This window comes from Marixanthomonas ophiurae (assembly GCF_003413745.1).
Taxonomy (GTDB): domain Bacteria; phylum Bacteroidota; class Bacteroidia; order Flavobacteriales; family Flavobacteriaceae; genus Marixanthomonas; species Marixanthomonas ophiurae.
On the sequence record NZ_QVID01000001.1, the window covers coordinates 2076173 to 2255088 of the forward strand.

Annotated in this window: 143 protein-coding genes and 1 tRNA gene (1 of these 144 cut by a window edge); 71 read left to right on the plus strand and 73 right to left on the minus strand. The window is 36.7% G+C overall.

The window, feature by feature from the left end:
* The 3 genes in view from ccoG to DZ858_RS09600 are tightly spaced (at most 53 nt apart) and all read left to right on the plus strand, a layout consistent with a single transcriptional unit that may run on beyond the window.
* A protein-coding gene (ccoG, locus tag DZ858_RS09590) for a cytochrome c oxidase accessory protein CcoG (protein ID WP_117159330.1) crosses the window boundary here: on the plus strand, positions 1 to 225 show its 3' portion. 1197 nt of this gene lie to the left of the window's left edge; only the last 225 of its 1422 coding nucleotides appear in the window; its start codon lies off the left edge, out of view; its stop codon occupies positions 223 to 225.
* Between the two features lie 32 nt (positions 226 to 257).
* Complete coding sequence (locus tag DZ858_RS09595) at positions 258 to 704, plus strand: FixH family protein (protein ID WP_117159331.1); 447 nt, start codon at positions 258 to 260, stop codon at positions 702 to 704.
* A 53-nt stretch (positions 705 to 757) separates the two neighbouring features.
* Positions 758 to 1501: a sulfite exporter TauE/SafE family protein gene (locus DZ858_RS09600; RefSeq protein ID WP_117159332.1), complete on the plus strand. Its 744-nt coding sequence runs from the start codon at positions 758 to 760 to the stop codon at positions 1499 to 1501.
* Positions 1502 to 1757: 256 nt separating this feature from the next.
* Here DZ858_RS09600 and ric read toward each other — a convergent pair whose 3' ends face one another.
* Genes ric through DZ858_RS09615 form a run of 3 tightly spaced genes read right to left on the minus strand, consistent with a single transcriptional unit; the run spans position 1758 to position 4160 of the window.
* Complete coding sequence (ric, locus tag DZ858_RS09605; RefSeq protein ID WP_117159333.1) at positions 1758 to 2480, minus strand: iron-sulfur cluster repair di-iron protein; 723 nt, start codon at positions 2478 to 2480, stop codon at positions 1758 to 1760.
* A gap of 18 nt (positions 2481 to 2498) precedes the next feature.
* The gene (gene hemN, locus DZ858_RS09610) at positions 2499 to 3860 is read right to left on the minus strand and encodes an oxygen-independent coproporphyrinogen III oxidase (protein WP_117159334.1); all 1362 of its coding nucleotides are present in this window, start codon (positions 3858 to 3860) and stop codon (positions 2499 to 2501) included.
* A 15-nt stretch (positions 3861 to 3875) separates the two neighbouring features.
* A complete protein-coding gene (locus tag DZ858_RS09615) occupies positions 3876 to 4160 on the minus strand; it encodes a hypothetical protein (protein ID WP_117159335.1) in 285 nt (94 codons plus the stop codon).
* Between the two features lie 919 nt (positions 4161 to 5079).
* Between DZ858_RS09615 and DZ858_RS09625 the strand changes: the two genes are divergently transcribed.
* The 4 genes from DZ858_RS09625 (at position 5080) to DZ858_RS15180 (ending at position 7323) form a co-directional block, all read left to right on the plus strand.
* Positions 5080 to 5874 carry a type IV toxin-antitoxin system AbiEi family antitoxin gene (locus DZ858_RS09625; protein ID WP_117159336.1) on the plus strand — a complete coding sequence of 265 codons (795 nt, stop codon included), beginning with the start codon at positions 5080 to 5082 and terminating at the stop codon, positions 5872 to 5874.
* Positions 5871 to 6665, plus strand: coding sequence for a nucleotidyl transferase AbiEii/AbiGii toxin family protein (locus DZ858_RS09630; protein ID WP_117159337.1), 795 nt, complete (start codon positions 5871 to 5873; stop codon positions 6663 to 6665). Before DZ858_RS09625 ends, DZ858_RS09630 begins: the two co-directional genes overlap by 4 nt.
* 34 nt (positions 6666 to 6699) lie before the next feature.
* On the plus strand, positions 6700 to 6846 hold the full coding sequence (locus tag DZ858_RS15175; RefSeq protein ID WP_158548363.1) for a type I restriction-modification system subunit M N-terminal domain-containing protein: 147 nt from the start codon (positions 6700 to 6702) through the stop codon (positions 6844 to 6846).
* Between the two features lie 228 nt (positions 6847 to 7074).
* Positions 7075 to 7323 carry a hypothetical protein gene (locus DZ858_RS15180; RefSeq protein WP_158548364.1) on the plus strand — a complete coding sequence of 83 codons (249 nt, stop codon included), beginning with the start codon at positions 7075 to 7077 and terminating at the stop codon, positions 7321 to 7323.
* Positions 7324 to 7545: 222 nt separating this feature from the next.
* Here the strand turns inward: DZ858_RS15180 and DZ858_RS09640 are convergent, their stop codons facing one another.
* Together DZ858_RS09640 and DZ858_RS09645 are read right to left on the minus strand one after the other, a co-directional pair.
* A complete protein-coding gene (locus DZ858_RS09640; RefSeq protein WP_117159338.1) occupies positions 7546 to 8889 on the minus strand; it encodes a sensor histidine kinase in 1344 nt (447 codons plus the stop codon).
* On the minus strand, positions 8879 to 10222 hold the full coding sequence (locus tag DZ858_RS09645) for a sigma-54-dependent transcriptional regulator (protein ID WP_117159339.1): 1344 nt from the start codon (positions 10220 to 10222) through the stop codon (positions 8879 to 8881). The genes DZ858_RS09640 and DZ858_RS09645 overlap by 11 nt, the downstream gene beginning before the upstream one ends.
* Positions 10223 to 10428: 206 nt before the next feature.
* On the opposite strand from DZ858_RS09645, the gene DZ858_RS09650 reads away from it, so the two are divergent.
* The 12 genes from DZ858_RS09650 (at position 10429) to DZ858_RS09705 (ending at position 32909) form a co-directional block, all read left to right on the plus strand.
* A complete protein-coding gene (locus DZ858_RS09650) occupies positions 10429 to 11682 on the plus strand; it encodes an efflux RND transporter periplasmic adaptor subunit (protein WP_117159340.1) in 1254 nt (417 codons plus the stop codon).
* A gap of 89 nt (positions 11683 to 11771) precedes the next feature.
* A complete protein-coding gene (locus DZ858_RS09655) occupies positions 11772 to 12464 on the plus strand; it encodes an ABC transporter ATP-binding protein (protein WP_117159341.1) in 693 nt (230 codons plus the stop codon).
* Positions 12465 to 12579: 115 nt separating this feature from the next.
* Positions 12580 to 15012, plus strand: a complete 2433-nt coding sequence (locus tag DZ858_RS09660; RefSeq protein WP_117159342.1) for an ABC transporter permease — start codon at positions 12580 to 12582, stop codon at positions 15010 to 15012.
* A 97-nt stretch (positions 15013 to 15109) separates the two neighbouring features.
* Positions 15110 to 17470: an ABC transporter permease gene (locus DZ858_RS09665; RefSeq protein WP_117159343.1), complete on the plus strand. Its 2361-nt coding sequence runs from the start codon at positions 15110 to 15112 to the stop codon at positions 17468 to 17470.
* A 102-nt stretch (positions 17471 to 17572) separates the two neighbouring features.
* The gene (locus DZ858_RS09670; protein WP_117159344.1) at positions 17573 to 19993 is read left to right on the plus strand and encodes an FtsX-like permease family protein; all 2421 of its coding nucleotides are present in this window, start codon (positions 17573 to 17575) and stop codon (positions 19991 to 19993) included.
* A 111-nt stretch (positions 19994 to 20104) separates the two neighbouring features.
* Complete coding sequence (locus DZ858_RS09675; RefSeq protein WP_117159345.1) at positions 20105 to 22492, plus strand: FtsX-like permease family protein; 2388 nt, start codon at positions 20105 to 20107, stop codon at positions 22490 to 22492.
* Between the two features lie 113 nt (positions 22493 to 22605).
* Positions 22606 to 25005 carry an ABC transporter permease gene (locus DZ858_RS09680; protein ID WP_117159346.1) on the plus strand — a complete coding sequence of 800 codons (2400 nt, stop codon included), beginning with the start codon at positions 22606 to 22608 and terminating at the stop codon, positions 25003 to 25005.
* A 27-nt stretch (positions 25006 to 25032) separates the two neighbouring features.
* A complete protein-coding gene (locus DZ858_RS09685; RefSeq protein WP_117159347.1) occupies positions 25033 to 27450 on the plus strand; it encodes an ABC transporter permease in 2418 nt (805 codons plus the stop codon).
* Between the two features lie 88 nt (positions 27451 to 27538).
* Positions 27539 to 28279 (plus strand): head GIN domain-containing protein, encoded by a 741-nt coding sequence (locus DZ858_RS09690; protein ID WP_168926321.1) that lies wholly within the window; start codon positions 27539 to 27541, stop codon positions 28277 to 28279.
* Between the two features lie 47 nt (positions 28280 to 28326).
* Positions 28327 to 30738, plus strand: coding sequence for an ABC transporter permease (locus DZ858_RS09695; RefSeq protein WP_117159349.1), 2412 nt, complete (start codon positions 28327 to 28329; stop codon positions 30736 to 30738).
* A 60-nt stretch (positions 30739 to 30798) separates the two neighbouring features.
* Positions 30799 to 31467 carry an ABC transporter ATP-binding protein gene (locus tag DZ858_RS09700; RefSeq protein ID WP_117159350.1) on the plus strand — a complete coding sequence of 223 codons (669 nt, stop codon included), beginning with the start codon at positions 30799 to 30801 and terminating at the stop codon, positions 31465 to 31467.
* Between the two features lie 26 nt (positions 31468 to 31493).
* Positions 31494 to 32909: a TolC family protein gene (locus tag DZ858_RS09705; protein WP_117159351.1), complete on the plus strand. Its 1416-nt coding sequence runs from the start codon at positions 31494 to 31496 to the stop codon at positions 32907 to 32909.
* A 220-nt stretch (positions 32910 to 33129) separates the two neighbouring features.
* On the opposite strand, the gene DZ858_RS09710 is transcribed toward DZ858_RS09705, so the two are convergent.
* The 4 genes from DZ858_RS09710 to DZ858_RS09725 form a co-directional block, all read right to left on the minus strand.
* Complete coding sequence (locus DZ858_RS09710) at positions 33130 to 33582, minus strand: S41 family peptidase (protein ID WP_117159352.1); 453 nt, start codon at positions 33580 to 33582, stop codon at positions 33130 to 33132.
* Positions 33583 to 33653: 71 nt separating this feature from the next.
* Positions 33654 to 34973 carry a serine hydrolase domain-containing protein gene (locus tag DZ858_RS09715; RefSeq protein WP_117159353.1) on the minus strand — a complete coding sequence of 440 codons (1320 nt, stop codon included), beginning with the start codon at positions 34971 to 34973 and terminating at the stop codon, positions 33654 to 33656.
* Between the two features lie 4 nt (positions 34974 to 34977).
* Positions 34978 to 35580, minus strand: a complete 603-nt coding sequence (locus DZ858_RS09720) for an HAAS signaling domain-containing protein (protein WP_117159354.1) — start codon at positions 35578 to 35580, stop codon at positions 34978 to 34980.
* Positions 35577 to 35912 carry a PadR family transcriptional regulator gene (locus DZ858_RS09725; RefSeq protein WP_117159355.1) on the minus strand — a complete coding sequence of 112 codons (336 nt, stop codon included), beginning with the start codon at positions 35910 to 35912 and terminating at the stop codon, positions 35577 to 35579. Before DZ858_RS09725 ends, DZ858_RS09720 begins: the two co-directional genes overlap by 4 nt.
* A gap of 870 nt (positions 35913 to 36782) precedes the next feature.
* On the opposite strand from DZ858_RS09725, the gene DZ858_RS09730 reads away from it, so the two are divergent.
* From DZ858_RS09730 to DZ858_RS09790, 13 genes are all read left to right on the plus strand, one after another.
* Complete coding sequence (locus DZ858_RS09730) at positions 36783 to 37097, plus strand: single-stranded DNA-binding protein (protein ID WP_239990769.1); 315 nt, start codon at positions 36783 to 36785, stop codon at positions 37095 to 37097.
* Positions 37098 to 37181: 84 nt separating this feature from the next.
* On the plus strand, positions 37182 to 37562 hold the full coding sequence (locus tag DZ858_RS09735; RefSeq protein ID WP_117159356.1) for a DUF6876 family protein: 381 nt from the start codon (positions 37182 to 37184) through the stop codon (positions 37560 to 37562).
* Between the two features lie 12 nt (positions 37563 to 37574).
* Entirely contained in the window at positions 37575 to 37772 is a 198-nt protein-coding gene (locus DZ858_RS09740; protein WP_117159357.1) for a hypothetical protein, read from the plus strand.
* Between the two features lie 443 nt (positions 37773 to 38215).
* The gene (locus DZ858_RS09745) at positions 38216 to 38596 is read left to right on the plus strand and encodes a BfmA/BtgA family mobilization protein (protein ID WP_117159358.1); all 381 of its coding nucleotides are present in this window, start codon (positions 38216 to 38218) and stop codon (positions 38594 to 38596) included.
* A gap of 11 nt (positions 38597 to 38607) precedes the next feature.
* On the plus strand, positions 38608 to 39639 hold the full coding sequence (gene mobB, locus DZ858_RS09750) for a MobB family relaxase (protein ID WP_117159359.1): 1032 nt from the start codon (positions 38608 to 38610) through the stop codon (positions 39637 to 39639).
* 5 nt (positions 39640 to 39644) lie between these two features.
* Positions 39645 to 41237, plus strand: coding sequence for a type IV secretory system conjugative DNA transfer family protein (locus DZ858_RS09755; RefSeq protein ID WP_117159360.1), 1593 nt, complete (start codon positions 39645 to 39647; stop codon positions 41235 to 41237).
* A gap of 294 nt (positions 41238 to 41531) precedes the next feature.
* Entirely contained in the window at positions 41532 to 41849 is a 318-nt protein-coding gene (locus tag DZ858_RS09760; RefSeq protein WP_117159361.1) for a helix-turn-helix domain-containing protein, read from the plus strand.
* On the plus strand, positions 41849 to 44572 hold the full coding sequence (locus DZ858_RS09765) for a restriction endonuclease (protein WP_117159362.1): 2724 nt from the start codon (positions 41849 to 41851) through the stop codon (positions 44570 to 44572). Before DZ858_RS09760 ends, DZ858_RS09765 begins: the two co-directional genes overlap by 1 nt.
* A gap of 5 nt (positions 44573 to 44577) precedes the next feature.
* Entirely contained in the window at positions 44578 to 45561 is a 984-nt protein-coding gene (locus DZ858_RS09770) for a PDDEXK nuclease domain-containing protein (RefSeq protein ID WP_117159363.1), read from the plus strand.
* A gap of 6 nt (positions 45562 to 45567) precedes the next feature.
* Positions 45568 to 47628: a site-specific DNA-methyltransferase gene (locus tag DZ858_RS09775; protein WP_117159364.1), complete on the plus strand. Its 2061-nt coding sequence runs from the start codon at positions 45568 to 45570 to the stop codon at positions 47626 to 47628.
* Between the two features lie 5 nt (positions 47629 to 47633).
* Complete coding sequence (locus tag DZ858_RS09780) at positions 47634 to 48089, plus strand: hypothetical protein (RefSeq protein ID WP_117159365.1); 456 nt, start codon at positions 47634 to 47636, stop codon at positions 48087 to 48089.
* Between the two features lie 5 nt (positions 48090 to 48094).
* Positions 48095 to 48283, plus strand: coding sequence for a hypothetical protein (locus DZ858_RS09785; RefSeq protein ID WP_117159366.1), 189 nt, complete (start codon positions 48095 to 48097; stop codon positions 48281 to 48283).
* Positions 48267 to 50696 carry a coiled-coil domain-containing protein gene (locus tag DZ858_RS09790; RefSeq protein WP_117159367.1) on the plus strand — a complete coding sequence of 810 codons (2430 nt, stop codon included), beginning with the start codon at positions 48267 to 48269 and terminating at the stop codon, positions 50694 to 50696. The genes DZ858_RS09785 and DZ858_RS09790 overlap by 17 nt, the downstream gene beginning before the upstream one ends.
* Here DZ858_RS09790 and DZ858_RS09795 read toward each other — a convergent pair.
* From DZ858_RS09795 to DZ858_RS09835, 9 genes are read right to left on the minus strand one after another with little or no spacing between them, the layout of a single operon-like run.
* Positions 50681 to 51067, minus strand: a complete 387-nt coding sequence (locus tag DZ858_RS09795; protein ID WP_117159368.1) for a nuclear transport factor 2 family protein — start codon at positions 51065 to 51067, stop codon at positions 50681 to 50683. The two genes, DZ858_RS09790 and DZ858_RS09795, sit on opposite strands and share 16 nt — an antisense overlap.
* A 7-nt stretch (positions 51068 to 51074) precedes the next feature.
* Entirely contained in the window at positions 51075 to 51908 is an 834-nt protein-coding gene (locus tag DZ858_RS09800; protein WP_117159369.1) for a DUF4138 domain-containing protein, read from the minus strand.
* A gap of 31 nt (positions 51909 to 51939) precedes the next feature.
* The gene (gene traM, locus DZ858_RS09805; protein WP_117159370.1) at positions 51940 to 52869 is read right to left on the minus strand and encodes a conjugative transposon protein TraM; all 930 of its coding nucleotides are present in this window, start codon (positions 52867 to 52869) and stop codon (positions 51940 to 51942) included.
* Between the two features lie 54 nt (positions 52870 to 52923).
* Entirely contained in the window at positions 52924 to 53538 is a 615-nt protein-coding gene (locus DZ858_RS09810; RefSeq protein WP_117159371.1) for a conjugal transfer protein TraK, read from the minus strand.
* A gap of 11 nt (positions 53539 to 53549) precedes the next feature.
* Positions 53550 to 54392 (minus strand): hypothetical protein, encoded by an 843-nt coding sequence (locus tag DZ858_RS09815; RefSeq protein WP_117159372.1) that lies wholly within the window; start codon positions 54390 to 54392, stop codon positions 53550 to 53552.
* Between the two features lie 2 nt (positions 54393 to 54394).
* The gene (locus tag DZ858_RS09820; protein WP_117159373.1) at positions 54395 to 54982 is read right to left on the minus strand and encodes a conjugal transfer protein; all 588 of its coding nucleotides are present in this window, start codon (positions 54980 to 54982) and stop codon (positions 54395 to 54397) included.
* 4 nt (positions 54983 to 54986) lie between these two features.
* On the minus strand, positions 54987 to 57389 hold the full coding sequence (locus DZ858_RS09825) for a TraG family conjugative transposon ATPase (protein WP_117159374.1): 2403 nt from the start codon (positions 57387 to 57389) through the stop codon (positions 54987 to 54989).
* Positions 57376 to 57660, minus strand: coding sequence for a hypothetical protein (locus DZ858_RS09830; RefSeq protein WP_117159375.1), 285 nt, complete (start codon positions 57658 to 57660; stop codon positions 57376 to 57378). Before DZ858_RS09830 ends, DZ858_RS09825 begins: the two co-directional genes overlap by 14 nt.
* A 36-nt stretch (positions 57661 to 57696) precedes the next feature.
* Positions 57697 to 57984 (minus strand): hypothetical protein, encoded by a 288-nt coding sequence (locus tag DZ858_RS09835; RefSeq protein WP_117159376.1) that lies wholly within the window; start codon positions 57982 to 57984, stop codon positions 57697 to 57699.
* Positions 57985 to 58173: 189 nt separating this feature from the next.
* Between DZ858_RS09835 and DZ858_RS09840 the strand changes: the two genes are divergently transcribed.
* The 9 genes from DZ858_RS09840 to acpS all read left to right on the plus strand — a co-directional run bounded on the left by DZ858_RS09840 (position 58174) and on the right by acpS (position 64069).
* On the plus strand, positions 58174 to 58833 hold the full coding sequence (locus DZ858_RS09840; RefSeq protein ID WP_117159377.1) for an N-acetylmuramoyl-L-alanine amidase family protein: 660 nt from the start codon (positions 58174 to 58176) through the stop codon (positions 58831 to 58833).
* Between the two features lie 157 nt (positions 58834 to 58990).
* Entirely contained in the window at positions 58991 to 59278 is a 288-nt protein-coding gene (locus DZ858_RS09845; RefSeq protein ID WP_117159378.1) for a hypothetical protein, read from the plus strand.
* Positions 59268 to 59606, plus strand: coding sequence for a helix-turn-helix domain-containing protein (locus DZ858_RS09850; protein ID WP_117159379.1), 339 nt, complete (start codon positions 59268 to 59270; stop codon positions 59604 to 59606). The genes DZ858_RS09845 and DZ858_RS09850 overlap by 11 nt, the downstream gene beginning before the upstream one ends.
* A gap of 11 nt (positions 59607 to 59617) precedes the next feature.
* Complete coding sequence (locus DZ858_RS09855) at positions 59618 to 60466, plus strand: ImmA/IrrE family metallo-endopeptidase (RefSeq protein WP_117159380.1); 849 nt, start codon at positions 59618 to 59620, stop codon at positions 60464 to 60466.
* An 8-nt stretch (positions 60467 to 60474) separates the two neighbouring features.
* The gene (locus DZ858_RS09860; RefSeq protein WP_117159381.1) at positions 60475 to 61239 is read left to right on the plus strand and encodes a thymidylate synthase family protein; all 765 of its coding nucleotides are present in this window, start codon (positions 60475 to 60477) and stop codon (positions 61237 to 61239) included.
* Positions 61239 to 62282, plus strand: a complete 1044-nt coding sequence (locus DZ858_RS09865) for a nucleotide kinase domain-containing protein (protein WP_117159382.1) — start codon at positions 61239 to 61241, stop codon at positions 62280 to 62282. Before DZ858_RS09860 ends, DZ858_RS09865 begins: the two co-directional genes overlap by 1 nt.
* Positions 62282 to 63094 carry a dCTP deaminase domain-containing protein gene (locus tag DZ858_RS09870; RefSeq protein ID WP_117159383.1) on the plus strand — a complete coding sequence of 271 codons (813 nt, stop codon included), beginning with the start codon at positions 62282 to 62284 and terminating at the stop codon, positions 63092 to 63094. The genes DZ858_RS09865 and DZ858_RS09870 overlap by 1 nt, the downstream gene beginning before the upstream one ends.
* 1 nt (position 63095) lies before the next feature.
* Positions 63096 to 63668: a nucleotide pyrophosphohydrolase gene (locus DZ858_RS09875; protein ID WP_117159384.1), complete on the plus strand. Its 573-nt coding sequence runs from the start codon at positions 63096 to 63098 to the stop codon at positions 63666 to 63668.
* A gap of 11 nt (positions 63669 to 63679) precedes the next feature.
* Positions 63680 to 64069, plus strand: coding sequence for a holo-ACP synthase (gene acpS, locus DZ858_RS09880; RefSeq protein WP_117159385.1), 390 nt, complete (start codon positions 63680 to 63682; stop codon positions 64067 to 64069).
* A 39-nt stretch (positions 64070 to 64108) separates the two neighbouring features.
* On the opposite strand, the gene DZ858_RS09885 is transcribed toward acpS, so the two are convergent.
* The 5 genes from DZ858_RS09885 to DZ858_RS09905 all read right to left on the minus strand — a co-directional run bounded on the left by DZ858_RS09885 (position 64109) and on the right by DZ858_RS09905 (position 69336).
* On the minus strand, positions 64109 to 64771 hold the full coding sequence (locus DZ858_RS09885) for an ATPase (RefSeq protein ID WP_117159386.1): 663 nt from the start codon (positions 64769 to 64771) through the stop codon (positions 64109 to 64111).
* Positions 64755 to 65507, minus strand: coding sequence for a hypothetical protein (locus DZ858_RS09890; protein ID WP_117159387.1), 753 nt, complete (start codon positions 65505 to 65507; stop codon positions 64755 to 64757). Before DZ858_RS09890 ends, DZ858_RS09885 begins: the two co-directional genes overlap by 17 nt.
* Before the next feature lie 3 nt (positions 65508 to 65510).
* The gene (locus DZ858_RS09895) at positions 65511 to 65795 is read right to left on the minus strand and encodes a helix-turn-helix domain-containing protein (protein WP_117159388.1); all 285 of its coding nucleotides are present in this window, start codon (positions 65793 to 65795) and stop codon (positions 65511 to 65513) included.
* Positions 65796 to 66068: 273 nt separating this feature from the next.
* Positions 66069 to 66908: an RteC domain-containing protein gene (locus DZ858_RS09900; protein ID WP_117159389.1), complete on the minus strand. Its 840-nt coding sequence runs from the start codon at positions 66906 to 66908 to the stop codon at positions 66069 to 66071.
* A 25-nt stretch (positions 66909 to 66933) separates the two neighbouring features.
* A complete protein-coding gene (locus DZ858_RS09905; protein ID WP_117159581.1) occupies positions 66934 to 69336 on the minus strand; it encodes an aminotransferase class I/II-fold pyridoxal phosphate-dependent enzyme in 2403 nt (800 codons plus the stop codon).
* Positions 69337 to 69536: 200 nt separating this feature from the next.
* On the opposite strand from DZ858_RS09905, the gene DZ858_RS09910 reads away from it, so the two are divergent.
* The 4 genes from DZ858_RS09910 to DZ858_RS09925 all read left to right on the plus strand — a co-directional run bounded on the left by DZ858_RS09910 (position 69537) and on the right by DZ858_RS09925 (position 72858).
* Positions 69537 to 69908 carry a DUF7793 family protein gene (locus DZ858_RS09910; protein WP_117159390.1) on the plus strand — a complete coding sequence of 124 codons (372 nt, stop codon included), beginning with the start codon at positions 69537 to 69539 and terminating at the stop codon, positions 69906 to 69908.
* Positions 69909 to 70009: 101 nt separating this feature from the next.
* A complete protein-coding gene (locus tag DZ858_RS09915) occupies positions 70010 to 70957 on the plus strand; it encodes a helix-turn-helix domain-containing protein (RefSeq protein ID WP_117159391.1) in 948 nt (315 codons plus the stop codon).
* 109 nt (positions 70958 to 71066) lie between these two features.
* Positions 71067 to 72524, plus strand: a complete 1458-nt coding sequence (locus tag DZ858_RS09920) for a MauE/DoxX family redox-associated membrane protein (RefSeq protein ID WP_147309586.1) — start codon at positions 71067 to 71069, stop codon at positions 72522 to 72524.
* A 76-nt stretch (positions 72525 to 72600) separates the two neighbouring features.
* Entirely contained in the window at positions 72601 to 72858 is a 258-nt protein-coding gene (locus tag DZ858_RS09925) for a DUF6520 family protein (RefSeq protein ID WP_117159393.1), read from the plus strand.
* A gap of 56 nt (positions 72859 to 72914) precedes the next feature.
* Here the strand turns inward: DZ858_RS09925 and DZ858_RS09930 are convergent, their stop codons facing one another.
* Genes DZ858_RS09930 through DZ858_RS09940 form a run of 3 tightly spaced genes read right to left on the minus strand, consistent with a single transcriptional unit; the run spans position 72915 to position 79936 of the window.
* Positions 72915 to 75533, minus strand: a complete 2619-nt coding sequence (locus DZ858_RS09930) for a S9 family peptidase (RefSeq protein WP_117159394.1) — start codon at positions 75531 to 75533, stop codon at positions 72915 to 72917.
* The gene (locus DZ858_RS09935; protein ID WP_117159395.1) at positions 75533 to 76918 is read right to left on the minus strand and encodes a RagB/SusD family nutrient uptake outer membrane protein; all 1386 of its coding nucleotides are present in this window, start codon (positions 76916 to 76918) and stop codon (positions 75533 to 75535) included. The genes DZ858_RS09930 and DZ858_RS09935 overlap by 1 nt, the downstream gene beginning before the upstream one ends.
* A gap of 15 nt (positions 76919 to 76933) precedes the next feature.
* A complete protein-coding gene (locus tag DZ858_RS09940; protein ID WP_117159396.1) occupies positions 76934 to 79936 on the minus strand; it encodes a SusC/RagA family TonB-linked outer membrane protein in 3003 nt (1000 codons plus the stop codon).
* A 471-nt stretch (positions 79937 to 80407) separates the two neighbouring features.
* Between DZ858_RS09940 and DZ858_RS09945 the strand changes: the two genes are divergently transcribed.
* The 4 genes from DZ858_RS09945 (at position 80408) to DZ858_RS09960 (ending at position 82584) form a co-directional block, all read left to right on the plus strand.
* Positions 80408 to 80725 (plus strand): hypothetical protein, encoded by a 318-nt coding sequence (locus tag DZ858_RS09945; RefSeq protein WP_117159397.1) that lies wholly within the window; start codon positions 80408 to 80410, stop codon positions 80723 to 80725.
* A 338-nt stretch (positions 80726 to 81063) separates the two neighbouring features.
* A complete protein-coding gene (locus DZ858_RS09950) occupies positions 81064 to 81342 on the plus strand; it encodes a helix-turn-helix domain-containing protein (protein WP_317124718.1) in 279 nt (92 codons plus the stop codon).
* On the plus strand, positions 81314 to 81628 hold the full coding sequence (locus tag DZ858_RS09955) for a HipA N-terminal domain-containing protein (protein ID WP_117159398.1): 315 nt from the start codon (positions 81314 to 81316) through the stop codon (positions 81626 to 81628). Before DZ858_RS09950 ends, DZ858_RS09955 begins: the two co-directional genes overlap by 29 nt.
* Positions 81625 to 82584 (plus strand): HipA domain-containing protein, encoded by a 960-nt coding sequence (locus DZ858_RS09960; protein ID WP_117159399.1) that lies wholly within the window; start codon positions 81625 to 81627, stop codon positions 82582 to 82584. Before DZ858_RS09955 ends, DZ858_RS09960 begins: the two co-directional genes overlap by 4 nt.
* Positions 82585 to 82857: 273 nt before the next feature.
* Here the strand turns inward: DZ858_RS09960 and DZ858_RS09965 are convergent, their stop codons facing one another.
* The 3 genes from DZ858_RS09965 to DZ858_RS09975 all read right to left on the minus strand — a co-directional run bounded on the left by DZ858_RS09965 (position 82858) and on the right by DZ858_RS09975 (position 84901).
* Complete coding sequence (locus DZ858_RS09965; protein WP_117159400.1) at positions 82858 to 84105, minus strand: site-specific integrase; 1248 nt, start codon at positions 84103 to 84105, stop codon at positions 82858 to 82860.
* 239 nt (positions 84106 to 84344) lie between these two features.
* Positions 84345 to 84429 (minus strand) — tRNA-Ser (locus DZ858_RS09970).
* Between the two features lie 79 nt (positions 84430 to 84508).
* Positions 84509 to 84901, minus strand: a complete 393-nt coding sequence (locus DZ858_RS09975; RefSeq protein WP_117159401.1) for an acyl-CoA thioesterase — start codon at positions 84899 to 84901, stop codon at positions 84509 to 84511.
* Positions 84902 to 84998: 97 nt separating this feature from the next.
* Between DZ858_RS09975 and DZ858_RS09980 the strand changes: the two genes are divergently transcribed.
* Entirely contained in the window at positions 84999 to 85634 is a 636-nt protein-coding gene (locus tag DZ858_RS09980; RefSeq protein ID WP_117159402.1) for an NAD(P)H-dependent oxidoreductase, read from the plus strand.
* Positions 85635 to 85710: 76 nt separating this feature from the next.
* Here DZ858_RS09980 and DZ858_RS09985 read toward each other — a convergent pair whose 3' ends face one another.
* From DZ858_RS09985 to DZ858_RS10025, 9 genes are all read right to left on the minus strand, one after another.
* A complete protein-coding gene (locus DZ858_RS09985) occupies positions 85711 to 86139 on the minus strand; it encodes an FKBP-type peptidyl-prolyl cis-trans isomerase (RefSeq protein ID WP_117159403.1) in 429 nt (142 codons plus the stop codon).
* A 129-nt stretch (positions 86140 to 86268) separates the two neighbouring features.
* Positions 86269 to 88230: a heavy metal translocating P-type ATPase gene (locus tag DZ858_RS09990; protein ID WP_117159404.1), complete on the minus strand. Its 1962-nt coding sequence runs from the start codon at positions 88228 to 88230 to the stop codon at positions 86269 to 86271.
* Between the two features lie 68 nt (positions 88231 to 88298).
* On the minus strand, positions 88299 to 88715 hold the full coding sequence (locus tag DZ858_RS09995) for a Fur family transcriptional regulator (protein ID WP_117159405.1): 417 nt from the start codon (positions 88713 to 88715) through the stop codon (positions 88299 to 88301).
* A gap of 186 nt (positions 88716 to 88901) precedes the next feature.
* Positions 88902 to 90092 carry an efflux RND transporter periplasmic adaptor subunit gene (locus DZ858_RS10000; protein WP_117159583.1) on the minus strand — a complete coding sequence of 397 codons (1191 nt, stop codon included), beginning with the start codon at positions 90090 to 90092 and terminating at the stop codon, positions 88902 to 88904.
* A gap of 4 nt (positions 90093 to 90096) precedes the next feature.
* A complete protein-coding gene (locus DZ858_RS10005; protein ID WP_117159406.1) occupies positions 90097 to 94494 on the minus strand; it encodes a CusA/CzcA family heavy metal efflux RND transporter in 4398 nt (1465 codons plus the stop codon).
* A 169-nt stretch (positions 94495 to 94663) separates the two neighbouring features.
* Positions 94664 to 94981 (minus strand): DUF6660 family protein, encoded by a 318-nt coding sequence (locus tag DZ858_RS10010; RefSeq protein WP_117159407.1) that lies wholly within the window; start codon positions 94979 to 94981, stop codon positions 94664 to 94666.
* A gap of 105 nt (positions 94982 to 95086) precedes the next feature.
* A complete protein-coding gene (locus DZ858_RS10015; protein WP_117159408.1) occupies positions 95087 to 95926 on the minus strand; it encodes a TIR domain-containing protein in 840 nt (279 codons plus the stop codon).
* A gap of 132 nt (positions 95927 to 96058) precedes the next feature.
* On the minus strand, positions 96059 to 98293 hold the full coding sequence (locus tag DZ858_RS10020; RefSeq protein ID WP_117159409.1) for a sigma-70 family RNA polymerase sigma factor: 2235 nt from the start codon (positions 98291 to 98293) through the stop codon (positions 96059 to 96061).
* Positions 98294 to 98402: 109 nt separating this feature from the next.
* Positions 98403 to 99044 carry a DUF6266 family protein gene (locus DZ858_RS10025; protein WP_117159410.1) on the minus strand — a complete coding sequence of 214 codons (642 nt, stop codon included), beginning with the start codon at positions 99042 to 99044 and terminating at the stop codon, positions 98403 to 98405.
* Positions 99045 to 99739: 695 nt separating this feature from the next.
* Between DZ858_RS10025 and DZ858_RS10030 the strand changes: the two genes are divergently transcribed.
* The 12 genes from DZ858_RS10030 (at position 99740) to DZ858_RS10085 (ending at position 119225) form a co-directional block, all read left to right on the plus strand.
* Positions 99740 to 101620 (plus strand): tail fiber domain-containing protein, encoded by a 1881-nt coding sequence (locus DZ858_RS10030; RefSeq protein WP_117159411.1) that lies wholly within the window; start codon positions 99740 to 99742, stop codon positions 101618 to 101620.
* A gap of 461 nt (positions 101621 to 102081) precedes the next feature.
* Positions 102082 to 104214 (plus strand): TonB-dependent receptor plug domain-containing protein, encoded by a 2133-nt coding sequence (locus tag DZ858_RS10035; RefSeq protein WP_117159412.1) that lies wholly within the window; start codon positions 102082 to 102084, stop codon positions 104212 to 104214.
* Between the two features lie 2 nt (positions 104215 to 104216).
* Positions 104217 to 105638 (plus strand): HmuY family protein, encoded by a 1422-nt coding sequence (locus DZ858_RS10040; protein ID WP_117159413.1) that lies wholly within the window; start codon positions 104217 to 104219, stop codon positions 105636 to 105638.
* A gap of 38 nt (positions 105639 to 105676) precedes the next feature.
* Entirely contained in the window at positions 105677 to 106912 is a 1236-nt protein-coding gene (locus DZ858_RS10045) for a T9SS type A sorting domain-containing protein (protein WP_117159414.1), read from the plus strand.
* A gap of 7 nt (positions 106913 to 106919) precedes the next feature.
* The gene (locus DZ858_RS10050) at positions 106920 to 107828 is read left to right on the plus strand and encodes a DUF6607 family protein (protein WP_117159415.1); all 909 of its coding nucleotides are present in this window, start codon (positions 106920 to 106922) and stop codon (positions 107826 to 107828) included.
* A 7-nt stretch (positions 107829 to 107835) separates the two neighbouring features.
* Positions 107836 to 109341: an ankyrin repeat domain-containing protein gene (locus DZ858_RS10055; RefSeq protein ID WP_117159416.1), complete on the plus strand. Its 1506-nt coding sequence runs from the start codon at positions 107836 to 107838 to the stop codon at positions 109339 to 109341.
* 1 nt (position 109342) lies between these two features.
* Positions 109343 to 109837, plus strand: coding sequence for a DUF2271 domain-containing protein (locus DZ858_RS10060; RefSeq protein ID WP_117159417.1), 495 nt, complete (start codon positions 109343 to 109345; stop codon positions 109835 to 109837).
* Positions 109838 to 109847: 10 nt separating this feature from the next.
* On the plus strand, positions 109848 to 112037 hold the full coding sequence (locus DZ858_RS10065) for a PepSY domain-containing protein (RefSeq protein WP_117159418.1): 2190 nt from the start codon (positions 109848 to 109850) through the stop codon (positions 112035 to 112037).
* Between the two features lie 15 nt (positions 112038 to 112052).
* A complete protein-coding gene (locus tag DZ858_RS10070) occupies positions 112053 to 112415 on the plus strand; it encodes a hypothetical protein (protein WP_117159419.1) in 363 nt (120 codons plus the stop codon).
* Positions 112416 to 112685: 270 nt separating this feature from the next.
* Complete coding sequence (locus tag DZ858_RS10075) at positions 112686 to 113183, plus strand: DUF4494 domain-containing protein (RefSeq protein ID WP_117159420.1); 498 nt, start codon at positions 112686 to 112688, stop codon at positions 113181 to 113183.
* Positions 113184 to 113462: 279 nt separating this feature from the next.
* The gene (locus DZ858_RS10080; protein ID WP_117159421.1) at positions 113463 to 114671 is read left to right on the plus strand and encodes a M24 family metallopeptidase; all 1209 of its coding nucleotides are present in this window, start codon (positions 113463 to 113465) and stop codon (positions 114669 to 114671) included.
* Between the two features lie 57 nt (positions 114672 to 114728).
* The gene (locus DZ858_RS10085) at positions 114729 to 119225 is read left to right on the plus strand and encodes an excinuclease ABC subunit UvrA (RefSeq protein WP_117159422.1); all 4497 of its coding nucleotides are present in this window, start codon (positions 114729 to 114731) and stop codon (positions 119223 to 119225) included.
* Here the strand turns inward: DZ858_RS10085 and DZ858_RS10090 are convergent.
* Positions 119217 to 120368, minus strand: coding sequence for a porin (locus tag DZ858_RS10090; protein WP_117159423.1), 1152 nt, complete (start codon positions 120366 to 120368; stop codon positions 119217 to 119219). The two genes, DZ858_RS10085 and DZ858_RS10090, sit on opposite strands and share 9 nt — an antisense overlap.
* 432 nt (positions 120369 to 120800) lie before the next feature.
* Positions 120801 to 121442: a DUF6266 family protein gene (locus DZ858_RS10095; protein WP_117159424.1), complete on the minus strand. Its 642-nt coding sequence runs from the start codon at positions 121440 to 121442 to the stop codon at positions 120801 to 120803.
* 84 nt (positions 121443 to 121526) lie between these two features.
* Here DZ858_RS10095 and DZ858_RS10100 point away from each other — a divergent pair, with 84 nt between their 5' ends.
* Together DZ858_RS10100 and DZ858_RS10105 are read left to right on the plus strand one after the other, a co-directional pair.
* Positions 121527 to 121862, plus strand: coding sequence for a hypothetical protein (locus tag DZ858_RS10100; RefSeq protein WP_117159425.1), 336 nt, complete (start codon positions 121527 to 121529; stop codon positions 121860 to 121862).
* Positions 121863 to 121865: 3 nt separating this feature from the next.
* On the plus strand, positions 121866 to 122192 hold the full coding sequence (locus DZ858_RS10105; RefSeq protein WP_117159426.1) for a YegP family protein: 327 nt from the start codon (positions 121866 to 121868) through the stop codon (positions 122190 to 122192).
* Between the two features lie 1160 nt (positions 122193 to 123352).
* Here DZ858_RS10105 and DZ858_RS10110 read toward each other — a convergent pair.
* The 22 genes from DZ858_RS10110 to mnmE all read right to left on the minus strand — a co-directional run bounded on the left by DZ858_RS10110 (position 123353) and on the right by mnmE (position 151747).
* The gene (locus tag DZ858_RS10110) at positions 123353 to 124480 is read right to left on the minus strand and encodes a hypothetical protein (RefSeq protein WP_117159427.1); all 1128 of its coding nucleotides are present in this window, start codon (positions 124478 to 124480) and stop codon (positions 123353 to 123355) included.
* Positions 124481 to 124488: 8 nt separating this feature from the next.
* Positions 124489 to 125064, minus strand: a complete 576-nt coding sequence (locus DZ858_RS10115; RefSeq protein WP_117159428.1) for a hypothetical protein — start codon at positions 125062 to 125064, stop codon at positions 124489 to 124491.
* A gap of 10 nt (positions 125065 to 125074) precedes the next feature.
* The gene (locus tag DZ858_RS10120; RefSeq protein WP_117159429.1) at positions 125075 to 125416 is read right to left on the minus strand and encodes a hypothetical protein; all 342 of its coding nucleotides are present in this window, start codon (positions 125414 to 125416) and stop codon (positions 125075 to 125077) included.
* Positions 125406 to 126023 carry an XAC2610-related protein gene (locus tag DZ858_RS10125; protein WP_117159430.1) on the minus strand — a complete coding sequence of 206 codons (618 nt, stop codon included), beginning with the start codon at positions 126021 to 126023 and terminating at the stop codon, positions 125406 to 125408. Before DZ858_RS10125 ends, DZ858_RS10120 begins: the two co-directional genes overlap by 11 nt.
* Positions 126020 to 128125 carry a 3'-5' exonuclease gene (locus DZ858_RS10130; RefSeq protein ID WP_117159431.1) on the minus strand — a complete coding sequence of 702 codons (2106 nt, stop codon included), beginning with the start codon at positions 128123 to 128125 and terminating at the stop codon, positions 126020 to 126022. Before DZ858_RS10130 ends, DZ858_RS10125 begins: the two co-directional genes overlap by 4 nt.
* Complete coding sequence (gene drmB / locus DZ858_RS10135) at positions 128122 to 130119, minus strand: DUF1998 domain-containing protein (protein WP_117159432.1); 1998 nt, start codon at positions 130117 to 130119, stop codon at positions 128122 to 128124. Before drmB ends, DZ858_RS10130 begins: the two co-directional genes overlap by 4 nt.
* Positions 130110 to 133835, minus strand: coding sequence for a helicase-related protein (locus tag DZ858_RS10140; protein WP_205120352.1), 3726 nt, complete (start codon positions 133833 to 133835; stop codon positions 130110 to 130112). The genes drmB and DZ858_RS10140 overlap by 10 nt, the downstream gene beginning before the upstream one ends.
* Entirely contained in the window at positions 133819 to 136212 is a 2394-nt protein-coding gene (locus tag DZ858_RS10145) for a DISARM anti-phage system protein DrmE domain-containing protein (protein ID WP_117159433.1), read from the minus strand. The genes DZ858_RS10140 and DZ858_RS10145 overlap by 17 nt, the downstream gene beginning before the upstream one ends.
* A gap of 6 nt (positions 136213 to 136218) precedes the next feature.
* Complete coding sequence (locus tag DZ858_RS10150; RefSeq protein WP_117159434.1) at positions 136219 to 138330, minus strand: Piwi domain-containing protein; 2112 nt, start codon at positions 138328 to 138330, stop codon at positions 136219 to 136221.
* 12 nt (positions 138331 to 138342) lie between these two features.
* On the minus strand, positions 138343 to 140019 hold the full coding sequence (locus DZ858_RS10155) for a hypothetical protein (protein ID WP_117159435.1): 1677 nt from the start codon (positions 140017 to 140019) through the stop codon (positions 138343 to 138345).
* A complete protein-coding gene (locus DZ858_RS10160) occupies positions 140003 to 141895 on the minus strand; it encodes an McrB family protein (protein ID WP_117159436.1) in 1893 nt (630 codons plus the stop codon). The genes DZ858_RS10155 and DZ858_RS10160 overlap by 17 nt, the downstream gene beginning before the upstream one ends.
* Positions 141879 to 142955 carry a DNA cytosine methyltransferase gene (locus tag DZ858_RS10165; protein ID WP_117159437.1) on the minus strand — a complete coding sequence of 359 codons (1077 nt, stop codon included), beginning with the start codon at positions 142953 to 142955 and terminating at the stop codon, positions 141879 to 141881. The genes DZ858_RS10160 and DZ858_RS10165 overlap by 17 nt, the downstream gene beginning before the upstream one ends.
* Positions 142948 to 143808, minus strand: coding sequence for a DNA-methyltransferase (locus DZ858_RS10170; RefSeq protein ID WP_117159438.1), 861 nt, complete (start codon positions 143806 to 143808; stop codon positions 142948 to 142950). Before DZ858_RS10170 ends, DZ858_RS10165 begins: the two co-directional genes overlap by 8 nt.
* 1 nt (position 143809) lies before the next feature.
* Positions 143810 to 144136, minus strand: coding sequence for a helix-turn-helix domain-containing protein (locus tag DZ858_RS10175; protein ID WP_117159439.1), 327 nt, complete (start codon positions 144134 to 144136; stop codon positions 143810 to 143812).
* A 95-nt stretch (positions 144137 to 144231) separates the two neighbouring features.
* Positions 144232 to 145965, minus strand: coding sequence for a DUF3987 domain-containing protein (locus DZ858_RS10180; protein ID WP_117159440.1), 1734 nt, complete (start codon positions 145963 to 145965; stop codon positions 144232 to 144234).
* A complete protein-coding gene (locus DZ858_RS10185) occupies positions 145962 to 146846 on the minus strand; it encodes a BT4734/BF3469 family protein (protein ID WP_239990754.1) in 885 nt (294 codons plus the stop codon). The genes DZ858_RS10180 and DZ858_RS10185 overlap by 4 nt, the downstream gene beginning before the upstream one ends.
* Before the next feature lie 10 nt (positions 146847 to 146856).
* Positions 146857 to 147153 (minus strand): helix-turn-helix domain-containing protein, encoded by a 297-nt coding sequence (locus DZ858_RS10190; protein WP_117159442.1) that lies wholly within the window; start codon positions 147151 to 147153, stop codon positions 146857 to 146859.
* Complete coding sequence (locus tag DZ858_RS10195) at positions 147150 to 147452, minus strand: helix-turn-helix domain-containing protein (protein ID WP_117159443.1); 303 nt, start codon at positions 147450 to 147452, stop codon at positions 147150 to 147152. The genes DZ858_RS10190 and DZ858_RS10195 overlap by 4 nt, the downstream gene beginning before the upstream one ends.
* 185 nt (positions 147453 to 147637) lie before the next feature.
* Entirely contained in the window at positions 147638 to 148621 is a 984-nt protein-coding gene (locus DZ858_RS10200) for a DUF6617 family protein (RefSeq protein WP_117159444.1), read from the minus strand.
* Positions 148621 to 149715, minus strand: a complete 1095-nt coding sequence (locus DZ858_RS10205) for a site-specific integrase (protein ID WP_117159445.1) — start codon at positions 149713 to 149715, stop codon at positions 148621 to 148623. The genes DZ858_RS10200 and DZ858_RS10205 overlap by 1 nt, the downstream gene beginning before the upstream one ends.
* Before the next feature lie 7 nt (positions 149716 to 149722).
* The gene (locus DZ858_RS10210; RefSeq protein WP_239990755.1) at positions 149723 to 150145 is read right to left on the minus strand and encodes a helix-turn-helix domain-containing protein; all 423 of its coding nucleotides are present in this window, start codon (positions 150143 to 150145) and stop codon (positions 149723 to 149725) included.
* Between the two features lie 165 nt (positions 150146 to 150310).
* Positions 150311 to 151747, minus strand: coding sequence for a tRNA uridine-5-carboxymethylaminomethyl(34) synthesis GTPase MnmE (gene mnmE, locus DZ858_RS10215; RefSeq protein ID WP_117159446.1), 1437 nt, complete (start codon positions 151745 to 151747; stop codon positions 150311 to 150313).
* Positions 151748 to 151848: 101 nt separating this feature from the next.
* Between mnmE and DZ858_RS10220 the strand changes: the two genes are divergently transcribed.
* Together DZ858_RS10220 and DZ858_RS10225 are read left to right on the plus strand one after the other, a co-directional pair.
* Entirely contained in the window at positions 151849 to 152235 is a 387-nt protein-coding gene (locus DZ858_RS10220; protein ID WP_117159447.1) for a DUF4870 domain-containing protein, read from the plus strand.
* Positions 152236 to 152263: 28 nt separating this feature from the next.
* Positions 152264 to 152752, plus strand: coding sequence for a hypothetical protein (locus DZ858_RS10225; protein WP_117159448.1), 489 nt, complete (start codon positions 152264 to 152266; stop codon positions 152750 to 152752).
* A gap of 4 nt (positions 152753 to 152756) precedes the next feature.
* Here the strand turns inward: DZ858_RS10225 and DZ858_RS10230 are convergent, their stop codons facing one another.
* The 7 genes from DZ858_RS10230 to DZ858_RS10260 all read right to left on the minus strand — a co-directional run bounded on the left by DZ858_RS10230 (position 152757) and on the right by DZ858_RS10260 (position 161536).
* A complete protein-coding gene (locus DZ858_RS10230; protein WP_117159449.1) occupies positions 152757 to 155039 on the minus strand; it encodes a TonB-dependent receptor family protein in 2283 nt (760 codons plus the stop codon).
* A gap of 12 nt (positions 155040 to 155051) precedes the next feature.
* Positions 155052 to 156341: a PQQ-dependent sugar dehydrogenase gene (locus tag DZ858_RS10235; protein WP_117159450.1), complete on the minus strand. Its 1290-nt coding sequence runs from the start codon at positions 156339 to 156341 to the stop codon at positions 155052 to 155054.
* A gap of 189 nt (positions 156342 to 156530) precedes the next feature.
* Positions 156531 to 157649 carry a DNA polymerase III subunit beta gene (gene dnaN, locus DZ858_RS10240; protein WP_117159451.1) on the minus strand — a complete coding sequence of 373 codons (1119 nt, stop codon included), beginning with the start codon at positions 157647 to 157649 and terminating at the stop codon, positions 156531 to 156533.
* A 109-nt stretch (positions 157650 to 157758) separates the two neighbouring features.
* Entirely contained in the window at positions 157759 to 159438 is a 1680-nt protein-coding gene (gene gldG / locus DZ858_RS10245; RefSeq protein ID WP_117159452.1) for a gliding motility-associated ABC transporter substrate-binding protein GldG, read from the minus strand.
* A 1-nt stretch (position 159439) separates the two neighbouring features.
* Positions 159440 to 160156 (minus strand): gliding motility-associated ABC transporter permease subunit GldF, encoded by a 717-nt coding sequence (gene gldF, locus DZ858_RS10250; protein ID WP_117159453.1) that lies wholly within the window; start codon positions 160154 to 160156, stop codon positions 159440 to 159442.
* Positions 160157 to 160301: 145 nt separating this feature from the next.
* Positions 160302 to 160598 carry a putative quinol monooxygenase gene (locus DZ858_RS10255; protein ID WP_117159454.1) on the minus strand — a complete coding sequence of 99 codons (297 nt, stop codon included), beginning with the start codon at positions 160596 to 160598 and terminating at the stop codon, positions 160302 to 160304.
* A 107-nt stretch (positions 160599 to 160705) separates the two neighbouring features.
* The gene (locus DZ858_RS10260; RefSeq protein ID WP_117159455.1) at positions 160706 to 161536 is read right to left on the minus strand and encodes an SAM hydrolase/SAM-dependent halogenase family protein; all 831 of its coding nucleotides are present in this window, start codon (positions 161534 to 161536) and stop codon (positions 160706 to 160708) included.
* 108 nt (positions 161537 to 161644) lie between these two features.
* On the opposite strand from DZ858_RS10260, the gene DZ858_RS10265 reads away from it, so the two are divergent.
* The 3 genes from DZ858_RS10265 (at position 161645) to DZ858_RS10275 (ending at position 171333) form a co-directional block, all read left to right on the plus strand.
* Positions 161645 to 162598: a PhoH family protein gene (locus DZ858_RS10265; protein ID WP_117159456.1), complete on the plus strand. Its 954-nt coding sequence runs from the start codon at positions 161645 to 161647 to the stop codon at positions 162596 to 162598.
* Positions 162599 to 162630: 32 nt separating this feature from the next.
* Positions 162631 to 163584, plus strand: coding sequence for a phosphoribosylaminoimidazolesuccinocarboxamide synthase (locus DZ858_RS10270; RefSeq protein ID WP_117159457.1), 954 nt, complete (start codon positions 162631 to 162633; stop codon positions 163582 to 163584).
* 192 nt (positions 163585 to 163776) lie between these two features.
* Positions 163777 to 171333, plus strand: a complete 7557-nt coding sequence (locus DZ858_RS10275) for a T9SS type A sorting domain-containing protein (protein WP_117159458.1) — start codon at positions 163777 to 163779, stop codon at positions 171331 to 171333.
* Between the two features lie 32 nt (positions 171334 to 171365).
* On the opposite strand, the gene DZ858_RS10280 is transcribed toward DZ858_RS10275, so the two are convergent.
* Positions 171366 to 172652: an acyloxyacyl hydrolase gene (locus tag DZ858_RS10280; protein ID WP_117159459.1), complete on the minus strand. Its 1287-nt coding sequence runs from the start codon at positions 172650 to 172652 to the stop codon at positions 171366 to 171368.
* 83 nt (positions 172653 to 172735) lie between these two features.
* On the opposite strand from DZ858_RS10280, the gene DZ858_RS10285 reads away from it, so the two are divergent.
* Positions 172736 to 174109 carry an alanine/glycine:cation symporter family protein gene (locus DZ858_RS10285; RefSeq protein WP_117159460.1) on the plus strand — a complete coding sequence of 458 codons (1374 nt, stop codon included), beginning with the start codon at positions 172736 to 172738 and terminating at the stop codon, positions 174107 to 174109.
* 14 nt (positions 174110 to 174123) lie between these two features.
* On the opposite strand, the gene DZ858_RS10290 is transcribed toward DZ858_RS10285, so the two are convergent.
* From DZ858_RS10290 to DZ858_RS10300, 3 genes are all read right to left on the minus strand, one after another.
* The gene (locus DZ858_RS10290) at positions 174124 to 174939 is read right to left on the minus strand and encodes a hypothetical protein (RefSeq protein ID WP_147309588.1); all 816 of its coding nucleotides are present in this window, start codon (positions 174937 to 174939) and stop codon (positions 174124 to 174126) included.
* 124 nt (positions 174940 to 175063) lie between these two features.
* Positions 175064 to 176497, minus strand: coding sequence for an MBOAT family O-acyltransferase (locus DZ858_RS10295; RefSeq protein WP_117159462.1), 1434 nt, complete (start codon positions 176495 to 176497; stop codon positions 175064 to 175066).
* A 107-nt stretch (positions 176498 to 176604) separates the two neighbouring features.
* Positions 176605 to 177690 (minus strand): M42 family metallopeptidase, encoded by a 1086-nt coding sequence (locus DZ858_RS10300; RefSeq protein WP_117159463.1) that lies wholly within the window; start codon positions 177688 to 177690, stop codon positions 176605 to 176607.
* A gap of 124 nt (positions 177691 to 177814) precedes the next feature.
* On the opposite strand from DZ858_RS10300, the gene DZ858_RS10305 reads away from it, so the two are divergent.
* Positions 177815 to 178519, plus strand: coding sequence for a DUF4294 domain-containing protein (locus DZ858_RS10305; RefSeq protein ID WP_117159464.1), 705 nt, complete (start codon positions 177815 to 177817; stop codon positions 178517 to 178519).
* Positions 178520 to 178916: the final 397 nt, after the last annotated feature.

Below are 178916 nucleotides of genomic sequence, written 5' to 3' on the forward strand. Positions count from 1 at the left end.
AGTGTCCATTTTAAACTACTTTCCCATAAAGGAACTATTAAGTTGGTTACACACGACGATTTCCAAGTACCCAAACAAGGTTTGGCAGAGGGTACATTGTTTATTGAAATCAATGGTAGTGCTTTAACCGGTGATAAAGACAAGGTTAAAATTGGGGTTTATAGTGGAGATAAATTGATAGAAACAACCACAGCTACCTTTTTGGGGCCGAGAAGTTATAAATAGAGATTGAAAACTCACTTTAAGAAACAAATGTTATGAAAATAAATTGGGGAACAGGGATTGTAATTGGCATTGCAGCTTTTATTTGCTTTATCATGTTTTTTGTGATAAAAATGAGTACCAACGATAAATACAGCTACGATTTGGTAGTAGAAGAGTATTACAAAAAGGAACTCGCATTTCAGCAAGAAATCGATGCCGAGGAAAACTTAAAATTGTTAACCGAAAAAATAAAAGAGGAAAGAACAAACGAAGGTTGGTTGTTTTCCTTTCCAAAAGAAATAAACCTTGATAAAGTTTCGGGTACAGTGTTCCTATACAGACCGTCCAACAAGCAACTGGATTTTCAATTTCCATTGAAATTTTCCGGTTCAAATTTGCTCATACCTAACAAGCGATTGGTGGACGGTCGTTGGAACATAAACATCACTTGGGACTACGAAGGAAAAAAGTATTTATTTAAAAAGGAAATATTGCATTAAATCACTCTTTGTTTTTCCATTGCTATGGAAGTAGAGAGGTTAATCAAATAAAAATGCTACTATCAGCTCTTATATTCGGTTTATTAGGAAGCTTCCACTGTGTAGGTATGTGCGGTCCTATAGCATTTTTACTACCGGTGGATCACAAAAAACCAGTAAAAAAAGTAGGGCAGATATTTTTATATCACTTCGGAAGAATTTTTACCTATTCAATAATTGGACTTTTGTTTGGTTTGTTAGGAAAAAGCTTTTACCTGTTCGGGATGCAACAGCAATTAAGCATTGCGATTGGAGTATTGATGATCATTGTGGTTTTGCTTCCATATAAAACGTTTCAGAAATATAACTTTTCAAAACCGTTGTTTAAGATTATTTCAAAAGTAAAAAGTGAATTAGGGGTTGCGTTGAAAAGGAAATCACCTGATACGTTTTTAACCATCGGGTTCTTGAATGGCTTTTTACCCTGTGGGCTGGTATATATGGCTGTTTTTGGAGCCATTGCTTCTGGGAATGCCTTACAAGGCAGTTTGTATATGGTTTTGTTTGGAATAGGAACCATGCCGTTGATGACCACAGCAATCTATTTAGGTAATTTCTTGAATGTACAAGTTAGACAGCGCATTCGGAAGGCTATTCCTGTTTTTGTGGTGCTTATTGGCTGTTTGTTTATTGTACGGGGAATGGGGCTAGGAATCCCATATGTTTCACCCAAACCCACTGTAGAAATGATAAACGCCAATTATAATTGTCATGCTGTTTCAGAAAACATGAATACTGAGTTAATTACTAATCAATAAAATAGATCAATTATGTTTAATACAATCATACCATTAGTGGACTGGGGGATGGGAACCATAATCATAGGGGTTTTTGCAGTCGTCTGTATAGTTCTTGTTCTACTTGTTTTCAATATGGTAAACAGCGGAAAAAAGAAAAAATAATCGACAGTCATTATTCTACTAACTATCTAAATTAAAAAGGGAAGTCGAATTAATTTTCAACTTCCCTTTTCTACTAAACCAAACTTTAAGTGTAAGCTAGTCAGGCTTCTACTTAATTCCTTAATTCTTTTTCTAACTTTAATGCTTTAGGGTGCAAAATGTTATTCTCCAAATGAATATGCGTATGTAGGTCTTGTTCAAACTCTTTCAACTTATCATATAAGGCCCTAAATGTATTACAAGCACTTTCTGGCGGCGTATAATTATTAGTTAGTCGGGCAATTTCCTTACAAATATCGCCTGCACTTTCGTGCTCGTCTTCCATCATGGCAATAGGGTTTTCTACAGTTCTAAAATGAGGGACATCCAATGTGAATCCTTCTTTTTCGGCAAGTGTCATCTTTTTAATGAACGGGAAAAGAATCAATTCTTCCTTTTTCATATGTGCAGAAAGTTCTTTGGATAACTCCAAGAAAAGGTCACGAACTTGTATCAATTCTGAATAGTGGTGACCGTGTACTTTTGCCACTTTTTCAGCGTACTGAAGTAACAGAGGGATGTTTTCTTCAACATACAAATGATGTACGGAAACAATATGGTCTATCAATACATCCAGCGGCCAATTGATATAATCATAATTATCCTCAACTTCCATATCAAAATGGCGAAGTTCTTCAGCTATACTAGTATAGTCTAAGCCTTTTTTTTCACAAGCTTTTTGAACCGTTATCCCACCACCACAGCAAAAATCGATTCCGTATTTTTTGAATATGTGAGAGGTTTTAATGTTTTCGGCAACAATATCGGCTATTGTTTTTTCTTCGGTTATACTCATAATTATTAGTTTTTAATGTTATACAGTCATTGAAAATAATTGTGTTTCAGGTTGTATTCGTTGTAATAATAGATCGAAAGCCATACATACATTTCGAACAAACGGTCGTCCTTTTTCTGTAATATAAAGCGCATTGCTTTCAATTTTAATTAGGCCATCCGTTTCCATTTCTTTTAGGTTTATTAAAATATCCGGAAGATCTGTAAACCAACCCTCTGTAGTGTTCCAAGAGGTTTTTAATTTGCACATTAGGTTTAGAATATGCTTTCTTATGGTTAAATCTTCTTCAGTAAGAATATGACCACGATACACAGGTATTTTTCCTTCATCTACAATTTGTTGGTATTCTTCTACGGTTTTTACATTTTGAGCAAAACTATACCAACTATCACTAATGGATGAAACGCCCAGACCAATCATAGCCTTTGTTTTTGATGATGTATAGCCCATAAAATTACGGTGTATGGTTTTGGTTTCAATAGCCTTATAAAGACTATCAGTTTTTAAAGCGAAATGATCCATTCCTATTTCAACATAACCAGCTTCAAGCAACATTTTTTTGCCAATTTCGTATTGCTCTCTTTTCTCTGAAGCAGAAGGAAGGTCTTCGTCCTTAAAGCCACGTTGTCCGTTACCTTTTATCCATGGTACATGTGCATAGCTGTAAAAGGCAATGCGATCTGGCATAAGTTCTTTTGTACGTTCAACGGTGTGTATAATGTGTTCTTTTTTCTGAAATGGAAGTCCAAAAATAATATCGTGCCCCACAGAAGTGTATCCAGCTTTTCTTGAATTTTCTGTCACTTTTTTCACGTTCTCGAAGGGCTGGATACGGTGAATGGCTTTTTGCACTGTTTCATTATAATCCTGAACACCAAAACTTACTCGGTTAAAACCCAATGAGGCGAGCATATGTAAATGCGTTTCGGTTGTGTTATTTGGGTGTCCTTCAAAACTTAGTTCAGCCTTTTCAGCTTTTATAGAATGTTCAAAAATTCCATCTAGTAACGTCTTTAAATTTTCAGCAGAAAAAAAAGTAGGTGTACCGCCTCCTAAATGCAATTCTTTTATAATAGGTTTTTCATCAAAAAGTTTAATATATAATTGCCATTCTTTCAATACCGATTGTAAATAAGGGACTTCAACACCGTGATTTTTTGTAATACGTTTGTTGCAGCCACAAAAGGTACATAGACTTTCACAAAAGGGAAGATGAATGTAAAGGCTTATCCCTTCGATAGTATTACTTTCTGCAAAGCTTTTTTGCAAAGTCCTTTTCCATTCTTCAAGGTAAAACGACTCACCTTTCCAGTAGGGAACGGTAGGATAGCTTGTGTATCGTGGACCAGCAACGTTGTATTTTGAAACTAAGGAGGTCATTTTAATTGATAGTATTTAAAATAACCCGTTGCCCAGAATTATCAGCGTATTGATGATGACACTTATCATCAATAATTTGAAAACCAATTCTGCCTTTTGCAATGTGAGTATTGAAGCATTATGAATACTACAAATACTTACACTTAAAAGTACAAGAAACATTTGAAAAATTCCATTTCCGTGCATTAAGGAAGTCATCACGGCAATTGAACCAATACAAGTGGAAAGAATAATCCCTAGTACGGAGTTTGCCATATAATTTTTTGAAAAGTCCTGATTTAATTTTGCGTATAGAGTCATAACTGTATGTTTTAATTTCGATTCAAAATTACGATATACAGTTGGGTAAGAATATGATTTAAATCAGGTTGCAATTTTTTATAATATAATAGGTCTAATAAGAAGATAAACTACATAGAGTTATTATATAATATAGTTTCTGTCTTGCTAAAAATCTTTAAACACTACCAAAAAGTAAAGCCCCGTCATCATTACGATAACGGAGCTTTTTGCGGAGAAAGAGGAACTATCCAAATTCTCATTTTTTGAGCATTTTCAAGGCTTAAAAACGGTCTCTAATTTTACTGACACCGAATTAGCCCCTTTTTAACAAAAGTTTGGGAGTTTTGGAATGTTTATGTGAACTGAGTGTCAAATTCATATAAATGAGTTCAAATAAAATTTTACTAAAGTTGAGCCATTCAACTATTTCAAATCGAGAGGAAGTAAAAGACCATCATAATGGTAGATTTGATGTTTTTTAGGGCGTTTTACCTCTATAACGGTAATTTTAGAAAGATACCTTCTCTTCTAAAATCGTGATCAAATCAGCATCATAGTATTTGTAGATATCAGGGATGTCCAACACGTTGATTTTTGAGTAATACTTAGAGCCTGTATGCTTTTTAATTTGGTCTAAATGTTTCTTTTCCATAACATAGACCTTGTCTGCCCATTCTAATAAATCTTCAGTTAGCTCAGTCGTTCCTTCTTTTCTACAAATTTTGACATTAGTGCCTGCACTTTTAAAGTTTATTCAGGATGCTTTTCGGCAAAATAGTCTTCAGCCGTTTTCGAGCGTTGCTTATTTGCTGAGCAGATGAGGAGATATTCATAATGAATTTTTAAAAGTATAAAATACGATTTAAATATAAAATATTTTAGTAAAGTTTCGAGAAATAGATTGATTTTTACTACTTTTCTCGAAAATTTACTACGATTGAACCTGTCAGACTTCATCACCAACCAGTTATCCTTTGAAAATTATGCATTTACATATGCCCAAATTGTTCAAGCATATGCGGATAAGTCTGAAACGTCGGTACAAAGTGATTTAAAATATGCCACCCAAAAAGGAGATATCATTCCTTTAAGGCATCACTTTTATTTAATTATCCCACCACGATATTCAAGATTCGGAAAGTTGCCCATCGAGCTTTACGTGAATGGTTTATTTGAATATTTAGATCGTAAATATTACGTGGGTCTATATTCCGCAGCAAAGTTTTATGGTGCTGGACATCAGCAAATTCAAAAGGAGTATGTTTTACACAATAAAGCACCTTTACTATCCATCACTAAAAGTACTATCCATATTGATTTTATTACAGTTTCTAATTGGCCACAAAAAAATGTGGCGTCAAGAAAAGGGGATGCTGGAATGTTCAACATATCCAGTCCTTGCTTAACCGCCGTTGATTTAATTTATCATCAAACTAAGGTAGGCGGATTAAATAGAATGCTTTCTGTTTTGGAAGAGCTAACAGAAGAAATGAGATGGGAAGATGCAAAAGATTTACTGTCTTGGTACCCTCATAAAAGTGTGTTACAACGTTTAGGATTTTTATTAAACGAAATCAATCCCGAATCCGACATAGCTAATCTTATATATGAACATTTAAAAACTAAAAAATTCTATCCCGTTTTATTGAGTCCGAGATCAAGTGAAAAGGCAGGTGCGGTTGAGAATAGATGGAAAGTAGCTGTGAATATAAAAATGGAAAGTGATTTATGATACCGAGACCTGATATAGCTAAATGGCAAATGCACGCACCTTGGAAGGAATTTTCACAGATAGAACAAGACCTTGTAATCAGTCGTACCCTTATAGACATATTTTCAGATGATTTTTTAAATGAAAATCTGGCATTTAGAGGTGGTACAGCACTTCATAAACTGTATTTAAATCCTGCACCTCGTTATTCGGAAGATATAGATTTGGTTCAAGTTAAACCAGGCCCTATTAAACCGATAATGCAACGGATAGGTGAAGTCGTTACTTTTTTTGAAGAAAAGAGAAGTACTAAAATTGGGGGCCACGGAGCAAAAGCGATGTATAGGTTTAACTCGGAATATGAGAATATTCGACTACGCTTAAAATTGGAAATTAACTGTAAAGAACATTTTAAGGTGTTGCCTTGGATTGAATTTCCTTTTGAAGTTAAAAACAACTGGTTTGAAGGGAAGGCCAATATCCGAACCTATAATATCAATGAACTATTGGGTACAAAATTAAGAGCCTTATACCAAAGAAGTAAAGGACGAGATTTATTCGACTTAGATTACTCTAGATTAAATATGGAATTGGATATAGACCAGATAGTTAAATGCTTTAAAGAATACACGACATTTTCAACAGGAAATAGACCGCCTAGTCAAAAAGAGTTTCTAATGAATATTGAAATAAAAGAACATGACCCAAATTTCACGGGAGATATGGAAGCCTTATTACGACCGGAAATTAAATATGACCAAGAAGCAGCTTTTCAATGGTTAAGAAATGAAGTGATTGAGAAGCTTAGATGAAAAATATAATTAACAATCAAGTTACCTACATAAATTGATTACAAAACAAGCATTAGGAAATACACTTGTTGGAATGGTAGATATTCTAAGGGGAAAAGTAGAAGATTACAAAGCGTATTTACTTACGCTATCCTTTTTTAAACGATTATCAGACGACTATAAGTGGGAGTCGAATAAATAAAGTAGCAGAAGCTGAAGAACAATACGGAACGCTCAACGCTAAGTAGATTCAAAAAATATTAGATAAAGCCCACGATTTTATTATTCCTGAAGGCCACTTTTGGAGCGACGTGAGAAATGCACCATTAGATAAGAAAAATAACAAACTTAATAGAGTTGTAAATGAGATTGCAAACGCAAATCCAGTTTTAAAAGGTGTTATTAATACTGTGTGCTGGAATGAACCTAGATGGTTCTGGAGGAAAAATACAATTTAGGCGGATTTTGCGGTGGACGCTTAATTCAAACCGCCGGCCGTCATACTAGAGAATGGCTAGAAAGTGGTTTGTATCAATTAATCGATCCAGATATTGGCTTTTATTCAGGGCCGCAATATCCCACCGATAAAGAAAATTTCGGGATATTTCTTGACAGCATACCTGATACTTGGGGTAAAACGCTAATGAAACGTCGAGAAGCTCAAAACGAGAGAGAGTAGAACGAAAAGCTAAAATTTTGTATGAAATAGATTTTCTATTAGGTGTTTATGATGAGAGTCGTATGAGAGCACTTCGTTTTAAGACCGATCCCGATGGCTCTTTTTACGATCAAAACCCTACACTGCCGTGGTCATCACTAGGCGGTTTACATGAAGCTGTAAGACATCTCGAAAATGATTTAGAAAGCTACACCAGTAAGTTCTTTTTAAAACTGATAAATTTTAAAAAACCAAACTCACTTCTGTCCCCTCTTTTTCAGAACTACGCAGTTGTATTTTACCCCCGTGTAATAGCATAATCTGTTTACAAAGACTCAGACCAATACCGCTTCCAGTTTTTTTGGTACTGAAAAAGGGCACAAAGATACTATCCATAATTTCTGATGGAATGCCGCTTCCGTTATCGGCAACCTTTATCTGAGCCGTTCCTTTATGACTTAAAGTTGCCGAAACAACAATCTGTGGCGCGGAAACCGTTTCGGTTGCATCGATAGCATTTAAGATAAGGTTGATAAGTACTTGTTCTATCAGGTAGGAGTCGATTTCAAATAATAGATTGGGATCTTTCAATTTAAAACCAAGGTCAACTTCTTTTTCTTCCAAAGAAGGTTTCATCAATTCGCTAATATTGCTGAATAAATCGGATGCTTTTATTTTGGTCTTGTTTACGTGGGTAACTTTATTTAAGCTTCTATAAGTTTTGGCAAACTTCATCAAGCCTTCACTTCGTTTTTTTATGCTGTTGAGACCAGCATTAACATCTTCCAACTCCAATTTCCTGGTTTCAGGATGTTCCATGGAGTCTTGAATACTTTTCTGAAGAGTTTCAGCTAAAGAAGTGATGGGCGCAATGCTGTTCATGATTTCGTGTGTCATTACGCTTAGGAGTTTTTTCCAGGCTTCACTTTCGTTCCGGTTAAGGGTTTCTTCTATATTCTGAAGCACAATAAGCTTAAAAGAATGTTCTTCCATTTCAAAAACCGTATCTGAAATCAAGACTTTTAGCGTTTCCTGTCTCATTTCTAAAGTAACCGAAGCGGTATTGGAATGGTATGTTTCAAACAGCTCATCATAGATATTTGGCCTCCTTTTTTCAACAAAGCTTATGTTTTTGAACGAAGGAAAATCCAATGTCTTTAAAAAGGAATCGTTTACCCAAAGTACGTCGCCACTTTCTACATTATAGGCGATGATACCAATGTTTACCATCTCCAATATTTTTTGAAGATAGACAAACTGTGCCTGCCGTTCACTATCGATCGCTTTGATGGTTTTGTTCACAAGGTTAAAGCCTTTGTGCAGTTCACGGATATCTTGAGGGCCTTTTGTATCGACAAACCATCGTGAGAAGTCGCGGTATTTTACCGATTCAAAAAAATCATCCATTTCAACGAACCGTTTTATCACAAACCGGTAGAGGTTATATACTGTAATTAGCGAAAGGATGGAACCTCCTATAATTGCATACGTGTTTAGCCAGGCAATCCCAAAGGCTAGCAAAGTCAAGGAAATGAGCAACCCCACAACCCGAAGCGTAATTGAGAATACGTAGCTTTTATAGGTCATATTTATGGAGTCTGCGGTAGAGTGCGGCACGGGTAATCCCTAGTTCCTTGGCAGATTTTGAGATGTTTCCGTTATTTTTTTCAATCACGGTAAGGATGGTGTTCTTTTCAATGGCATCCAGATTTGTTTCGTTTTGCGCAACTTGTATTTGCGGTTGTTCGATGGCCGAAAAGGTTAAATCTTCAGCTTCCAGCGTATGCTGTTCTGCCATAATGATGGCGCGTTCCAAGGCATATTGCAACTCACGTACGTTTCCGCTAAAGTGATGTTTTTTCAGTTTTTGAATAAAGCTCGAAGACAAACTAAAACTCCCCTTACCATATTTTTCAGCATAAAAATCGACAAAATAGTGCGCAAGCAGTGTTATATCGGTGCCGCGGTCCCGTAATGGCGGAATCGTGACATCAACAGTATTAATACGATAAATTAAATCTTTTCTGAAACGTTCTTCATCGGCCAAATCGCTTATCGACACATTGGTAGCACAGATTAGCCGAATATCAATAGGGATTGGCTGGTTGGCGCCCAACGGCGTTACCTGCCTGTTTTGCAAAACGGTCAATAAACGTGCTTGTTGTCTAAGTGTTATGTTCCCTATTTCATCTAGAAAAAGGGTACCGCCATGGGCAGTTTCAAAACGGCCTTTGCGGTCTTCCCGGGCATCGGTAAAAGCGCCTTTTTTGTAACCGAATAGTTCACTTTCAAAAAGTGTGTTGGTTAAAGAGCCCACATCCACTTTTACAAAAGGGTTATTTTTCCGAAGGGAGTTATCGTGAATAGCTCTTGCAATAAGGTCTTTTCCCGTTCCGTTTTCGCCCAAAATAAGGACATTGGCATCGGTTGGTGCTACTTTTTTAAGTTTTACGAACACATCCTGCATGGGTTCACTTTCGCCTATGATCTTGGTTTCAGCATCTAACTGAAGTTTTTTTGATTGCTTTTTTTGCTGTTTTTCAACCCGTTCCCGAATCGCTTCCAATATTTTTTCGTTCTGCCAGGGCTTAACAAGAAAATCGGAAGCCCCTTCTTTTAGAGAGCGTATGGCCAAATCGATATCGCCGTAAGCTGTGATAAGAATGACATCAGTTTCCGGCTTTTGCTTTTTAATTTTGTTCAGCCAGAAGATCCCTTCGTTGCCTGTGTTTACCAAGCCATTAAAATTCATATCCAAAATCACCACATCAAATTGATATTCTTGCATCAGGCTTTGAATCGTATTGGGATTTTTATTAGTAACCACCTCCTTCACCTTCGGTTTCAGTAAAAGCCGAAGCGCAATGAGCACGTCCTCATCGTCGTCGATAACCAATATTCTTGCATTTTGAAGAAGCATAGATACAATATTAATAAATTACATTGGGATTATTCATAATTCTGAATCCTGAATTCTGAATTGATAAAAGTGTGCCGGTAGCGAACAGGAAGTGTATCAAAACCGAACACTTTAAATATTTCAAAGATATTTAAATACCTGTTTTTAAGCCTATTGTATTTATGGCATTATATTCACAATATAAATATTGAAAAACAAGATATTATATGGACATCCAATTGGAAAAGAAACGATTCACTACTAAAAAACTACTACTTATAGGAGGTACAGTCTTATTGTTGGCTTTGATCGTTTTTGTAATTATTTCTTCGTTTGGCGGCTCAAAATTGAACGTCGAAAAAGAGCGCATCAGTATAAATACAGTTGAAAAAGGAGTTTTTCAAGAAAATATCCCTGTAAATGGAATAGTACTCCCCATTACCACTATCTATCTAGACGCATTGGAAGGCGGTCGCGTAGAAGAAAAATTTGTTGAAGACGGTTCCATCCTTAAAAAAGGCGACCCTATTTTAAGACTTTCCAATACCGATTTGGAGCTGAGCCTTGTAAACCAAGAAACACAAGTTTATAACCTATTGACGCAAATGCAGATTTCGCAAAATGCAGCCCGGCAAAATACCATTAACAAACTAAACCAATATACCGATGTGGAGAGTGGCTTAATAGAGGCCAAAAGAGTGTATGACCTCAACAGCAAACTATACGAAAAAGATGCCATTGGCAGACAGGATTTAATCAAAGCAAAAAACGAATACGACTACCAAAAAGAACGGATGCAACTTTCTGAACAAATTCTAAAGCAAGATTCCATCGCTGTAAAACAAGAAAAAAGCCAAGTTCAAAGCAGTTATGCTCGAACCCAGAATGCACTTGAATTGATGCGTAGAAAAGTAGCAGACCTGGTTGTAAAAGCTCCTGTTGATGGGCAGCTTACTTCGCTGGATGCCGAAATTGGTCAGTCTAAAAACAAGGGTGAGCGATTAGGGCAAATAGATGTATTGAGCGGCTTTAAAGTACGTGCTGATATTGACGAGCATTATATTTCACGAATTTATACGGGACAAACAGGAAGTTTCAGTTTTAATGGGAAAAGTTACACTCTAACTATCAAAAAGGTATATACACAAGTGAACAATGGTCGTTTTCAAGTCGATATGGAGTTTGGGGAAGAAGTAGCAGAAGGAATTCGTCGTGGACAGACCTTACAAATTCGACTGGCTTTGAGCGATGAAAAACAAGCATTACTAATCCCAAAAGGAGGCTTTTTTCAGCAAACAGGAGGCAATTGGATATTTAAAGTGAGTGAAGACGGCGATACGGCCTATAAAACTGATATAAGCTTAGGAAGCCAAAACACTGAATATTATGAAGTACTAAACGGTCTAGAACCTGGAGACAAAGTAATTACTAGTAGTTACGATAACTATGGTGACGTACAAGAATTGGTTTTAAAAGAATAAAAAACCACCCCGGATATGCCAGGGCAAATCCTGTCCCTCTCTAAAAGGAAGGAAGCATAAATAGATAAAGTTAACAATAAACGATACAAATGATAACAATTACAGATTTAGAAAAGTACTACGCTACCGAGGAGGTACGCACTATAGCCTTAAATAAACTATCCTTTACAGTAAACGAAGGAGAATTTGTAGCAGTGATGGGACCTTCGGGTTGCGGAAAATCGACACTGCTTAATATTTTGGGTTTACTGGACGATCCCGATGGAGGCAGTTTTATATTTAATGGCATTGAAGTAGCTGGCTTTAACGAACGCAAACGGGCTAATTTACGCAAGCACAACATCGGTTTTGTGTTTCAAAGCTTTAACCTCATTGATGAATTGACGGTTTTTGAAAACGTTGAACTTCCTTTAATCTATACTGGCGTTAAACCTGCTGAACGCAAAGTACGGGTAGATGCCGTGTTGGAGAAAATGCAGATCATGCACCGTCGCAAACACTTTCCGCAACAGCTCTCAGGAGGACAACAACAGCGTGTGGCGGTTGCCCGTGCCGTAGTAAACAACCCGAAACTAATTTTGGCTGATGAGCCTACAGGTAATCTGGACAGCAGCAACGGTAACGAAGTGATGGATCTTTTAACCGAATTAAACGAAGCAGGCACAACCATAATTATGGTAACACACAGTGAGCACGACGCCAAATACAGTCACAGAATTATCAGAATGTTGGATGGACAGAAAGTAACGGAGAATATATTGGCGGAGTATAAGAAGGTATAACGTATAAGAAGGTATAACTTCAGTACTAAGTATTTAGTATGCAGTAGAGAGTTTTTAGTACACAGTAAGACAGTCACAATAAAACAGTAAACAGATAATCTTTAACCTAATAAAAATGATCAAGAATTATTTTAAAATAGCATTTAGAAGTCTAAAAAAACAACCTTTTTTTACCTTGATCAATACACTAGGGCTTGCCATAGGAATGGCTGGTAGTTTATTGATTGCACTCTACATCTATGAGGAGTTAAACTATGACAACATGTTTGTGGACGCCGACCGTCTCTATCGAATCGATATGGACATCAAATTTGGTGGTGCAGAAATTAAAAGTGGCGAAACGGCACCACCAATGGCTGCAACCTTAGAAAAAGATTTTGCGGAGATTGAAAACACCGTTCGATTTAGAACTTTAGGCAGTAACCTATTTAGGAGCAGTGATAAAACCGATAATATCAAAGAGCTTTCTACTACGTATGTAGATTCTACCTTTTTTAACATGTTCGGGCTTGAACTCATTAACGGTAACAAAGAATCCGCATTGAAAGAACCCAACACGCTCGTTATGACCAGAACGGCTGCAGAAAATCATTTTGGTAGTGTCGATGTGGTAGGAAAGAGCCTTTTATTAAATAATGAAGACACATATATAGTAACTGGTGTAATGGAGGATCTTCCCAAAAACTCCTTCTTAAAGAATTACAGCATATTTATGGCAATGGCTGGAAATGTTGCCTCTCGAGAAGATATATGGGGTAACAACAACTACTACACGTTTGTCAAACTAGCACCAGAAACCCGTCTTGATAATTTTAAGTTACAATTAGAAGGCGTGGTTGAAAAATATGTACTGCCTTGGGCTAAAAAGACGTTCCCAGGTATGACCAAGGAATCTTTTGCAGCATCTGGAAATTATATAAGATACCACACTATTCCGTTGACCGATATTCATTTGTATTCTGAAAATCAAAATGAAATGGGCGAGAAAGGAACCATTCAAAACGTTTACATTCTATCATTCATAGGCTTCTTTCTCATTCTTCTAGCGTGCGTAAACTTTATGAATCTATCTACTGCGCATTCCCTAAAAAGAGCCAAGGAAGTAGGGATACGTAAGACACTGGGATCCAATAGATTTCAATTAATAGTGCAATTCCTAACAGAATCTGGATTTGTCGTCTTTGCTTCCATGATTCTAGCAATTATAATAGCTTTAATTGCATTGCCGTATTTCAATGATTTAGCTGGCAGGGATATTAGTATACCATTTACAGAGCCTTTGTTTTATGTTGCCATTTTACTCATCACTATATTGTTAGGACTCTTTTCTGGTAGTTATCCAGCCTTCGTTATATCCCGATTTATTCCAGTAGATACACTCAAGGGAAACGGAATGAAGAATAGTAGCAAGTGGAATATTAGAAGCATGCTCGTTGTATTTCAGTTTGGAGTCGCTGTTTTTTTAATTGTTGGAACCTTGGTGGTTTTTCAGCAATTGAAGTTTATACAAAACAAAGACCTGGGCTTTGACAAGGAGCAAGTTCTAGTAATAAATGACACGTATGCCGCTGGACAACATATTAATGCTTTTAAACAGGATGTTCTCAATTTGAGCGCCGTCAAAGACGCTACAGTGAGCAGCTTCATGCCTACTCCATCATCACGATCTAACAGTTCTTTTTTTAAGGAAGGTGCCATGGATCAGCAATATGCCATTCAAATGCAAACCTGGGAGGTGGATAACGATTATTTAAATACGTTAAATCTGGAATTGGTCGCCGGTCGCGATTTCAATAGTCAATCTGCCGCAGATTCTACTGCCGTTATTATTAATGAATCCACACTAGCAACGCTAGGTATAAGTTCAGAGGAAGCTCTTGGAATAAGAATTACCGAAGAAATTGGACTTGAAAATCCTGAATTTTATCATGTTATAGGTGTCATTAAAGATTTTCATTATGAATCCTTGCGAGAGAATATAGGTGCATTAGGGCTATTTATGAGCAGAACTACAGGGTCCATGGCCATCAAGTTGAAAACAGATGATTTTGCCAGTGTCATTGCAAACATTGAAAGTATTTGGATAAAAAGAGCCCCTGGCCAGCCTTTCAATTACCGCTTTATGGATGATGCATTTGAGGCTTCCTACAAAGAGGAGCGTCGTCTGGGCAGTATCTTTATTGTATTTACATGCTTATCAATTTTTATCGCCTGCTTAGGACTATTTGGTCTGGCAGCATTTAATGCCCAAAATAGAACAAAAGAAATAGGAGTCCGCAAGGTTTTGGGAGCTAGCGTGAGCCAGATTACTATTGGCTTGACGACGGACTTTCTAAAACTTGTAGGCATCTCTACTTTAATTGCGTTGCCGATTGGCTGGTATTGTATGAATATCTGGTTGGAGGATTTTTCATATCGCATACAGATAGGTTGGGGAATAATGGGGCTTTCAGCACTCTTAGTTACAACCATTGCTATAATTACAGTAAGCTACCAAAGTATTAAAGCCGCGATTGCCAACCCGGTAAAAAGTTTACGAACCGAATAAAAAAGTAGGCAGGAAAAAATTAAAGGTGGCAGAGTGATTCCGAAAACGAAGCATTTCGAAATTGTATTGAAGCCCATCAATCAAAAAACGAACAATCATGTTTAAAAATTATTTCAAAATAGCATTCAGAAACCTTTGGAAAAACAAAGGTTACAGCTTTCTTAACATCTTCGGTTTGGCCATTGGGATTACGTGTGCAAGTCTTATTCTTCTTTGGGTTGAGGATGAGGTGAATTTTGACCAATCTATTGCAGATAAAGAACTGGTCTATGCCGTACCGACCAATCAAAAGTACGAGGGAGAATGGAGAACGTTTTTTCAAGCTACGCCAGGACCTTTGGCCGAGGTTTTAAAAACAGAAATACCTGAAGTTACAAAGGCTGCGCGTAAGCGTGATAAAAGCTTTCTTCTCAGTGTTGGCGAGAAATCGATTAACAGCGAAGGAAGTTATGCAGATAAAGACATCTTTGCCATTTTCGGTCTTAAATTTATTTATGGAAACTCTAAAGATGCCTTTAAAAACAAAAAATCAATTGTTATAACACAAAAGACAGCTTCCATACTTTTTGGAAATAGCCAAGAAGCAATGGGAAAGAATATTCAATTTGATCAAAAAACAAATTATATTGTTACTGGAATTATAGAAAATTTCCCTAAGAATACTACCTATCCGTTTACATGGCTTATTCCATTCCAAAATTTTACCGATGGCAAAGAATGGACTAAAGGCTACGGTGCTAATTTTACGGACACTTTTGTAAAATTAGCACCAGGAGTCGCGGTTGAAAAAGTAAATAAAAAAGTAAAAGCAATACTTCCTGCCAAAACCGGTGATAAAGAAACGGAAGCAATCTTATTCTCGGCGAATGACTGGCATTTACGATCCAATTTTAAAAATGGTGAAATCAGTGGTGGCCGTATTGAATATGTACGTTTGTTCAGCTTTATCGCACTGATTATTTTAATCATCGCTTGCATTAACTTTATGAATCTTGCTACAGCCCGAAGTGAAAAACGCGCTAACGAAGTAGGAATGCGAAAAGCCTTAGGCTCAGGGAAAAAGCAGTTGATCTTTCAATTTATCACCGAGGCCGTTTTCACAGCTTTTCTTAGTGGTGTTGTAAGCATTTTTCTATTAATTATATTAATTCCACATTTTAATGAATTGATTGATAAAGATTTAAGCTTAGCACTTTCCAAACCTTCTCATTTTATCCCAATACTGCTTATAACTCTGGTCTGCGGATTTCTGTCCGGTTTGTATCCTGCGTTTTACCTTTCTTCATTTAAACCTATTGAAGTGCTCAAAGGGTCTATAAGACAAACAGGAGCTGCATCTATTACAAGGAAAAGTTTGGTGGTCATTCAATTTTCAGCTTCTATCATTTTTATCATAAGTACCATTATAGTGTATCAACAAGTGCAACACGTAAAAAATAGGGATTTAGGAATGACTAAAGAAAACCTTATTGAAGTACCTGCAGCAAATGGAAATATTATTGAAAATTTCAATTCTATTGAACAAGAGCTTAAATCTTCTGGACTGGTTGAAAGTGCTGGCCTAATGAATTCGCAAATTTTATCTGGAGGAAATAACACCTCAGGTGTACAATGGCAAGGCAAGCCTGATAATGAAGATGTCTTGATTTCTATTAGAACGGTAACCCACAATTTTTTCAAGACCACCGGAATGGAAATCAAAGAAGGAAAGGGTTTTGGCACTTCGCAAGCTGCAGATAGCAGTAATGTATTAATTTCTGAATCTTTTGCAAAACTATTAAATACGGATAATGTAGTGGGTAAAACGGTTAATTGGCAAGGACAGATGTTCACCATCAAGGGGATTGTCAAGGATTTTTTATACGGCGATATGTATGGAACGAGTGATCCTGTCATATTTTATAATCAAGCTGAAGGAGCAGATTACCTATATATAAAACCAACAACTGGAGCTAACATGAGTAATACACTCCAAGAAATAGAACAAGTACTAAAATCACAAAATCCAGGGTTTCCTTTTGAATACAGATTTGTAGATGAAGCTTTTAATGAACGTTTTAAAAGTGAACAATTGGTAGAAAACCTATCTCAAATTTTTGCACTTTTAGCCATAATCATTTCCTGCTTAGGCCTTTTCGGATTATCTGCATATACGGCAGAGCAAAGGAAAAAAGAAATAGGAGTCCGCAAAGTTTTAGGTTCTAGTGTTTCTGGAGTTGTAAAACTCTTGTCCAAAGACTTTTTAAAGTTGGTGCTTCTTGCCATTTTGGTCTCCGTTCCTATCGCTTGGTACGGCATGCACAAGTGGTTACAGGATTTTGCATATCGCATCGATATAGAGTGGTGGATATTTGCGATAGCAGGAATTATAGCAATGGGGATTGCATTGCTAACGGTAAGCTTTCAAGCGATTAAAGCCGCGATAGCAAATCCAGTGAAAAGCCTACGAACAGAGTAAAGAAAGTAGGCAGTTCGCAGTAAATAGTAAAAAACGTGTGGCTGATCATTGGTCACTGATCGAAGTCGAAGTGTATCGAAGTCAATCAAAAAACAAAGAATTATGTTTAAGAATTATTTTAAAATCGCGTGGCGGAATCTCCAAAAGAACAAACTACAGTCTAGTATTAACCTGTTGGGTTTAACCGTTGGAACGGTCTGCTGTTTGAGTATTCTTACCTATGTAATCGCACAATTTGGATATGACAAGCAGTTTGAGGATGCATCGTCGATTTATAGATTGAAAACCGTCATTGATGAAAATGACAATGGAAACCCTTCGGCCGGCACTTCCCCACCCATTGCTTTTGCAATGAAAGAAGACTTTCCTGAAGTGGCTGAAGTATGTCGATTGGTTTATTTTGGCGAAGGAAATGAAGGCCTTTTAAGAGTTACAAATAGCGACGAAGCATATTATGAACCTCGGGGTTATTTAGCAGATTCCACATTCTTTAAATTATTTGACTACCCTTTTATTGAAGGGAAAGCTGAAGGAGCTTTAAACAGACCAAACTCCATTGTTCTGTCAGAAACATTGTCAAAAAAACTATTCGGCAATAAAAAAGCACTAAACAAAACATTAACCCTTGGGAGCGGTGAAGAACAACAAACACTCACTATAAAAGGAGTATTTAAAGATGATTTTGGCAAAACACATTTAAACCCCAATTATATTTTGACCATGAACTCTGGCGGAACCGGAGAACGTGTGATGGAAATCGAAAACTTTGCCACACAAAATTTCGTATTAAGTTACATAAAATTGAAATCAGGCGCTAACCCAAGACACTTGGAGTCTAAACTTTCCGGGTTTTTACAGAAGCATGGCGCAAAGGATTTGGCCGCAGTAGGCTTCAGTAAATCGTTATATCTACAAAAGATTTCGGACATTCATTTATATTCAAAAGGAATTCGAAACCAAATCGGTACCATTTCAGATATCAACTACATCTATACGCTCCTTATTTTGGCATTGTTCATTCAACTGGTGGCGTGCATTAATTTCATAAACCTTAGTACGGCAAGGGCCAACAAACGGGCCAAGGAAATTGGGGTGCGAAAAGCAATTGGTGCCGATAAAGGAACTCTCGTCCGTCAATTTTTGGGAGAATCTGTACTGCTTTCCCTTTTTTCTTCGGTAATAAGCTTGCCTTTGACAGCGTTGGCATTACCGTTTGTAAATACATTAACCGAAGGCGGTATCAGTTATTCGGCTTTATTTGATTGGAAAATTTTAGCTGCACTTTTAACATTGGGAACCCTTACAGGAATTATTGCAGGTCTGTATCCGGCAATTATTCTTTCAGGGATTAAACCAGTTAAGGTTTTAAAAGGATCGATAAACTTGAATTTGGGTAGTGGAAATTTACGTAAAACATTGGTCGTATTTCAATTTGTGGTTTCCATTGGGTTGATTTCTTCCGTTATCATCATTACCCAACAGGTAAAGCATTCCCAAAAAATGGATATGGGGTATAATCAAGACAACCTCATTGCTGTACGATTAGGGACGCAACAAGCCTCAGAAAGTTTCCAAGCTATTCAATCAAAGTTCAAAACAGTTAATGGCGTGTCTGAAGTGTCAGGAAGCAATCACTATCCTTCAGAGTTTATTTTAGGCGACTTAGGGTTAACACTTCCAGGTGGAAATCCGGCCGATCAAACTTTAGTGCATTACGATGGGGTTAGCCCCAACTACCTTAAAACCGTTGGGACTTCTTTACTTACAGGACGTACGCTCCGTACTAATGATAGCATTCAGGTTCTGGTAAATAAAGCCACTATTGATGCCTTTAATATTCCGCTGGATAAAGCGGTTGGATCCAAACTGATACAAACCTACGAAGGGGAGGTTGATGAGTTTGAAATTGTAGGGGTTACCGATAATTATCATTTTGCTTCCCTAAAGGAAGAAGTAGCTCCCATGTTACTTTTTAATGAAATATGGCCAGGCTGGATTATTTTAAAAGCTGAAACACAAGAATACGAAGCTCTTTTAAGTAATCTTGAAGGGTCTTGGAAAACCATGAACCCTAATACCCCATTTGTTTACACATTCGTAGACAAGGAAGTCGAAAAATTATATGCTGAAGAAAAGCGTCTAGGTAAAATTTCGGTTGTCTTTACATCTTTGGCAATCTTGATAAGTTGTTTGGGGTTATTTGGCCTTATCTCGTTTGTAGCTGAACAAAAGAAAAAAGAAATAGGCATACGAAAAGTGCTTGGAGCTAGCGTACAAAATGTTGTCCGTCTGTTGACCAAAGATTTTTTAAAACTGGTAGGTATCGCTTTTGTAATAGCATCGCCCCTTGCTTATTACGTTATGCAAAAATGGTTGCAAGATTTCCCATACCGAATAACAATTGAATGGTGGGTTTTTATAATCGCAGGTGGTTTTGCAGTAACGCTAACACTTTTAACAGTAGGCTTCCAAGCTATTAAAGCAGCAATAGCGAACCCAGTAAAAAGTTTGAGAACAGAATGAAAAAAAGTATGCAGTGGGCAGTATTCAGTAAAAAAATAAGGTGACTGAGTGATTTCGAAAGAGAAGCATTTGGAAATTGTATCGAAGCCCCCGATTTAAAAACATAAAACAATGATCAGGAATTATTTTAAAATAGCGTGGAGAAGTTTACTAAGAAACAAACTTACAACCGGCCTCAGCCTATTTGGGCTCGTTTTAGGCGTGGCTTGCTTTCTTCTATTGGCCACCTACATTTTGAATGAACTACGCTACGACCATTTCCACGAAAAAGCAGACCGTATAGTTTTTGCAAACTTCAACTACCAATCCCCGTCTGACGTTACTGCGGAACACACTCAATTAACCCCTACCGCTTTGGTGCCTGTTGCCCAACGTGAATTTTCTGAGGTGGAAGAGGCCGTCAGGGTTTATAAATACAATAACCGAAAAGTAGTTGTTGAAAATCAAAAATTCGATGAGAAAAAGATGGCCATCGCAGATGCATCCCTCTTTAATATTTTCAGTTTTACATTTATCGAAGGTAATCCCGCGAATGCTTTAGAAGAGCCTGATAATTTGGTTCTTACAAGATCTACGGCAAAAAAATACTTTGGTGATGAAAAAGCGTTGGGACGGATTGTAACCATTAATGATAAAAGCAAGAAGGTAAGCGGTGTTATTGAGGATATTCCTTCTTACTCTACCCTTAAATTTGATTTAGTAGGATCTTACAATTCCAGTGAAAAGTCTAAAACCGAATCTTGGAGCTCTGCCAATGATTGGTCTTTTTTATTGCTCAAAGATGCTGAACAAACTGCTGGCGTACAGAAAAAACTGAACCAATATATAGAAACCCTTTTTCATGATGATTTTCCATCCGGTTACAAAATCTGGGTGGGGCTTGACCCGCTTAAACGTGTTCACTTACATTCGCAGGTTAGTTCAGGCAACGCTTTGACCTATCTCTATATCTTTAGCGGAATAGCAATATTGTTGCTACTTATTGCGTGTATTAATTTTGCTAACCTCATGACTGCCAGATCTTCGGAACGTATGAAGGAAATTGGCATACGCAAAACACTTGGTGCCGGTCGTTCTAACCTAATGGTTCAATTTTTAGCAGAGTCTGCAATTGTAACAGGTATTTCGCTTTCAATAGGTATTGTGTTTGCCTACTTGCTTTTACCAGCATTTAGCCAGTTTGTTGCGGCCGAGATTGATATCAACACTTGGAATTTAACTTATTTTATCAGTGCAATAAGCCTACTCTTTTTTGTTATTACAGTTATCGCCGGTGCTTGGCCTGCATTTGTCCTCTCTAAGTTCAGGCCCGTATCTGCACTTAAAGGCAACAAAATGCCTCTGGGAAGCACTAAGACAATGCGGAAGTCTCTGGTCGTGTTTCAATTTGCCGTATCTATTGCTTTTATTATGACAACTTTAGTAGCCAAAAAACAACTTTATTTTATTCAGCATACAGATACTGGTTTAGACCGATCTAGCATTGTAATGCTCGATGCCTCAACCATAAAACCAGATCAACTGGCTTCCTTTAAAACAGAGTTGCTACAAAATAGTGCAATAAGTGCAGTGACCGCTTCTTACGGTTCCCCCGTAGATATAAGGGGTGGATATTCTATAAACGTGGCAGGAGAAACGAGCGTACAAGATATGTCTATCACCGCCATTCCTGTTGAAAAGGACTTTATATCCGCCTTGGGAATCAAAATTTTAAGTGGCACCGATTTTACGGCTGCAGATGAGAAACAGGTTAAATTAGAGCCAGAAGAAGAGCGTCAGTATGCTTTTATGCTGAATGAAAAAGCAATAAAAAATATAGGACTTACAAATGAAACAGCCATAGGTAAAGCTGCAAATATCAATGGAAGACAAGGGGTGATAAAAGCGGTATTGGAGGATTTTAATTTCACCTCTCTGCACAAAGACATTGGTCCTGTAGCTGTTTTTACAGAATACGATTGGTTTGGGAATATCCTGATTAAAACTTCAGGTAAAAACACGGCTGTAGCCATCTCGCAGATTGAAAATACTTGGAAATCTATGTTTCCAGATAAAACCGTTGAACCTGAGTTTTTAGACGATGCCTATGCTGCTCTGTACAAATCTGAACAACGTACGACCACAATTTTGAATATTTTTTCGGCTATTACAATACTTGTATCGTGTTTAGGCCTTTTTGGGCTTGCGCTTTTTACCGCGACACAACGAAAAAAGGAAATCGGCATTCGTAAAGTTCTTGGTGCTTCAGTGATGCAGGTAATCACAATACTTTCACTCGATTTTTTAAAACTGGTGATAATAGCGGTATTCATTGCAGCTCCAGTTGCCTGGTATGCTATGAACATTTGGTTACAGGACTTTGCTTTTAAAATTAATATGCCCTACGGCTTATTCTTGCTTGCTGGAACAATAGGATTATTTATTGCTTTGATTACAGTCAGTTTCCAAGCCATTAAAGCCGCAATCGCAAACCCAGTAAAAAGTTTACACACGGAATGATTCAGTATGCAGTGGACAGTTTTCAGTACGCAGTAAAAAAAAATTAGTGGCTGAATGATTCTGAAAAGCGAAGCATTTCAGAATTGTATCGAAGCATAATAAAAATATAAAAAATGATTAGAAACTATTTTAAAATAGCATGGCGCAACATACGCGCCAATAAACTTTTCACAGCGCTTAACATAGCCGGCTTAGCTATTGGTTTATGTGTTTGTATTCTCCTATTCGCCTTTGTGAATACAGAACTTAATTTTGATAGGATGTATTCAAATTCAGAAGATATTTATAGAGTGAATATGGAAACCTCTGAAGAATACGATTTTGAAACTTGGGCTACTATGCCCAATGCAGTAGGGCCAGCTATTGCACAAGATATTCCACAAGTAAATAAAATGACGCGGCTTATTAAAGATGATTTTGGCGCAACCGCTTCTTTAAAAATAGACGAAAAGAATTTTAATGAGAATGGTTTATATTTAGCAGATTCTACGCTTTTTAAAATGTTTGATTTCCATTTTATTAAAGGTAATAGGCAACAGGCTTTTTCACAACCAAAATCTATCGTGCTTTCACAATCCACAAAAGAACGTTTGTTTGGTAACAAGGACGCTATGGGTAAAATTATTTCAGTAAATAACAGGGACAGCCTTCAGGTTTCAGGTATTTATAAGGATCTACCCAAAAACAGTGTGATAGACTGTAATTTAGTCTATAATATTATGGATTCGTGGATGGGCACTAATGTGTATTGGAGCAATGCCAGTTATGAAACCTACGTTCAGCTTAGACCAAATGCAGATGTTGCCGAAGTTCAAAACCAAGCCAGCAAATTAATCGATAAATATGTTGATAAAGAAGGGCAGTATTTTACCAAATTTCTTTTTCAGCCCTTAACAAAAATACACCTGTATTCTTCAGATATAAGAGAAGGATATTCGTCTCGCCTGGGAAGTATCAGCACTATAAAAAGCTTGTTGTTCCTTTCGATTTTGGTGTTATTGATTGCCTGTATCAACTACATGAACCTTTCGACTGCCAATTCTCAAAAACGATCCAAAGGAATTGAAATGAATAAAATCCTGGGGGCAAACCGAAGGCAAATGTTTTCCCTTTTTTATATGGAAACTGGTATTCTGGTTTTCATTTCCATACTTGTTGGGTACGGAATTTCTTTTTCGGCGCTTCCCTTATTTCGAAATATCACTGGAAATGAACTCACTTATACCGAATTACTATCTCCTGAAATCCTACTGAGTCTTCTTGTAATTTGGTCTTTAGTCACACTAATAGCAGGAAGCTATCCGGCGCTTTCCATGTCAAGTATTTCTCCTTTGTCTTTGGTAAACACATCAAAGAAAAAACAGTCTGTAACCGATTTTGTACGGAAGGGGCTTGTAGTATTTCAATTCGCTGCTTCCATTATTTTAATTATTGCCGTTACCATCATATTTCAGCAAATGGATTTTATTAAAAACAAAAAGCTAGGCTATAACCCCAATGGTGTTGTTGCTCTTTCTGTAAAATCTGCTGAAAGCTATCAACAAGTTCAGCAAGCTATCAACGATCTAAAACGACAAACGAATGTTGAAAGTGTTTCCGCGGTACAATCCATACCAGGTGACAATGAAAGTGGTCGATCTGTTCGAAAATTGAGTACCGATGCAACCGGAATGCCAATAAGCAGTTGCCGTACGGATGGCTCTGTTGTAGAAACTATGCAGCTTAACTTATTGGCAGGTAATTCGCTGCCTGAAAGCATTGTCAAGGGCGACTCTATCGTGTATACATTGATAAATGAAAAAATTTCTCAATATCTAGGCTTTAAAACACCCGAAGAAGCTATCGGAAAATATATTAATACCGAGTTAGGTGATAAATCTATTGTTACTGGGGTAGTGGAAAATTTCAATTATAATTCTTTGAAAGAAGATGTTGGCGGATATATGTATTACAAATCCAATAATGCTCCAGAATCTATACGCACGCTATTAGTTAGATATAAAACATCGAACCTTTCAGAGTTTATGGGACAACTACAAAAAAACTTTACCAATAATTTACCAAATACCGCTTTTGACTATCAATTTTTAGACACTCACGTTGCAAGTTTATATACTTCGGAAGAAAAAACAGCAGAAACAGCAACCGCTTTTTCTCTATTAGCCATTTTTATTGCTTGCCTAGGTTTATTCGGTTTAGCCGCATTTACAGCTGAAGCGCGCACTAAAGAAATTGGTATTCGTAAGGTTTTAGGAGCCAGTATTTCTGGGGTAACTGGCTTATTGACGAAGGATTTCTTAAAGTTGGTGTTAATTGCCTTTGTAATTGCAGCTCCAGTTGCCTATTGGTTAATGAACAAATGGTTACTTGATTTCGCCTATCGTACAGAAATTAATTGGTGGGTATTTGCGGTTGCAGGGATCCTTGCAGTTTGCATTGCTCTAATAACCGTAAGTTTCCAAGCCATAAAAGCAGCCATTGCAAACCCGGTAAAAAGTTTACGAACGGAATAATTTTCATCAATCAAAAAGTGAATAGTTATGTTTAGGAATTATTTTAAAATCGCCTTACGGAACCTTTGGAAAGATAGAACTTTCACGGTTCTAAATATTATTGGCTTAACAACAGCCTTTGGAATTGCTTTTTTATTAAGCACATATGCTTTATTTGAATTATCATACGATAAATTCCACGAAAATAAAGGCTCCATTTATCAAATATATACTACCTCTCAGACCCCAAAAGGGCCAGAATCTAGTGACGCTAATCCTATTCCTTTTGCAGCTGCCTTAAAAAGTGAAGTTCCCGGTGTAAAAAAAATAACGCGTTATGCAACTGGTGGACCACTTCTTACCTATAAAAATAAAACCCTAAGCATAGGTTCTTCTTGGGCAGATCCAGAATTTTTTGAAATTTTTTCCTTTCCTATTTTAGAGGGTAATAAAAAGAATCCAATAGAAAGATCAACAGTTGCTCTAACAGAAGAATCAGCAAAGAAAATATTTGGTAGCGAAAAGGCCATCGGCAAAACCATTAGTATAAAACGTGATGGTAAAGAAACGCCTGTAACGGTATCAGCAATTTTAAAAGACTTTCCTGAAGCAAGTTCTTTACGTTTTGGAGCGATTTTTAATTTTATGGATTTACCTGATTCATTCTACAAAAGCAAAAAGGATCGTTGGGACGCACATAATCATCCTGTTTATTTACAATTAGCAGAGGGTATTTCTCCCAAAAAATTTGAAAAATCTACGCAAGAATTTTCAACGCTTCATTTTACAGATGATATAACAAATGCTAAACGAGATGGTGCGAAACCAAATACTGAAGGCCAATACAGACAGATACACCTTTTGCCATTTGAGGATGTTAGTTTTGCAGATTTAAACGCCGCTGAGGTAAAAGTTAGTAAAACGCTACAATATGTGATATTGGGTATAGCGCTTCTCATCTTATTTATTGCAAGCATCAATTTTATAAATATGAGCATTGCTAAAGGCTCACAAAGACTTCGTGAAATCGGGATGCGCAAAACTTTAGGAGCCGGAAAAACGCAACTGTTCTTCCAATTTTGGGGAGAAAGCATCTTAATTTTTAGTATCGCGGTAATTTTGGGAGCATTATTGGCTTTTTCATTACAAAATACTTTTCAAACTTTATTTCGCACTAGTGCATCATTTGAGTTAGTAGCAACACCAACAATTATAATTGGTCTAATTATATCCTTATTACTTATAACACTTATTGCTGGTGGATATCCTGCTTTTTTAATGAGTAAACTAGGCACTCTCCATGCACTGAAAGGAAAACTGGAGACTTCGGGCAGAAACCGAGTGCGCAATGCACTTATTGTAGTGCAGTTTGGTATTGCCATTTTACTTATAAGTAGCACGTTAGTATTGCGAGAACAATTGAATTACATGAGAAATAAAGATCTCGGGTTTAATAAAGAACAAGTAATCGCATTTCCATTAAAAACTAAAAAGAACCGTAAGCAGTTGTTGCAATTGATGCGAGATGAACTTTCAAGGAAACCTAATATTTTGAGTGTTACAGCTTCAAACAATATTTTAGGTCTTGGAAAAGACGGTAGTACTTCTACAAGTGTTATGGGTTTTGAATATAAAGGCCGTGAAGTAAAAACAAACCTGCTTTTTGTGGATTATGATTATCCACAAACATTAGATATGTCACTGTTGCAGGGAAGATCCTTTAAAAGAGAATATGCAGCAGACAGTCTTTCGGTAGTCATAAATGAGGCGATGGTAAAAGAATTTGGAGAAAAGGACCCCTTAAACATTCGGTTTGTTATAAATGATTCTCTTCAGTTTTCTGTGATAGGGGTGGTCAAAGATTATAATTTTCAAAGTATGAATAAGTCTATTGAGCCAATGAGCTTTTTTATGAATTCAAAAAAACCAATGTATCACGCTTATGTTAAGGTTGCGCCAGATAATTTATCCCAATCGTTTAATACTGTAAAAGCAGCTTGGGATAAGGTTGAGCCAGATACAGAGTTTTTAGGCTCCTTTTTAGATGAAAATATAGAAAGGACCTTAGCAAAGGAGCGGACCATGACAACGATGATTTCTAGTGGTTCTATCTTGGCAATAATTTTAAGTTGCATAGGTCTCTTTGCTATTTCATTACTGGTTGTTTCGCAAAGGCAAAAAGAAATTGGCATACGGAAGGTAGTTGGTGCCAATGTATCGACCATTGCCCTTTTACTGACCAAAGATTTCTTAAAACTCGTAGGCATTGCTTTTATCATTGCCACACCAATTGCTTGGTACGCTACGTCACAATGGCTTCAAGATTATGTGTACCGCATTAACTTGACTATTTGGATTTTCTTAGCAGCAGGTGCCATAGCCTTGATAATTGCTATGTTGACCATAAGTTTCCGAACGATACAGGCTGCTTTAAAAAACCCGGTTGAGAGTTTGAAAACAGAGTAATTCCTCATCTGCCCTCGCCGGCATCTCATCCAAAGTGGAAAAAACTGTTGAAAATTGAATAAAAATACTAAAACCAAAAACAAAAATTATGACACGATTAATTCTATATGTAACAACGCTCACCTTATTATTTATTGAAACCGTTTTTGCTCAAGATGTAAAAACGGTGACTCATTTTCATAAAGTGATTATAAGCCCTCACATACAAGTTACCTTGGTTGAAGGGATCGAAGAAACTGTAAACATTGAAAGCAATAAGGTAAACGATGATAAACTCAATATTGAAGTGAATGGCAATACCCTTCGTATCTATCTGGAAGATGCTAAAGAGGTTACCAAGAGCGAAACCGTTTACGAGAATGGAGTAAAAATGAAGCGTCCCATATACAAGGGAACCATCGTAACCGCTATTATTACCTATAAAATGTTGAACGATATTTCAGTTCGGGGAGAAGAAACCCTTGTTTGCAAAAGTATTTTAAAAGGAGATGATTTTGATTTAAAAATTTATGGGGAATCCCAAGTATATCTAAACGATGTGAATCTAAAACAACTGCACACAACTATTTATGGAGAAAGTATACTAGAGATTAAATCCGGAACCATTCAAAGTCAAAAATATACCGCTTACGGTGAAAGTAAAGTAAATGCCATGGCTATAGCAAACGAAGAAACCAAAATCACAGCATACGGCGAAGCGGAATTTAAAATTAATGCTTCGGAAAAAATTAAGATCACATCCTATGGCGAAGCCTCCCTTGAATATAAGGGAGATGCCAAAATAAATAAGGGCTTGAATATAGGTGGTGTAAAAATTAGTAAAATGTAATAATCTTAGGTTTTGTAAGAAATGGACTTTTTCTTAAAGTAAAAATCATGTTTAAAAATTATTTTAAAATCGCGTGGCGGAATAGTATAAAAAGCAAGAGCACTTTCTTGATCAATGTGTTTGGACTGGCCATAGGTATTACTACTTGCCTACTGATAGCCTTGTTCGTATTTCACGAATTGAGTTATGATACATTCAACAAAAAAGCAGACCGCATTGTTCGTGTGGTGTTAAATGCTAAAGTGAACGGAGAACAAATAAAAGAAGCACTAGTGATGGCGCCGGTAGCCAAGGCATTAAAAAACGAACTGCCCGAGGTGAATGACGCTACGCGACTTTCAACGTTATTAAACCCCCATATAATCTATAAAAATACTGCGTATCGGGACAGTAAAATTGCCTATGTAGATCCTAATTTCTTTGATGTTTTTACGCTTTCCATTGTTGAAGGAAATGCTAAAACACCTTTAGATCAACCCAATAGTGTAATACTAACTACTAAAGAAGTAAAAAAGTACTTCGGAAATGAAAACGCAATAGGAAAGGTTCTGCGAGTGGAAAATTACGACCGCGAATTTACAGTCACAGCGATTATGGAAGGAGTACCAAAAAACTCACATTTTCATTTTGATATGTTTGTCTCTACAGTGGGTTATGCACCTGCTGAAAACACATCTTGGATGGAATCTGAATTCTTTACCTATTTGTTATTACAAAAGGGAACGAACATCGAGGCTTTGGAAGCTAAAACTCCACCTATGGTTGAAAAATATATGGGGCCACAAATGCAAGAACGTATGGGAATGACATTCTCAGAATTTTCAAAAAACAATACAATAGGGCTGTTACTTCAACCTTTGACTGACATTCATTTAAAATCTGATTTTTCAGGAGCATCGCAATTGGAACAAGGTGGAGATATTACATACATCTATATTTTTAGTGCCATCGCGCTATTTATGTTATTGATTGCTTGTATAAACTTCATGAACCTCTCCACAGCCTCCGCTTCAAAAAGAGCCAAAGAAATTGGCATCCGAAAAGTATTGGGATCCAACAAGAAACAACTGCGACACCAGTTTTTAATGGAGTCTTTTATAACGACCCTATTGGCAACCATTTTGGCAATTGCAACTTTTGTCCTCGTTTTGCCTTCGTTTAATACGCTTTCTGGCATCGAACTAGACATAAACCACCTGTTTACGCCTGCTGTTGGTATATCTCTTTTTGCAACCGTTATTGTTATCAGCTTTTTAGCAGGTGGATATCCGGCATTTTTTCTTTCATCTTTTAAACCCATTGCCGCGCTTAAAAGTAAATTTTCAGGCGCAGGGAATAGCAAAGGGGTTAGAAGCGGATTGGTCGTTTTTCAGTTTGTTATTTCGGCGGGGCTTATTTTGGCAACTTTGGTGGTATATCAACAGATGGAGTTTATTCAGAATAAAAAGCTCGGTTACGATAAGGATCAATTACTCGTTTTAAGGGAGTCTTATTTATTAGGTCAAAACGAAGCAGCATTTAAAAACGAGTTATTGAACGATCCACGAGTAGCACAAGTTTCACAATCTGCTTTCGTTCCTGCAGGAGATACAGATACTAATATGTCGCCAATATTTGTGAAAGATAAATTGATAAGAAGAATGTCTGTCTATAATGTGGACGACCAATATATTCCTACCATGAAAATGGAATTAGTCTCGGGGCGTAACTTTTCAAGAGAGTTTGGAGTAGATTCAACCAAAGTTATTATTAATCAACAAGCGGCCAAAATACTCGGTTTTGGAGATGAAGTTCTGGGAAAAGAAATAAGAAAAGGAAGTGATAACGGCGGTGAAATTCTAACAATTGTAGGAGTGGTTAAAGATTTTAACTTTAGATCCCTTCATCAAAAGATTGAACCTTTAATCATGTTGAACAAACCATACGGAGGTCTTATTGTTCGCACTAAAACAGGAGATATGTCCGCTTTAATTGAAAAAGCAAATTCGCTTTGGTTAGGGTTTAATTCCACAGAAACATTTAACTACACTATACTGGACGATTCGTATAATCAAACTTATTTAAAGGAGCACAAAATGGGAACCATCCTGATGCTTTTTGCAATCCTCACCATTTTTGTTGCTTGCCTTGGGCTATTTGGACTAGTAACTTACACAGCAGAACAGCGATTTAAAGAAATTGGAATACGGAAGGTTTTGGGTTCGAGTGTCGTTCAAATAGTAGGCTTGTTGACAAAAGACTTTCTAAAACTCATTATGATTTCATTTTTAATTGCATTTCCATTAGGGATTTACCTTATGAATAAATGGCTTCAAGATTTTGCCTATCGCATTGAAATTAAATGGTGGATAGTTGGCTTGGCTGCACTAATTACTACTGCTGTTGCTTTTATCACTATTGGTATTAAAAGTGTAAAAGCCGCCAGTGCAAACCCAGTAAAAAGCCTTAGAACGGAATAACAAAATTAAACCTCAAAGCTATATTCTTCGGAATAAAAATTATAAAAAAAATAAAACAATATGTTACTACAACTTAATCACATTTACAAATGGGTCAACCAAGGCGGAAGACGCGTTTTTTTACTTAATGACATCAGCCTAAGCGTTGAAGAAGGTGACTTTATCACCATTATGGGGCCTTCCGGTTCCGGTAAATCAACCTTGCTCAATGTTATCGGGATGCTCGATGGCTTTCAGGAAGGGGAATATGCTTTTCTGGATGAACCGGTGCACAGCTTGAAAGAAAAACACCGCTCTAAACTGTATAAAGAATACATTGGCTTTGTGTTTCAGGCCTATCACTTGATCGAGGAGCTTACGGTTTATGAAAACATAGAAACGCCGTTATTGTACAAAAACGTAAAATCGGCAGAACGGAAAGCCTTGGTGGCCGATATGCTGGACCGGTTTAATATGGTGGGCAAAAAAGATTTGTTTCCTAGTCAATTAAGTGGCGGGCAACAGCAATTGGTCGGTGTCGCCCGTGCCTTGATCGCCAAACCAAAGCTCATCTTAGCCGACGAGCCAACGGGAAACCTTAACTCTAAACAGAGCGAAGAGATTATGCAACTGTTTAAAGAGCTCAACGAGGAAGGGGTGACCATAATCCAAGCAACCCATTCTGAAACTAATGCAGCGTACGGTTCGCGCATTGTGCATCTTTTAGATGGAAGACGAGACCGCAAGTAGAAAACCATTCATCAATCACCTATATTATGATTTTTAAATTTTCCATAGCACTATATTTTGCAACCACCTTATTTCTTTTTGCACAAACGGAAGAAAGAACGCCACACACGCTGAAGGAATGCATCAATTTGGCGATAGAAAACAACCTTGACCTTAAAACGACCCGGCTGTCTAAAGAGACCCGGGATGTGAATTTTAAACAAAGTAAAAATGCGTTACTGCCCAACATTAACGGGTCCTATAATTTGGGGATTACAAATGGGCGGAGTATCGATCCCTTTACCAATGGTATTGTAAACCAAGAACTCACTTTTTCAAACGCTGGTCTGGGGCTGGATGCAGTGGTTTTTAATGGTTTTCGGCTTTTAAACAGTTGGAAACAGGCAAAATTGAACCTCGAATCTGCCGAAATGGAAGTAGAAGCTGCCAAACAATCGGTGATCCTAAATGTAACGTTGACGTATTTACAAGTGTTAAACGCACAAGATTTGGTTAAGCTTGCTGAATCCCGTTTAAAAACGACCCAAGGGCAATTGGACAGGTTAAAAAGCCTATATGAAGAAGAAACAGGAAACCCAGCAGAATATCGTGATCTCCAAGGCCAATTGGCGGAAGATGCTTCCAACATTGCCGAAAGTAAAAACACACTTGAAACCGAACTAATCAACCTGAATACACTTGTTAATACAGAGGAGGCTATTACAGTCGCCCCCTTAAATGTACAATTGAATTTTGAAGGATATAATTATACGGCACAAGAGATTTACGAAAAAGCACTGCAGGTATTTCCCACGGTTAAAGCGAGCGATTTAAGCTTGGAAGCTGCCAAAAAAGGGATAGCCGTAGCACGGTCCCAATACATACCAGAAGTAAGCCTGTTTGCCAACTTGAACACGAATTACTCCAGTGCTGCACGGCTTTTTAACGAAACGGGAAGGAGTATTGTGGAAACTGGTGACTTTGTAACCATAAACAATCAAGATTATTCGGTCTTTACGGAGGAGTCTAATTTTACTAGCGATAAAATCCCGTATCGCGATCAGTTTGACAATAATTTGAATTCTTCAATAGGAATTTCAGTAAACGTTCCCATTTTTAATGGGTTTAGGGCTAAAAACAATATGGCCCTCGAAAAAATTAAAAAAGAAGAAGCCCAAACAGCTTTGACCCAGACCAAACTGGATCTTCAGCAGTCCATAAAACAGTCGTATAGTGCGATGCAGACAGCTTTTCAACGATACAATTTGTTACAGGATCAAGTAAAAGCATACAAAGAGTCTTTCCGAATTAATGAAATTCGGTTTAACAATGGCGTTTCAAATAGCGTGGACTATATAATCAGTAAAAATAACTTGGACAACGCTCAAACCAATCTGGCAAATGTAAAATATGAATATGCGCTTCGTGTAAAAGTTTTAGAGTATTATCGAGGAAATATTTAAAAATTTATGCGCTTTATTATAAAATTTTTGGACATAGTTACAAAGCTTCCGATTTTTAAAAGGCTTGGCCCGTTTATTTCCTGGAAAAGTCAGAAACCGGGCGAACTTAGTATAGACATCTCAATTTACACCTATAAAGATCAGCGTCTATTGATTATATTAATTAATTCACTCAACTGATTGTCAATATCTTTTAAAACTTGTGTTTCATCTGCTGAAATTACAATTTCTGAATCGTTCCATTTCCATCCAAGGTTTTTCCATTTCTTTGAAATGACAACATTGTGGATACTTTATCCCTAATATTTGAATTTTTCAAATGGAATTTTCTTGAATTACCACTTGAACCATCCGTTGTTTTTCCCACTATTTTTACATTTGGCAACCCTTTAAATGCGCTCGTAAAGACAGTTGCTGCGCTAAAGCTATTTTCATTAACCAAAATATAAATTGGTTGCGTATATAAATTCTTTCCATTATGTAAAACCATATAAAGCGGGGCACTAAATTTTGAAGTATCAAATCTTTTTTGAAGCTCGAAATTGCTATTGAACTGATTTATTGCGTTTTTGTCGTTGTCTGTCAATTTCTCAGAATTATAGCTATATAGATCACCGTCCCTGGTTTTTGCTTTCCATTTTGTTTGTCCTTCCCAGAGAGGTGGGAAGGACACTCCATTTTAATAAGAAATCGTGAACTGAGCTTTGCTACATCTATCTTTATGTACTTACTTATTGTACACTTTTAATTATTTTTTGTAAATAAAAATTCGCTTCCGTTTTGCTTTATAAGCATTGTTTTGTTTTCGGGTTCAAATTCTAATCTCACCCCAGCTTGCGTAAACGTAAAAACATTCTCATCAATTACCTCTAGCGGAAATTTCGGTTGACCCGTTACTTGTGCTATTAAAGTATTGCCCTCTTTTGTAATTGTAAATTTTGGTGGTATTTCTTTACTTGAATACGTTCCTAAATATTTGTCCAAATCTTCGGAGGTGATTTTTATTTTATGAAATTCTGGCAATTCATATGACTTGTTATGAAAGGTATTTGAAATAGAAAGTAATATTTTTTTTTGGGAATAATTTAAACCATTGGAGGTCATAGAGATGGCTAGCTTATCTTTGGGGAAGTATATTGTGAAAGAACGAAATCCATCAATACCACCAGTGTGCCCGAAATTTAGTTCGTCCAAATATGAAAATTTGAACATACCAAAGCCATAGTCATTCTCTATAGTTTTCATTGTCTCAAGGCTCTTTTCAGAAACAATGTTACCTAAAAAAAGTTCTTCGATAAAGAGATTCAAATCAGTTGGATTGGAAACTATTGCACCAGCACCTTGAGGGATAGATAAATTTGTTTCAGGTTCTAACTTCCATGTACCCAAGTAAGAATAAGAATTACTTTCACCATTCTCTACATTGATTTTATCCCCATAGTAAGTATTTTTTAATCCTAAAGGTGCACTAATTTTTTTGTTCAGTAACTCACTAAATTGGATCCCATAAATATCTTCTAGGATGAATGTCAATAATACATAATTCGAGTTACTGTAATTACTTTTTTCGTTGGGCTCAAATACACTCTTACCATTAGAAATTTTTGAAAGCATGTCTTCTCTGGATTGATTTTGTGTGTTCCATTCCAAATAATCTTTTTCACTGGTAAAATCATGTACACCGCTACTATGATTCAATAGGTTTTTGATAGTAATTTTACCTGAATTTTTAATGTTTGGAAAATAGGTTTCAATAGTTTGATTTAATTTCAGTTTTTGTTCTTCAACTGCTTTTAAAACTAGTGTGGCAGTAAACATTTTTGAAATTGATCCTATTCTATATTTAGTGAATTTATCAGCCTTGATATTTTGATCAATACTTGCAGAACCTATCGATTTTTGATAAATAGATTTTTGATCTTTGGAGACTGCTACACTCCCCATAAACTTATCGTTTTGCCCCAATAGTGATAGTAGGCTGTCTAATTTTTGGGTGTTGAAAGATTGTGAGAAACCAATGGTTGTCCAAAGGATTAAGATTATACTTATTATTGTATTTTTCATAGTATTATTTATTATTGATTTTACGTTTTAATCTTACTAATAGAGTTATAAGTAGGTAAAAGACAATTATGGATAAAAGCATGACAGGAATAAACCAATGACCCAATACTTCATGGGTTTGTGTGCCTTCAATATAGCCTGGGTTAATTCTTCCCAAGGCTTGAAAATGGTTTCCATCAAAGAACAATCCTGTTTCTACCGGATTCGTGAGTTTAGAATAAATAAGGAAGACAAATCCAAAAAGCATCAAATACAGCACGAAAAAGATAATATAGGACATACCGTTAGTGATATTTAGTGCCAAGGCTTTAACCATATGCAACGGGTTAAAGGTACGGATGGCTTGTTCCATTTTTTTATCCGCAACCAGTGGTTTTAACACCTCTTCGGGACTACCGAGCTTCTCTAGTACATCCAATAAGCGATCTATTTCGTTTGTATTAACATTTTGCTGAAGACCTTCATAAATATGGCTGTTGAATTCCATCAACACTTCTTTCTGGTCCTCTTTTGGCAGCCCTTTTGTAACGCGATTGATGCGTTTTAGGTAATCTTGGTAGATTCTTTGGGACGGCTTTTCATTAAATCTTATTTTCTCTATGTTCATTTTGTGATTTTTTTTATGGAAGAAGTAAGGGTATCCCAATAGGTTTGCATTTCAGAAAGAGTTTGTTTTCCTGTTTTGGTAAGACTATAATATTTTCTTGGAATGCCACTTTCTTGCTCTACCCATTTTGATATGACAAGTCCCTCTTTTGCCAAACGGTTAATTAGTGGATAAAAAGTTCCTTCAGCGATTTCGATAGTGGTTTTTTCCTTTATCTCTTCGATAAATTCATAACCATAGAGCTCTTTATTTTTTAGGACATTCAAGGCAATAAAAGTTAAGGTTCCTTTTTTTACCTGCGATTCCCATTTTTTTATAAATGATTTATTCATAAAACAAATGTATAACAAAATACATAGTAATACATAGTACATAGCTATATTTTTTAAAACTTAGTAATTTTTTTTAATTAGTTCATTGTAAGTCAATGAATTAATTTTAATAACTAAAAAGCTTGGGTACCACTTTAAAAGCTTTCGGTTTTCATTCTCATAAATATTTTCAAATTAAATCATTATTACATCTTGCCTTAAGAGGATGATTCGTTTTCATAAACCGATCAGCACATTACCACTCCTTTTCGCTAAAAAGCTACATGTCGGGTAAAGAGCTTCCCTACAAAAGTCTTGGACATCATCCCCAATTTCTACTTTCCATTCCGCTAACCCGATCCGCTATGCTGGAAAGCCTGTCCTGAGCGCAGTCGAAGGACTTCATTTCCAATCCGAAATCGTGAACGGAGTCCACTAAATCGGAATTCCATTTAATCATTTGGTGCCACTTCCAATTTTATTGTACTTCACAAAAGTCTTTAGAAATCCTTCCGCACCCTCGCTTCCCTAACCTTTTTTTGCCAGCAAAACATCAACATTTTGAACTTGAACAGACTGCATAAACCGTTGCGCTGCGCTTCACTTTTTATAAGTCCTTATCAATTCAAAATCTTGAAACTGTATCAGCAACAAAAAAAGGTAACAGCGAGAGCGCTATGGGAAGTAAATCTAAAATGAAACTTATGAAATCTTATAAAAACATACAAAAGGAAGCGGCACCAAAAAAAACAAAAAAGGAAAACGCTCAAGATATAATAAGTAAATCACTTCAAAAAAATATAACAATAAACTGTCTGAATGGTTCGGATAGCATTTTAATTAATATTTAAATCTTTTATTATGAGTACTTTAAAAAATCACGTATAGTTAATCGGAAACGTTGGACAAGAACCAACCATTACAAACCTTGAAAACGGTAAGAAGGTAGCCCATTTTTCACTCGCAACTAATGAGTATTACAAGGATGCCAAAGGCCAAAAGCAAACAGAAACCAATTGGCATACGATTGTAGCTTGGGGCAAGACTGCCGAAATCATTGAAAAATATGTAGGCAAAGGAAAGGAAGTAGGCGTTACAGGGAAATTAAAATCCCGAAGCTACGAGGACAAAGACGGTATCAAGCGATATGTTACCGAAATTGAAGCAAATGAAATCCTTTTACTGGGAAGTAAAAACGACAAGTAGGATTTTAAAAAGTAAAGAGGGCGTAACCGTCAAAAGATGCGCCCCCTTTTTTCATTATTAACATAACAATAAACAATAGAAACAATGAAAGTACAAGTTAACGAAATCAAAGAGGGATTGCAACACTTTCACGGTTCTGAAATGTTCTACCAAATCCCATTACTGAAAACCCGTTTTACCAACGGACTTAAATATTTGGCAGAAGCTGCGGAATGTTTTTGGCTCATTACAGACGTTTCCGTTTTTGCAAAGAGCCTAATGGATAAAAGTTATTTTATAACTATCGACTTTAAAAGGTTACCCAAGCAAAAACAGAATTATACTGGGTATGAAGCAGAAATAACATACAGCGATGGCAACGGGAAAATTTTTGCAAAACACGGTTATCGTGCAACCGATTTTCCATTGGACGAATTACGGTTATTTTTTATCGATAATACGTTGATGTTACCAAGCGAGTATTAAAAATACAAAGCTATGGTATATCTAAATTTTACAGACTTGAGCGAAGAAGCTCAAAATCGACTTTTAGAAAATTCTAAAAAAGATGTGGAACGAAAATTTGGCGATAGTATTCATAAATACGTAAAAGAAAATTATACCTGTTTTGAAACGATGATTGAGGAAGTAGCACTTCGGAATCTATATTCCTATAAATACGTATTCAATATATAATTTTAAATATTAAATACCCAAACACCTCTGAATTTTTAGGGGTGTTTTTGTGTGTGATTAATGTTAAGTCAAGAAAAAATTGTATCTTTAATTTGCTAAAATACAACATACATAATTTTATATAGCTATCCATTTTTGACTTTCGCTGATAGCTGTATCCATCTATTTTTTACATATCGGAATTTGAATAATTCCGAAACAGGCAATCGGCTTTTTTGGCCGGGTTGTATGAAATTTTTGTCCCGCTCGCGGGACGAAAATGGAATAGCAAGAGGGTAACACGCGATGCGGTGTTACGTGTTCCATTTTCGGTTTAATTCATTGATTTTTAAGTAATTAAAAATAAATTAAATTTTTTAATTTCTACAATTTGCGTCAAATGGCTTGAAAACGCCAGTAAACAGGGATGGATTTACGTCAAATCTTCAAAAAAGCGAAAGAAAATGGATTCATTCATCACTATTAGGTTCAAACGAAAAACTGCCAAACGTTTTCAGAAATTTTCAAAAACACACTTTAAGACCCATTCCGAGGCAATGGAAGCCATGCTTGATTTTTTCTTCTACAATGAGATTTCCCCAAAAGAAAAGCTTGGACCCACCGGACGTACCATGGAAGCCAAACTCTTAAAAAGAATTAACGCCGTCATTGCCATAATCAGAGATATAGAAAAGACGCAGACCAAACCCACAGTGGCGATGCTTCAGTCTCTTTTTAAAATCGATGAACCTAAAAAGAAGCCCCTGATGCTGGAAAAGAAATTTACTGAAGAAAAGAAGCAAGTCCGTTTTCGGGAAAAACATAATTCAAATAACCAATTATAAATAGTTGTGCCATGTACATCACAATCACCCCTCAAAAACTAGGTAGCAAGTACGCACAAAGTTCAGCGGATTTTGTGGGGTACTTGGAAAAGGAAAACCAAGGCTTGAAGCAACAGGAAATGGAACACTTTTTTAATCAATACAGCGATGAGATACCTGCTGAGGAAGTGGTAAAAGAAATTGATGGTAATACCGCTAAGCTGAAAAAGAAGGAACCCAAATTTTATTCGATTACCGTTAGTCCCTCTAAGTATGAATTGAACCGATTGCAGAACAATAGCCAAGATTTAAAAACCTACACCCGTGAGCTGATGAAGGACTATGTCGCCAGTTTCAATCGGGAAATCAATGGACGAGCCATAACCATCGATGAAATAAAATACTATGCAAAAATTGAATACCAACGTACCTTTAAAGGAACGGATAAAGAGATACGGGAAAACCAACCCTATGCTACCAAAATAGTACAACTAAAAAATAAGATAAGAACGATAGAACAGGGAAGGAGAGAAGGAGATATTAAATGGATGGAAAAACAAATTGCCAAATTGGAACGGCAAGCACCACACCAGCAAAATGGGAAACGTATTGTCCAAGGAATGCCAAAGTCAGGAAACCAAAGTCACATCCATATTATTGTGAGCCGGAAGGATGCATCCAATACGTTCAGTCTTTCTCCAGGAAGTAAACACAAAGCTTCGGAAGTTAAAATGCACGGAAAGAAAGTAAAGCGGGGTTTTGATAGAGATACCTTTTTCGCAAAGGCGGAAAAAACTTTTGACAAGACTTTTGGCTATAAACGCAATTTTGCTGAAACCTATAAGGCGAGAAAAACCTTTGTAAAAAATACCAATGCCTATTTCAATGCTCTGATGAAACTGCCAGCAAATGAAAAAGCGTTAGCATTCAAAATCATAGGTAAAACAGGAATGCCGATTCTCCCAAATATCCCAGTTAGTCAAACACAATTAGCACTTCGGGTTTTTAAAAGACTAAGACGAGGCGCAGAAGTGGCCATAAAATCAAGTTCCATCGGAATCTAATTGATATGCAAATAGACAATCTTATAGCAATACTTTCAATTATTGGTTTGACCAGTACCGTTTTCTATGCGCTATTTCGAATAAGTAGATATGCTTTTCTTTTGAATATCATGTTACTTTCAACTTTGGTATTCTATATGTCAGATGAAAACGAATTGGTGTCGCTGATGCTTTACTTGGTTTGTCCACTTTTGCTAATTAATGCAGGGTTATACGTTTTTCTGTATAAACCTGAAAACCTACAAAATAGCGATAGAAAATATCAAGTCAGTTTTACCACGACCAAAGGGAATTTCAAACTGGATAATATCAAACGTGGTGCATCCATCATCGGGTCTGCTGGAAGTGGCAAGACCGAAAGTGTGGTTTATGGATTTTTGAAACATTTCCGAAAAGAAGGTTTTTTTGGGATTATTCACGATTATAAGGACTTTGAATTGACGGAAATGGCATACCCCCTTTTTAAAGATGGCGAGGTCCCTTTTAAGGTCATTTCCTTCGATAAAATCATCCACAGGGTAAATCCAATCGCTCCACGCTATTTAGAGGACGAGGAAAGCGTAAACGAGGTGTCAAGGGTATTAATCGAAAACCTTTTAGAGCAAAGAGAAAGCGGAACAACCGGAACTACAAAATTTTTCAATGATGCTGCCGAAGGGTTGATAGGTGGATTGATTTGGAAGCTAAGAACTACCTACCCGCAGTTTTGCACATTACCACATCTAATTGCCGTTTATCAATATCTAGATACGGACACTCTAATCCAGTTTTTAGAAACCAACACCATATCACGGGCAATGGCTGATGCTTTTATCAGCGGCAAAGATTCCGAAAGACAGACCGCTGGAGTAAAAAGCACCTTGGCCAATGCCCTTAAGCGAATTAGCACTCAACGGATCTTTATGACATTGTCCGCAGACGAAGTACCACTCAATATAAATAGTCCAGAAAATCCTTGTGTGATTTCGATTGTTAACAATCCAAAATTTGAAACTTCGTATTCGCCAGTCATCGCAACGATTATTCACACCATCACAAAGCAAATGAGCGTGCGGAACTCCAAACCTTCTTTCTTATTAATGGAAGAAGCACCGACTTTACGGTTATTAAATATGCATCGTATCCCAGCCACCTTGCGTAGTTACGATATCGCCACCATATATGTAATGCAAGACAAGATTCAGAACGATATGATGTATGGAGATAAAGCAAGTAAGGCAATTTTAAGCAACCTTTCTTATCAGTTTTTTGGAAAGGTAAACGATCCAGACACCGCCAAATATTACGAACGCTTTTTTGAAATCGTAAAAAATCCGACCAAAAGCGTAAGCCGAGGCCATAATCTGGATTTTGACACACGAATCACAACAGGGGAGAAGGAGATTCCAAAGATTAGGGCTGATGTTTTCTTTCGGTTAAAACAAGGTGAGTTTATTACTTATGCCGATGGGAAGGATAAAAAAGTACAGTTTAAATTACAGAAGATTCAGCGAGAACTTCCCGAAAAATCAAAACAATTTACGCAAGCTGATCTAGAGGCTAATTTTGAACGGGTTTATGAGGAGGCGAGGTCGATTTTTGATTCGTCGAAAGAATAATAAGGCTTTTACAACTGAATCATGGTTTTTTACAATTCGGGACTCACTGTGTCCCGAATTGAATTCACCATCAGAAATAATATGCATCCACCACTGTTCTCGCCCTAATAAAACGTGGTGGTGCAATAGGTGGTGTAAATGGTGGTGAAATCATCAGCCGATCAACACTATTAAAACAAAAGGTAATTTCACCCTTGTTAATAACTCATTAACACAATCTTCATCTCTTTCTTGGAGTTTTCATTATAATTGACAAGTTTTGTCAAATCAAATTCATCAACTCATAGTTGTCAAATGAAAAAGAATAATTCCGTTGGGGAAATATTGAGAAAGCATCGAGAAGAGAAAGGCTTATTGCTTAGACAAGTGGCAGCGCTTTTGGATATCGATACGGCTATCCTAAGTAAAATTGAGCGTGGGGAACGTAAAGCAAAGAAGGAACAGATTGTTCAATTGGCAAAAATTCTCGACTTAAATCAGGAAGATCTTATCGTTCAATACTTGAGTGAAAAGATACTCTATGAAATTCAAGATGAAGAATTAGGAGAAAAAGCTTTGAAAGTGGCTGAGCAGAAAATTAAATATAACAACACTAAGAACAAGGAAGTTTAATGGGAATCAAGTTAGAAGAATTAGCATACCAGCAAACAGCCATTAAATCGGTCGTTGATGTTTTTGATGGCACGGTCAAAAATACCTTTGACAATTCGAGTAATGAGGGTATTCGTTCCAATAGAATTTCACTTTCTGCGGAAGAAATACAGGAGAATATTAAATCGGTCATTCAGGAAAATGGAATTATCGAAGAAACTGCCAAACTTACACCCGAACGGGAATTGACCATCGAAATGGAAACCGGGACTGGAAAAACCTTGGTCTATCTAAAAACCATTTATGAGCTTTATAAACAATACGGTTTTACCAAGTTTATCATCCTGGTCCCTTCAGTAGCGATCCGTCAAGGGGTGCTCAATACGTTGGAAACTTTTGATACCCAATTAGAAGAAATATACGGGTTCACCCCTAAAGCCTTTGAGTATGATAGCAAGCGTCTGAATAAGGTGACGAATTTTATTGAGGAACAACATCCGCAAATAATGATTATGACCTTGGCTTCTTTCAATTCAGAAGACAAGATATTGAACCAAGCCCAACGTGAAGATTTGTTTGCCAATATTCCTTTTATTGAAGCAATTGGACGCACCAATCCTTTTATTATAATGGATGAGCCACAGGAAGGGATGGACACTCCCAATTCCATCAAGCAGATTAAAAAACTCAATCCACTATTTAAATTACGGTATTCTGCTACACACAAGGTTTCTAAAAACAAACTGTATCGTCTAACTCCTTACGATAGTTACAAAGATGGTTTGGTTAAAAAAATAGAGGTGCTTACCGTTACCGAAAAAAATGATGAAGCCACGCTAAAGCTTGAGTTTTCAGATGTTCAAAACAAGAACGGAAATATAAAAGTAAAAATAAAAGCTTGGCACCAGATGGCCAGCGGAAAAATTCAGTTCAAGAATACAGCTTGGTTAAAAAATGGCGACAATCTTGGAGAGAAAACTAATAATCCAAGTTACCTAAATTATAAAATAGAACGTGTTCAAAAGAGTCTCCGAACCCAAAAATGGTCAGTAACTTTTTCAAATGGTGTAGAAATCTTAGAAAAACAGGCTTCTGGAAACGTGCAAAGTATTTGGGAACTACAATTGGAATGGCTCATTATTAGACACTTTACTAAAAAGCAAAAACTACGGGAACAAGGAATAAAATGTTTATCCCTGATTTTTATCGATAAGGTGGCCAACTATGTGAGCGATGACCCCATCATCAAAAAAATATTTATAGAAAAATACAAAGCACTATATCCAGAATTCCACGACAACCAAGTGCCAACCGCCGAGCATATAGAGTTAATTCAGGGTTCATATTTTGCCAAGACGGGTAAAGGCGAATTTACGGATAGCGAAAATTCAATGCGGAAAAACAGCGATGTATTTGATGCTATATTGAAAGATAAAGAAGGTTTGCTCAATTATGGTGACAGCGTGGCCAATAAAATCGAGTTTATCTTTTCACATTCCGCTTTGGGAGTAGGTTGGGACAATCCCAATATTTTCAACATTGCTACCTTGAGTAATTCCTATTCAGAAATCAAAAAACGACAGGAGATTGGTCGAGGCTTACGAATATGTGTTAATGATAAGGGAAACCGCGTTTATGACAAACCCGATGTTTCCGATGCTGAACGTATCAATCAGCTTACGGTAATCCCAAATGAAACCTATGAAACTTTTGTAACTCAATATCAGGAGGAAATCAAAGAGGTTTACGGTAGTTCAACTGCTGGAGCAGGAATGACCCATACCCATAAGGGAAAGCCACAAAATGAGGTTCGATTCAAGCGGAATGATAACGAAAATATTAATAAAGCCTTTAAGCGGTTCTGGACTGCACTCGCTAAAAAAACCAATTATACCGTGGCCTTTAATGAAGAAGCTCTTATTGAAAGAAACCGGGAAGCGCTTAACCAAATCGATATAGCCGATTATGTGGCCGAGGTAAGCAGCCGATCTATTAGTTCTATTACTGAAGAAGAATTGAAAGATGAATTTGGTGGGAGTGAAAGCTATAAACTGAAAGCCAGTTATACAGCGCTGGATTTGGTGGAAGAACTCAGTGAAAATACAGGATTGAGCTATACAACTACCTTTGCTATCATTCGGGATATTGACCACGCCCATTTTGCCAAAAATCCACCACAGTTTATCCACCGTGCTTCGGCACTCATTAAAAATATCGAATTGGAAGAAATGTTACGTGGTCTGGATTATCAGGTAACCAACGAAACCTTTCCTTTCGATTTTGAAGATTTTGTAAAACAATTGGATGATAAACGCTATACGTTAACCCCAAAACGCGGGGTTTTTGATAAAACCTTGGTGGATAGCGAAGTAGAACATAAGTTTGCTTTGACTGCCGATAATGATGATGAAGTGGTCTGTTTTCTTAAACTGCCTTCCTATTATAAAATCAAAACACCCATTGGCGAATACGAACCTGATTTTGGCATCGTGATGAAACGCAAAAGTTTAAAAGATGGTGCGGTAAATGAATTCTATTTTGTTATTGAAACAAAGGGAACAAACGATATTAACGATAAAAAATCTTTGAAGGAAAGTGAAGTGTATAAAATAAAATGTGCACTCAAACATTTTGAGGCATTAGGTGTGGATGTAAAATACAAAGCCCCGGTCAAAGAATATGACTATTTTAAAACCGAAGCCCAAAAGGATGTTGAAAAAGGACAAGAAATAAAAGTAAATTAAAATTGATGAAACCCAGTAAATCACATAACGCCCTTCTTCAAGAAATAAGAGGTATTTTAAATCAAGCCCGCCAACAGGCTGCTACGGCAGTTAATTCGGCGATGGTATTTGCTTATTGGGAAATAGGCAAACGTATTGTGGAAGAAGAACAGAACGGTAGCCAAAGAGCAGAATACGGCACCTATTTATTAAAAGAACTTGCAGAAAATTTGAGTAATGATTTTGGTAAAAGCTTCGATGCCCGTGAACTGCGTAGGATTCGGCAGTTTTACCTAAGTTTTCCAATTCGGGACACAGTGTGCCCCGAATTGAGTTGGTCACATTATCGCTTGTTAATACGAATAGAAGATAAAGCCGTAAGGCAATTTTATTTAGAGGAATCGATTAGCCAACATTGGAGTGTCCGAAAGCTGGATCGTAATATCAGCAGTCAATATTATCAACGCATTTTATCCAGTCAATCCAACAAGGAAATTACTTCGGAAAGTAGCGAATTATCTCAATTGGACTTTATTAAAAACCCTTACGTGCTCGAATTTCTTGACCTTCCAGCCAATTTAACGCATAAAGAAAAGGATATCGAGAAGGGAATCATTGCCCACCTACAAACTTTTCTATTGGAATTGGGTAAAGGTTTTGCCTTTGTTGCACAACAAAAATTGGTACGTACCGAAACCTCCGATTTCTTTATCGACCTGGTGTTTTACAATTACCATCTTAAATGTTTTGTAGTCATTGATATTAAAAGTGGAAAATTGAGCCATCAGGATATCGGGCAGTTGGATATGTATGTACGGATGTTTGATGAACGCGAAAAATCTAAAAACGATAATCCCACGATTGGGATTTTGCTATGTGCTGACACCGATAATGTGGTAGCAAAATATTCGGTGCTCAATGATAAGAAAAACCTTTTTGCCTCCAAATACCAAATGTACCTACCCAGTGAGAAGGAACTGCAAAAATTTATTGAAAAAGACCTTGAATAATAGATTATGAGCGATACCAAAGAAACCATAGAAAACCCCTTGGAGAAAGTACAGTCACACGACTGGAACAAAGAACGGCTGGAACAATTAAAACAATTGATGCCGGATCTTTTTACCAATGAAGGAAAGTTGAATAGTAACGAACTCCTAAAAGTGGTTGATCCCAAAAGCGTAAGTGAAACTGAACGCTATGAATTTCGTTGGTTTGGAAAAAGCAAGGCCAAAAGGGAAGCTTTTACACCCACTAACGCTACATTGGTTTATGACGAAGAACGAAGCGTGAACCCCGACAATAGCGAAAATCTCATTATTGAAGGCGAAAACCTGCAAGTGCTCAAGTTGTTGAGCAATAGTTACCGGGAACAGGTCAAGTGCATCTATATCGATCCGCCATATAATAAAGACAAAGATTTTGTATATCAAGATACGTGGAAACAAGACGTAAAATCCTATTGGGAGGATGCTGAAATGATGGAGAATGGCGTAAAGGTCGATACCAATTCGGAGTCAGATGGGCGTTTTCACAGTAATTGGCTGAATATGATGTATAGCAGATTACTCATTGCAAGACAACTGTTAAAGGAAGATGGGGTTCTGTTTATTTCGTTAGATGACAGTGAAATCCATCATTTAAGAAAGCTGTGTGATGACGTTTTTGGGGAAGAAAACTTTATTGAATGTATAACTTGGAACAAAAGAGTACCTAAAAATGACAAAGGTATTGGGAATATTCACGAATATATTTTGCTCTATGTAAAGAATTCTTCTTTTAAACACGAGTTTACGATGAAGAAGGGTGGTATTGAGGAGATTAATAAACTATTATCAAAGTTAAAAAGACAGAAAAAAACAATTGCTCAAGCAGAAAAGGAAATAAAAAGACTGTATAAAAAAAGGGATTTTGATAGAGGAATTACTCTATATAATTCTTTAAGTGAAGATTATAGGTTATGGGGTAAAATAAATATGAGTTGGCCTAATGCTGATACTTTTGGGCCAACCTACACAGTCAAACATCCCAAAACAGGCAAGCCGGTCAAAATTCCTGATAGAGGTTGGCGGTGGAAAGAAGATACCTTTAACGATGCCGCAAATCTTGAAGACGGTAAATATAAAAATGTTATTGAATTACACGATGGAAGTTTTCTCTGTGGTAAAATATGGTTTAGTAATGATGAAAATACCCAACCAAGTTCTATAACGTATTTTGATGAAGTCCAGCGATTTTTATTAAGGTCCATTCTTTCAACTAAAAGTGACGGAGGAATTGAGATTGAAAAGCTTTTCGAAGGAAAAAGTTTCTTTTCATATCCTAAACCCAGCAGATTGATCAAATTATTATTTGATTCAATTCCTGCTAGAAATAATGATATTTTTCTTGACTTTTTTGCTGGGTCTGGAACAACTGGACAAGCCGTACAAGAGCTGAACGAAGAAGATGGCTTAAGGAGAAACTATATTTTAGTTCAATTTCCAGAGGCTGCTGAAGAAAAAAGCGAAGCCTTTAAAGCAGGTTATAAAAAATTAAGCGACATTACCATTGAGCGAAACAAACGCGTGATTGATAACATCATTGCTGAAAAGAAGAAAGAAACACCCGATTTATTTACTAAAGATGAAACTAAAAAAGAACAATTGAAAGGCTTGGGCTTTAAAGTGTTTAAATTGGTCAAATCCAATTTTCCAAGGGTAGAATACGCTCCCGATCCCGAGAAGTCTGATGAAGAAAATGTCACGCTGCTCAAAAAATATATTACCGAAAAAGAAGCCCAGCTCGTTTCTGCCTTTAACCGCGAAGAACTTATAACCGAAATATTAATCAAAAATGGTTTTCAACTCAACTATACCTTAGAAAAACAAGAACAGTTCAACCAGAATGACATCTTTTTGGCCTCAGACGGCGAAAAAGAAACCTTGATTTGTCTGGATGTAAGCCTAGCAGACGAAACCGTTGCTTATTTTAAAAGCCATACTGACCAGAAGTTAATTGTTTTGGAACGAGCCTTGGACACCACCAAAAAGTGGAATTTGAAGCATTATATGGGAGATAAGTTTAATGCATTTTAATTGGTATGACAAATGAAGTAACTATATATTTTGACAGCCCTAAGCCATTTATACCGTCTAATATTAGACCTTTAAATGGTATTGCAGGACTCTACTTTATTTTTAGTCAATCAATCGATATTCGATATCCATTCGAGACTTCGAAATTGTTGTACATCGGTATGAGCGAAAAAAGAACTAACAGTATAGGAAGTAGATTAATTGGACATTTCGATGGAAAGTCTAAGAATGTTGGATTATCGAGTTATAGACAAGTTGAACCACTTTTGTTTACTTATATTAATTTCGAAATGCTGCGAAATATATGGCAATTTAGAATTGAAGATTTAGAGAGTTATTTTATTTTGAATTTTGTTGAGCATTATGGGGTTTATCCCATTTGTAATAATAAAACAGGATTTGAAATTTTGAACAATACGCTTACCACAAGTTTTAAAATTGATTGGAAATATTTTAAGTAAAAGCTATGGAAGAAAAAGTAAAATCAGGAAAAGAAATATTAGACGATTTTTTCGAAAATATTGGTACAATCAAAAACGTTGATCCTGAAATCGCAAAGATGTTGAACAAGTTATATAATGATGACAAGTTAACAGATACCAATGTCAAAAATGAATTACAAACTTTAAGAGAAACGGATGTCAGTAAAGATTAAAAATATAAGCATTAAAGGAATTAGGGGAGCAAAAGAAAGCTTAGAACTACCTTTAAACGGAAGATCTATTTTGCTTTATGGAGACAATGGAACTGGGAAGAGTAGTATTTCTGATGCGCTGGAATGGTTTTACACAAACAGGGTTTCCCATCTTTCAAGTGGTGAGATTGATTTAAAGGATGCTTTAAGAAACGCCACACTCACTGACGAAGATGTATCTGAAGTAAGTGTTTCTTATATTAAAGGAGAAGCTTTTAACGCTACCAAATCCTTATTTGTTAAGCGTGGTAAACTTGGTTCCGAGTTTACCAATACAACCGAAGAGTTCGGAAAATACCTTGATAATTCCACGAAGGAAAACTTGCTTCTACGGTATCAATATCTCAGGGATTTTATTGATAATACCAAAGGTGACAAGCTCAAATATTTATCTGATATCATTGGCTTTTCTGAGGTTACCAAAAAAAAGGATGTATTAAGGAAAAGTTACAACTCACTAAAAACTGAAATAAAAAATCAAAATTTTGAAGCGCAAATAAACACTCAAAAAGAGGTTCTTATTAAAAAAATTGGAGCCGCAATTAGCCGGAAAGAAGATTTGATTGAAGTTATAAATAAAAAAACAGCTCCTTTGAAAACTGGTATTGAGGTGAAAGAAATTGAGGATATCGATTCTCTTCTTGAGCATCTTAAGAAAGGGACTAATAATAAGCTTAATGAAGAACTGACTTTTTTGGAAAAGGTCAAAGCTACTACAGATACTCTGAAGTCAGAAATTGAATTCATAAATAAAGAGTATGACAAATATTATGAAGAATTTGAAAAAATAGCGGAAGATGTTGAAAGTATAATGCAAACTTTTCTCGCAGAACTACTGAAAACTGGTGATACTGTTTTAGCGAAAAAATACCATAAGGATGAAAGTTGTCCGCTTTGTCTTCAACCCAAAAATATTGAAGACTTACGCAATGAAATCGCTGCGAGGCTTAAGGAAATTGAAGAGTCTTCAAAGAAAAAAGCACTTTTTGATAAAGCAAAACAATCTATAGGGGCCATAACGGTAGAACGCATAAAAAGACTGGATAATTTACTATTGGAAAAGTTGATTAAGCAGGAAGAACACAAGGCAATTGAAGCGGGAACAACTGCTTTAAAAGAAAAAATCGAAAAATTCCAAAGAGCCAGTGTTGAAAAGGTAACTTCAGGAAATAAAATTCCTAATAAAGATACGGTCGGATTTCAAGCATCGGACTTCGATTTTCAATCTGTGATTATAAATAGAATAAAAGAAATTAAAAAAATTCAGGAAAAAGATAATTCAGCGGTGGTTTATTCTAATGTTTCCTCCTCAAAGGATGCTTTTGTAAAAATAAAATACTTTGAAAAACAACGTATAAAATTAGAGAAGCAAAGAAAAACCTTAGAGATTATTTACAACGAATTCATTAAAAAACAAAAGGAGGGTCTGGAAAACTTCATTAGTACTTTTTCCGAAAAAATCAATGGGTTTTATCAATATATGAACCCTGACGAACCATTTCAGGAAATAAAAATTGTTACTATTGGAGAAGATGATGAACTGAATGGTATCACAATAGAATATGAATACAATGGAGAATGGGTTTCACCACCTCAAAAATATTTTAGTGAATCACATTTGAACTGTTTTGGACTTTCATTCTTTTTAGCATCTGTAGAAGCTTTTAATGACAATAATGACTTTGTGCTTCTTGACGACGTGATTTCCAGTTTCGATACTAATCATAGAAAAAGATTTGCTGAGTTGATTTTTGAAAAGTTTTCAAAATATCAGATTATTCTACTTACTCACGAATATGATTGGTTCAAAAATTTCGTTAGTCCTTTGGCCAAGAAGAAAAATTGGATTATAAACGAAATTAAGTGGACTGAGGATAAAGGTACATTTTTGGATGAAAAACCTAACGAATTGAAAGAGCGTATAGAAAAGTCCATCGCCGAAAGTGAAATTGAAGGTTTGGGTAACCCAATAAGGATTTATTTAGAACATTCACTTAAGGAAATATGCATAAACTTAGACGTAAAAGTAAGTTTTAGGTATAATGACTTTAATGAAAAGCGAATGCCTGATGAACTAATAAACGCATTAAAATCCCGAATAAAGGATAAAAGTAAGGAACTTAAGAAAGAGCTTCCTACAATTGAGCGTGTAGCTAATTCAGCATTATTTGGAAATCTACTTTCCCACGATAACCCTTTCAATCCGAAAATTGGGGATTTGAAAGCATTTTGGTCCGATATCTTAGCGTTGGAAAATATATTCGTTTGCGATAAAGAAGATTGTCGAAGACCGAGAGTCTCATTGAAAAATTACGATAATGTAGCAAAGAATGTTAGATGTGGCTGTGGGCAGACTACTTATGAATGGAAATAAGAGGTTTTAAAAAGGCCTTTCTCCCTAGGTCCTTGCTGTGTGACCTTCCAGTGACCATCAACTTTCAACAGCATGAATAATTCAGGATTTTCTTCATAGGACGTCGTAAACCTGACCCAAGCTGTCTTATCATCGGCAGTTTCTTCCAGGACTTTAAAATTGGAATCCCCGGATTTGCCTGCTGCCATTAAATCCTGTATCGATTTTAGACCTTCATAGCCTTCGGGGGTGGTATATTTTTTCAAGGCCGTATTATCTTTATTGTAGAAACTTTCCACTACGATTTTTGAAGTTTCGCTCGGCGAAAGATCTTGTTTTCCGGCACAGGCAAGGAATAAACATAAGACTGAGCAAATAACGATATTTTTCATAACGAAGTTAATTTGGGTTGTTGATAAATCTATGCGAAATTTTTAATTTCAAGTTCTTTTCCCCGTTCTTTTCGTTAAGCTCTAAAACCGCCCTGCGGTCATTGCTTATCGAGAATTTTGGCAGCACGTAAACCAATCTTTCGGTTTGATTTTCGGCTACTTTGGAGGGCAAATTATATTTAAAAATAGGCTTCTGATAAAGACGTTGCAATGATTTCTTTTTACCTTTTTGTCTCGTCTCAACCGAGAGTTTTAAGAAATTCAGATAGTAATCCAAGGTCGATCTATTTTCAATTTGGATCACGAAATACAGTTCTTCTTTGTCGAAAACAATGTTTTCAACACTTAAAACGATGCCCTCGTTCCGTTTTTTTATCCGGCCAATCCGTTGCTTTCGATCAAGTAGATAGGAACAGAATTTTTGGTAATAATAGATATTGTTTTCTAACGCTGTCTTGGACTCATCAACTTTAGCCGAATCAGCAAAAATGGGCTTTTCATTGCCGATGCTACCGGATTTCGATACAAAATAGTTCAGCTTAGTAAGCTGCTTTTTATACCTTACAATATACGAAAAAACCGAACCATTTCTGTTGACCACCAGAAGATTGCTTTCCTTTCCCGGCTTTGCCTGAAGCAATCCAAAATACTGTTCTTTCTCGCGGTTATAGGTAAACACAAAATTGTCCGATCCCGTAATCCCTTGGCGGATGGGTTCTGGGAAGAACAGGGCGACGTTCTTTTGATCATTGGCATAAATTGTATCGAGTGCAATAGGCGTCTGCGCTTTAGTGAGTGTGCTAATACTTAGAAATATGGAAGTGAGAAGAAGATTTTTCATAAGATTGAGTTTTTAAATGCCCATTATGGGCTCATAATTTGGGTTTTAGGATCAGTTTGTAGTTGTTGAGCACGGTAACCTTAACATTCCGGTTGTTGCGCTGGAATATCTTTTTGAACCCACTTATCTGTGGCACTCCGGCGATATTGATATCGTCCACCATATCGCCAATGACCTCGGTGGAAACCTGTGCACGAAAGTTGTTTTCCACATAAACCCCTTCACTACCGTCCTGTAGGTCGAAGGCTTTCAGTTTTGTGGGCTTATGTTTGATATTCTCGATCTCGATCAAAACCCGATTGGGCCCAAAACTGATAAAACCGTAAATTGGTGTGTTTTTCGGAATTTGTTTACTATTAATGCTAGCCGCTTTGGTCAGGCGCATCCGCAACCGCGAATTGGCCTTGACGACTTGATCGCCATCCACTACGGCATAAATAGCGGCATCGGTTGTACCGGAAACGGAAACAGCACTTTCTTTTGGGTCAGAGGCAAAGAACAACTGGTGTTCCAGCCCCATTTCCTTGGCATCAATTTTTTGTTCGGCCTTAATTGCTGCGGAATCCACTACTTTTGCGACCTTGGTAACCGTTTTCTTATCGCCATTATTCCGATAACTTTTTTCGGAATACCTGATTTTCCCTGCGGAGTAAATACTGTCCACAATGCGCTCCTTTTCCCGTTCAGGTAAATCAGCATCATAAAAGCCTAGGGAATCGATCAATTTTTCATCGTAGATGCTCGGGGCATTAGTTTCACGCACTTCCTTTAAATCATTGATGGCATCCAGTTTGGAATCATATTCCTTTTGATCCTCTTCCAGTTTTGGGACCGCTGTTTCTTTAAGGTTCTCGTTCCCGCTATCCTCATCGCCCATCACCATCACGGAATAGGAAATCAGGAATAGGAATATCACGGCCAAGACGGCCGCAAATACTATTTTGTTTTTTTCGATTTTCATAATCATTGGTTTTTAAATGCCCACCCGCCTAACTGTCGGGCAGGTTATGGGCTTTCAATTTTCATCGTTCAGTTTTTTAAGGGATTTTTCAAAATAGTTGGTAATCAACAGCCCGTGTGGATTGTTGGGGAAGTTCCGATCAACGGCAATGAGGTTTCCGGTGGAAACCAGTTCATAGGTATCGGTTATTGATCCCCGGTTAATCTCAAAAACGGTAACCGTCCTGAACGTGTAAACCCCGTTCTTTTCTTCGATCTGCGAACCGATGCTCAGTACCTTTTGGACAAGGGAATACTGCAAAAGACGGTTGTAGACTCCGTCTGCCTTTTTTTGCCGATAGAGATTGTCCACGGAACTGTTGCCCAGCCAAAGTGCCTTTTCCAAATTCCGTTCATAATTGCTCGCATCGATGTTATAGAAGTAGTTGTTAAACAATTCCAGATGCGCCAAAGCTTCCACCCTAAAATTCTCTTTTTGTGTAACGAGCTTCAGCGGTATTATACTGCCATCAGTATTAATCGCAAAAGCACTATTGAGTGCCTTTTGATTGGTGTTGAATACCATCCAAATTGAAAAGGTGCTGGACAATAAGGCACAAACAACGACTGCCAAAACGATAAACCGATTTAATTTTAGGACGTTATAGATGTTCTTGTAAGGTGTTTTCATTTTGAATTGAATTAGTTGGTAAAGAGTCTGAGCGTAAAGGATGTGGCACGTCTGTACAATTTGAATTTCAGGAAGACGATAAAGCCAACAGAGCCCAATTGAACGACAGGTGCAAAAAAGCCCTGACCTGTATCGGTTCCGAAGAGATTGACCCAGAAATTGGTGTTGATTTCAGTATAAATGGCATTGATAAACACATTGACCAGAAAGAAGGCTGGTACGAGCATATAGACCGCAGCGTACAACTTAAAGAAGGTATAGGCGAGCGAACGGAACTTTTCAAAAACCGCAAGGCTAATGACCAATGGGAAGAATGCTTGCATTATTCCCAAGAGGAAAAAGCGTTCTGCCAAGAATAGCGGATAGATAAACAAATCCAATATCCAGAGGATGGTACTCAGAATAAAGGCCAATATCTTGAAACCGTAAAGTGGCGTTACCAAAGCCTCGTATAAAAGTGTCATTGCCGAACTTGCAGCATCAAAAAGGCTGACATCTTCCTCTAATGGAATATCCTGCATTTGCAATGGAAGTAACGCAGGTGCCATGCCCCTATATTGTCCCTCTATGGCTACCAATATCCCATCAAAGAATCCTAACACCTGCGTTGAAAATATGACCAATAGGACAATGGCAAAATTCTTGGCCAGTTCCCCCGGACTCAATCCCCAAGTGTAACCATCTTTGTCCGCAATGCCTTCATTGTATTTTTTAAGGATATTGACCAAGAAAAACAGGACAGCGAGCGTTTTCATTCCGGCAATGGTGTATTGCGAAAAGTCGCTGGCTTGTATGGTCTGGAACACCGTATCGATATATTCTAACCCTATCCCTAAAATGATGGTCGCGGTCATCCTTAATATTCTGTTTCGCGGTTATTGACTTTATCCTGCATCTTTCTGAAAGAAATAATATCACGATAGCGTTTTGTTTTTGTAGTGATATTGGCAACCATTTGTTTGGATTCCAGTTCTTTTGCTTTCAGGATTTCAGCACGTTCCGCATCGCTCATTTTGAGATAGTCACTTGATAGGACTTCGTCTATAAAATCCACCGTGTCCAATGAATTTTGGACAATGGTTTCGAACGAGGCTACCACCCTGTCAATTTCCTCGGGTTTGATGTAGGGCGAATTCAGAATATCCTGGAGGTCATTCTGCATTACATTGATAAGGCGCTGATTGTTCTGTGCGATTTCCTCAACCGCTCTAAGCTGTTGGACAACGCTCGATACTTTCTCAATGGCTTCTTTGGCATCCTTCAGGAATTTTACGGACTTGATCATTTCTGCCGTCTGTTTGCCAGATTCCAAAAGTTGCTTTACCAAGCTGATAAAGTTGGTGTTGTCATAAACCGGCATTCCTTGAGCGGAAGCATCTTTCGGCATTAAAAGGGCAACCGCTAAGATTAGCCCGAATAACATTGTTTTAATTTTTGTCTTCATAATATTATGTTTTAGATGTGAATTGAATGATTGCTTTTTGCATATCCCGATGCTCGTTGTAGAGCTTCATTATTTCCTCATTTTCCTTACCGTCTGTTAGGTAAGCGGCATATACTTCCTTCGGAACTTCGAGACGGAAAATGTTGCTTTCCCTACCTATTTTGATGAACATTTCGGTGTATTTCCGTGGTCCGGTAAGATTATTCTTGATGGATTTTAATTGGTTCAGGTCGTGGCTGGACAGATTGAGCCTTTTGATCAATTCATCATAACCCTTCTCATTGTTTAGGCTATAAATGACCTGTGTGTTTTCAAGAATACTTGCCGAGGTGGAATTATTTGGAAGCTGATTGATGGACTGAAGAATAATACCGATTGCACCGTTCTGTTTTCGGATAGCTTGATAGTAGAACTCGACACTTTCCAGTACGTTATCAAACTTCAATTGCTTGGCAAACTCGTCAAATAGGATGATACCCTTTTCAGCCCTGTTTTTCCAAATGGTTCTCTGAATGGCCGACTTGATAAGCTTGAGCATTACCGATAGGATTTCCTTATTGTCCTTGACTTCATCCAGCTCAAAGACAATCAATCGTTTGTCCTCAATTTTATAGGTCTGGTCTTCGCTGACCTCAAATAGAAAACTATATAGACCATCGCCGACGTATTCAGACATTACGTGCAAAAAGCTCGTAAGATTGAAGTAGTCGGGATGGATTTTAAGGGTGCTCAGAAGGTCTTTCTGATTCCTTTCTATAAAGCTGTAGAAACCATCTAATGAATAATTTTCTGAAGCGCTATCGTAGTAATGACGCAGTATCTTTTTGACCGAAACTGATTGTGCCTTGGTCACTTTCAAATCTGAAGCGAACAACTCAAACAGAAAAACGGATAAGTCTTCCAAACGTTCAGGTGTTAGGTCTTTAGTATCACTAATGTAAAATGGATTGATACCGAGATTCTTTCCGCTCTCATATCTGAGTACGGTATATTTTTCAGGATAGAGCTTTGCGAATTTGGTGTACGAGCCACCCAAATCGATGATGACCAGACGAATGCCACTTTCAAAATATTGACGTAAGATGTTATTAGCCAAAAAGGATTTGCCTTCGCCTGTTGGTGCGAAAATGGCAAAGTTTCTGGCCTTGATGCGCTTTTTACGTTCGTCCCAAACATCTTTCAGAACTGGAATGTTATGTTCGCGGTCATTAAAGATGATTCCGGTAGTGTCCGATTTGTAATTGGTGTTGTTAATGAACAGACAAAGTGCGTGTTTTAAATCCGTAACGTATAAATCATTATTTGAGAAGTTGGATGAAAAGCAACAGTAACTGTTCAAGATATAATTCTTCCGTTCTTCGCCTCTTGGATAGTATGGGATGATATCCAGTTCCTTAAATTCAGTCTTTATTTTTGAGGTAATCTTATCGAGTTCATTGGCATCTTTAGACCAATACACAATATTGAGATGTCCACGAATTATTCTGGCATTATCATCGGCATTGATTTGGTCAAGGATATGCTGAATTTTACCAAGTACCACTTTATTTTGCGAGCCAAAATTTGAACTTTTGTTCAGTTCCTCAACTTTCTTATCCAGCAGCTTACGCCACTTCTGTTTGTCATCCAAATAAATGATTTGGTTGACGATATGATTTTCGTTAAGCGTAAGCCCTAAACCATCAACAAACCCTTGATGAAACACAAAATCGTCAGAAGTAAATTTCTCATTGGTTTTGCTACTTTGAACACTTTCGCCAAAGCACAGTTCGCTGTTGATGGCAAGGGCATCAAAATGGTTTTCGCCAATATTGACGCTTTTTTTATCTAAGATGATGTCGGTATCAAAGCCTTCGTTGAAACCATTGAAATAGCCATTTGTAAGCTTTTGAATCTCTTCCGCTTTAAGCGAAATAAATTCCATCTTTCGGCTATTGTTGATGAAGGAAACAGAATCGCTTACCGAGTTGATGAAGCTTTTAACGTTGTCATCCAGTTCTTGCACAATTCCTTTAGAAACCTTTTGGAACGGGTTGACATATTTTGAATTATTAAGTGCCTTGTTCTTGGTCAAAATGAAGAACAGATAGCATTTATGTTCTATGTGTCCACGACCTTTAAAATGCTCGTGTGTTGCTTTCTCTAAAAAAGTTTTGTTCGAAAGTTGTTCTGAGGTATAGGATTTCTTGAGATAGATATCCTGTTTATGGACCACAGTACCAACTGGCAATGACTTCAATGCCTGAAACCAAGCACCGTGTATATCCTCAAAATCTTTTTCGGAAAGCGAATAGATTTCTGGCAGATTGCCTTTATAGCATAGGACAACGTTGCCATTGTTGGCAAATACGATATTGTCCTGAATATCTACGATGGGTTGATATGCCGAAAGGTTAATCTTGTTCATAATCGAAGCCAGAATTTCTTTTGTTGCTGATAATTTTTGGAAAAGCCTTAGCCATTTGGAATAGTTGCGGATTGTGGGTTATTCTTGCCAAAGCCACATATAGGGAAGCATTGAATACCAACACACCTATTATTATCTCAAAGCTGAAAGAGAAGATGATGATGAGCAACGAAGCCAAAATGGAAACCATCATCAAGGCAAACAGGGAAATGGGTAGCCCAAAAATGACCGCCCGTTTCCTGATGTTTTTATAGACCTCGAATTTCTTCATATAGCTTCTCTAGTAAAGTCCTCGTTGAGGGTTCATTTATACTACTATCCCAATTAGGTACGTGAAGATTCCCACAACGGCACCAGCAATCAACACAAAGACAAGTACTCTGGTTATACCCTTTTTGAGGTCGGCATTTTCGCCGAAGAAATGTCCTGCATTAAATAAGAAGCCTACCAAGAAGATGACACCCAATAAGATTGGAAAAATAGTTCTGATGGTATCGCCTACATCGTTAACTGAATCTTCAATGCCACCAATTTGAGCAAAAAGCGAAGTGGATAAGAGCGAAAGAATGGGTACTAAATAGGGTGATTTTTTCATAACGGAACAGTTTAAATTTTTGGTTCATTTTTGTTATTGGAAATTTACATATATTTGAACACAAATAACTGTAAATCAAATATTTGTGAATAAAATATTATTTGATATTGTTTGAATTCCGTTGCTATTATTTGACATCAAATTTTATGAATTTTTGAAGTGAAGTTGTTGATAATCCGAAAATTGAAAATGAAAAAAGTGTTCAAAAACGTCAGTTTTGTGATTTTGATTCTAAAAATGTGCTTCATTTTTGGACAGGAATCGACTGCTCAAAAACGAATAATAATTGACGTTGGACACGGTGGAAAAGATTCTGGTGCAATAGGTATAAATGACATCCAAGAAAAGGATGTGGTTTTGTCCATTGCAAATGAGATTTTAAGGTTAAATAACGACTTAGAAAAACCACTCGATATTTATTTGACCAGGTACAAAGACACTTTAATATCATTACCGGACAGGACTAAACTGGCCAAAGCCTTAAATGCTGATTTGTTTATGTCGTTGCATTGCAACCACTCTGATAATCCGGATGCGAGAGGGATTGAAGTTTATGTGGCTAACGCTATATCTAAATACTCGGATGATGCTACTTGGCTTGCTTTTCAACTGCAAGATGACCTAAGTAAGAGTTTAAGTTTTGAGAGTAGAGGTGTGAAGTTTGCAAATTTTCAGGTTTTGCGTGAAACAATGGGCTATTGCACTTCTGTTTTATTGGAATTGGGATTTTTGAGTAATGTAGATGAGAGTAAGTATTATCAAAAGCCAGAATCTTATAAAATTTTGGCTTTCGCGGTAATTAGAAGTTTAATTAAAAATATTGATAGTTATGAAAGAGTTGGGGATTGAGGTCATAAAATGTCTAAAAGCTCTATTTGCAGCTTTTATTAATGAGATAGTGCGCAGTCATAAGTTTTATAAATAAGAGGCCTATGAGTAAATTAAAAATATAAATAATTTGCGTATGTAAGATATTCTTACCATATTTGTACCAAATCCACACATTATGATTGATATAAGTCAGGAACTGGTTGAAGAAAAAATAGCCGAGGTCATTAAGGAGATAGCAGACACATTAGAGATTGAAGTCTCTATAGATTCTGCATCTTGTCCTGGATTATTACCAGGGATAACTAGTCAAGTTCTGGTTACCGTTCTGGGACGATTAGAAAAGAAATTGGATGTAATCATTCCAGACGATTGCTATGTATTTTACGATAAAAAAGAACAAAAACAATTAGATATAAAGATGTCAGCAGAAAAACTTATAAAACACGCTAAATATGAAAAGTGATAATTCAAATTTGAAAAGATTGGAAATAGCTGAAAGATTAAAAAAAGCGAGAGAACTTTCAGGTTTGTCTCAGGCACAAGTGGCGTTGAAACTAAATGTACAACGACCTGCAATTTCCGAGATTGAAGCAGGTAGGCGAAAAGTAAGCGCAGAAGAGTTAATTGAGTTTTCAAAACTATATAAGGTAGATTCATCTTGGTTGCTTAACGAAGGTGATAACTCAGAAATTACTCAAGGAAAACTGAAGTTCGCTGCAAGAGAATTAAGCAAAATGAGTGAGGAGGATAAAAACAAACTCTTTGAACTCTTGAATATACTACCAAAATAATATAACAGTTTATGGATTCAATCGCCGCTAGCGGAATTAAAAAAGCTGACTCAGTTAGAGCAGATTTAGGCTTGAATATGTTTCAACCAATTAACGTATATGATACCTGTCTAAAATTTGAAATAGATGTTAGGTTCAGACGCATTAATATGGAAGGAATGTATATCTCAAGTGATAACCCTGAAAACTCGTATATTATTCTGTCCTCATTACGTCCATTTTCAAGAAGAGTCTTTACCTGTGCCCACGAATTGGGTCACCATTTATATGGCCACGGCTCACAAATCGATTTGATTTATCAAGACAATAATGAATCAGATGTGTATAATCAAGAGGAAAGATTAGTTGATACTTTTGCCTCAGCTCTTTTAATGCCAATTGCTGGCGTCCAGCTTGAATTTCAAAAGAGAAAATGGAATTTAAAAACCGCAACACCAATTCAGTTTTTTACCATATCATCTGTTTTTGGTGTTGGTTATCAAACCTTAATTTCTAACTGCTGTTTGAACAAACTAATTAGTTATCAGAAATCAAAAGAGCTATTAAAATACTCACCTTCTGATTTTCTCAGAAAGATTACAGCAAACCAAGGTAAAGGGCATTTAAAAATAATTGATTCTAAATACAAGGAAAGTATTGTTGATACAGAAGTTTCCGGTTTTCTGTGTTTACCAAAAGATATAGAATTGGAAGGAAATCATTTGAACGTTGTTTCTGAAACTAAAAATGGTTTATGTTACGAGGCTATTAAACCAGGAATACTGAGAGCCAGTAATTCAAACAATGGACAAACCTATTTTATTAGAATTCAAAATTTTGAGTATGAAGGACTCTCAGAGTACAGACACTTAGAAAATTAAAAACAAATATGAAAACACCCACATTAATAGAAAACCATAATATTTCACAATCTTGGATAGAGGTACTCAAAAGGTATGGAGATATATCTGGAAAGGAATTATCCCCTTTGGTACTTACCATAACAGATTTCGAAGAAGATATATCTTTACGAGAGCTATTAGACAATCACTTGTCGATTCACCAGAAACAATCAATTCAAACTGTTTCAGAAACTATTTTTCCTCTTTCACTTTCTAGATTATTCAAGAATAATCGACACGAACTCTACGAAGAATACAAGTCTAATTTTAAGCGGATAAAAAAATTAGATTTGAATGGTAGAAACCCTCGTAATAGGAGAGGAACATATTTTCAGAGGTTAATTGATTTCCCTGGGACAAATGGAGGAATTAACCAACTGGAAAATATTATAGAATCAATACAAGATAACAAAAACAATAGGAGGTCAAGATATCAAGCTTCTACCTTTGACCCCAATTCTGATAAACTAGATGGTCCATATTTAGGTTTTCCTTGCCTTCAGCACATAACATTTTATGTAACTGAAGAAAACGGTTTGGTTCTCAATAGCTTTTATGCTGTGCAACATTTATATGAGAAGGCTTATGGTAACTGGTTGGGTCTTGTAAATCTAGGAAAATTCGTTGCTGAAGAATTGGGGATTTCATTTGAAAGATTTAATTGTTTCATTAGTATTGAAAAGCTTGATAGTTTGTCAAAAACTGAGGCTAAAAAATTATATAATCAAGCTATAAAAATCACTAAGCCTTAATGAGTGTTTCAAAAAAAAATATAAATTCTGGAGTAACAATTATTTCACCATTGTCGCCAATTAAAACTACTGAAGTTTACGATACATATTGGAAATTTGCAGCTTTACGTCAAGAGGCTTTTTTCAACAAGATTGAAAACAAAGGTTGTCCTTGGTCTAATGATTCAATAATTAATACTTACCGATTTACTAATGCTTATAGAGCAGCAGATAGAGTAAGCCAGTATCTTATACGTGATGTTATTTATCGCGAGGAATATTCCGATTCACCAAAAGAGATTCTTTTTAGAATCCTCTTGTTCAAACTCTTCAATAAGATAGATACTTGGGAATTAATCCTTGCTCATATACCCAACCCGACCTTTGAGTATTACGATTTTAACGTTTATAATGATATTTTAAATGCTGCTTTTAATGCTGGAGAAACAATTTATTCTGCCGCTTATATTATGCCTTCTGTAAAATCATCCTTTGGTTATACAAGAAAGCACAGTAATCATTTAAAGTTAATTGAACTAATGCTAAATGATAAGGCAGAGGAACAATTATCTAATGCCAATAATATGCAAAAGGCATTTGAGATTATTAAATCCTTCCCAGGGTTAGGAAATTTTTTGGCTTATCAATTATTAATTGACATAAATTATTCTAGGATAATAAATTTCTCAGAATCAGAATTTGTTATGCCAGGACCAGGTGCATTAGGCGGCATTAGCAAATGCTTTACGGATACGGCTGGTTTAAATGAGAAAGAAATTATCAAGTTGGTAACTGATAGGCAGGAAATTGAATTTGAACGTTTGGGTCTAAATTTTAAATCATTATGGGGAAGAGATTTACAACTTATTGATTGTCAAAATTTATTTTGTGAGGTAGATAAATATAGTAGAGTAAGGCATCCAGAGATTACAGGTAATAGCAAAAGAACACGAATTAAACAGAAGTATAAACGAAACCATCAACCAATAGAATATTGGTTTCCCCCAAAATGGAATATAAATAGTCGTATAGCAGAGGATTTAACATATCAAAATCAAATATAATGTCGTTTTTAGGAAACAAAGCAATACTAGACTGCCTAAAAAAAGGTAAGGTCATCGAGGCTTTTGAAGAGCAAAGAATTAAAAATGGGGCTTATGAACTTTCATTGGGCGAACAAGTATTTCTTACAAATTCAGGGTCAAAAGAAATAAAAAATGTAGAACCTCAGGGAGTTATTCACATAGAACCTGGACAGTTTGCTCTGCTATTAACCGAGGAAACTGTTAAAATACCTAAAGATAAAATTGCTTTTATTTCTATTAAGGCAAAAATAAAGTTCAAAGGTTTGGTTAATGTTTCCGGTTTTCACGTAGACCCAGATTTTAAGGGAAAATTATTATTCAGTGTATATAATGCTGGGCCAGCCACAATCGTTTTAAAAAGGGGTGATAATTATTTCCCAATGTGGTTGGCTGAACTATCAGAAAAGCAAAATTATAAAGGAACACATATTAATCAAAACTCAATTCCTTCTAGCCCTATTGAAGCTTTGAGCCAAGGCGAATTTAATTCACCACAAGCTTTGATGAAAGAAATAGGTCAATCAAATTCAAGGATTACCAGTTTAGAGAAGGATAACAAAGCCAACAACTATATTGCTATAACCGCTCTTGGTTTTGTATTTGCACTTTTACTAAAACTTGCCTTTGATTTTTATGCACTAGACAAGGGGTGGGATAAGGCAATAGAGTATAATAAAAAGCAGGTTAATATAGATTCTATAATAAATCAAAGGCTCTTGGACAAGAAACAGTTATTACAGGAGATAGAACTTTTAACTGTGAAAAAAGACAATCTAATAAAAACTAAATGAGATGAAAGAAGAATTATTTTTCGATTCAGATTTTCCTGAATATGAGCAGTTGCCACGAAGTTTTACAATTGATTTTGAAACAATTGAGAATAACGATAATACTTTGACCAAAATCACATATGAGAACCAACAAGTAGGAGACTTTATCGATAATAATTCAAGAGAGAATGATAATTATCGTTTCCACGATGTGTTTCATTACACTTTCGCAACGGTCTTAGGTTGGTCACCGTGTTCTAGGTCTATGATGAAGCGGAAGAGAAAAAGTAAATCTGATATTGACCAGTTTGAGGATGGTGCACGTGCAGCAATTACAGAAGAGGCAATTTCATTGATGGTATTTAACTATGCTAAAAAGAGAAATCTACTGACTAAAGACAATAGTGTTGATTCTGAATTGTTAGGATTTATAAAAGATTTTACTTCACCTTTTGAAGTGTGCAAACGCACAAAAGAAAATTGGGAAGAAGCTATATTGTTAGGATATTCATTATTTAGAAATCTTGTAAAATATAATGGCGGTAGTGTTCATTTTGATATGCTAAACAAAACTGGAACTTTTCGTCCCAATTAAAAGAGAATAAAATGATTATTAGTATTGGCTGTGATATAGTAGAACATTCAAATTTTGAAAAATTAGGATGGGCTAATGACGAAAATACTTTGAGAAGAATCTTCTCAAAAAATGAAATTGCTATATCACCGAAAGTAGATATTGAAAAGTATTATTCTAGTCGATTCGCTGTAAAAGAGGCTGTCTTAAAATGTCTAGGAACTGGTATGGAAGACGGAATATCACTAAAAAATATTGAAATTAGTAAAAGTCAAATAGATTTACCACGGGTATCATTATCTGGAAAGGTTAAAAAGATATCAAATTCAAAGAGGATTACAAATTGGCACATTTCAATAACTCATACGGCAAATTCATCTGCGGTATTTGTTATTGCAGAAAGTGTAGAGTTAAAAAAATAATTAAGAGTTGATTTCAGCCTTCGACCACTGAGTTTACATTCATTTCCTCTTATCCCCAGCCCCTTTATCAAAAGCAATCAAATTAAATAGTTCTCGCATTCGACTACGCACACGGTTACCGTAATGTTCTTCCAATTCTTCAGCGTTGAGATTAGTGGTGGCGTGGGTCTTGATTTTGTGTTTAGTTTGTAAGTACAGCTCGTATCGAGATAAAAGTACTTCGCCCATTACGTTCAAATCCTTTCCGTAGAATCTGCCAGACGGTTCCACGCCCAAATCATCAAAACAATAAAATTTAGTGTTGCCATATTCTTCAACTGTTTTAAAACCTAAATGGTTAAAACTGAAGGTTACATTCCGGCAGGGAATCATTTTATAGGGACGTTGCAACGGAACCAAATGGCGCAGCAATTTCATTAAACTTGTTTTTCCACATCCAACGGGTCCAGAAAGTAGAATGCCTTTGTCGATGTCAATACCGTAGGTTTCACAGTTATCTTTATCCTTGATGAAATAGGAACAGAGCTTCAGCAGAATGTCCTTATCCTCATCATAAATCCTGAATTTTTTCCCGAATAACAGTTTGCCCTTGGCATTCAAGTAAATCAATATTTTTGGAAAATCATAGAGTACACTTTTGCCATCAAATTTTCCGAGCGAATATTCCACGCCACCTTCGATAATTTTAGAGGGGTTGTCCATAGTCTTTGTTTTTAGTGGTTCGCAAGTTGTCCTTGATTTGGGACGGTGGTTTTTTGTTTGGTGTGTTTTCTGTCTCAAATAATTCGGTTCTGTCCATCCAATTCGTGGCCAATGAGCGCCAATTCCGTATTGGCTTTCCATCGCTTGTTTTCCATTCTCGGTCTTCATAATGCTCATAGAATTTTTTTGCTTCCTCAGCATCAAAACCTTTTTCTTCAAAAAATAAAATAACGGCCTGCCTGCCCTTTGGCTGTTTTATATTGTTTTCTTGTTTGGTATTGTTTATATTAGATACCAATGCTTGTCCAACTATGGGACGGTGTTGGTACACAGCTTGTCCGTTATTGGGATGGTGGTGTCCCTCAAGCGGTACACCTCTGGGATGGTACTGTTCGGCAAGCTGTTCTAATATGGGATTGTACTGTCCCACAACTGGTTCATCACTTGTCCCGATTATGACCATCTTAATTTTGCTGCCTTTGTACGGATTGTTGGAAGGGAAGTAGGATAGATACAGCCAAGCATCCAAATCAACAATACATCTATGGTATGTTGATTTTGAACCAATCTTGGCAACACGCATCAGTTCCCGTCGGTTCACATAGAATTCGTCCATAAACCGAGAGCTGTTCCATTCTTGGAACAGCGCCATATACAAACTAATATGGGTAGGGTTTAGGCGGTCATCAAAATAAAACTTTTCAAAAGCCGCATTAAGTAGCTTTATATAGTTCATCGCTTAAGAATTTAGACCGTGGTGCACACGGTTGGCATCCATCACTTTTTGAATTTCCGCGGTATCATAATAAATGATTCCGCCCACTTTTGTATAAGGTAATGTGCCATTGATGCGAAGATTTTGTAAGGTGCCTGGACTTACTTGAAGCAAGTCCATAACCTCGGAAGATTTGAGGTACTTTTTGAGTTTCCCGCTGGATTGTCTGGTCAATAATTTTTTGATGTCATCGAGCAATTCCATTTTGAATTCCCGAAGGTCGTCTGTGGTAATAATACTTGTCGGCATAATAGAACGGTTTTAATGGAAAGGGACTATCTGGGTTTGTGATTTTAATTGATAGTCCCTGACCTGATTTGACTTTCGTTCTACAAATTTGGATATGATTATTGACGTTTCGTCAATAGTTGACCCAGAGGTGGGGTGCTTTTTCTGAAAATAAAGTTTGATGGATTTTGTTGTTAATTTATTGTATCTCGAATGTTTTCGGATATCAAAAGAATATAAATTTCACGAATTATTCCTTTGTAGATAAAACCCCAAGTTGGGGTGAACTTGGGATTATTCATCTGACTCTTCAAGCCGTTTTCTCAATACCTCGATCAATGCGTCCAAAAATTTTGTCTTGCTGCATTTCCTGGCCCGTATTTCAATAAAAGTATGATAGTAATTCCCAAGGTCTATATTAAAAACTTGTTCGAACAGGGAGGCCAGCTCCTTGATATCAGCGGTACCGCTATTGATTGCACCACTGCTCTGCAGGGCGTATATCAACTCGATCAGTTCTGTTTTGCTTCCTGTCCAAAAAAGGTTTGATGGTTTTTTCATTGAATATAGTTTAGGTTCGTGGGTATTTGTATCCAGCTTTTCTATTTCCTGTTGCAGGTAAACGATCAGCATGTCATATGCAATAATGGTTGCTACGGTGCCGTCCTGACATGTAGAAAATTGTTCGTCGATAAAAAAGTGAAAAGATTCAGTTGATGAGCGCAGGTCGGATTTCCCCCTGACAAAATATTGTTCGTCCAAGGTAGAAGCACCCCTACGGTAATAATGGTAGAATTCCAGATTGTCATTGAAATACACCTGTAATTTGTTTATTTGGTTGTTCAAGTATTTTTTTTGGAATTTGGAACTGCTCCTCGGCCGCTTGCTTTCAATGTTGAAAAGCTTGGCGTAATAAATCAATTTGCTCAATATTTGCGGTTTGATGTGCTTAAAGAACTGTATCTCTTCCTTAGTTGAGTGAAAGCCTTTTTGAACAACCTGTTTTCGAAGGGTCTTGATGCACTTCTCTGTATGGGTGATGCCTGTTTCCGCTTTGTACAAAATATCATCGGCACGAGATTCCAAAGTCTCCAACTTGGTTTCAAATTCGGATATTAGGTTTTGGTATTTCATACATATGCCTCTCCATTTATTGGTTTTAACTTGTTTCCAATATTCCCATAAGCTCTAGGGTATAATTATCTGAAGTTTGTATATACGCATACTTTTCTTCCACAGAGGCACCCAATTTTCTTTTCTCGAAAGAGGCCGTCATGCCCAGGGCAATCTTTTTCATATTTAGGTCAAACGCTCTTTTAATAGTCTGATATAAAAGCTGTCTATAGGTATAAAACTCTTCTAAATATTCATAATCCATCCCTATAAAAGCTGGTACATACGTATGGTCGTTATTGTTGTAACAGAGCATCACCCCTATGATTTTTTCAGGGTGTGCCCTTTCACTTACGGTAATGAACTCCCAATTTGGATGTGCAGACATATTATCAAATAGTTTTTTTGGGAAAGCAAACATGTTCAGACCCAAATTATTCTGATGGACGTTATGATACAGTTCTTGGACCTGTTCCAATTGATCTGGGTTACAGGTTTTGAGTGTTTCAATATGCAGCAACGGTTCAATGGCCAGTATTTCTCTCCGTACATGCCGCCTGTTCCTAGAGGAAAGATTGGCTATAAACCCTTCAATATCTTTAAATCCATCCAAATCGATATCACAGGAATCTGGCATTTTGACCCGCACAAACCCCTGTCCTTGAAAATAAGTATGAAAATAGGTGTCAGCTTTAAAATCCCGGAGCACGGTCATTTTGGATTTATGATGTTGTTCCAATTGCTCCAAAGTTTGTATGAGTGCATTGAGTGCATCCTGTTTCAAGGGGTGCTTTTTGTCAATGAACAGGTGGTCCCCTTCGGTAAAAAGCGACCCCATACTCAGTACCTTGGATGTTAAATAGTATGGATCGGTCTTTCTTTCACCCTCTATTGTTTTGGATAGACCGGCGCTGGCCAGCATATCATCCTTCCAATATGCCAAGGTCAAGAACGTAGCCAAAATGGGTCGTTGCTCTTGGTCATTGATAATTATATACCGGAAATCCCAATTATGTTCTTTTTTGCTATTGTGGCAAAAGGTCTGCTCTAAAAATTTTAGCCCTTCCCAATCAAAGACCCCATCTTTTCCCATAAGCTTGTCCCAAACAGCTTTATCGACCTTTGAGATGGTATCTTCCATGCGAAGGGTCAGTTTTGGGTTCCGTTTATCTTTGCCCGTTGCTTTGGTCTTTAAATTAAAAGCTTGGTAGACCCGGCGCGTATCCGTATGGGTATCTTCCAAGGCTTTCGGGAAATGATACTCCATGGCCTCCGCCAACCCCTTGATCTCCGCTTTTTGGTTGTGCCGGGAGATGGTTATCCTCACGCCCGTATTTTTCACCGGTACGGCAGGAAATATCCCCAAGTTCACATAAAAACCCTCTTTCATTAAACGGTTTACGAAATTATACCCTGTTTTTGGCATTCCGGTCCCTATATAGAATACCGGCGAGGTATTTTTATCCACCAGTGGCAGGTCGGTCTGTTCCAACAGGTCGTTAAAGTATCCAATGCGTTCCCTCAGCTCTTTTTGCAGTTCACAGATTTCATCGGTAAGGTGGATTTCTGCAGAAGCGGTCGCTGCCGCAACTGAGGCTGGTTCCAATTGTGCAGAGAAGGTCAAAGGGCCACCAAAGGTCTTGATCTCCTTGTACATTTTTTTGTTGGAACAGACTAACACCGCCCCGCTTGCTCCAAAGGTTTTGCTTAGTGTCCCAAAAAGCAATATGTTTTCCGAAAGTTCTTTAAGTTCACTCAGTACGTACCCCGTTCCGTTTTTTCCCACCCAGCTCATTCCGTGGACATCATCATAGTATAGGTGTAGTTGCGGGTATTTTAAACTTAAAGACTTTAGGTCTTGGATGGGTGCAAAATCCCCATACATGGAATAGATCCCATCAGCCATATACCAAATCCTTTTTCTCGTATTGGAAAGTGACTTGATCTTATCCTCCAACATGTTTATGTTGTTGTGCCGGATCATATCGATGGGGACACTCCTGTTTTTCAAGACCTTGGCTGCACTCTGTACGCTCCAGTGTACTTGGTGGTCCAATATAATGGCATCCTGGTCTTTTACGGCACTGGGGATGACCCCTAAATGCCCCAACGTACTGTTTTTGGTTATAATTACCGGACAGTTGTACATTTCGGTCACCCTCTCTTCCAGTTGTCGGTAGAGCGGATTGGAGATGTAAGATTTAGAAAGCGGGAACTGGGTGCCGAATTTTTTAATTGCACTTATTGCTGCGTCTTTCAATCGGGGGTCCTGTTCCAGGCCTAAATAGCCCGTTGTCCCAAAATGAAATAACTTTTTATTTTTAACCTCAATGGTCCTACCTGAAAACTCTGTCCCTTCTGCATACAGGTGCAGCACACCTTCCTGCATGGCATCGGTAAACACCTCATTTACTGTGTCCAAAAAATTGTTGTGCTTGATTTTTGCCATCGCTTTTCTTTTTGATGACATAAAATTTAGGGGCATTTGTTGTAATATAAAAAACGATCTTCCACATAATCCCTAACAGGTAACCTTTAATCCTTTATGGATAACCATAACCTAATATTTGATAGGGATTGTGTATAAACTTCTATATCATAAGTTGATAATTTCGTAAATTTATATAGAATACCAGTTTTCTAGTTATCATGTTGGATTTTTTTGAAAATGATTATGCTACCTACAAGCTAAGCGATGGTATCTTAAGTATAAGATATCACAGTGATGTAAGTATAGATTTTGATGCGGCAGTACAAATAGTCAAAGACCGACTTTTGTTACAGCAAGGGGAACATTTACCGGTTTTGTGCGATATCCGTGGGGTAAAGGAAATCAACAAATCAGCACGTGGCTATTTGGCAGTGGAGGGTTCTGTTTTAATAAAAGCAGCGGCGTTTATTGTTGAATCCCCAGTTTCAGAGGTTTTGTCCAGTTTTTACTTGCGCACCAGTAAACCTCCTATACCAAACCGTTCCTTTCAATCAATTGAGGAGGCTAAAAGATTTTTAAATAGCTTTTAAAGCTATTTTCTAACGTAACTGATTTTAATTTTGAAAAGTTCGCTTCCTTTTAGTCAACAGGATTTAGGTATTTGATAATTAAGACCACTAATTGATGGAGTATGCCCGAAAGGTTAAAACATATCGAAAAAATGCTGATGGAAATGAGTACCGGTAATTTTTTCTACCGGGTGGAACGGTCTGTCAAAAATGACAATGTAGAGGCATTGGTGGTCGTTTTGAATATGATGGCCGAAGAGATACAGGAAGCCATGGTACACCAAGGATATGTACAAGCCCACGGAACCATCAAACATATTGTACAGATGAGTTTTATACTTGATGATAAAGGACATATCCAAGCCACTAACCAAAGAACCTGTAGTATTTTATCCACTTTGTATTCAGAGATCATTGAAAAACCATTTGCTGTTTTTTTAGATGAAAGCTCCAAAGTGAAATGGCAAAATACCTGGAAAACCCTTAAACAAAAAGGCATCTATGAAAATTCGGTGGAACTGGCGTTTAAGACCAAAAGCAACCTTGTGGTCCCAAGCGTTTGTTATATTACCACTTTCAAAGTTGAACATTCTGAACCGAAGAAAACACTGATAACAGTAGTCCATCACTCTAACGATCGGGACAGACTTGAAAAAGAGTTAAAGCGAAGTGTGACAAAATCAAAAAAGAAAAAAGGGAGCAAAAACTCCCTTCCTAAAAAACCAAAAATCCGTTTGAGCTTTGAGGATATTAAAAAATTAAGAAAAGGGCGTGATATCATCATAAACAACCTTGAGAAGGACTTTCCTTCTTTAAAAGATTTTGCGCTTCAAATAGGAACCAATGAGTTCAAACTTAAATACGGATTTAAAGAACTGTATGGGACAAGTGTGTACCGTTTCTTGAAAAATGAAAGGTTGAGAAAATCAAAAATGTTGGTACAATACAGTGATCTGCATATAAAGACAATTGCACATATGATTGGGTTTAAAAGTGTTCCACATTTTTCAAGGTCATTTAAGAAACGATACGGGTTTACCCCGAGTGCTCTTCGTAAAAAATCCATTTAATGTCAAGAGGTCAATTGTTCTTGGCCCTGAGCAAATCCCTATACCGACAAAAAGAAATCCCTTATGCATAAATTTTAATGTGGAACTTTATCATATCCAATTAAAAGATATGATTCGCATTAAAGTAAGATACCATTTAGCTGTAAAACTTATCAGCTTTCTTTTTGTCATATTGTTCGTATATGCCGCAACTAGTAAACTTCTGGATTATAAAACTTTTACCCTTCAACTGGCACAATCACCACTGCTAAGTGCATATGCTGGTATTATTACTTGGTCGGTGCCAGGACTGGAAATACTCATTGCTATATTTTTAATACTGCCCCGTTATAGAAAAATAGGCCTGTACGCTTCCTTCTTTCTGATGGTACTCTTTACAACCTATATCTATATTATTCTTAACTATGCTGACTTTGTACCTTGTTCATGCGGAGGGGTATTGGAAAATTTGAATTGGACGCAACACTTTACATTAAATATTATTTTTATATGTCTTGCCATTGCTGCTATTCTAATGGGTGTAAAAACAAGGTGTATAAAAAAAATAATTTTAATCGGTGTATTTGCTATCACTGGGGTGGGAGCGGTAGTCCTACTTTTTAATTTATCGGAAGAGAAAATGCAACGCAATAATGCTTTTCTTAGAAGATACATTCCACATTATATTGAAAAGATTCATTCTTGGGATTTAAAATTCAATTCATATTATTTGGCTGGTTTAGAAAATGGCCAAATTTATCTTGGAAATTCAACGGCACCTTTAAAAATTGTAACTCTGGATACCTCTTTGTCAAAGGCTGAAAATCGTAGGATAACTTTGGATAACATGGAATTGCCTTACAGAGCAGTAAGGTTTAAAGTTTTTGGGACTAATATCTGGGTTTATGATGGAACAGTGCCAATAATTCTAAAAGGAAATACATCAAATTTAAATGCTAAAACAATATTCAGAGATCCTTATTATATATCTGAATTAATTCCCATTGATTCCTCGAAAACTATAATCCGAGTGCTCGTTGATAAAAATATAATAGGAGTTTTTTCTGAAAATACGCCTCGGATAAAATTCAACTCATCCATTTTGAATGATCAAGGTAATGGGGTGTTTGACACCGACGGTCAGTTGATTTATAATAGACTATTGAAAAAATTAATATTCACTTATTATTATCGAAATGAATTTATTGTGTTTGATCCAGACTTAGATATTGATTACCGGGGCAAAACAATTGACACAGTAAGTCGAGCTGTTTTAAATATTGTCAATTTAAATTCTAGTAACAAAACAAAATTGGGGGCTCAATCATTATTAATAAATGCAAAAACAGCTACAGACTCTCATTTTCTTTACATAGCGTCGCCACGTCTAGGCAAATCAGAACCTGAAGAATTATTAGATGTAGCAACTGTAATTGATGTCTACGATCTTATCGATAAAAGCTATCAATTTAGTTTTTATTTATACCATCAAGAAGGTAAGAAGATGAGTGAATTTATGATAAGAGATTATAAATTATACGCATTGATGGGGGATGAAATTATCATTTTTAAAATGAAAGAAAACTAAAGCATTGCGCAGTGATAGGGGTAAGACCGAAAACCTATAAAAAAGAGTAGGTCATAATTAATTAAAATTAAATATTATGAAAACTAAAAAAAGAAAATTAGTATTACCGTTAATGGCTTTTTTGTTTGCAATTGCAGCTGCATTTGCAACACAGGAAAATCATGAGGAAGATACAGCATTAGTGCCAGGTTATATTCGTGTAAACAACGTTTGCCAACCTGCCCAAGAATGTAGTACAGTATTTGGGGAGATCTGTACCTATCAAGGAAAACCTGTTTTTGGAATGACAGGTTCATCCGACTGTAATTTACCCTTATATTTCCCTAAAAAATAAAAGGTAAATTAATTTATGGGTTATTCATAGGGCTATAATTTCTATGGATAACCCATTTATTTTAAATAAGTATCAAACCAATTTTTAACTTGAACTTCATTATTAATTTGATTCTCAAAATTTAACAACGTATGCCCTTCATCTTCATATAGTAACATTTTAACTTCTTTTTTTAGCCTACGCAAAGCAAGAAACATTTCTAGAGATTGTGAGTAATCGACTAATAAATCTTTTTTGCCAGCCCACAACAACAAAGGTGTTTTGATTTTGTTTGCATGTTGGATAGGGGAGTTATTCAAGTAATTTTTTTGAATCTCAAAATAAGGCTTTTCAAATCTCATTTGATCATCTTCGAAACGCCACATAGTCGATTTTTTAGTATAGTATTCATCAATTGAAAAATAAAGACTTGTTAAGTCCATAATACCACTGCTTGCAACAGCTGCTGCAAACATATCAGTTTGTGATATGATAAAGGCAGTTTCATACCCCCCAAATGAATGACCTGCCAATCCTATTTTGGTTTTATTTATAAAGTTATATTTAAGTGCTTCATTTACTGCGGATTTTACACAGTGGACTGCAGAAAAACCAGGGTTCCCTGTTGTGTAAGAGATGTCTGGAAGCAGTATAAAGTATCCGTTCTGAGAAAATGTTCGCTTACTTATCCCATTATCTTTTAGCTTATCGGGCAATTTAAATTTGTAAAACGTTTCTGAAACCTTTTCATATATCTGTACAATCATCGGGTATTTTTTTGATGGATCAAAATGAACAGGGTACATTAGAATGCCTTTGAGAAGTTCTCCATTTTGGTCTGGATATTCTATAATTTCCCTTTTACTTTTAAATAGCTTTGCCGCTGTTTCGTTAGATTGATAGAGTTTTTTTTCTTCGGATCCTTTCCTTTTATAGATAATTTGCGGAGGGGTGTTTTGTGTTTCCCTAATATATAAATACCCCGTTTTATTTAATTTTTTCATCGCGGAGATATATGATGCTCCAAACACTATTTTTTGCAGAGGTTTGTTTTTTTTCCACTTCAAGTAACCAGTTCTTCCTAGTGTCCCAGTAGCCTTCAAGATTAATCCTTTCTTTAAATTATACTCAGGCTTACTGTATTTAATTAGATTGCTTTTTCTATTTATTAATCCTACATTACTTAAGCGATACTGTATTTTGTTTTGATTCCCTGATGTTAATTTTACTTTTCTTGATCCATCCAATTCAATCAACCATATATCGTACTCATCATATAGTAGTATAGCATTATTTTCTGTCAACCAACCGCCGAAACCGTAGGCTACACGGGATGACTTATAATAAGTTGAATCTCTTATAAAAGTTGTGTTTAGTTCAGCTGTCAAGTTTTTGTGTGAACTTTCTGCAATATTATATACCCACCAATCCTTATTTTTAAAATAAACTATAAAATCGCTATTGTTAGAAATAATTAAATGACCATTTTTATTCTTAAAATTAGTGACCAGGGGGGTAACGCTCTTTTTTTTCAGGGAATAAATCTGAAGGTCAATATCGGCAGCGGCTTTTTCCTGTGGCTCATGTTCCCAATTATTATAAAGCACTGCATTTTCTTCGTTCCCGGTCAAAACAGCCTCTGGATACTGTGGATTTCCAATGGGGGTTATACTGTTCGCTTTAAGGTCCCAAGTGGCCAACCAAGGGCCATTGGATCTATTTTTATGTTTTTTTGTAACTGGGATGAGCGCATCACTACCTTTCCATATTTCAACCTTACTAGGGTTTGAGTTATTATTTTTTTTCTGTATTTTTTCTAAATAAAAAAAAACATTATTGCCATTTTCTGATAAAAAGGGTTTCCTATTTGATATGGTATGACCAACTGGGAAACTTGAATTTTTATATGCATCCAAATACATTAACTTGGGAGTTGTGTGCATTGAAAATTTATAAAGACGATTAGTATAATACTCCTTCTGGCTATAACTAACCTTTTCCATAAAAAGTAAAGACTTTCCATCATCACTCCAACTTAGGTTGAAGTAATCTGAATTCTTACTTTCTATTAATTTTAAAGATTCAAACTTTTTAAGGTCTAATAGTTTTATACTTTTTTTGTTGTTAACTTCAGTAGTATAAACCAACCATGGTTTTTTTGGGTTGAATGCATTTGCATATTGCATTATACCAGATAGTCTCAAATTTCTATTTTGCTCTAAGTCTTTAATTAATAGACTATATCCTTTATCTGATTTTATTTTAAGGGCTAGATATCGGCCGGATTTACTTAATTGAAATTTATAGGCTTCTGGGATTATTTCATTGTGTCCATTATTTAAATTCAACATTTTCACCTGATTATCATTAGTGGTATAAATGAAGAGTTTATTGCTATTCGCAAACTTACCATTCGTACCCTTTGGTAGATTATATTTAATTCCATTTTCTGTGTTTTTTACCATCAGCGTATCTGCATCACTTTCGTAGTGTAAATTCCACGTAGCCCAATTTCCATTGGTTGAAAGGTTTAGCCAATAAATATGAGCACTATTGTAACCTTGTATTTTTACTGGGCTTTCTGGACTTAAAGCCTGCCCAAAAATTGGACAGGCATTTACAGTGAACAAGAAAATGATTATAAAGTGGCTAATTTCTAATCTTCTTGTACCGATTAAAATATTATAGTCTAACATTAATATCCTGGGTTTTGTGGTTGGAGGTTTTGATTTATCAGCAATTCATTTTCGGGGAGAGGAAACAGTACGTCCGTTACCTTCCAACCTGGTTTTATGGGGCTGAGAATATTGTTTGCGGTACCTGTCCTTTTTAAATCAAACCATCGCATACCATGTTCTGTGAAAAGTTCAAACTTTCTCTCCTTTTGAATTGCATTTAGTATATCGGTCTTTGTGGATGCATCTGTGTCAGAAAGACCGGCACGGTTCCTTATAATGTTCAGATCTCGTTTTGCACCTACAAGATTATTTTCAAATGCCCTGGCTTCAGCCCTTATTAAATATTGTTCTGCCAACCGGAAAACTATTGAATATTCCAAGCTACTTCCTGTTTCATCCCGTTGTTTGTATTTAAATGGAAAATAATAAGTGCCTGTTCCATCTGCGACTTCTCCAACCCAATTTGATCTCCTGTTATCTCCTATCTCAAAACTATCAACAAAAGCTGGCCTCAATGCCACATCGACGGGAGGAGCAGTTGGTATTATAAAAGTGAACCCTTCTTTTGTAGTACTACCATTTTGTGGTTTTAACTGCCAAATTGTAGAAGCGCTATTTTTTAAAAAGACATCGTCTAGATTAGACACGAGAGAATACTTATTGTTTTCCAATATAAGGGAGCTTTCCATTGTTGCCTTAGAGTACTGACCATTATATAAATATACCCGTGCCAATAAAGCAGAAGCTGACCCTTTGTTAGGTCTAATACGTTCACCTGTTAAATATTCTTGTGAGAGTAAATCACGTGCATGAACCAAATCTTCAATAATATTTTGATAGACCTTATCTGCGGTCATCCTTTTTACCTGATTATTGATTTCGTAATCAGTAGTTTTTATATAGGGTATATCACCAAAAAGCTGGAGCAGATAGTAATGGACAAAGCCTCGAATGAAATAACCCTCTCCAAGCAAATTTTGTTTTTCATCCTCTGTAAGGGAAGTTGAATTTGAAACCCCTTCAATTAGTGAATTAGAGCTATAAATTAAATTATAACTTCTGTTCCAAATTGATCCAATCGAATTGTTAGTGGGAAGGATGGTATGGTTGTAAAAATTAAAGGCATCGTTTCCAACAGAGCCGTAATAATCAAGTTCATCTGCGTAAAGGCCCATATAGTAACTTAACCCTTGAGTACCTGTTAGCAAGGTGTTATCTCTTAGTTTTGCATACATATCTGTAAGCACTGCGGTGGCCGTAGCTTCATTGTTGAACACTTCGTTACCGGTCAATTGATCTTGTGGAAAATCGACTTCAAGATAATCCTCACAGGAAATAAAAAGTATAATTAAGGTGAACGAAAGGAGAATTTTTAAACCTTCTGCTTTTTCTAATGATTTCATAATGTTGTGTTTTAATTAAAGTGTTAAGTCAAATCCAAAAGAAAGTTGACGTAGGGGAGGCAGAAACCCTTTTAACTGTTCTGGATCCCCTGCATTGTATTTTGTAATGGTCAATACATTCTGAGCTTGCAAGTATATCCGGCATCTAGCGTCCAGTATGTTTTCGGGTAATAGGTATGAGAGTGAAATATTTTTTAAACGAACATAGGACCCATCGGATATGGATGCATCACTTCGACCATAATTTGAAAATGCCTCTGTAGCTTCAGCATTTGAACCTGTAGTATATAATTGCATAAAACCACTATCTCCGGGTTGTTGCCAACGGTCTAAAACCGATACAGGCTGATTTACCATAATACCCGGTGCCGTTCCATTCCGAAAATTATTGAACGCTTTTTGTTTTTTGAATTGAAAAAAGAAGCTAAGGTCCCAATTTTTATAGGTTAACTGATTGCTAAGCCCACCATAATAGTCTGGTGCCAAGTCTACGACTTGTTGCTGGTCGTCGGGTGCACTGATGTTTCCGTCATTATTATAATCTTCAAACTGAAAAACCCCTGTTTCAGCATCAATACCTGTGAAATGATATAGCTTTCTAATTGTGATTGGCTCTCCAACCACATATTGATTACTAAAGCTAGACTCCTTAAGTCCTGGAAATGAAATAAGTTCATTTTTTGCAACTGTCAGATTAAAAGAGGTGTTCCAATTAAAATCCTTTGTTTTAAAATTCTCGCTTGTTAAGCTGAACTCCCAACCCCTGTTTTCTACTGTGGCTGCCAAATTAGCCTGTAATGATTGAAAACCAGTAGTTGCAGCCAAAGGAATGCCTGTCAATTGATTTGAAGAGCGGTTACGGTAATGATCAACAGATAGATTGATCCTGTTTTGTACAAAACCAAGTTCTAGGCCAAAATTAAGTTTTTTGTTGGTTTCCCAACTGTAATTAGGATTGAACAGTCGGGTAGGGCCAATACCAATTGTACCATTATAAGGAACTCCCGTGGTGCTATAGGTATCAAGATAGCCATAGTCCCCAATTTGATCGTTACCTGTGGTGCCATAACTACTTCGCAGCTTTCCGTAGGAAAGAAAATTAAAGGTATCCTTTGTAATAGGCTCTTTGCTGAAAATATAGGCAGCTCCAATGGCTCCAAAATTCTCAAAACGTTTACCAGGCCCAAAACGGCTTGAACCATCCCGTCTACCGGTAAGGTTTATGATGTATTTATTGTCAAGCACGTAATTAATACGTCCAAAAACCGCTTGATATTTATAATCTATATTCTGGTCTTTAAAAATTAATACTGTTGAGGCGGCGCTAAGGGAGTTAATAAGATCATTGCTTGCAAACCCAGAACCATACTGGTTCAATAGTGATGCCGAGCGTTTTTGAAAGGTACTACCAAGCAAAATATCCAGTTCTCCAAAACCAAGTGTGGGGGTCCAACGCAATTGTGGTTCTATGATGAAAGAGTTTCTACTTGATTGGTTTTTAAATATTGAGGATATTTCACTAGTAAGGCCAAAATCAGGGTTGAAAACTGTATTGGGATACGTTCTGCTCTCGTCCAAACGGGTGTCGGTGTAACCCAAGTTAACTTTACCTTCCAAATGGCGCGAAAACTTATAGGTCAATACGCTGTTAGCAATTAGGTTGTTCCGTTTGCTTAGATATTTACTTTCCAATTGTGCAAGAGGATTGTCAAAAGTTCCATCTTCAAAATTGAGATCACCATTTTCATCGAACAATGCGGGTGCATTCGGAGGGAGAAGACGGGTGTAAAAAGTAAGGTCGGCACCTGGCAGATCATTGTCTTCAATACTATAATTAGTGGTTAAATTAATGGTGAATTTTCGGTTTTCAGAAGTATGGTTAAGCTGGCTGTGTATGGTGGCCCTGTAATAATTATAATCGCCTGGGAATACAGTAGTTTCATTGCGATAGTTTCCATTGAGTAAAAATGTGGTCTGCTCATTACCTCCCGAAACTCCAGCCGAAACCGAAGTCGTATAGGCTGTGCCGCCAATCAATTCGTCTTGCCAATCAGTATCACGGTTACGGTCCCAAGTACCATTTACATCGTAAGCAAAAGTGGGAATTTCCGTAACTCCATCATTGCCAAATGCTTCTCGACGCATCTCTAGGTATTGCTGAGTATTGAGCAAATCAATTTTCTTGGTTATACTCGCAACTCCTGTAGAGGTACCTATTTTATATTGTGTTTTACTTGCTTTGCCCTTTTTAGTGCTGATGATTATAACACCATTGGCACCACGTGAACCATAAATTGCCGTGGCATCTGCATCCTTTAAAATCTCAATGCTTTTAATGTCAGTTGGATTAATAGCACTTAACGGGCTTATATTAGCATTGGCAATAATGGGCCCCGATGCATTACCAAAACCCAAAGAGCCAGATTCAAATGGAACACCATCAATTACATATAGAGGACGGTTACCTGCGGCAATACTATTTTGGCCACGGATAAGGATTTCAAAGCCACTGCCGGGAACACCAGTTGTTTGCTGGATATCCAAACCTGGACTGCGACCTTGTAATGAGCCAAGAAAATTGGCAACCGGCTGTTTTTCTATTTCTTTTGCGGTCACCTTTGAAATGCTTCCCGTTTTTTCAATGTCGCTGACTTTATAATAGCCGGCGTTAAGTACCACTTGTTCCAGAGCCGTGGCATCTTCCAATAATTTTACATTGATAATTGTTTTATTACCTACTGGTTCATGGATAGACTTAAAACCCAAGAAGGAAAACACTAAGGTGTCTTGCGGTGTTGCCAATAATTCCCAGCTTCCATCTAGCTGTGTGGTGGTGCCCCTGTTTTTATTTTTTATCAGGACATTAACGCCTGGTAGCGGTTTGTTCTCTATGTTTGTTACCGTTCCTGAGACAAGTTTAATATTTACTTGAGCGATAGGGTAGATGGTAACTGTAAAAAAAACGATTATGAACAAAGAGACCTTTACCACAAGGGTTGGTTTGTAGTTATTTTTCATACTTTTGTATTGATTAGATTAGACAATAATTTAATTAAGGCCTTTTACACTATGCGCAACAGGGTGTGGAGGCCTTTTTTATGCTTTTAATCATAGGCTTTTATTCATAGGCAGGTTTAATTAGTTATTTGTACGACCAATAGCAGAGAGAAACAGGATGCTTTGAAGAAAAGTTGGAGGGAAAAATTTTACCGAACCAAATACAAAAAGGCGTGGAACTCAACTTATTGTATCAGAGGTACTGGTATACCTTGCACACAAATAAGAGAGCCCACGCCCGGGACGTGAGCACCTTGCTTATCCTCTCGTGTGCTTAAAAATTACCAGTTTTCTGATACGAGACTCAAAGCGATGCTTCTAATTAATTAGAAATGCTATCGCAAATTTATTTAAAATCAATCAAATATATAAATATTTATCGGTACGGCAAAGCGTACCGATAAATTATTTAAGAAATAGTTAATTGTATGTATGCAAAATGAGTTTAGAGAAAAATCAAGTATTAAAATTGCCGTTGCTTTAAATTTGCTTTTAATTGAGAGAAAAACTAAGCTTAGCAACAAACTCAAATTAGAAGAAATAGCTAATAGTTACAATGAAATTGCACTAAATGCAGATATAAGAAAGGCAACAGTTTCTGATACTTTTAATGCAAAAACAATCCCTAGTTCATTAACATTACTACAAATAATCGAAGGTATGGGGAGTAATTTAAGTGATTTTGCTAAAATATATGACTCAATTACTGATAAGGAAATAAAAGCATTTGAAAAGGATTTAAATAGCTGATTATAAATCTTTCTTTTTTAAATCAGTTACTATATAATATCTGTCTAATAGTTTACCTTCTTGAAAAGCCACAAGGATGACATTTTATTTTTATTTATGTTACATTCTACCTCTACAAAAAAATTAAATAGTGAATACAAGGAATAGCGCTTTTTTCTTTTAGATAATAATTAATAAAATTTTCTTTTGTAAAATATTAAGTTGCTTTATTCAAAAAGTTATTTACATAAAACTAGAATAACACATTTTTATTATAACTAATTACTTATATTTATACCCATAAAGGTATAAAAATAACATTTTCATATAAATTATACCCATAAAGGTATAATTACTCTATGCGGTTAGTATATTACACCCGAAAAGGTATAACTATGAAAGACTGGGACAGACATAATAGAATTGCAGAATTCGTGCGGAACAGGCGTAAAAAGTCAGACCTCACCCAAATAGCATTAGCTGATATGACTGGGGTAGGAATTCGTTTTGTACGCGACTTAGAACAGGGAAAGCCAAATTTAATGACAGATAAAATTAATCAAATCCTGTTATTCTTTGGCCATACACTAACACCAACCCCCATAAGCAATGAGACAAGGAGAAATTTGGGTAAATAAAAAACTAGCAGGACTATTAACCGAAGATGATGATGGATATAGTTTTAGTTATCAAAAAGAATATTTAAAAAATAAAGAGTCCTTGCCCGTTAGTTTAACCCTGCCACTGAAAGAAAAGGTTTTTTATTCAGAAACACTTTTTCCTTTTTTTGACGGCTTAATTCCAGAAGGTTGGTTATTGAACATCGCACAAAAAAACTGGAAGATAAATCCTCGTGATCGAATGGGGCTGTTATTAACTACTTGCAGAGACTGTATTGGTAATATAAGCGTTGTCGAAGTATGAAATACTGTTTAGCCTGTCATAAAAAACTAGGGGGAAATGCGAACTATCACAAAAGTTGCCTTAAAGCATTTTGGCAGCAAGACAAGCCTATTTTACAGCTAAAATATAAATCAACTCAAATAGAGGAGTTAGCAAAAGAAAATGTAGCCCAACGTTTAATAGTAACAGGAGTGCAGCCTAAACTATCTTTAGGTTTTACAAAAGAAGATGGTAACGACCGGTTAACCATTGTAGGTGCATTAAATGGTAGGTACATTCTTAAACCTCCTTTTTCTCAATACCCAAAAATGCCTGAAATTGAAGCTTTATCAATGCTCCTGACAAAATCTTGTGGAATTGATACAGTTCCATTTTTATTGATTCCATTAGAAGATGGAGAATTGGCATACCTGACCAGACGTATTGATAGAACAGCTGACGATAAAAAATTACCAATGGAAGATGCATGTCAATTTACTGAAAGACTAACAGAGCATAAATACCGAGGTTCACACGAGCAAATAGCAAAAGGAATTATTGCGTATACAGAAAATCCATTATTGGAAGTAGTAAAATTTTACCAGCAAGTTATAGTTTCCTTCTTATTAGGTAATAGTGATATGCATCTAAAGAACTTTTCCTTATTAGCATTAAAAGATAGTAATTACCAGTTAGCCCCCGCCTATGATATGGTGGCAGTAAATTTATTAATACCGGAAGACAAGGAAGAATTGGCATTGAATCTTAACGGAAAAAAAAGTAAACTAAATCGAAACGATTTTAATGAAGCGATGCATAAAGCCCACTTACCTAAAAAGGCGATAGAAAACCTTTGGGACAGGATAGAAAACGGGATGCAAAATTGGCAAGAATTAATTAAGAATAGCTTTTTGGATAAAGAGCAAAAAGACAAATTTTTAGAACTTGTGACTGTAAGAGCTAAACAAATAAATTTACGCTTCATTGAATCTAAATAAGTTATAAATCGGGGATGAGGCAAGTATTATCAGTATTCTCAAATCATTAGTATTCAGTGTATAACATTATTTTATTCTGCTCTTTTGTTCTTTCTGATTGTATTTTAAAGTGATTAACTTTCATAAAAAGCTAACTTAAACTATATAAATACGTTGCAGTAACTTTTCCCTGTCCTGAATAAAAGCTATTTAATAATAAAATCTTATAAGATTAAATCTTAACGGAGTTCCAAATGGGATAGGTTTCAGATAGATATTAATTTTATGTGCTATTTATGATTTACTTTGTTTTGTTTTCACTTCAATTGAATTTTTCATTCTAGCCCGAAGTACTTTCATATCTTCACTCACTTTCATATCTAAAATCTTAGCGTAGTGTTGCGTTGTTTTCAGGTTGGTATGACCAAGCATTTTACTGACTGATTCTATCGGAACACCATTCGTTAGGGTTACCGTTGTTGCGAACGTATGTCGCGCTAAATGAAATGTGAGATTCTTAGTAATACCCGCCAAGCTTGCAATCTCTTTAATATAAGCATTCATTTTTTGATTGCTAAGTACAGGCAGCACCAAATCTTTTTCTTTCAGCAGCTCATTATCTTTATATTTATTAATGATGACTTGGGCAATGGGTAAAATTGGGATGTTACTTCTGGTATCGGTTTTAGAGCGTTTTGTTTTAACCCATTCTTCACCATCGGCGCCTAGAACGATATCACCTCTATTCAGTTTTTTGACATCGGCATAGGCTAGACCCGTGAAACAACAAAAGATAAAAATATCGCGCACTTGATCCAGTCTTTCTATTTTTAATTCGAGTGATATAATTTTTTGGATTTCTTCTTCAGTCAGAAACTCGCGCTCAACGATTTTCAATTTTCCTTTCCAATGTAAGAATGGGTCTTTGTCAATCCAGTCATTGGCGTGAGCAATACGGATAATCTTTTTAAAGTTTGTGATATACTTAATGGCTGAGTTGTGCGCACACTTTCGGGTCGTTTTAAGGTAGTATTCCAGTCCTGTGATGAACTTATGGTCTACATCCTGTACAGGAATGTCATTTTTCTTGTATTTCTTCTTAATAAAGCCTGCTACGTGTTTTTTACAAGTACGATATCGCTCAGCAGTTCCGGCAGCAAAATCTTTACCAATAAGACTATCAACTTCATTATTATGCTCTTGAAAGATTTCTAAAACCATCTTTTTTGTTTTGTCTTTACCTAAATAAACATCGCGAAGTTGAGTAGCAGAGTAGGCTATTCCATCTCGTTGAAGCTTTTGCTCTGTGGTGTATATTTTATTTTTAATAAAGTCAATTTCCCTATTTATTTCATGATTCTCTGGTGAGTTGCCTAATGCTTTCTGTGATCTAGTATTCCATAAATCAATATGCACTTTTCGATTAATACTGCACTCAGCCCGCTTACCGTCTAAGGTTATACGAAGATAAATATTGCTATATCCTTGAAGATTAGCCTTACTTTTTTTGATATAGAATAATATTGAGAGTTGAACTGACACCGAATGATTTTAAAATTTACTTCAATGTAGTAAAAATTTATTAAATCATCATCATTTTAAATAACTGAATATCAAATATTTAACATTCATTCGGTGTCAGTTGTAGATCGTTTCTAAGTGACACCGAATTAGCCCCTTTTAGCTTGCTATTATTTGATATTAAATGAAATCATATAAAATAAAAAACCCTCTAAATCAATTGTTTAGAGGGTTTTTATGGCCTTTTGTAGGACTTTTCGCGGAGAAAGAGGGATTCGAACCCCCGGAGGTGTGACCCTCAACAGTTTTCAAGACTGCCGCATTCGACCACTCTGCCATTTCTCCAAGTGTCTCATTGGGTATTCCCCAAATGCGAGTGCAAATATAACATCCTTTTTTTATTCTCAAAAGGCTTTTTTAATTTTTAATTGTCAATTATCGAAATTGGTTTTTTATCAAACCCAACTGCTACAAATGTAAAAAATCCTGTTACGGCTTTATCACGCTGATAGCTATACATATCCTCCATAAAAATATCAACTTTTACCACACAACTTGATTTTCCTACTGAATCTACTCGGGCGATCAATTCTACAATGGTACCCTGCGGAATGGGAGTCGTAAAGTCTATTTTATCGGTAGAAACAGTTACTACACGCTTACGGGAAAAGCGGGTAGCACAAATAAAAGAAGCCTCGTCCATAAGCTGTAAGGCGGTTCCGCCAAACAAGGTATCGTAATGGTTGGTGGTGTTGGGAAATACAGCTTTACAAATTCGGGTTTCACTTTTTTCAATTAGGGCTTGTAAATCAGGCATAGAAAAGGTTTTTAAAGGTATTGTGTTTAGTTATCAGTTCGTTTGGTAGATTTTAGCTAGCTATTGTTACTTTTGTACTACAAAGGTAACTTCATTTATGGCAACAGATATCATTGATCGATTAAAATGGCGGTATGCGACTAAAAAGTTTGATTCAGAAAAAATACTTCCGAAGAAAACTGTAGAGCAACTAAAAGAAGCGTTCAATTTAACGGCAACATCGTATGGGTTGCAACCGGTTACACTTGTTATTGTTAAGGATAAAAAGTTAAGAGAACAGTTGCTATCACCTAGTTGGAACCAGTCGCAAGTGGTAGACGCTTCGCATTTGTTTATTTTTTGTGTGGAAGAAAAGTTAAGCCCTGAATACATTCAGAAATATTTTGAACGGGTGAAAACGATACGTAACACGCCAGATGAAATTTTAAAACCATTTGAAGAGTTTTTATTAGATTCATTTGAAGAGCAATCTTCCGATGAAATACGAACCTGGGCTACCAATCAAGCCTATTTAGCTTTAGGTAATTTACTTACCGTATGTGCCGCTACCAATATTGATGCCTGCCCCATGGAAGGCTTTAATCCAACAGAATTTGACCGTATTTTAGGCCTAAAAGAAAAAGGACTAACTTCCGTTTTATTACTTCCAGTAGGATATAGGGATGAAACTGACTTTATGGCCAAAGAAAAGAAAGTGCGGAAAGATATGGACGATGTGATAATTGAGTTATAAACTCAACTTCATTTTAAAACATAAAAAACCCGGATAGTACATCCGGGTTTTTCAATATATATAGTATTCTTATAAGTTATTTTATCTCAACAACTTCAAGATCGAATGTCAAATCTTTACCTGCAAGTGGGTGATTGGCATCTACTACAATGCTATCATCTTTCACTTCAGCTACACGTAACTGACGCTCAGAACCATCAGGATTTTTAGCCATAAGACCCATCCCAACTTCTGGTTTTATTTCCTCAGGAAGGTTTTCCTTAGAAACTTCTTGGAAAAGCTCTTTTTGAACATCACCGTAGGCTTCTTCTTTAGGAACATTCACTGTTTTTTTCTCGTTCACTTTCATATCAACAAGCCCTTTTTCGAAACCTGGAATAAGCATACCTTGTCCCAAAGTAATCTCTAAAGGTTCTCTTTCCAACGAACTGTCAAAAACTTGACCGTCTTCCAGCTTACCTGTGTAATGTACTCTTACTGTGTCTTTTTCCTTAACTGTACTCATAAATTTGATTTATCTAATTATCAATTGTTTATCGAAGTGCAAAACTAAGGGATAAATGCCTAAATGAAGAAGAATCCCCAATAAATCCGCCCATTTGGGATAAGCTTAACAGTATTTGTTGTTGAAATGTTATTTCCAAGACATTTTCTGAAGCCTAATAGCGTTTAAAATAGCTAACAAGGCTACCCCAACGTCGGCAAAAACCGCTTCCCACATGGTAGCAAGACCTCCAGCACCCATAGCCATAACAATTGCTTTTACTATAAATGCCAAGGCAATATTTTGCCAAACAATATGTCTAGTCGAACGACCAATTTTTATTGCAGTTGCAATTTTTGAAGGCTGGTCGGTCTGTATAATTACATCGGCAGTTTCTATGGCTACATCACTACCTAAACCACCCATCGCAACACCAATATCACTCGTTGCTAATACTGGGGCGTCGTTTATACCATCGCCTATAAAAGCAACTTTAGTGCCTGGTTTTTGCTTTAACTGCTCTACCTCATTCAGCTTATCTTCCGGCAATAGACCGCCTTTTGCCCAATCAATTCCTAATTCGGTTGCTACTTGTTGGGTGATGGAATCTTTATCCCCCGAAAGCATGATTATTTTTGAAATACCTGCTTTTCTAATTTTCTGAATAGCTTCAAACGCATCATCTTTCAGCTCATCTGCTATAACAACATAACCTGCAAAGATATTTTCAATAGCAATCATCACGACAGATTCTACAATGGTTTCCGTTTTCGAAGGCACTTCAATATTATGTGACTGAAGCAACGAAGCATTCCCTACCAACACCTCTTTGCCATTTACCATTCCTTTTAATCCTTTTCCGGCCACTTCAGAGACATTAGTTGCCTGTAGTTTAGTTGTATTATCGTTGTATGCTAAAATAGCTTTGGCAATGGGGTGGGTAGATTGTTCTTCTATAGCCATGAGGTACGGCATCATTTCTTCTTCGGAAATAGTAGAAGTTTGAATTTCTTTTATTTTAAAAACCCCTTTGGTAACGGTTCCGGTTTTGTCCATCACCACGGTATTCACTTTTGTTACGGCATCTAAAAAGGAAGCGCCTTTAAATAGAATACCGTGTCTTGAAGCAGCACCTAATCCCCCAAAATACCCTAACGGAATAGAAATAACCAACGCACACGGACACGAAATAACCAAAAAGATCAACGCACGGTATAACCAAACCTCAAATATATATTCTGAAACAAAAAAGTAGGGCAGTAGGGTCAGCCCAATCGCTAAGAATACAACGATGGGTGTGTATACCCGTGCAAACTTGCGGATAAATAACTCGGTCTTCGATTTTCGAGCCGTGGCATTTTGTACGAGATCTAAAATACGGGCAATGGAACTATCTTTAAATTCCTTCGTAGTTTCAATTTCAATAACACCTTCCAAATTGATACTTCCTGCATAGACTTCTTCCCCTTTTTTAATGGAACTTGGTTTGCTTTCCCCGGTGAGCGCTGCGGTATTGACCGATGCTTTTTCAGATAGCAATACCCCATCCAACGGAATTTTCTCTCCCACCCGAACTTGTACCGTTTTGCCAACTTGTACGGTATCGGGTGGTACCGAAACAAAATCGTTATTACGTTGTACTAAGGCCTCATTGGGCCGAACATCTAATAAGGCTTTAATGTTTCCTTTAGCTTTCTTAACAGCAGCTCCCTGAAATAATTCTCCTACTGCATAAAACACCATCACGGCAACCCCTTCGGGATATTCACCAATCGCAAAGGCTCCCATAGTGGCAATGGACATCAATAAAAACTCTGTAAAAAAGTCACCGTGTTGAATACTGATCCATCCTTGTTTTAAAACAGGTAGGCCTACCGGTAAATAGGCGATGAAATACCAAACAATACGAATCCAGCCAGTAAAGAATGAAGCCTCGAAATAATCTAAAAGAATCCCTATTACCAATAATATAAAACTGAAAATAGCTGGAACGTAGGTTTTAAAGTCTAGTGCGCTTGTTTGTTGATTCTGACCGTCATCTTGATTGTGATCGTGTTCATCAGTTGCGCAACAAGCAGCTTGGGATTTGCAGGTTTTTGGGGTTGATTTCATAGCGTTAAAAGAATTCTCTATTTAATTTTTGTGCAATATCCCCATAATAGTAGTGCAATGGAAGTGCATTAACTTCCGCTGCAATTGGAACAGATACCTTTTACCACCAAATTAACATCTTCGGCTACATAGCCTTCGGGTAAACTGATCTGCGGAATCTTATGTTCGGTCAAGCAAACGGTTTTATCGCAATTACTACAATGAAAGTGTAAATGCAGATCATTTTCAATCTCACAATTACATCCCGGTTCGCATAAAGCGTACTTAGAAATACCCGTACCATCATCTATTTGGTGAACAATACCCTTTTCTTCAAAGGTTTTTATTGTTCTATATAAAGTAGTTCGGTCTGCTTTGGTGAAGGCCAATTCAATATCGGTTAAAGCTACCGCAGTATTTTGTTTCGCCAATTGCTGATACACCAGTGTCCGCATCGCCGTTGGGCGAACTTCCTTTTCAGTTAATTTTTTATCTATTTCGTTCATTTCTGTAAAAGATTTTAGACCTCAGAGACGTTAATAGCCTTAAAGGTCTATTATTCTATTCAAACTTTCAACTTCTAGCGTTGGTATTTTTGTTACAAATTCGTGATCCCTACCCGTCTCTCGAATTCACTCAACCACCTATCACTTTTTTATCTAGCATCTAACATCTAACTACTCATATCTTTTTTAATGACTATGCCCCGCTTCACCTTTTTTCCATTCAGCTAATAGATAATAGGCATTATTAAATGCCAATTGAGTATCAGATTCCAAAGGTTGTAGGAAATTAACCGCTACCCATTCACCATCTTTAGCACCGGTGGTGATTTCTACGGGTTTTAAACTCCAAGCATCTCCTTCTTTTTCTACTGTAAAAGCATATTTTTTATCTCCATCGGTACCAATGGCGCTTTCGGGTAAGGCTTTAGTTTGTGCGTTATCGGTTTGTATACGTCCTTGAATATACATCCCCGGAATTAAATGCCCTTCCTTATTTTCTATTTCGGCATGTACATGCAACGCTTTGGGGTTATCTTCAAACGTTTGCCCTACGGAATAGATTATCGCCGACAATTCTTTCCCTGGGATAGACTGCACACTAAAGGTAACGGTCTGTCCCTTTTTTACTTTATACACATCTTTTTCAAACACCATAAGGTCAGCGTGCACGTGATGGGTGTTGACAATCTCAAACAGGTTCGTTTGTGGGTCGACATATTGTCCTGTTTTCACCTGTACTTTTTGTACGGATCCTTCTATGGGGCTGCGTAATGCTACCCGTTGGTAGATGGTGCCTTTTTCTACTCCGGCGGCACTAATATTCAACTGTTGTAATTGCGCTTTTAAACCTTGCGCCAAGCTTTTTGCAGCTTGGTATTGGGCTTCCGTTTTTTGGAAGTTCATTCCTGAGCCTACACCTGCTTCATACAGTTTTTGCTGACGCGCATATTCTTTTTCTAAAAACTGACGATTGCTATACGCATCTAAATACTGGGTTTGCTTATCAATGATATTGGGGTGCGATAAATAGGCGAGTATCTGCCCTTTGTTTACTTCATCGCCTTCAATCACTTCTATGGAAACGACATTGGCACCCACTACCGATGTCACCATCGCTTCATTTTGTGGCGGTACTTCCAGTTGTCCGTTGGCTTCTACAAAGCCGCTCATTTTACGATCTTGTAGGGTGTTGGTTTCCATTTGTAAGGCTTCAAACTGTTGTGCCGAAAGTATCACTTCTTCTACGTGCGGTTTCTTGCTTGCTGTCTCTGCAGAAGCAGGTGTACTTTCAGACTTGGTATTCGAATCCCCGCAAGAAACGAGTACGATACTAGCGAGTACGAATAGGCTGTATATAGGGTTTATTGTTTGTTTCATCATATTAATTATTAAAATAGTGTAGTTGAAATACGGATTGTAAATAGTTATGTAACGCATCGAGTGCGTCCATTTCAGTTTGTATGGCATCGCGCATCAATTGCGTAAATGCGGCATAGTCCACTGCACCTTCTTTATAGGCCAATAACGCGCCTTTTCGTTGTTCTTTGGCGAGTGGTAGGGCCTCTTCTTTATAAAAACGCCACGATTTTTCCCATTTTTGAAAGGTCTGCACCGCTTGTTGATAGGTGGCTTCTATTTGTTGTTTGTTAAAAGCAGCTTGGTTCTTAGCAATTTCCGTCTCTATTTTGGCGGCTTTTGCTTTGCTGCGTTCGGAGCCTGCAAAGAGCGGAACAGATATTCCAGCCTGATAGCGGTAAAAGCCCGTCGATCCATTTACCTTTTGTAAACCGCCTTGTAGGTTCAACGTCGGTAATAAATTAGCACGGGCAGCTTTATAGTCAGCTTCGGCGGTTTTTATTTGTTGTTCAGATAATTGTAGCTCGGGATGTTGCATTAGTGTTGCTGAAAGCTGCTGCATCCCCAGTTCGCCTGCTTCAAAAGTATCAGGGACGGTGTAAAAGGTATCGGATACCAACCAAAGGTTCAGCTGTTGTAAGGCGATCTGGTAATCACTTAACGCCTGTTGCTTTTTGTTGGTGATTTGCAACGCCTGATTTTTTGCCGAAGCATATTCCAGTTTCGAAATCGCTTCTACTTCATAGTTAAGCGATACGGCTTCTGTAAAACGCCTGTAAATGGAATCCAATTCTTTATACAAGTGATACTTCCGCTTTTCCTGAAAGGCTTTCGACCATGCTTCTTTTACGGCTTGGGCAACTTGTAATTCCGATAGTTCCAAAGCGGTTTCGGCTAAGGCGATATGTTGCTTCCGCTGTTTGTTCTTAGCGCCAATGCCCAGCAAGTCGATGCCTTGTTGCCCGATGCCTACTGTGGTATAAACCCCTCGCTCGTCATTGATCTCTTCGCCACTGGTGAATACCGATGTTTTTCCGAAGTCATAGGCTGCGCCTTTCATAGCCGATTCCCGTTCGACCTCCAGTTGTTTCTGTTTTAGTAACGGATAGTTCTGCTGAGCAGTTTCTACGGCTTTTTTTAATGTAATCGGTAACAGGTCGGTGGTTGGATTTGTTACAGTTTCTGAAACCTCTTGCCCGTAAGTAGGAACAAACGCCGAACTTCCTAACAAACCAACGATTAGTAATGTGGTTGCTAATACGGGTTTTCTCATCATTTTTCGTTCTTTTCGTCTTTCTATCCATTGGTAGCAGATAGGCAGAATAAACAAGGTTAGTAGGGTGGAGGTGACCAAGCCACCAATCACTACCGTAGCCAAAGGCCGTTGTACTTCCGCTCCGGCAGATGCTGAGATAGCCATGGGTAAGAACCCTAAGATATCGGTAAAGGCGGTCAACATAATCGGACGGATACGCCGTTTGGTTCCTTGTATAATGCGGTCTTTTAAATTGGTGACCCCTTCTTCTTTTAGTTCATTTAATCCACTGACCATCACCAGACCGTTTAAGACGGCCACCCCAAAAAGGACGATAAATCCTACTCCTGCCGAAATACTAAACGGCATATCCCGTAACCATAAGGCAAAGATTCCACCAATGGTTGCCATGGGGATGGCGAGGTAAATCATTACGGTTTGTGGGAACGACTGCAAGGCAAAGTAGATCAAAATAAAGATTAAGACCAAGGCAATGGGTACCACCGTTTGCAGTTTGCTACTGGCTCGCTCTAGATTTTCAAACGCGCCGCCATAGCGTATAAAGTATCCGGGTGGTAATTCAAACTCGGCATCTAACTTCGCTTGAATGTCTTTTACAACCGATTTCACATCGCGATCCCGAATGTTGATCCCTACATAGGTACGTCTATTGGTGTTGTCCCTACTAATCTGCATTGGGCCGGGTTCGTAGCTTATCTTCGCTAGTTCGCGTAAGGGTATCTGTGAACCGTTGGGCAGATTGATATAAAGATTTTCAATATCCGAGATATTGGTTCGGTTTTGAGCTTTTAAACGCACTACCAGATCGAAGCGTTTTTCTCCTTCAAAAATCACACCTGCTGTACCTCCTGCAAACGCGGCTTGTACCGTATTATTCAAGGTATGGATATCCAACCCGTATTGCGCCAGTTTATTGCGGTTGTAATCAATGGTTATTTGTGGCAGGCCATCGGTGGCTTCCACTTTCATATCGGCTACTCCAGGAATATCGCCAATGAGGGTTCCTATTTCTTCGGCTTTACTAGCGAGGATATCCAGGTCTTCCCCAAACAACTTAATCGCGACATCTTCCCGAACCCCGGTCAATAACTCGTTAAAGCGCATTTCGATGGGTTGGGTAAACTCAAAGTTGACGCCGGGCACTACGCTAACGGCTTCCTTTATTTTATTGACCAGCTCTTCTTTTGAGTCCGCTGAGGTCCATTCATCCGTAGGTTTTAGAATGACAAAGACATCAGCAATATCCATCGGCATGGGGTCGGTTGGGACGTCGGCTACCCCAATTCGGCTTATGACGTCTGTAGCCTCGGGAAACTGCGCTTTGACAATTCGTTCTACCTTGGTGGTAGTTTCAATACTTTCTGAAAGCGAACTTCCGGGTTTTAAGATAGCGTGAAAAGCAATATCGCCTTCATCCAACTGTGGTATAAACTCGCCCCCCATTTGGGTAAACGTAAAAATTGCTAGGGCGAAGAAGCCTATCGCAATTCCAATAATCAGTTTTCCTTTCTTAAGGGAGGTGTTTAGTAACGGCTGGTATTTGCGTTCTACCCAGTGTACAAAACGGTCTCCGTATGATCTTTTCACTTCGGTTTTGTTCCCTGAGCGGAGTCGAAGGGATTTTTTGGGTATTTTCAGAAATAAGGCTGAAATCATCGGTACATAGGTTAAACAAAGGATCATCGCACCGATCATCGCGAAGATAAAGGTTAATGCCATCGGTTTAAACATCTTGCCTTCCACACCTTCCAACGCTAAAATGGGTAGGAATACAATTAAAATGATAAGTTGTCCAAAGAATGCCGCATTCATCATCTTTTTAGAAGCCTTTGCCGTTACTTCATCTTTAGTTTCCTTGGTAATACCTTTGTTTTTCCGAAGGTAGGAGTAGAGCATAAAGACCGTTCCTTCTACAATAATCACGGCGCCATCTACAATAATTCCGAAGTCAATAGCCCCCAAACTCATTAGGTTGGCCCAAACGTCAAATACGTTCATTAAGATAAAGGCGAACAATAACGATAACGGGATGGTGGAAGCTACAATCAAGCCGCCTCGCCAGTTTCCTAATAGCAATACCAAGACGAAAATAACGATCAAGCCCCCTTCCAACAGATTGCCAGTCACTGTTCCAGTCGTTTCAGAAATCAATTCACTACGGTCTAAAAAAGGAACAATGGTCACGCCTTCGGGCAACGACTTTTGTATTTGTGCTACGCGTTCTTTTACGTTTTCAATTACTTCGTTGGAGTTGGCACCTTTCAGCATTAATATCATGCCGCCTACTGCTTCACCTTTACCGTTTTTGGTCAGTGCCCCATAGCGCACGGCACTACCAATGGTGACCGTCCCCACATCTTTAATCTTTATGGGGATACCCTTTTGGTTTTTTACGACCATATTTTCAATGTCGCTCACCGTACGCGCCAACCCTTCCCCACGGATAAAGTTCGCCTGGTGGTTTTTTTCGATATAGGCGCCTCCGGTGTTTTGGTTGTTGTTCTCCAAAGCGGTGTACACATCCGAAATGGTGATCCCGATAGCCCGTAGCTCGTCTGGGTCTACCGCTACTTCGTATTGCTTTTTGTTTCCGCCTACCGCATTTACTTCAATTACGCCGGGAACCATCGCCATCTGTCGGCGTACGATCCAGTCTTGCATAGTACGCAAATCGGTGGCGCTGTATTCATCTTTATAGGCTTCGTCCACATCGAGGGTGTATTGGTATATTTCGCCCAGCCCTGTGGAAATAGGCCCCATAGACGGTTCGCCAAACTCATTGGGGATCTGCTCTTGTACTTCGGTTAGCTTTTCGGCAACCAATTGCCGGGGCAGATAAATGCCCATATCGTCGTCAAACACAATGGTGACGACCGATAACCCAAAGCGTGAAACCGAGCGTATCTCGGTAACATTGGGTAGGTTGCTCATCGCCACTTCTACGGGATAGGTAACAAACTGTTCAATATCTTCCGTGCCTAAGTTGGGCGATTGGGTGATTACTTGTACCTGATTGTTGGTGATGTCTGGTACCGCATCAATGGGGACTTGCGTCATACTCCAAATACCCGCACCGATGAGCGCGAGGGTCATGAGTCCCACTATAAATTTATTATTGATCGAGAAATCAATGATTTTATTGATCATAGGTATGAAATTAATACAACTACGGCTGTTGAAGGCGTTACTAAACGGTCAACAAAGCGTGGTTATGAATAGATATATAGGTTGATAGCCCGTACGGGTGTACGTGCATTATCGAGGAAAGCAATATCTGTTTATGCTACAACACGGAGTCGTAGGCTGAGATACCTGCTTATGCAGGTATTCTTGGAGGTTGGAGTAGGGTGTGTGGAATGTCTTCTCCTAAACTGTCAAAGTGTAGAAATATATGGTTTGAGATATCCATCGCAATAGGCTCAAAAGCCGCGGTACCGATATCCAGTGTATGAACATGGCAACAATGGCATTGGCAAAAAGGGGTACAATCGTCACTATCTTGGTGATCGTGGTCGATGTCTTGGGTACTGACCACCTCGGTCTGGGTGTCGTCTTGGGTAGGTGCCGTATCACTACAAGGCACTACATTGAGCCCCAAAAAGTAGATAGATAATATGACTGCCAAAACTTTCACGTTACAAATATAGGGAAAATGGAGGTGCAATTGGGTTGCAAAATATATTATCAATAAAAAGAGAGTGTTATTTTTTTACCTCAGTTCTTTGTTAGTTGTAGTAGATTAAAAGACTTTATTTCCATCAAATTCAATACCTACATTTTTTAATTCTCTTGAAAGTAATAATTTCCATCCATCACTTGGATCGATTGCTATATAAATCACACCATCGTAATCAGAAGGTTTTTCAATATCTCCTTTCATTAATGCACAAACTTTATTTCTTCCTAATTTTCCTAAAAAGTAACCTAATTCCAATATAACATTTTGTCGAGCTCTATAGTTTAATGAATCTTTATTTTTAAGAGAATTACCAAGGTCATCTGGGGTCATCAATATTATTGCAAATTGAACTGATGAGTGCTTTTCAAATTTTTCGATAATTGTTAACCCCTCATTAACCTGTTCGTGAAGAATAATAGGTTTTAAATTTAGTTTTTCTAAAAACCGAGCAACTTTTTCCTTTAACTCGTTATCATGGCCATGTACAATAAAAATTTCCTTTTTATTTTTAGAAATATTCTTTTCTTCAACATTTTCTTCTATATCATCTTCAAATTCTCTTTCATCAGTAGAGAGAAGTACACCGATTGCTTCATCAATAGAATCAATTATTATTGATTTTACATCTACTCCATATGGAGGGTCAAAAAAAACATCAAAGGGGTTTACATTCTGCATTCCAAACCCGCCAACCAATTTTGGTGGTTCCCAGTCAAAGCGCTTGGCACACCCTGTTTTTATTAAAATATTTTGTACAAATGATTTTTTCCTGTTGATATCAGCTCGCAATTTTTTTGATTTCTCTGAATCTAAATCAATAAAAAACCATTGTGATATCAGAGTTTGAAAATCCTCTAATTTCTCAATAATTCTTTGCTTTTTCTTTTCAAATTTAGTCATCTATTACAGTTAACGGTCTCGGTTATGAGTAGTTGCGTGGTTTAGCACATAACTTTGCAAGTACACACCTAGCTGAAAATCCTCGAGTATTTACAGAAGTAGGCGAGAACAAGCAATTACTTATAGTCATTATTATGTTGTGTTTATTTCGTTTTTAATTTCATTATAGTATTCTGAACAAGCGAATATGTAAACTATAAAACAACTAGTGATTATTTTGACAATTTCTAATTCAGTCCAATCATTTGCTGAATGTGTATCATTATTTCTATAGTAGTAAGAAGTTTGTATGTGTTTACCGAATCTATATTTTCTCGCGTTTCTAAAATCCTTATATCTTTCTTCTGTTGGGTCAATTCTATCGAGTTTATCAATTACAGCTCCTAATCCCTTTTTTTTTGAGGTAATATAATTATAATCAGGATTATTTACTAAAAAAAGAATTTTCTTTAATAGAGGGTCTAGACAAGTTAGAAACTGTTTTAAATAGTTTAGCTTATCGACTCTATCAGATGCAGAAAGGTAAAATTTGTTTAAGTTACCTAATAACCTTTGGTCAAGTCCATCGAATTCGCTAACACCTGTATTGTATGCAATTAACTCATTAAACAATTCTATACCTTGCTTCAAATCAAATGGATAACTTGGCGAAGTTTGGTCAGCAAAAGAATCTTTTAAATCACGATAAAACTTTTCTTTAATTGACTGCCAGTTAAATTCATCTATTGCTAAATTTTCTGCGTCTTGTTGTTTTAACGAGATTACAATTCTATTTTTATTTTTGGATTTTATAAAATATTCAGTTTGGTCAAATAATTTATAAAAAGAAACTCTTGTAAAATTCTTATCTAAAGGTCGCAAGGTTTTGATGATTTCAGATGCTAATGCTTGTTTGGACTGTTTTTGATTTAAATACTCAATAACCTTTAATCTTTGCTCAATTCTATATTCTGGCTCGTGGGCAACCTCACGTTTTTTTCTTTTTGCAAATGCTAGACTAGAATATTTTTGTTTCCACTCTGGGAGTATCCATTTTTCAGATTCAACTTTTAGGCAATCTCTTCCTATAATAGAGCGTACTGAACTTTCCTTTAAATTGGGTCTCTCTTTGATTACCTCTTGATAAATTTCATCGTAACTACTTGGTTTGTCTAATTTGTATAGTGCCTTTTTTATGAGTAGCTCAATTTTGACAGAATTTTTTCCCCAAATTTTCAGCCCCCAATATCCAGTTTTACCTAGAGCAATAAATCTATTGTCTGAGGCAATTGCCAAACTATGCCTATCATATATTTTCGAAGTATTAGAATGAACTAATCTGCGATTTATTTCTGATACAATATTGTCAATATACATAGTATCTCCATTTTCAATTAATATACGGTAAGCTCTATCACTTGCACTCGATAAAAACTCAAATTTCACTTGATATAAATTTATATCCCCATTTTGTATCATTTCAATTTCTGGCAGAATCTCGATAGCTTTGACAATATCTTTATTGGTAATAATTTTAGCTTTTCTTTTGCAGTTAATAATTACTTGCATCTCATTCAGTGGTGAAATTGATTTTTTTAGTGTTCTTAGAACTAAATCAGCTGTTTTAAGAAATTTTTTCTTTTCTGATTTATCTATAATCAGGATATCTGCAGTTGTAAAATAAGTTTCCACTTTACCACATATGTGTAATGAAAACAAGTCTATAATTAAATTAACTACTTCACCATTTTTATTATTGTAAGAATAATTTTCTATTAAAAATTCAATTAAGGTCTCTCTACTAAGTATTTTTTCTTCAAAAACCTCGTTCTTTAATTTTACATAGTTAGAGCATAGTTCATTAATACAATTACATCTTAATTCTTCATCTATTCCTTTTGAGAGAAAAGAGTCAATTTTTTCTAAGGTTCTTACCTTGAGCTGTCTAATTCGCTCACTCGTTTTTTGATAATAATCAGAAAGTTCCTCTAGAGTATATTTATCAGAACTATTGAGACCATAATAATGATTAATAATACCTTTTAGTAAATCATTATTGCCTAAATTTAAGTAGTCACTAACAGTTTCCTTAATTAAATCAATAAATGAGTCTGGATTTAAATTCGGGTAATCTAAAGGGATAAAATATTGTTTGGTCTTTGATTCTTGTAATTCAATCAAGTCAATTAAATTGTGCTCAATATAATCTTGATAATTTTTAAGTTTGGAAACCACTGAGGCACCAATTCCTCTTATTTCAGAAAATTCCAGAATATCGATATTTGAAACTTCTTGTAAGTTAGTAATGCCAAGCAGATCAAATTTTTTCAATAGGATTGATGGAATTGTTTCAAAAACATATTGAATCTTTATATTTGATTTATTCATTTTGTTTGTTTATCCAAATGCAACATAACTTGCGTATAAACGCAATTGTGTTTATATTTTTATAACAGGGGAGGTAACTTCCCCAAATATACCCAACTTTTTCAATTCCCTATCCATTCACTTCCCCAACATAGCAACTCGTCGCTGCTGTAGGGTGCTTGGCTTGGTCGGTAAAGGTCGCCCACAACTGTAACGGTTGCTCTGTAAATCCGGCGGGTATCGTAAGGTTTACTGTGGTGTCTTGGCGTTCGGCACAGGCTTCAAAAAAATAAAAGGTATGTAACGCTGGGGCGTATGCGGCAACGGTCAATAGATCGTTCGGGGCGGCGAGGGCTTGCTCGCTGTTATCGGTCCACGTAAGCTGGATGCTGTTGTTTACTCCTAGCGTGAGGGTGACTCCCAAGACACCAGGTATCGCGCCTTTGCTGATGAGTACTTTAGGGTAGTTCATATAGAACAGTCCGTTTTCTTGGCGGGTAGCGTGTAGTTTGTGGTACGACATCGCATCGTAAAACCGTTGGCTGGGTGCTGTGCTTTCGCCAAAATACTGTTTTAGAAAAAAGCGGTACTTCGCTAAAAACGAGCTGACCAGTCCAAAATCACTTTGGTTGCTCAATTGTGCTTGGCTACGCGGTATGCTAGAAGGTTGCGGTGCCGAGCGTATAATGTTTTTGTTTCGCCAGGTGGCTCCTACCACCGGGCCTACTTTTCCAGAGAAGCCTCCGAGGAGGCCATTTTGTATGGTTCCCATAAGGTTACGTTAGTTAGATTATAAAAAGGGGAGACAGCAATATAATGTGTAATTATCTAATTTGCAAATTGGTACTGTATTTTTTGCTATTTGATAAATGTATTTTATATGTTACTTTTTTCCAGCTAATTATTACACAAAGAGGAAGTATTTTAAAAAATTCTGACTTTGGCCTATCGGAAAGGTATCGTAAAATTTGAAATAAAAGTGCCGTTAAGAATTTTAGGCTGTTCGAGCTAGACGACTAGTTCACGCTTGCAAGTGTAGTAAAGCGAGTTCCTAAAATTTAGGCACGGAATGATAAATTTAGATACCGTTTCGTAAGCCTAGATTTTTTTGGTTCGTTTTTTCATCAATGGAAAAAATGAACAGGTATATTATTTAGACTAAGACCGTAATTTTTCCAATTTTTACACAAAACACAACCACCCTTCCGTTGGGTTTTGTCCCAGTTTTCTTCGAGTGTTCTTCGACTTTTGTTCGACATGACCCCCCATTTTACGTATAAAACTCGAAGGAAACTAGGGGAAAAGTCGAAGAAAACTACTTGATGATCCTATTTTTAGTATCGTTTTGTGTGGGGGGATTAATTTTTTTTATGGGGCGGTTTTTAGAGAAAGCTTACTTATAAAAATGTGATTTTGTGGTTGTGAGATTATTCTTATATTTGACAACCTAACCAAATCTTAATTTTAATGCTCCGAATTTTACCCCCGCTATTTGTAGGTATATTTCTATGTCTATTTTATACTACAAATGCTCAAGTAGGAATCAACACGACAAGTCCCAATGCTCAATTAGAAGTTCAATCCAGTAATCAGGCAACCCCTGCTAATACAGATGGGATATTGATACCCAAGATAGATGTCTTTCCGGCTACTGATCCCACTGCTGCTCAAGATGGGATGATGGTATATCTTACAACGGCAACAGCGACTCAAGCCGCTGGATTTTATTATTGGGATCAAGTTGCAGGAGCATGGTCGGCTTTAGGTGGCGGCGGAGACGGCTGGAACCTTACCGGAAATGCAGGTACCGATGCTTCGGTTAACTTTTTAGGAACCACCGACAATACTGACCTTATCTTTAAACGTAATAATACTTATAGCGGAAAGTTACATAGCACTGAAACTGCTTTTGGAGTTAATGCATTGAACACAACTAGTACCGGAGATAACAATACGGCTGTGGGTGTTAGTTCATTAACTGCAAATACGGATGGCAATAATAATACTGCCATCGGGTATACAGCACTTTATAATAGTGAGACCAGTAGTAATACCGCAATAGGAAGTAAAAGTATGTACCATACGGTTAGTGGCTATGAAAATGTAGCAATGGGCTATTATGCATTGTATGAAAATATTAATGGGAGCTTTAATACGGCCATAGGAACGGCAGCCCTTAGAAAAAATACAAGCGGTCAATACAATACAGGCGTAGGGTATATGGCTTTACAGGAAAACACAACTGGGAAAGACAATATTGCCATAGGGCAACGGGCGTTACATTCAAGCACAACCGTATCGAATACTATCGCTATAGGTACATACGCTTTAAATAATAATTCATCAGGTTCTAGCAATATAGGGGTAGGGTATTATGCCTTGAGAAATAATACCACCGGAAGTTTTAATTCAGCATTCGGCTTTGAAGCCTTACTTACAAATGTTACAGGTGGATATAACACATCTTTGGGGTATAAAGCACTGACTAATAATTATGGAGGAGGAAATAATACAGCTATTGGGGTAAATGCGTTAGGAAGTAACAAGCACGGAAATTCTAATACGGGCATAGGAAGAAGAGCTTTATCTTCTAATGCTAATGGAGATCACAATGTAGCGATAGGCTACCAAACACTTGAAAAAAATGGTAATAGCTTTAACACGGCGGTAGGAAATTATGCAGCGGCTGCCAACACGAGTGGTACCAATAATACTGCAGTAGGCTATAAATCCCTTGAGAAAAACAAAGAAGGTGCCAATAATACAGCACTAGGATATACTGCACTTCAAAATAATAAAGGACATAACAATACTGCGATAGGATATAGTGCATTTAATCCATACACTGCAACAGCTTTTGATAATTCAACAGCTATAGGAAACGGAGCTACTATTTCAGCATCCAATCAAGTAAAGTTAGGTAATAGTGCTGTTACTGAAATTGGTGGGTATGCAGACTGGACTAACTATACGCCACCCCCTTTAACATTAAAAAATATTCAAAAAAATGTACCGGGGATAGCCTTCATAGAAAAGTTAGAACCTATTATATACCAAGTAAAAAGTACAGATGCTTCCCAAACGAAAACAACCAGTGGCTTTATAGCTCAAGAAGTAGAAAAAGCCGCAAATGAGCTAGGATATAATTTTGGTGGAATTGTAGTTCCTACCAATGATTCTGATGTGTATGGGATTCAATATGCACAGTTTGTGATGCCCTTAGTGCAAGCTGTAAAAGACCAACAAGAGATCATTGAAAAACAAGAAGAAAAAACAACTGCTCTACAAGAAAAAGTAGCAAAATTGACGCAGCGATTAGAAGCCGTGGAAGCGATGATCACCAAATAAAATTGATAAAAAAGAAAAGTGACTTACGGTCTAAATTCGAACAAAACCACACTATGTTGTGGTTTTATTTTTTTTAGATAGTTAATCATTTTTGTACTATAACAGCACCTATATAAAAGACTACAAATATAGGATGCAGAAATGAGGAGCATTAAGAATTACAATAGATGCAATAAAGTAATAATTTAGAGTTTATAGCACCTACCTTTTTGCTGTATGGAATCCTTTTATTTGCTAAACCACAAATAACTTACCTATTGTTTTTAATATTTATTTTCCTCTATTTTTTGTTTTAAAATGCTTTCTTGTCTCTTTTATAACAGCGTGTTACAAGCTACTCAGTTGTTCTTTAATTTACTCTAAAATAGGTTTCATGTTAATTTTTTTATAGATAATATTATTTTTATTTGTTCTAAATAAGAATAATTATATAGCTTTGCGGCAGCTAACAAATCGACCTAATGAAGTTTACATTTCTATCTATTTCCTTCCTTTTTTGTAGTGTAGTTTCCTTCGCTCAAAACTCAACCGTAACCGATTCCACTGATGTTGAAAAACTGGAAGAAGTAGTGGTAACCGGGCAGATTAATCCGCAGTCGGTTAACAAATCGGTGGTAGAAGTAAAGGTGATTAGCAGAAAAGACATAGAGCGGCAAGCTGGAAACACCTTAGCTGATGTATTAAATAACACTTTAAACTTGAACATTACGCCCAATACATCCACTGGGAAAAGTGGAGTAAGCTTGTTTGGGTTGGACAGTCAGTATTTTAAAGTGTTGCTTGATAATATCCCGATGATTAATGAAGAGGGCGTAGGCAACAATATGGACTTAACCTTAATAAACTTAGACGATGTTGAACGTATAGAATATGTAGAGGGTGCCATGGGGGTTCAATACGGATCGAATGCTATTTCAGGAATCATCAACATCATTACCAAGAAATCATCTAAAAACAAACTCGATATTACCGCCTACGTGCAAGAAGAAACCATAGGCGATGAGTATGAGTGGTTTGATAAGGGCCGCCATATTCAATCGATTAAAGTGGGTGGGAATATTTCAGAAAAACTATATGCCAATGCCACCTATACCCGGAATGACTTTGGAGGTTTCTGGAACGATAAAAAGGGCGAGAACTACGAATTAAACGACGGCCTTCGCGGACACGAATGGTTACCGAAACTACAACAAAACAGCAAGGCGTTACTATCCTACGAAGCAGAAGGGTTTAACATCTTCTATCGTTTTGAGTACTTGCACGAAGACATTTATAAATACAACGAAACGGTAGATCCCAACGAAAACGCATCGACGGGAACCACCAATCCTTCAGCGTTGGATGAACAATACACCAACAACCGATTGTACCATCACTTAAATAGTAGCGGGAAACTATTTAAAAAAGTGAACTACAATGTATCCCTTTCCTACCAAGAACAGACCAAAGATCTGGAGCGCTATACCTACCGCATTCGGTCGGGAGCTAAAGAAAATGTAGAAGAAGGCGAATACCAAAGTAGGAGTGCAATCTTTTCCAGAGGTACGTTTAGCAATTTATTAAACAGTGAGTGGCTATCGGTACAAGCGGGATATGAATTAACCTTGGAAGAAGGTTCCGGCTCATCGGTAGCAATCGTGATTGATCCTGAAGAAGGTGCGGTATCACAAAGCTTAAATAATTATGACGTGTTCGCCGCTTCCGAAATGCAACTAACAGAGCGGTTTTCATTACGGCCAGGTGTTCGGGTTTCTTTTAGTAACCTGTTCGATACCCAGTACATTGGGTCGTTAAGTGCCAAGCAAACCTTGGGTGACGATTGGGAGTTGCGCGCTATCGTAGGTTCGGCAAACCGAACCCCCAACTACAATGAGTTATACACTTATTTTGTAGATGTAAATCACAACGTACAAGGAAACGGCGCCTTAACCCCAGAAAACGGCGTTTCTACTTTTCTTCATATTAAAAAGCGCAGCAGTCTGGCCGATGGAGCACTTCGGTTAAAAAATAAAATCAGTTTTAATTACCTAAACGTAGACGATAGAATTGAATTAATTGTGGTGAATCAGAGTCCGTTGGCGTATCAATACAACAATATTGACAGCTACAAGGCAATGGGCGTATTTTCAGAAAACGAATTGTACTATCAAAATATAAAAGCACAATTGGGCGCTTCGGTACAGGGGATTTCAAAAGTATTGGACAGCCGTACCAATAGCAATGACGACTTTCTGTATAATTTTCAGTTGAATGCGAATGTCGCTTATACCGTACCTAAATGGGACACTACCTTCTCGTTGTTCTATAAACACATAGGCGAGCAGCAACAGTTTGTAGAGAAAACCAATGCCGAAGGCAATCAAGAGTTTTTTACTGGGAAGACCGAAGCCTATAGTTGGCTAGATACAACCATCAACAAATCATTTTTCGATGGCGCGTTTATCACCACATTAGGTGCGCGAAATATATTTGATGTCACTGCAGTAAACACCACCGCGTTTGAAGGCGGAACCCATAACGGTCCGCCCACACAAATACCCTTGGGCTATGGACGCTCTTACTTTTTAAAACTAACCTATCATTTAACCCTATAACCATGTCAATATTTAAATCATTTAAAATACTACTTGTCGCATGTATTGCTACTGCTACCTTAGTTTCGTGTAGCGATGACGATACTACGACGGTACAAGGCGAGCCTTTTGTGGCAGCGTTTGAGAACCTTTCGGCTAACTTAGGAGAAATAGAAGGCAATGAGGATATCAAACTAGTGTATTCAGAAACTGCTTCAGAAAACGGAGCGATCACACTTTCGTTAGAAGCTACGAATGCGGTATACGGAGAGGACTTTACAACGGAACCTGCTGCGGAAGGAAACACGATTACCTTGCCTATTACTGAGGGAACAAGAGAAAATACAATAGCTTTCAATAAACTGAATGCTAATTTAGATGAAACAGTAGTTATTACTTTTACTATTACCGACATTTCATATCCTAATGCTCAGATACAAGGTAATACTGCTTTTGCTTTAAATAGTTCCGCTTCTTTAGGGCGTTCATTAGCCCCAGAAGTAGGTGGTCCCAATGAGCAAAACCAAGTGTATATTGATTTAAGTTCCGAAAAAACAACTGTTGTACAACGTGATTCTTGGGATCTAGGGTTTTATGCTGGAAATGAATTTCGAGTAGCAATAAACGGTTCCATTTATATGGCTACGGCACAATTGGATGCTACCAATATTGATGCGGTAACCGAAGCCGATGTTACGGGTATACAAGACCAAGTAGCGGTGGGAACCTTCGATCCCGCTAATGTTGCATATATAGATCATCCTGACGGAAACATTACCAAAAATGCAATTGGTGCTATAAGTGACACCGATGCTGATAACAAGGTGTATTTAGTGAATTTAGGATATGAAGTAGGAAACACTACAGCAGAACAAGGAAGTGTAACTGTAGCTGGAGATGCTAGAGGTTGGAAAAAGATTCGCGTATTAAAACGAGGGGACGATTACCTACTACAATATGCCGATCTAAATGCTACCACACACCAAGAAGTGACCATTTCGAAAAACAGTGGATATAATTTTACCTTCTTCAGTTTCAACACCAATAATGTTGTTTCTGTAGAACCGGAAGCAGACCAATGGGATATCAACTTTACAGTTTTTACCAATATAATAGAAGAGGCTGGTTCCTATGGTTATTCAGATGGGGTTTTGCACAACCGTAAAGGAGGCGTGGTGGCCTATGCCATCAATACAGATGAAGTGAGCACCACCTATGATGACTTTTCATTGAGTAACCTAAACACAGCCAACTTTCAAGAAGACCAACGTACTATAGGCAGTAGCTGGAGAGAGGTGATTAATGAAGATAAGGTATTGTTTGATAATATGTTTTACATCATTCAAGATCTAAACGGAAACACCTATAAACTAAAATTCACAGCTCTATTGAGCGACCAGGGAGAACGTGGATACCCTGAATTCAAATATCAATTATTACAATAACAAGTAAACCTATTACAAACATTACAACAGATAAAAGAATGAAAAAAATACTACATATTGCAGCCTTTATAGCAACGGGATTCGTTGCCACTGCACAAGAAACCATCAACCTTTCTATGGGTGCTAATTATGAAAATGAGGTCTACGTAAAATTAGCAGACGAAACACAGAACACCTATGCCGCTGCTAGTTGGGATGTAGCCTTTTTACGTAACAGTGCACAGAATATTGGCATTCGTGTAAACGATGGCGCCGGAATACAGGTGTTTGAAGCAGCGAACGACCCAGCAGAATGGAACAATATCGATGTAACTAATGAAGCATCTTGGACACCATTATATAACGATGATACCAATTGGGACAACGGAGCCTTTATGCAGGGATCAGCTACGTATGGTTGGGGAGAGTATAACCCAGCAACCCACCACGTAGAAGGAACCATCATCTTTGTATTGAAATATGCCGATGGTACCTATCGTAAGTTTATAAACGAAGACTTTTTTGGCGGGTACACATTTAAGTTCGCTACTTGGGATGGTAGCGCTTGGGTAAATGAAACGACTACAACAGTTGATAATGATGATAACCCTAATAACCGTTACAACTACTATTCATTACAAAACAACGAAGCCGTTGTAGCTGAGCCAGCTGTAACAGAATGGGATATGGTGTTTAGAAAATATGTTACAGAATTACAGGCAAATACAATGTATAATGTAACTGGCGTGTTACATAATCCAAATATCACCGTAGCGCAAAACGAAGAACCAACGGGAGAAGCAGATCCTGCTAATGTAACCTACTCTGAAGAAATTAATACTATAGGGTACGATTGGAAAAGCTTTGACGGTTCAGGATATTTAGTAAACAGTAATATGGCGTATTATGTTAAATATGATGAAGATACCGTATACCGATTGGTATTTACTTCATTTGAAGGGTCTTCAACTGGAAACATCGAGTTGGAATATCAAGATGTATCTAGTTTATTAGGATTTGAAGATGTAACAGAAGATGTTTCCTTCGGAATGTTTCCAAACCCTACTACCAATGGTCAAGTATCAATTGTGTATGATGTAGCTAATACTGTTTCAGTAAAAAATACGATTGAAGTATATGCAATCAACGGAGTGAAAGTATATTCAGAAACGATGTCTACTGCATCTGGTTTTTATAACAAGACATTAGACCTTTCAGGCCTACAAAGTGGTATGTATATGGTTACCTTTACCGCCGGAAAAAACAGTGTAACGAAGAAACTAATTTTGAACTAGTATAATTATGAAAAAGACAATTTTTGCGTTAATAGGATTAATAGCTATCAGTGCTAGCAGTAATGCACAAAGCAAACAAGAAAAGGATAGAGAGGCTATAAAGAATATGTGTGGGTGTTACGAAGTAACCTTCAACTTCACTGAAACATTTGAATATGTAGAAGATTCTACTTACATACCGTCAAAAACTAAAATAGCTGGTGGTTTAGAGTGGGCAGAACTTATTGAAGATAAAGATGATAAGGTGTCTATTCAGCATCTATTAATTGTAGGGCCACCCAACCAGCCACATATAGTAAAACACTGGCGTCAGGATTGGGAATATGAAAATACCGATCTATATCTATTCAACGGTGATAACCAATGGACCTATACTAAAAAGCCAAAAAGCGACGTAAAAGGACAGTGGACGCAGAAAGTATTTCAGGTAGATGATAGTCCGAGATACGAAGGCTCTGCTACTTGGGTACACGTAGATGGTAAAAGCTATTGGGAAAATACTACAACAGCACCTTTGCCACGAAGAGAGTACACCCAACGTAGTGATTATAATGTAACAATGCGCGGAAACCGTCACGAGATAACCGATTTTGGTTGGATACACGATCAAGACAATGAAAAAATTGTACGAAAAGAAGGCGCAGAAGATGTAGTAATCGCCAAAGAAAAAGGGTACAACGTGTACAAAAAAGTAGATGACAGCAAGTGTAAAGCAGCCCAAGACTGGTGGAAAGAACACCAAGACAAATGGGCTACGGTTCGCGCGAAGTGGGACAACGTATTTGGAAAAGACGAAGACTTAGCCTTAAAAGAAAAAGTAGATAACAAAGTATTGTTTAAATACTTGTTTGATGAAAATATGACCGATAAGAAAGAAATAAACGGAGTGATCGACTCTTTTGTAATCGAAAAATAAATAAAATATGAGCTGCCTAAAAAAAATAAACTTGTGTTTGGTATTGTTAGTAAGCACGTTTGCTAGTGCACAGACCAATAATTCATTCTTAGAAAGAAGCTTTTGGAAAACCAATCCGACTATACCAGCCGTCGAACAAAAAATAAAAGAAGGCAACGATGTCACACAGTTAAATTCCTATGGATTTGACGGTGTTACCTATGCTATCTTGGAAGACGCCCCATTAGCTACCCTTAAGCATATGCTAACAAAAGAAGGGAATGGTGTGAATAAATTAACCCACGACGGACGAACCTATATTTTTTGGGCAGCTTATAAAAACAATATTGACTTAGTAAAGCACCTATTACAAGCACGTGCCCGAACCGATATTCGGGATGACCATAGTAATACCATTGCGTTGTTTGCTGCTGGAGCCGGAAATACCAATGCAGAACTATACGATATATTAGCGCAACACGGCGCCGATCTATCGAACGAAACCACTAAAAACGGTGCAAACATTCTATTATTAGCAGCGCCGCATGTAAAAGACTTGAGTGAGTTGGATTATTTTGTTTCTAAAGGGATGTCCTTACAAAGCACCGATACAGCTGGGAATGGCATCTTTAATTATGTAGCCAAAACAGGAAATGCCAACCTATTGGATGCCCTCATCGAAAAAGGAGTTGCATATAAAGAGCTAAACAAAGAAAAAGGCAATGCAATGCTTTTCGCGAGTCAGGGTACACGAGGCACCACCAACGGACTGGAAGTGTATCAATATTTAGAGTCAAAAGGCATTAACCCAAACGTGACCACTACTGAAGGCGTAACCCCATTGCATACATTAGCATATAGAAGTGATGATAAAGCAGTACTAAACTACTTTATTAAAAAAGGAGTGGATGTAAACCAAGCCAATGAAGAAGGCAACACAGCTTTTATGAATGCAGCCTCGGCAAATAATATGGAGATTGTAACACTATTGGCAGAGAAGGTTACAGATATAAACCATACCAACAAAAAAGGACAATCAGCATTAAGCTTGGCAGTAGCCAATAATACTGCTGAAGTAGTAGCGTATCTGTTAAAAAATGGAGCAGATGCTTCCGTAACCGATACAAACGGAAATACATTGGCATACTACGTGATGGATGGGTATAGTTCAAAAGAAGCAACTGATTTCAATAAAAAACTGACGCTTCTAAAACAAAACAATGTGTCGTTAACCACGCTTCAGGAAAAGGATAATAGCTTATATCACTTGGCAGTAGCTAAAAACAACGTAGACTTGTTGAAGTTGGTCGTGAAAATGGCAGATAAGAAACAACTGCAACAAAAAAATGCAGATGGCTTAACACCGTTACATTTGGCAGCGATGAAAGCAAAAAACGATACCATATTAAAATATTTGTTGTCGTTAGGCGCTGATAAAAATGTGGTTACCGATTTTGAAGAAACAGCGTACGATCTAGCAAGTGAAAACGAACAATTAGAAGCAAATAACATTGATCTAAACTTTCTGAAATAATATGAATATGAAAAAGTTGATAAAAATACTACCCGTTTTAGTAGTAGTCTTAGTGTTGGCGGCAAGTTTTACGCCTACCACTGCCAAAAGTAAATACAAATGCCTGATACAGATGACTAATTATACGGGCGAATCTGCTTATGTGGTCGTTTCTTTATTGGATGCCGAAGGCGAATATGTAGAAACACTGTATGTTCAAGGCGATGACGATGAGTGGTATTTTGATATTTCAGAATGGTGGGATTTCTACGGAAAAAAACGGCATAACATCGATGCCATTACCGGAGCTACTATTGCTGGTGGACAACGAGCATTAAGCGTAATCGAGATTGAAGATGATAAAATAGATGCAGGCTACAAAATACGCTTTGAAACAGCAGTAGAAGACCAAGAATATTACGCCGACGATGTGGAGTTTGAGTTGACATCAGAATCGGTGAAAGGAAAAGTAGAAGGACAAGGATTTATACGCTACGTGCGTATGATGCCACAGTAAACGCAACCGTATGACCTTATCAATATGGAGATACAGTCACCTTGCGTTGGCTGTATCTTCTTTTGTTTTTATAGTAATTGCTTCCGTTACGGGTATTATTCTTGCAGTAGAACCTGTTTCGGAACAACTAAAACCCTTTGCCATACCCGAAGCACAAGAGATTTCGGTAGGGGAGACGGTAGCGGTGCTTCAAAATAAATATGATGAGGTCTTATGGGTAGAGGTAGACCATAACGACTTTGTATCGGCCTCTGTCATTACCGAAGAAGGAACTAGCGAAACCTTTTACATCAACCCCATAACCGGCGAAAAAGTGGGGGAATTGATCGAGCAGCATCCTATTTTCAGCTTTGCCACCAACGTACATAGATCGTTGTTTTTAAAATCCACCGGTCGCTTTATAGTCGGCTTGGTATCTTTTTTACTCTTCTTAATTGCGGTTACTGGAGTCATATTGATTATAAAACGACAAGGAAGTGTAAAACGCTTCTTTTCAAAAATATCAAAAGAATCGTTCAACCAACACTATCACGTATACTTTGGTAGGTTGTTCTTAATCCCAATCATCATTTTAACGGTAACAGGGGTATATCTTTCCTTAGAGAAATTTTCGCTTTTACCTGAATATAAAATAACCCACGACGTAGATTACGATACCATTGCCGAAACACCGGTGCGAGAAGTCATTGTTTTTCCTGCGTTTCAAAATAGTCCGCTCACTGATTTAAAAAGATTAGAGTTCCCGTTTTCCCCAGATCCAGAAGATTACTACATCGCAAAATTCTCGAATAAAGAAGTACTAGTCAATCAATTTACGGGGGAAGTACTAAGTGAGTATGAATATCCCGTTGTGGCTTGGGCTTCTAGTTGGAGTATGGCACTTCACACGGGTAGAGGAAGCATTCTATGGTCTGTTATTTTATTGATAGCCTGTTTTTCTATTCTGTTTTTTATCTATTCAGGCTTTGCGATGACCTTGCGCCGCCGAAAGAAAACAGGAGCCTTTAAAAATAAATATACCAAAGATAAAAGCGAGTATATTATTTTAGTGGGTTCGGAAACTGGGAATACCTTTGATTTTGCGCGGCAATTTCAACAAGCATTGCTGCAAACCGGGAAAAAAGTATATGTTTCAGAATTAAACACCTACACTACCTACAAAAAGGCGAGACAATTATTTGTATTCACGGCCACCTACGGACAAGGAGAAGCCCCTGCTAATGCGACTAATTTTTTAAAATTACTAGAAAAGAAAAAACAAGATCATCCTGTTCATTTTTCAGTAGTAGGTTTTGGGTCATTAGCTTATGAGGATTATTGTCAGTTTGCAATTGACGTTGATAAAACGTTGCAGCAACACCCCAACTTTCACCAAGAATTACCCATTTACAAGATCAACAATCAAGATGCCACCGATTTTGAGCACTGGGCCATCCGTTGGGCTACACAGCATAATTTACACCTACAGTTAGAGCCTTTAGATACGGATAAGAAAATTGCAACACAGCATAATTTCACCGTCATAAACCGCACCGAATTAAACAAGGACGATACATTTATACTTCAACTTCGTCCTTCTAAAAAACAAGTGTTTGAGTCGGGTGATTTGTTGGAGGTTATTCCTCCAAACGAACGGATTGCTCGATTGTATAGTATTGCTGAGGTAGCAGGAGATATTGTGTTAAGTATAAAAAGACACGAGTATGGCGCCTGTTCTTCCTATTTTAGTAGCTGTAAAGTAGGGGATAATGTAAAAGGAATTATAAGTAAGAATGAGTCATTTCATTTACCCGAACAAGCCCAACACGTACTTTTAATTGCCAACGGTACCGGAATTGCCCCTTTTTTAGGAATGATAGCTACACACGCAGCTACAAAAGAGATCAATCTTTTTTGGGGTGGAAAAACACAGGAGTCATTTGATTTATATGCTTCCTATTTAGAAGAAACAAATTTAAAGACTAAGCAGCTAGCCTATTCGCAAGAAGGAAATAAACAGTATGTTCAAGACCGCTTGGCAGAACAAAAAGAAATGGTGGCTAAGTTGCTTCAGCAAAAAGCCATGATTATGATCTGCGGAAGCATTGCTATGCAAAAAGAGGTATTATCCGTTTTAGAAAAAATTCTCATAGAATATAAGATGGAGGTTACTATAAACGATCTGGAACAACAAGGACTTTTAGCAATGGATTGTTATTAATTTAAAAAGAAAGATATGCAAGGGGATTTAGACGACATAAACACCATATATTATAATGACTTCGGAATAGCTTTTCAATGGAAACAGGGAAGAGCTAAGTATACCAATAAAGTTCAGTTGGTGTTTAGGCATACGGGTCTTTTTTTAACATCAAGCGAACTCCATGCTTTCTCTAAGACCGTGAGTAAAACCTTTGAAAATCCACCTTTGTGTAATGATTGTAAAGATAATAAAGAATGTAAGTCGCTATTGATTAACACCCCAGCGCATCAAGTAAGCTTTGCCATGAGTTATGATGAAGTGGAACAATTAAACGATTTAATTGAAGGCACACTTTTTCAATTAAATCTAGATGATATGTTAGGTAAAATTATATAATGTGTGTAGTTAAATATGACATCCAAGATGGAATAGTCACTCCTGATTTAATATACTGAATAAAAATCTATTATTTCTTTCTATTCTATTTCTTCAGAAAATAATATAAATAGTTGCTACATGTTTCATTTCTAATGACTCCGAAAATCTATCGAAGGGCATTTGTAACAGTAGAGAAACGTAGCAATAAAAATTGTGAATATCTATTCTTGATTTTGAAAAGGAGGCTTAGTATAAATCCTATTTTTGACATCCTAAAAAAATATAGATATGAGCGTAACTTGGTACGAATGTAAGGTGAAATACAGAAAAACACACGAGACAGGAGAACAGAAAATAACGACAGATACGTATTTATTAGATGCGGTATCGTATACGGAAGCAGAAGCTAGAATTACTGAAGAGATGAAGGCTTATACAAGTGAGGATTTCAGAATAATGAACATAAAAGTGGCAAACTTCTCAGAGGTGCATCCGTTTGAGAATTCCGATCGTTGGTTCAAGTCGAAGGTTTCCTTGGTAGCTATGGATGAAGAGAGCGGAAAAGAGAAAAAGACAAATATGTATTTATTGGTGCAGGCCAATAATGTAAAAGAAGCATTTGAGAACAGTACGCTGGCAATGGCAGATACTATGGGAGATTATTCGATTCCTGCTATTACAGAATCTCCAATTCTGGACGTATTTCCATATTTCACAGGAGAAGAAGAGCAATTGGAGAAGTTTAATGTTCTAGAAACAGCTGAACCTGCGGAACAAGAAAATTAAATTATAAGTAATTAAATTTTTACTTCAAGAAACTCCGACGGCTATGCTTCGGGGTTTCTTATTTATTTTTTTCTACACCTTACATTTAGACAGAACTTAGAGCCATCAGAATCATTTTTTAGTAGTTTCGAATGGTTTTTAGATTATCTAGATTTATATAAATTTTAAGAGCTTATTATCATTATTTAATTATGTTTAAGCGCATTGAATTAGACGTAGTTATTGTTGACAATTAGGCGTCAAAAAATCATTGCATTAACCCTTAAAGTAACATCTAGCATGAATAGCAACAGAGCATACGGTATCGGTGGTAGTACGCCAGAAGAAGAACTTTCTAAGTTAAGCGCCCCAACCGATAAGCCGACTCCCATTACTGATACAGAATATCAACACAGACTTGACAAAGCCTGTTCAGCCTTAAAAGCCAAAGGATTGGATGCGCTATATATCAATGCCGGGACTAATTTATACTACTTTACCAACACACAATGGAATGAGTCAGAGCGATTAGTGGGTGCACTTTTATTTGCCGATGGAAGTCTTCATTATGTGGTTCCTGAGTTTGAAATAGGCACGTTTAATGACTTCATCGGAATTGAGGGCAAAATCATTCCGTGGTTGGAACACGAATCGCCTGTACAGAAAATATCTGAAGTTGTGGCGGAAGGTACACGTTTGGCGATTGATGATTCTACTCCGTTTAATCTGGTTTCTCGTTTTCAGGAACACAAAAAATTTGAAATCAGCAGTGCTGAAGAACTGATTAGAGATATCAGAATGCTTAAAAGTGATGCTGAAATTGCACACATTCAATACCCGATGGACTTAACAATGCAAGTACATCAGGCGGTAGCAAAAATTTTAAAACCAGGAATTACAACCGCCGAAGTGGAAAACTTTATCCATAAGGCACATCAAAAATTAGGAATTGCAAGTGGTTCTTATTTTTGCATTGTTCTATTTGGTCAAGACTCTAGCTTTCCGCACGGGGTAAAATCGCCCAAACCATTGGAAGAAAATGATATTGTTTTGGTGGATACCGGTACACAGTATAACGGCTATATTTCAGATATCACCAGAACCTATAGTTATGGAGACGCTTCGGAGAAGGAAAAAGAAATTTGGGCAAACGAAAAGGCCGCTCAATTAGCTGCTTTTGATGCCGCGCAGCTTGGCAAGCCTTGTGGATATATTGACGATCAAGTTCGGGTACAGTTAGAGAGAGATGGCCTCGGTCCTGATTATAAGTTGCCTGGACTACCGCACCGAACCGGTCACGGAATTGGTCTTGAAATTCATGAGCATCCATTTATTTTGAGGGGAAATGATATTAAAATACAAGTAGGAATGGCTTTTAGTATTGAACCTATGATTGTGGTGCCGGAAGAATTCGGTATTCGTTTGGAAGATCATATCTATATGACAAAAGAAGGACCAAAGTGGTTTACAGAACCAGCTTATAGCATCGAGAATCCTTTTGGGGTTTAACATTCACTTGTTATAGAGCTTTTACTTTCTTTGTTTTTTAAAAAATAATACCCATTTATGTACATCCGTAATGCCCGTCAAAATAACCTCAAAAACATTGATTTAAATATTCCTGAAAATCAATTGATCGTGGTAACGGGGTTATCAGGCTCAGGGAAATCCTCTCTTGCTATGGATGTTATTGCCAATGAAGGGTATCGTTATTTCTTAGAGAGCCTTCCAGCGTATAATCAACAAAACGGTCAAGTAATACCTACTGCTGAAGTTGATGATATACAAAATCTTCCGCCTGTAATTAAAGTGGAGCAGTCAAAGCGTTTCCAATCTATTAATACTACTTTTGGTACGCTTTCTGAACTGACGGCTGTCTTCAGAATTTTATTTGCCCGTTATTCGGCTGCCGAAACAATGAGTAAGTCACTCTTTTCTTTCAATCACCCAAGGGGAGCTTGTGAGGTCTGTCGTGGCATTGGAGAAGCGGAATATATCGACCTTGATAAATTAGTCGGCGATGAAAATAAGACCCTTAGGGAAGGGGCAATTACAACTACATTGCCTAACGGCTACATCGTCTATTCTCAAATAACGGTAGAAGAATTGGATAAGGTATGTAATGCACACGGTTTTAGTGTGGACATCCCTTGGAAAGAACTCACGGCTGAACAAGAGGAGGTAGTTTTAAACGGAAGTGATCGCCTCAAAGTATTTTATGGCAAACATGGCTTGGAGTCCCGACTTAGATGGAAAGGAATTAAAGCAAAGCCACGTGAGGAAGGATTCTATAAAGGAATGCTTCCGATTATGCAGGATATTTTAAGACGCGATCGAAACCCCAATATCCTAAAGTTTGCTAGCTCAAAAATTTGTCCGAGTTGTAAAGGCGGTCGCATTAAAGCCGAACATCTAAAATATAAATGGAAAGGTTTTAATTTTCAAGCTTGGATGGAGCTTTCTTTATCCGAATTATATGATCAGTTAAAATCTTTAGAGTTAATAGCTGGTGAAAAAGTATTGGTAAATAAAATCTGCACCAAATTGTTCGATCTAATCCGATTGGGCATGGAAGAGTACCGACTAAGTACACCAAGTATGGATATTTCATCGGGAGATGGACAGCGCATCAAACTTATTAACCAAGTAAATAGTAAACTACAAGGTATTTTATATGTATTTGATGAACCTTCCATCGGTTTATCTGCAGCTTATCAACAATATTTACTTCATATTCTAAACCGACTCATTCGCAGCGGCAATACAGTCATGGTGGTGGAGCATGACTTAGATTTTATCCAGGCTGCAGATTGGATAGTAGAATTAGGCCCAGAAGCTGGATTGCATGGCGGCGAAGTGGTTTTTAACGGTTCCATTAATGACTTTTTAAAGGCTAGTAATCTAAACAGCCCAACACGAGCTGCACTAAAAGAGGCTAAGCTTGAAAAAGCGATAAAAAAACAGCCTAAAAAAGTATCGGCAGAAGCTTTTCAGCCTAATATAAGGAAGCTGACGGTCGCGAGTAGAAAAACCCCTCAATTGCTCGAAAGCATTAACCACTTCTGTAAAATAGAAGATTTGAAGCTTCTCACTGTAAACGATCAACCGATAGGGAAAACACCTCGAAGTAACCCTGCTACCTACACAGGATTAGCAAATAAAATACGTGACCTACTCGCAAATACACCTGAGGCGAAGGCTTCAAAATTAGCTAAGGGAGCTTTTTCATTTAATAATAAAACCGGTAGATGTAATGCTTGCGAAGGGGCTGGCGTTATCACTTTATCCATGAGTGCACTAGGTAATATCAATCAGGTTTGTCCTACTTGTAATGGCAAGCGTTTTAAATCAGAAGTACTCCGTGTGCATTGGAGGAATAAAAACATAGCCGACATCTACAGCTTAAGCATAGAAGAAGCTTACGATTTTTTTTCCGAAGAAAAGAAAATTAAAGAAATATTATCCTTAATGTTGCAGTTGGGATTAGGGTATGTCAAATTAGGACAGCCCTCTAACACCTTATCTGGTGGAGAAGCACAGCGTATTAAACTGACCAAACATTTCGCGAAGAAATCAAAAAAGACACTCTTATTATTGGAGGAACCTAGTATAGGATTACATCAACAGAATGTGCGTCAGCTATTAGAAGCCTTGCACCAACTCAAGAAACAAACGGCTGGTATTATCTGCTTTGAAAATCATTTCCTTTTTCAATCCACTTGTGATACGTTAGTAGATAATGCCCTGAAGGTTCAACCTATTGATGTTAAAGAAGAAGCCCCGCAGCAGCGAGATAGGATTTCCATTCAGGGGGCGAGGACACATGCTCTTAAAGACCTCAATTTAGATCTACCCAAGCATCAGTTAACTGTGGTTACTGGTATTTCAGGCTCTGGTAAATCTTCTTTGGTGATTGAAACCTTGCATAGCTTCGGTTTACAAGAAATGACCAAGCAGTTCTCGAGTTATCAACAATCTAGAGTGGGCGTTAATTTTCAGTTTGAGGTCGATCATATTGAAGGGCTTACACCTACAATTTGCGTTACCCGTAAGCAAAAGAATTACTCGCAGCGCACGGATATTGCAAAGCAAACCGGCATCGATAAGATTTTGCGATTTGCCTTCTCAAGAAAGGCGCAATATGAAGGAGAAGAACTATCGGCTAGTCATTTTTCTAATAATCACGAATTGGGAAAATGTGTGGTCTGCGAAGGTATGGGAGAAGAACTATTACCCGATCTCAACAAGCTTGTATTAGATGCGAATAAAACCATTGCTAATGGACTCTTTGCACACAACAAAGCAGTGGCATATTATGGAGATCCATCGGGTAAGCATATGGCGGTCTTAAAAAAGGTTGGAGAAGAATATGGGTTTACATTGGAGACTCCTTTTAAGGCACTAAGCGATTCACAAAAAGAAATATTACTGCACGGAGCGGGTGAAAAAATATGGAAAGTGAACTGGCTGTACAAAACAAAGACAAGGGAAGGTACACAAGCCCTGAGTATGAAATGGGAAGGCCTCTTTCCTTACTTACAAGACGAGTATTTTAAAACTCGGAAAAATAAAAACATCAAGCAGCTCACTGCGCTCTTTTCGCATAGGGAGTGTAGCCATTGTTATGGCAGCGGCTTAAAACCAGAACGATTAGCTTTTAAAATAGCAGGCAAATCCATTCATGAAATAAAATCAATGGATTTTAAAGGGTTGGAATATTGGCTTTCCACTACTGATAATCAAGAAGTGGTTGATCAAAAGCTCATATCCAAAATTCAGCCTCACCTTATCAATACCATCAAAAGAGCGAAGCAATTACACATCGATCACCTGCAACTCACCCGAAAATCGCCTACACTTTCTGGTGGAGAAAATCAACGTGTGGAGCTGATCAAACAGTTGAATAGTCCGCTTAAAGGCATTACCTATTTGTTAGACGAACCTTCTGCTGGCTTATCGAATGATAATATTTCAGACCTGATTCAAATTCTCAAAGAACTTATAGAAAAAGGAAATACCGTAGTGGTAATCGAGCATAATAAAGAGATTATGCTGGCTGCTGACCAGCTTATTCAGCTTGGGCCTCAAGCAGGTAAACAGGGAGGTACTATTTCGTATCAAGGAAGTCCTCAGGATTTTTTAAAACAAGCCGATTGTCATCATTATTTAAAAGCACCCTCTAGAGCTATTGAGTTAAAAGATGGAAAGGAATCTATTACCATAAAGAAACTTTCCAAACATACATTAATCAAAGAAGCGTTAGAAGTTTCTGTTGGGGGAATCACAGCTATTAGCGGTAAATCAGGCATTGGAAAAACCACCTTGGTAAAAGACATCTTGATTCCAAGTATTGAAACAGGCCAGCCTGTGAATTGTGCTAGCATAGTCTTTCCAAAAAAATACACAGGCGCGCATTATTTTGAGCCTAAAAAACTACGATCACATTCGAATACTTTATTAGTTTCTTATTTGAACCTGTTAAAAGACATTAGTAAAATTTTTACAGTTGAAACCGGTTTAAAGACTAAAGACTTTTCCTATAAAACCAAGAGTAGTCAGTGTCCAAATTGCAAAGGAAAAGGTTTTATTGAAACTAGCTTGGATGTAGCTGCCAATGTGATTGAAACCTGTGAACTATGTAAAGGGCAACGGTATCAGTCGCACATTTTAATGCATACCGTTCGTTCAAAAAATATTGCGGAGGTACTTTCCTTAAATATCATGGAGTTAAGTGCTTGGTTAGGAAAGAATAATTCATCTGCTAAAACGCTTCAGCTTTTAGATCAGTTAGAAGAAATAGGGTTGGCACACCTTAGTTTAGAGCAACCAGTACAATCTCTTTCTTCTGGTGAGAAGCAACGATTATTATTGTTGAACTGGCTGCAAGATCAAACTACCGATTCGCTTTATATTTTAGATGAACCCAGCACCGGATTGCATTATGCTGATATAGATCTGTTGTATGCAATCCTCAAAAAACTTAGTAAAGCTAATGATATTCTTATTATTGATCATAATCCATATTTATTAGGAAAAATAGGAGTTGGAGTAATATTACAATAGCAGTAGGGGAGCGATAATCCCAATTCTTACTTCATTTCTATTATAATCAGCAGCATTAAATTGCTCAACAGCATAATTTGAATAATTATAAAACCTACCAATATAAGCTAAGAAAAATCGTATATCAAAGTTTTTAATTGGACTATAATATAAAGTAGGAACCATTCCGTAGCTAGTTCTCAAACGGTTGCGGTCGTTTGCAACTTTACCATAGGCATTACTTGTCATAAGACTTAATAATCCTTTAAATTTTGAATTGAAACGGTATTCTGCTCTTAACCAATTTTCAATATACAGTGCATTTTGGGCCACCGAATCGTTATCGAAAATACTGGTCACAATACCTTTGGTATCCACCTCTTCATAGCTGTAATTAAAATCATACATTAGGGTGAGGTTTTTATTTTGATACTTATTCCCTAAAGTGAAAAAATAGGTTCCTCTATTTTTTACCTGATTAGAATAACTCAGGCTATAAATGGTTTGAAATTTTCCATCAAAAAAGTTTCCACGCCAATTTCCAACAACAGCGACTGGCCAGATTGGTTCTTCGATGTTTTCAGCAGCTTCTTCACCGTAAATATCGTCATAAAGCATGGTACGCGAATTTAATATTTGAAACCCAAATTTGTGATCTGGCATAGATTGATGCGTAATCCCAGCTCCAGTAACATATGCCAGTGCATTACTTTGAATATCATTGTATTCCAAGACCTCTAGTGCGCTGAATTCGTATTCATAACCGCCGTAAAATGCATATGTTTTTCCTATTAAAATATTGAGCTTAGGAGTAGCTTTAACGTCTACATATGCCAATTCTATATTGCTGCCTAATTGATCAAGGCTTTGAATATCGCTGCCTCTATTAAAACGGTTTCTAAAACGAAAGCTTACCTGTTCATGTAGTTTTGCAGCAAACCCAAGTGCTGTAAAACCATTTTCAAACTGCACCCCATTGTAATAGCGATCCCCACCCCTAAAAGTATATGCCTGTAGTTCTGTACGCATATCAAAGGTGATATCTATATTATTTAAGAGCTTACTATTTTTTATTGAAATTATGGGATCAACCAAGCTGTCGTTTACCTGAGATAATCCTAATAGAGGAGACATTAAAAGCACACTTATTAAAAATGACTTCATAAAACAATTAAGGTTGTAAAATTAAATTATAATGAAATTGTGAGCAGAAGTGTCAACAATTATAGGTTTGTTTTTCTAGGAAGACTTATTTCTGCTAGTATCACTTTAAAATTACTAAAATTTAATTGAAATGAAGTTTAAGATCTAAATTCTGTGATATAGAAACTCTACTGCTAATGACTATCTTTCCAATTTTCAATATAGATTGGAGCTTTACTTACCGATGCAAAATGTAATTATTGTTGATATTCTTGGGATACGATAGTTTAGGCAACAAATAGGACACAAAGTAATTCAGAAAAGGGATAATTCACGGCAAATAATCACAAACTGTAAACTATCATTATCAGGTAACTAAGATAAAAAATTTAATGAATTGAGCATAAAAAAACCGCTCTTTGTGAGCGGTTTTTCTAACTTCAATCTTAAGACTTATTGAGCGGTTCCAGAGCCTAAATAAGTACTGTTAGATACTTGACTGCCATCTGCGTTAATGAAAGCTGCAAACAGTTCTACAGTATCGCCAGCGTAGGTAGTCGGAATGACTACGGTTTGACTTCCTGAAGTTCTGAGGTTACCATCAATTACAGAAATAGATTCTTTCTTTGCAGGATTGTAAACCAATAGCATTGCTTTATCGGTCGTATTGGCATTTCCTTCTGCTGAGTTATCATCCCAGTCGAAAGTTACTTCGCCAGGGTTGGTTAAATCAGTAGTTCCATTTAGAACGCCTGAAAGTCCTCCACGGCTAACTAAAGCATCATTGTAATCGACGTTAAAGTTAGGTGCAGTGCCAGTTACCGCATTGTTCAAGATGTAAGACATAGCTGCGTTAAACTCGGTTTTCTTAATCGCGAGCGATTTGTAACCTTGCTTGATAAACGGCTTAATTGCCTGTAAAAATTCTAAAGTCACAGTAAACCTGTTTCGTTGGTTTACCTGCCCTTCAGTTCGTGGATTGGCTACGCTTGAAGGTTTAATTCTAATGTAGTCAATTCCTTTCCAGCTTCCACCGATAACGTTTCCAACTTTACCTGAAAGCCCACCTAAGATTCCTTGTGCTATTTTACCCATTGTTCTGATTTTTTGGGGTTAAACAAAATTTGATTCGGACTTGGTACGGCTTTGGCCTGAAGCAATACCAGTTCTGCGTAATATATGGCAACTCCTGTGCAAATAGATGCTATCAGTTTCGGTTGCAGACTTTTGCTGTGTTTTGCATTCAACAAAGAAAATGAACACATTTTTTTAAAAGAAAAAGAGAAAAAAGAAAGCCGTTTTGCTGATGGCGTGGCATTTCTGTCAAGCTTTTTGGAAAAAATCGTGCGCTTGGATAGGGTTTTAAAAAAAGTACGCCATTTTGTAGCGTACTATTTTTTTCAAAACCCTTGTGGCTTGAGCTTTACTGGAATATTGCGGTGGGCGTTGGAAGCCATCTATATTTGCCTTCTTTTTACTCTTTCAGTATCTTTAGTTTCTAAATTAAATTTATAGACAATGGCAAAATTTGAAATTTACAAGGATGCAAAAAGTGAACACCGCTTTAGATTGAAGGCAGGAAATGGTCAAAATATTTTAGCAAGTGAAGGTTATTCTTCAAAAGCTGGATGTGAAAATGGTATCGAGTCTGTTCGAAAAAACTCGCAAGATGATAGCCGCTACGATAGAAAAAAGTCGAGTAATGGCAAGCATTACTTTAATTTAAAAGCTTCGAATGGTCAAGTTATCGGTACAAGTGAAATGTACGAGAGTTCATCTGGAATGGAAAATGGTATTGATTCCGTAAAGACTAATGCTCCTGATGCAGAAGTAGTAGAAGTATAAATACTAACTTCATAAACTTATATCAATCTAATATGAAATCAGATTGTATATCGGTTTTACTCAGTTTGTTGAGCAGGTAATCCAAAAGGCGCGAGCCGACTGCGAGATGAGCGAGGGTGCTGTGAGTGATAGCCTGTAGCGAGTTTGTTCAATTGGGTTTCTACTGTTTGAGAATATTACGGCTGTTTAATAGATTTGAGCGGAAGGCTCTCACGGCTATGTTTTTACACAAGGCTGGCGCAGTTTTTTGATGCGATGGGAAAGGCAAGGGCAGCGATTGTAGGAAGCAATTTATTTCGGTGGCGGTAGGTTATCATCTTTCTTAAAAATAGTGGTTTAAGGAATTGCGGATTTTGAGGAAATAGATGATTTACGAAAGACATTCCAATGTGAGATGTATAATCTGCCGTGGTGCGTTGGCTTAAATTGCTGACGTAATGAGCTGCTCTTGCGAGCGGTTGCAATATGTAATCATCCGCTGTTTAATTGTAGTTTAAATGTCGTTTAAAAGTGGTTCATTAATGCTTGCAATTCAGCTTTTTAAAATGGTTGTGGTGATTTCATGTTGTGACTTGGGTGCACTCAAAAACTGTGACAGCCTGATTAGCCCGAAGCGACCCGCAGGCTCGCAAAACATTAAGTAGCGGTAGCACCCCAAAAAAAACACTTGTGCGATAGCGCAAATCCTAATTGGGGTTTGGGGTGATAGAGTAGCTGCGGGTGAGGAAGGCGTGAAATGTGTGAAATAAAACAAATAAATAGTGCCAGCGAGGACGTGTCGCCGCAGTGGTGCTATTTGTGGTATATGCAAGGGATGAATAGCACTAAACTTTAATTGTCAACCAATGTTTGTTGGCATATCTGTTTATTGATATTAGCAGAATACCCTTGCAGATATGTTTTATGGAACTAAATGGAACAACTGACGAACACCTTATTACCTGCCTTCCCGAATGTTTAATGCTTGTACTGCTGTTTAATCGAAAGACGAAACTCGAGGGCAAAGGCAAAAAGTACAGGCTGTAATTGTATAAACTATTTGTTTAAACTCTATAAACATTTTAAATTATAGCTTGTGCTGTGGGGAACGGAAAGCTCTTGCAATTGAGCGTGTGAAGTACAACGGAACAAGCGAATGCGTAAGTGCTTGAAGTGTGGCGTTACCAATACTTATTCTTTTTAACTTCAAGTGTATCTCTATCTACATCTTCTAATAATTTCACTTCCTTTTCTATCAATGGATCATACCAATCTGCTTTTTCCTTTGCCCATTGTATTGTATCTTCTATAACTTCATTTTGAAACTGAAGTTTCAAATCATTATTATCTAATTCCTTTATGAAATTTCTTAAATATTCTGCTTTATGCCAACGGGTTGCCATTGAAAGTAGCTCTTTAAATTTTGAAAGCTCATTATCCTTTTTCTCTTGGAAAGCTTTTTTTATTTCTTCTTGCTTTTGCCAATTTCTTTGCCATGCTTCTTGCTCTAAACGTCTTTCCTTGCTCTGTTTAGCTTTTAGTTCTAATGTTGCGAGAATTGAAGTCAATTTTTCTTCTATATGTGATTTTTTTCCATCTCTCCATATTTTTTCCGGATAGGATTCAATTCTAAAAGATAATTCTCCAGTTGGCTTATACCTTGAACGTTTCCAACCATTATCGTTGATTTCTTCTCTTTTCACAAATTCTCGTAACCTAATTTTTAAGTTTTCTCCATTGATAACTACAATTGTTTCATCAGTTACTTTAATACTGTGGCCTCTTTTTTTGACCAACTTAATAAAGGTATCCATAAATCGTAAGGCTCTAGACCTATTAGATTTTGAAACTTGTAGATTAATGGTTCCTGATGAAGTAGATAATAGACCTTCTGAAGTACCCCAAGTTGATGGTACTTTTTCTTTCAAATCTTCTTTAGCCTCTACAACGAGTTTATCAGGATTTGACAATCTATCTGGAACTACTATAGGCAATTCACTATTTTCAATTTCTTGTTTGATTTTTGCTCTTTCAGAATTTGGATGATTAATGGATTCTTGTCCTTCTTTACGAATGTATAATTCAATTTTTATGGATTCATCCTCTTTAGGTAGTTTCTCCTTTTTAACTTTTTTATTGAACTTTATTTTTGACCAATATCCAGATTTGGGTAATGGAATATTATGCTTAATACAGATTTTACGCAAGCCATTATCTGAATAGGCATATTCTTTGGCTAAAGTTGTTAAGGGTTTAGACCAAACTAAATCATATAATTCATTTCGTGTCAGTTCTTTTTTATCAATCATGAATATTATTAAAAAGGTAAATCATCTGGTTCTTCTGGTAGTGTAAAAATGCCTTTAGGTTCAAATTGGACATCTTTAACATTTATAATCTCCTTATTAAAGAATTCGTAAAACTTATCCTGAATATCATGAACTGATTTAATTTCAGACTTTTCTTCATTGTAAATAATAAAAAACTCATCTACTATACTATAAGAGCTGGGGTAGTTATCTTTCCCTAAATAAGCTTTTTCATATTTTTCTTTAATTACTGTCAATCCTGACTTATGCCTATATTCTGACACTAATTTATAACCTTCATCTTCTAAATCTCTTATTGTGTCAAATTCTAATTTCTCTAACCAAATTTCGTCAATTGGAATTGCCTGATATTCTCGGTAAGCATCATTCCATAATTTCTTTGAAACATTATATAATTTTTCCGAATCTAATGTTAAATTTAGATCTTCATAAGATTTAATCTCTTTCAATTCTTTCTTTTCTATTTCATCGCAAATCCTTTCATATTGATATAACTCAACATACCTTAAACTTTCTCCGTGATGCAAATAAAAATTGCCTACTCTAAAATTTAGTTCTTCCATAAATTAGTTTTTAAAAGGGTAACATATCAAAATAAAGTTTACCGTTTAATTCCTTTATTTTTACATCAATTCGGCTATATTTATGGTAATTATCGTAGAAACAGTAATGCTTATAACCCTCATCTTCCCATGCTGGATTTTCAATTCTTAAATGCAACTTCCCTTTAGATGTTTTATAAGCACATTTAAGCATACTCGTAAAGAACCTATAAAAATTTAATTTATTAGGAAAGGTTGTTTCTATGTTATTGGCTAATAAATGATATAGGAAGATTTTTGGTTTGTTTTGTAATACTGATACTATTAAACTCTTTTTAACAACATCGAAAGATGATATTCTCTTAATTGCCATAAGGTATTAATTTAATCAATTTTATGTTATTGTCTACAACCCGAAGCCATTCATAATCCCCTTTTAATGCTGTACCATCGGGCTCTGTTAGTATCTGTTTTTTTATCTTATTTAATTTAAAAATATTAACATAATCCCATTCTTTTTTGTAGATAAAGGTCGATGAAGTTTCGTCAAAAAAATAATAATTTAAATGACATACTTTTCCACAATCTATACGAATATAAAAATCTAAAAAGCCATCCATATTAAAATCGTAAAACGTAATTGGAATTTCTCCTAATGCTATTCCGTCTTCAATATTTTTAATTGTTTGTATGTACTTTCCCTTAAAACTTAATTTTAACTCTGAAACCCCTCCATAATACCCTATATTATTAGAATAACTCAATGAATCGTTCCATTTAGCTTCAAATAATAAATTATTGATTTTAATGGTTTCTGATTTTGTGATTTTAAATGTGGTAATATCTTCATTTTCAAATAATACCCAATTGTTGATATTATTGAAATTTTGTGCATATGAAAAATTTAAAAAGAGTAATAATAGATAAAGGATGTTTTTATTAATTACTATTACTAAGCAATCGAGTTTTGTTATTTTCATCTTATCGAATTAAAAATTTTTATAATCAAATCATCATTCAAATCTTTGTTGACAGCCTGCCAAATTTTATCATAGGAATAACATTTAACTATTTTATTGCTTGTTAGAAAAGCAATAACGAATTTTATATCAGAACACTTTTCGAGCAAATATGGAATGGCATAAGTATAATGATCGTTATCATAAATACGATGTACATAGTCCTTGATTAAATTGTCATTCCATTTTATTGAATTATTTGTAGATAACCTTCCCCAGTCCCAATTATTATCATATTTTCGTATTAAATCTTCCGACCAACATAAATTTTCATTTTGGCTTAACCCCCTCCAATCCCATTCATAATAATACTTATCTAATATATTATCAGACCATTTCATATTTAAATTACCCCAACTTAACTTATCCCAGAAGTCTTGATCATCTTTTAATTTATCATAAAATTTATCAAGTAATTCTACATTCCAAATAATACCCTTATTTTCCTTAAGATGGTGCCAATCTATTTTATAAGGATCATTTTTATCCTTATTAAATTCAATTCTATGCTCAAATTCATTAAAAAAATCTATTGAAAAATCAACATTTTCGTTATACCAAAAGAGATGCCATATTAGTGTATGTTCAAATTCCTTCAATAAGTCTAATGACCAATAAAAATTATTATTAACCTCAAAGCTCCATTTCCCATCAAACTTATGTCTATACTTCTTAACTACTTCTGATGACCAAGGTAGAATACCAAAACTTCTAAAATTATGCCAGTCAAATTCCCAACTATCAATAGCCAAATCAACAAATTTCTCATTTAATGGCAGGTAAACAACATTTTTAATAGAAATTCTATCTTCGAAATATGCCTTAATTACTTCTTTGGCTGTTATATTGATTTTACTTTTTAAAATCATTTCATTAATATGCTCAAACTTCCAAGAATCTTGAAATTCACAAATTAAATTAATAGACCATGGTAAAGATTCATTTACACTTAATGAATGCCAATCCCATCTATCTTTATATTGTTTTATAAAGCGGTTTGACCAGGGTAAAAAAGAAGATTTACTCAAAGTAATCCAATCCCAATCATCAATAAAGCAATCAATTAAATTACAGAGCCAAGGTAAGCCTGGATTTGTTGATAATTCACCGAGGCTGTATTCTGCAGGATATGAAAAAGCAAATTTGTCCTTATATTTTTTTATTAAATCAATACTCCAAGGTAAATTAGGATTTGAGCTTAACCCATACCATTTTATTTTACCTAAAGGATACCCGCCGCTCTCTGCATCAATATCCCATTTATCACTAAATTTTTCAATAATAGTTTCATCCCATTTTATTTCAATGTTTTGGGAAACCGCATACCAATCAAGTTTGTCTTCAAACAAATAAAGTAATTCTTCATCTAATGGGTAATGCCTTGAAATTAAACCATAAAAAATGTCTTCTCTTTCAATAAAAAATGAACGTAAGAACTCTTTATTAATAACTGTTTTTTCTTTATCAGGTTTTAAATCAAAATGTATCACTTCTAAATCAACCAAACGCCAGAAACAATCAAAAGTAGCCTTTACATCATATTTTGCATTATGAGCTTCTTCAAAGTGGGTGTTAAATAATTTAGTGTGTAGTTCTTGTAAAGATGGCCATTTGTAATCACCGTATCCTGAAGGAATTTTACAATAATTTGTGGTCTTTTTCATTGTACAAATAATATCAAAATCCTGACTTTTGAATGGATCTTCAATATTATTCCTTAAAAATTCACAACGTAAAACATTTACATCAAAATCTGAATTATGAGCAATAATATAATCAGCCTCTCTTAATAGTGAAGCGAAGTTCTGTAATACTTGTTTTCTATCATATCCTTGATTTATGGCTTGATTGTTTGTAATACCATGTACAGCTGTAGAATCAGATGGAATTTCAAAATTTTCTGGTTTTAGTATAATATCCTGTTCAACAGAAATCTCATTTTCATGATAAGATATTATATAGGCCAACTGAACTATGTAAGGCCAATTAAATGTATTCACATAGCTTTCTTTCCAAGAAATTGGAAGACCCGTTGTTTCTAAATCGAAGAATAAAATTCTCATGATTTGTTATTTATTAAATTTTTAAAAAACCCATATTCTTCATCAATTAGCAATGAACGGTCCAAGAATGAATTAAACTCTTCGCAGGCGTTTTCAGGTATCAATGTGCAACTATAGCAAGCAGCCATATTTAAACCACCTATTCCTTGACCATCTTCGGTATTATAGCATATTGGGTCTGAAGCACAATCGGTAGCTCTATGGATTGCAGATTTTAATAACCTCAATGTTCTTTCTTCTGTCGCTTGAGAGACCAAGCCACCATAACTACCTTCTGCACCAGCAATAGTGTATAATAACACACCTTGCATTTGGTTTTTATCTACAAATAATCTTTCATTTAATGAGGTTGAGGGATAACCACAAAGAAATTCTAATTCCTTAATTAGTAAATGTGAAAGTGTGTGTACCAATAGAAAACGTATCAAATGTTCTCTATTTACCGTCATACCAAACTTTTCTTTTACGGAACGGTATGCGTGACTTTCAATATTAGTGTATAGCTTGTTTATCTTCTTTTTGAAAACATCATTCTTTTCAGCTTGTGTTATCCAAGTCTCAATTTTATCGTTTGACAAGGCTATAAAAACACCTTCTCCAAAACTTTCAATTGCAGGTAAATATTTGGTTTTATGTTCCCATTTAGATGTAAACTTCTTTTCAATAAGCACCTGCGTTTCGTCCATTTCTGAGAAGAAATCATCATTTGTTAATGGTTCTTGTCTTGTATAACCTACTTGTACCGTTGTCATCTTAATACGCCTTAAACCTATTAATTGTTCAAAACCGTAATTTGTTAAGTTTTCTAATTTTTCTTTCCTAAAGATTAAGTTATCATCTTCATCCGTAAAGTCGATGTTAGGGTTTTTTACTAAGAAATTATATTCATAAAGGCGATACTCTAACTCAGGTATATATGAGTTGTTATTATCATTTTCTAATATTTTTTTGATTTGTTCTAAAGCATATTCTTCTTCTAATGCTTCATATATAAATTGTGCATCTTTACCTTTTTCTTTAAACCGTTGAATTTTTTCAATATGCTTATTTCGTACTCCTTTATCTATAGGTAAAAATATACTGGAAACGAGAATAGGATAGTAAACACTATTACTACTACGAATGACAGGTTTAAAAAATACCTTTGATTCTTTCCCTTCTTCGTGACGTTCTAAAAGTTCTGCTTCAGAAAAGTATTTTCTTTCACGTAAACCAAACAAACCCGAAAGATTCATCATACGACCTTTATGACTGCAACCATCATTCATACACTTAACGCTTATACCTGCTAAATCTGAAAACTTCGTCGACTTTGTATATCTAAGGTCTGGATTTTCACAGCATAAAGTATCATAGTCTAATAATACAGAACCACTTTCTGAATCTTCATCTTTTACAGCTTTTTGTGCTTTGTTCCATCTTTCCCAAGGTATTTCTTTTATATCTCCTGTTGGTGCAGACATAATAAAACGTACTTGTTCTAATTCTGGCGCAAATTTACTTCCTCGCTTTGCATAACAGACACCGCATTTAGGTGGTGCAAATTCTTTTTTAGTAGCATTAGGTTTCGCTAACTCCCATTCACGCCACCAATCTTTTATATGTTTAAATCTTTTACACGAGTTGCAGTAAAACCACTTAGGAAAGAATGATGCACTTATTGTATCATTTATATGTTCAGGAATATCAGCTCTACTTGAAGAAGATACATTATCAGGTACATATACAAATGCTTCTAATTTTTCGAAGCCATCTTTATGAGATAAACGCTGCAATAGACGTTCATCGTTGATATGATATGAATTATCAATAAATGTTTTACCATCTTGTTTATTAAAATGGAAAAATGGCCACTCATCAAATCTATCAATCATTAAGGCCCCAAATGGTGTTTCTATAATAGAACCTGAACCACCGTAAGAACTAATGGCTTTGCGTGTTTGTATTTTTACAAACTTATTATCGGCTGCTTTCTTGTTTCTTCTTATTGCCATTCAAAATTTGATTTAATTCTTATAAACGTGTCGGTATCTATTTCTCTCATTGATTGCATTACCGTCCAATCTATTGCACTTTCGTTTTTGTCAGATGGTCTTTTAAGTAATCTTTTATATTTTAAGTCGTTAGAGGCTCTTGCTTTGCTTTCCCAATCTTCAACAACATTTTGAAACCTCCGCTCAAAATATGCCATCATTTCTTTATTATTTGCACCAAAACGTTGTTCAATAAAGTCTCTATACGCTTTCGCGAAAGCGGATTTAAAATTAGCTGCATCATTATCCTTGTTGAGATTAGGATATGTATTGCGTACAAATGCTACCAATGAAGTTGTAAGCATTTTATCAATAGTACTTTCGGTAAATGGTGTTATGCTTAAAGGTTCTACACATTTGTAAAAGGCTTGATGAAAGTTTATAAAATGTTCAAAATATGACTTTTCTCTTGCTCTGTTTGGGTCTAATAAGGACACTACTAAACCATTTGTCTTACGTCCTACACGACTGGATGCTTGTATATATTCTGCAATATTCTTAGGCATACCATTGATTAGCATCAGATTTAATCTGCTGATGTCAATACCTACAGAAATCATATTCGTAGCCAAAACAAAATCAACTACGTCATTTAAGTATCTATAACCTTTGTCTGTTGTGACAATATTTTTTTCGTCAAAAGGAAGTTCTAATTCTTTGAGAATCGATTTTATACGTGAACTTTCTACACGACTTGTTAGTTCTTCTGTACGAGATGATATACCTGCAAAATTGAATCTATAATCATCAATAGGATTGAATAAATCTTCTAAACGGTATTGTAATGTTGATGTAAAGTTTGATACTTCATCGCCTACTTTATTAAAAATTTTACCTACATCTTTTAAGCTGTTATAGTAAGATACTATTGTCCAGTAATTATTAGCAAAGTCTTTTGTTTCCTTATTTCTATAGACTTCAAGCCGCGATACAAAAAGATGCGCCAGCAGTTGTAATTGCGTGTCAATAGATGTTTTCCCTGTTGGCATAAAACCTATATATCGCCTTTTACTTTCCGTGCTTTCTCTTGAAAAGAAACTATCGTTATGATTTATACCTGAAGGTGGAAATATATTAACCTTACGATTACCATATAGTTTTTCTATTTGATACTGTGTGTTTCTTGTGGTTGCGGTAGATGATATAATCTTAGGTGCAATACCGTTTTTAGTACATAATAATTCAATGGTAGATTCATATAATGCTGTAATTGAACCTAAAGGACCATTTAGTAAGTGAAGTTCATCTTGAATGATTAAGTCTGGCGGTAATCCGTTATCTGTATTTGCTTTAAAGAAATTATGGGCTTCTTCTTGCCAAGCTAACATTGCAAATTTATCTACTGTACCAAATAATAATGTTGGTGGGTTTTTATATAGGTTTTCATCAACTACTTGAATAGGTAGTTTTTCGTGAAAATGACATTGTTTATTTATACAAGAAACTTTCAACTCGCCTTTATTTACTTTAAAGCCATATCGCCAGATTGTTATGCCTTTAGAGTTTTTTTCTTTAGACACTGATTTAGTACCACACCAAGGACAACTACTAATTTGAAATACATTTTTGCGTTCAGGATTTCCTTTGTCTCCTTTTAATGCTTCTTCGTCCATTTGAGAAACCAAAATACCTGCACCATTATCTCCAGCAACCTTGTTAGGTGTTGATGCTTGTCCAACCCATAAACCAATACTTATAGGTTCTTCTTTTAAGGTGTCTTTAAATTCTGATTGAGAACGCATAAATTCCAATGTGGCAATTAAGCGAGATGCACGTTCAAATTGTTGTGCTGTTAATAAGCGTAATGTGTAACGCATAATAACACTTGTACCACCATAATCACTTTCATTACTAATTCTTCTAAAAGCTATTGTAAATGCCGCTACCGCTAAATATGCTTCTGTTTTACCACCACCTGTAGGAAACCAAATAAGGTCAACAGTATTGTTTGCTTTACGCTTTTCAGGTTGCGCTATTTCATCTAAACTAAGTAATAAAAAAGCTAACTGGAACGGTCTATATTTAGGAACAAATCCTAAATTTTCAAGTGTGTCATACTGTTCAAAGTAAATAAGCCTATTAGCATTGATTGATTTATCAATCTCAAATAAGTCTTTTTCAGTCTTTCCTAATCTTTTGTCATTAGATACAATTAACTGTATGAGCATTGCTGTATTCGCTAATTGGAAGGCTTCAAACACCTTTTCATTGTCTAATAAACTGATGTTATCTTTTAGTCGCTTATAATTTTGCTCCTGTCTTTGTATTACTCTTTCTGCAACTACTTTCTCATTAGGGTTGAGCTTGTTCTTTTCTTGAATTTGTTTATTTATCCATTGCTGATAACTGGCTACAAAATCTACTAAGTTTGCTTTAATTTCATCTTTGGATAAACCCCAAATAGAGAGATTCCGCATATCTAATGCCTTGTCTAAACTACTGTCCTCAAATTCGTTGATTACGTCATTAATATTCTGTTCTGGTAAGAATGTAGATTGTACCGTTTTTGTATTCTCATTCCATACTACTGAGCAATTGTGGCCTATACCATAACTTTTGATATTCCGATAAATTAACTCTATTTCTTCCGCTTCTTCATCTCTAATTTCATCATCGGATGCATAGGTGTTAAGGCTATTATCCTTGTATTCAATCAATCCATCTGATTGAACTTTTATACTTCCTTGAAATAGGGATTTAAAATTTAGATTTTCTGACCTATTGGAAAAGCGGTTTGCCGGATGGTCTTCAGAGCAATTTACTAATTGAATTTTTACAAATCTTGCTCTATTATCCTCGTATACCTTAATGTTGTAGCCTGCATCTGTTAGTTTGTATATCTCAGTAGGGAAATTAAAGGAAATAGGGGATTTAAAGGATTTTTCTATACTGATAGTTTCTTTAAAGGTAAAAGGCGTTCTTTTCCACGCTCTACCTAATAATTTTTCTAATTTACCTATGTGATAGTATGCTGAAAAAGGACCGCCTTCTTCCGATTGTCGTATTAAGTTCTTTCTGTTTTTAAATTCATCAAACTGCCCATATTCTCCATTTGCCCTTTCAGGATTTTTTTGCTCTCCTTTTAGCTCTCTATTCAGAAACATATAACCATCTTGGTACTTGAGCGCATCACGGAAAGTTAGCGGATATGGAATACCTTGTTCAAAGAATGAATCGTAACCAGCCTTAGAAATCTTAATTTTTCTTTCTTCGGCTTTTGCTTGAGTATATAAGCCAAACGAAAATTCCACATCTATTTCTTTTATTGATTTATCTAATGCGACTGTAATACCTATGTTAGTGGGAAAGAAACTGTTTGTATCTAAGTTAAAATCTTGACGCTTAACTTTTACTTCTTCTTGCTTTTCTCCAATATCCTTAGTTTCCTCAATATCTGTTTCTTCATTTTCTAAGGTGTTTTCTTCTTCATTTTCATCAGTCAGTAATGATTCACTTTGTAGTGCTGCATCATCCTCATCTGCCTGCGTTTCTGGTGTTACAGATTTGTTGGGAAACAGTACACCACTGAAATATCTTGGTAAAGGGTAATCGGAAATAATTTCTTCTTCATCAGGAAGTCCCCACATATCAGAGCCTGGACCTATCATTCCTCTTTGAATGCGGTCTTGAAATATTTGCCTTGCTTTTTTATCTATGTCATCAGTTTGATTCTTCATCTTCAGTGATTGCTTTACTTTCTATTGTTCTTATCGGTGCTGCACTTCTTACAAAAGCTTGTATCTCCTCTGTTTGAAATTTGGATAGCATTTTACCTGTATTTTTTCCATCCGAAACGATGTAATCCATCACATCATCACTAAGGTCTCTACCTAAACTTATCATTAAGCCTCTATAAAACCGTTTTACCTTTAATAATTCTACAAATGATCTATTAAGTGCTTCATCTTCAAACAACATTTTCATTGCTCTTAATTCGTTGTCACTATGCGGAAAACGCTCTTTATCTTCTTTATTAAGCCATTTAGAAATTGTTACTACGTTTGTTATTTTACTTCCTTTCGCTTTAAGTGAGCTTAGTAATCGGTCTTTATCGTAATGTCTATCTTTTTCAATCCTGTTAGTAAAATATCTTGATAATGATTCCTTCCAAAGCCTTGACATTTTCTCAACTTCTTGGAATCTTCCATTACTATCTTCTTGTGACGCAATACTAAATAAGCGTTCTTTAGATAAATTATTATAGACTCTTACGGTGTCTCCTGCTAATACATTATAGGTCTTTGATTTAATCCATTTACCATTCTTTTTTATCAGTACCGTTTTTGACCCATCGTATACTAAAGATTCTGTACTTCCTTGAAAATTGATACGATAATTAACCTGCTTGTGTGATTCATAATCATAGGTTTGTTCTGAACGGTCGTTTCTTGTATAGAAGCCATCCATTATATCTTCTAAGGACTTATTTTCTATGACTTCTTTAAGTTTTACTTTAAAATCTAATGCTGTGAGTTTTTTTCGGTCTTTAGACTGGTACTCAGTAATAAGACTATTGTCATATTTATCTATGTACGTTTTTATGACCTTAGCTTCTTCTGGATAGGAAAGAAAATGGAAACGATGTGGCGAATTGATTGCAAAATCAAGGACTTCATCATAATACTTGCCATTATTGTAAAGGCTAAGTACATATACCTTTTTGCTTCCATTTATATTTTTATGAAGTTCCTTAAATTCCTTTAGACTTAAAATCTTGTGATGCTTTCCTTTAAATTCGTCCTTCCAATTTTCTACTAATCTTTTGGGAACAATTAAATAGTTTATAAATTTTAATCGCTCTAAATACTTTAATTTATTATTATTGAAGTTTTTAAAAATAGCATCAATATGTAGTCTTAATTGCGCTTGTGCCACTGTATCATCAAGCTCTAAATCGTAGAAATCTTGTTCGATAGTTTCTGATGCCACTTTTTTGATTAAATGCTGTACAAACTCTACCTGCGATAAATTGCGACTATCATTAGGCTTTGCTAGAACCAATGCATATAAGAATCTGCGTAATCGCTTTACATTTAGTAAGGACATACTGTTTTCCTTTTCAAGTGTGCTTAGATAGGTCATTAACGCATCTATTTTTTCTTGAAAAACAGCATCTTCAATATTGATTGCTTTTATTTCGCCAGGTGCTTTATCTTCTAAATATTCAAACTCAGGAAAGGTCCATTTCCATTTTAAAAATTGGTTTTGTTCATCATTGAAGCCTTCACTACCCAAAATGATACAATTTGGAATATCTTCATTTCTAAGTGCTAAGCGAAGTTTTGTACTTACTTTATCTTTGTACTTATTTTTGCCTATGACAACAAGCGTTTCTATATCAATTCCTTTATTCAAAACATAGGTTTGTAGTGTATCATAGTCTGGCACACAATAAATCATAGGTTCAAGAGGGATGTGATTCCAATTTTCTCTACCTGAACGTGCAATCCACCTCATAGGTATTGCTTTTCTTATATCTATATCTATATAGTCTTGAGTACGTAGTTCTGACTCAAATTCATTTTTAGACATTATGATGGCAGATTTGTATTTGAATTGAGAGGGAATATTTTTAATATCAAAGATTAAATCGTAAAGCTTTCTATATTGTGTTAAGCGTGCTCTTGGTATTCGATTTATTAATTCTGCATCTACTACTGCATATTTTCTTAATTGTTTCTTATTAATATACTTTGTGCCGTTTCTATTTTTGAGGATGTAATCTTTACCATCATATTTGATAAAAACAAAACGTTCTCCAGATGGGTGTTGTAGCACTGCTCCAGATTCAAATGTTGTTGCATCGTCACAGAAATTTTTGAAAAACAAAGAAATAGCTACAGATAGAACCGCAGGAAATTGTGATAATGCAGGTAATTCTTTATCAAATGATTCTATAAACAAGTTTTCCTCTTTACTGATGGCTTTGTCTATTAAATAGAAGTTGATGGCTTGAAAATCTGAAAGATTTAAAGCCTCTAAGCGGTACTCTTTGGTTAAGTACTCTTTAGCTTTATTTATTAGTTCTTGTGTATAGGTTTTGATTATTTGCATATTCAATTATAAAAACCAAAGTTTATCCTTAGCGTGGTCAGGGATGGGTGCTTCAAACCTTGGGGCAATTTTGGCTACCATTTCTGAATACTTAATAGTAATGGGTACATTTTGTTGTCGTAGTGATTTCCAATATAGTCTGCTGAATTGGTACACTTGGGTTAGTAATTCTGTGATAACATCCATATCTTCCAATGTTTCTTTATCTGGGCTACTCACTTTTATTTTTATGGGAAATGGGTAGCCTTCTGTATCTGAGTACCATTGTGAATTAGGGTATCTGGCATTATTGAATAATAAGTATTGGTTTTTATCAATACGTATGGTTGTACCACTTACAGGCATTAACTTTTTATTCCAATTGAGATCGTAGGCTATTATGTCTTGAGATTCTGTTTTATTGATATTTAAGATGTACAAAGGCACTTTTAATTTTAGTGCATTCATTCCTCTTATGATGGGTTCCAGTTCTTCTTTTTTCATTTCCTTGTAAAAATGAATAACCACCTTGTCTGCTTCTGCTACTGCGGTAAAATCTCGAATAGCTTTACAGATGCTGCCAGCCAATAATTTTGTTTCGCCTTGATCGAAATATTCAAACCCTCTAAAGAGTCCGTTGTTCTGAAAACTAAAGGCACTTGCAATGTATCTTCTGTTTTCGCCTTGATTGGTAAATGCTCCAACACCAATTACTAACTCCTTTTTATCTGTTACTGCTAATTTCCAAGGTGCTCCGCCTAATTTGGCGTGTATCGCCAATGCCATATTTTGTAATGAAAATTGAAATGTATATTGGTTTTCAATATTCAGTATCATTTTTTGATAATCTACTACCTGTGTTATAATACCTTCATTTAAAAACAATTCCTTAATTTTGACATAGATTTCCCGGTCTTCTGGATTAGGCGAATATTTATCGAAGGGGCTGATATAAAACCCTGCATAGCGAATGTTATCTTGGTCGAATGAAAGTTGTTCTAACTTTTCAATTATTTCTGGCATTGGGTTAGATTCATCCGTAAACTCAATAAAATGATCTTTTGAAGTTTCACATTTTATATTTACATAATCCTCTATTCCTTTAAAGTAAACCTTTTTGGCTTGAACACCGTTTTTCAATTTATCATAAAATTCTTTAATTCCTTCCTTGTGGGATGTGTGATATACAAAGAAAAACTTAATGTTTTGGATTGGTGGCCGTCTATATGGATTTAAGGTGTTCATTGCCATTTTTGGCACTAAACTCGTTTGTCTATTTTGGTTTTCATCTTTGCCAAATTCCAACAAGCCTATTCTTGGATCGATATGGCTTGTTCGATTGAGGGGCACGTCAATAAACTCATCTTTCGCGAAAGAGAACATAGATTTGAATTCGTCTGTAAAGAGATATTTATTTGCGAAACTATTAATCAATGTCACATATTTTTGATACTTATTTACAGGTTTGTCTGGTGCATCGATAGGGATGTCTAATGCTCTTGCCAATTCTAATCTAAATAATGGAAATGCTTTGTCAAATGCAATACTATTGTAAAAATCTTGTTGTTCTTCAGTATCTAATGGCATTTGATAATTAAAGGTTGTTTGACCATAAACGCAGCGTTTTATATGCTCGGTGCCATCAATTTCTTTCACTGATTTAGTTAATACTTTAGAAGTACCATCATACGCTACTACCAACTCTGGTAAGTCTGTAAGTTTTTGAAAATGTATTTTAAATGAGAACTTATAATACAGATTGAAATGCTCTGTGTTATTTTTTATTGAAGGCACCCAAACTTGAATATCCCTAACAAAATTCTTTCCTACAATAAACCCTTTTTCATAGAAATAGGATCGTAAACGATGTCTTAAATACTGATGATAAATTCTTAACTCTCTCTTGTCCCGAAGATTAATTTTAATTTTGGGTGCATTAGTCAATGAATCGTCAAACGTTGCATATATTTTGTCTTGAGTAGATAAATCTATGTCAGGAAAAGCTTCGTGAATTTGTTTTGAAAACTTTGATTTATCGATTATATGACTTCCTTCTATATCATCTAAGGTTAGTGAGATAGTTGGTGTACTTGCTGGCCATTTGAAATTGAGAATATTTGACTTTAAATGCTCATTCATAAACTATTAATTTCATTCAAAATTTTCTAAAAGTTCAAAATTATCTAAAAATGGGGTTAAACTATCGTCCTTTGCGTGCTTGGCTAAAATTAATCTGCTATCTACAGTCGTGATACATTTACCGTTTAGTGATTTAAAATTATCTCTGATGTAATCGGCTTTTTGTTCTTCTGCAATAGTTGATTGATAGAATGTGAACTGACTTAATTGAGGGTTGTTGAAGTAGTCTATAAAACCACTTCTAAAAATGTTTTTTACTTCCAATTGGAATTTCTGCAAACTGGTAGGTGTGTATGCCGTATAGGCTTTGAGAACAAAAAGGAAATTGATAGTATACTGATGTACAAACAGCGTATCACGGTCAAAAAGCCTGTGTTTCCAATGGTATTTACATTCTGGTTCTTCATTTAAAACTTTTATTTGGTGATCATTATAATTGGATTCATTTTTAATTCGACCGTATATAAAAAAATTAGGGGTAATGTTGTAGCCTTCAGTCAAGTTATCTCGATATCTGACTCTAGGGTTATGGTATTGCCCAGTATCGTTTAATAATTCAATATTGTAGAGAATGATATTCTTTGCATAAGTAATCTGTTTGTACTTAGAAAATTTTCCAGCTTCCCTATCAGTTTTATAGTATTTTGAATCCCCGATAAAAAAGATGTTGCTATTGTCGATGATGGACTGGTCTTCATAAATATGGTCTATAAGTTTGCCATCCTCATTTTTCTTTAAATGTTGTATGTCACTGTCACTTGCCACTTTATCTGTAAATAACTTGTCAATCATATCTTCAAATATGATGTTGTAGTTATTCACACAGATATATTCTTCTTTGTCTTTTTTACTGCTTGCCTTGCTGTTGTTTGTAAAATAGAGTTCGCACAGCTGATACATTCTTCTGAGTGTATCATTGAAATAGCGATATTTTATTTTACGCAACTTTGATAACCCATATTCATTTGCGCATAGTCGGTCAAACTTGATTCCTGTTATGAGGTTGTAGGACTTATCAATCTTTAGATTTAGTTGATGCGCTTGATTGAGTTTTTTAAGAATTGAGAAGTAATAGGTTATGAGTTCTTCTTCTACATTGCGCACCTTTCTCTTGTTACGAATGCCTAAATAGACAGGCATACCCGATGCAGTCATTAACGGCAATCCTTTCCGTACCGTTTTTTCCCATTTCGGTTTAGTAACCTTATTAGTCACCTGCTCTATGTGGTGCTGTAAGATGAAGTTTTTGTTTTTCTTATAGAAATTGGTAAAGGCTAAAACAATGTCGAGGTATGAATAGTTATTGTTTCCAATATTAGTATTTAACTCAAAGGTTTTGGATGGATTAAGTAAGCTGTTCTTTTCCCATCTGCGGTTGTATTCAATAAGACTGTTGTAAAAATATATGGATAGTTCACGTAACCATTGTAGGTCTTGGTCGTGTTTTACAGAAGTATCTTTAAGCGCATCGTACAACTCCTCAGTACTCTTATCAAATATGGTAGTTGTACCATCTTTCATAAAAACCTTTGGTAACATAAAGACCAATTCATTGTTTTTATAAGAGTGGTAGTAGCCAACCGATTTGATTACTCCCTTATTTCCAGTCTGTTTGTAGAATTTGAAGTCATCAAAGAGGGGTTCCAGCTTTGTAACCGGATATTCTTGTTCCTCAATTAATAACTTCATCTTGTTGCTTTTCTTGACCGTTTTGAGGTTGTTCTGCTATTTCTACATTAATCCGCTCCAGTAGTGCTATAAGTTTGTCTAAACCTTTTGACTTGATAGGAAAGTAACTTTCATAGGCTTCATTTTCAGCAAAGACATTGTTCTTTTCATCTTTGAATACGTCATTCCAGAGATAGAACAAGACTTTGTTTACAAAAGCTTCTAATGTTATTGCACCGTCTGCATTAGGTTTGATAAAGTAATTACCAATGCACTTATCCATACCAAGAGTAGGTTCATTTTGTATGTGCTCTGTATTGATTTTTGAAATGAAATCATTCCATCTGAAACTTCTGTTATCGTCAAGTTGTACTGTATAGGAATAAGAAGGGTTAGATTTTCCTTCCTCTGTTGTCTCATCGTAGCAAATAGGTATGTACTCCCAATCCCATCGTCTTTTAAATGCACTATCCATTGGAAACAGCGATTGGTCTGATGTGTTCATCGTTGCGTAGATGTACAAATTACTCGGTAACTTCAGTCCATTTTTAAGCCCATCGTGGTCTGTTCCCAATTCTTCTTCTAAATACTTTTGAAATTCATCCGATGGCGTAACCGTATAATTGGCATCGCGGTCTAATAATTGGAATATGTCGCCAAAAATCTCTGCACAATTACCACGGTTAATTTCTTCTATTGCAAGGAAATATTTGTTTTCACTCTCAATGTTTTTCCATGCTTTTACATAGATGTTAGCAAATGCCTGTGGTACAAATTTGTATTGGATGTCAAATTTGCCATCATCACCTTTTACTGAGATAGGTTTATACCCACCGACAAATGATGCGTAATCAAAATCGGGATGAAATGTGATACGTTCCTTTTGCTCTTGCGGAACTCCTTTAAGAATTTGGTCAAGTTTATAGGATTTCCCTGTTCCTGGTGCTCCGTAAAAAATTTTGTTATTCATATTTTTTGATGGGTTAAAGGCTATATTATCATCAGCATCAACTGGTGAATTGTCTATATTAATTGACGTTTCTTTTGGGGATAGATTTAGTGCAGTTTTTACTCGCTCGAAATACTTAGAAATGCTTTCTTCATCCGTATCATCTTTTAACGTAAAATCATTACCATCATATCGCAAGTAAAAGTGTAAATTATCCTTTACAACACTATTTAAAACTCTTAATGGACCAACATCCTCTTTTTCATCTCTTCCTACTACCTTTAGCCCTTCACTTAAATGTGCATAAATGCCTTCTTGCTGAAATATAGTTTCTTGACCACCTTGTCTAATCTTAAAAGTAGCTTCTTCCGAAAACGCTGTTAAAAGTTTGGATACCTTTTCCTCAGTTGCACCTGTCTCTAAATTACTGCCTGTTAGTTGATTGAAAAGAAAGTTTTTTGCGGATGTATTTACGTTGACAAGGTCACCTTTTAAAACTACGTCTATAATGTCAAGATTAGTAGAGAAGTTCAAAAGTTTGCTATACCGTTCACCACCTGTTCTTTCAGCAGTATTCCCTCGGTCTGCTACAAAATTTATCTCACCGAGCTTCCAATATAGCTGCAAAGCAACTTGTAAAGATTCTAAATGTTGTTTGAAGAGTGGTGTACTATTTAAATTAGAAATTAAAACAGAAGCTTCTATATCAGCTTCACCCAACTGGTCTTGAAAAAATTCAGCAATTGGTTCTTCCAAAGCAGTTTTCAGCTTAATTGCTATTTTTCCAACATTGTCATATTCTTCAGCATATTCAAGGCTACTAATATCCGATACTGCATAAATTGCATATAGACCCGCAAAAAGCTGATTGCTTTGGGGTAGGGAACATTTTATACCTAATCGAAGATTAAGTTCCTCACGAGGTGTTATACTATTTGGTAGTTGCATAAGCTGTTTCGTTGTCTAATTTTATAATCTTTGCAATTTCAGCAGCCAGTAATGGCGGTACGGCATTACCTACTTGTTTCATTTGATTGGTTTTGGAACCATAAAAGACGAAACTATCTGGAAATGATTGTATGCGTGCTGCTTCACGTACTGTAAGACATCTATTTAGAATAGGGTGTGTAAACAAACCAGAAGAAGGGGTGTCAAATCTCGTTGTAATTGTAGCAGCAATATCATCTTCTTTTAACCTTGACCAAGTACCACTATATATAGATTTTGTCCTATGCTCCGGTGGTAACACTTCCTTGCCCTTTCCTTTTGGAATAAGGCTTAGTCTTTCCAAAGCAACTTTTGAATGATTTGTAGCCACGTGATTGTGCAAGACCTTTGAGCCATTGCGAAGTTTCTTTTGAAATTTCGTTGTTGCTAATTCTATATAGATAGACTCTTGAGTTCCTTCACCTGAATTAATAAAAGGTAGGTCATATATAGCTTCTTTAACAGTTACTTTCTTATTCTTTACTTTAGGAAAACTAAGTTTTTCTTTTCCAAGAGAGCCTACAAAAAAAGCACGTCTTCTATTTTGTGGTACGCCATAGTCGGAAGCATTCAATACATCTGCATTGACTTTATACCCTAAATCCTCAAACCCTTTAATGATTTCATTCTTAAAAAACCCGTTTGCAGTAGTCAAAATATTGGGTACGTTTTCCAAAACGAAATACTGTGGTTTAAAAACTTCAACAGCATCTATGAATCGCTTGAACATATAGTTCCTGTCATCATTAACACTCAATCGTTTTCCTTTTTGGGAAAATCCTTGACAAGGTGGTCCACCAACAACCACATCTATTTTGCTGTGGTTTTTTTTCAACTCTTCAAAATCAATTGTGCTAATATCCTGACTGTACATCTTTGTTGAAGGATGGTTTTTTTGATATGAGAGTGCAATATCTTTGTCATATTCAATAGCAAACTCTACATCAAAGCCTTGTGAAATAAAACCTTGTGAAAGTCCACCTACACCAGAGAATAAATCTGCTATAACCAGTTTACTCATTGATAATTCTTTTTTTAGATAATTCGTAATATTCTTCAGATAACTCTATGCCAATAAATTTGCGTTTTAATCTATGAGCAGCTACACCAGTAGAGCCACTACCCATAAATGGGTCTAACACTACATCATCTTTGTGCGAAAGATGTTCTATGAAGTGCTTCATTAATTTTAAAGGCTTTTGCGTTGGATGCTTACCAAACTTTTTTTCCTTCGCCGTGGTAAGTGATGTTTCAATAAAATCGTGAACCATTTTTCCATTATTATTAAAAACACCAGACGTGTCTTTGTAGACAAAATATACCCAAGCTTCAGTAGAGTTTACAAAGTGAATATTCATATTTCTAGGCATCGGATTTGTCTTATGCCAAATGCCAGTTGTTTTGTAATAGAACCCGTATTTAGTGGCAAGCTTAATAATGGTTTCAATCTTGATTAATGACATAAACAATAAGAGTGAACCACTCTTGCGAAGTATTCTCGCACTTTCCTTAAAGAAATTATCCATCTCAATTTCCCAATCATCTTGAGAGAGATTATCCCACCCAGCGTAAGCAAATTGATTTTCGCGCATCTTAACAAGATTCGTATTCCTTCTGTGCATAAACTCGCCTAAATTATAAGGTGGGTCCGTAAGGATTAAGTCAACAGAATTGGAATCGATGAACGAAAGAAAATTTGTACAATTTCCATTACCTAACAAACAATTGGGGGCAATGGACTCAAAAGTGATATCCCTATTAGTTGATGTTACTAAAAACTTATCTTCCAAGTTGTTTTCATCTAAATAACTGAACAAGTCTAAACTTGGTTCGCTGACGAAATACTCAATGTATTCTGTAGGATATGTTAACATATTATATATTGAGTTTAGCTTGTTTAGCTGAGTTTATTTTAATGTATTTTACCTTTTCTTCGGCAAGCTTGAGTGTGTTTTCATTGCAGGCATTTTCAATAAGTTCGTTTGCGATTTTCTCTGCAAAAAACTCAGACTTTAATATCTCTAAGTCTAAATTGAAAATGTTAGCTATTACAGGTAAATAGCCTGCATCTAATAACTTTTTACCGTTTTCAACTTTGCTCAATGCGCCAGAATCCATCCCTAACTTAGCACCCATTTGGGTTAGGGTAAGTCCATCGGCTTTACGCAAGTCTCTAAGGTATTCACCAATTGCTTTTTTCATCTTGAAATAAATATCTTGCTAAATATATCTTGACGAAAATAACAAAAAAACAAAGAAGAGAAAAAACAATAACTACAAATTTGATAATTATATTTTTATTTCGGCTTCAGATATTCATTATACTTGTCTCTGTGGATTATACCCGATTTTACAAAGTTTGTAATGTAGCCCTCAGCTGTTTTATGCGGAATTTTAAGCTTACTCGCTACTTTTAAATAATCTTGCCTCGTAAATTTTATGGCTAATTGCTCTAGAAACCTTTCTTTTTTGTTAAGTCGCTTTTGTGTTTTAGGCTCTATAGGTAAATCATTAAATACCTTACTGCTATGTTTTACTAGTATTTCAATCATCGCAATAGCGTTTTCAAAATCTACATCTTCACACTTCTTAATTTTATTTACATCGCCATCTTCCATAATTCGCAAGCCTGTAAAAAGCATTGTGAAGCGAAACGCGATTAGGCCTAAGCGTCTTACCGTTGCAATATATTCTTCAGGTTGCAAGTTGATATATTTAGTTTGTAAGGCTGTAAAAAACTCGTTGAATTGCTGTTGTTGCTTTCGCGAAAGCGTCACTTCAATAGGCGGATTGTTTTTGAGGGTTCTGTATAGTCCTAAAAAAACCTTGCCCAGTTGCTCATAATGTTCTTCCAAACCGACTTTGGCACGTTTGGCAAATACATCTTTCCAGACTGGTTTGATGTTCATATAGTAGAATATAAACCTGCTGAATAAGCCGTTTTCTGCATTAGGAACTAATGCTGCTATTTGTTTAGGTGTACCTGATAACACCGTAGATAAACAAGGGTTTTCAATATCTACATATTCGCGATCTGTTCTGCGGTAATAGCTAATTGTTTCGTGATGAAATGCTTTTCTAAAACCATCGCTATAATTACCGTAATCACTTTTAAAGGCTTGCGCTAAAGTGTCGCCTTCGGTTTCAAACATCAACCCGCGTCCTTCATTATTAGAAATCAACTGATACACTCCTGTCACACTATTGTTTGCAGGAATAAACAGCATACGTTCTGGCGGTTTACCTGGTTTCTCAAGGTTTTCATTCTTGCCCTTATTCATATTGTAGGTAGCCATTTCGCTCTCATACTGCTGTTTAAGGGTTTTGGATTGTTCACGATGTAGCTTGTGGATAGGGGCAACCAACTTTTTAATTTGGTTAAGCTTTCCTTTTCCTGCGCTTGCTGGTGCCGTAACAAATAAGTATAGATTGCTGTACACCTTGCGTTCATCATAAATGCCAAACAGATTAGGAAAACAGGCACTAAAAGCGGTTAGCGCACCCAATAACATTATGTCCTTTTCCTCATTGCCGTTTGCCGGCATAACTAAGTGTTTTATAAAATCAGGTATCGTATCATATAGGCTATCAGGAAACGTAGGTAGTTTCTCTTTGGTTGCTTCTGCTACCGGTAAGGTTGCAACCTCTGTTTGCGGCCGTTGCGTTTTTATACCTGCTTGATGTGCATAATGATAGAATGTTGCAATCGTTATACCGTGCCCTTTGGCATTCAGGCATTTTGTGTATTGCTCGTCACATTCCTTTTGGTCGTAACCTGAATAGTTACGGCTAATTCTATGATAATAGTCTCTACCTTGTTCATTGTATGCTTCCGCAAAAGCGAAACCTATATCACGCCATCTTGCATAATCGGCAGTAATATCTGTGCTTGATTGTTCAATGGCCGTGATGTACCTTTCAATATCATTGCTATCAATGGCAACCGTAGAGGTTGCTTTTTGGGTTGCCATAGGTTGCTCTGCAATCTTTGGTTGCTGCAACCAGTCTTTAGGATTGAAGTTCTTCTTCATAATAATTGATGTCTTTTATGTAAGTAGGCATTAGCATCGTGCGGTAAAAAACAGGCTCTGGAAACGTCTTTTCCTGATGCGTCAACCTCAAGGTTATATGTATGTTTGATGTAATTTGTAATTGCCAAGAAGTTTTCTTGGTGCGTAAATTCGTCCACCTCAATGCGGATAATCCATTTTAAGCCATCGCCAGATGGCGAAATGAAGAGCATTTCAGTCTCGAAATAGTCATCATTAAGCAGTTGTTGCCTGACTTTTTCTATGTCTTGCAAGTGGTCAAAATCAATCGTGATGAGGTTGGAATGTCTTTGTAAAAACTTGTCATTTCTTCTCTCAAACACGCCTGAGAATGTGACGTAGTCAAAGCGATTAGCTTTGAATTTGCGTTTTTTCTTACTATCTTCGATTGCCCTAAGTTCCTCGGTTATCCCTTTGTATTTATCGCTAATAATCAGTTGATGAATTTTGCCCAACTGCAAGGTTTCCAAAGGAAATACATTGCGTACTGGTGCTTTGAAAAAACTACAGTCCGTGTACCAAGTGTTATCCGGTTCATCCAACCAGCTTAATTCATCATCTTCCTCAACCATAAGATCGAGATGCAAGGCATCGTTAATTTTGTTCAGTAATTCGTCCTCTGTTTTAGTTTCAAAATAGGACTGTGCAAAGTCGAAGGCATCGCCTGAGAAACTTTTGTATTCTGTATCGCTGTGAATGGCGTTGTTATTTTCAATGCGAATTGATAAGGTCTCCTTATCTGCATTAAAAGGGTTACGCGTTATCCCGCACGTCCTTCCCGAAAAGGAAAGGACGGTTGTATCGGGATAGAATTGTCTCAACACATAGGCATATATCTTTATGCCATAATGTGTTTTTTCCAAAATGTTCTTTCTACTTAACTCCATCACACTTAAAATTTGGGTTATAGTAATTGCTTTGAAGTAGTTTCTCTATATCAGAAACCTTGTAGTAGAATTTGCCTTTTACTTTGCTATAAGGCAACGTGCCATTTTTGCGAAAGGTTTGCAACGTTCGCTTACTGATATGCAAAGTTTGTAGCACATCTTGGTTATCAATCCACGAGTCTTTTAATCGCTCTGCTCGTGATTCTTTTAAAAGCTGGATGTAGGCTTTTATGTACTTTATTTCCTGTGAGAGTGACAGGATGAGTTCAATTATCTCTTTCATAACTGCACCTTTCCTTTCTTTATTAGATAATCGGCAGCTTGCTGCTCGATTTCGTCCCTTGAGTCCATACGGTTGCGCAGCAACCATTGATCAAGTTCCTCTCGTTGGAAATAAATTTTCTTGCCGTTAGGCTTGTAATGAGGTACTGCGTTCGTACTTGTCAATTTGTACAAGTGAGACTGCGATAATTCCAAATAAGCACAAGCTTCATTAAAATTGAGTACCGTTTTTTGCATTGTCTGCTGTTCTGTAAGCAGTTTTTCAATGCGGTTTAATTGTTCTTTAATGTTCGTGTCCATCTTCTTTATGGATTAAATTGAAAAAGGACATCAGCGCTAATGTCGCCCTTGTTCGTCAAGGACAGTACATAGGTAATTCAAATAGAAACGGATATGAATTACGGAAATGGAAACGCAAATAAGCCGTTGAAAAACAACGGCTTACAATTTAAAATGGAAATGGTAATTGGAACTAAACCAATGAATTACCGAATTTTATTTGGTAGGTTTTTTAGGATGTATTCGGTACTTATTAAGTCATTGCGCTCTGCATCATTGTTCTCAAAAGTTTTAAATTGCTTTCGAGCATCGGTATTGTAGCGATGGTTTAGGAATCGTACTATATCAGTCGATTTAATCCGCTTAAAAGGATCAGTTGTTATCTTATTGAAGTAGTCTTTCTCAATAAACAGGAAATAGATGACGCCCAATACTGATTTGTTTTTATGCTTGGTGTTGGGAATGAAATTGTAATCCTTATCGATAATATCGGCTTCAAACATCATTTCTTCCGCTCTTGCTAAACTCTTTGAATGCTGCACAATATCTTTATAGGCAAGTACCTTATCTTTGGGTTGTCTGTGAGGCAAGTCGCTTTCGATTGCATTGAATGCCGGCTCAACTGCTCTTTCTTTGATTGAAGTTTTGCCGATTTCCGAAGGCTTAATTTCGAGTTCATCCAAAACCTCATTAAAATGATATTGATAGATTTCCTCAGTAGTAAGAATATCTTCATCTCCATATTTTCCAAATCGTTCCTGAAGCTCTAAATAGAGCCAAATCATATTAGCCTTTAAATACTGAATTATAAATGTATCCTCGTTGCGGATGGACTCGCGAGAATGTGCATATTTGTCGATGTAGCTTTTTACCCGTTCAAGGTTTGAATGATGCTGATTGAACAGCTTCTGGTAATTAAAAACATGTTCTTCCTCTATGGCGTTTGTAGGGAAGCTTGAAATAATCTCATTGAACTTCTTGTTAGCTTCTTGGTCGATTAAGTTTTTGTAGTACTTGCGTTTGTCGCCTAAAGCTCTTTCTGGAAACTCAATCATAAAAAGTGGCGCTTGCTTGTACTGCATCTTTACATTTTGGTTGCGGACTAATTCTTTAAACTCTCTGTCGGTTCGTTTATCCCTATGCAGTCCTTTAGTAATTGATATGAGCGATGCAAAAACGTCTGTTATCATTATAAATCGAGTTTTATACGGTTAGACGCCTCACGTTTTTTATCATCGATAACTTTAGCATAAATCTGCGTCGTGCGCAGTTCTTTATGTCCTAATAGCTTGGAAACTGTATAAATATCTGTTCCTAAAGTGAGTTGTAAGGTTGCATACGTATGACGAGCGCAATGGAACGTTATCGTTTTACTTATTCCTGCATTCATCATCCATTGCTGTAGCTTTAGATTTGTCCAGGCACTATAATGTAAGCCAGGTAATACTAAATCATCATCATTTCCACGTTCGCCTAACAATTCAACAGCTTGGTCTGAGATAGGAAGGGTTTCTGCTCCTTTAGTTTTTTTCTGTCTGAATCGCACGTAGTAACCTCTTTCTTTGGAATGCTGTATTTCTGACCATTTCATTTTTTCAATATCAGACCAGCGTAAGCCAGTAAGAGCAGAGAAAATGAATGCCTTTTTGAGTTGTGGCAATTCACATTCAGTATTTACTGCTTTTTGAAGTTCTTCCAGCGTGAGGAACTCTCGCTGTGGTTCACCTTGTTTGAAATTAGAAACACCATTTGCAGGATTGGATTTTAAGATGCCATCTGCTACGGCTTGCTTTAAAGCTGCATTAAACTTGCCATAATAGGAATACTTGGAATTTTGAGATAGTGGCTTGTTTGCTCTTCCAATTGCCTTTTTATCCAGATAGTCTTTAAAACCTTCTACAAATTCCTTGTCGAGGTCTTGAAAAGTAATATCTGTAGGGCGGTATGCTTTGAAATGTTTTAACATACTGTACCAATTACCATAATTACCTGAACTGGTATTTTTCTTTTCTGCCAATGCCGTGATGTAGGTAGTAAAACTGCCTTTAAGCTTCTCAATGTCATTAAAGCCGTATTGACCTTGCTGAATTTCAACTTGGCGTTGCGCCCAGATAGTTTCCGCTAACTCGCGTGTTTTCTTATTAACGGTGCGCTCATTTTTCGTTTTCGGATTCTGAATGAGATACAAGCTGAGGTACTCAGTCTTGCGTTTGCCTTTATTGTAGTAGTCGAGGTATAAGGCTATTTTTCCGTTTTTCTTGCGTTCTCTGAGTGTGACTTTCATAAGGCTACTAATTAAAAAGGTTTTCTATCTGGTGACGGGCAACAATATGTTTTCTACCAAATGGCACAGCTTTAAGCTGGCCACGCTTAATCATTCTTTGAATGGCCCATCTGCTAACACCTATCAGTTTAGATGCATCGGTGATGCTTAAAAAATCCTTGTTGGATAAACTGTCTGCTGAAACTGTTATGGAATCCTGTGCTTCTTGATTTGCTTTAGTTTCTTGAAGCGCAGCATCAACTTTCTCTTTTCTCTTTCGTGCCTTGTAAGCTTTCTTAGCACAACTGTCGCCACAGTATTTGGTTACGGTTGTACGTGCTGTAAAGAGATTACCGCAATGCTGACAGGTTTTTGGGATGTAAAGATTACTGCTCATAAATGGTGCATTATGTAGCGTTATGGTGCAACGTGGGGCAATATGGTGCATCATTTCGCCTTGTTTCCTAAACCTGATAATTGGGCAACAAATACCTTTAGCAGGCAACAGATATACAACAAATATAGCTTAAAAAAAGCAAAAAGGCAACAAAAAAGAAGCAATAAATAACACGTAATACCTTGTATAACAAGGAAAAGCTAATAAAAGGAAAAGTAATTACTTCCCGATGCAAAAGTTAGCGAAAATGTTTCCCAAAAGCTCATCATTGCTTATTTCACCGGTAATTTCACCAAAGTAATACAACGCCTGACGAATGTCTATTGCCATTAAATCACTGCTTAAATTACTATCAATACCTTGTTGTACTTTATGAATTTCTTCCAATGCTTTTAATAATGAGTCGTAATGACGCGTATTGGTGACAATGGTTTCATTATTTCGAAGTGCCCCGGTATTTACAAAATCAAATAGAGTCGTTTGTAGTTCTTCAACGCCTTCGCCTGTTTTTGCTGAAAGAGTCAATAGTTGGTAGTTGGTCGTGGGTAGGGTTTTGGTTATTTGTTTTTTGAATGCGGAACGGTCTGTTACGTTAAGTTCATCTATTTTATTGGCGATAACCAATAAGGGTTTCTGCGGAAACCGGTTTTTAATCTTCTCTACTTCAACTGAAATAGATGAATATTTCTCTCCCTTTGGGGGAGATGCCCGAAGGGCAGAGGGGGAAGCTTCAAATAAGTAAACAACCACCTGCGCCTGTTCCATTTTTTCAAAGGTCTTTTTTATGCCTAAGCCTTCAATAGTATCGGTCGTTTCTCTAATTCCAGCAGTATCAATAAATCGGAAGCCTATGCCGCCAATGGTAATTTCATCTTCAATGGTGTCACGCGTAGTACCTGCGATGTCGCTTACAATGGCTCTTTCTTCGTTTAGCAATGCGTTTAACAACGTAGATTTACCAACGTTGGGTTCGCCTACAATGGCAACAGGAATCCCGTTTTTAAGCACATTTCCCGTAGCGAATGAGTCGATCAAGCGTTTTAAAACGTGTGTGATTCGGGTAATTAATTTCTGAAATTCGTCCCGGTTGGCAAATTCTACATCTTCTTCAGCAAAGTCTAACTCTAATTCAATTAAAGATGCGAAGTCTAACAATTCTTGTCGCAGTTGTTTTATTTCTGAAGAAAATCCGCCGCGCATTTGTTGAATGGCCAACTGATGCGAAGCTGCCGAATCACTACTTATTAAATCGGCTACTGCTTCAGCTTGGCTTAGATCCATCTTTCCGCTTAAAAAAGCACGTAGGGTAAACTCACCTGCTTGCGCCATTCGGCAACCGTTCCGAAGGCATAATTGGATAATCTCTTGTTGAATATAACTACTGCCATGACACGAAAACTCTACTACATTTTCGCCTGTATAACTGTTGGGGTTTTTAAACACTGTAGCCAACACTTGGTCGATTACACGAGTATCGTCCATTATATTACCTAAATGTACGGTGTGCGTTTTCTGCTTCGTTAAATCTTTCCCTGAAACTGAGGCAAACAACTTGGCAGCAATGGTAATGGCATCGTTGCCTGAAAGTCTAATTATGGCAATGGCTCCTGCACCTGAAGGGGTGGCTAATGCAACGATTGTATCTGTGTGTGTCATAGACTGCAAAAGTACATAATTCCTTTTTTCGATTGGTCTGTGTGTAACATTTTATCACTTTTCACTACTTATCTAGTATATCAATCAAAATCATTCAAAAAATGGAAGTAATCAATCCCACACCACAACAAGCCGAGTACACCACGGCAAAACGAACCGACAATCAATTATTGGTCATTACACACGTTTCACAACTGCTAACCTATGTCACAGGATTTGGCGGACTAATAGTACCGTTAATTCTTTGGCTTACTCAAAGGGACAAAGTAGTAGGAATGGACGAGCATGGAAAAGCCATCGTTAATTTTCAACTGACTTTAATTCTATTGACTATCATAAGCATTCCGGCCATATTGTTATTAGGCTTAGGTATTTTAATGCTCATTTTTATAGGTATTGTTGCGTTTGTACTGCCTATTGTAAACGCGGTACGCGCCAGTAATAATGAATCGCCAAGCCTTTTTATGACCATTCGGTTTATTTCGTAATAAAAATGACTAATAGATAAATTTTAAGATGAAACTAAACTGGAAGAAAGGAGCATTTTCAAACAGATATAAGCTGTATTCCAATGGGAGGGAAGTAGGCGAACTTGCGGAAAAAACCTTTTCTTCAAATGCTATTGGAATACTTTTAAATAAGAAGTTTAGGTTTGAAACTAGTGGCTTCTTGAAACAAACAACCAATGTTATTGACATTGAAAGCAATAAAAAAGTAGGGGAAATTACTTATAATGGTTTTTGTTCAAAAGCTACGGCCACTTTTAACAATGATAGTTTTGTTTGGAAATATGAAAATGCATGGAATACCAAATGGAGCTTCAATCAAAATGATAAAAAGTTAGTAACATCTTCAGTTTCATTTTCAAGCGGCACAGTAGAATCTAAAACCGAAGAAGCAATCTATTTGTTAACAGCTTTGTTTATAGATACTTATTACAGAAAAATGGCTGTCGCAGCAATAATTGTCATTTTTATACCTATTTGGATGGCTAGTTTTAACTAGGTTTTTAAAAAGTATATTGAATTTGTAAACTACTATAATAATTACGAGGTAAACCAGGGTAGTAGTACCGAGGTTCACTTCCACCAAAACCAGAGGCATTAATTAAAATTGAGGAGGCATACATTGAATTAGTTACATTATTAATGCCTGCTGAAAGCCGGATATAAAAAGCATCTGCTATCGCCTTTTTATATTCGGCTTGTATATTTAATAGGTTGTATGAATTACTATACAGCGAGTTGCTATCGGTTATTGGCTGACTCCCAATGTGTCTAAAGTTTGAGGAAATATCTATCCCTGAGTTGTGATAAACTCGTATTCCTGCGGTTATCTTTTTATCAGGCACACCCGTGAGGTCATTTCCTGAAAAATCATCTGCTTCATCTACAAAATCAAGAAACTTGTGAAAATTAAATTCTGCATTTATAAAAGGATTAATTTCAAAACCTGAAGCTATATTAAAGCTATAATTTGCCTGAAACTCCAAACCGCGATGATGTGTCTTACCAGCGTTTCTACCTATAAATTGATCATTGCCCACCCGTTCAGCCACCAAAAGATTGGATATAGACAATAAATAAGCGGCAGATTGTAAGTGTAAATTTCGGTTGAAGAAATATAAATCGGCTCCTACTTCATAATTCCAGCCGGTTTCGGGACCAATGTCTGGATTTATAATTCCCTCGGGTGTTAAGGTTTCTTCTAGACTAGGATAATTAAACCCTTTACTAATATTTCCGTAGAAAGAAGTATTTGACGATGCCGTATATAATATATTTAGGTTTGGTGCTACAATAAGATCAAAATTTCTATTGGCAGATGTATTTTCGCTTCCTGTATTAAAAGCATCGGTATAATCATAGGTAGTTTTATTTACATTTACGCCAATTTCTGCTTCAAGAGTAGCGGTAAGAGGTAAAATGGTAGTAGTAAAAACGTTTAATTGCTTTCTGATTTCTTTGTTTTTACTAAGTAAACCACCTTCTAAGCTACCTTGGCTGTTATTTTCTTCATATAAATTTTCAATTGTTTTCCATCGGTATTCATCTTGATACCATTCACCTCCAAAACTTACGGAGGCTTGTCGTGCGTTAAAAGTGAACGATTTGGCAAATACTGTTCTGGCACCATAGCCATTTGTTATTTCATCTAAAATATTAAAGGGGCGTGGCTCATAGTGATCTGAATACGTATAATAGATGCTTGTGTTATTGCTGAAAGTTTCCGAAAATGTACTGGAAAAACTAAGACCAGTTACCGTTTGGCGGTTGTCTTCATAGCCCTTAGAAGCATCCCAAGTAAATGCAGCTTGCGTAGGATCTTCAGTAAAATCTGTCAATGCTAACGAGCTTGGTATTTGAGCGTTGTTGTTAAGGTGATTAACTAAAAAAGAAATACTGTATTTATCATTAAATTGATAGTCTGTGTTCAAAAAATAGCTATTCCGGTTGTACCGACTGTTATCCCGATATCCGTCCTGTTGTAGGTGATCGTAATTAAAATTAATGGAGAGCTTGTCTTCTTTAATAGCAGCGCTCCATGTCTTCTTAAATAATCCATAAGAGCCTACTGTTACTGTATTTGAAACGTTAGCTCCGTTTTTCAGAAGTTCTTTAGAGTTAAGCAATAAAGTTCCGCCAAGGTTGGTTCCGTATTGCGTAGCCTTCGGACCTTTAATAATTTCAATATTCTGTATGTTGTTAGCATCGTAAGTATCGATAGCCGTTTCGCCTACACCGTTGGTAATAGGAATTCCATTAAAGTAAGCTCGTATTTTATTAGTACCATACAATGTTCTAGAACCTACACCCCGGATGGTGATTCGATTGGTATTAATGGCTCCTTGCTGAATATAGACCCCAGGTGTTTCATTAATTGCTGAAACCAAATCTACCGGGCTATAAGCTTCAATAGTTTCTGAAGAAATATCTGAAGTAGGCACAAGTACACCACTTTCTTTTTGAAACTTGGAAGCCAAAATAACGGGTTCCAATTGTTCGGTTTCCTTTATTCTTTTCAGAATATAGGTTTTACCTGTTTCTGAAACAGTGATCATTTCGGAATAAAAATCAGGATGCTGAAGCATAACTGTAACAGGAAGCTCAATTTCTGAAGAAAAAGAAAATGCTCCATTTGAATTTGTGCTAACCATTAAAGAGTCGCTAACCCTTGCCGAAACACCTTCAATTGGTATGGTATTTTCAGTTATAACAATACCAGTAATTTGGGCCGTACTATTAAAAAAGACGGCTATAAAAATAACCGTCATAATGTGTTTTTTCTGCATAGATATTTTCTGTTATTGGTCGTAGCTTACTTTCCAAATGGTGTTTCCGGTATCGTCATTTACCAATAAAGCTCCGTCTGGAGTTACCGTAACACCAACTGGACGTCCATAGACGTTTCCTTCTTCTTCATTGGCGATAAAACCACCGAGAAAATCTTGTTGTTTACCAGCTGGTTTTCCATTTTTAAAAGGAACAAACGTTACTTTGTACCCTGAAAATTTTGAACGATTCCAAGAACCGTGTTGGCCAATAAAAGCACCATTTTTGTACTTTTCTGGAAATTGGTCACCCGTATAAAAAGTGAAACCTAGAGAAGCGGTATGTGGTCCTACTGAAACATCAGGTACAATTGCTTTTGCAACTAACGAATCTGCTTTTCCTTCCATTCTAGGATCTTCAATTTGACCAAAATAGGAATAAGGCCAACCATAAAAACCACCTTTTTGTACACTAGTTATATAATCGGGAACTAGATTATCACCTAACTTATCACGTTCGTTAACAGCTGTCCATAGATCACCAGTAATAGGATTCCAGTCCATCCCAACAGGGTTTCGTAAGCCACTTGCGTATATAATTTCGCCACTACCATCTAGATTCACTTCGAGAATGTTAGCACGTCTAATTTCTTCTTTCATTCCGTGTTCGCCAACATTACTAGCTGATCCCACCGAAATATAAATTTTATCTTTTTCATCATTCGTAATAATGTTCCGTGTCCAGTGATTGTTATAACCTCCAGCGGGAAGTGAAACAATTTTAGCCCCTTCTACATCTTTTAAGGAAGTTTGACCTTCTTTATACGGATATTTGTAGAGCCCGTCGGTATTAGCTACATAAAATGCATTCCCTATTACAAGCATACCAAACGGTTGATTTAAGTCTTCTAAAAATGTTTCTCGCACTTCAAATTCACCGTCTTTATTTGTATCACGAAGCAATGTTATTTTGTTGGCACTGCTTTTGGTATTTGATTCTACCACGAAAATATCATTGTTAGGCGCAATATATGTCCAACGTGGGTTGTCAAAGCCATCTGCAAATTTTGTTACAGTAAAACCTTCAGGAGCTTTTGGCATTGTATTTTCCGGCCAATCCACCATATTGTATAACTTCGCTGTAGACTTAGTAGCATACGGAGCTGGTAAAACAATATCGCCAATAGCAGTTTGTACCGTATCGGCTGTATATTCTTGAGCGGCTAAATCAGAATCAGATTCTGCTTTCTTTTCAGCAAATTGTTGCTTACAAGAAAGAAAAGCGAGACTAATAGCAAGGGTAATTAGAGTAAGTTTTTTCATAGTGATTTTCTTTTCCCCTTAAAATACTATGAAACTTTCAGAAAAGTAGTCTAGGATGGAATAGTTTAAAGTTTATTTAACTGTTTCAGCGATGTAAATTAAAAAATCCACAGTCCTAAAGATATAGGAATGTGGATTTTTATATTCTTTTCTTAAGAAAATTTTTGCTTGTCGAGCGGAGTCGAGACGTTAGTTATTCAACATAACCGGCATAACAAGCATGGTTACTTGCTCACCTTCATCAAGTCCGTCAACAGGCGTTAAAATTCCGGCGCGGTTCGGTAAAGACATCTCTAGAGAAACAACATCGCTCGTTAGGTTATTCAACATTTCGGTAAGGAAACGAGAGTTAAAACCTATTTGCATATCGTCGCCTTGGTAATCACAGGTTAAACGCTCTTCTGCTTTGTTACTGTAGTCAACATCTTCAGCAGAAATATTAAGCTCAGATCCTGCTATTTTTAAACGGATTTGATGTGTAGTCTTGTTTGAAAAGATGGACACACGACGTACCGAGTTTAAAAACTGATTGCGATCAATACTGAGTTTGTTCGGATTTTCCTTCGGGATTACCGCTTCGTAATTAGGGTATTTTCCATCAATTAGGCGACACACCATTTCGGTGTTTTCAAAAGTAAACTTCGCATTGCTTTCATTATATTCAATAGTCACTTCTTCTTCACTGCCAGCCAAGATGCTTTTTAGTAAATTTAGTGGTTTTTTAGGCATAATGAATTCAGCGTTTTCTGTGGCTTTTAAGTCCTCACGAGTATATTTTACTAATTTGTGAGCATCGGTTGCTACAAAGGTTAATCCTTCCGAAGAAAATTGAAAAAATACTCCGCTCATTACAGGACGAAGGTCATCGTTACCAGTTGCAAAAAATGTTTTATTAATAGCAGTAGCCAACACGTCTCCTTGTAAAATTGTAGAAGATGGGTCGTTTAATTCCACTGCATTAGGAAATTCTTCACCATCAGCATACGCTAAGGCATATTTACCGTGGTTACTGCTTATTTCTACCGTGTTATTTTCTTCAACTGTAAAGGTTAACGGTTGCTCTGGAAAGGTTTTTAAAGTATCTAACAACAAACGTGCAGGGATGCAAACCATTCCTTGTTCACTGCTTTCTACTTCCAGTTTTGAAGAAACTGTGGTTTCTAGGTCGGATGCTGAAACGATAAGCGAACTCCCATCTAGGTTAAACAAAAAATTATCTAAAATAGGAAGCGTATTATTGTTGTTAATAATGCCTCCAAGTACTTGTAGTTGTTTCAGTAAATACGAACTCGATACGATGAATTTCATTCTCTATATTTTGTGGAAATAGTTGATTTTCAATTTCAGCTGAATTGTATTCAGCATACATACAAATATATCTGAAATGCGACGGTTTTGAAAACTAATTTATTAACAGTTAACGGGTATAGCGACGTTTTCTGAAATATTGAAAGAGAATTCCGAATATAGCTAGTAACCCCAACGGTAACAAGATGTTAACAAGTTGCCATTTCGTGCGTTGCTCTGCTGTTTTTTGTGGATCAAGAAAAGGAACGGCAATATCCTTGCTACGAATGTTTATAAGTCCGCTATCGTCAAGTAGGTAATTTACGGTATTCAATAAAAACTCCTTATTTCCGTAGAATGTTTGGGTAAACTTATCGAAGCCTAACTCTAATGGACGGCTGCCATCTAATTGGTTTTTTATAAGATCACCATCACTTACCACCACCATTTTAGTTGGCACAGAGGTTTTACTATTTTCTGAATATTGAAACGGTTTTACCCTGTTGGTAAATGCAGAAGGGAATTTACCTTCTAATAAAACAGCCAACGGTTTTTCACCTGCTTTGTATTGCGAAGGATTTGGGCCTTCGTTTACTGTTTTTAAATTTTCGGGTATTTCAATGTCGAGGTCTATTTCGTAGGGAACGCCAATCACTTCGGTTATGGGTGAAGTGGAGAGTAAAACGGTTTTGTTTATCTGGTTTGGAAGCGTATCAATTGTGCTGGCATAGTCAAATTTTACTGCCTCAATATTAGTAACAATGGGATGGTTATTAGCGCTACTACTCAACGGATTAAAAAACCAAGGATAGCGACTGTATTGTGATTCTCGTTCACTTCCTTGCGCTAAGACAATAGGAGCGGAGTACACATCTTTAACCAAATTAGGGTTTATGCGTAAACCATATTTAAAGAAGAAATCGTTTAACCCAAGATCTTTTCCAAAGGCAAAGGTTTTTCCGCTTACACTATCTATTTTATTTTCAGTTGCATCAATAAGCCATAAAGAACGACCACCGTTCATGGTGTATTGGTCTAAAATATATTTTTCAGAATCGGAAAAAGCCTCAGTAGGCTTAGCGGCAATAATGAGGTCAAACTCTGTTAACGCTTGTAAGGTTTTATTTGGCGAAACAGCAGCTGAATCTAATGTGAAAGGAGCTAAATAGTAATAATCTTTAAGTGTAGACAAAAAATCAGCTACATAGCGATCTCCTAATTCTTTATTTCCTTTTAAGATGGCAACCTTTCGTTTTTTGGGGTTAACCAATTTGTTAAAACCATCAGCAAAAGCATACTCTAGGTTTTGTATAGAATTATTTACACGTTCTTGCGTTGTGGTTCCTAATTGGTTTTTCAGCAATGGGATGGCAACACTTTTTTCATTGTAATACGCCAAGGCCCAAGGGAAAACGGTTTCGGTACTTACTTTTCCGTTTTCGCGTACTTCCACTTGAGCTCCCATCATCTCGCGCTTAGCAAATTCTTGTTGCAAAGACTGTGGATCATCAACTTCTAATGGATTGATAAATTCAAACTTAATATTTGGGTTATAGGCAGAAAACTCTTCTAATAACTGTTTGGTTTCAGCTTGCAAACGGTTGAATTCTGCAGGGAAATTACCTTCTAAAAAAACATCAATTACAATAGGTGATTTTGCAGTCGCGATGGTTTTTTTAGCAGCTTCAGAAAGCGTGTATCGCTTATCCTGAGTAAGATCAAAACGTTTATAAACGTACGACGAAACTACATTTACAACGATAAATGCAAATAGCGCTACAACGATATATTGAATGGCCTTTTTATTCATATCAATTACGTTTCTTTAACTTTAATATTGTAAATGATATAAAAAGGGCCGAAATACTTAAAAAATAAATGATATCCCGTGTATCGAGTACGCCACGAGCCACGCTGTCAAAATGAGCTTTCATCCCTAAGGTTTCAATTGGGAAATCGATACCTAAGTTGGTAATCCCTTCAAAGCCATAATACAATGCAAAACATAAAAAAACTGAAATAATAAACGCTACAATCTGGTTTTGCGAAAGCGTAGAAGAGAACACGCCAATTGCAGTATAAGCGAGTACTAAAAAGAGCAAACCAATATAGGAGCCTAACGTACTACCTACATCCCAATTACCGGCTGGATTTCCTAATTGTGAAATTGTAATAATATAGAGTAAAGTTGGTAGCAGCGCTACAGTGATAAGAATAACAGCTCCAAAATACTTGCCTAATACAATGTTTTTTAATGAAATAGGCTTTGTCAATAATAATTCTAACGTGCCCATTTTTATCTCATCGCTAAAACTCCGCATCGTTACTGCAGGAATAAGAAATAAGAGTACCCAAGGTGCTAATTGAAAGTAAGATGATAAATCGGCAAAACCGGCATCGAGTATATTATAATCTCCAGTAAAAACCCAAAGAAACAAACCGTTAATTAGCAGAAATATTACAATAACTAAGTATCCAATCGGGGTAGCGAAGAAAGCTGTTATTTCACGTTTTATTAATGCGGTCATTTATTTATTTTTCATTATCGGGGCTTCGATACTATTCCGAAGCGCTTTGCTTTCGGAATCACTCAGCCTCCTTTTGTTCGTTATAAATTAGTTTTCACAGGTGTCTGAGTGTCCCGACGCAAGGAGGAATGTATAAGGCACAGCGTCAATCCAAACTATACAACGTATCCACACTCCAAGCTGCAGCTTTTGCTTTAAATTTTGGTTTTGTTTCTGCCCAAACGCCTTTAAATAAATCGCTGTGACGATAGGCTTCTAAATCTTCTTCTTTCTTCCAACGGCTGTAGGTGAAAAAGATTGTTTCATTATGTTTATCACGATACAACTCTAAAAACTCACAACCGGGGAAGGTTCTTATTTTATCTTTTATGGTTTCAAAATTAGCAAGAAAAGCAGGGATTTCCTCTTCTTTAAACTCCATTTTTACAATTCTTGTGAACATGATATTCTTTTACTTAATTTGAGAAAACTTTCTTGTAATTAAGGTTACTGAGCGGAGCCGAAGTACCTTTTTTACATTTTTAGTTAACATACAACTTTTATTACTTTTCAATTAAAATTTATAGATATCGTATCCCAATATTCTAAACCAAATAGGGTAGAGGCACTACCTACAGTACTTGGGTTACTTTTATAGATTGCCAACTCTAAATATTTTGATGAATTCCAAAGAGCTAATTTTTTTCCATCTTCCTCTCGTTTATCTGCAGGGACATCAAAATTAATGGCATCACTATAGTTTGTAAATATACTTTCGAAAGTGGCTCGTCGTGCTTGAATAGTAAATTTACGCCCTTTACCCACTTCTTCAAAAAAGGATTTTGTGATGTTACTTACTACATTTCCGTAGTTATCAATATATATAACGTTTCCTACAATTTGGTTATTTTCACTGTTTACAACGGGTTGAAGACCTCTAATTTCTTTTATTTCAGCAATTGACTTGCCAATAACATCTAATGTTCCGCCTCGGGCTATGTGACAAGCAACTTTTACAAAGACATCTAAAACGGGAAAATTAGTTTCTATGCGGTCGTGAATATTAATTTCAACGATTTTTTCAGGTTTAATTTCTGAAGCTAACATGGAAATAATTCCATTATTAGCACAAATAAAATAATGACCGTCTAAATAAACAGCGATATGTTTATTTTCAGGGTTTAATTCTGAATCTATTCCTATTAAATGTATAGTGTCTTTCGGGAAACTACGATATGCGTTTTGAATTATATAAGCAGCTTCCGTAATATGGAAAGGAGAGATAGAATGCGAGATATCAACAATTCTCACATCAGGTAATTCACTATAAATAGCACCTTTTACTGCTCCTGCAAAGTGATCTTTCTCTCCAAAATCAGTAGTAAGGGTAATGATGGGCATTGTCGATTGTTGATATTTTGTTAAAACAAGTACTACAAAAATAAGGTACTTTTGTTATAGGAAAAACTATATTTACACTTAGTATAAAATCTTATAAACATTCTGCTTTTGAACGAACTTATAATTGAATTGACCGAAGTAAGTCCACGTGAATTTTTTGGGCTTCAAAATGCAAATATTGATCTACTTAAAAAGTTTTTTCCGAAACTTAAAATTGTTGCTCGCGGAAGCAAAATTAAAGCTTATGGCGATGAGGAAGTTCTTGAAGAATTTGACAAACGGATGAACATGTTGTTAGAGCATTTTGGTAAATACAATAAAATTGACGAAAATGTAATTGAGCGTGTATTGCAAAGTGAAAGTAGAGATGATTATGAAACTCCTGTTAGCGCTGGTGAAGTTTTAGTTCATGGTGTTAGTGGAAAGTTAATAAAAGCCCAAACGGCCAATCAGCGTAAATTGGTAGAATTGATGGGTAAAAACGATATGGTCTTTGCTGTAGGGCCTGCCGGAACAGGTAAAACGTACACTGGGGTTGCTTTAGCAGTAAAAGCCTTAAAAGAAAAGCAGGTAAAACGTATTATATTAACCCGACCCGCTGTAGAAGCCGGAGAAAATTTAGGTTTTTTACCAGGAGATCTAAAGGAAAAGTTAGACCCGTATATGCAACCGCTCTATGATGCGTTACGTGATATGATTCCGCATGAAAAACTAGAATCACATATAGAAAAAGGAGTCATTCAAATTGCACCTATGGCATTTATGCGTGGGCGAACATTAGACAACGCTTTTGTTATTCTAGATGAAGCCCAGAATACCACTCATGCACAAATGAAAATGTTCCTTACCCGAATGGGGAAAAGCGCTAAGTTTATGATTACCGGGGATCCCGGACAAATAGATTTACCGAGAAGGGTTATCTCAGGGCTAAAAGAAGCCTTATTGGTTTTAAAAGATGTTAAAGGTGTTGGTGTTATTCATTTAGATGATAAAGATGTAATACGACACAGACTTGTTAAAAAAGTAATCGCAGCTTATAAATCCATTGAAAACGTTGACTAATTAATTATTTACCGAATAAAGAAAATATTATAATGAATACCCTAACTTCTACTAATTTTAATTTTCCTGGTCAAAAAAACGTATATCATGGTAAAGTACGCGAAGTCTATACCTTAGAGAATGACACGTTGGTTATGATTGCAACCGATAGGTTAAGCGCTTTCGATGTGGTCATGCCCAAAGGGATTCCATATAAAGGACAGATATTAAACCAGATTGCTACTAAAATGATGCGTGAGACGGAAGATCTCGTACCAAATTGGTTAATCGCTACGCCAGATCCAAACGTTGCAGTAGGGGAAGCTTGCGAGCCTTACAAAGTCGAAATGGTTATTCGAGGGTATTTAAGTGGGCACGCAGCTCGTGAATATAAGTCTGGAAAAAGAATGCTTTGTGGTATGCCAATGCCTGAAGGAATGAAAGAAAACGATAAATTTCCTAAGCCAATTATTACACCTGCAACAAAAGCCGAAGCGGGTGATCATGACGAAGATATTTCTAAAGAAGAAATTTTAAATCGTAACATCGTTTCAGAAAAAGACTATCTTCAGTTAGAAGATTATACTCGAAAGCTTTTCCAAAGAGGAACCGAAATAGCAGCCAAACGCGGATTGATTTTAGTAGATACTAAATATGAATTCGGAAAAACGAAAGATGGAAAAATTGTGCTTATTGATGAAATCCACACGCCAGACTCTTCTCGATACTTCTACGCAGAAGGCTATCAACAACGTCAAGACAACAACGAGCCTCAAAAACAATTGTCTAAAGAGTTTGTAAGACAATGGCTTATTGAAAATGGTTTTCAAGGTCTCGAAGGACAGCAAGTCCCTGAAATGAGTGATGAATATATCAAAACAGTTTCAGAAAGATATATAGAATTATATGAGAATATTACGGGTGAGTCTTTTGTAAAAGCTGATGTTTCAAATATTCAAAAAAGAATAGAACAAAACACTGCAAAATATCTTCAAAACCAACAGTGATTTAAAATTAAATTATAATTGTATTTTATTAAATTTTAATAAAAAGATGGCAAGAGTATTGTTTCTTGTCGAAAGAAATTATTAAATTTTATCATTTCTTTAACAAACCATGATTGTTTTTTCTACGTAGATTAAGTGTAAATGTTTCCGTCTCCCCAGGGAACGTAAGTCTAATTAATCAAAAAACACTTTATGGAAAAAACAACTACCCGAAACTTTTTTTTATTAGTTTCTATTTTGTTAATGACATCATTGTCTTATGGACAATATGTTGTCATGAACAGCAACGATGCAGGACCAGGCTCTTTAAGGCAGGCTGTTATCGATGCTAATGCAGCAGCTGGTTCTAACACGATCACGTTTGATGCAGACTACACGATCAATCTTACTACAGGACAAATAGTAATTAACGATGACCTTACCATTACAGGTACAGGTATCGGAAATACTGTTATAGATGGTACAGGTAATGGTACAGCTCGACTTATCGGAGCTACCAATATTACAGATTTAACTATTGAAGGAATAACATTTCAAAATACAACGGCTACAGCTCCCGGTGCTGCATTAGGAGTCCAAAATGTTGTGAATGCAAACGTTATAGACTCTGAATTCAATAACAATGCAACAAATGCCGCTAACGGAGGGGGAGCAATTGGATCAACGGAGTCTAACCTTTCGGTTTCTGGAAGTTTTTTCGACGGAAACACAGCTATTAACGCAGCTTCAAGTAGTGGAGGTGCCATTGGTCAAGATACTAGCGGAACGCTGACTGTTATGAATTCTGAATTTACAAACAATACAGCAAATCGCGCAGGTGGAGCAATTGAAGTGAATTCTCTAGACCTTATTACAATAACGGATTCAAATTTTGACGGAAATACAGCTGCAGGTCCTCCCGGAAACGGAGGATCTTTGCATATAACAGGGAGTGCAGATGCTACTATATCTGGTTCAACCTTTACTAATAACGTAGCTGCTCTAGAAGGAGGAGCTTTATGGAATGGGCTAGGAACGATGACAGTTTCTAACTCTACCATAGATGCCAATGAAGCACAAGGTGCTGCTGCCGATGATGGTGGTGGAGGTATCTTTAATAATGGTGGAACACTTTTAGTGAATGCCCAAACAACCATAACAAATAATATAGCTTCTGGAGCTTCAGGTTCTGGTGGTGGTATTTTTAGTACAGCTGGAACAGTTGAAATTACTGATCCTGGTACAGCAGTAAATTTAAATAGAGCCAACCGCGCAGGTGGTGGTATTGAAATAGTAGATGGATCGCTTACGCTTACCGACGTATCGTTAAATCAGAATAATGCAGGAGTTGCACCAGCAATTGCTGCGCCTGGTAATGGAGGTGGTATTCACGTATCTAATGTAGCGACCGTTATTATAAACGGTGGTAATATTCAAGCTAATGTTGCTGCAAACCAAGGTGGTGGACTTTGGAATCAAGCTGGAAGCACCATGACAGTTACAAATGCGCCCACACCAAACTTTAGTGATAACATTGCTAGTGGTGATGGTGGTGGAGCTATATACAATAATGGTGGTACATTAGAAGTGCAGCCAGGAAATGTATTGAGCAACAATATTGCCGATGGCCCTTCAGGTTCAGGTGGAGCAATCTTAAATGCTACTCCGGGAACATTCACTATTGACGATGTAACGTTTACTGGAAACACAGCAAACCGTGCAGGTGGTGCAATTGAAATTGCATCAGCTGGAGGAGAAACATATACTTTTTCAGGAGTTACTTTAGATGGCAACTTTATATCGACACCCGCACCAGGAAATGGTGGTGGTTTACATATAAGTGGACCGGGTGATGTGACTTTCACTAATAGTACAATTCAAAATAATACAGCCGTAGAAGGTGGTGGACTATGGAATGGCGCTGGAACGATGACTGTAACAGATACCCAAATTTCAAACAATGAAGCTACAGGCGACCTTGCCGAACAAGGTGGTGGTGGTATTTATAATGAAATGGGAACATTGATTGTAAATGGTACTTCAACTATAGATGGTAATTCAGCAACCGGAACAGCAGGTTCAGGTGGTGGAATCTTAACCAATATAGGATCATTAAATGTAGATAACCTTACAATATCTGGAAATACAGCTGTTAGAGCTGGTGGTGGTATTGAAGTACGATCTAATGCGGGAGATTTATTTGAATTTAACAATGTTACATTCAATAATAATACCGCAACAGGGGCTACCGCTCCTGGAAACGGTGGTGCTTACCACATTAGTGGAGGCGGAGATTCAACGTTTACTGATTGTTTAGTTCAAAATAACACTGCTGTTGAAGGTGGTGGTCTTTGGAATGGAACAGGAACCATGACCTTAGCGGGCTCCAATACAATAAGCAATAACACTGCAACAGGTGATGCCCCTGAACAAGGTGGTGGAGGTATATACAATGATGGTGGTACTTTAGATGCACAAGGTGGTTTATTTAGTGGATTTGCTGATATTTTCGGAAATATGGCAACTGGAACATCAGGTTCTGGTGGCGCTATTTTAAGTACCGGAGGAACTGTAGAAATAGCGGGAGCTTTCATAACAAGTAATGGAGCTAATCGCGCAGGTGGTGCTATTGAAATAATAGATGGTGTTGCAAATATTATTAACACCAATCTTAGTAGTAATGACGTAAACGGAACAGCCGGAACACCGAATCCAGGTAATGGAGGAGGAGTTCACGTAACTGGAAACGGAGCAACCATATCTTTTAGTGGTATTGCATTAGCAAATACAGCTGCCAGTGAAGGTGGTGCATTATGGAATAATGGAGGTACTATGAATGTTTTAACCCCTGCTTTTGGTGGTTTATTTACAGATACTTTTATTGATGGAAACACAGCTTTTGGAGCTGATGCTACCAACGGTGGTGGTGGAATCTTTAACAATGGAGGTACTTTAACCGTTGCAAGCGGTACAAATATAGTGAACAACATTGCTGACGGAGCTTCAGGTTCTGGTGGTGGTATTTTTAGTACTGCAGGTGACTTAACCCTTACTGAAGTAATTATAACCGACAACCGAGCAAATAGAGCTGGTGGTGGTATCGAATTGATTGACGGTTCACTTACAGTCTCTAATTCTACATTAAATAATAATAATGCAGGTGTTTCCCCCGCAACAGCCGCTCCAGGTAATGGAGGTGCTTTGCATATAAGTGGAGCTGCAAATGCTACCATTACAGGTGGAACAGTTGATAGTAATGTTGCTGCTGCCGAAGGTGGTGGTCTTTGGAACGGAACAGGAACCATGACTATTGATGGAACTCCTATTACAAATAACACTGCTTCAGGAGATGATGCTACCAATGGTGGTGGTGGAGTCTTTAACAATGGAGGAACGCTAGACGTTTTAGCCGGTACAGAAATAACAAATAATATCGCTGACGGAGCCTCAGGTTCTGGAGGTGGTGTTTTTAGTACCGCTGGAGATGTAACACTTACCGAAGTAATTATAACCGACAACCAAGCTAACAGAGCTGGTGGTGGTATTGAATTGATTGACGGTTCAGTAACGCTTACAAATGTTACATTAGATACCAATAACGCAGGAGTTGCTCCCGCAACAGCCGCACCAGGTAATGGTGGTGGACTGCACATAAGTGGAGCTGCGAACGCAACGCTAACCGGAGGTACAGTAGACAGTAATGTTGCTGCATTAGAAGGTGGTGGACTATGGAATGGAACAGGAACAATGACAGTTGATGGAACACCTATAACAAATAATATAGCTAGTGGAGCTACTGCCGATGACGGTGGTGGAGGTATCTTTAATAATGGAGGTACATTAGATGTATTAGCCGGAACTAATATCACTAACAACTTGGCAAATGGAACGTCAGGTTCTGGTGGTGGTATTTTTAGTACTGGAGGAACAGTAACCGTAACTGGTGCTATAATTTCACAAAATAGTGCTAACCGTGCTGGTGGTGGTATGGAAGTTATTGAAGGTTCAGTAACTTTAACTAATACTGCACTTAGCATTAATGATGTTAATGGAACTGCAGGAACACCTAATCCGGGTAACGGAGGAGGAATGCACGTAAGTGGTGCCGCAACAGTTTCCATAACAGGTGGTACGGTTTCAGCAAACGAAGCTGCCAGTGAAGGTGGTGGACTTTGGAATCAGGCCGGAGCTACAATGACTGTTACCGATGCGATGGTAAATATAAATACCGCAGCTGGTAACGATGCCGATAACGGTGGAGGAGGAATCTTCAATAATGGAGGTAACTTAGGAATTGTAAATTCTACCGTTCAAAGTAATACCGCTACAGGAACATCAGGTTCTGGTGGTGGTGTATTGACAACTGCTGGTGATGTAACTGTTATAGGCGGAAGTATAGACAACAATTCTGCCAACCGAGCAGGTGGTGGTATTGAAGTAATTGACGGAATGCTTTCTATGGCAAATACGTCATTGAACTCTAACGGAGTAAATGGTTCTTCTGGAGCTCCTAATCCAGGAAATGGTGGTGGAATGCACGTAAGTGGTGTTGCCAATGTTTCCATGTTTGGAGGTACGGTTTCCCTTAACGATGCCGCCGCCGAAGGTGGTGGTCTTTGGAACCAAGCTGGAAGTACTATGGAAATAGATAACACCACAATAGACAGTAATACTGCAAGTGGTAACGATCCTGACCAAGGTGGAGGAGGAATCTTCAACAACGGCGGAACATTGATGGTACAGAATTCTTCTGAAATAACAAATAACGTTGCCGATGGAACTGCAGGTTCTGGTGGTGGAATTCAAAATGTTGCTGGAGGATCTGTAACCGTGAATAACACGATAATTTCGAATAATTCAGCAAACAGAGCCGGTGGTGGTATTGAAGATAATTCTTCAGTAACTGCCGGAAGCATAACGCTGTTTAATGTGAATTTAGATAATAATGAAGTAGGAAGCGCACCGGGTAATGGTGGCGGACTACATATAACAGGTCCTGGTACCGCTATGATAACCAACGGAACAGTGAATGGAAACGTTGCAACTGCCGAAGGTGGTGGTCTTTGGAATGGATCTGGAGAAATGACAGTTGATGGAACAACCGTTGACGCTAATACAGCCAGTGGGGCCGATGCCGATCAAGGTGGTGGTGGAATTTTCAATGAAGGAGGAACACTATCCGTATTGAATGCAACTGTAAGCAACAATGTTGCTGACGGAGCATCTGGATCTGGTGGAGGAATATTGAACAACCAAGGTACCTTAACTGTTACCGATTCTGAATTGAGTGGAAACACTTCAATGAGAGCTGGCGGAGCGATTGAAGATAATTCAGTTGCCGGAAAATTATTGACGTTGACAAATGTTGACTTAATGAACAACGCAACTGCATCTGCTCCGGGTAATGGTGGTGGATTGCACATAACTGGTCCCGGAGACTCAAACATTACAGGCGGAACAGCAAGTGGAAACACTGCTTCTGCTGAAGGTGGAGCGTACTGGAACGGATCTGGAGTTATGACAATCGACGGAACAACTGTTGACGCAAACACAGCTAGCGGAGCCGACGCCGATCAAGGTGGTGGTGGAATCTTCAATGAAGGAGGAACACTTTCTGTACTGAATGCAACTGTAAGTAACAATATTGCTGATGGAGCATCAGGATCTGGTGGAGGAATCTTGAACAATCAAGGAACACTTACCGTAACCGATTCTGAATTGAGTGGAAACACTTCAATGAGAGCTGGTGGTGCAATTGAAGAAAATTCAGTTGCTGAAAATGTATTGACGCTTGAAAATGTTGACTTAATGAACAATAGCACTGCATCTGCTCCGGGTAATGGTGGTGGATTGCACATAACTGGTCCTGGAGACTCAAACATTACAGGCGGAACTGCAAGTGGAAACACGGCATCTGCTGAAGGTGGGGCGTACTGGAACGGAGCTGGAGTTATGACAATCGACGGAACAACTGTCGACGCAAACACAGCCAGTGGAGCCGACGCCGATCAAGGTGGTGGTGGAATCTTCAACGAAGGAGGAACACTTTCTGTACTGAATGCAACAATCAGCAACAATGTTGTTGACGGCGCATCAGGTTCTGGTGGTGGAATCTTGAACAATCAAGGTTCATTAACCGTAACCGATTCTGAATTGAGTGGAAACACTTCAATGAGAGCTGGTGGAGCGATTGAAGATAATTCAGTTGCTGGAAATGTCTTGACACTGGAGAATGTTAACTTAATGAACAACGCTACTGCATCTGCACCGGGTAACGGTGGTGGACTGCATATAACTGGAGAAGGAGATGCTAACATCACAGGTGGAACAGCGAGTGGAAACACAGCTTCTGCTGAAGGTGGAGCACTTTGGAACAGTGTAGGTGTTATGACAATCGATGGAATGACAATCGACGGAAACACCGCAGAAGGAGCCGATGCCGATACTGGTGGTGGAGGTGTCTTCAATAATGGAGGTACACTAAACATTGTTAACGGTACAGCGATTACTAATAATATGGCTACAGGAGCTTCAGGCTCTGGTGGTGGATTATTGAGTACAGCTGGTGATGTTACAATTACTGATGCTACGTTAGATTCCAATGCTGCGAATAGAGCAGGTGGAGCTATCGAATTGATTGATGGTAACTTAATATTTACTACTTCTGAAATGACAAACAACGATGTAAATGGAACAGCAGGAACAGCAGCACCGGGTAACGGTGGTGGTCTGCACGTAACGGGAAACAGCGGATTGATTACAATTTCAGAAAGTATTGTGTCAGGTAATGAAGCTGCTCAAGAAGGTGGTGGATTATGGAACCAAAGTGGAACGATGATGGTTGTTGAAACTACTACAATCGATTCAAACAGTTCTTTTGGAACCGCTGCCGATGATGGTGGAGCTGGTATCTTCAACAATGGAGGTATATTAGAAGTTAATACATCCACAGTATCGAATAATATTGCTTCTGGAGCGACAAGTTCTGGTGGTGGTATTCATAATGCCGATGGAGGTGATGTAACTGTAATGGTAAGTACTATTTCAGGAAATACAGCCAACGGTTCTGGTGGTGGAATTCACAACAACGGAAATAGTTTTGATATCAATGCGGTTACGATAGCGATGAATGAAGCATTAGCTAATGGAGGCGGTATTAATAGTTTGACAACTACATCACTTAAAAATACATTGGTTGCTTTTAATAGTGGAGCAAATGGTCAAGATGTTTCAGGAGTTTTTGCTTCTAATGATTATAATTTGATTGGGACAGACGACGAAAGTGCGTTCCCTGAACAAGCGAATGATATTGAAGAAGTAGATCCATTGGTTGGCCCATTGCAAAACAATGGTGGATTAACCAATACACATCAACTGTTAGAAGGTTCGCTTGCATACAACGCAGGGGATCCAGCTGATCAGTTTAATGATCAAATAGATCAAGCTGTATTTGAAGGTATTCGTGATATTGGTGCATATGAAGCACAGGAAATTTTACTTTCCATCGAGGATATTACGCAATCAGGTAACGGAATTGTTATTTACCCGAACCCTTCAAGAGGAATGGCAACAGTAGAAATTCCAGAAACCTTTGGTACAGCTATTCAAATTACGATAGTTGAATTAGGTTCTGGTAAGATTGTAAATAATCTTAACACGTCTTTCGGGGCAACAGAGCTTAACTTTAATGCAATGGCTAACGGCGTGTATATAATTAATGTAACTTCAGAAGAAGGGACATCAACACACCGATTGATATTGGCTAAATAAATTTCAATTTAGTTTTGTGTGAAAAACCTCTTTCATTTAGTTGAAAGGGGTTTTTCTTTTTTGAAGCTGAAACTATGCACATACCCAAAACTCAATTCAGTAAAATCTGCCTGCCCTAAGTTGGAATTAATGCTCGCCCCTATAAAAAAGTTATTTTTAGGTGCCTTTCGGGTACCGATGAGGTAATATTTTAAACCTAAGCGTGAAGAGATTAATTTTTTGAGTTTAAATTTCGTGCCAAATTCGCCCAAAACAATAACGCTATTTTCAGGTATTTCACGAGGTACCACATCCCAACCTTGATTGATGCGCCAATCTATATTGTATGCAGGTTTATGTAGGTTAAAACCTATTTGCAAATTTATTCCGAAGTGATTTAGCAACACTTCCCCATTAATAAATACGCCTATATTGCTGGCACTCCAAGTAGCGTTTTCTTTAAAAGAATCAAACTCCCGTCCATCTTGCACTAAAGATTCATTATTTGTTATATAATCGTAGTAATGTCTGTAAAAACGATAATATGCGCCAATACCAACCTTATAGGTATTATTAAAAACCTTTCCATATTCGCCAGATACAACATATACGCCTTTTTTATCATTAAAAGGTTTTGCTAAAACTTGTAAGCCATAACCCGAACGCAAAGCGAGATAACTATATCTGCTTGTAGAAAAAACAGGTTTCTTTTCTTCGGAATAAAAAGTAGGTTCAGCATTGTTTTTTATATCTGCTGAAACACCTACTAAAAAAGAGTTGAACCCTTGGTTAGGTAAACGTGTATGTCCGTTAGAATGATGCGAATAGCCAATACCTGCGCGCCAATTTATTTTTTTGGTTGAAAAGACTTTATAATGACTAAATAGTTTGAACGACCAGGTAAAATCAGTTGTAACTGCCTCATTGTTCGGGTTGGTAATAGGATCGTACTTTTCTGTAAAATAAGAAGCACCTGTCCCTACTTGTATCGTAAGACTCTTACTTCTAAAAGCATTAAACTCAATAAATGGCAGTACAGAAATGGCACTACCTAAGTTTTCGGTATTTCCAAAATCGGTATACCCTACACTTATTCCTGTTCTAGGGCCTTTAAGGCGTTGTGCCCATTCTTGAGGATTGTTGTCGTGTTCCCAGCCAAAAGATATTATTGCTTGAGTTTGTAAACCGTGATCTGGAAAATAACTATTAGCATCTGCAGTAATGCCTAGTAAAATTTCAGGACTAACGATAAAATTTGATGTAGGATTGTCACTATCTGTTTGTTGTGCAAACAAATAACTTGAAATCAATAAGAATGTGGCTAGTGTAGTTTTTTTCATAAAGAACAACAAGAAACAATAATAATGTTACTTTTAAAAATTCACAAGTATTTTTAATTAGTATTCTCTTTATCTTCAAACTATTGAAAAAAATAGACTCATTTATTTCTGAAATTGCTTCTCTTGCTTGGGGACTTCCTTTATTAATACTGCTCATTGGGGGCGGATTGTATTTGTTAATACGTATCCGGTTTTTACCCTTTCGGTATTTTGGTCACGCCATAGCCGTTTTACGAGGAAAATATGATAATGAATCTGATAGTGGTGAAATCTCTCACTTTCAAGCCTTAACAACAGCACTTTCAGCGACAGTAGGGATGGGGAATATAGCTGGTGTAGCGGTAGCCATAGCCTTGGGAGGACCGGGAGCGGTCTTTTGGATGTGGGTGAGTGCAGTTATTGGTATGTCCACCAAGTTTTTTACAGCAACACTTGCTATTCTGTATAGAGGAAAAGATAGTGAAGGCAAAGTTCAAGGCGGTCCCATGTATTTTATCATAGAAGGTTTGGGCAAAAAATGGAAACCATTGGCAGTTGTATTTAGTATTGCAGGATTGGTAGGAGCCCTACCCGTTTTTAACGTAAACCAGCTAACACAGGCTATTAATGATATTTTACTGAAACCTGCCGGATTATACTACGGATTTTCAAGTGACTTGATTATTGGGGTTGTGTTAGTCTTAATTACCTCAATAGTTATATTGGGCGGACTTTCTCGAATAAGCAAAACCGCATCAAAACTGGTACCTGCTATGGTATTTTTCTATTTAATAATGGTTTTAATCATTTTGGTTGTACACATTGATGTACTTCCTTATTATTTCAAATTAATTTTTACCGATGCTTTTTCTGCTTCATTTTATAAAGGAGACGCTTTCTTAGGAGGAATTGTTGGTGGAATTATATTATTAGGTATTCGTCGAGGTGCCTTTTCCAATGAAGCGGGGATTGGTACAGCACCTATGGCTCATGGAGCTGCAAAAACCAACGAGCCTATTCGGGAAGGGTTAGTTGCGATGTTAGGTCCGGCTATTGACACCCTAATTGTCTGTACTTTAACGGCATTAACCATTTTGGTAACCGGTGTTTGGCAAAGTAGTGATGCTAACGGAGTAAGTTTAACAGCAACTGCATTTGCAGACGGGATTCCTAACTTTGGCAAATATGCATTATTGCTCTGTATTGCTGTTTTTAGCATATCATCTTTGTTTTCATATTCATATTACGGAACCAAGTGTATGTCTTTTTTGTTTGGTGCTAAGTACAAGGAATACTACAATTACATTTATATAATCAGTATTATCATGGGGGCCACAACATCGTTGAGTATGATGATTAATTTAATTGACACTTTTTTTGCGTTAATGGCTGTACCTACCATGACCGCAACAATTTTATTAGCATCACGTGTAATTAAAGAAGCAAAAAAATACTTTAAGAGTTTAAAACTTAAGTAGGAGAGCAGTTCAGGTTATTCTTCTATTTCCTTTAAAAAAGTGTTTAGTTTTTTAGTCAATTTTTCTGCTCCCTTTGGGTTCAGGTGGTTTTCATTTCTGAAATCTTCAACTTTGAAATCAGGATCTTTTTCAGCATTCAGAAAATAGATGTTTTTATATTTTCTACCTATAAGATTAAGAATACTGTCCCTTCTTCTTAAAACGTTTGGATTACGTTGTTGATTATAATTAGAAAATGTAGGCGGGCTTAAAATAACTACTTTTGAGTTTCTATTTAAACAATATTCAATCATTTTATAAAAGTACTCACTATTATAAGCAAGAACCTTAACATCTTCTCTTTTATATATTTTTACAGGCTTTGTTATAATAGCGTTACTGTCATACTGTAGCTTTTTGAACTTTCCTTCGTAATGGTTTAGATCAAACCCGTATCTATTATACACATCGGGTATGGTATCCTTTAAATAATGAGTTATAAGCATTTCTGAAAATAGTCCCGGGTGCGACTTAAAAAGAAGACTATCAATTGGGGTTACAGAGCGTTCAAAAGTGTTTATATGGTAATATTTAAGGAAGAGACTATTTTTCCAGAAATACTTTGATCTGTGTGGAATTTCAAAATGACCATAGGAAGCTTCGAAAACAACAGTTTTTAAATTTGGAAAACGATCTATAGCACCTTTTAAAATTATAAAGTCTGTATTGTGATGTTGTCCTCGTGAGCTTAAATTTATAGATGGTTTATTTAAAAATGCAGGATTAATACCGCTTTGAATTTGTGAAGATCCAAAAACGATTGTTTCAACGGAGGAACCTTCATTATTCATGTAATCTCTTATTATAGAAAAATTATTCGGAATCTTAGTAACGGCTAATTCAATAATACCATAAGCCACTATTACTGGTATAAAAAAGACACAGCATAGCATTAAAAACCTAAGCTGGTTTTTTTTAAAATTGAAAATAGATGAATTCTTCTTTGGGTCCGGCATAACGTATGATGAAAAAAACAAATAAATAATATATAATCCAACGAATGGGTCTGCTATAAGTTTTTTCTAAAAATTCAAATGGATGGTTTTTGGTTCTGGTTATAACCTCCATAATGATTAATAAAGGTACAAAAAGTACCCGAAAGCCTATTTCCAACGAAAAGGGCTTACTTGGAATGAATGATAAAACCCTATGGATAATATTTAAAGCCATATCAAAATTTTCGGCCCTAAAGAAAATACAAGATGTGATAATCAAAGTAAAACTATAGATTATAGTAACTGGTAAAGGCATTCTGGTTAAAAAATAATTGATGTTATAGGTTTTGCCCTTAACAGTCATAGGTATCCGTTCAATTGAAATGGTGATGGCCTGGAATACCCCAAAAAATATAAAAGTCCAATTGGCACCGTGCCAAAGCCCAATGAGTGTCATAGTTATAAATAGAGCAATGGTTCTGGAAACATAGCTTTTTTTCCAACTTTGTATAAGTGGTGCATATACATAATCTGTAAACCATTTGGTTAGGGTTATGTGCCATCGCTGCCAAAACTCTGCCACGCTCCGTGATAGATAAGGAATGTTGAAGTTTTTGCTCAACTTGAAACCAAACAGCTTTGCTGTACCAATAGCAATGTTTGAGTAGCCGGCAAAATCACAATAAATTTGGAAGAAGAATAGGACAGAGGCATATAATAAGGACAAGCTTCCAAAACTGTTTGGTTCAGAATAAATGGCATTTACTGCCAAGGCAACGTTGTCTGCTACGACCATTTTCATAAAAAGCCCCCAAAGCATCTGCCGTAGCCCATCGACGACTAAAGATCTTTCAAAAGTTCTTTCTTTTTTAAATTGAGGAAGTAAGGATTTGGCTCTTTCAATAGGACCGGCGACCAATTGCGGGAAAAAGCTAACAAAGCATAAAAAGTTTAAAATATTATAAGTGGGTTTAATACGGTTACGGTATACATCAATACTATAGCTCATAGTTTGAAATGTATAAAAACTCAACCCTACCGGAAGGATAAAATTTAAAGTATTATAGGTGTATCCTTGTGCGCTTAGATGAAACAAATTAGCGAACCCTTCAGCAAAGAAGTTATAATACTTAAAAATAAAAAGAACTCCTAAATTCCAAAATATACTCAGGACTAAGTATATTTTTTTGGAGGCTTTGTTATTGGTTGTATGAATGGCTCTTCCAGCAAGGTAATCTACTAGAGAGCTCGCAATAATAAGCGATAAAAAACGCCAATCCCATAAGCCATAAAAAATATAGCTTGCAACAAGGAGAACTGCATTCTGAGCTTTAATACGTTTATAGCCTACAGCCCAATAAATAAGCAGGACAATGGGTAAAAATAACCCAAATGAAAATGAATTGAATAACAAAGGTTAGCTTGTTTTGATTTCAAATATAGTAAAAACAGCAAAAGAAAAAATTTTAAATAAAAAAAAGCCCAAAAATCAATTTGGGCTTACTGCATTATTTATTACGTTTATTCAAAATAACTAAATGTATCTCCATCCTTTAGGTTTAAAAGAGACTCATAAATAAGTTTAATTACATTTTCTACGTCGTCTCGATGCACCATTTCTACTGTTGTATGCATATAACGCAGAGGTAGTGATATTAAGGAGCTGGCAACACCACAGTTACTATAAGCAAAAGCATCTGTGTCGGTTCCGGTAGCCCTTGAGAGCGCTGCTCTTTGAAACGGTATCTTATTCTTTTCTGCAGTATCAGTAATTATATCTCTAAGTTTTTGCTGAACAGCAGGAGCATAGGCAACAACAGGTCCTTTGCCAATTTCAACATCGCCTTGCTTTTTTTGCTCGATCATCGGAGTGCTGGTATCGTGTGTAACATCGGTAACAATAGCAGCATTCGGTTTAATGCGTTCCGCAATCATTTGTGCACCACGTAACCCTATTTCTTCTTGTACTGAATTAGTAATGTATAGGCCAAAAGGAAGTTTCTTTTTGTTTTCATGTAATAGGCGTGCTACTTCAGCAATCATAAACCCACCCATTCTGTTATCTAATGCTCGGCAAACAAATTTGTCTTCATTAAGAATATGAAATTCATCTGGATAGGTGATAACACACCCTACATGAATGCCCATTTTTTCAACTTCTTCTTTATCTTTGCAACCTACGTCAATAAATATATTGTCAGGTTTAGGAGCAGCTTCTTTCGATTTATTTCGGGTATGGATTGCTGGCCAACCAAATACCCCCTTTTTAATCCCATCTTTGGTATGAATATTCACAATTTTTGATGGTGCTATTTGGTGATCGCTACCACCATTTCTTACTACATATAAAAGACCATTATCACTAATATAATTAACATACCAGGAAATTTCATCGGCATGCCCTTCAATAACTACCTTATATTTAGCTTCTGGATTTATAACTCCTACCGCACTTCCGTAGGTGTCTGTAATAAACTCGTCAACGTATGGTTTTAAATATTCCATCCACATTTTTTGCCCATCCCATTCATAACCGGTAGGGGCTGCATTGTTTAGATAGTTTTTTAAAAATGTTAGTGATTTTTTATTCAAGATAGATTTTGCCATAAAGAGTATATTTACTGCTGTTTAATTAATGCGATCAAAATTAATAATTAAATGCTAACTCAAACGTTACAGAATATATAATTTTGGAACAATTTTCGCTTGTTAATAGCAAAAATAACTTTGAATGAGATTGAAACAAAAAACGTTATGCATCTTATTACTCGTATTTACAGCACATGTAAGTATAGCACAAGTAATAGGCCCGGTTAATGAAAAAGAAACAGATACCACTCAAAAACTATACTATATAGTAAAAGGCGATACTATTCCTAGAGAGTTTATTAATCTGGATGAAGTCGTCTTGCTGAATAAGCTAAAGTTCAATTCAAAAAAGGACCGAAGACGCTATCTAATACTTCGCAGGAAAACCCGCAAAGTATATCCTTTTGCAAAGTTGGCTGCAGAACGCTTGACTACAATGAGCGAGCGCCTATCAGAATTCCCCGAAAAAAGGCAAAGACGAACATATACAAAACGAGTTCAAAAGTATATAGAAGAAGAGTTTTCAGAAAAATTGAAAAAACTCACCCATACCGAAGGTCAAATACTTGTTAAATTAATACACAGGCAAACCGGACATACTGCTTTTGAATTAGTAAAAGAACTTCGTACTGGCTGGCGTGCCTTTTGGTATAATACAACGGCTAGCCTTTTTGAAATATCTTTAAAAGAAGAGTACCAGCCTTTTTCCAAAAAAGAAGACTATATAATAGAGGATGTTTTAGAGCGTTCATTTCAGTCCAATATACTCGAACGACAAGCTCCGGCCTTTAAAATTGACTACTTAGACTTAACCGAACACTGGAATAATAACACAGTTGAAAATTAATTCTCTCATGGCTTGCCCATAAAAAATAGTTGACTTATCTTTGCCGTTCGCTCTTTTTGGTAGTAGGTTAATCCTTAAATTGAATAACGTGGCAGTATTCAAGCAATCCAAATCTTTTTGTTGTTTTATCTTTTTATACTTTTTAGTAAAAATTGAGACCTTAATTTAAACTTTGTAAAACACGTTAAGTTTTTCAAATTTTAAAATGCTGCAAAACAGTCTCTTAAAAAAAAGTTTAAAAAAACTTGAAAAAAGTTTTGGTGGGGTAGAAAAAAGGGTTGTATATTTGCAGCCGCTTACAACGGTAAGCAAGTTCTTAAACAGGCGAAAGGAGTAATGATTACGGTGGTTCAAGTCCACTGCGTCTAACAAAATAAGGCTTAAGATTTAAGTCGAG

What these genes read in the sequence shown, in the direction of transcription:
- DZ858_RS09595 (WP_117159331.1), top strand. Translation starts at nt 258, where the DNA reads ATGAAAATAAATTGGGGAACAGGGATTGTAATTGGCATTGCAGCTTTT.
- DZ858_RS09600 (WP_117159332.1), top strand. Translation starts at nt 758, where the DNA reads ATGCTACTATCAGCTCTTATATTCGGTTTATTAGGAAGCTTCCACTGT.
- ric (WP_117159333.1), bottom strand. Translation starts at nt 2,480, where the DNA reads ATGAGTATAACCGAAGAAAAAACAATAGCCGATATTGTTGCCGAAAAC.
- hemN (WP_117159334.1), bottom strand. Translation starts at nt 3,860, where the DNA reads ATGACCTCCTTAGTTTCAAAATACAACGTTGCTGGTCCACGATACACA.
- DZ858_RS09615 (WP_117159335.1), bottom strand. Translation starts at nt 4,160, where the DNA reads ATGACTCTATACGCAAAATTAAATCAGGACTTTTCAAAAAATTATATG.
- DZ858_RS09630 (WP_117159337.1), top strand. Translation starts at nt 5,871, where the DNA reads ATGATACCGAGACCTGATATAGCTAAATGGCAAATGCACGCACCTTGG.
- DZ858_RS15180 (WP_158548364.1), top strand. Translation starts at nt 7,075, where the DNA reads ATGGTTCTGGAGGAAAAATACAATTTAGGCGGATTTTGCGGTGGACGC.
- DZ858_RS09640 (WP_117159338.1), bottom strand. Translation starts at nt 8,889, where the DNA reads ATGACCTATAAAAGCTACGTATTCTCAATTACGCTTCGGGTTGTGGGG.
- DZ858_RS09645 (WP_117159339.1), bottom strand. Translation starts at nt 10,222, where the DNA reads ATGCTTCTTCAAAATGCAAGAATATTGGTTATCGACGACGATGAGGAC.
- DZ858_RS09650 (WP_117159340.1), top strand. Translation starts at nt 10,429, where the DNA reads ATGGACATCCAATTGGAAAAGAAACGATTCACTACTAAAAAACTACTA.
- DZ858_RS09655 (WP_117159341.1), top strand. Translation starts at nt 11,772, where the DNA reads ATGATAACAATTACAGATTTAGAAAAGTACTACGCTACCGAGGAGGTA.
- DZ858_RS09660 (WP_117159342.1), top strand. Translation starts at nt 12,580, where the DNA reads ATGATCAAGAATTATTTTAAAATAGCATTTAGAAGTCTAAAAAAACAA.
- DZ858_RS09665 (WP_117159343.1), top strand. Translation starts at nt 15,110, where the DNA reads ATGTTTAAAAATTATTTCAAAATAGCATTCAGAAACCTTTGGAAAAAC.
- DZ858_RS09670 (WP_117159344.1), top strand. Translation starts at nt 17,573, where the DNA reads ATGTTTAAGAATTATTTTAAAATCGCGTGGCGGAATCTCCAAAAGAAC.
- DZ858_RS09675 (WP_117159345.1), top strand. Translation starts at nt 20,105, where the DNA reads ATGATCAGGAATTATTTTAAAATAGCGTGGAGAAGTTTACTAAGAAAC.
- DZ858_RS09680 (WP_117159346.1), top strand. Translation starts at nt 22,606, where the DNA reads ATGATTAGAAACTATTTTAAAATAGCATGGCGCAACATACGCGCCAAT.
- DZ858_RS09685 (WP_117159347.1), top strand. Translation starts at nt 25,033, where the DNA reads ATGTTTAGGAATTATTTTAAAATCGCCTTACGGAACCTTTGGAAAGAT.
- DZ858_RS09690 (WP_168926321.1), top strand. Translation starts at nt 27,539, where the DNA reads ATGACACGATTAATTCTATATGTAACAACGCTCACCTTATTATTTATT.
- DZ858_RS09695 (WP_117159349.1), top strand. Translation starts at nt 28,327, where the DNA reads ATGTTTAAAAATTATTTTAAAATCGCGTGGCGGAATAGTATAAAAAGC.
- DZ858_RS09700 (WP_117159350.1), top strand. Translation starts at nt 30,799, where the DNA reads ATGTTACTACAACTTAATCACATTTACAAATGGGTCAACCAAGGCGGA.
- DZ858_RS09705 (WP_117159351.1), top strand. Translation starts at nt 31,494, where the DNA reads ATGATTTTTAAATTTTCCATAGCACTATATTTTGCAACCACCTTATTT.
- DZ858_RS09715 (WP_117159353.1), bottom strand. Translation starts at nt 34,973, where the DNA reads ATGAAAAATACAATAATAAGTATAATCTTAATCCTTTGGACAACCATT.
- DZ858_RS09720 (WP_117159354.1), bottom strand. Translation starts at nt 35,580, where the DNA reads ATGAACATAGAGAAAATAAGATTTAATGAAAAGCCGTCCCAAAGAATC.
- DZ858_RS09725 (WP_117159355.1), bottom strand. Translation starts at nt 35,912, where the DNA reads ATGAATAAATCATTTATAAAAAAATGGGAATCGCAGGTAAAAAAAGGA.
- DZ858_RS09735 (WP_117159356.1), top strand. Translation starts at nt 37,182, where the DNA reads ATGAAAGTACAAGTTAACGAAATCAAAGAGGGATTGCAACACTTTCAC.
- DZ858_RS09740 (WP_117159357.1), top strand. Translation starts at nt 37,575, where the DNA reads ATGGTATATCTAAATTTTACAGACTTGAGCGAAGAAGCTCAAAATCGA.
- DZ858_RS09745 (WP_117159358.1), top strand. Translation starts at nt 38,216, where the DNA reads ATGGATTCATTCATCACTATTAGGTTCAAACGAAAAACTGCCAAACGT.
- mobB (WP_117159359.1), top strand. Translation starts at nt 38,608, where the DNA reads ATGTACATCACAATCACCCCTCAAAAACTAGGTAGCAAGTACGCACAA.
- DZ858_RS09755 (WP_117159360.1), top strand. Translation starts at nt 39,645, where the DNA reads ATGCAAATAGACAATCTTATAGCAATACTTTCAATTATTGGTTTGACC.
- DZ858_RS09760 (WP_117159361.1), top strand. Translation starts at nt 41,532, where the DNA reads ATGAAAAAGAATAATTCCGTTGGGGAAATATTGAGAAAGCATCGAGAA.
- DZ858_RS09765 (WP_117159362.1), top strand. Translation starts at nt 41,849, where the DNA reads ATGGGAATCAAGTTAGAAGAATTAGCATACCAGCAAACAGCCATTAAA.
- DZ858_RS09770 (WP_117159363.1), top strand. Translation starts at nt 44,578, where the DNA reads ATGAAACCCAGTAAATCACATAACGCCCTTCTTCAAGAAATAAGAGGT.
- DZ858_RS09775 (WP_117159364.1), top strand. Translation starts at nt 45,568, where the DNA reads ATGAGCGATACCAAAGAAACCATAGAAAACCCCTTGGAGAAAGTACAG.
- DZ858_RS09780 (WP_117159365.1), top strand. Translation starts at nt 47,634, where the DNA reads ATGACAAATGAAGTAACTATATATTTTGACAGCCCTAAGCCATTTATA.
- DZ858_RS09785 (WP_117159366.1), top strand. Translation starts at nt 48,095, where the DNA reads ATGGAAGAAAAAGTAAAATCAGGAAAAGAAATATTAGACGATTTTTTC.
- DZ858_RS09790 (WP_117159367.1), top strand. Translation starts at nt 48,267, where the DNA reads ATGTCAGTAAAGATTAAAAATATAAGCATTAAAGGAATTAGGGGAGCA.
- DZ858_RS09795 (WP_117159368.1), bottom strand. Translation starts at nt 51,067, where the DNA reads ATGAAAAATATCGTTATTTGCTCAGTCTTATGTTTATTCCTTGCCTGT.
- DZ858_RS09800 (WP_117159369.1), bottom strand. Translation starts at nt 51,908, where the DNA reads ATGAAAAATCTTCTTCTCACTTCCATATTTCTAAGTATTAGCACACTC.
- traM (WP_117159370.1), bottom strand. Translation starts at nt 52,869, where the DNA reads ATGAAAATCGAAAAAAACAAAATAGTATTTGCGGCCGTCTTGGCCGTG.
- DZ858_RS09810 (WP_117159371.1), bottom strand. Translation starts at nt 53,538, where the DNA reads ATGAAAACACCTTACAAGAACATCTATAACGTCCTAAAATTAAATCGG.
- DZ858_RS09815 (WP_117159372.1), bottom strand. Translation starts at nt 54,392, where the DNA reads ATGACCGCGACCATCATTTTAGGGATAGGGTTAGAATATATCGATACG.
- DZ858_RS09820 (WP_117159373.1), bottom strand. Translation starts at nt 54,982, where the DNA reads ATGAAGACAAAAATTAAAACAATGTTATTCGGGCTAATCTTAGCGGTT.
- DZ858_RS09825 (WP_117159374.1), bottom strand. Translation starts at nt 57,389, where the DNA reads ATGAACAAGATTAACCTTTCGGCATATCAACCCATCGTAGATATTCAG.
- DZ858_RS09830 (WP_117159375.1), bottom strand. Translation starts at nt 57,660, where the DNA reads ATGAAGAAATTCGAGGTCTATAAAAACATCAGGAAACGGGCGGTCATT.
- DZ858_RS09835 (WP_117159376.1), bottom strand. Translation starts at nt 57,984, where the DNA reads ATGAAAAAATCACCCTATTTAGTACCCATTCTTTCGCTCTTATCCACT.
- DZ858_RS09840 (WP_117159377.1), top strand. Translation starts at nt 58,174, where the DNA reads ATGAAAAAAGTGTTCAAAAACGTCAGTTTTGTGATTTTGATTCTAAAA.
- DZ858_RS09845 (WP_117159378.1), top strand. Translation starts at nt 58,991, where the DNA reads ATGATTGATATAAGTCAGGAACTGGTTGAAGAAAAAATAGCCGAGGTC.
- DZ858_RS09850 (WP_117159379.1), top strand. Translation starts at nt 59,268, where the DNA reads ATGAAAAGTGATAATTCAAATTTGAAAAGATTGGAAATAGCTGAAAGA.
- DZ858_RS09855 (WP_117159380.1), top strand. Translation starts at nt 59,618, where the DNA reads ATGGATTCAATCGCCGCTAGCGGAATTAAAAAAGCTGACTCAGTTAGA.
- DZ858_RS09860 (WP_117159381.1), top strand. Translation starts at nt 60,475, where the DNA reads ATGAAAACACCCACATTAATAGAAAACCATAATATTTCACAATCTTGG.
- DZ858_RS09865 (WP_117159382.1), top strand. Translation starts at nt 61,239, where the DNA reads ATGAGTGTTTCAAAAAAAAATATAAATTCTGGAGTAACAATTATTTCA.
- DZ858_RS09870 (WP_117159383.1), top strand. Translation starts at nt 62,282, where the DNA reads ATGTCGTTTTTAGGAAACAAAGCAATACTAGACTGCCTAAAAAAAGGT.
- DZ858_RS09875 (WP_117159384.1), top strand. Translation starts at nt 63,096, where the DNA reads ATGAAAGAAGAATTATTTTTCGATTCAGATTTTCCTGAATATGAGCAG.
- acpS (WP_117159385.1), top strand. Translation starts at nt 63,680, where the DNA reads ATGATTATTAGTATTGGCTGTGATATAGTAGAACATTCAAATTTTGAA.
- DZ858_RS09885 (WP_117159386.1), bottom strand. Translation starts at nt 64,771, where the DNA reads ATGGACAACCCCTCTAAAATTATCGAAGGTGGCGTGGAATATTCGCTC.
- DZ858_RS09890 (WP_117159387.1), bottom strand. Translation starts at nt 65,507, where the DNA reads ATGAACTATATAAAGCTACTTAATGCGGCTTTTGAAAAGTTTTATTTT.
- DZ858_RS09895 (WP_117159388.1), bottom strand. Translation starts at nt 65,795, where the DNA reads ATGCCGACAAGTATTATTACCACAGACGACCTTCGGGAATTCAAAATG.
- DZ858_RS09900 (WP_117159389.1), bottom strand. Translation starts at nt 66,908, where the DNA reads ATGAAATACCAAAACCTAATATCCGAATTTGAAACCAAGTTGGAGACT.
- DZ858_RS09905 (WP_117159581.1), bottom strand. Translation starts at nt 69,336, where the DNA reads ATGGCAAAAATCAAGCACAACAATTTTTTGGACACAGTAAATGAGGTG.
- DZ858_RS09910 (WP_117159390.1), top strand. Translation starts at nt 69,537, where the DNA reads ATGTTGGATTTTTTTGAAAATGATTATGCTACCTACAAGCTAAGCGAT.
- DZ858_RS09915 (WP_117159391.1), top strand. Translation starts at nt 70,010, where the DNA reads ATGCCCGAAAGGTTAAAACATATCGAAAAAATGCTGATGGAAATGAGT.
- DZ858_RS09920 (WP_147309586.1), top strand. Translation starts at nt 71,067, where the DNA reads ATGATTCGCATTAAAGTAAGATACCATTTAGCTGTAAAACTTATCAGC.
- DZ858_RS09925 (WP_117159393.1), top strand. Translation starts at nt 72,601, where the DNA reads ATGAAAACTAAAAAAAGAAAATTAGTATTACCGTTAATGGCTTTTTTG.
- DZ858_RS09930 (WP_117159394.1), bottom strand. Translation starts at nt 75,533, where the DNA reads ATGTTAGACTATAATATTTTAATCGGTACAAGAAGATTAGAAATTAGC.
- DZ858_RS09935 (WP_117159395.1), bottom strand. Translation starts at nt 76,918, where the DNA reads ATGAAATCATTAGAAAAAGCAGAAGGTTTAAAAATTCTCCTTTCGTTC.
- DZ858_RS09940 (WP_117159396.1), bottom strand. Translation starts at nt 79,936, where the DNA reads ATGAAAAATAACTACAAACCAACCCTTGTGGTAAAGGTCTCTTTGTTC.
- DZ858_RS09945 (WP_117159397.1), top strand. Translation starts at nt 80,408, where the DNA reads ATGCAAAATGAGTTTAGAGAAAAATCAAGTATTAAAATTGCCGTTGCT.
- DZ858_RS09950 (WP_317124718.1), top strand. Translation starts at nt 81,064, where the DNA reads ATGCGGTTAGTATATTACACCCGAAAAGGTATAACTATGAAAGACTGG.
- DZ858_RS09955 (WP_117159398.1), top strand. Translation starts at nt 81,314, where the DNA reads ATGAGACAAGGAGAAATTTGGGTAAATAAAAAACTAGCAGGACTATTA.
- DZ858_RS09960 (WP_117159399.1), top strand. Translation starts at nt 81,625, where the DNA reads ATGAAATACTGTTTAGCCTGTCATAAAAAACTAGGGGGAAATGCGAAC.
- DZ858_RS09975 (WP_117159401.1), bottom strand. Translation starts at nt 84,901, where the DNA reads ATGCCTGATTTACAAGCCCTAATTGAAAAAAGTGAAACCCGAATTTGT.
- DZ858_RS09980 (WP_117159402.1), top strand. Translation starts at nt 84,999, where the DNA reads ATGGCAACAGATATCATTGATCGATTAAAATGGCGGTATGCGACTAAA.
- DZ858_RS09985 (WP_117159403.1), bottom strand. Translation starts at nt 86,139, where the DNA reads ATGAGTACAGTTAAGGAAAAAGACACAGTAAGAGTACATTACACAGGT.
- DZ858_RS09990 (WP_117159404.1), bottom strand. Translation starts at nt 88,230, where the DNA reads ATGAAATCAACCCCAAAAACCTGCAAATCCCAAGCTGCTTGTTGCGCA.
- DZ858_RS09995 (WP_117159405.1), bottom strand. Translation starts at nt 88,715, where the DNA reads ATGAACGAAATAGATAAAAAATTAACTGAAAAGGAAGTTCGCCCAACG.
- DZ858_RS10000 (WP_117159583.1), bottom strand. Translation starts at nt 90,092, where the DNA reads ATGAAACAAACAATAAACCCTATATACAGCCTATTCGTACTCGCTAGT.
- DZ858_RS10005 (WP_117159406.1), bottom strand. Translation starts at nt 94,494, where the DNA reads ATGATCAATAAAATCATTGATTTCTCGATCAATAATAAATTTATAGTG.
- DZ858_RS10015 (WP_117159408.1), bottom strand. Translation starts at nt 95,926, where the DNA reads ATGACTAAATTTGAAAAGAAAAAGCAAAGAATTATTGAGAAATTAGAG.
- DZ858_RS10020 (WP_117159409.1), bottom strand. Translation starts at nt 98,293, where the DNA reads ATGAATAAATCAAATATAAAGATTCAATATGTTTTTGAAACAATTCCA.
- DZ858_RS10025 (WP_117159410.1), bottom strand. Translation starts at nt 99,044, where the DNA reads ATGGGAACCATACAAAATGGCCTCCTCGGAGGCTTCTCTGGAAAAGTA.
- DZ858_RS10030 (WP_117159411.1), top strand. Translation starts at nt 99,740, where the DNA reads ATGCTCCGAATTTTACCCCCGCTATTTGTAGGTATATTTCTATGTCTA.
- DZ858_RS10035 (WP_117159412.1), top strand. Translation starts at nt 102,082, where the DNA reads ATGAAGTTTACATTTCTATCTATTTCCTTCCTTTTTTGTAGTGTAGTT.
- DZ858_RS10040 (WP_117159413.1), top strand. Translation starts at nt 104,217, where the DNA reads ATGTCAATATTTAAATCATTTAAAATACTACTTGTCGCATGTATTGCT.
- DZ858_RS10045 (WP_117159414.1), top strand. Translation starts at nt 105,677, where the DNA reads ATGAAAAAAATACTACATATTGCAGCCTTTATAGCAACGGGATTCGTT.
- DZ858_RS10050 (WP_117159415.1), top strand. Translation starts at nt 106,920, where the DNA reads ATGAAAAAGACAATTTTTGCGTTAATAGGATTAATAGCTATCAGTGCT.
- DZ858_RS10055 (WP_117159416.1), top strand. Translation starts at nt 107,836, where the DNA reads ATGAGCTGCCTAAAAAAAATAAACTTGTGTTTGGTATTGTTAGTAAGC.
- DZ858_RS10060 (WP_117159417.1), top strand. Translation starts at nt 109,343, where the DNA reads ATGAATATGAAAAAGTTGATAAAAATACTACCCGTTTTAGTAGTAGTC.
- DZ858_RS10065 (WP_117159418.1), top strand. Translation starts at nt 109,848, where the DNA reads ATGACCTTATCAATATGGAGATACAGTCACCTTGCGTTGGCTGTATCT.
- DZ858_RS10070 (WP_117159419.1), top strand. Translation starts at nt 112,053, where the DNA reads ATGCAAGGGGATTTAGACGACATAAACACCATATATTATAATGACTTC.
- DZ858_RS10075 (WP_117159420.1), top strand. Translation starts at nt 112,686, where the DNA reads ATGAGCGTAACTTGGTACGAATGTAAGGTGAAATACAGAAAAACACAC.
- DZ858_RS10080 (WP_117159421.1), top strand. Translation starts at nt 113,463, where the DNA reads ATGAATAGCAACAGAGCATACGGTATCGGTGGTAGTACGCCAGAAGAA.
- DZ858_RS10085 (WP_117159422.1), top strand. Translation starts at nt 114,729, where the DNA reads ATGTACATCCGTAATGCCCGTCAAAATAACCTCAAAAACATTGATTTA.
- DZ858_RS10090 (WP_117159423.1), bottom strand. Translation starts at nt 120,368, where the DNA reads ATGAAGTCATTTTTAATAAGTGTGCTTTTAATGTCTCCTCTATTAGGA.
- DZ858_RS10095 (WP_117159424.1), bottom strand. Translation starts at nt 121,442, where the DNA reads ATGGGTAAAATAGCACAAGGAATCTTAGGTGGGCTTTCAGGTAAAGTT.
- DZ858_RS10100 (WP_117159425.1), top strand. Translation starts at nt 121,527, where the DNA reads ATGGCAACTCCTGTGCAAATAGATGCTATCAGTTTCGGTTGCAGACTT.
- DZ858_RS10105 (WP_117159426.1), top strand. Translation starts at nt 121,866, where the DNA reads ATGGCAAAATTTGAAATTTACAAGGATGCAAAAAGTGAACACCGCTTT.
- DZ858_RS10110 (WP_117159427.1), bottom strand. Translation starts at nt 124,480, where the DNA reads ATGATTGATAAAAAAGAACTGACACGAAATGAATTATATGATTTAGTT.
- DZ858_RS10115 (WP_117159428.1), bottom strand. Translation starts at nt 125,064, where the DNA reads ATGGAAGAACTAAATTTTAGAGTAGGCAATTTTTATTTGCATCACGGA.
- DZ858_RS10120 (WP_117159429.1), bottom strand. Translation starts at nt 125,416, where the DNA reads ATGGCAATTAAGAGAATATCATCTTTCGATGTTGTTAAAAAGAGTTTA.
- DZ858_RS10125 (WP_117159430.1), bottom strand. Translation starts at nt 126,023, where the DNA reads ATGAAAATAACAAAACTCGATTGCTTAGTAATAGTAATTAATAAAAAC.
- DZ858_RS10130 (WP_117159431.1), bottom strand. Translation starts at nt 128,125, where the DNA reads ATGAGAATTTTATTCTTCGATTTAGAAACAACGGGTCTTCCAATTTCT.
- drmB (WP_117159432.1), bottom strand. Translation starts at nt 130,119, where the DNA reads ATGGCAATAAGAAGAAACAAGAAAGCAGCCGATAATAAGTTTGTAAAA.
- DZ858_RS10140 (WP_205120352.1), bottom strand. Translation starts at nt 133,835, where the DNA reads ATGAAGAATCAAACTGATGACATAGATAAAAAAGCAAGGCAAATATTT.
- DZ858_RS10145 (WP_117159433.1), bottom strand. Translation starts at nt 136,212, where the DNA reads ATGCAAATAATCAAAACCTATACACAAGAACTAATAAATAAAGCTAAA.
- DZ858_RS10150 (WP_117159434.1), bottom strand. Translation starts at nt 138,330, where the DNA reads ATGAATGAGCATTTAAAGTCAAATATTCTCAATTTCAAATGGCCAGCA.
- DZ858_RS10155 (WP_117159435.1), bottom strand. Translation starts at nt 140,019, where the DNA reads ATGAAGTTATTAATTGAGGAACAAGAATATCCGGTTACAAAGCTGGAA.
- DZ858_RS10160 (WP_117159436.1), bottom strand. Translation starts at nt 141,895, where the DNA reads ATGCAACTACCAAATAGTATAACACCTCGTGAGGAACTTAATCTTCGA.
- DZ858_RS10165 (WP_117159437.1), bottom strand. Translation starts at nt 142,955, where the DNA reads ATGAGTAAACTGGTTATAGCAGATTTATTCTCTGGTGTAGGTGGACTT.
- DZ858_RS10170 (WP_117159438.1), bottom strand. Translation starts at nt 143,808, where the DNA reads ATGTTAACATATCCTACAGAATACATTGAGTATTTCGTCAGCGAACCA.
- DZ858_RS10175 (WP_117159439.1), bottom strand. Translation starts at nt 144,136, where the DNA reads ATGAAAAAAGCAATTGGTGAATACCTTAGAGACTTGCGTAAAGCCGAT.
- DZ858_RS10180 (WP_117159440.1), bottom strand. Translation starts at nt 145,965, where the DNA reads ATGAAGAAGAACTTCAATCCTAAAGACTGGTTGCAGCAACCAAAGATT.
- DZ858_RS10190 (WP_117159442.1), bottom strand. Translation starts at nt 147,153, where the DNA reads ATGAAAGAGATAATTGAACTCATCCTGTCACTCTCACAGGAAATAAAG.
- DZ858_RS10195 (WP_117159443.1), bottom strand. Translation starts at nt 147,452, where the DNA reads ATGGACACGAACATTAAAGAACAATTAAACCGCATTGAAAAACTGCTT.
- DZ858_RS10200 (WP_117159444.1), bottom strand. Translation starts at nt 148,621, where the DNA reads ATGATAACAGACGTTTTTGCATCGCTCATATCAATTACTAAAGGACTG.
- DZ858_RS10205 (WP_117159445.1), bottom strand. Translation starts at nt 149,715, where the DNA reads ATGAAAGTCACACTCAGAGAACGCAAGAAAAACGGAAAAATAGCCTTA.
- DZ858_RS10210 (WP_239990755.1), bottom strand. Translation starts at nt 150,145, where the DNA reads ATGATGCACCATATTGCCCCACGTTGCACCATAACGCTACATAATGCA.
- mnmE (WP_117159446.1), bottom strand. Translation starts at nt 151,747, where the DNA reads ATGACACACACAGATACAATCGTTGCATTAGCCACCCCTTCAGGTGCA.
- DZ858_RS10220 (WP_117159447.1), top strand. Translation starts at nt 151,849, where the DNA reads ATGGAAGTAATCAATCCCACACCACAACAAGCCGAGTACACCACGGCA.
- DZ858_RS10225 (WP_117159448.1), top strand. Translation starts at nt 152,264, where the DNA reads ATGAAACTAAACTGGAAGAAAGGAGCATTTTCAAACAGATATAAGCTG.
- DZ858_RS10230 (WP_117159449.1), bottom strand. Translation starts at nt 155,039, where the DNA reads ATGCAGAAAAAACACATTATGACGGTTATTTTTATAGCCGTCTTTTTT.
- DZ858_RS10235 (WP_117159450.1), bottom strand. Translation starts at nt 156,341, where the DNA reads ATGAAAAAACTTACTCTAATTACCCTTGCTATTAGTCTCGCTTTTCTT.
- dnaN (WP_117159451.1), bottom strand. Translation starts at nt 157,649, where the DNA reads ATGAAATTCATCGTATCGAGTTCGTATTTACTGAAACAACTACAAGTA.
- gldG (WP_117159452.1), bottom strand. Translation starts at nt 159,438, where the DNA reads ATGAATAAAAAGGCCATTCAATATATCGTTGTAGCGCTATTTGCATTT.
- gldF (WP_117159453.1), bottom strand. Translation starts at nt 160,156, where the DNA reads ATGACCGCATTAATAAAACGTGAAATAACAGCTTTCTTCGCTACCCCG.
- DZ858_RS10255 (WP_117159454.1), bottom strand. Translation starts at nt 160,598, where the DNA reads ATGTTCACAAGAATTGTAAAAATGGAGTTTAAAGAAGAGGAAATCCCT.
- DZ858_RS10260 (WP_117159455.1), bottom strand. Translation starts at nt 161,536, where the DNA reads ATGCCCATCATTACCCTTACTACTGATTTTGGAGAGAAAGATCACTTT.
- DZ858_RS10270 (WP_117159457.1), top strand. Translation starts at nt 162,631, where the DNA reads ATGAATACCCTAACTTCTACTAATTTTAATTTTCCTGGTCAAAAAAAC.
- DZ858_RS10275 (WP_117159458.1), top strand. Translation starts at nt 163,777, where the DNA reads ATGGAAAAAACAACTACCCGAAACTTTTTTTTATTAGTTTCTATTTTG.
- DZ858_RS10280 (WP_117159459.1), bottom strand. Translation starts at nt 172,652, where the DNA reads ATGAAAAAAACTACACTAGCCACATTCTTATTGATTTCAAGTTATTTG.
- DZ858_RS10290 (WP_147309588.1), bottom strand. Translation starts at nt 174,939, where the DNA reads ATGAATAATGAAGGTTCCTCCGTTGAAACAATCGTTTTTGGATCTTCA.
- DZ858_RS10300 (WP_117159463.1), bottom strand. Translation starts at nt 177,690, where the DNA reads ATGGCAAAATCTATCTTGAATAAAAAATCACTAACATTTTTAAAAAAC.
- DZ858_RS10305 (WP_117159464.1), top strand. Translation starts at nt 177,815, where the DNA reads ATGAGATTGAAACAAAAAACGTTATGCATCTTATTACTCGTATTTACA.